This is a genomic window from Xenorhabdus szentirmaii DSM 16338 (assembly GCF_002632585.1).
GTDB classification, from domain to species: Bacteria; Pseudomonadota; Gammaproteobacteria; order Enterobacterales; family Enterobacteriaceae; genus Xenorhabdus; species Xenorhabdus szentirmaii.
The window spans coordinates 1149627-1380312 of record NZ_NIBV01000002.1; the positions used below are offsets into that span (position 1 = coordinate 1149627).

General features: G+C 42.9%; 178 protein-coding genes, 5 tRNA genes, 5 pseudogenes and 1 other annotated feature (2 of these 189 only partly in view). Of the genes and pseudogenes, 92 read left to right on the forward strand and 96 right to left on the reverse strand.

The window, feature by feature from the left end:
• From arnA to lplA, 7 genes are all read left to right on the forward strand, one after another.
• Positions 1-1200, forward strand: the 3' portion of a protein-coding gene (arnA, locus tag Xsze_RS15125) for a bifunctional UDP-4-amino-4-deoxy-L-arabinose formyltransferase/UDP-glucuronic acid oxidase ArnA (RefSeq protein WP_038233929.1). The gene continues 813 nt to the left of window position 1, outside the view; the window shows 1200 of its 2013 coding nt (coding positions 814-2013); its start codon lies off the left edge, out of view; it ends in the stop codon at positions 1198-1200.
• 4 nt (positions 1201-1204) lie between these two features.
• On the forward strand, positions 1205-2098 hold the full coding sequence (arnD, locus tag Xsze_RS15130) for a 4-deoxy-4-formamido-L-arabinose-phosphoundecaprenol deformylase (RefSeq protein WP_038233927.1): 894 nt from the start codon (positions 1205-1207) through the stop codon (positions 2096-2098).
• Positions 2099-2105: 7 nt separating this feature from the next.
• Positions 2106-3767 carry a lipid IV(A) 4-amino-4-deoxy-L-arabinosyltransferase gene (gene arnT / locus Xsze_RS15135; protein WP_038233925.1) on the forward strand — a complete coding sequence of 554 codons (1662 nt, stop codon included), beginning with the start codon at positions 2106-2108 and terminating at the stop codon, positions 3765-3767.
• Positions 3764-4114, forward strand: coding sequence for a 4-amino-4-deoxy-L-arabinose-phosphoundecaprenol flippase subunit ArnE (gene arnE / locus Xsze_RS15140; protein WP_038233922.1), 351 nt, complete (start codon positions 3764-3766; stop codon positions 4112-4114). Before arnT ends, arnE begins: the two co-directional genes overlap by 4 nt.
• Positions 4111-4497 carry a 4-amino-4-deoxy-L-arabinose-phosphoundecaprenol flippase subunit ArnF gene (arnF, locus tag Xsze_RS15145; RefSeq protein WP_038233921.1) on the forward strand — a complete coding sequence of 129 codons (387 nt, stop codon included), beginning with the start codon at positions 4111-4113 and terminating at the stop codon, positions 4495-4497. Before arnE ends, arnF begins: the two co-directional genes overlap by 4 nt.
• Before the next feature lie 15 nt (positions 4498-4512).
• Positions 4513-4998 (forward strand): C40 family peptidase, encoded by a 486-nt coding sequence (locus Xsze_RS15150; protein ID WP_038233919.1) that lies wholly within the window; start codon positions 4513-4515, stop codon positions 4996-4998.
• Positions 4999-5073: 75 nt separating this feature from the next.
• Complete coding sequence (gene lplA / locus Xsze_RS15155; RefSeq protein WP_038233917.1) at positions 5074-6090, forward strand: lipoate--protein ligase; 1017 nt, start codon at positions 5074-5076, stop codon at positions 6088-6090.
• Positions 6091-6193: 103 nt separating this feature from the next.
• Here the strand turns inward: lplA and Xsze_RS15160 are convergent, their stop codons facing one another.
• The gene (locus Xsze_RS15160; protein ID WP_038233915.1) at positions 6194-6559 is read right to left on the reverse strand and encodes a helix-turn-helix domain-containing protein; all 366 of its coding nucleotides are present in this window, start codon (positions 6557-6559) and stop codon (positions 6194-6196) included.
• Between the two features lie 917 nt (positions 6560-7476).
• Positions 7477-8019, reverse strand: a complete 543-nt coding sequence (locus Xsze_RS15165) for a hypothetical protein (RefSeq protein ID WP_038233912.1) — start codon at positions 8017-8019, stop codon at positions 7477-7479.
• Between the two features lie 321 nt (positions 8020-8340).
• Between Xsze_RS15165 and Xsze_RS15170 the strand changes: the two genes are divergently transcribed.
• Positions 8341-8958 (forward strand): hypothetical protein, encoded by a 618-nt coding sequence (locus tag Xsze_RS15170; protein WP_099139144.1) that lies wholly within the window; start codon positions 8341-8343, stop codon positions 8956-8958.
• Positions 8959-9077: 119 nt separating this feature from the next.
• Here the strand turns inward: Xsze_RS15170 and Xsze_RS15175 are convergent, their stop codons facing one another.
• The 7 genes from Xsze_RS15175 to ppsR all read right to left on the reverse strand — a co-directional run bounded on the left by Xsze_RS15175 (position 9078) and on the right by ppsR (position 17417).
• A complete protein-coding gene (locus Xsze_RS15175; RefSeq protein WP_038233909.1) occupies positions 9078-9872 on the reverse strand; it encodes a heme ABC transporter ATP-binding protein in 795 nt (264 codons plus the stop codon).
• Positions 9872-10873 carry a FecCD family ABC transporter permease gene (locus Xsze_RS15180; protein ID WP_099138154.1) on the reverse strand — a complete coding sequence of 334 codons (1002 nt, stop codon included), beginning with the start codon at positions 10871-10873 and terminating at the stop codon, positions 9872-9874. Before Xsze_RS15180 ends, Xsze_RS15175 begins: the two co-directional genes overlap by 1 nt.
• Positions 10870-11688: a heme/hemin ABC transporter substrate-binding protein gene (locus Xsze_RS15185; protein ID WP_038233907.1), complete on the reverse strand. Its 819-nt coding sequence runs from the start codon at positions 11686-11688 to the stop codon at positions 10870-10872. The genes Xsze_RS15180 and Xsze_RS15185 overlap by 4 nt, the downstream gene beginning before the upstream one ends.
• On the reverse strand, positions 11685-12758 hold the full coding sequence (locus tag Xsze_RS15190; RefSeq protein ID WP_038233905.1) for a hemin-degrading factor: 1074 nt from the start codon (positions 12756-12758) through the stop codon (positions 11685-11687). Before Xsze_RS15190 ends, Xsze_RS15185 begins: the two co-directional genes overlap by 4 nt.
• A gap of 74 nt (positions 12759-12832) precedes the next feature.
• The gene (locus Xsze_RS15195) at positions 12833-14866 is read right to left on the reverse strand and encodes a TonB-dependent hemoglobin/transferrin/lactoferrin family receptor (RefSeq protein WP_038233902.1); all 2034 of its coding nucleotides are present in this window, start codon (positions 14864-14866) and stop codon (positions 12833-12835) included.
• Between the two features lie 483 nt (positions 14867-15349).
• The gene (locus Xsze_RS15205) at positions 15350-16396 is read right to left on the reverse strand and encodes a 3-deoxy-7-phosphoheptulonate synthase (protein WP_038233897.1); all 1047 of its coding nucleotides are present in this window, start codon (positions 16394-16396) and stop codon (positions 15350-15352) included.
• 157 nt (positions 16397-16553) lie between these two features.
• Positions 16554-17417, reverse strand: coding sequence for a posphoenolpyruvate synthetase regulatory kinase/phosphorylase PpsR (gene ppsR, locus Xsze_RS15210; RefSeq protein ID WP_038233895.1), 864 nt, complete (start codon positions 17415-17417; stop codon positions 16554-16556).
• A 254-nt stretch (positions 17418-17671) separates the two neighbouring features.
• Here ppsR and ppsA point away from each other — a divergent pair, with 254 nt between their 5' ends.
• On the forward strand, positions 17672-20047 hold the full coding sequence (gene ppsA / locus Xsze_RS15215) for a phosphoenolpyruvate synthase (RefSeq protein WP_038233893.1): 2376 nt from the start codon (positions 17672-17674) through the stop codon (positions 20045-20047).
• A 478-nt stretch (positions 20048-20525) separates the two neighbouring features.
• Here ppsA and ydiK read toward each other — a convergent pair whose 3' ends face one another.
• Entirely contained in the window at positions 20526-21635 is a 1110-nt protein-coding gene (gene ydiK, locus Xsze_RS15220; protein ID WP_038233891.1) for an AI-2E family transporter YdiK, read from the reverse strand.
• Between the two features lie 206 nt (positions 21636-21841).
• Here ydiK and ydiJ point away from each other — a divergent pair, with 206 nt between their 5' ends.
• The 3 genes from ydiJ (at position 21842) to Xsze_RS15235 (ending at position 26551) form a co-directional block, all read left to right on the forward strand.
• The gene (ydiJ, locus tag Xsze_RS15225) at positions 21842-24916 is read left to right on the forward strand and encodes a D-2-hydroxyglutarate dehydrogenase YdiJ (protein WP_038233888.1); all 3075 of its coding nucleotides are present in this window, start codon (positions 21842-21844) and stop codon (positions 24914-24916) included.
• Positions 24913-25329, forward strand: coding sequence for a hotdog fold thioesterase (locus Xsze_RS15230; RefSeq protein ID WP_038233887.1), 417 nt, complete (start codon positions 24913-24915; stop codon positions 25327-25329). Before ydiJ ends, Xsze_RS15230 begins: the two co-directional genes overlap by 4 nt.
• 157 nt (positions 25330-25486) lie before the next feature.
• Positions 25487-26551, forward strand: a complete 1065-nt coding sequence (locus tag Xsze_RS15235) for a L,D-transpeptidase family protein (RefSeq protein WP_038233885.1) — start codon at positions 25487-25489, stop codon at positions 26549-26551.
• A gap of 97 nt (positions 26552-26648) precedes the next feature.
• Here the strand turns inward: Xsze_RS15235 and Xsze_RS15240 are convergent, their stop codons facing one another.
• The 7 genes from Xsze_RS15240 to Xsze_RS15270 form a co-directional block, all read right to left on the reverse strand.
• Positions 26649-26885 (reverse strand): major outer membrane lipoprotein, encoded by a 237-nt coding sequence (locus Xsze_RS15240; RefSeq protein ID WP_038233883.1) that lies wholly within the window; start codon positions 26883-26885, stop codon positions 26649-26651.
• A gap of 653 nt (positions 26886-27538) precedes the next feature.
• Positions 27539-28948 (reverse strand): pyruvate kinase PykF, encoded by a 1410-nt coding sequence (pykF, locus tag Xsze_RS15245; protein ID WP_038233881.1) that lies wholly within the window; start codon positions 28946-28948, stop codon positions 27539-27541.
• Positions 28949-29466: 518 nt separating this feature from the next.
• Positions 29467-29543: transfer RNA gene (locus Xsze_RS15250), tRNA-Val, on the reverse strand.
• Positions 29544-29574: 31 nt separating this feature from the next.
• A tRNA-Val gene (locus tag Xsze_RS15255) sits at positions 29575-29651 on the reverse strand.
• Between the two features lie 31 nt (positions 29652-29682).
• Positions 29683-29759, reverse strand: a tRNA-Val gene (locus tag Xsze_RS15260).
• Between the two features lie 31 nt (positions 29760-29790).
• Positions 29791-29867 (reverse strand) — tRNA-Val (locus Xsze_RS15265).
• A gap of 160 nt (positions 29868-30027) precedes the next feature.
• Entirely contained in the window at positions 30028-31401 is a 1374-nt protein-coding gene (locus Xsze_RS15270) for an MATE family efflux transporter (RefSeq protein ID WP_038233880.1), read from the reverse strand.
• Positions 31402-31705: 304 nt separating this feature from the next.
• Here Xsze_RS15270 and Xsze_RS15275 point away from each other — a divergent pair, with 304 nt between their 5' ends.
• Positions 31706-32350 (forward strand): riboflavin synthase, encoded by a 645-nt coding sequence (locus Xsze_RS15275; protein WP_038233879.1) that lies wholly within the window; start codon positions 31706-31708, stop codon positions 32348-32350.
• A 91-nt stretch (positions 32351-32441) separates the two neighbouring features.
• Here Xsze_RS15275 and cfa read toward each other — a convergent pair whose 3' ends face one another.
• On the reverse strand, positions 32442-33590 hold the full coding sequence (gene cfa, locus Xsze_RS15280; RefSeq protein ID WP_038233878.1) for a cyclopropane fatty acyl phospholipid synthase: 1149 nt from the start codon (positions 33588-33590) through the stop codon (positions 32442-32444).
• Positions 33591-33921: 331 nt separating this feature from the next.
• On the reverse strand, positions 33922-35091 hold the full coding sequence (gene punC, locus Xsze_RS15285) for a purine nucleoside transporter PunC (protein WP_038233877.1): 1170 nt from the start codon (positions 35089-35091) through the stop codon (positions 33922-33924).
• Positions 35092-35213: 122 nt separating this feature from the next.
• Between punC and punR the strand changes: the two genes are divergently transcribed.
• The gene (gene punR / locus Xsze_RS15290) at positions 35214-36122 is read left to right on the forward strand and encodes a DNA-binding transcriptional activator PunR (protein ID WP_099138152.1); all 909 of its coding nucleotides are present in this window, start codon (positions 35214-35216) and stop codon (positions 36120-36122) included.
• A gap of 3 nt (positions 36123-36125) precedes the next feature.
• Here punR and purR read toward each other — a convergent pair whose 3' ends face one another.
• Entirely contained in the window at positions 36126-37151 is a 1026-nt protein-coding gene (gene purR / locus Xsze_RS15295; RefSeq protein ID WP_038233875.1) for an HTH-type transcriptional repressor PurR, read from the reverse strand.
• 686 nt (positions 37152-37837) lie between these two features.
• Positions 37838-38416: a superoxide dismutase [Fe] gene (sodB, locus tag Xsze_RS15300; protein ID WP_038233873.1), complete on the reverse strand. Its 579-nt coding sequence runs from the start codon at positions 38414-38416 to the stop codon at positions 37838-37840.
• 375 nt (positions 38417-38791) lie between these two features.
• On the opposite strand from sodB, the gene Xsze_RS15305 reads away from it, so the two are divergent.
• The gene (locus tag Xsze_RS15305) at positions 38792-39172 is read left to right on the forward strand and encodes a Grx4 family monothiol glutaredoxin (protein WP_099139032.1); all 381 of its coding nucleotides are present in this window, start codon (positions 38792-38794) and stop codon (positions 39170-39172) included.
• 68 nt (positions 39173-39240) lie between these two features.
• Here Xsze_RS15305 and rnt read toward each other — a convergent pair whose 3' ends face one another.
• Complete coding sequence (gene rnt, locus Xsze_RS15310) at positions 39241-39900, reverse strand: ribonuclease T (RefSeq protein ID WP_038233870.1); 660 nt, start codon at positions 39898-39900, stop codon at positions 39241-39243.
• 162 nt (positions 39901-40062) lie between these two features.
• Positions 40063-40470: a lactoylglutathione lyase gene (gene gloA / locus Xsze_RS15315; RefSeq protein ID WP_038233868.1), complete on the reverse strand. Its 408-nt coding sequence runs from the start codon at positions 40468-40470 to the stop codon at positions 40063-40065.
• A gap of 494 nt (positions 40471-40964) precedes the next feature.
• On the opposite strand from gloA, the gene Xsze_RS15320 reads away from it, so the two are divergent.
• The 4 genes from Xsze_RS15320 to slyA all read left to right on the forward strand — a co-directional run bounded on the left by Xsze_RS15320 (position 40965) and on the right by slyA (position 44036).
• Positions 40965-41708 carry an SDR family NAD(P)-dependent oxidoreductase gene (locus Xsze_RS15320; protein WP_244431723.1) on the forward strand — a complete coding sequence of 248 codons (744 nt, stop codon included), beginning with the start codon at positions 40965-40967 and terminating at the stop codon, positions 41706-41708.
• A 103-nt stretch (positions 41709-41811) separates the two neighbouring features.
• Positions 41812-42291: a hypothetical protein gene (locus Xsze_RS15325; RefSeq protein WP_051462253.1), complete on the forward strand. Its 480-nt coding sequence runs from the start codon at positions 41812-41814 to the stop codon at positions 42289-42291.
• A gap of 388 nt (positions 42292-42679) precedes the next feature.
• Entirely contained in the window at positions 42680-42919 is a 240-nt protein-coding gene (locus Xsze_RS15330; protein ID WP_071991726.1) for a DUF1289 domain-containing protein, read from the forward strand.
• A gap of 679 nt (positions 42920-43598) precedes the next feature.
• Entirely contained in the window at positions 43599-44036 is a 438-nt protein-coding gene (gene slyA / locus Xsze_RS15335; RefSeq protein WP_038233864.1) for a transcriptional regulator SlyA, read from the forward strand.
• A gap of 78 nt (positions 44037-44114) precedes the next feature.
• On the opposite strand, the gene Xsze_RS15340 is transcribed toward slyA, so the two are convergent.
• The gene (locus Xsze_RS15340) at positions 44115-44588 is read right to left on the reverse strand and encodes an outer membrane lipoprotein (RefSeq protein WP_038233862.1); all 474 of its coding nucleotides are present in this window, start codon (positions 44586-44588) and stop codon (positions 44115-44117) included.
• 329 nt (positions 44589-44917) lie between these two features.
• Here Xsze_RS15340 and anmK point away from each other — a divergent pair, with 329 nt between their 5' ends.
• The 4 genes from anmK (at position 44918) to pdxY (ending at position 49250) form a co-directional block, all read left to right on the forward strand.
• Complete coding sequence (anmK, locus tag Xsze_RS15345; protein WP_038233860.1) at positions 44918-46036, forward strand: anhydro-N-acetylmuramic acid kinase; 1119 nt, start codon at positions 44918-44920, stop codon at positions 46034-46036.
• A 71-nt stretch (positions 46037-46107) separates the two neighbouring features.
• Entirely contained in the window at positions 46108-46761 is a 654-nt protein-coding gene (gene pdxH, locus Xsze_RS15350; protein WP_038233858.1) for a pyridoxamine 5'-phosphate oxidase, read from the forward strand.
• Positions 46762-46999: 238 nt separating this feature from the next.
• Positions 47000-48271 (forward strand): tyrosine--tRNA ligase, encoded by a 1272-nt coding sequence (gene tyrS, locus Xsze_RS15355; protein WP_038233856.1) that lies wholly within the window; start codon positions 47000-47002, stop codon positions 48269-48271.
• A 100-nt stretch (positions 48272-48371) separates the two neighbouring features.
• On the forward strand, positions 48372-49250 hold the full coding sequence (gene pdxY, locus Xsze_RS15360) for a pyridoxal kinase PdxY (RefSeq protein ID WP_038233854.1): 879 nt from the start codon (positions 48372-48374) through the stop codon (positions 49248-49250).
• A 206-nt stretch (positions 49251-49456) separates the two neighbouring features.
• On the opposite strand, the gene gstA is transcribed toward pdxY, so the two are convergent.
• From gstA to Xsze_RS15400, 8 genes and pseudogenes are all read right to left on the reverse strand, one after another.
• Positions 49457-50065, reverse strand: coding sequence for a glutathione transferase GstA (gene gstA / locus Xsze_RS15365; RefSeq protein WP_038233852.1), 609 nt, complete (start codon positions 50063-50065; stop codon positions 49457-49459).
• Between the two features lie 231 nt (positions 50066-50296).
• Entirely contained in the window at positions 50297-51085 is a 789-nt protein-coding gene (fabI, locus tag Xsze_RS15370; RefSeq protein WP_038233850.1) for an enoyl-ACP reductase FabI, read from the reverse strand.
• Positions 51086-51292: 207 nt separating this feature from the next.
• Positions 51293-52102: a putrescine export ABC transporter ATP-binding protein SapF gene (gene sapF, locus Xsze_RS15375; RefSeq protein ID WP_038233848.1), complete on the reverse strand. Its 810-nt coding sequence runs from the start codon at positions 52100-52102 to the stop codon at positions 51293-51295.
• Positions 52103-53095 carry a putrescine export ABC transporter ATP-binding protein SapD gene (gene sapD / locus Xsze_RS15380; RefSeq protein WP_038233846.1) on the reverse strand — a complete coding sequence of 331 codons (993 nt, stop codon included), beginning with the start codon at positions 53093-53095 and terminating at the stop codon, positions 52103-52105.
• A complete protein-coding gene (gene sapC / locus Xsze_RS15385; RefSeq protein WP_038233843.1) occupies positions 53095-53982 on the reverse strand; it encodes a putrescine export ABC transporter permease SapC in 888 nt (295 codons plus the stop codon). Before sapC ends, sapD begins: the two co-directional genes overlap by 1 nt.
• Positions 53969-54934 (reverse strand): putrescine export ABC transporter permease SapB, encoded by a 966-nt coding sequence (sapB, locus tag Xsze_RS15390; protein ID WP_038233841.1) that lies wholly within the window; start codon positions 54932-54934, stop codon positions 53969-53971. Before sapB ends, sapC begins: the two co-directional genes overlap by 14 nt.
• A complete protein-coding gene (gene sapA, locus Xsze_RS15395; protein ID WP_038233838.1) occupies positions 54931-56658 on the reverse strand; it encodes an ABC transporter substrate-binding protein SapA in 1728 nt (575 codons plus the stop codon). The genes sapB and sapA overlap by 4 nt, the downstream gene beginning before the upstream one ends.
• Positions 56659-57094: 436 nt before the next feature.
• A pseudogene (locus Xsze_RS15400) lies at positions 57095-57208 on the reverse strand (SDR family oxidoreductase); the annotation flags it as partial.
• 252 nt (positions 57209-57460) lie between these two features.
• Here Xsze_RS15400 and Xsze_RS15405 point away from each other — a divergent pair.
• The 3 genes from Xsze_RS15405 to Xsze_RS15410 are packed head-to-tail and all read left to right on the forward strand — an operon-like array spanning position 57461 to position 59647.
• Complete coding sequence (locus Xsze_RS15405) at positions 57461-58126, forward strand: lysoplasmalogenase (protein WP_051462252.1); 666 nt, start codon at positions 57461-57463, stop codon at positions 58124-58126.
• Positions 58050-58247 carry a lysoplasmalogenase family protein gene (locus tag Xsze_RS23355; RefSeq protein ID WP_209435259.1) on the forward strand — a complete coding sequence of 66 codons (198 nt, stop codon included), beginning with the start codon at positions 58050-58052 and terminating at the stop codon, positions 58245-58247. The genes Xsze_RS15405 and Xsze_RS23355 overlap by 77 nt, the downstream gene beginning before the upstream one ends.
• Positions 58244-59647: a coniferyl aldehyde dehydrogenase gene (locus Xsze_RS15410; protein ID WP_099138150.1), complete on the forward strand. Its 1404-nt coding sequence runs from the start codon at positions 58244-58246 to the stop codon at positions 59645-59647. The genes Xsze_RS23355 and Xsze_RS15410 overlap by 4 nt, the downstream gene beginning before the upstream one ends.
• 33 nt (positions 59648-59680) lie before the next feature.
• Here Xsze_RS15410 and pspF read toward each other — a convergent pair whose 3' ends face one another.
• The gene (pspF, locus tag Xsze_RS15415; RefSeq protein WP_038233835.1) at positions 59681-60697 is read right to left on the reverse strand and encodes a phage shock protein operon transcriptional activator; all 1017 of its coding nucleotides are present in this window, start codon (positions 60695-60697) and stop codon (positions 59681-59683) included.
• Between the two features lie 218 nt (positions 60698-60915).
• Between pspF and pspA the strand changes: the two genes are divergently transcribed.
• From pspA to tyrR, 6 genes are all read left to right on the forward strand, one after another.
• Positions 60916-61587, forward strand: coding sequence for a phage shock protein PspA (gene pspA / locus Xsze_RS15420; RefSeq protein ID WP_038233833.1), 672 nt, complete (start codon positions 60916-60918; stop codon positions 61585-61587).
• A gap of 91 nt (positions 61588-61678) precedes the next feature.
• Positions 61679-61906, forward strand: a complete 228-nt coding sequence (gene pspB, locus Xsze_RS15425; protein WP_038233831.1) for an envelope stress response membrane protein PspB — start codon at positions 61679-61681, stop codon at positions 61904-61906.
• Entirely contained in the window at positions 61906-62268 is a 363-nt protein-coding gene (gene pspC / locus Xsze_RS15430) for an envelope stress response membrane protein PspC (RefSeq protein WP_038233829.1), read from the forward strand. The genes pspB and pspC overlap by 1 nt, the downstream gene beginning before the upstream one ends.
• A gap of 186 nt (positions 62269-62454) precedes the next feature.
• Entirely contained in the window at positions 62455-63852 is a 1398-nt protein-coding gene (locus Xsze_RS15435) for a YcjX family GTP-binding protein (RefSeq protein ID WP_038233827.1), read from the forward strand.
• The gene (locus Xsze_RS15440; RefSeq protein ID WP_038233825.1) at positions 63849-64925 is read left to right on the forward strand and encodes a YcjF family protein; all 1077 of its coding nucleotides are present in this window, start codon (positions 63849-63851) and stop codon (positions 64923-64925) included. The genes Xsze_RS15435 and Xsze_RS15440 overlap by 4 nt, the downstream gene beginning before the upstream one ends.
• 198 nt (positions 64926-65123) lie before the next feature.
• On the forward strand, positions 65124-66701 hold the full coding sequence (gene tyrR, locus Xsze_RS15445; RefSeq protein WP_038233823.1) for a transcriptional regulator TyrR: 1578 nt from the start codon (positions 65124-65126) through the stop codon (positions 66699-66701).
• Positions 66702-66722: 21 nt separating this feature from the next.
• Here tyrR and Xsze_RS15450 read toward each other — a convergent pair whose 3' ends face one another.
• Entirely contained in the window at positions 66723-67718 is a 996-nt protein-coding gene (locus Xsze_RS15450) for a serine/threonine protein kinase (protein WP_051462251.1), read from the reverse strand.
• An 802-nt stretch (positions 67719-68520) separates the two neighbouring features.
• Positions 68521-69024: a thiol peroxidase gene (gene tpx, locus Xsze_RS15455; RefSeq protein WP_038233821.1), complete on the reverse strand. Its 504-nt coding sequence runs from the start codon at positions 69022-69024 to the stop codon at positions 68521-68523.
• A 200-nt stretch (positions 69025-69224) separates the two neighbouring features.
• Between tpx and Xsze_RS15460 the strand changes: the two genes are divergently transcribed.
• Both Xsze_RS15460 and zntB read left to right on the forward strand, forming a co-directional pair.
• Positions 69225-70820, forward strand: a complete 1596-nt coding sequence (locus Xsze_RS15460) for a peptide ABC transporter substrate-binding protein (RefSeq protein ID WP_244431721.1) — start codon at positions 69225-69227, stop codon at positions 70818-70820.
• Between the two features lie 32 nt (positions 70821-70852).
• Positions 70853-71836 (forward strand): zinc transporter ZntB, encoded by a 984-nt coding sequence (zntB, locus tag Xsze_RS15465; protein WP_038233817.1) that lies wholly within the window; start codon positions 70853-70855, stop codon positions 71834-71836.
• A gap of 365 nt (positions 71837-72201) precedes the next feature.
• On the opposite strand, the gene ttcA is transcribed toward zntB, so the two are convergent.
• Positions 72202-73095, reverse strand: a complete 894-nt coding sequence (ttcA, locus tag Xsze_RS15470) for a tRNA 2-thiocytidine(32) synthetase TtcA (RefSeq protein ID WP_038233814.1) — start codon at positions 73093-73095, stop codon at positions 72202-72204.
• 289 nt (positions 73096-73384) lie between these two features.
• Between ttcA and Xsze_RS15480 the strand changes: the two genes are divergently transcribed.
• The 4 genes from Xsze_RS15480 (at position 73385) to Xsze_RS15495 (ending at position 74971) form a co-directional block, all read left to right on the forward strand.
• Positions 73385-73621 carry a TA system antitoxin ParD family protein gene (locus Xsze_RS15480; RefSeq protein WP_038233809.1) on the forward strand — a complete coding sequence of 79 codons (237 nt, stop codon included), beginning with the start codon at positions 73385-73387 and terminating at the stop codon, positions 73619-73621.
• Positions 73590-73919 carry a type II toxin-antitoxin system RelE/ParE family toxin gene (locus tag Xsze_RS15485; RefSeq protein WP_038233807.1) on the forward strand — a complete coding sequence of 110 codons (330 nt, stop codon included), beginning with the start codon at positions 73590-73592 and terminating at the stop codon, positions 73917-73919. Before Xsze_RS15480 ends, Xsze_RS15485 begins: the two co-directional genes overlap by 32 nt.
• Positions 73920-74296: 377 nt before the next feature.
• Complete coding sequence (locus Xsze_RS15490) at positions 74297-74629, forward strand: DMT family transporter (protein WP_038233805.1); 333 nt, start codon at positions 74297-74299, stop codon at positions 74627-74629.
• Positions 74630-74680: 51 nt separating this feature from the next.
• Entirely contained in the window at positions 74681-74971 is a 291-nt protein-coding gene (locus Xsze_RS15495) for a putative hemolysin (RefSeq protein ID WP_051462250.1), read from the forward strand.
• Between the two features lie 142 nt (positions 74972-75113).
• Here Xsze_RS15495 and Xsze_RS23360 read toward each other — a convergent pair whose 3' ends face one another.
• From Xsze_RS23360 to Xsze_RS15540, 10 genes and pseudogenes are all read right to left on the reverse strand, one after another.
• The gene (locus Xsze_RS23360; RefSeq protein ID WP_422645804.1) at positions 75114-76499 is read right to left on the reverse strand and encodes a salicylate synthase; all 1386 of its coding nucleotides are present in this window, start codon (positions 76497-76499) and stop codon (positions 75114-75116) included.
• A pseudogene (locus Xsze_RS23365) lies at positions 76482-78032 on the reverse strand ((2,3-dihydroxybenzoyl)adenylate synthase); the annotation flags it as partial. The pseudogene Xsze_RS23365 and the gene Xsze_RS23360, both read right to left, overlap by 18 nt.
• 35 nt (positions 78033-78067) lie before the next feature.
• Entirely contained in the window at positions 78068-78871 is an 804-nt protein-coding gene (locus Xsze_RS15505; protein ID WP_038233797.1) for a thioesterase II family protein, read from the reverse strand.
• Positions 78871-79968 carry a Gfo/Idh/MocA family oxidoreductase gene (locus tag Xsze_RS15510; RefSeq protein ID WP_038233795.1) on the reverse strand — a complete coding sequence of 366 codons (1098 nt, stop codon included), beginning with the start codon at positions 79966-79968 and terminating at the stop codon, positions 78871-78873. Before Xsze_RS15510 ends, Xsze_RS15505 begins: the two co-directional genes overlap by 1 nt.
• Entirely contained in the window at positions 79965-91925 is an 11961-nt protein-coding gene (locus Xsze_RS15515; RefSeq protein ID WP_038233794.1) for a hybrid non-ribosomal peptide synthetase/type I polyketide synthase, read from the reverse strand. The genes Xsze_RS15510 and Xsze_RS15515 overlap by 4 nt, the downstream gene beginning before the upstream one ends.
• On the reverse strand, positions 91922-98137 hold the full coding sequence (locus Xsze_RS15520; RefSeq protein ID WP_038233793.1) for a non-ribosomal peptide synthetase: 6216 nt from the start codon (positions 98135-98137) through the stop codon (positions 91922-91924). Before Xsze_RS15520 ends, Xsze_RS15515 begins: the two co-directional genes overlap by 4 nt.
• 67 nt (positions 98138-98204) lie before the next feature.
• Complete coding sequence (locus tag Xsze_RS15525) at positions 98205-99974, reverse strand: ABC transporter ATP-binding protein (RefSeq protein WP_038233791.1); 1770 nt, start codon at positions 99972-99974, stop codon at positions 98205-98207.
• Entirely contained in the window at positions 99961-101826 is a 1866-nt protein-coding gene (locus Xsze_RS15530) for an ABC transporter ATP-binding protein (protein WP_084616100.1), read from the reverse strand. Before Xsze_RS15530 ends, Xsze_RS15525 begins: the two co-directional genes overlap by 14 nt.
• The gene (locus Xsze_RS15535) at positions 101816-103081 is read right to left on the reverse strand and encodes an MFS transporter (RefSeq protein WP_038233789.1); all 1266 of its coding nucleotides are present in this window, start codon (positions 103079-103081) and stop codon (positions 101816-101818) included. Before Xsze_RS15535 ends, Xsze_RS15530 begins: the two co-directional genes overlap by 11 nt.
• Positions 103078-105084, reverse strand: coding sequence for a TonB-dependent receptor (locus Xsze_RS15540; protein ID WP_051462249.1), 2007 nt, complete (start codon positions 105082-105084; stop codon positions 103078-103080). The genes Xsze_RS15535 and Xsze_RS15540 overlap by 4 nt, the downstream gene beginning before the upstream one ends.
• Positions 105085-105366: 282 nt before the next feature.
• On the opposite strand from Xsze_RS15540, the gene Xsze_RS15545 reads away from it, so the two are divergent.
• The 15 genes and pseudogenes from Xsze_RS15545 to Xsze_RS15615 all read left to right on the forward strand — a co-directional run.
• A complete protein-coding gene (locus Xsze_RS15545) occupies positions 105367-106362 on the forward strand; it encodes a helix-turn-helix transcriptional regulator (RefSeq protein WP_038233786.1) in 996 nt (331 codons plus the stop codon).
• A gap of 665 nt (positions 106363-107027) precedes the next feature.
• Positions 107028-107417: a VOC family protein gene (locus Xsze_RS15550; protein WP_038233784.1), complete on the forward strand. Its 390-nt coding sequence runs from the start codon at positions 107028-107030 to the stop codon at positions 107415-107417.
• Positions 107418-107851: 434 nt separating this feature from the next.
• Positions 107852-108337 (forward strand): PhzA/PhzB family protein, encoded by a 486-nt coding sequence (locus Xsze_RS15555; RefSeq protein ID WP_038233781.1) that lies wholly within the window; start codon positions 107852-107854, stop codon positions 108335-108337.
• Between the two features lie 354 nt (positions 108338-108691).
• Positions 108692-109333 carry a pyridoxine 5'-phosphate oxidase C-terminal domain-containing protein gene (locus Xsze_RS15560; protein WP_051462248.1) on the forward strand — a complete coding sequence of 214 codons (642 nt, stop codon included), beginning with the start codon at positions 108692-108694 and terminating at the stop codon, positions 109331-109333.
• On the forward strand, positions 109314-110411 hold the full coding sequence (locus Xsze_RS15565) for an acyl-CoA synthetase family protein (protein WP_051462247.1): 1098 nt from the start codon (positions 109314-109316) through the stop codon (positions 110409-110411). Before Xsze_RS15560 ends, Xsze_RS15565 begins: the two co-directional genes overlap by 20 nt.
• Positions 110411-111808, forward strand: a complete 1398-nt coding sequence (locus tag Xsze_RS15570; protein ID WP_038233778.1) for an aldehyde dehydrogenase family protein — start codon at positions 110411-110413, stop codon at positions 111806-111808. The genes Xsze_RS15565 and Xsze_RS15570 overlap by 1 nt, the downstream gene beginning before the upstream one ends.
• A 65-nt stretch (positions 111809-111873) precedes the next feature.
• Entirely contained in the window at positions 111874-112563 is a 690-nt protein-coding gene (locus tag Xsze_RS15575) for a class I SAM-dependent methyltransferase (RefSeq protein WP_038233776.1), read from the forward strand.
• Between the two features lie 26 nt (positions 112564-112589).
• Positions 112590-114023, forward strand: coding sequence for an MFS transporter (locus Xsze_RS15580; RefSeq protein WP_051462246.1), 1434 nt, complete (start codon positions 112590-112592; stop codon positions 114021-114023).
• Between the two features lie 17 nt (positions 114024-114040).
• Complete coding sequence (locus Xsze_RS15585) at positions 114041-114832, forward strand: SDR family NAD(P)-dependent oxidoreductase (protein ID WP_038233774.1); 792 nt, start codon at positions 114041-114043, stop codon at positions 114830-114832.
• Between the two features lie 4 nt (positions 114833-114836).
• Positions 114837-115982 (forward strand): acyl-CoA dehydrogenase family protein, encoded by a 1146-nt coding sequence (locus tag Xsze_RS15590; protein WP_038234108.1) that lies wholly within the window; start codon positions 114837-114839, stop codon positions 115980-115982.
• Positions 115983-116064: 82 nt separating this feature from the next.
• Complete coding sequence (locus Xsze_RS15595; RefSeq protein WP_051462245.1) at positions 116065-117561, forward strand: AMP-binding protein; 1497 nt, start codon at positions 116065-116067, stop codon at positions 117559-117561.
• Positions 117551-117796 carry a phosphopantetheine-binding protein gene (locus Xsze_RS15600; RefSeq protein WP_038233772.1) on the forward strand — a complete coding sequence of 82 codons (246 nt, stop codon included), beginning with the start codon at positions 117551-117553 and terminating at the stop codon, positions 117794-117796. Before Xsze_RS15595 ends, Xsze_RS15600 begins: the two co-directional genes overlap by 11 nt.
• Positions 117793-118818 carry a 3-oxoacyl-[acyl-carrier-protein] synthase III C-terminal domain-containing protein gene (locus Xsze_RS15605; protein WP_038233770.1) on the forward strand — a complete coding sequence of 342 codons (1026 nt, stop codon included), beginning with the start codon at positions 117793-117795 and terminating at the stop codon, positions 118816-118818. Before Xsze_RS15600 ends, Xsze_RS15605 begins: the two co-directional genes overlap by 4 nt.
• A 346-nt stretch (positions 118819-119164) precedes the next feature.
• Positions 119165-119656, forward strand: coding sequence for a DUF2165 family protein (locus tag Xsze_RS15610; RefSeq protein ID WP_071991725.1), 492 nt, complete (start codon positions 119165-119167; stop codon positions 119654-119656).
• Between the two features lie 191 nt (positions 119657-119847).
• Positions 119848-120003 (forward strand): annotated as a pseudogene (locus Xsze_RS15615) (3-deoxy-7-phosphoheptulonate synthase); the annotation flags it as partial.
• Between the two features lie 108 nt (positions 120004-120111).
• On the opposite strand, the gene dsbB reads toward Xsze_RS15615, so the two are convergent.
• The gene (gene dsbB / locus Xsze_RS15620; protein WP_038233763.1) at positions 120112-120624 is read right to left on the reverse strand and encodes a disulfide bond formation protein DsbB; all 513 of its coding nucleotides are present in this window, start codon (positions 120622-120624) and stop codon (positions 120112-120114) included.
• 178 nt (positions 120625-120802) lie between these two features.
• Positions 120803-122347, reverse strand: coding sequence for a sodium/proton antiporter NhaB (gene nhaB / locus Xsze_RS15625; protein ID WP_038233761.1), 1545 nt, complete (start codon positions 122345-122347; stop codon positions 120803-120805).
• A 323-nt stretch (positions 122348-122670) separates the two neighbouring features.
• Here nhaB and fadR point away from each other — a divergent pair, with 323 nt between their 5' ends.
• Positions 122671-123393, forward strand: coding sequence for a fatty acid metabolism transcriptional regulator FadR (fadR, locus tag Xsze_RS15630; RefSeq protein ID WP_038233759.1), 723 nt, complete (start codon positions 122671-122673; stop codon positions 123391-123393).
• A gap of 115 nt (positions 123394-123508) precedes the next feature.
• Here fadR and tssH read toward each other — a convergent pair whose 3' ends face one another.
• From tssH to Xsze_RS15720, 18 genes are all read right to left on the reverse strand, one after another.
• Entirely contained in the window at positions 123509-126130 is a 2622-nt protein-coding gene (gene tssH, locus Xsze_RS15635) for a type VI secretion system ATPase TssH (RefSeq protein ID WP_099139145.1), read from the reverse strand.
• A 6-nt stretch (positions 126131-126136) separates the two neighbouring features.
• Complete coding sequence (gene tssG, locus Xsze_RS15640; RefSeq protein ID WP_038233757.1) at positions 126137-127174, reverse strand: type VI secretion system baseplate subunit TssG; 1038 nt, start codon at positions 127172-127174, stop codon at positions 126137-126139.
• A gap of 41 nt (positions 127175-127215) precedes the next feature.
• The gene (gene tssF / locus Xsze_RS15645) at positions 127216-129090 is read right to left on the reverse strand and encodes a type VI secretion system baseplate subunit TssF (RefSeq protein WP_038233755.1); all 1875 of its coding nucleotides are present in this window, start codon (positions 129088-129090) and stop codon (positions 127216-127218) included.
• Between the two features lie 29 nt (positions 129091-129119).
• Complete coding sequence (tssE, locus tag Xsze_RS15650) at positions 129120-129689, reverse strand: type VI secretion system baseplate subunit TssE (protein WP_209435256.1); 570 nt, start codon at positions 129687-129689, stop codon at positions 129120-129122.
• Positions 129690-129734: 45 nt separating this feature from the next.
• Positions 129735-131432 carry a type VI secretion system-associated FHA domain protein gene (locus Xsze_RS15655; RefSeq protein WP_038233751.1) on the reverse strand — a complete coding sequence of 566 codons (1698 nt, stop codon included), beginning with the start codon at positions 131430-131432 and terminating at the stop codon, positions 129735-129737.
• A 70-nt stretch (positions 131433-131502) separates the two neighbouring features.
• Positions 131503-131991 carry an Hcp family type VI secretion system effector gene (locus Xsze_RS15660; RefSeq protein ID WP_038233749.1) on the reverse strand — a complete coding sequence of 163 codons (489 nt, stop codon included), beginning with the start codon at positions 131989-131991 and terminating at the stop codon, positions 131503-131505.
• A 140-nt stretch (positions 131992-132131) separates the two neighbouring features.
• On the reverse strand, positions 132132-133640 hold the full coding sequence (gene tssC / locus Xsze_RS15665; protein WP_038233746.1) for a type VI secretion system contractile sheath large subunit: 1509 nt from the start codon (positions 133638-133640) through the stop codon (positions 132132-132134).
• A 3-nt stretch (positions 133641-133643) separates the two neighbouring features.
• On the reverse strand, positions 133644-134186 hold the full coding sequence (tssB, locus tag Xsze_RS15670) for a type VI secretion system contractile sheath small subunit (RefSeq protein WP_038233744.1): 543 nt from the start codon (positions 134184-134186) through the stop codon (positions 133644-133646).
• A 155-nt stretch (positions 134187-134341) separates the two neighbouring features.
• Positions 134342-135436, reverse strand: a complete 1095-nt coding sequence (gene tssA / locus Xsze_RS15675; protein WP_038233741.1) for a type VI secretion system protein TssA — start codon at positions 135434-135436, stop codon at positions 134342-134344.
• Positions 135437-135462: 26 nt separating this feature from the next.
• Positions 135463-139089: a type VI secretion system membrane subunit TssM gene (gene tssM / locus Xsze_RS15680; protein ID WP_099138120.1), complete on the reverse strand. Its 3627-nt coding sequence runs from the start codon at positions 139087-139089 to the stop codon at positions 135463-135465.
• Between the two features lie 12 nt (positions 139090-139101).
• Positions 139102-140325 (reverse strand): DotU family type VI secretion system protein, encoded by a 1224-nt coding sequence (locus Xsze_RS15685; protein ID WP_244431719.1) that lies wholly within the window; start codon positions 140323-140325, stop codon positions 139102-139104.
• Between the two features lie 6 nt (positions 140326-140331).
• Positions 140332-141684 (reverse strand): type VI secretion system baseplate subunit TssK, encoded by a 1353-nt coding sequence (gene tssK / locus Xsze_RS15690; protein ID WP_038233737.1) that lies wholly within the window; start codon positions 141682-141684, stop codon positions 140332-140334.
• Complete coding sequence (gene tssJ / locus Xsze_RS15695) at positions 141677-142180, reverse strand: type VI secretion system lipoprotein TssJ (RefSeq protein ID WP_244431713.1); 504 nt, start codon at positions 142178-142180, stop codon at positions 141677-141679. Before tssJ ends, tssK begins: the two co-directional genes overlap by 8 nt.
• A 127-nt stretch (positions 142181-142307) precedes the next feature.
• Entirely contained in the window at positions 142308-142703 is a 396-nt protein-coding gene (locus tag Xsze_RS15700) for a DUF4150 domain-containing protein (RefSeq protein WP_038233735.1), read from the reverse strand.
• A 9-nt stretch (positions 142704-142712) separates the two neighbouring features.
• Entirely contained in the window at positions 142713-143336 is a 624-nt protein-coding gene (locus Xsze_RS15705; protein ID WP_038233733.1) for a DUF3540 domain-containing protein, read from the reverse strand.
• 13 nt (positions 143337-143349) lie between these two features.
• Positions 143350-144417, reverse strand: coding sequence for a pentapeptide repeat-containing protein (locus tag Xsze_RS15710; protein ID WP_038233731.1), 1068 nt, complete (start codon positions 144415-144417; stop codon positions 143350-143352).
• Positions 144414-147011: a DUF2169 family type VI secretion system accessory protein gene (locus Xsze_RS15715; RefSeq protein ID WP_038233727.1), complete on the reverse strand. Its 2598-nt coding sequence runs from the start codon at positions 147009-147011 to the stop codon at positions 144414-144416. The genes Xsze_RS15710 and Xsze_RS15715 overlap by 4 nt, the downstream gene beginning before the upstream one ends.
• Positions 147012-147032: 21 nt before the next feature.
• Positions 147033-149225, reverse strand: coding sequence for a type VI secretion system Vgr family protein (locus Xsze_RS15720; protein ID WP_038233725.1), 2193 nt, complete (start codon positions 149223-149225; stop codon positions 147033-147035).
• Positions 149226-150074: 849 nt separating this feature from the next.
• Here Xsze_RS15720 and Xsze_RS15725 point away from each other — a divergent pair.
• Positions 150075-151376 (forward strand): D-amino acid dehydrogenase, encoded by a 1302-nt coding sequence (locus Xsze_RS15725; RefSeq protein ID WP_038233723.1) that lies wholly within the window; start codon positions 150075-150077, stop codon positions 151374-151376.
• Between the two features lie 25 nt (positions 151377-151401).
• Positions 151402-152469: a catabolic alanine racemase DadX gene (gene dadX / locus Xsze_RS15730; RefSeq protein WP_038233721.1), complete on the forward strand. Its 1068-nt coding sequence runs from the start codon at positions 151402-151404 to the stop codon at positions 152467-152469.
• 91 nt (positions 152470-152560) lie between these two features.
• Here the strand turns inward: dadX and Xsze_RS15735 are convergent, their stop codons facing one another.
• Together Xsze_RS15735 and gapA are read right to left on the reverse strand one after the other, a co-directional pair.
• Positions 152561-153436, reverse strand: coding sequence for a D-hexose-6-phosphate mutarotase (locus Xsze_RS15735; protein WP_038233719.1), 876 nt, complete (start codon positions 153434-153436; stop codon positions 152561-152563).
• Positions 153437-153620: 184 nt separating this feature from the next.
• Positions 153621-154616 carry a glyceraldehyde-3-phosphate dehydrogenase gene (gapA, locus tag Xsze_RS15740; RefSeq protein ID WP_038234103.1) on the reverse strand — a complete coding sequence of 332 codons (996 nt, stop codon included), beginning with the start codon at positions 154614-154616 and terminating at the stop codon, positions 153621-153623.
• Positions 154617-154956: 340 nt separating this feature from the next.
• On the opposite strand from gapA, the gene msrB reads away from it, so the two are divergent.
• On the forward strand, positions 154957-155370 hold the full coding sequence (msrB, locus tag Xsze_RS15745) for a peptide-methionine (R)-S-oxide reductase MsrB (protein ID WP_038233718.1): 414 nt from the start codon (positions 154957-154959) through the stop codon (positions 155368-155370).
• Positions 155371-155499: 129 nt separating this feature from the next.
• Entirely contained in the window at positions 155500-155775 is a 276-nt protein-coding gene (locus Xsze_RS15750; protein WP_038233717.1) for a YeaC family protein, read from the forward strand.
• Between the two features lie 72 nt (positions 155776-155847).
• On the opposite strand, the gene pncA is transcribed toward Xsze_RS15750, so the two are convergent.
• The 3 genes from pncA to sppA form a co-directional block, all read right to left on the reverse strand.
• The gene (pncA, locus tag Xsze_RS15755; RefSeq protein WP_038234101.1) at positions 155848-156498 is read right to left on the reverse strand and encodes a bifunctional nicotinamidase/pyrazinamidase; all 651 of its coding nucleotides are present in this window, start codon (positions 156496-156498) and stop codon (positions 155848-155850) included.
• A gap of 26 nt (positions 156499-156524) precedes the next feature.
• Complete coding sequence (gene ansA / locus Xsze_RS15760) at positions 156525-157547, reverse strand: asparaginase (RefSeq protein ID WP_038233715.1); 1023 nt, start codon at positions 157545-157547, stop codon at positions 156525-156527.
• A 115-nt stretch (positions 157548-157662) separates the two neighbouring features.
• Positions 157663-159552 carry a signal peptide peptidase SppA gene (gene sppA, locus Xsze_RS15765; RefSeq protein WP_038233713.1) on the reverse strand — a complete coding sequence of 630 codons (1890 nt, stop codon included), beginning with the start codon at positions 159550-159552 and terminating at the stop codon, positions 157663-157665.
• A gap of 167 nt (positions 159553-159719) precedes the next feature.
• On the opposite strand from sppA, the gene Xsze_RS15770 reads away from it, so the two are divergent.
• The 3 genes from Xsze_RS15770 (at position 159720) to Xsze_RS15780 (ending at position 163444) form a co-directional block, all read left to right on the forward strand.
• The gene (locus tag Xsze_RS15770) at positions 159720-160271 is read left to right on the forward strand and encodes an NAD(P)H nitroreductase (RefSeq protein WP_038233711.1); all 552 of its coding nucleotides are present in this window, start codon (positions 159720-159722) and stop codon (positions 160269-160271) included.
• Positions 160272-160284: 13 nt separating this feature from the next.
• Entirely contained in the window at positions 160285-161343 is a 1059-nt protein-coding gene (gene selD / locus Xsze_RS15775) for a selenide, water dikinase SelD (RefSeq protein WP_038233709.1), read from the forward strand.
• A 154-nt stretch (positions 161344-161497) separates the two neighbouring features.
• Positions 161498-163444, forward strand: coding sequence for a DNA topoisomerase III (locus tag Xsze_RS15780; protein WP_038233707.1), 1947 nt, complete (start codon positions 161498-161500; stop codon positions 163442-163444).
• Between the two features lie 199 nt (positions 163445-163643).
• Here Xsze_RS15780 and xthA read toward each other — a convergent pair whose 3' ends face one another.
• Entirely contained in the window at positions 163644-164450 is an 807-nt protein-coding gene (gene xthA / locus Xsze_RS15785; RefSeq protein ID WP_038233705.1) for an exodeoxyribonuclease III, read from the reverse strand.
• A 651-nt stretch (positions 164451-165101) separates the two neighbouring features.
• Here xthA and Xsze_RS15790 point away from each other — a divergent pair.
• Positions 165102-165965 carry a helix-turn-helix domain-containing protein gene (locus Xsze_RS15790; protein WP_038233703.1) on the forward strand — a complete coding sequence of 288 codons (864 nt, stop codon included), beginning with the start codon at positions 165102-165104 and terminating at the stop codon, positions 165963-165965.
• A 240-nt stretch (positions 165966-166205) separates the two neighbouring features.
• Here Xsze_RS15790 and Xsze_RS15795 read toward each other — a convergent pair.
• From Xsze_RS15795 to Xsze_RS15805, 3 genes are all read right to left on the reverse strand, one after another.
• Positions 166206-166269, reverse strand: a tRNA-OTHER gene (locus tag Xsze_RS15795).
• A gap of 154 nt (positions 166270-166423) precedes the next feature.
• The gene (gene purU, locus Xsze_RS15800) at positions 166424-167272 is read right to left on the reverse strand and encodes a formyltetrahydrofolate deformylase (RefSeq protein WP_038233701.1); all 849 of its coding nucleotides are present in this window, start codon (positions 167270-167272) and stop codon (positions 166424-166426) included.
• A gap of 94 nt (positions 167273-167366) precedes the next feature.
• Positions 167367-167828, reverse strand: a complete 462-nt coding sequence (locus tag Xsze_RS15805) for a YchJ family protein (protein WP_038233699.1) — start codon at positions 167826-167828, stop codon at positions 167367-167369.
• Positions 167829-167981: 153 nt separating this feature from the next.
• On the opposite strand from Xsze_RS15805, the gene rssB reads away from it, so the two are divergent.
• The 4 genes from rssB (at position 167982) to Xsze_RS15825 (ending at position 172535) form a co-directional block, all read left to right on the forward strand.
• Positions 167982-169007 carry a two-component system response regulator RssB gene (gene rssB / locus Xsze_RS15810; protein ID WP_038234099.1) on the forward strand — a complete coding sequence of 342 codons (1026 nt, stop codon included), beginning with the start codon at positions 167982-167984 and terminating at the stop codon, positions 169005-169007.
• A gap of 226 nt (positions 169008-169233) precedes the next feature.
• Positions 169234-170151: a UTP--glucose-1-phosphate uridylyltransferase GalU gene (galU, locus tag Xsze_RS15815; RefSeq protein WP_038233695.1), complete on the forward strand. Its 918-nt coding sequence runs from the start codon at positions 169234-169236 to the stop codon at positions 170149-170151.
• A 24-nt stretch (positions 170152-170175) separates the two neighbouring features.
• Positions 170176-171519, forward strand: coding sequence for a UDP-glucose dehydrogenase family protein (locus Xsze_RS15820; RefSeq protein ID WP_038233692.1), 1344 nt, complete (start codon positions 170176-170178; stop codon positions 171517-171519).
• Positions 171520-171527: 8 nt separating this feature from the next.
• On the forward strand, positions 171528-172535 hold the full coding sequence (locus Xsze_RS15825; protein ID WP_038233689.1) for an NAD-dependent epimerase: 1008 nt from the start codon (positions 171528-171530) through the stop codon (positions 172533-172535).
• 233 nt (positions 172536-172768) lie between these two features.
• Here Xsze_RS15825 and Xsze_RS15830 read toward each other — a convergent pair whose 3' ends face one another.
• Positions 172769-173170 carry an H-NS family histone-like protein gene (locus tag Xsze_RS15830; protein WP_038233686.1) on the reverse strand — a complete coding sequence of 134 codons (402 nt, stop codon included), beginning with the start codon at positions 173168-173170 and terminating at the stop codon, positions 172769-172771.
• A 645-nt stretch (positions 173171-173815) separates the two neighbouring features.
• Here Xsze_RS15830 and Xsze_RS15835 point away from each other — a divergent pair.
• Complete coding sequence (locus Xsze_RS15835) at positions 173816-174412, forward strand: thymidine kinase (RefSeq protein WP_038233684.1); 597 nt, start codon at positions 173816-173818, stop codon at positions 174410-174412.
• A 105-nt stretch (positions 174413-174517) separates the two neighbouring features.
• Here Xsze_RS15835 and adhE read toward each other — a convergent pair whose 3' ends face one another.
• Entirely contained in the window at positions 174518-177187 is a 2670-nt protein-coding gene (gene adhE / locus Xsze_RS15840) for a bifunctional acetaldehyde-CoA/alcohol dehydrogenase (RefSeq protein ID WP_038233681.1), read from the reverse strand.
• Positions 177188-177669: 482 nt separating this feature from the next.
• Here adhE and Xsze_RS15845 point away from each other — a divergent pair, with 482 nt between their 5' ends.
• The 7 genes from Xsze_RS15845 (at position 177670) to oppF (ending at position 186257) form a co-directional block, all read left to right on the forward strand.
• Positions 177670-178314: a YchE family NAAT transporter gene (locus Xsze_RS15845; protein ID WP_038233678.1), complete on the forward strand. Its 645-nt coding sequence runs from the start codon at positions 177670-177672 to the stop codon at positions 178312-178314.
• A 599-nt stretch (positions 178315-178913) separates the two neighbouring features.
• Positions 178914-180554, forward strand: a complete 1641-nt coding sequence (locus tag Xsze_RS15850) for an ABC transporter substrate-binding protein (protein WP_099139146.1) — start codon at positions 178914-178916, stop codon at positions 180552-180554.
• Between the two features lie 122 nt (positions 180555-180676).
• Entirely contained in the window at positions 180677-182323 is a 1647-nt protein-coding gene (gene oppA / locus Xsze_RS15855; RefSeq protein WP_038233675.1) for an oligopeptide ABC transporter substrate-binding protein OppA, read from the forward strand.
• A gap of 84 nt (positions 182324-182407) precedes the next feature.
• Positions 182408-183328: an oligopeptide ABC transporter permease OppB gene (gene oppB, locus Xsze_RS15860; RefSeq protein ID WP_038233673.1), complete on the forward strand. Its 921-nt coding sequence runs from the start codon at positions 182408-182410 to the stop codon at positions 183326-183328.
• Positions 183329-183342: 14 nt separating this feature from the next.
• Complete coding sequence (oppC, locus tag Xsze_RS15865) at positions 183343-184251, forward strand: oligopeptide ABC transporter permease OppC (RefSeq protein WP_038233671.1); 909 nt, start codon at positions 183343-183345, stop codon at positions 184249-184251.
• Positions 184252-184260: 9 nt separating this feature from the next.
• A complete protein-coding gene (gene oppD / locus Xsze_RS15870; protein ID WP_038233669.1) occupies positions 184261-185259 on the forward strand; it encodes an ABC transporter ATP-binding protein in 999 nt (332 codons plus the stop codon).
• The gene (gene oppF, locus Xsze_RS15875; RefSeq protein WP_038233667.1) at positions 185256-186257 is read left to right on the forward strand and encodes a murein tripeptide/oligopeptide ABC transporter ATP binding protein OppF; all 1002 of its coding nucleotides are present in this window, start codon (positions 185256-185258) and stop codon (positions 186255-186257) included. Before oppD ends, oppF begins: the two co-directional genes overlap by 4 nt.
• 149 nt (positions 186258-186406) lie before the next feature.
• Here the strand turns inward: oppF and Xsze_RS15880 are convergent, their stop codons facing one another.
• Together Xsze_RS15880 and cls are read right to left on the reverse strand one after the other, a co-directional pair.
• The gene (locus tag Xsze_RS15880) at positions 186407-186736 is read right to left on the reverse strand and encodes an HI1450 family dsDNA-mimic protein (protein WP_038233665.1); all 330 of its coding nucleotides are present in this window, start codon (positions 186734-186736) and stop codon (positions 186407-186409) included.
• 167 nt (positions 186737-186903) lie between these two features.
• Entirely contained in the window at positions 186904-188364 is a 1461-nt protein-coding gene (gene cls / locus Xsze_RS15885; RefSeq protein WP_038233663.1) for a cardiolipin synthase, read from the reverse strand.
• A 199-nt stretch (positions 188365-188563) separates the two neighbouring features.
• Here cls and Xsze_RS15890 point away from each other — a divergent pair, with 199 nt between their 5' ends.
• The gene (locus tag Xsze_RS15890; RefSeq protein WP_071991724.1) at positions 188564-188743 is read left to right on the forward strand and encodes a YciY family protein; all 180 of its coding nucleotides are present in this window, start codon (positions 188564-188566) and stop codon (positions 188741-188743) included.
• A 156-nt stretch (positions 188744-188899) separates the two neighbouring features.
• Positions 188900-189595, forward strand: a complete 696-nt coding sequence (tonB, locus tag Xsze_RS15895) for a TonB system transport protein TonB (protein ID WP_038233661.1) — start codon at positions 188900-188902, stop codon at positions 189593-189595.
• Positions 189596-189737: 142 nt separating this feature from the next.
• On the opposite strand, the gene yciA is transcribed toward tonB, so the two are convergent.
• Complete coding sequence (yciA, locus tag Xsze_RS15900) at positions 189738-190172, reverse strand: acyl-CoA thioester hydrolase YciA (RefSeq protein WP_038234097.1); 435 nt, start codon at positions 190170-190172, stop codon at positions 189738-189740.
• Positions 190173-190251: 79 nt separating this feature from the next.
• On the reverse strand, positions 190252-190788 hold the full coding sequence (locus Xsze_RS15905; RefSeq protein WP_038234095.1) for a septation protein A: 537 nt from the start codon (positions 190786-190788) through the stop codon (positions 190252-190254).
• 215 nt (positions 190789-191003) lie between these two features.
• Between Xsze_RS15905 and Xsze_RS15910 the strand changes: the two genes are divergently transcribed.
• Positions 191004-192725 carry a SulP family inorganic anion transporter gene (locus Xsze_RS15910; RefSeq protein WP_038233659.1) on the forward strand — a complete coding sequence of 574 codons (1722 nt, stop codon included), beginning with the start codon at positions 191004-191006 and terminating at the stop codon, positions 192723-192725.
• 77 nt (positions 192726-192802) lie between these two features.
• On the opposite strand, the gene Xsze_RS15915 is transcribed toward Xsze_RS15910, so the two are convergent.
• The gene (locus tag Xsze_RS15915; protein ID WP_038233657.1) at positions 192803-193555 is read right to left on the reverse strand and encodes a YciC family protein; all 753 of its coding nucleotides are present in this window, start codon (positions 193553-193555) and stop codon (positions 192803-192805) included.
• Between the two features lie 476 nt (positions 193556-194031).
• Here Xsze_RS15915 and ompW point away from each other — a divergent pair, with 476 nt between their 5' ends.
• On the forward strand, positions 194032-194673 hold the full coding sequence (gene ompW, locus Xsze_RS15920) for an outer membrane protein OmpW (protein WP_038233655.1): 642 nt from the start codon (positions 194032-194034) through the stop codon (positions 194671-194673).
• Between the two features lie 145 nt (positions 194674-194818).
• Here ompW and Xsze_RS15925 read toward each other — a convergent pair whose 3' ends face one another.
• The 6 genes and pseudogenes from Xsze_RS15925 to Xsze_RS15955 form a co-directional block, all read right to left on the reverse strand.
• Positions 194819-195133: a BON domain-containing protein gene (locus Xsze_RS15925; protein ID WP_038233653.1), complete on the reverse strand. Its 315-nt coding sequence runs from the start codon at positions 195131-195133 to the stop codon at positions 194819-194821.
• Between the two features lie 192 nt (positions 195134-195325).
• Positions 195326-196129, reverse strand: coding sequence for a tryptophan synthase subunit alpha (gene trpA, locus Xsze_RS15930; protein ID WP_038233652.1), 804 nt, complete (start codon positions 196127-196129; stop codon positions 195326-195328).
• Positions 196129-197319, reverse strand: a complete 1191-nt coding sequence (gene trpB, locus Xsze_RS15935; protein WP_038233650.1) for a tryptophan synthase subunit beta — start codon at positions 197317-197319, stop codon at positions 196129-196131. The genes trpA and trpB overlap by 1 nt, the downstream gene beginning before the upstream one ends.
• Before the next feature lie 30 nt (positions 197320-197349).
• Positions 197350-198714 (reverse strand): bifunctional indole-3-glycerol-phosphate synthase TrpC/phosphoribosylanthranilate isomerase TrpF, encoded by a 1365-nt coding sequence (gene trpCF / locus Xsze_RS15940; protein WP_038233647.1) that lies wholly within the window; start codon positions 198712-198714, stop codon positions 197350-197352.
• A gap of 2 nt (positions 198715-198716) precedes the next feature.
• Positions 198717-200362 (reverse strand): annotated as a pseudogene (gene trpD / locus Xsze_RS22825) (bifunctional anthranilate synthase glutamate amidotransferase component TrpG/anthranilate phosphoribosyltransferase TrpD).
• The gene (locus Xsze_RS15955; RefSeq protein WP_038233640.1) at positions 200362-201921 is read right to left on the reverse strand and encodes an anthranilate synthase component 1; all 1560 of its coding nucleotides are present in this window, start codon (positions 201919-201921) and stop codon (positions 200362-200364) included. The pseudogene trpD and the gene Xsze_RS15955 overlap by 1 nt, the downstream one beginning before the upstream one ends.
• 55 nt (positions 201922-201976) lie before the next feature.
• Positions 201977-202078, reverse strand: a sequence feature (Trp leader region).
• A gap of 407 nt (positions 202079-202485) precedes the next feature.
• Between Xsze_RS15955 and Xsze_RS15960 the strand changes: the two genes are divergently transcribed.
• The 5 genes from Xsze_RS15960 (at position 202486) to rluB (ending at position 212036) form a co-directional block, all read left to right on the forward strand.
• A complete protein-coding gene (locus tag Xsze_RS15960) occupies positions 202486-204237 on the forward strand; it encodes a hypothetical protein (RefSeq protein WP_038233638.1) in 1752 nt (583 codons plus the stop codon).
• A gap of 31 nt (positions 204238-204268) precedes the next feature.
• Positions 204269-209284: a trypsin-like serine protease gene (locus tag Xsze_RS15965; RefSeq protein ID WP_051462243.1), complete on the forward strand. Its 5016-nt coding sequence runs from the start codon at positions 204269-204271 to the stop codon at positions 209282-209284.
• A gap of 245 nt (positions 209285-209529) precedes the next feature.
• A complete protein-coding gene (rnm, locus tag Xsze_RS15970) occupies positions 209530-210402 on the forward strand; it encodes an RNase RNM (protein WP_038233635.1) in 873 nt (290 codons plus the stop codon).
• Positions 210403-210427: 25 nt separating this feature from the next.
• Entirely contained in the window at positions 210428-211048 is a 621-nt protein-coding gene (locus Xsze_RS15975) for an L-threonylcarbamoyladenylate synthase (RefSeq protein ID WP_038233632.1), read from the forward strand.
• A 64-nt stretch (positions 211049-211112) separates the two neighbouring features.
• Positions 211113-212036, forward strand: coding sequence for a 23S rRNA pseudouridine(2605) synthase RluB (gene rluB / locus Xsze_RS15980; RefSeq protein WP_038233631.1), 924 nt, complete (start codon positions 211113-211115; stop codon positions 212034-212036).
• Positions 212037-212105: 69 nt separating this feature from the next.
• Here the strand turns inward: rluB and cobO are convergent, their stop codons facing one another.
• Positions 212106-212702 carry a cob(I)yrinic acid a,c-diamide adenosyltransferase gene (gene cobO / locus Xsze_RS15985; RefSeq protein WP_038233630.1) on the reverse strand — a complete coding sequence of 199 codons (597 nt, stop codon included), beginning with the start codon at positions 212700-212702 and terminating at the stop codon, positions 212106-212108.
• Positions 212702-213466, reverse strand: a complete 765-nt coding sequence (locus Xsze_RS15990; RefSeq protein ID WP_038233629.1) for a YciK family oxidoreductase — start codon at positions 213464-213466, stop codon at positions 212702-212704. Before Xsze_RS15990 ends, cobO begins: the two co-directional genes overlap by 1 nt.
• Before the next feature lie 284 nt (positions 213467-213750).
• Between Xsze_RS15990 and sohB the strand changes: the two genes are divergently transcribed.
• Positions 213751-214797 (forward strand): protease SohB, encoded by a 1047-nt coding sequence (sohB, locus tag Xsze_RS15995; RefSeq protein WP_038233628.1) that lies wholly within the window; start codon positions 213751-213753, stop codon positions 214795-214797.
• A gap of 150 nt (positions 214798-214947) precedes the next feature.
• On the opposite strand, the gene Xsze_RS16000 is transcribed toward sohB, so the two are convergent.
• Positions 214948-215199 (reverse strand): YciN family protein, encoded by a 252-nt coding sequence (locus tag Xsze_RS16000; protein WP_038233627.1) that lies wholly within the window; start codon positions 215197-215199, stop codon positions 214948-214950.
• Between the two features lie 307 nt (positions 215200-215506).
• On the opposite strand from Xsze_RS16000, the gene topA reads away from it, so the two are divergent.
• Together topA and cysB are read left to right on the forward strand one after the other, a co-directional pair.
• Positions 215507-218107: a type I DNA topoisomerase gene (gene topA, locus Xsze_RS16005; RefSeq protein ID WP_038233626.1), complete on the forward strand. Its 2601-nt coding sequence runs from the start codon at positions 215507-215509 to the stop codon at positions 218105-218107.
• A 359-nt stretch (positions 218108-218466) separates the two neighbouring features.
• Entirely contained in the window at positions 218467-219441 is a 975-nt protein-coding gene (gene cysB / locus Xsze_RS16010; RefSeq protein WP_038233625.1) for an HTH-type transcriptional regulator CysB, read from the forward strand.
• Positions 219442-219762: 321 nt separating this feature from the next.
• Here cysB and Xsze_RS16015 read toward each other — a convergent pair whose 3' ends face one another.
• Positions 219763-220584: a hypothetical protein gene (locus Xsze_RS16015; RefSeq protein WP_038233624.1), complete on the reverse strand. Its 822-nt coding sequence runs from the start codon at positions 220582-220584 to the stop codon at positions 219763-219765.
• A gap of 291 nt (positions 220585-220875) precedes the next feature.
• Here Xsze_RS16015 and acnA point away from each other — a divergent pair, with 291 nt between their 5' ends.
• Positions 220876-223515 carry an aconitate hydratase AcnA gene (gene acnA, locus Xsze_RS16020; protein WP_051462261.1) on the forward strand — a complete coding sequence of 880 codons (2640 nt, stop codon included), beginning with the start codon at positions 220876-220878 and terminating at the stop codon, positions 223513-223515.
• A gap of 478 nt (positions 223516-223993) precedes the next feature.
• On the opposite strand, the gene ribA is transcribed toward acnA, so the two are convergent.
• A complete protein-coding gene (gene ribA / locus Xsze_RS16030) occupies positions 223994-224584 on the reverse strand; it encodes a GTP cyclohydrolase II (RefSeq protein WP_038233621.1) in 591 nt (196 codons plus the stop codon).
• Positions 224585-224988: 404 nt separating this feature from the next.
• Here ribA and Xsze_RS16035 point away from each other — a divergent pair, with 404 nt between their 5' ends.
• The 5 genes and pseudogenes from Xsze_RS16035 to Xsze_RS16055 form a co-directional block, all read left to right on the forward strand.
• A complete protein-coding gene (locus Xsze_RS16035) occupies positions 224989-225303 on the forward strand; it encodes a LapA family protein (protein WP_038233620.1) in 315 nt (104 codons plus the stop codon).
• 6 nt (positions 225304-225309) lie between these two features.
• Positions 225310-226479 carry a lipopolysaccharide assembly protein LapB gene (gene lapB, locus Xsze_RS16040; protein ID WP_038233617.1) on the forward strand — a complete coding sequence of 390 codons (1170 nt, stop codon included), beginning with the start codon at positions 225310-225312 and terminating at the stop codon, positions 226477-226479.
• A gap of 120 nt (positions 226480-226599) precedes the next feature.
• On the forward strand, positions 226600-227340 hold the full coding sequence (pyrF, locus tag Xsze_RS16045; RefSeq protein WP_038233615.1) for an orotidine-5'-phosphate decarboxylase: 741 nt from the start codon (positions 226600-226602) through the stop codon (positions 227338-227340).
• The gene (gene yciH, locus Xsze_RS16050; protein ID WP_038233613.1) at positions 227333-227656 is read left to right on the forward strand and encodes a stress response translation initiation inhibitor YciH; all 324 of its coding nucleotides are present in this window, start codon (positions 227333-227335) and stop codon (positions 227654-227656) included. The genes pyrF and yciH overlap by 8 nt, the downstream gene beginning before the upstream one ends.
• Positions 227657-227893: 237 nt before the next feature.
• Positions 227894-228064: pseudogene (locus tag Xsze_RS16055) on the forward strand (helix-turn-helix domain-containing protein); the annotation flags it as partial.
• Positions 228065-228265: 201 nt separating this feature from the next.
• On the opposite strand, the gene Xsze_RS16060 reads toward Xsze_RS16055, so the two are convergent.
• The 3 genes from Xsze_RS16060 to Xsze_RS16070 all read right to left on the reverse strand — a co-directional run.
• Complete coding sequence (locus Xsze_RS16060) at positions 228266-228469, reverse strand: hypothetical protein (protein ID WP_038233610.1); 204 nt, start codon at positions 228467-228469, stop codon at positions 228266-228268.
• Positions 228470-228554: 85 nt separating this feature from the next.
• Positions 228555-229472 (reverse strand): class A beta-lactamase, encoded by a 918-nt coding sequence (gene bla / locus Xsze_RS16065; RefSeq protein ID WP_038233607.1) that lies wholly within the window; start codon positions 229470-229472, stop codon positions 228555-228557.
• Positions 229473-229632: 160 nt separating this feature from the next.
• Positions 229633-230686 carry the 3' portion of an exoribonuclease II gene (locus Xsze_RS16070; RefSeq protein ID WP_038233603.1) on the reverse strand. 887 nt of this gene lie beyond the right edge of the window, so the window shows 1054 of its 1941 coding nt (coding positions 888-1941); its start codon lies off the right edge, out of view; its stop codon occupies positions 229633-229635.

Here is a 230686-nt window from a genome sequence, read left to right on the forward strand (position 1 = left end):
GGGGCACTGGAAATTATTAGCGGGCAGGGTGAATCCGGCCTTTATGTTCAAGGCAATCGATTAGCTCTTGAGATGGGTATTGTAGCGGGTGTTCATGTCAGTCAGAAAGCCGCAACACAAATTCATCGTCGTAACAGTGTCCTGATTCTGGGCGTTAATGGATTTATCGGCAATCACCTGACTGAACGCTTATTGGCGGATGGTAACTATGACATTTACGGGATGGATATAGGCTCTTCAGCCATTGAGCGCTTCATTGGCAACCCTTGCTTCCATTTTATTGAGGGGGATGTCAGCATTCACACAGAATGGATTGAATATCACATCAAGAAATGTGACGTTATTCTTCCGCTGGTGGCAATCGCTACCCCAATTGAATATACCCGTAACCCACTGCGTGTTTTTGAACTGGATTTTGAAGAGAACCTGAAAATTGTCCGCTATTGCGTTAAATATAATAAACGGATTATTTTTCCTTCAACATCCGAAGTTTATGGCATGTGTGATGACAAAGAATTTGATGAGGATACTTCTCGTCTGATTGTTGGGCCAATAAACAAACAGCGTTGGATTTACTCGGTTTCGAAACAGTTACTTGATCGCGTCATTTGGGCATACGGTGAGAAAGAAGGGTTGAAATTTACCCTGTTCCGCCCGTTCAACTGGATGGGGCCAAGATTAGATAACTTAAACTCGGCACGAATCGGTAGTTCAAGGGCGATTACCCAATTGATTTTAAACTTGGTGGAAGGTTCGCCAATTAAGCTGGTGGATGGCGGGGAACAAAAGCGTTGCTTTACTGATATTCATGATGGCATTGAAGCGCTGTTCAGAATTATCGAAAACCGGGATGGGTTATGTGACAGCCAGATTGTCAATATTGGTAATCCAACCAATGAAGCCAGCATTCGCCAACTGGCTGAAATGTTGTTGGATAGTTTTGAAAAACATGAATTACGCGGGCATTTTCCTCCATTTGCCGGATTCAAGAAAATTGAGAGCAGCAGTTATTACGGGCAAGGTTATCAAGATGTTGAGCACCGTAAACCCAGCATTAAAAATGCAGAACAGTTGTTGGGCTGGAAACCAACCATTGATATGAAGCAAACCATTGATGAAACATTGGATTTTTTCTTGCTTGGAGAAGTTGAAGAGCAGAAGCGAAAAAATTCATTGGCTCCAGGAAAAACGCAGGAATAAAACGATGAAACAAGTTGGCTTGAGAATCGATGTGGATACTTATCGGGGAACAAAAGAAGGTGTACCTAAGTTGCTTGAGATTTTAGAGAAACATCATATTCAGGCCAGTTTTTTCTTCAGTGTTGGTCCTGACAATATGGGGCGTCATTTGTGGCGCCTGCTAAAGCCGAAGTTTTTCTGGAAGATGCTAAGATCGAATGCCGCATCTCTTTATGGCTTAGATATTTTACTGGCCGGCACAGCTTGGCCGGGAAAAAAGATTGCAAAAGATCTGGGGTATTTGATGAAACAAACCTTGGAAGCGGGTCATGAAATTGGCCTGCACGCATGGGATCACCAAGGTTGGCAAGCAAAAGTCGGAAATTGGTCAGAGGCTGAGCTGTCGAAGCAAATACAATTAGGAATCGATGCATTAGAAAAAGCAACAAATCAACCGGTTTCATGTTCAGCAGTTGCCGGTTGGCGGGCTGATGAACGGGTGTTGTCAGTCAAACAGCAGTTTGCTTTTGATTACAACAGTGATTGTCGGGGCACACATCCATTCAGGCCCATGTTGCCGGATGGCAGTCTGGGGAGTGTACAAATTCCGGTGACGCTGCCTACTTATGATGAGGTTGTCGGAACGCAGGTTAGTGATGCAGATTTCAATCGTTTTATTCTTGATGCGATTAAAAACGATCAGGGTATTCCGGTGTATACTATTCATACCGAAGTTGAAGGTATGTCCAAATCCTCACAATTTGGAACATTACTGGATATGCTGAATCAACAAAATATCCGGTTTTGTAAATTGAGTCATTTATTACCTGAAAATAGAGACACGCTTCCTGTTGGGAAAATTGTTCGTTCGAATTTTCCCGGTCGTGAAGGCTGGTTAGGCTGCCAACAAGAGGTATAACACAAATATGCTGAATACTCGGGCGAGTAAAGCTGGAGCCGCTCTGATGGCTCTTTTTTTTATTCTTACTTACCTATTGCCTTTAGACGGTCGTCTATTATGGCAACCTGATGAAACACGATATGCCGAAATCAGTCGAGAAATGTTGCAACGCGGCGATTGGATCGTACCTTATTTCCTGGATATCCGTTATTTTGAAAAACCGGTTGCAGGATATTGGTTTAACAACATCAGCCAGTGGATTTTTGGCCACAATAACTTTGCGGTTCGTTTTGGTTCAGTATTCAGTATCTTAATCAGTGCAATACTTCTTTATCGATTGGCAATGATGATGTGGAAATGCCGCCAGACCGCATTTGTTGCCAGCCTGATTTATCTTTCCATGTTCCTTGTTCTTTCCATTGGCTCTTACAGTGTCCTTGATCCGATGTTTTCTTTATGGATTACTGCGGGGATCGTGAGCTGCTATTGGGCACTCAAGGCAGTCAGTACCCGGGAGCGGGTTCTGGCGTGGTCTGTGCTTGGGTTGACCTGTGGCATGGCTTTTATGACTAAGGGCTTTTTGGCATTGGCGTTGCCTGTCATTGCGATGTTACCTATTACGATATACCAGAAACGTTTTCAGGAAATGCTTCGTTTCGGGCCTCTTGCTGTTATTTTTGCTACTTTGATCAGCTTACCGTGGGTCATTGCGATTGCTTTGCGTGAGCCTGATTACTGGCATTACTTCTTCTGGGTAGAACATATACAGCGTTTTGCTTCTGAAAAAGCACAGCATATCGCACCTATTTGGTATTACGTGCCAATACTTATTTTAGGTGTGCTCCCGTGGTTGGGATTGCTGCCGGGAGCGTTAATCAAGGGCTGGAAAGAGAGAAGAAGCCATCCAGAAATGTTTTTCCTATTTTCTTGGTTTGTGATCCCATTTGTGTTCTTCAGCATCGCGAAGGGAAAATTGCCAACTTACGTTCTGCCATTCATCGGCCCTTTGGCCATCATGATGGCCAAATACAGTGTTGATAGTGTCAAAAATGGCAGCATGAAGGTATTAAAAATAAATGGGTTGGTGAATCTTTGCTTCGGGATGATGGCAACTCTGGCGCTTTTGATTATGGGGAAACTACCCAATCATTCACTTTATCAACCCGACGAACACCTGAAATGGGTTATGGGCATTATTATTTTCGGGTTCTGGGGCATAATTGGCTATTTAAGTTTTATTCGCAATGGTCAATATTGGCTGTGGTCTGCCGCCTGTACCATTGTTCTCAGCTTATTGATAGGAGGTGTATTGCCGAGCAAAACGATTAACTCCAAACTTCCTCAATCTTTTGTCAGAGAACATGTAAAAGAATTGGCTGAAAGTAAATATATTCTGTCACGATCTGTTGGTGTAGGAGCAGCGATAGCCTGGGAGTTAAAACGCAGCGATATTTACATGTTTGATCGTACCGGCGAATTAGAATATGGGCTAGATTATCCTGATAGCCAATACCGATACATCTCACACGAAGAATTTCCTGCATGGTTGGAGAAAGCACGGAAAAAAGGTCAGGTAGCACTAGTTTTCCTATTATCTTCGAAAGAAGCATTCCCTGAACTGCCAAAACCGGATTTCGTGCGTCGCGATCACCGTTTTGTCCTCATCATTTATAAGAAACAACAATGAGCAGTAAGATAATATTATTGATTTTAGTCAGTTTCTTGACTTGCGGTGGACAGTTATGCCAAAAGCAAGCGGTTATTTGGTGGCAAAAGAAAAAGACCCCCAACAAGGGGGTCTTTGTGGCGATCTGGTTATCTGCTGCTATTCTTCTGTTGGGTATAGGAATGATATTTTGGCTGCGATTATTACAATTTTTGCCGCTGAGTATTGCATACCCAATGCTCAGCATGAATTTTGTCATTATAACGGTAATCGGACAGTTTCTGTACCAAGAAAAAGTGGGGCTAAAACACTGGATCGGTGTTTTTGCCATTATGTTAGGGATTTTATTGATGAGCCTGAATCAATGAGGGGATATATTTGGGGGTTATTGAGTGTCTTATTGATCACTCAGGCACAATTATTATTGAAATTGGGAGTAGCCCATTTGCCAGAGCTTTCCCTGTCAGCGGATTGGCTAGATATCAATTGGCTTTGGTTTCATCATAGTTCTCTATTGATGATTATGGCCGGACTGTCGGGCTATGCACTTTCCATGTTATGTTGGTTTTTTACTTTGAAATATCTGCCATTAAATAAAGCGTATCCTATTATCAGTTTAAGTTATGTTTTTGTTTATTTAATGGCGGCGTTATTACCTTGGTTTAATGAAACTATTTCATTGTTGAAAACAGTAGGTATTCTTTTTATTTTATTGGGAGTATGGTTAATCAGCCGGCCAGAATCAACATAATTTGAGAGAAGGGGAATGGTAGTGGGAGTGAGGTATTTATGCTTATTATTGAGTTTTTTTCTCATTGGTTGCAGCAACCCTATATCTGAATCAACGCCACCTCCGTTGAAATCTGCGCTTTCTGACCCGATAATGGTTATCGCCCAATTAAAAGATCAGCTGACTCAATGGTATCATACGCCTTACCGTTATGGTGGGATGGATAAACAGGGGGTTGATTGTTCGGGGTTTGTTTATCGGACATTCAATGATCGTTTCAATATCAGACTTCCCCGCACAACCCGTGAACAAACCAAATTCGGGATACGGATCAATAGAAAGGATTTGATGCCCGGGGATTTGGTATTTTTCAAAACAGGCAGTGGTGAGAGTGGGTTGCATGTCGGTATTTATGACACTGACAATGAATTCATTCATGCTTCTACCAGCAAAGGTGTTATACGTTCTTCCCTTGATAATGTGTATTGGCGCCGTGTGTTCTGGCAAGCACGCAGGATGTAATATCACCTTCAGCCCATTATTCTGAACACACTTTGTGGTATCTTAAGGCCCTGTTTTTCTTGGCCGGAGCCTAAAATGTCCACATTACGCCTGTTGCTGTCAGATTCCCATGATCCTTGGTTTAATCTCGCTGTTGAAGAGTGTATTTTTCGCCAAATGCCACCAAATCAGCGTGTCTTATTTCTATGGCGTAACGCCAGTACCGTGGTTGTTGGCAGAGCACAAAATCCGTGGAAAGAATGTAATACCCGACGAATGGAAATGGATGGAATAAAGCTTGCACGCCGTAGTAGTGGAGGAGGGGCCGTTTTTCATGATCTGGGTAATACATGCTTTACTTTTATGGCAGGAAAACCGGAATACAACAAAAGTGTTTCTACTCAAATCATTCTGGATGGATTGAAAAAATCAGGCATTCAAGCAACGGCTTCGGGTCGCAATGATTTGGTCGTTTCATCTCCGGAAGGAGAACGTAAGATCTCGGGTTCTGCATATCGAGAAACGAAAGATCGCGGTTTTCATCATGGCACTTTGCTGATTAATGCAGACTTGAACCGTCTTGCTGATTATCTTAATCCTGATCCTAAAAAATTACAGGCGAAAGGCATCACATCTGTTCGTGCCAGAGTAACGAATTTATCCGAATTGCTGCCTGATGTGACGCATGAAAAAATTTGTGGGGGGATTATCGAGGCATTTTTTGACTATTTTAATGAAACCGTTCAGGCGGAAGTGATTTCACCACAGATATTGCCTGATTTACCCGGCTTTAGTGATGTTTTTGCTAAGCAAAGTAGTTGGGAATGGAATTTCGGTCAGGCGCCTGCATTCAGCCATATATTGGATACACGGTTTCGCTGGGGCGGTGTTGAATTACATGTTGATGTTGAACAGGGAGTGATTAATCGTTGCCAGATATTTACTGATAGCCTTGAACCAGCGCCATTTGAGTTATTGGCAGAAAAACTGGTTGGAGTCGTGTATCAACCAAAAGCAGTTGGTCAAATGGTCCAACAAATCAGTGAACAATATTTGTCTCTTGGCACAGAATTACAGCAGTTCCATTTTTGGCTGATTAATGAATTGAAATAAAACGAAAAGTGAACAACGAATAAAAAATGGTCAACAATGGAACGTTGACCATAAAGGGAGACGCTCATTATAAAAATGGAATGGAATATTCTTATTGCATCATTTATCCCTGACAATGTAAGAATGTTTTTAATTCTGGCAAATGCCCACATTCTCGGAACTTAGCAGGTGTTGTATTAAAGTGCTTTTTAAATATTCGGGTAAATGTAGCCTGAGAACTAAAACCATATTGCAGGGCAATATCAAGAATTGGCAGATTGTCTTCCCGTAAGGATTTAGCTGCTTCATGCAGACGACGCCGGCGTACATATTGGCCTAATGTGCAACCTTTTAATTCCTTGAAAATTCGCTGTAAATGCCACTTTGAATATCCGCTTTTATGGGCAATAGCATCTATTTTGATCCCGTCAGCCTGTTGGAGTTGGCTTTCTAACCATTTGATAATATCGTTTATAACATTTTTTAACATGTTTACCTCCCACACTGGTGGGTTTTTGCTGAAAAGATAGCGATATATGAATAGTAACGAGCATTATTGTTCGGGTTATTTTAAGAGTTTCTGTTTTATCGTATACGCTAAATGTGCTATTTAAGATTTGTAGCGATTACGCAATGCATATTTCTCATGGCATATGGGATTAGGATTTCAGAGTTCATGCCATTCCTCATTAAGTAAACATATAAAAGCACGAATTGTATAAATACCAAGTAATTGAAAAATGAGATCTGGTTTATCCGATAGGTAAATTGACAAAACAGGAATAGGCAAAAATTACACTGTCAATGTGGTTTTAACTCGGTTTTTTTAAATAAAATTTAAGGAGTTACCAATCGGATTTAATATATTGTTAACATCATAGTTTATGGTGTTTTTTATTTTACTAAGTCATTTTTTATTATTTTAATATTTTTTGTAAGATATAATCATGCAATAATTGATTATTCTGAGATGATGAGTGCTCGGGTCAGTATAAAATCATTTCTTCGTAATTTATATAAAAACAATAACTCCTTAGTTTAGTTATAAAGGTTGGAATTCAGAGAGTTAGTTTTGAGTTAATAATAATGGAAATTGAATTCTCTTTTGATTACTAAAATACTCTTTCGTGATCTCGCCATCATTAACATATTCATTCATTTTATTTAAATAGCTTACCATTAAGCTAAAGTCTAGGGTTGCTTTCCCATTAAATTTTGATGATAAAATGAACCTCTTTAGTGTTTCGAATTCTTTATTATTGATAGCATTAAAGCTTTTTGGCTCTTCAATCAGTTTTAGTTTTTTAATGGTTTTTTCGGAATATGCAGCAGGCGTTTTTGATTCATCTGATGTTAGGGTATCAATTTTAGCAGGTGCGGCGACAAGTACTTCATGATATTTTGGTTTTAATTTTTTAGTGGTATCTTACGAATATATAAAAGACTTTTTTGAGTTATAAGATGTTGGGATGCCAATTTTGGCAGACGCTGCGGCAAGTACTTTATTATATTGTGATAGCGGCTTTTTTTATTATCAATTGCTGGATTTTTAACAATTCTTTTCAACTGTAAGATAAATGCCGTAAGTGTTTTTTCTTCTATGTTATGGAAGATATGTTCTTGATGATTAATGTTAAAAATTAACTTTGGAAGTAAAAAGTCGTGATTACACTTATATGAGTTGATTGATGTTATAGGATACTGACTATGATACAATTCAAAAGATTCTATCCTCGCGAAATGAATATTTATATTAGTCAGTAATATTAATGTGCTCTTTAAGCCATATAAATCACCAACCAATGCTGCTACAGGGTATTCACCCATTCCTAAATTTCTTTTTATACGAATAAACTCTTTCCCTTTGTCTGTAATAAGAACAGAAGAACTGGCTAGCTTTTGTAGCTCTTTTATTAAATCTTCATCAGAAGCGGTTTTGCAATTAATCATGGGCATTATCCGTTAGGAAAACGTCTAATATACACAAAAAATATAACTAACCTAAGCTATTTTGAAAATCAAAGTTAGGTTGTTTTTTGTGCAATCATTTTGTTTTACTGATATATAATTATTAGCGCATATTTGTCTATTATTCCGGTGCTAAAGCGATCTGTTCAACGGCATGAAAAGTATAAAAAAGACTGGTCGGTGATATAAAATGCCGCAGTGCACTTGAATATTTAAAAGACCTATTTTTGTATGTAAAGTGTACATTATTTTTGTCTTTATTCTATTTTTCAAACTATCTTACTGTTTTAAAACGGATATTTTATGTTGATGTATTTAGTCAGGAAACTGATTTTTTTTATTTTATATGCACTGGTGATATCTGGAGTGACTGGCTTACTGTTTTTGGATGTCAATTACCTACACAATGGCGTACTGGAGAATTCGCTGACTGAGATTTCTCAAGAACTGGCTTTATTGATTATCGCTGTTTTACTGTTTTATGAAGCAACAAAAAACCTAACACTGCGCCCTGCATTGGTATTAATGGCGGGTTTTTTCAGTTGCCTTCTGATCAGGGAATTGGATGCTTATTTTGATGTGATTTTCTTTCATGGGGCTTGGTCATGGTTTGCCATTCCTTTAGCGTTGCTTTGTATCGGGTATGCCTATAAAAAAGGTCAGAAAACACTTTCAGGCCTCGTTTATTTCACTCGTCACCAAAGCTACGCGATGATGGCATGTGGATTATTGTGCGTGCTGGTGTTCTCCCGCTTGTTTGGCATGGGGTCATTATGGCACGGATTGATGGATGAGCATTTCAACCGCACAGTCAAGAATATGGTAGAAGAGGGCTGTGAAACGTTTGGTTATGTTCTGTGTTTACTTGCCACACTTTGGTATTTGCCTTCTGCCCGTAAGCAACGGTCGGCAGAAAGCTAAAACCTAAGCCCATGGTAAAGCTGTTTTCCTTGATTTGATAAAGGCAAACTTTGCGTTTTACAGCAAAACTTGCCTTTTTTGATTAAATCTTTTGATGGATAAAGAATAACCAATGTTTTTTATTGTCTGAGATAAATTTGTGGTTGGTGGGTTTCAGGGTGTTGTGTTACCCCTAAGTCTGCCTGATACCACTGCGTGAGGATCTCATCACGAAGTACATCTTGTGGAGTGCCGGATGCAACTAGTTTCCCTTTATGCAACAGGATAATTTTGTCGGCATAAAGGGCTGCCAGATTCAAATCATGCAATACACAGCAGACCGCAAGAGGACTTTGCCGCGTCAGATGGCGAACCAACCGCAATGTATGTTGTTGGTGATAAAGATCCAAAGCAGAAGTAGGTTCATCAAGGAATAGGCACGATTCTGTAGGTTCCGGATGCCAAAGTTGAGCTAAAACTCTGGCCAATTGCACCCGTTGTTGCTCCCCTCCGGATAGCTGCGAATAATTTCTGTTTCGTAGCTCTTCGCATTTTGTCAATGTAATGGCGGTATCGATGGCGATTTTATTATGGCTATTTTCATGGGGGACACGTCCCATGGCAATCACTTCTTCCACACTAAAAGGAAAAGAAAGGGAGCTATATTGTCGCATCACAGCACGAATACGTGCCAACTGTTGAGTGGGCCATTGAGAAATAGGAATGCCCTTTAACAGGCATTTTCCTGAATAGGGGGGAATATAACCTGTTAGGAGCCGCAACAACGTAGATTTCCCGGCTCCATTGGGTCCAATGATCGCAACAACTTCCCCCTGATGCATGGAAAGTGATACATCTCTGATTATCTGACGTTGCCCGATGGAATAATGTAAATTTTGGGCTTCAAGTAAAATATCTGACATGGCCGGTTCCATTATAAACGGCTTCCTGATGGCTTGAGGATAAGCCATAAAAAATAGGGAGCACCTATCAAACCGGTGATAAGCCCTACCGGCATTTCAGCGGGAGCAACTAATGTTCTGGCCAAAGTATCGGCGGTTAACAAAAGGCATGATCCTCCCACGGCTGATAGTGGCAGTAGCCAAGTATGATCACCGCCAAATCTCAGCCTGATAAGGTGTGGTATCACCAAACCAACAAAGCCAATCACTCCTGTCAGAGCAACAGCACATCCAATCAATAGGGCACTGAGCAGCAATAATTGATATTTCGTCCGTTGAACATTAATGCCTAAATAGTGTGCTTCTTCATCGCCCAATTGCAGCAAATTCAGTTTTCGTGACTGGCTGAATGTGAATAGACAAACGGGAATAATCAGTGATGCTGCGATAATCAGTGTTGGCCATTCGATCTGGCTCAGCGACCCCATCATCCAGATAGTGAACTGGCGTAATTGCTGGTCATTACTGATGTAGCTTAATACGCCAATAAATGACATACACAGCGCGTTGATGGCAACACCTGCAAGCAAGAGCTTTGAGAGATTCCCCTGATTGTATTTGTTGAGAGAGAATATTAAGAAAGAAACCAATAAACTGCCAACAAAAGCCGCAATAATGTGCCCGTATAAAGCAATACCCGCAGGCAAAGTAAAGGGCAGCACAATGACCATCGCGACGGTTAATGCTGCACCGCTGCTGATCCCCAATAATCCTGGATCAGCCAGAGGATTGCGGAACAGTCCTTGCATCACGGCACCGGATACGGCCAGCGCACATCCGACAAGGATTGCCAATAAAATACGCGGCAACCGGATATTGAGCCAAATTTGCCATTGTGGATCATCCAGCGAGGAACCCCACAGCGTTTTGAAGGAGAGTGGCAATGCTCCCATATTGGCTGAGCTAATGGCTAAAAAGAACAACAAAAAACCCAGTACCACTAAACCGGTACCGGGAGATTGGGTACGACTCATTGCACTCTCTCCGCGGCCTCACGGACTTGTTTCATTACAGCGGGAGTTTGAAGGCCAAATCCAAGCAGGCCCATTTCATCAACCACGACAACTTGCTTTTTCTGACCGGCAGGTGTGAATTTTAAACCAGGAAGTTGCCAGATTTTTTCCATGCCACCCAATGTTTTCACTCCTTCGGTGCTTATCAGCAGTAAATCGGGTTTACTGGCGATAACCCCTTCCTGGGATAACGGTCGGTACCCCTGAAAACCTTGCATTGCATTCTTTGCCCCGATGGCGTGAATAATTTTATCTGCGGCTGTGTGCTGACCGGCTGCCATGGGCGTGATACCCCCGTGGCTCATGACATAAATGATGTTGATGGGAATATTCGATGTATTGATATCCGCCAGCTGTTGTTGATATTGTGCTGCCAACGCGTCACCGCGTTTTTCCTGGTTGACCGCCTTAGCGACGGTCATGATTTTTTCAGGAACGGCTTCTAACGAAATTTCGCTGGTCACTTTAATCACTTTTACACCGGAATCTTCGACTTGCTTGAGTGCCAGAGAAGGTTGAGCCAGTTCACTTGCGAGCACCAGAGATGGGTGCATGGATAAAATTCCCTCTGAATTCAGCATCCTCATATACCCGACATCAGGCAGAGAACGTATTTCTTTGGGATTCAGGCTGGTACTGTCCCTTGCGACAACACGCTGTCCTTCGCCAAGTGCAAAAACAATTTCGGATACATCGCCACCAATGCTCACAATGCGTTCAGCAGAGAACCCATTACTGGAGATGGCAAGCATAAATGTTAGAAGCCACTTTTTCATGCTATACAAGTTTCCTGTTCTGATTGCAGTTTAGGTAAAGCGGCAATTTGTTCACGCCACTGAGTCTGTTCAGGAGTTCCTTCAGTACGCTGACCGTATAACTGGGCAATCTGATTGCCATTGGCATCAAATAACTCCAGGCTGGTGACAAAACCGTCACTTGTTGGCTTGCGGGTAACCCAACTTTCTGCGATGGCACTTTCAATCAGGTGCAAGGTAAAGTGCTGGTTAAAAATATTGATCCATTTCTGCCCGCCATTTTCTTCCTGATAGGGCATCAAACGCTCAAGCTTGCCGGTAAAGATTTGGGTACAGCCACGGTTTCCGACAAAAATCATAATTTCGTTTTGATCTTTATGTGCGGTTCCAATGAGCTGGGATAACGCTGAGTTTTCTACACGATAGGCCAAGTCATCTTTAACGGCATTAAAAATCTGCTGGCGGTTCATGTTGTTACGTTTCATCATGATGAAAAATTGGTGAACGTCAGTCATTGCCCGCCACTCTTCATCTAATTGTGTTTTCAGTTGTTCGGTAACTTCAGCATGTTCAGGGAGTTCTTCCTGCTGAATGTCCAGCGCTGGGTTTTCATGGGTTTGATATTTTTCGATCAATGCATCCCACGCTGCCATATCTGTATCTTTGGTTGTATAAACCTTATGTAAGGCATCACCCTGACGATCAAAGAACTGAATGCTGTGGCGCATACCGTTCTTGGCCGGTTCTACCAAAGAGAAAATGCTGCTCCAGTGCATAAAGAACAGGCGCAGATCCAGCTCACGTGGATTGAGGATCAAACCGACATTTTGGCTGAATTTCGTGTTTTCGTAACGACCAATATGTTCATGAACAGCGAAATCATTGCGGGTAATCGCTTTAGTTTCACCAACCACCGCCAATTCCTGAAGCAGGGCAGGAGCGTCAATGTTCAAACGTTTTGCATCAATACCAACACGGCAATGCAATAATTCTCCTTCACTGACATTGAGGTAAGCGGCCAAATCACGCGCATATTTTGCTTTGTTATCTGCTTTGGCTTGTTGGTAACGTTCATAAAGTGATTGAGTCACAGTTGCTAGCTCCTTAAAAACGGTTTTTTTCAAATAAAGATCGATTTAAAGTGAATAAAGTGTTTTGTTGCGATTTACCACTGATAGCTGACGAATAACTTAGCATTGCGCCCGCTTTGTGGTGTACCTTGCGGAGAGTAATATTCTTTGTCAAAGGCATTAGCCAGTACGGCTGAGGTAGTTAATCCTTTGAAGATGCCATTACCGTGATAGCTGATATAGAAATCATTAGTACCGTAACCCGGATATTGGTGTACTTTCAGGCCGATACTGTCTATATCAGTGCCATTGACGCCTTTAGGTTGGGTGTGTCGGGCGAATTGGCCAATCCAGCCAATGGAAAAGTTTGTATTGGGCAAGGGAATATCCAATGTGCTGGTGACTGTATCAGGACTCAGGGCCGCGATGGATTCCCCTGTTTTTTCATCTTTTCCTTTTGTGCGATTGTAGGCCAAGTCCCATGTAAACCAGTCAGAGCCATATGTCATTGTCACATCCCATCCCCAAATTTTAGATTTTGGAATGTTGATGGATTGCATCAGCCCTTTCTTAAAATCAATGTGGCTTGTGATGTAATCTTTGGCATGAGTATCAAAATAACTGGCCTTGAATTTCAGTCCGTCATTGCTGGTAAACACATCATCAAAACGCAGTCCAAAGCCATATTCTTGAGTTGCATTACTTTCCGGGCGCAGATTTGGGTTGGGAGTCCAGTTCATGAAAGCATAGTGCATGGAATCGTTATATATTTCCCCCATGCTTGGAGCACGGAATGCTTGCGCATAGGAAGCGAACAACATTGACCAATCGGTTGGCGTAATGCTGATGGCACCTTTTGATGACCATTTATCGGTATTGATTTCGGGGTATTTGCTGTTTGACGCGGTGTAATTATCGTAACGTGTACCAGCAATCAATGAAACGGGGAGATCACGCAGAGTTATTTCATCTTGAAACCAGCCCGATGCAAAACGAATGCTTGCGTCAGGAAAGCCGATAACAATGTGGCTACTTGGCTTTTGTTTTTGTTTATAGATTTCGCCGCCATAGGTAAATTGATGCGCCGCAAAAGAAGTTGTCGCCAAATGGGAACGATTCTCAAGTTTTATACCATAAGTTTCTTGCTGGCGACCCTCAAAGCCCCTTTTCTTAGACTTAGTATTGATATTAATGTCGGAGTAATAGATATCTGCCTGAGCATTCAACCAATTATACGCAGAAGGATTTAACTGATAAGTCAGTTGGGCATCCCGTTGAGAGGTTGTGCGTTTTACCCATGCGTCTGTATTTTTAGTGGCAAAAGGTTTTTGTGGGTTTTTGGGCTGATGTGTTTCATTGTGGTAATAACGCAGATTGCCGCTGATTTTTTGGCTATCATCTATTTTCCAGGTGCCTTTTGCCAGTAAATTGCCCATGGTTTCATCATTAGGGCCTTGTAAGCCGCTCCCATAGCGGATATTGCCCACGTCACGCGTACCAAATGCAAACAAGCCATCAAATTGTTCGGTTTTGCCAAATGCAGAGCCTCCAAACCCCAGACTGTGGTCACCGCTTGTTGCCCGGCTAAAGACACGAAAACCATGATTTCTGCCTGCTTCCAATAAATCAGCGGCATCGACCGTCTGAAAAGCGATAACACCTCCCAGAGCACCGCTGCCATGTAGCAATGCGGATGGGCCGCGAACGACTTCGACTTGTTTAATTAAAGCAGGATCGAGAAATACGCCTCCAATGTGCCCGGTATCTGTTCCTTGCCGGATGCCGTCTACGAGAGTTAAAACACCTTTCGGGCCGTAACCTCTCATATTGATATCTTGCCCATTGGCACGACCTGCACCCGAAATCTCAATGCCCGGAATTTTGCTGAGTAATTCATTGGCATTACCTGCAACCCGGCTGGTGGCTGAATTATTTTCAATGACCGTAACCATCATAGGAGCTTCAAAACTATCACGCTGATTACCCGTAGCATATACGGTTAAGATATCTGTAGATGGTGTGTGTTTTTCTTCAGAAGGCGGTGTTGCAGCATTGGCAGAAGATAAGCTTGCTAAAATAACGACACTTAATGTAGATAATTTCAGGTTTGATGGTTTTATTGAAGCCATTCAGGTTAATCTCCACGTTTTAATTGTTTTTTTATAAACAAAACTAACTGGGCACCATATTGATATTGAGTAGGTGAAATATCCGGAATTTCTATCGCGTTAGAATAAATGTGCTGAATTTGGTCGGAATTGACCGGGAAGTATGTTGCGATTGTCAGCGTTCATAGCATATGGCTTTTCAAATTGTTGCTGACCATCAATACAATTGCGTTTTATACGTTTTCCTGAATTACAGGTTAATTCAGGAATAATCTGCTGTTGTAGAGGATAAATATAGCAACGTTGATAATAAGTTAATTTTCCCATATAAATCTTGAACGATAATTATTCTGATATTGAGAATAATTATCGTTTCAATTAAGGCTAACTTCAAGTTATTTTTATCCATACCCAGAATTAAGAGTTAATATGTTGATATTAAATGAGTTATTTGGAGATGGTTACTGACTCCGACAGTAACAGGAGCCAGTATAAGCTAGGCGTTCAGATATGATTTTTAACGGTATCGGCAAGAATGCTGATAAATTGTTCAGTATCCTGCCAGCCAAGGCAGGGATCGGTAATGGATTGCCCGTAGGTTAATGATTCTCCTTTAATCACTTGCTGTGTTCCTTCAACCAAAAAGCTTTCAGCCATGACTCCGGCAATTGCGGTTGAACCCGATTGAATTTGTTCACAGATATTCTTTGCAACATCCAGTTGACGAATATGGATTTTCTGGCAATTAGCATGACTGCAATCCACAATGAGACGCTCGGGTAAATGGAATTCACGTAACTTATGGCAGGTTGTAGCGATATCTTCTGCATGATAATTAGGCGTTTTCCCGCCCCGCATGATGATATGCCCATAAGGGTTTCCGCTGGTTTGATAAATGGTCATTTGACCGTTTTTATCAGGGGAAAGGAACATATGTTTGGCTTGAGCTGCACGAACTGCATCAATGGCTATCCGTGTATTGCCATCTGTTCCATTTTTAAACCCAACGGGGCATGACAAGGCTGAAGCCATTTCCCGATGAATCTGACTTTCCGTTGTTCTGGCGCCAATTGCTCCCCAGCTAATTAAATCAGCGATGTATTGGCCGATAACCATATCCAAAAATTCCGTGGCAGTAGGCACGCCCAATTCATTGATATCAATCAGCAGCTTGCGGGCAAGTGAGATCCCTTTATTGACCTGACAGGAACCGTCTAGCATGGGATCGGAAATTAAACCTTTCCAGCCCACAACCGTTCTCGGCTTTTCGAAATAGGTACGCATGACAATTTCCAGTTGATGCTGGTATTTTTCACGCAATCCTTGCAAGCGGGTGGCATACTCCAGGGCTGCATCGACATCATGGATGGAGCAGGGGCCAATGATAACCAATAAACGCGGGTCATTGCCTGACAGAATCAATTCAATGCGCTTTCGTGACAATGTCACATTTTGCAGGATCTTTTCTGATATGGGATATTGTTCGGCAAGTTCTTTAGGTGTTATCAGGCTATCAATGCGGTGGGTTCTTAATTCATCTGTTTTGTGCATATATTTTCTCAAATTTTACTTCACATGAAACCGCGTCCGAAGAGACTGAAATCACAATAACTCAACCTTCAGCAAATTCAATAGAATATATGATATTTGCACAAGAAAATGTGGCAAACACAGTTTATGGGACTGTGAGGCATAGTGAATTGAGAGATCAGAACATACGGCGCTTTAACCCCATACTGTCAATAATCTTGGTTGAAATTTCTTCGACAGAATAATTAGTGGTATTTAAATAATGAATTTTATTTTTGCGAAATAAAGCTTCAACCTCAGCAAGTTCGACACGACATTGCCGTAATGAGGCATAACGACTGTTCTCGCGCCGCTCTTCCCGTATAGCGGCAAGCCTTTCAGGATTAATGGTCAGGCCAAATAATTTATGCTGGAAAGATTTCAGGGCGGCGGGCAACTGGAGATTGTCCATATCATCCGCAGTAAAAGGATAATTTGCGGCCTGAATGCCGAATTGCATCGCAAGATAGAGGCTGGTCGGTGTTTTGCCGCAGCGGGATACGCCAAGAATGATGACTTGAGCTTGGTCAAGATTGCGTAATGAAACACCATCATCATGGGCGAGTGCATAATCAATGGCCGCAATGCGGGCATCGTACTGACTCAGGTTTTTAGGCGACAGGCCATGTGTTCGGTGTAATTCCGGTTTCGGCTCTAAACCTATTTCTTGCTGCAATGGTGCAACCAGAGTTTGGACAATATCCTGACAGAAACCATCGCTGAGAGTGATAATGCTTTTTATCTCATCTGAAATAATAGAATAAAAAACTAATGGCTTTATTTGTGTTCGCTGGTATATCGCGTTTATTTGATCCCGAACTTCTTCTGCCCTCATTTTGTTTGTGACAAAAGGTAAGGTATAGGAGGTAATCGCGATAGGGAATTGGGACAATACCGCATGGCCTAATACTTCCGCGGTAATTGCGGTACCATCGGAAACAAAAAACACACTGCGATTTAATATTTCATCTTTTGGGATTACATGGGGATTTGTTTCTATCATTGTCTTGTTCTTTAGTGGTTGTTGAATAGATTATGAGGTATCGGATTTTATGGCATCATTGGCTGAATCGTTTTTATCGGGCGTTGTCAGCTAAAATCAGTTTATCGATTATACGCGTAAAAAAATAATATTGTTGGGTTGATCGATTCACCTTTCCATATCTGGTAGTACTCTGTGCTAGGCTATTTTCTGCTGTGAAAAACAGCTTTAATTTTTCCGATTTGTATCTCTGAATGTAAAAAGGATAGCTCCCAATGTCCAATAATGGCCTCATTCCCAGCAATGTACTTTGGTATAACCAATTAGGTATGAACGATGTTAATCGGGTCGGTGGTAAGAATGCTTCTCTTGGTGAGATGATTACCAATTTGGCTGAACTGGGTGTGTCTGTTCCTAATGGTTTTGCAACCACTGCACAGGCATTTAATGATTTTCTGGAACAAAGTGGTGTAAACCAACGTATTTATCAGTTGCTGGATGAAACCAATGTTGATGATGTCAATCAGCTGGCCAGAACTGGCGCGCAGATCCGCCAGTGGGTGATTGATACACCGTTTACGGCTCAACTTGAAGAAGATATTCGTGATGCCTATCTGCAATTGTCTGAAGGTGAACCTGATGCCTCTTTTGCCGTGCGCTCTTCCGCCACAGCAGAAGATATGCCGGATGCCTCTTTTGCTGGGCAGCAGGAAACCTTCCTGAATGTTCAGGGTATTGATGCGGTCATGGTGGCCATCAAACATGTCTTTGCATCCCTCTTTAATGATCGTGCGATTTCTTACCGTGTCCATCAGGGGTATGACCACCGTGGTGTTGCTCTTTCTGCGGGGGTTCAACGGATGGTTCGCTCTGATCTGGCCTCGTCAGGTGTCATGTTCACGATTGATACTGAATCCGGTTTTGATCAGGTCGTATTCATTACATCAGCCTACGGATTGGGTGAAATGGTGGTGCAGGGGGCTGTCAATCCGGATGAGTTTTATGTCCATAAACCGACATTGGTAAATAATCGCCCGGCGATCGTTCGTCGTAATCTTGGCTCTAAAAAAATACGTATGGTTTATGCCGATAGCCAGGAACATGGTAAGCAAGTACGTACAGAAGATGTTCCGGATGAATTGCGTAATCGTTTCTCGTTGACTGACAGTGAAGTCGAAGAACTGGCCAAACAAGCCCTATTGATTGAAAAGCATTATGGGCGCCCGATGGATATTGAGTGGGCAAGAGATGGGCACAATGGCAGGTTGTATATTGTGCAGGCCCGTCCGGAAACCGTGCGTTCAAACCAGCAAGTCATGGAGCGCTACCAACTGAATGAACAAGGTGATGTGCTGGTGGAAGGCCGGGCAATCGGGCATCGTATCGGTGTTGGCTGTGTCAAGGTTATCCATGATCTTGGCGAAATGGACCGTATTCAGGCTGGCGATGTATTGGTGACTGACATGACGGACCCGGATTGGGAACCTATCATGAAAAAAGCCTCGGCCATCGTGACCAATCGCGGTGGGCGTACATGTCACGCGGCGATCATAGCCCGTGAATTGGGCATACCTGCGGTTGTTGGTTGCGGAGATGCGACTGAGCGCCTGAAAGAAGGCCAGCTGGTGACTGTCTCTTGCTCGGAAGGTGATACGGGTTTTGTTTATCAGAATAAATTGGATTTCAGTATCCAGAGTTCTCAGGTTGATGAGCTGCCAAAATTAGATGTCAAGATCATGATGAATGTGGGTAACCCAGACCGTGCATTTGATTTTGCTTGCTTACCGAATGAAGGTGTCGGTTTGGCGCGTTTGGAATTTATCATTAACCGGATGATTGGGGTTCACCCACGTGCCTTACTCGAGTTTTCCCGGCAATCTCCTGAACTGCAAGCACAGATCAAATCATTAATGGTTGGATATGATGATCCGATTGAGTTTTATGTCGGAAAATTGACAGAAGGAATTGCAACGTTAGCCGCTGCATTCTGGCCTAAGCGGGTGATTGTCCGTTTGTCTGATTTTAAATCCAATGAATATGCAAATTTAGTGGGCGGGGATATGTATGAACCGCACGAAGAAAACCCGATGCTGGGTTTTCGGGGCGCGGGGCGTTATGTCTCTGATAACTTCCGCCAGTGTTTTGCTCTTGAGTGTGAAGCCATCAAGCGGGTGCGTAATACAATGGGGCTAACGAATGTAGAGGTAATGATTCCATTCGTGCGTACAGTGGCTCAGGCTGAAGCGGTAGTGGCAGAGTTAGCTTCTCAGGGGCTGAAACGCGGTGAAAATGGCCTGAAAGTCATTATGATGTGTGAGATCCCATCAAATGCATTGTTGGCTGATCAATTTCTCGAACATTTTGATGGTTTCTCTATTGGCTCAAATGATATGACCCAATTGGCGTTGGGCTTAGACAGGGATTCTGGCGTAGTTTCTGAATTATTTGATGAACGTAATGACGCCGTTAAGCAACTCTTGTCGATGGCAATTCAGGCCGCAAAACGCCAGGGGAAATATGTTGGAATTTGTGGACAAGGCCCTTCAGACCATGAAGATTTTGCGGAATGGCTAATGAAGGAAGGAATTGATAGTTTATCCTTGAATCCTGATACAGTCGTAAAAACTTGGGTTTCTTTAGCTGAAAAATAATGAGTTGAAGAGAAAGCCGAGATGAATTAAAAGCCTGCTAAAATAACTGTGGGCTTTTATATTCTGTATAACATAATATTTTTTAACACGGATGATTAATTAAAAAGAGCAAAAGTATAAAAATTATCTAAAAAAAAAGCCTATCATGGGCTGACAGGCAAAGACTACACACAGCAATATATTTTTGCTTCACACTACCCAGCCTATGGCGTTTATAAGCCGGGCTAGCAATTCGCTGGGAAACATACGTTTCGATAGAGAGAATACTAATTTAATAAATGAGTTTATTCTTTAAGAATCCTCTTAATAAATAGGAATTATAAAAATAAATTTCAGCGAAATAACGTTTTTTTAACAATTTGGTAGGGGGTTTTATTTATTTTAAAATATGAATTTATATTTATGATAAGCAAGAGGGATATGTATTCGTTATTCTGATAATTGCGCAGGAAAATAATATTCCTGCGCAGTTATTTGATCACTTGATATTCTTTTCTTTAAAGTAAGTTTCAGTATCTGTCATTTTACTTTCGGGTTTAGGAACTTCATTCATCCATGCCAGTAGCAAACGATAAGAAACAGCCAGTACGACAGGGCCTATAAATAGTCCGATGACACCTAACGAAAGTATGCCTCCGATCACTCCGGTAAGAATTAAAACCATGGGCAAATCTGCACCAAGACGGATGAGGAAAGGGCGAAGTACACCATCCATTGTGGTGAGGACCAGGCTCCAGATGATTAAAATAGTTCCCCATGTTGTTTCTCCTGTCCAATAAAGCCATGCAATAGAGGGAATAAGGACTAACAGAGGCCCGAGTTGGGCAACACAACACACAAACATCACAACAGTAAGGATCATGGGATAGGGAATTCCCGCGATTGCCAGACCAATTCCACCTGCAATAGCTTGCACCAATGCGGTGACAACGACACCAAGAGCCACAGCACGAATAGATTGCGCAGCCAATAGCACGACCGCATCACCCCGTTGGTCCGCCAGTCGGATGGCAAAATGACGAACATTCAACATCACCAGATCTCCTTTCCAGTAAAGTAATATGCTGAACATCACCATGAGAGCCAAGTGGAAAAGAAAACGACCGGCATTAGCTGCTTGGGTAAAGAACCAGGTTGCTGCTTTACCAATATAGGGTGGAATCTTATTTAAAAGCATGTTGCTGCCATCAGCGATGAGATCTGTCCATTTATGATATAAATCATCGCCAACAACAGGTATTCGGTTCAGCCACTCTAATTGCGGTAACTGAAACGAAGAGGGAGATTTTGCCCATGCAATCAATGGAGCGCTATTTTCCACCAGACTGCTGACAAGCAATGCAATAGGTATAACAAATAACAAAACTAAGAGTAATGTCATGATAGAAACGGCGATCCAGCGCTTATCCCATAGCCGCCGTTGTAATTTTTCCAATAGCGGCCAGGTAGCGATAACAACCATTCCTGCCCAAATAAAGCCCAGAATAAAGGGGCTTAAGACCCAGAAGCTGGTTGTAATAAGCAATAAAATGAAAAATAGAGCAAATAATAGTTTGGGTAAATCGTAGTGTGATTGCGAGTTTTCCATGAAATAATTTCTCAGTGCAATTTAAAATACTGTTGGCAGTAACAATGGTAATCAAATATAACGTTATTTCATTGATTGCTCAAAATAGATAAATATTGTGATATTGTTAAAAGCCTTCCTGCTCAGAAAATGTTTGAGCTACGTTATCCAAGATAGTATATAAATAGAGCAATGTGGATACTAATTAAAAAAGGGGCAACGCGCCAATGATCCCACGTATATCACAAGCCCCCCATGTCAGTGAACTGACATTGGAATATTTGACTGTACTGAAAGAAGCTGGTTTTACCGGCGATTCTACCAGCAGCTATGCCGACAGGCTGACTATGGCAACAGATAACAGCATTTATCAGTTGTTGCCGCAAGCCGTTGTCTTTCCCCGTTCTACCGCTGATGTTGTATTGCTGACCAGAATCGCCGCTGAAGAGCGTTTTAAAACCCTGACATTTACACCACGTGGTGGAGGAACGGGTACAAATGGGCAATCCCTCAATAATGGTATCGTTGTGGATATGTCCCGCTATATGAACCGTATCCTGGAAATCAATCCAGAGCAAGGTTGGGTTAAAGTTGAAGCTGGTGTTATCAAAGATCAGCTTAATCAATATCTTAAACCTTTCAGTTATTTTTTCTCTCCTGAACTTTCTACCAGTAACCGCGCTACATTGGGAGGCATGATCAATACCGATGCTTCCGGGCAGGGATCTCTGGTTTATGGAAAAACCTCTGATCATGTTTTGGGCGTGAGGGCGGTTTTATTGGGTGGGGAAATGTTCGATACCCGTCCTATGAGCACCGCATTGGCGGAATCAATTGCTCAGGAAAAAACGGTTATCGGGAGCGTGTATAAAACAGTGTTGGAACGCTGTCGTGAACACCGCCAGTTAATCATTGAAAAATTCCCTGAGCTAAACCGATTCCTGACAGGGTATGATTTGCGACATGTATTCAGTGATGATATGCAAACATTCGATCTCACCCGCATCCTGACGGGGTCTGAAGGAACTCTGGCATTTATTACTGAAGCAACTTTGGATATTACACCGCTGCCAAAAGTCAGGCGATTAGTGAACGTCAAATATGACTCCTTTGATTCCGCTTTGCGCAACGCGCCTTTCATGGTTGAAGCTAAGGCTCTTTCTGTGGAAACAGTGGATTCTAAGGTCCTTAATTTGGCCCGTGAGGATATTATCTGGCATTCCGTAAAGGCATTGATTACGGATGTGCCGGATAAGGAGATGCAAGGATTGAATATTGTCGAATTCAGCGGTAACGACAAAGAACAAATTGACCTGCAAGTCCAGAACCTCTGCCTGCGACTTGATGAGCTGATGACAACTAACCAAGCCGGGATTATTGGTTATCAGACTTGCCATGACTTGACGGATATTGAACGCATTTATGCCATGCGGAAAAAATCCGTTGGCTTGCTGGGTAACAGTAAAGGTGCCGCTAAACCTATTCCATTTGTTGAAGATACTTGTGTCCCTCCTCAGCACCTTGCCGATTATATTGCTGAATTTCGCCAACTTCTGGATAGTCACAACCTGAATTACGGTATGTTCGGGCATGTGGATGCTGGTGTTTTGCATGTACGCCCTGCATTAGACATGTGTGATCCCCAACAGGAAATTCTGATGAAACAGATTTCTGATGAAATCGTTCGTTTGACCGCGAAATATGGTGGTTTGCTGTGGGGAGAGCATGGCAAGGGATTTAGGGCAGAATATAGCCCGGCTTTTTTTGGTGAAACCTTATATCACGAACTTCGCCGGATAAAGACAGCGTTTGACCCATTTAATCGGCTTAATCCGGGGAAGATTTGCCCGCCAATCGAAATTGATGCACCCATGATGAAAGTGGATGCTGTTAAGCGTGGCACTTACGATCGCATCATTCCTGTTAATGTAAGAACCGCATTCCGTGGCGCTATGGAGTGTAACGGCAACGGTTTATGCTTCAATTTTGATGTCAAAAGCCCAATGTGTCCCTCAATGAAGGTCAGTCAACATCGAATACATTCTCCCAAAGGGAGGGCCACGTTGGTCAGGGAGTGGCTTCGGCTTCTGACTGAACAGGGAATTGACCCCAAATCATTGGAGCAGGGATTAGCAGAAACACGCCCCAGTTTACGGGGATTCATTGAGAAAACACGCTATAGCTGGCAGGCAAGGCGAGGTGAATATGACTTCTCCCATGAAGTGAAAGAATCAATGTCAGGTTGCCTTGCGTGTAAGTCTTGTTCAACACAATGCCCGATCAAAATTGATGTACCTTCATTCCGTGCCCGTTTTCTGGAGCTTTATCATAGTCGTTATTTGCGTCCATTGAGTGATCATATTGTTGCCAATGTTGAGAATAGCGCACCATTGATGGCTAAAATGCCCCGGATATTTAATTTTTTCCTTAAACAGCCATGGGTACAAAAAGTTAGCCAACAGAGTATTGGCATGGTTGATTTACCATTGTTTTCTTATCCAACCTTGCAGCAGCAGCTGGTGGGGCATTACGCTGCAAGGACGACACTGGAGCAGCTGGAAAGCTTATCATTATCTGAACGTGCTCAGCATGTACTGATTGTTCAAGACCCTTTTACAAGTTATTACGATGCAAAAGTTGTCACTGACTTTGTTCAGCTGGCGGAGAAACTGGGATACAAACCCGTATTGTTGCCATTTTCACCTAACGGCAAGGCTCAGCACGTTAAAGGATTCTTGGGTCGGTTTGCTAAAACAGCACAAAAAACAGCGGATTTTCTTAATCGGGTTGCCCGGCTGGGTATCCCAATGGTGGGAGTTGATCCCGCTTTAGTACTGTGCTACCGGGATGAGTACAATGATATTCTTGGCAATAAACGGGGAAATTTTGAAGTTCAATTAGTTCATGAATGGTTAATCAATAAAATTTTGCTGGAAAAGGCATCTCAAAATACGTGTGATGATTCAGGCACTACTCAGGAATGGCATTTATTGGCGCATTGTACAGAAGCGACGGCATTACCGAATAGCGGTAATCAATGGAGAGAAATCTTCCGTCATTTTGGTCATAGGTTGAATAATGTCAGTGTGGGGTGTTGCGGTATGGCAGGGACATATGGTCATGAAAAGAAAAACCTCAATAATTCGGTTGGCATCTACAAACTTTCATGGGCACCGGCATTGAAAAATCTTACTTCAGAGCAGTGTTTGAGTACTGGGTATTCATGCCGTAGTCAGGTGAAACGCATAGAAGGAAAACAACTGAAACATCCGTTACAAGCTTTATTGGAGATCTTACCGTGATTTGGAAGCGCAATAATATAGATATAAATATGCTTAATCAAATGAATGATAAATGTATGGTAGAGCATGTAGGAATTGAGTTTACTCAGCTTGGCGAGGATTTTATTGAAGCAGTCATGCCTGTCGATCAACGAACAAAGCAGCCATTCGGAATTTTGCATGGCGGTGCTTCGGTGGTATTGGCTGAAACTCTGGGTTCATTTGCGGGGTATCTTTGTTCGGAAGGGGAGCAAAAAGTGGTGGGAGTTGAAATCAATGCCAACCACCTTAAATCTGTTCGTGAAGGTACGGTTAAAGGAGTGTGCAGGCCTATTCATCTGGGAAGGTCGCATCAGGTTTGGCAGATAGATATTTACAATGAACAACAACAATTGTGCTGTACATCCCGCCTGACAACCGCTGTCTTATCGTAAGCACCATACCTGTTTTTTCATTATATTCTTGTTCCTGTCAGCATTGAGCTGGCAGGAGTGGATTTGGTACGCTCCGTAATGAATTGAGATAGAATAGTCCTACAAAGTAGTCTATTAGTTAATCATAAACTTTTAAGTATCATTTCAAGGAGCATGTATGAAGCAACGTTTAACTCTTATTGGCATGTTCTTGATTGGCACCTTATCGTTTAATGGGCTGGCGGGTGTTGCCCATGCTATTGAGTATCCATTACCCCCTGCTGAAAGTCGTTTGATTGGGGAAAACTCAACATATACTGTTTCTGATGATGGGCTGCCATTGGAATTCGTTGCGGCCCAGTATCAAATCGGTTTATTGGCGATGTTGGAAGCCAATCCTGGTGTTGACCCGTATTTGCCCAAGGCTGGCCTTAAGCTGATGATTCCATCACAAATGTTGCTTCCAGATACGCCCAGAGAAGGCATTATTATCAATTTGGCTGAACTTCGTCTCTATTATTTTCCGAAAGGGAAAAATCATGTTGTTGTGTATCCGATTGGTATCGGTCAGCTTGGCCGCGATACACCAACAATGACCACATCTGTAAGCCAGCTAATCAAAAATCCAACATGGACTCCCACCACGAATATTCGTAAGGATTACGCCAGTCGGGGCATTATATTACCGGCAGTAGTGCCCGCCGGGCCAGATAATCCAATGGGGGATTTTGCCTTGCGTTTGTCCGCCGGACGTGGTGAATACCTTATCCATGGTACAAACGCAAATTTTGGCATTGGTATGCGTGTCAGTTCGGGTTGCATCCGCTTGCGTCCTGATGATATTGAAGCGTTATTCCGCACCGTTCCGAAAGGGACTCGGGTTCAAATCATCAATGAACCCGTGAAATATTCAGTAGAACCAGATGGCAAACGTTATGTGGAAGTTCATCAACCTCTTTCACAGAAAGAAATGGACGATCCGCAAAGTATGCCAATGACTCGCTCTGAAGGTTTAATGAAGTTTATTGAACAACAGGGTACGGATGAAGTGCTGGTTGATCAGGCCATTATCCGCCGTTCAGGGATGCCAACCATGGTGAATAAAGGGTTGGAAAAAAATAATCAAGAAGATGAAAAAATACTCGGGCCAATTGATATTCGTGAGGAAATCGCTTCAGAAATCAAACCGGTGAAAGTGATCCCACTACGTCAGCCCGGGCCGATTTATCAGCCGGAGAACTAGTGTGGCAATGGTGGATGTTTGTGTGGGTGAGAAGAAATTGGGTTGTAGAAAATAAAAATGGCGTACTCTGGCACGCCATTTTTTATTTGTGACAAGTTTATTTTTTGTATGAACGAACTTGATTGTTGAGACGCTGATTTGCACGGGCAGCTTCATCTTTAGCTGTCTGTACATCAGAACGGACAGAACTGAGGTCATTGTTCAGTTGGTCGATTTTAGAACCCAGAGTTTGAACCTGAGAAGCCAATTGTTCGACTTTTGTTGCGCTTGAACAACCCGCTAACAGAGTAGAAGCCAGAATTACTGCACCAAATACAACTTTAGTACGATTCATTATAATACCCTCTAGATTAAGTTAATCTCCAAGTAGCCTTCTAAGTATTACACAAACTATTTTAGAAAGAGAATAAATTTTTTCTATGAAAAAAATCTACTTGTCCAAGATAAAAGTAATATTTTTTGAGATGGGCCAATAAAATGGCAAAAGGGTAAACATTTTAACCAAAACAGATCCTCACATTCACTTGAAGTATACTTAATTTTTGCTATTTTAATTTTACTAATAAAAAATGTTTATCGTCTATTTTGGGCTATAAAGATATAAGGATAACGGAATAATTATCAATAAATTTATAGTAATTATTACGATGAGAAATGCAGTGGTTTAAACATAAGTGGATAAAAATAGTGAAATGCTTCTACACTAAATATCCCTATATAAGGGAATACGGGGTACTTGCCAGTTTAGAGAGGTTAAAAGTCTGGTTAATCCGGAATTAGAAAATTAGCCTGATGTGATTGTGTATAAATTGTTATATTTTCATAAAATAGAATGTAACATAAATAAAACAAGAGCCATTTTATACATCCCCTTCATATTCCAAGTTGCCAGCTTTGCTGGTTCTGTTCGCAACTGCTTGTTTCTGTGTCCGGGAATTAATGAGAGGCTTTCGCCTCTCATTGTAAGAACACGTAAGTATCAAAGGATTAAAGTACGTGGACAGAAGAGGTGTTTGTTGTACCACTAGGTACTAATGCGCCGGATACCATAACAACAGTATCTCCTCTATGCGCCATGCCGCTAGCCAATGCTGCTTCTTTACCAATGCGATAGAAATCATCAGTAGAAGCAATTTCTTTGACAATCTGAGTGGAAACGCCTTTGACCAGCAGCAGCTGGCGGGCAGTTATTTCATTTGTTGTTAAAGCAAGAATAGGGGCATTAGGGAAATATTTACGGATAGATCTTGCAGACTTACCACCATAGGTTGCAACAACAATCAGTGGTGCTTCCAGTTTTTCTGCAATTTCTACTGCTCCGCGACAAACAGCTTCAGTGACACGCAATTTCTGTGCCTTGGTACTTTCAATGCGGCTGTTCATGACGCGATCTGTGCGTTCACAGATGGTTGCCATGATGGAAACGGCTTCAACAGGGTATTTACCTTTGGCGCTTTCGCCAGAAAGCATCACGGCGTCAGTACCATCTAAAATTGCATTGGCTACATCGCCAGCTTCAGCACGGGTAGGGCGCGGGTTTTTGATCATTGAATCCAGCATTTGAGTTGCAGTGATGACAACTTTACGAGCTGCATTACATTTCTCGATCATCATTTTCTGCGCGAAGATAACTTCTTCTACAGGGATCTCAACACCCAGATCGCCACGTGCAACCATGATGCCATCTGATGCTTCCAGAATTTCATCGAAATTATTCAGGCCTTCCTGATTTTCGATTTTGGAAATGATTTGAATATGTTCTCCACCGTGGGTTTTCAAGTGCTCACGGATCTCCAGAACATCGGAACGTTTACGGATGAAAGATGCAGCGATGAAATCGACACCTTGTTCACAACCGAATATTAAATCTTGTTTGTCTTTTTCTGCCAACGCTGGCAGGTTGATGGAAACATTTGGCAGGTTAACGCCTTTGTTCTCTCCCAAATCGCCATTGTTCAATACCTCACAGATGACTTCGGTTTCAGTGGTGCTTTTGACTTTCATCGCAATTAAACCATCATCAACCAATACTGTGTTGCCTGATGTCAGGTCCGTCGGCAACCCGGCGTAAGTGACAGCAACGCGATCTTTATTGCCAATAACAGTTTTATCTGTTGTGAAGGTGAAAGTCTGACCAGCGGTGAGGGAAACGTCATTGCCATCTTCCAGTTTCATGGTGCGAATTTCAGGGCCTTTAGTATCCAGTAGGATTGCAGCTTTCTTGCCCGTTTTCGCTGTGACCGCGCGAATATTTTTAATACGCTGGCCATGTTCTTCGTAGTCACCGTGGGAAAAATTCAGGCGCATTACATTCATGCCTGCATTGAGCAGTTCAGCCAATTTTTCTTCGGATTCTGTTTTTGGCCCGATAGTACAAACAATTTTGGTTTTTTTCATGACAATCTATCTACTGGTTTAAATGAGTTTAAAGAGTGAATCGCCAACCATTGACATTTATGCCAGCATCACTGGTGGTATAAGTTGCGCAACATAATGGAAAACGGGTAGCAGGATAGCGTTAAATGGTTTTTTTGCGCGAAGCCAGCCATGCGCAAACATGTGGATTTAGTTTGATCAATCATCTGTAGTTTTTCTGAGTTCGCTTAATCAACTGGCTGAAACCATTCAACATATGACATAAGCGTATTATAGAGACTAATTTCTGTGAAATGAATCAAAAAAACAATTCTTGAAGATATTTGTCGATGACAGGAAAAAAATCATTCGGCCTATGTTAAATAAATCAGAGGGTTGTTGCGCAAACAGGAGATAATCGATATCTTTTGTTCGCTGAATGTATTGTTGACAATTCATCATTTTTGAAAATATAGGGATGTGATGGTGAAGCAGATTAGTGATAATGGAGAAGGAAGTAAATAGTTAAGAAGGTATTAGTGATGAGAAACTTTGATTTATGGTGCGTCCGAGTGGACTCGAACCACCGACCCCCACCATGTCAAGGTGGTGCTCTAACCAACTGAGCTACGGACGCACATGATATTTTGCTGTGTCAACCTGATATTTGGTGCGTCCGAGTGGACTCGAACCACCGACCCCCACCATGTCAAGGTGGTGCTCTAACCAACTGAGCTACGGACGCACATGATATTTTGCTGTGTCAACCTGATATTTGGTGCGTCCGAGTGGACTCGAACCACCGACCCCCACCATGTCAAGGTGGTGCTCTAACCAACTGAGCTACGGACGCACATGATATTTTGCTGTGTCAACCTGATATTTGGTGCGTCCGAGTGGACTCGAACCACCGACCCCCACCATGTCAAGGTGGTGCTCTAACCAACTGAGCTACGGACGCAATCTAAATTTCTGTGGCTGACAACGGGAACGAATATTAACGATCACTGAGCCGTCTGGCAAGGGGAAAAATGCAAATTCGTGTTCAACTGCTCGCAATTGCATCTTTTAGCGTAAATTTGCAGCTTTTCCCCTTAAAAATGACAACTAAATATACTGAATTAACGAGTGGAACGTTTCAGAATAAAATGATGTGGTTGTTTTTGTGTCCATAAAATTCGGTAACCCATCATGAACGCTGCTGCGGTTAAGCCAATAATGAAACCTATCCAGAAGCCCTGAGGCCCCATGGGGGCAGTGACATAATCAGTTAATGCCAAAATATAACCGCTGGGCAGCCCTAAGCCCCAATAAGAGATGAAAGTGATAACAAAGATAGAGCGTGTATCTTTATATCCACGCAGAACGCCTGAACCGATAACCTGAATGGCATCAGAAAGTTGGTAAATGGCCGCGAACAGCATTAAGTGTGAGGCCAGCATAACAACTTCAGGATTATCGTTATACATAAATGCGATGTGTTTGCGGAGCAAGATCGTGAAAGTGGCTGTTATACAGGCAAAGATTAAACCCACAGCCAGACTGGTATAAGCCGCGACTCTAGCATCTTCGGTGGACTGTTTACCCAGGCTGTAGCCAACCCGGATTGTTGCTGCGATCCCCAATGATAATGGGAACATAAACATCATCGAGCTGAAATTGAGCGATATTTGGTGCCCGGCAACGGCAACAACGCCAAGCGGGGAAACCAATAGTGAAACAACAGCAAAAAGTGTCACCTCAAAGAACATTGCCAGAGCGATAGGTAAGCCGAGCAGGAAAATACGTTTTTGTGTGTGCCATTCTGGGCTGGAAAAGTTGTCAAATGTCAGAATATCCTTCTGGGAAGGGGAATGCTTCACATAGGCAAGCAGCAACAGGAACATGACCCAATAAACCGTGGCAGTTGCCACTCCACAGCCTACACCGCCCAAGACAGGCGCGCCAAATTTTCCGTAAATAAAGATATAATTAACAGGAATATTGACTAACAAACCGGCAATGCCGATTAACATTCCGGGCTTGGTTTTTGATAGCCCTTCACATTGACCACGCAAAACCTGAAAGAATAAATAGCCCGGAGCTCCCCACATAATGGCGTGGATAAAATTCGTTGCCTTTTCTGCCAATGCGGGATCAATATTATGCTGTGCTTCAATAATAAATCGGCTGTTATACAGTACAGCGATAATGAAGATGGAAAGAAATGTAGCAAGCCAGAACCCTTGTTGGATTTGACTTGCCACGTTTTGTCTTTGTCCTGAGCCGTTCATGTGTGCCACTATTGGTGTTAAGGCGAGCAATAAACCCTGACCAAACAAAATAGTTGGCAACCAAATTGATGTACCAACGGCAACAGCTGACATTTCAATAGCGCCAGCTTTACCAGCCATCACAGTATCGACGAATCCCATCGCAGTTTGTGAAAATTGAGCGATGATGACGGGAATCCCTAGAGCGAGCAAACTACGCGCTTCATTTAAATATTTCTGCACGTACTACACCTTTTTTGATTAATAATTGACTGTAAAACAAGAAATACTTCTTCTTCGAGCAAATAATGCTTGTGCGAGTGTATTACTTATGAGCTCAAGTATTGTATAGAACTCATTTTATTAAGCCAGTCATTGTACGGTGTTTATACTCAGTAATTGAAAATATCCTTAATAGAAACCCACTTGGCCGGTGTACTCCAGCTTGTGACAAGCGAGTTTTCCTTGTGCACTAACTGGAATAGTGTGCAAAAGTGATGTGTGGGTTAAACTAACTGATTATGTGAGAATGATGAGAGAGGTTTCCATGTTTACAGGCATTGTTCAGGGAAAAGCACCGATTATTGCGATTAGTGAAAAAGTGCATTTTCGAACCCATGTTATCAAATTTCCGGTGGAGTTATTATCCGGAATTGAAGCAGGGGCTTCTGTTTCACACAATGGTTGTTGTTTGACGGTGACGAAAATCGACGGAGATTTGATTAGTTTTGATTTAATGAAAGAAACGCTGCGATTGACGAACCTGGGCGGGCTGAAGGTGGGGGATCTCGTCAACCTGGAAAGGGCTGCCAAATTTGGAGATGAGATTGGCGGGCATTTGATGTCTGGTCATATTATTGCCACTGCTGAAATTGCGAAAATATTCACGTCAGAAAATAATCATGAGATTTGGTTTAGAGTGAGTGATAAGCAATTAATGAAATATATTTTGCATAAAGGATTTATTGGTATTGACGGGATTAGCCTGACAATTGGTGATGTTGTAAATAACCGTTTTTGCGTGCATTTAATTCCGGAAACATTGGAGCGAACAACGCTGAGTCAAAAACGTCTGGGGCAAAAAGTTAATATTGAAATTGATCCACAAACACAGGCAGTTGTAGATACCGTTGAACGGGTTATGGCACAAAAAGAACAGGAAAAATTATTGTTACGGGTGGAAAAACAATAAAAATATTCCCGAGTCATAAATATGGGTTAATTATCTTTCAATAGAGAATGAAAGCTACAGAAGTATAATTTCTGTAGCTATGGGTGAGCGATTATCTTGGGACTCTCAGACCATTCTCAACACCTTTGGGGCTGAACATAATTTGCCATAACTGAATATCCCTTGCACGAAAAGCACCTGCACAGGCATTCAGATAATAGCTGAACATGCGTTTGAAACGGGGGCTGTAATTATGTTCTATCTCGCTCCAACTGGCGGTAAAGCGTTCATACCATGCCATCAGTGTTCGGTCATAATCAGCACCAAAATTATGCCAATCTTCCATAACAAATTTTCCATTACTTGCTTTGGCAATATTGGCAATCGAAGGTAGTTTCCCGTTAGGGAAAATGTATTTGCTTATCCATGAATCAACGCCTATTTTATCCCGATTGGAACCGATAGTATGAAGTAGAAACAATCCGTCAGGTTTTAGATTTTTTTTCACTATATCAAAGTAGTGGGCATAATTTTTAGGGCCAACATGTTCAAACATGCCGACGGAAACAATGCGATCAAACTGGAGATTAAGGTTACGATAATCTTCAAGAAGAATGGTTACATCGAGTTCCTTACAGCGTTCTTGGGCATATTTTTGCTGTTCAGCAGAAATCGTTAAACCAGTAACGGATGCACCATAGTTTTTCGCGGCATAAGCGGATAATCCTCCCCATCCACAACCAATATCCAATAAAGTCATGCCCGGAGACAATTGTAACTTTTCGCAGATCAGGCGAAGTTTATGGGATTGTGCCTCTTCCAATGAGTTGGCGTCTTTCCAATAACCACAGGAATATTGCATATAAGGGTCAAGCATTCTGGTGAAAAGGTCATTACCTAAATCATAATGTTCTTCACCTACAATCCAGGCTCTTTTGGGTGATTGTAAATTAACGAGCCGGGAAGTAATTATTTTTAGGATATCTTTAATATTTTTGGGAATACGATGCTCCAGGCCTGCTTGTAATATTTTATGAAAGAAAATATCAAGGCGCTCACATTCCCACCAACCATCCATATAGCTTTCACCTAGCCCTAAAGAACCCTCTTTCAACACTCGTTTATAGAAATCAGGATTTTTGATGCGTATATCAAAAGGGCGTTTTCCATTGATTTGAATATTAGCCTCTTGAAGCATATCTTGGGCTATCCTATGCCAAGAGTTAATTGTTGTTTTACCTTCAACGAAAGATGAACTCATATACTCTCCAACATTTGTGTGATGGAATTTTGAGGTACTACTTTGTAACTGATTTTTTTATGTTAAAAATACGAAAATTTATTTATAAATAACATAGAGACTAATGGGAAAAAGCACTTATTGCCTATTCATCCTGAAATTAAATAGGGTTTCAATACCCTGAAAAACCTCAAATTCCTAATTTTTAGAATGATGAATTCGTATGAGTATATGAGTGAAATAGCATTTAAACAATAATCTAAAGGTTACATTGCGATATAACCTTTAGATAATAAGGTTCTTAAATATGTTTTTCGGAAAATAACTGAATGGATATTCAGTCGCTTTTTCCTTATTTTTTCTTTTGGATCCAATAACCTATTGCCATAGGAACAATGGTGGATGCCATCACTGTTGTGGTGGATATTAGCGGGTTTTCCATAAAAAGAGACACTATCATACTGGCCACAAAACAAAGGCCTAATTGCAGGGTATTCTGTAATGCAGCTGCTTTGCCACTGTCTTTAGGATACGCCGAAAGGGCGTTTGCTACGGCAATGGGATAAGAAGCTCCATTCATTGCTGCCATAATGCAAAAAGGAATGAGGATGGCTATAAATGAAGGGGCATCTGAAATGGAAATCAAGTAAATGGCTATCATGCTGATAGCGTAGCCAATCAGCAAGAGTGGAAATATTGTTTCACTTTTCACTTTTTCCAACAAGATACGGCAAGAATAACCACCAATCATAAATGCCAGTGTTTGGGGAAAATAGCTAAGGCCAATTTCAGTAGAGTTATAACCCATGTTTTTTAAAATGGTTGGTGAGCTAGTGAGCCAGGCAAAGAAACCAGCGCTACATGCACCATAAATTAATACATTCCCGCTAAAGAAAGGGGATTTGAGTAATGTAAAGAAAGAAACCGCTTTTTTATCTGTGTCTGTCTTAACGTTACGTTGCTGAATATTCTTCAGAAATAATGTCGGTAGCAACAAGAGAAGTGTTACTATCATTAATATCAGGAAGATAATTCTCCAATTGTAATGCGATAATACCCATGAGCCTAACGAAGGTGCGAGGGCTGGAGAAAGTGCCACCAAAGGCATAATCATGGCAAAAACACGTTTTGTGCGTGCAGTGTCATATCTGTCAATGACCAATGCTTGCCATGAAACCGCAGCAGAACAAACGCCAATGGCCTGAATAAAACGCAGGATCAATAATTGTGTAGCGTTGTTTATCCAGAGCATTCCTAAACAGCTAATGGAAAATAGTGATAAGCCGATAATAAGAATAGGTTTTCTTCCTAGTCGATCAGATAATTGCCCCCATAAGAGCTGGGCAAAAGCAAAACCAGCAAGAAAAATACTGAGACTCGCGCTAATGGCATTTTCTGATGTACCTAATTCTTCTTTCATTACATTAAAAGCAGGTAGATACATATCAATGGCCAAATAACCGAGCATGCTCAGCCCGGCAAGATAAAACATGAATGGAATTGAGTTTTTATTTGTTGTCATTGTGTCAGTAACTTGGTGTGGTAATTGATAGGAAATAATTGGCTTATTTTATATGCCATGATTTTTATTTGTGAAATGGTAATATTTGCAACATGCTGTGAAAAAATTTGAAAGGAAGAAATATGTGGTCTGAATATTCGTTGGAAGTGGTTGATGCTGTTGCCAGAACAGGAAGTTTCAGTGCAGCAGCATCAGAGCTGCATCGTGTACCTTCTGCTATCAGCTATACGGTAAAACAACTCGAGGAATGGTTAGCTGTATCGCTGTTTGAACGTCGCCATCGTGATGTTGAGCTCACGGAAGCAGGCATAATTTTTGTTAAGGAAGCGCGTTCTGTTATCAAAAAAATGAATGACACTCGGCATCAATGTCAACAAGTCGCAAATGGCTGGCGGGGACAGTTTAGTATCGCGGTGGATCAGGTTGTAAAACCAGAACGCACGCTTCGGTTAATTTTAGATTTTTATCGTCATTTTCCTGACATAGAGTTATTTGTCTACCCAGAAGTTTTTAATGGGGTATGGGATGCACTGGTGAATGGAAAGGTGGATGTGGCGATTGGTGCCACCCGGGCTTCTCCAGTGGGAGAACGGTATAGTTTCAGAGACATGGGATTCATGCCGTGGTTATGCGTAGCCAGCCCTGAACATGAATTGGCACAAATCAGCGGAAAGTTGAATGACGACCAAATGCGGGCTTATCCCAGCCTTTGCCTTGAGGATACATCACACAGCTTACCCAAACGTGATACATGGGCTTTGGATAATCAGCGGCGATTGGTTGTTCCTGACTGGAATGCGGGCCTGAATTGCATTATAGATGGTTTATGTGTGGGAATGGTGCCTAAGCACCGGGCACTACCACTCATACGCAAAGGAAAATTAGTTGTGCTTGAACTTGAACAACCATTACCTGATAGCCCATGCTGTTTAACATGGTCGGAAAAAAGCCATTCACCAGCATTAAGTTGGTTACTTAGTTATCTCGGAGATAAAGAAACACTTAATGCTGAGTGGTTGCAAGAAAATTAACGGCTAACGGCGATAGTCGATGAAGGGGCCATCTGCGACAGAACGCCGTTCGACAAGTCGAGGATGGACCTCAATGGTTTGCGCATCTTCACGTTTATTGATGATTCTGTCCAATAATGTTGCAAAAGCCATTTGCCCCAAACGTTCTTTCGGCTGATGGATAGTGGTTAAAGCTGGCGTAAAATAGCGTGCATTGCGGATATTGTCGTATCCAATGATGGAAATATCTTGCGGAACACGCAATCCCAACTCATCTGCTGCACAAATTGCCCCCATTGCCATGACATCACCACCACAGAAAACAGCGGTCGGGCGGTGTTTCTGGTTCAGGATCTTACACATAGCCTGATAACCAGATTCAGGCTCAAAATCACCCTGAACAATCCACTCATCCCGAATAGTGATATTGGCTTCTTTCATCGCCTTAAGAAATCCCTGATGCCGTCCACCGCCGGTATTTCTGGCTAATGGCCCGGGAATAGAGGCAATATCCCGATGGCCTCGTTCAATAAGATAACGGCCGGCGAGGTAACCGCCATGAAAAGCGTTATCGATAATCGCATCCGTGAAATCTCCTCTGGATTCGCCCCAATCCATAACTACCATAGGAATATTGCGGTAATCTTCGAGTAAACTGAGAAGTTGTTCTGGATATTCCGAGCACATGACCAATAAACCATCTACGCGTTTTTGCGCTAACATCGCCAGATAAGCTTTCTGTTTATCAAGATCGTTGTGAGAATTGCACAAAATCAGTGTATAGCCTTTGCTGTAACAACTGTTTTCAACGGATTCAATGATTTCAGCAAAATAAGGAGCTTCACTTGATGTTGCCAATAACCCGATAGATTTTGTATGGTTAACTTTCAAACTACGAGCAACAGCACTGGGTGAATAATTTAGTTCTTTAATTGCAGCCCAAACTGCGGTCTTTGTATCTTCGGCGACGAAACGGGTTTTATTGATAACATGGGATACAGTTGTGGTCGACACTCCAGCGCGCTTAGCCACATCTTTAATCGTTGCCATGATAAAAAGGACTCCTGACCTTATGGTCTAAATATATATACCTTTACCTTTGATTTTCAAGTTACTGCGGCCCCTGATCGAACTTACACCAATCACCCAGTAATCATTCAGTTACAGAGTGATCTATGTTTCTGCCTTTCACTGGAGGCCAAATTTTGGCCGGGCAAGCTTGTTTCCGACAAATATGTCGTTTTCTTGCCACTGCACCGTGTCCACCGTGTCTTGAAATCCATTGGATATAGATCTTTGTTAATCGTTTGCCAGTAGAGTTATATAGTAATGATGACTGGCAATTATTTAGCAATAAACTCTCAATTTTGTCTGATCTAGCGCAAAAGTGAAAGTAATAATCGATGCTATAAAGTATATGTATCAAATACCATCGTGCGATATTTCAGCATCATGAGAAATAACCAACTAAAATTTATGGATATCGCTGAATCTTAATTTTCACATTTAAGGATGTTCTATGGACACAGATCTGAAATTGGGATTATTGACTGCTTGTAGTGCGTTAGTAATGATCGTTTTACTGGCGAGCCTTTGCCTGATCTAGAAAAAGAATTGAGGTGTTTGCACCTCATTTTAAAGGGCAGTTTTTCAACATTCATCATTGAATGAAAAAATCTGCCCTTACTATTAAAACTTATTAAAACTTATTAAAACCAAAATGAGAATTCATCTCATTAAGCAAGGTTTTCTTCAACAAACTTCCAGTTAACCAGAGCCCAGAAGTGCTCCAGATATTGAGGACGTGCATTGCGGTAATCGATGTAATAGGCATGTTCCCAAACATCAACAGTCAATACCGGCTTATCTTCACCAGTGAGGGGAGTTGCTGCATTGGAGGTATTAACGATAGCCAAGCTGCCGTCAGTTTTCTTAACTAACCATGTCCAGCCAGAACCAAAGTTCTTCAGGGCTGCGTCGGTAAACTGCTGTTTGAACTCAGCAAAAGAACCGAAAGCACTGTTGATGGCATCAGCTACTTTTCCGGTTGGCTCACCACCACCATTTGGTGACAGGCTATGCCAATAAAAAGTATGGTTCCAAACTTGTGCAGCGTTGTTGAAAATGCCGCCTTCAGATGTTTTGATGATTTCTTCCAGTGATTTTCCTGCAAATTCGGTATCTTTAACCAGATTATTCAGGTTGACAACATAGGTATTGTGATGTTTACCGTAATGATATTCCAAAGTTTCTGCAGAAATGTGTGGTTCCAGGGCATCTTTGGCATAAGGTAATGCTGGTAATTCAAAAGACATTGCATGCTCCTTTTTAATATCGGGTTTTATCTCTGCAAGCCATGACCTATAAAGGTGAATTCATGAGCAGGGAAAATTTAAACTTATTATCATCTTGCTATTTTGGTAATTATCTTAACAACTTTTTTGATAAATAATAGAGGAAAAGATGCTATTTGGCTGCGATCTGGTGTAGAACTGAACATTAATACAGAATCGATAGGGTTAGTAAGGATAAAAAATATCGATGAATAGTTTGGTGCTAATCATGGCGAAAATGTTCAGCAGAAAGTTCTTAGTAGAAAAATCAGAGATAAAAGTGGTATTCTGAATCAATCTTTTCTGATGCTGATGAATAGCTTTTACAGTTTTTAAGGAAGCAAAATGACGACTAATATGCAAAATAATGCAACAGCGGGTTCCTCTAATGAGGCTGTTGTTGAGAAGATTGAACGCCAAATCAGAGAAAACCCAATTCTGCTGTACATGAAAGGTTCTCCAAAATTACCAAGCTGTGGTTTTTCTGCCCAGGCTGTTCAGGTCTTAGCAGCTTGCGGTGAACGTTTCGCATATGTGGATATTCTGCAAAATCCCGATATCAGAGCAGAACTGCCTAAATATGCCCATTGGCCGACATTCCCTCAGCTTTGGGTTGATGGTGAGTTAGTAGGAGGGTGTGACATCCTGGTTGAAATGTACCAGCGCGGTGAGTTACAAACTGTGATCAAAGAAGCCGCTGACAAATATAAAGAAAGTGAGCAGGAAAAAAGTGAGTAATAATTCACAGAAATAATTGTGTTTTTTAATAGCCCCATATTTGTTAACAAAGTATGGGGCTTGTTGTTTTAAGACTCGTTATCAGAAGAGGAGTCAGTCACCAATGGCCATCCCCCAAGCCGTTTCCAGCGATTGACAAGCTCGCAGAACAGCAGGGCAGTTCGATCAGTATCGTACAAAGCGCTGTGTGCCTGATTACTATCGAATGTAATTCCTGCGGTAATACACGCTTTGGCGAGAATGGTTTGGCCAAGAACCAACCCACTGAGCGCCGCAGTATCAAAAGTGGCGAACGGATGGAATGGGTTGCGTTTCAATGAGGCACGTTCAGCTGCCGCCATGACAAAACTATGATCAAAATTGGCATTATGGGCGACCATAATCGCCCGATTACAGCCAGTATCTTTCATTCCTTTGCGGATCATTTTGAAAATGGCATGTAATGCAGTGTACTCACTCACTGCCCCTCGCAGCGGATTTGTGGGATCAATTCCTGTGAATGCTAAAGCAGCAGGATCAAGATTGGCTCCTTCAAAAGGATCAATATGAAAATGAAGGGTATCGGCGGGTGTTAGCCAACCTTCTTTATCCATTTTCAGGGTGATTGCAGCAATTTCAAGTAAAGCATCTGTACGTGCATTAAAACCACCTGTTTCGACATCAATGACAACAGGATAGTAGCCACGAAATCGTCCGCTTAGCATATTTTGATCGTTTTTATTAGACATCTGATTTTCAGTTTTTAACTTCAGGATTTTGTTTTGAACTTTGGAATAGGGATATTATGACAAAAATTGATGTATCTTGCAGGGGTAATACTGATCCAGCCAAGAATACAACCAAGGGAGTAAAGGGCAACAGGGTATGCCCTTTAGGATAGGTGTTAATAATTAGTGGCCTAATGCACTGCTGGCACTTGCATTTTCAATGAGTTCGATTTTATAGCCGTCAGGATCTTCAACAAATGCAATAACAGTTGTACCGCCTTTAACCGGGCCCGCTTCACGGGTTACCTTGCCTCCAGCCAGCTTGATGCGTTCACAGGTTGCTTCGACATCATCGACACCTAAAGCGATATGCCCAAATGCGGTTCCCATTTCGTAATTTTCAACATCCCAATTATAGGTTAACTCGATGACCGCACCCTGGCTTTCATCTGTATAGCCAACAAAAGCCAGAGAATATTTATACTCAGGATTTTCACTGGTGCGCAGTAAACGCATGCCCATCACTTGAGTGTAGAAATCAATCGAACGCTGCATATTACCAACGCGGATCATAGTATGGAGTAAACGCATGATTGCCTCTTGAACTTTATAGTCTTTACGAAATAGAGTTTTTAAGAAATGTAGTCTTTAAGAGATAGAGTCTTAAGCATTGCTCACTAAGAGTCTATATGCGTTTAACTATAACTAGAATCTCATGCATTATAAATCAATTAATTATTTTTATAGAGAAGTAATGATTTTTTGATATCCACTATAACCTCTGATTGAGACGTTTCTTATTTACCTTCTGGCCCCTTAAATGGTGTTTCTTACTTGGTGCCTGATTACCCCATCTCCCCCTGAAAAGAAAAGGGATGTCAGGAACAATTTGTCTTCAATAAATTTTCTGAGAAAAATTAATATATCGATCAGTATAAAAATCTTTGACAAAGAGAGTTGTGCGGAATGCATTTGTATCGATCGATATAATAATGGTGTGTTTTTAAGCTGAAGGAAATAGGTAAGGCGTTACTAAGAACTATTTTCCAGGTAGCTATGCATTTTTAACCAATGATAGGAGTGTAATCATGAGTTCATTAGTCGGAAAAGTTGCTCTCGTTACTGGTGGCAGCCGCGGTATTGGTGCTGCCATTGCTCGTACTCTGGCAGCACAGGGGGCTGATGTTGCCATTACTTATGGTGCTTCAAAGGATAAGGCTGAAGCTGTCGCGGCAGAAATCCGGGCTCTTGGCAGGCGCGCGGAAGTTATTGCTGCTGATGCATCTGATGCAACCCAAGTTGTTGCTGCTGTGGATATGACAGCCGAAAAACTGGGGCGGCTGGATATTCTGGTCAACAATGCAGGTAACTGCCATGTAAAAACTATCGATCAGCTTACCCTTGATGATTTCGAACGTACCATTTCAGTCAATCTACGTGCCGTGTTTGCGGCTATCATGCAAGCGACTAAGTACTTACCTGATGGCGGGCGCATTATCTCTTTAGGAAGTTGCCTTGCCACGCGTACGGCAGAAGCGGGAATTAGCTTATACGCTACCAGCAAATCCGCTTTAGTGGGTTTGACCAAAGGGGTCGCACAAGACTTGGGCAAACGCGGCATTACTGTCAACCTGATCCAACCCGGCCCGATTGACACCGACATGAATCCGGCCGATGGCCCTCGAACGGCAACGACATTAGCTAAATTGGTGCTGCCTGCGTATGGTCAGCCTGAAGATATTGCAGCGGCAGTGCTTCACTTGGCAGGTGACAGCGGACGTTTTATTACGGGTGCAGTGATTGATGTGGACGGCGGTTTTAGCGCCTGAGTCTGGCCTGACAAGGAAACACAGTAATGGATATATCTAATACCAGCGCTCGTCGCTGGTTATTACTGTTGACCGTGTGCTTAACCGGTGTGTTGGTACCGTTATGTTTCACAGGGCCAGCCATCGTGCTGCCATCAATTCAGCAAATATTGGGGGAACACCACCAAATCAGCTCAACTGGGTGATGAACGGTTACATCCTGACCTATGGCAGTCTCATGATGGCGGGTGGCAGTCTGGCTGTCAGTGTCGTGGAAAAAGAGCGCGCGGGCATGGTCACAGGCATCTTTAATGTGGTACGTGTATTGGCCGACGGTTTAGCGTTGGCGGTATTGGGCGTGTTATTGGCGGTGTTGATACAGTCCGGTTTATCCGATTTCACGTCTGGTTCAATATTGGGACAGGCTGCCAGTCGTGCCGCCATTGGTGATTTGGCTGGTGTCAATGCCTTATTGCCGGAACTGGGAAACGCAGTGTTGATCAGCTATGGCGCCGCATTTCGTACCGTCCTGTTTATTCTGTCGGGTGCATCCGTGGCTACCGCTTTGGTCATTTTTGCCCTGCTCGGGCGGGTACGTGCATGATGGGAGAATGACTATTGCTGAGGAAACATGCTTGATGCTGTTTCCTGCATTGTTACCTAATCTTCATGAAAATACCGGAACATACTTGAGTGTTGAACAACTGTTGAGGCGTTGGTGTATTTTTCTGTGCTAAAAATACGGCTAGATGATACTGGCGGAAGTTTTTAATGAGCTTTCAAATTTCGGTCATTTTGTGTGCATATGTCAGTGCATGAAACTGGCGTTTGTTATTCTGTCGATGTAAGTTGAATGTGTGATGAATGAAACATGTAACTAGTAACAATATGTGATTATTCTATTTTTATTTACTACACGTGAAGCTTATACTGATTAGTATGACAGCATCCCCATGAGGAAAAGTTTGATAAATCTGGGGGAGGAGGATGCGATGACTGAACAATTAGAATTTTTTGCTATTCCAAACCCTTGTCGCGGGATCTGTGAATCAGATTCCCGTGGTTTTTGTCGAGGATGTTATCGGAGCAGAGAAGAACGATTTATGTGGATGAAACTATCAGATAGTGAAAAAAGGAATATATTTCGCTTATGTCATCAGAGATATCTAAGATCGTTAAAATTAAACGAAGGTGATGAAAATAATATGCCGAATCAGCCTGATTTATTTTGATTTTATTCTGAGTTGATTAAAAAATACTATTTACATAAATAATGATTCCTAATTATCTTAAAGATAAGAAATATTTTCATTAATAAATGACATGCCTTAAGTGTTAAATTCTTTTTATTTTGGTTAAGTTAATTTTTATTACTTATTTTCTGGGGTGGTTTTAGTATTCAAGTAAAAATTTCTTATTAAAGAATTATTAATTGATCGATAAAAAAGCTATTTTTTTATGTTATTGTTTTTTAAGTAATTTTGTATATGACTGATGTCATCTGTAAGAGAAAAATGATATTAATGTAAAAATATATAGATTAGTATTTGGATGGCGGTTATTCTTATAGAACTTTAACCGAGTGGAAAAGTATATATTCTTTGGGTTTGTATTTTTTTTGTTGATATTTAAAATCACAATAGTTCAAATTAGTAATTATTTTATACAGTTTATACCATTGGTGGATTAATGCGCGATTTTATTCGATGTGCCATAAAAATTCACTTTTTTAGGGCGGCGAAGATATCAACTTTGAATAACAAACCAACGCGACACTCACCGGGTAATTAGCGAAATTTATAATTCTGCTAATGCAAGTATGATATAGGGTGTGTATCCATTATTCATATGAATAAACTGATTGGATAATTCATTGATGCTATATGAGTCTCTAATTATAAGGAGGGGTAATTGGAATTGACACTTGGATCAGACCTTGCACGTTTAGTCCGTGTTTGGCGCGCTTTAATTGATCATCGTTTGAAACCTTTGAAATTAACTCAGACGCATTGGGTTACTCTATACAATATTAGCCAGCTGCCACCAGAGCAGTCACAGATACAACTTGCAAAAGCTATTGGTATTGAGCAACCCTCTCTGGTGAGAACTCTGGATCAATTAGAAGAAAAGAGACTGATAACACGTCATACATGCGCTAATGATCGTCGTGCAAAAAGAATTAAATTAACCGGTGAATCGGAAACTTTCATAAGAGAAGTGGATAGTGTTATTGATTCAACAAGGAAAGAAATATTGGAGGGAATTACTCATGATGAGTTAATTCTGCTTGCTTCTGTAATAAAAAAAATCGAAAAAAATATTAGCCAATTACATAAACAGGTAATATAAAAATTAATCAATAATAAGAAAATCGCGGCCCAGCTACTGGTAAACCGCGATTTTTTGGGTCTGTGCTATTTTGGTATTTCAGAGCGGTGATACAGTCAGAGAATTTCCACTATCGGCGATCCTGACTCTCTGGCCTCTGCTAAATGCGACTCTGTCCAGTTTTTGAACGACGATAATATTCCTTCCACTATCTGTGCGAATTTCTAATTCAACCCCTTTTGTTTGATCTATAGCCCCTTCAATACCTTGACCAGCCATACCACCAGCAATCGCTCCTGCTGCTGTCGCAAGCCGTTGGCCTGTTCCTCCGCCGACTGTGTTACCCAACAACCCCCCTAAAACGGCGCCGCCAATAAGACCTAACATATTGGGATCTCCGGCTTCATTGCCTTTTATAGTCACAGGGCGAACAGATAGGATCGTACCGTAGGTTACGGCCTGGGCTTGCTTGGCCTGGTTCATAGAATAAGTATCACTAGAGAGCGCTCCCATGTCTGCACAACCAGACAGAGTCGTCACGACAACTGCACTAACCAGGAAACGTTTGAACATAGTCACTCCTAATTTTCATGCCTGATAGATAAGCTTGATAATAAACTGACACAAACACTAGCCACTCTTGATAGCAGCAGAGTCAATAGATTTACCAGTTACTGATGGGTCATATCAACATATATGAAAAATGTTTACAATGAACCCCGATGAAGAATAATTACTGGTTAAAAGTTTAGCATGTTTTGTGAATAGCTTTCCAAAACTCAGTTTTTATCGTGGGTAATGCCTATTAAATATATATAGCCCAAGCCAATGTGCTTTATAGTTTGCTGAAGCTTAAACGTAATCCGTTCGCTAAATGTAATCCTTTAAACTGGAGAATATTTATGAAGTCAGGACGTTATATTGGCGTGATGTCAGGCACGAGTATGGATGGGGTTGATGTTATTGTCGCGGAAATCAATGATAAAACCGTTACACAACAAGCAAGTTATAATCACTCTTTTCCACCTGCACTGAAACAAAATTTACTCTCCATCTGCCAGGGGCAGCAGACCAAACTATCAATAGTCGGAAGATTTGATTACGAACTCGGCACGCTTTTTGCCGAGGCTGTGCAGGGATTACTGGATAAAACAGGCTTAATGGCAAGTGATATTATTGCAATAGGCTGTCATGGGCAGACAGTATGGCACGAGCCTGATGGTGAAACGCCTTTTTCCATGCAACTGGGTGATAATAATCGTGTTGCTGCATTAACTAATATTACAACCGTTGGTGACTTCAGGCGACGTGATATGGCTTATGGAGGGCAGGGGGCTCCCTTAGTTCCGGCATTTCACATGGCTGTATTAGGGCATCCGACAGAAAGGCGCATTATTCTTAATATTGGTGGAATTGCAAATATTTCCACTCTTTTTCCCGGGCTTGCTGTTGAGGGATACGATACCGGGCCAGGTAACATGTTGATAGATGCCTGGATATGGCGCCATAAACAGTTGCCTTATGATAAAGATGCATTGTGGGCCAGAGAAGGAACAGTCAATGAGCTCTTACTTCAAAAAATGCTTTCTGATCCTTATTTCGCACGTACTGCACCTAAAAGCACAGGGCGTGAATACTTTAATATGTTGTGGTTGGAAAAACAGTTAACTGATTTCCCAACACTTTCACCAGTCGATGTTCAGGCAACATTGATTGAATTGACCGCCATCAGCATTGCCCAGCAAATCAGGCTGAACCATGGATGCGATCGTCTTTTGGTTTGCGGTGGTGGTGCACGAAATCCACTTGTGATGAGCCGGTTATCTGATCTATTACCGAACACTGAAATTGCAACAACAGATAAATATGGATTGAGTGGTGATGATATGGAAGCATTGGCATTTGCTTGGCTGGCATATCGTACCATGTCAGGGTTGCCTGGTAATCTACCGTCTGTAACCGGAGCAGACAGAGAAACGATTTTAGGGGCTATTTACCCGGTTAAGAATATGTTTATATAACAGGTGGTTAATCGTGAGCGATTAGCTAACATGAGTGTGCTAATACCCATTAAAAAAACCGAGAGTCAGAAATGTCAGAGCATAATGAAACAGCAATTGCAGAATTACGTCGTGAATATGTTCGCGGTGGTTTAAGACGTAAAGACCTTACTCAAGAGCCGATGGAGCTTTTTGAACGCTGGCTGAAACAGGCATGTGAAGCCAAACTCAGCGATCCAACGGCAATGTGCGTTGCTACGGTAGATGAACATGGTCAACCTTATCAACGAATTGTTCTATTAAAACATTTTGATACCCGCAGTCTGGTTTTTTATACCAATCTTGGTAGCCGCAAAGCGAAACACCTAGCACAAAATAATCAAATCAGCCTCCATTTTCCGTGGTATCAATTAGAAAGACAGGTCAGTTTTCTTGGTAAGGCTGAGCGTTTGTCGTCCACTGAAGTCATAAAATACTTTCATAGTCGTCCGAGGGACAGCCAAATTGCTGCTTGGGCTTCTCAGCAATCTTCACGGATTTCCGCAAGAGGCATTTTGGAAGGGAAATTTTTGGAGCTAAAACAGAAATTCCAGAATGGTGAAGTTCCTTTGCCAAGTTTTTGGGGGGGATTCAAGGTGGAAATTAATTCAGTGGAATTTTGGCAAGGGGGTGCCAATCGTCTCCATGACCGATTTTTATACCAGCGTGAAGGCGGGGAGTGGCGTATTGATCGCTTGGCGCCGTAACAGTACTAATTACTATTTTTAATACTGGCACTTATATTACTGGCGTTTTATGCTATAGCACGTAATTTATAACGACATACTTATATCTGATAGATTTCAGGTTACTGCATGGTGTTCAGAGAATGATTTCCCGGCAATATGTTCAGCGTGCTGCTGGGCAAATGAATGTCACCAGGAAGCAGTAACTTGAAAGATAAAGGTATATATAGGCAAAGTATACAAACCGATGGAGACATTAATGTCTAGCAATAACCTGATTAAACAACTGCAAGAGCGGGGCCTTGTTGCCCAGGTAACGGATGAAGAGGCGTTAGCTGAAAGACTGGCGCAAGGTCCGGTTTCTCTCTATTGCGGCTTCGATCCTACCGCTGACAGCTTGCATTTGGGCCATCTGGTTCCCTTGCTGTGTTTAAAACGATTCCAGCTTGCCGGACATAAACCTATTGCACTGGTTGGTGGTGCGACAGGTTTAATTGGCGATCCGAGCTTTAAAGCAACTGAACGTAAACTGAACACAGAAGACACGGTCGTAGAATGGGTTGAAAAAATTCGCAAGCAAGTATCGCCATTCCTGAGTTTTGAAGGTGAAAATAGTGCAGAGTTGGCCAACAACTATGAGTGGTTTGGCGAAATGGATGTGCTGACTTTCCTTCGTGATATCGGTAAGCACTTCTCCGTTAATCAGATGATCAATAAAGAAGCGGTAAAACAACGTTTGAACCGTGATGATGTTGGTATCTCTTATACTGAGTTTTCTTATAACCTGCTACAATCATATGATTTTGCTAACCTGAACAGCAAATATGGTGTTGAATTGCAAATTGGTGGTTCAGATCAATGGGGCAACATCACTTCAGGTATCGATTTGACTCGCCGCTTGCACCAGAAGCAAGTATTTGGCTTAACAGTACCCCTGATCACCAAATCAGATGGCACCAAATTTGGTAAAACTGAAGGTGGCGCGGTTTGGTTAGATCCAAAGAAAACCAGCCCATATAAATTCTACCAATTCTGGATTAATACCGCAGATGCAGATGTGTACCGCTTCTTGAAGTTCTTTACTTTCATGGACATAGAAGACATCAATGCATTGGAAGAAGAAGATAAGAACAGCGGAAAAGCACCACGCGCCCAATATGTATTGGCAGAACAAGTAACAGGTATGGTGCATGGCGAAGCTGGCCTTGCTGCGGCGAAACGCATTACTGCAAGCTTATTCTCTGGTGTTGTTTCTGATTTGACTGAAGATGATTTTGCCCAGTTGGCCCAAGATGGTATGCCAGCGATTGAACTGGAAAAAGGCGCAGATTTGCAACAAGCCCTGGTTAGTGCTGAGTTTGTTCCTTCCCGTGGGCAGGCGCGTACTATGATCAGTTCAAATGCAGTGTCTGTTAATGGTGAAAAACAATCTGAGCCAATGTATGTGTTCGGGGATGGTGATTGTTTGTTCGGGCGCTATACGTTATTACGTCGTGGTAAAAAACATTATTGCCTGATCAGCTGGAAATAATTTATAAGGATTTTATTAAGGGCAACAGTAATGTTGCCCTTAAAGTATCTGGCTAACCTGTTCATAACAAAAAAAGTATAAATAATTACTAGGCCTTATCATGAAAAATATTCTTTCAATTCAGTCTCATGTTGTTTTTGGTCATGCAGGGAACAGTGCAGCTGTTTTTCCAATGCGTCGTATGGGAGTGAATGTGTGGCCATTAAATACGGTTCAGTTTTCTAATCATACTCAATATCCTCAGTGGCATGGTTGTGTCATGCCACCAGAACATTTGTCTGAAATTGCACAGGGTATTGGCAAGATTAATAAACTCGCCTCTTGCAACGCAGTATTGAGTGGTTATATCGGCTCTGCTGAGCAGGGAAACGCTATCCTCGATATTGTAAAACAGGTCAAACAAGATAATCCTGAAGCGTGGTATTTCTGTGATCCCGTCATGGGACACCCAGAAAAAGGGTGTATTGTTGCACCAGGCGTTGCTGAATTTCTTTGTGAGAAAGCATTGCCGGCCAGCGATATCACAGCGCCTAATTTATTGGAACTTGAAACACTGACAGCGCGGAAAATTGAAAATGTAGAACAAACAATATCTGCTGCCCGTGAATTATGTGAAAAAGGCCCCAGGATTGTGCTGGTTAAGCATCTTAGCCGCGCAGGTTACCGATCTGATTGTTTTGAAATGCTTCTGGTCACAAAAGAACATAGCTGGCATATCAGTCGTCCATTAATTGATACAGGTGAGCGTCAACCTGTGGGAGTGGGCGACTTGACCAGTGGTTTGTTCTTGGTGAATTTACTGAAAAGCCCTGCTTTGACCAATACAGCGCTGCAATCTGCATTAGAACATCTTGCGGCCGCAGTTTATGAAGTTATGTTGGAGACGCAACAGAGGGGAGAGTATGAATTACAGGTTGTTGCAGCCCAGGATAAGATAGTCACGCCAGAGCATCAATTCAGCGCATTACAAATTGACTAATAAAAAGTTCAATGCCAATAAAGCAATCATAATGTAAGAATCAGCTTCCGGTAATTTCTTACCGGAAGCATATAATCGGGGGTGTATATAGCGTTGTCTGGGCAAATTCGTTCTCGGTAAGTTTATCGTTTCCTGACCATCATGCTGCATCTTGCAATTCAACGGGTATAGATTGAAGCAATAGGGGAAATAAAAAATCTTAGGATTTAAATCAGCCCCTCGGCTTCTAAGGCATCCTGGATATGTGGGCGTTGTCTGATTTTATCCAGATACTTGTTTAAATGTACTAACCCTGAAATATCTAATTTTGTCCCCGGTATCCAGCGCATGACAACAAATAAATAAGAATCGGCAACAGTAAAATGATCCCCTGTGATATAAGCTCGTTCGGCTAATATATTATTGATATATTCAAAATGAGACATTAATTTTTTCATTACGATAGGAATATAGACTTCTGGTGTTGCCATCATTGGGAACAACGGCATAAAATTCTGATGTAACTCACTGGATATATAGTTTAACCACTCAATTTGATGATAGTGTTCTGTCGTGTCTGTTGAGGCGATTAAGTTTCTGTCTGGTTTTTGGTCAGCGATATATTTCACAATGGCAGGGACTTCCGTAAGTATTTCATTATTATCAAGCAGAAGTGTAGGAACTTTACCTTTTGGATTAATAGCTAAGAAATTATCCCCGCTTTCTGTTTTCTTACTCATGAGATCGACCCTGACCATGCTGAAATCCACACCGGCTTCACGAAGAATAATGTGTGGGGAGAGCGAACAAGTGCCAGGTGCATAATACAATTTCATGTGTTGCTCCTTAATCAAAGTTTTTAAGGCAGAGATTCAATAGAGTAAAAGGAAACCAGTTAAAATTTTATGCCATGAATTGATTTTTCAGTGGGTCATAGAAAGGGTTTCAAGGAAAAAGAGTAGCTAAATGCTTGGTAGGGTCAAGATGAAATTGAGGTCAGAAAGAGAAAATGATAACTCCGATCATAATTTTTATGCTCGGAGTTATTTCAAAATATGATTGAGCTATTATTTTAACTCTAACTCATTCATCGCTGCGATGCTGAAACCACCGTCAACGTGCAGGATCTCACCTGTAACACCACCAGCCAGATCAGAACACAGGAATGCAGCTGCATTACCAACATCTTCAGTTGTGACAGTACGACGGATAGGAGTGACAGCCTCACAATGCGCCAGCATTTTACGGAAGTCTTTAATGCCAGAAGCCGCCAAAGTGCGGATTGGACCCGCAGAAATGCCGTTAACGCGGACGCCTTCAGCACCCATTGCATTTGCCATATAGCGCACATTTGCTTCCAGAGATGCTTTAGCCAATCCCATAACGTTATAGTTAGGAATTGCACGCTCTGCACCCAGATAGCTTAAAGTGAGCAGTGCAGAATGAGGATTCAGCATGTTCCGGCAAGCTTTCGCCATTGCAACGAAGCTATATGCGCTGATGTCATGCGCAATTTTGAAGCCTTCACGGCTGACGGCGTTGACATAGTCACCATCAAGCTGATCGGCAGGTGCATAACCGATAGAGTGAACAAATCCATCGAATTTAGGCCATACTTTTTCTAATTCAACGAACAAAGCATCAATGCTTTCGTCTTCAGCAACATCACATGGCAAAACGATATTCGAATTCAATGATTCGGCGAATTCTTCGACACGAGGTTTCAATTTGTCATTTTGGTAGGTAAAAGCCAACTCTGCACCTTGTTCGTGCATTGCCTTGGCAATCCCATAAGCGATAGACAGTTTGCTGGCGACGCCAGTGATGAGAATGCGCTTGCCGGTCATGAAACCCATAGCAGTATCCTTATTGTTTTTGTGATCAAAATAGTTCTTAGTGATCAAACACTAATAATCATGGATAACGGAAATTGTATACCGACTATCATTATAGTGTTTACTGTTAATAAACGAGGACAATTCTACCACGCCAGAGAAAAATGTGGGGAGTTTCCCACGCTGTTCCGATCAGTGGATAAAATAAATCCAATTAATGGTGAAATATTAAATGATATCCTGACGCCAAGCTTCGGCAGACAGGGCCTCACCAAAATGGCTTGTGATTAATTTACGTGTAATATCATGCAGCGGGGAAGCCAGCACCTCTGCGGTATTACCTCGCTCAACAACTTCTCCTTGATGCATAACCAACATCTGGTCACTGATGTGTTTCATCATCCCGAGGTGTTGGGTGACATAGATATATGAAATATCGTGCTTGTCCTGTAATTCCAGCATCAGGTTGATGATCTGGGAGCGTATCGACATATCAAGAGAAGCCAGTGCTTCATCTGCAATAATAATTTGTGGTTGCAATATCAAAGCCCGAGCCAAAGCTACGCGTTGTTTCTGCCCAGAGGCGAGCATATGCGGGTAATAATAAGCATGATCGGGTAATAAACCAACTTGACGTAATGTTTGGTTAATCCGCTTTTCCCGTTCAGGCGGTGACAATTCCGTATTCAGGATCAGTGGTATATCCAAAATTTGACCAATGCGCTGGCGTGGGTTTAATGACGTACTCGGATCTTGAAAAATCATGCGAATACGCTGGCTGCGGTAGCTGTAATCACCATAAGTCATCTTATGGTGATTAATCATGATTTCCCCCGAGGTGGGCTCTATAACACCTGAGAGCATCCTTGCCAGCGTAGATTTGCCTGAGCCATTAGCCCCGATGATCGCCAGCGTTTTTTTGGGTTGCAAAGTAAAGCTGACAGGCTTTACCGCCTCAAGGTGAAGGTGGCGGAAAAGTCCCGTTCGGTAACGGAACGTTTTTGTCAGGTTTTTGACTTCGAGTAATGTATCAAGCACTTACGATTCCTCCATGTTCAGGGGAAAATGGCAGGCGAATGCATGGTTTTTGATCACCCTTAACCGGGGCGTTTCAATACATGTTTTTTGAGCATAAGGGCAACGAGGTCCCAGCCGACATCCCACCGGCAGGTGTTCCAGCGACGGAATGACACCAGATAGTGTATTCAATCGGCTCTTATGTGGTAACGGGCTGCCAAAGTCAGGCATGGAACGGAGCAGCGCCTGTGTGTAGGGGTGGTAAGGTTTTATCAACAATTCATCTGGTGTGGCACTTTCCACGGTTTGACCACAATAAAGCATATTAATGCGTTTGACCAGTTTACTCATCATTTGCAGGTCATGACTGATAAGCAATATTGTCATGTTGTTGTTTTGATTTAAGCTCGACAGCAAACGAAATATTTGTGCCTGCGTTGTTGGTTCCATTGCGTTGGTTGGTTCATCCGCGATCAGCAGGCGTGGCTGGTTAGCCAGCGCAATCGCAATCATCACTTTCTGACATTCACCTTCCGTTAACTCATAAGGATAACTGCTCATGATGTCATTGTGATCTTTGATGCCTACACGGTGAAGTAATTCAATTGCCCTGCGTTTGCGCCAATGAAATCTTTGCCACCAACGACCTTTAAATGTCCAGCCTGGAATAGCTTGTATTAGTTGTTTGCCAATATTTTCTGATGGATCGAGGCATGATTGCGGTTCCTGAAAAATCATTGAGATATTGTGCCCGATGACTCTGCGGCGCTGCCTTGGGGTAAGACGCAATAAATCAATGTCATTGAAGCGAAAGCGATCTGCGGTAACGTTGAGATTATCTTTCGTCACACCGCATATTGCTTTTGCAATCAGGCTCTTTCCTGATCCGGATTCACCTGCCAGCCCGAGTATTTCACCTTCTGTCAGCGAAATGCTCATTCGGTCAACGGCCTTGACCGGACCTTCTGCTGTCATAAATTCAATAGTGAGGTTTCGAATATCAAGTAATGGCATCATTCGACTCCTGCGTTAATAGCACGGTGAAGACCGTCGCCCAGTAAATTGACTAACAGTACACTGATCATGATTGCCGCTCCGGGCAACAGCACGGTCCATGGTGCAGCATAAATCAACTCCAGTGAATCTCCCAGCATAGCACCCCATTCAGGGGATGGCAGTTGTGCACCAAGATCGAGAAATCCCAATGTAGCAATATCCAGAATTGCGATAGAAAGTGCACGGGTTAATTCAATGACCATGACTGCGGTGATATTGGGAAAAACGGCATAGCGCAAGATATGGTAATTTGACGCACCATCCAGACGGGCTGCAATGACATATTCTTTATCTAGTTCGTCATGTACGGCAGTATAAATGGTACGAACTATTCTTGGCAGCAAAGCCAGACAAACGGCTATCAAGGCATGTTGCAGACTGGTTCCGACAAACGCAACAATGATAATTGCCAGCAGCAGTGACGGAATAGCAAGCAAAGTATCGAAAATATGGTTCAGTATAGCGGATTTCAATCCATGGGTTATACCGGCAAGACTTCCGATAAAAATCCCCACAATGGCCGCAGCGGCAGTGACAAGCAATGCAGAACCGAATGTGGAAGATGTTCCTATCAAAAGGCGGCTGAAAATATCACGCCCCAGATCGTCTGTACCAAGGAAAAAAGCGACATTGCCGTGATGGGACCACGACGGAGGCATCAGTTGATGCATAAATTGTTGATCAAGCTGGTATGGCGCAAGATAATAACCGAACAAACTCAGCATCACTAAAATCAACACGCCATAGAAGCCGATCATTGCCAATATGTCAGCGTAGAAAAATCGCCAGATTACTTTCAATGGCGAAGGCATTTTCTTTTCGCGATAAATATTATCTAAGGGCATACCATTCCTTATGCTTCAAGGGATTAGCCATTGCACCAATAATATCTGTCAGCACATTAACTAACATAACTAATGCACCGACAACCATGACACCCGCTGAAATGACGGAATAATCTTGCTGACGGATTGCGTTGATAAGCCAACGGCCCAAACCGGGCCAGTTAAACACCTGCTCTGTGACCATCGCTAATGTAAACATGGTTGAAAACTGTAATCCCAGTTTGGGGATAATGGGAGGCAAGGCATTGTGTAACAAATGTCGGCGAATGATAGTCATCCGTGATAAGCCTCGTGTTGCAGCTGATTTAATGTAATTTTCGGCATATACCTCCTCAGTACTGTTGCGCATTAAGCGAATAACTTCGGTCGTGGGAGCAACAGCCAAAGTGATAACAGGTAAAATCATATGCAAAATAACGCTCATGATCATTTCATTGCGATAGGGAGCGTTTGAAAGCCAGGCATCAATCAAGGCTGAGCCGGTAACCGGTTCCATCCGATACAGCAGATCAAATCGTCCGGAAACAGGCAGCCATCCCAAGTAAAGCGAAAAAAGAAGGGTCAACAGCAGGGCCAAGCCAAAAACAGGAATGGAAAAACCAAACAGAGCGAAAGTACTGATGATCGTATCAGCTTTTTTGTTACGCCAGACGCCTGCAATGATCCCGAGGGGGATACCAATTATCAACGCGATAGAAAAAGAAAGAATACAAAGCTCCATAGTAGCGGGGAAGACACTATAAAGTTGGTCAATAATTCGTTCACCGTTAATGCTGGAAACTCCAAAGTCCCCTTGGAGCAGATTGCGGAAATAAAATATATAAGCATCTGTCAATGATGCACCACTCAAGGGACCATGAGGTGTAAAATACATCAAGCTGAAACTGATTAATGAAAGAAAAAACAGCGTCACAACCAGCAGTAGCAAACGACGCAGGATATAAATAATCATTTTCTTCCCTTTTTATATTCAGTCGGAGCAGAATTTTCTTGTTCGCGGTAAACGCCGCCAAAAGAGCTATTGCCAAACGGACTCAATATTAACCCTTTAATATTATATCGGAAAATCTGCAAGCGCATTGAATAGGCCAATGGCAGTACGGGTAATTGTTGTGCCAGTATTTCTTGCGCAACATGGTAATTTTCGATGCGGGATGCAAGCTGCTGATTGAGCAAGGCTTGATGCAGAGCATCATCAAAATTTTGATCACACCATCGGCTCAGATTAGTTTGAGATGCGATGGCTGCACAACTCAGTAATGGCCGGAAAAAACTGTCAGGGTCATTGCTATCAGTCGCCCAGCCAGCCAGTGTCATATCGTGAGTTTTATCCATTAATTTATTTTGCTGAAAACGACCTTCAACAGGCCGGATAGACATTTTGATCCCGACCTGAGCCAAGTCTGCCTGAATGAGTTCGGCCATTTTCAGCGGGCTTGGGTTATAGGACTGCGATTCGGTTGGGACCCACAATGTTAATTCCAGCCCGTTCAATCCCAGCTTATTTAAAATATTGCGTGACTTTTCAGGATTGTATTCGGTGATTTCGGCACGATTATCATACGCCCATGATGCACGAGGCAGTATAGATGCCGCAGTTTCAGCCGTGCCATAGTAAATTGATTTCATCAAGCGTTGGTTATTGATGGCATAGGCGATAGCCTGACGAACTTCCAGCTGATTCAATGGCGGCTTGCTGGTATTAAATGCAAGATACGCGATATTCATGCCTGAGCGCAATGTCTGGCGGAGATTGGGATCATCATGCAAGATGTTCCACTGATTGGCATCGGGATAGGCCAATACATCACATTCCCCAGTGAGCAGTTTTGATATTCTGCCCGTACTGCCAGCCCCGGTATCTATAACGACTTGCTCCATATGTGGTTTGCCTTTCCAATATTTGTCATGACGGGCAAGGCGGATAAACTGCTTCGATTGATAATCTTCCAGCATGAATGGCCCGGTCCCAACCGGTTTCCAGTCTATTTGTGTCTGTCGATTCATTTGGAACAGTTTTTGCGCATATTCCTGAGACAATATGGGAGCGTAATGTGTTGCCAGATGCCAAATAAAAGATGCATCAGGCTCATTAAGGCGGAATTCTACGGTATATTCATCAATTTTTCGAATGTCCTGTACGGAATCGCCAAATTGTAAACTGTCAAAATAGGGATAGGAACCGCCATTGATATCGTGATAATAGTGAGTTTTGTCAAAGACACGACGGAAACTAAAAACAACATCATCTGCATTCATGGTTCGGGTCGGCGTAAACCAATCGGTTGTTTGAAAAGCGACATTATGGCGCAGATAAAATCGATAGGTTGCTCCATTGTCCAACACTTTCCAACGGGACGCCAATTCAGGAACCAACCGGTAGGTTAGGGGATCAACCCCCAGCAGGCGATTGTAAATCTGGGCAGCCAGAGTGTCTGCGGTTAACCCGCTGATTGCCATTTGTGGGTTGAATGTATTCAGGTTGCCATTGACGCAATAAATAAAGCCATGCTGACGCAAATCGGCGGAAATGTGGGGAACGCTATCAGGTGTACTGTCCGGTCTTGATTCAGGAATAGATGCTGAAACCATCGTAAGGGAGGCTGGCGCAGTATTCTTATCCGCCAGAGCGGGAGCTGACAGCAATAATATTATCCAATAAATCAAATTGCGCATATAAAACATCAGTCATAAAAAAGAGTCCGGCTATTGTAGCGTAATTAACGCTTTTTACTCAAAAACAACGACAGATCACTAAAATGAGAAAGATTCTCAATAAAGCGCTTTACAAGTGTAATTGAGATGCATTATCATCTGTGGCGTGCGTTCTAGAAGACATCCCTGTAATAGTAGATATGTAATTTTAGAAAAGGCACGACATTGCTCACATTGCTTCCAGTATATTTTTATTAGCCGGCTCGGGTGCCGGCTATTTTTTTATCGGGTGAGCCTCGATTTCTTTGGCGTTAAGGTTGGTAATTAAGGTTTGAAGTTAAGTGTAGCAGACCGCATTTATCAGCCCACGAGATTTCAAACATGAGCCGCTATGCTTAAGGTTGATTACAAATATGAATGAAGCCCCGAATACGCGACTCAATTTTATAAACCACTTTTATAAACCGCCGCATAAATCTGTAAAGCTTCCGGTGACAAATGAAGCTTCATCACTCAGCAGCCAAAGAATTGCATTGGCGACTTCTTCAGGCGTTCCACCTCTTTGCATCGGGAAATGAAATAACGAAACGCCAATAAATAAAAAATGCGATTTCTATTAGCATATAACTTTATATATGCCCATGACCTACAAAAATGTGCTTCATTGTTTAATGATTGACTGGTTTTGTGATCCGCTCCCGCTTCGATATGTGCAGGTGGAATTAAATGAAGGTGAAACACTTGGCTACAAAGGCCGTGTTTGTTGTGAGTATAGAGAATTCTGCTACTGTTAAAGTAAGGAAGAAACAATAGGACGAGGCTTATGTCATCAAATTATTGTACTTTTCAGCATAGCATTTATCATAAAATCGGATGGCTCTATATACTCCTTTCAGTGAGTGCCATAGCCGGTATCTTGCTCAGTGTTTCGGTCAATCCGACATGGATTTGGCTTCATTATCTGACGAAACCTACTGCCATTGCATTATTAGCGGTCTGGATTCTGTTGAACGTCAAACCTGCCTCAATTCATTATCGCAATGCCATTGCATTTGGCCTTGTATTCGCCGTAGGGGGTGACATCTGTTTGATGTTGCCGCAAGATTATTTTTTGGCCGGACTATGTTGTTTTCTGATCACACATTGCGCTTACATTTATGCTCTGTTTTGCAACGATAGGGCTTACAGGGACATGGGTGGCAACGATATTGATATTTCTGAGACTAAGAAAAAAGGTTTCTGTCCAAAGTGCATGATCCTTCGTACGATTTTCACAGTCGTTGCCGTTTTTGCCCTATTTGCAGCCATTACATTATTAATACTCAATGGATTGTGGAATTACCTCCCTGACAGCATGAAAGTTCCCGTGGTTGTCTATGCGGTAACGTTGGCCTTCATGGCCTCTTTACCCATTGAAAAAAACGCCGCCCTCAGCACAACGTGCCGCGAATATTGCGGCGCTTGGCGGTATCTTTTTTGTTATCAGTGACAGCCTGCTTGCTTATAGTCATTTTTACATTGAAAATCCGTTAAGCCCACTCTGGATACTCAGCACGTATTATCTCTCTCAATGGTGTTTTGCCAGCTCTGTGCGGAGGCGTGATCAGTGACAAAATCAATCAATGCCCAATTTGCAGCATTACGTCAAACTTGGGAACAGAATCGACCTGATGAACATCAACGGCGAGATGATTTATTGCGTTTGCGAGCAAATTTCAAAGCCAGCCTGAATGAAATGGCGGAAGCCATTTCCTGTGATTTTGGCCATCGTTCCCATCACGAGAGTCTGCTGGCAGAAGCGATAACTGTGTTGACGGAAATCGATCTGTGTCTGAAATACCTTAAAAAATGGATGAAACCGCAAAGGCGCAAAGCAGGATGGCAGTTGTGGCCGGCAACGGCTGAAATACGCCATGTGCCCCTTGGGGTCGTTGGCATCATGGCACCGTGGAATTATCCGGTTAATTTGATCCTTGCACCCTTAATAGCGGCGATTGCAGCGGGGAATCATGTCTTTATCAAACCTTCAGAATATACGCCACATACCAATGCGTATTTAGAAAAACTGCTAAGCGAAATTTTTCCTGAAAATCGTGTCTGTATTGCACAAGGCGGAGCCGATATTGCAGCCGCTTTCTCTGCTTTACCTTTTGATCACCTGTTTTTCACCGGCTCCAGAGAGAATGGTAAAAAAGTGATGGCTGCCGCCGCACAAAACCTCACCCCGGTTACGCTGGAGCTTGGCGGCAAGTCTCCCGTCCTCATTGCGCCTGATGCCGATCTGAAAAAAGCGGCTGCCCGCATTGTCACCGGAAAACTTTTTAATTCCGGGCAAACCTGTATAGCACCAGATTATGTATTATTGCCGGAAAGCGTAATGGAATCGTTTGTGGATGAGGTTAAGAAGCAGGTTTCGCGACGCTATCCCCAATCCGGCAATCTTTCTGACTACACGCGCATCATCAATAACAACCATTATCAACACATTGCCAGATTGCTTGAAGATGTCATCGTGAGAGGTCATCAGGTTATTTCACTGATACCTGCCGCTGATTCGGAAAAAGCGTCTGAACAACGTGTTTTTGTTCCTACACTGGTTTTAAATCCCCATGATGACAGCGCTGTCATGCAGGAAGAAATTTTCGGTCCTTTGATGCCGATTAAAACCTACCGCTCATATGATGAAGCCATCCACTATATTGCCAGCCGTGATCGTCCATTGGCCTTTTATTGTTTCAGCCACAATAACCAACACATTGAAGCCGCCTTATCACGCATCGTTGCCGGCAGCATTTGCATCAATGACACACTGTATCAATTTGCCTGTACAGATTTACCCTTTGGCGGTGTAGGGCCAAGTGGCATGGGCCATTATCACGGCCATGAGGGTTTTAAAACCTTTTCTAAGGCTATGCCTGTTTTGCGCAAATACAATCTGGCAGTGACCGATCTGCTGCGTCCTCCTTATGGTAAGTTTGTTGACATGGTTATTTGCTTTCTCACACGATAATTTTCTCACCCGATAAAAAGAACAGCCCAAATGTTAATTGATGTGGATATCGATATGATGCTTTTTGATTAATCCACGCAGCTGGTGGTAAGTCAGGCTCAGCTTGTCAGCGGCCTTTCTCTGGTTGAAATGACTTTCTGCCAGTGCCTGCATGATTAAACGTTTTTCGCTGTCACTTTGCCATTGTCTTAAATCAAGTGGGAGTTCGGGAAGGGGGCACTCTGACACACCATCTTGTGCAGAACATACCGGGAGAGAAGCGGAAAGAAGTGTCTGCGAGGGCAAAAATGGGTTGATGATGACCGTTTTTAATTCATTGGCATCATCTCCGTGTCGATAAATGGAACGTTCGATGACATTCTTTAACTCACGAACATTGCCGGGCCAATGATACGAAAGTAATTGTTGTTTAGCTTCCTTGGCAAACCCGGGAAAAAAGGGCAGGTTCAGTTCTCGGCACATCTGAATCGCAAAATTTTGAGCCAATAACATAATATCTTGTTGTCGTTGACGCAGCGGCGGGATCTGGACCACATCAAATGCAAGTCTGTCAAGCAGGTCTGCCCTGAATTTGCCACGGGCGGCCATTGCAGGCAGATCTTCGTTGGTTGCACAAATCAGGCGTACGTTGACTTGCAATGATTGAGTGCCACCGACACGTTCCAAGTGACCATATTCAATAACGCGGAGAAGTTTTTCTTGTACCTGCATGGGGGCAGTGGCAAGTTCATCAAGGAATAACGTTCCGCCATCAGCTCTTTCGAAACGCCCTTGATGTTTTGCTCGGGCACCTGTGAATGCCCCCGCTTCATGACCAAATAATTCTGAATCAAGCAGATTTTCATTGAGTGCGGCACAATTCAGGGAAATGAAAGGACCTTGCCAACGGGGGGAAAGATAATGCAGTCGGCGGGCAATAAGTTCCTTGCCTGTTCCCCGTTCACCCAAAACCAGGACGGGCTTGTTCAATTTTGCGAGGGCAGAGACTTGTTCCAATATTTCAATAAAACAGTTTGCTTCACCTAATAGATTATCAATGAATTCAGACATGGTATTTTTCGCCAATAGTTGGTCAATTTAACTACGTTAAATCATTGCAAGGAAAAATTAAAGTGAAAATTATTTATTGTATTTCAATTGGATAATAAAAATAAAAAAGTTGGCATGTATCTTGTATTAAGTTTAGTGCCTTGCCGTATATCTTGTATCCCCGACTGACAATACACAGGCATAACATACATACATTCTAATGAAAGAGGTTTATGACTATGGGTATTTTTTCTCGCTTTGCTGATATCGTTAACGCCAATATTTCTTCTTTGCTGGATAAAGCGGAAGATCCACAGAAAATGATCCGCCTGATGATTCAGGAAATGGAAGACACATTGGTAGAAATCCGTTCAACCTCAGCCCGTACTCTGGCAGAGAAAAAACAGCTTCAGCGTCGTATTGGCATGGGTGAAAACCAAATTGACGGCTGGCAAGAAAAAGCTGAACTGGCCTTGGTCAAAGGTAAAGAAGATTTGGCTCGTGCGGCGTTGATTGAAAAACAAAAAGTCAGCACTTTGGTGGAAACATTGACAAATGAGCTGTCTATTTTGGATGAAACACTTGAACGCATTAAAGGTGAAGTGGCTGAACTGGAAAATAAACTGACAGAAACGCGCGCAAGACAGCAATCATTGGCACTGCGCCATCAGGCGGCAGCTTCTTCCCGTGAAGTGCGCCGTCAACTTGACAGTGGTAAAATAGATGAGGCCATGGCGCGCTTTGAACAATTTGAACGTCGGATTGATCACATGGAAGCAGAAGCTGAATCTGTGGGGTTGGGCAGACAAAAATCGCTTGAACAGCAATTTGCCGAATTGAAAGCTGATGATGAAATAAGTGAACAACTTGCGGCCCTGAAAGCTAAAATGAGTCTCAAAAATCCACAATGATGACCCCTACCATCTATACCTAATAGGTTTCAAGATGCAGCCCAAAAAGCTGCAACTTGAAAAACGGCAGGTATATAACTAAGGAAAGATAATGGGCTATATATTTCTTATGATCCCGCTGATTATTTTTGTGCTCTTTGTTTTACCAATCTGGTTGTGGCTGCACTATAGCAACCGGAATGTTAATCAAAGTCAGTTAGGGAACAACGAAATGCAGCGTTTAGAACAACTGACAGAAAATGCTCGGCGCATGCAGGAACGAATCAAAACACTGGAAGACATTCTTGATGCGGAGTACCCAAACTGGAGGCAATCATAATGTCAAATATACACAGCCGTAAGCTATACCGCTTGCCTGAACAGGGAATGGTAAAAGGGGTGTGCGCGGGTCTGGCGGATTACCTTAATGTGCCCGTGGCGCTTATCCGTGTCATCGCAGTGTTATCGCTGTTCTTTGGGTTATTTGGCATTACGGTGTTGGCTTATATTATTCTGACTTTTGTCATGGACCCGGCACCCGCAGGATATCAGACCGAAGAACAAGATAAACGAACATCAGCCCGGAATAGGCTGGATGAAATAGACTATCAATTGAGATCGGGTGAAGCGCGTTTGCGTCAGATGGAGCGTTATATTACCTCTGACACTTTCAGTATACGCAGCCGTTTTCGTCATCTTTGATTTATGGCTTGATTATCATCGACATAACCAATGCAGATACAACCAATACATTAAAAAATAAGTCCGGCCAGTGACAGAAGCCAATGACAGAATGACAGAAGAAAGACATTCGCCATTATGCTGATGTTACAGGCTGGACTAAGCTGAATGAAGCAAAACCACGGCATTTCATTATCTGGGAGAAGCATGAAACGGTTGCAAAATGAACTGACGGCGCTTGTTAATCGTGGAATGGATCGCCATTTGCGGCTGGCAGTCACGGGCTTGAGCCGCAGTGGAAAAACCGCCTTTATCACCTCTTTAGTCAATCAATTACTTTATGTCCACGCCGGAGCCAGATTACCCCTGTTTTCTGCTGTACGTGACGGGCGGCTGCTGGGAGTAAAGCGAGTACCCCAGCGGGATTTCGGTATTCCTCGTTTTTCTTATGATGAAAATATTGCTGCATTACATGATACTCCACCCCATTGGCCGATAGCGACACGCGGCGTGAGTGAAATTCGTCTGGCACTGCGTTACCGTTCTGAACACTCCTTATTTCGTTACCTCAAAGAAACTTCCACTCTGTATCTCGAGATTGTTGATTATCCGGGAGAATGGTTGCTGGATTTACCGATGCTGGAACAAAACTATCTGGATTGGTCACAACAGATGAATGGAATACTCAAAGGTGAGAGGGAAAAACTGGCCAAACCGTGGTTGACGTTGTGTAAACAATGTGACCCATTAGCTCCTGCTGATGAAAATTTACTTGCCAGCATCGCTCAGGCGTATACGGATTATCTGCACCAATGTAAACAGCAGGGATTGCATTTTATTCAACCCGGCCGCTTTATATTGCCCGGTGATTTAGCGGGTGCACCTGCATTACAATTTTTTCCATGGCCTGATATCAACCACATCGGTGAGCAACAATTAGCCAAAGCAGGCAAGCATACCAATATCGGTATGCTCAGAGAACGCTTTGCTTATTATTGTGAGCATATCGTCAAAGGATTTTATAACGACCATTTTCTCCGTTTTGATCGGCAAATTGTGCTGGTGGACTGTTTACAGCCATTAAACAGTGGCCCGCAAGCATTCAATGATATGCGGCTGGCTCTAACACAACTCATGCAAAGTTTCCATTATGGGAAACGAACACTGTTTCGCCGCCTATTTTCCCCCTGCATAGATAAGTTGATGTTTGCAGCCAGCAAAGCTGACCATATTACGGCAGACCAGCATGCCAATTTGGTTGCTCTTTTACAGCAGTTGGTTCAGGAAGCTTGGCAGAATGCGGCATTTGAAGGGATCAGCATGGAGTGTGCAGGCCTTGCCTCTGTTCAGGCAACAGAAAGTGGCATTGTTATTCATGATGGTGAAAAGACGCCAGCCATTAAGGGTACTCGTCTGTCTGATGACAAATTACTGACATTTTTCCCCGGGGATGTGCCACAACGTTTACCGAATAGTGAATTCTGGCAGAAGCAGGGGTTCAATTTTGAGTCATTCCGGCCAAAGTCAATCAATGTCGATACACCGCTGCCCCATATTCGCATGGACAGTGTAATGGAGTTTTTATTGGGAGATAAATTAACATGAGTGCCCCCCTGAAACCGAGAATTGATTTTGATGATTCTGAACAAACCTGGTCTGAACCACGATTATCTGAGCCGTCATTGAAATCGAAAAAAGAATTCAATGGGCCAGAATTCTATCCTGTTCAACCTGAGCAAGAAGAGGATGAACGGGAAGGGGAATTTGAAGGTGCGTTGAACGCCGCGCTGAAACCCAAGCGTGGGTTTTGGCGGAAAGTGTTTTCTGTGGCAGTGCTGTTACTGGGTGTCAGCGTCATTGCACAACTTATTCAGTGGATATACCAATCATGGCAGCAGCACGATTGGATAGCACTGGGCGCCGCCGCCGCAGGCAGTATGATCATCTTGGCGGCAATCGGCTCAATCATCAGGGAGTGGCGGAATCTCTATCATTTACGTCAGCGTACAGAAGAACGCAGTCTCGCAAAAAATCTGTTGCAAAGCCATGGTATTGGTCAGGGTCGTCAATTTTGTGAAAAATTGGCAAAACAGGCAGGAATAGGGGTGCAACATCCGGCGTTGCAGCGCTGGCTGGCTGCTGTTCATGAGACTCACAACGACCGTGAGATTGTCATGTTATACAGTAAATTAGTTCAACCTGTCGTAGACGCTCAGGCCAAAAAAGAGATAAGCCGTTCTGCTGCGGAATCAGCCTTAATGATTGCTGTCAGTCCATTGGCTATAGTGGACATGGCTTTTATAGCATGGCGTAATATTCGGCTTATTAATCGGATTGCCACACTTTATGGTATTGAGTTAGGCTATTTCAGCCGTATTCGTCTGTTTCGGTTAGTGCTACTCAATATTGCCTTTGCCGGAGCATCAGAACTGGTGAGGGAAGTGGGCATGGATTGGCTGTCACAGGATATTGCAGCCCGGCTTTCAGCCCGAGCCGCTCAAGGAATAGGTGCGGGATTGCTGACAGCTCGTCTGGGCATCAAAGCGATGGAGCTGTGTCGTCCTTTGCCGTGGGTTGATGGTGATAAACCGAAATTAGGCGATTTCCGCCATCAGTTACTGGCTCAGCTTAAAAACACATTACCGAAAAAGCAAAAACGGCAACAAGAAACACCGTAACTTAAAAATACTCATTGGATTTTAAGGTGCCGCGCTGACACAGCGGCACCTTAAAGGCAGTGGATATTGTCATTTAATGTCATTCAAGCTTGACACCTTGCTCCATCGTAAACTTTTAATGACAAAGGCTTCATCTATTGTGCGGTAACAGGTAACATTTCAGTCAGTTATGAACATCGTGTAAATAAGGTCAGAATAATGCGATTGGAAGTTACTTGTCAGGATAGAATTGGGTTAACTCGTGAGTTACTTGATTTACTGGTTTTAAGAAATATTGACCTGAAAGGAATAGAGATTTCTCCTGCACGTCGTATTTACCTTAATTTTACTCAAATTGATTTCAACACCTTTCGTTTATTGATGGCGGAGATTCGCCGCATCAATGGTGTCATTGATGTCAGAACCGTGGCATTCATGCCATCAGAGAAAGAACACAGAGCGATGTGGATGCTGCTGGAATCCGTACCAGATCCCATATTTTCCATTGATATGAAGGGTTATATTGATCTCGCCAATCCGGCGGCTTTAGCCTTATTTGGTCTTAGCAAAGATAAAGCCAATCAAAAAAACATTGCCCATTTGATTAGCAGCTATAACTTTCTTCGCTGGCTTGAAAGTGAACATCATCAACAGCATTCGGCACATTTATCCATCAAGGGGCATGATTATAAGATGGATATTATTCCGATGCAGCTAACGGATGAAAATCAGGTTGTCAGGTGTGTGGGCGCTGTAATCATGCTGCATTCTTCGGTACATGCCGAAACGCCGCAGAGAAAAACAGCAGTCAATGATCATAAAGCGTTTGAAGGGATTATCGCTGTCAGCCCTAAAATGGTTCATGTTGTTGAACAGGCCCGTAAAATGGCAATGCTGGATGTTCCCTTATTGCTGATTGGTGAAACGGGAACAGGAAAAGATGAGTTTGCAAAGGCCTGTCATTTACGCAGTGCGAGGGGAGAGCAGCCCTTCCTTGGGTTAAATTGTGCATCCATGCCGGACGATGTTGTGGAAAGTGAACTTTTCGGGTACGCAGCAGGGGCTTATCCCAATGCACTGGAAAGCAAAAAAGGGTTTTTTGAACAGGCCAATGGCGGTACGGTTTTATTGGATGAAATCGGTGAAATGTCCCCACAAATGCAGATTAAACTACTTCGTTTTCTGAATGATGGAACATTCCGCCGTGTGGGTGAAGATAACGAAGTTAAAGTTGATGTCCGCATTATTTGCGCCACTCAGAAAAACCTGATTGAGTTGGTACAAAAAGGTGAGTTTCGTGAAGATCTCTATTACAGGTTGAACGTTCTGACGATGACATTGCCCCCACTGCGGGAACGCCAGGCGGATATCATGCCTCTGACGGATTACTTTCTGACGCGTTTTTCCAAAGAACAAGGGATAGAAAAGCCTAAATATTCTCCTGATTTGGAAGCATTTTTGTGTGGCTACCATTGGCCGGGTAACGTGCGACAACTGCGTAATGCGATTTACCATGCCCTGACTCAGCTTGAAAGTCACATATTGCGTCCTCAAGATATTCAGTTGCCCGAATTAGAGACAGAAATGGCATTCAATGAAGACGTTTTGGTAGGTTCTTTGGATGAAATCAGCAAACGTTTCGAGCGCTCAGTATTAACTCGTCTCTATCGTCATTATCCCAGTACACGGAAACTGGCAAAACGGCTGGGGGTTTCGCATACCGCCATTGCCAATAAATTACGTGAATATGGCTTAAGTGGTAAGAAACATGCCACTGATCACGAAGATAATGAATAAATCAAGGTACGGGTATTTCCCTCATTTTTTACCGTGCTCTACAGGGGAAGGATAGGTTGTTAGTTTATCTGCTGGAGGATCAGAATCCAATGGCAGCGGGGTTGGTGAAATCCCTTCGGAGGAAGATTCTATCAGCGCCATGAGTTGGGGAATACTTGCCGGGCGTTCCGCGGGTTGAATAGCAAGCGCACAATCAATGGCATGTAAAAATGAAAGTGAATAACCCGCGGGACGCCGCTCAACCAAAGGCTGATAATGATCTTCAATATTGCGCACAATACTTACGGGGGGAGGAGTTCCCGCAATTAAGGTATGAAGTATTGCACCTAATGCGTAAATATCTGTCCAGGGGCCTTTTTGTTGTTGCCGGTCATCATGGGTGGTGTATTGTTCAAGGGGAGTAAAGCCAGATCTTAGCGTGACGTCAGGCTCGTTGGGAAAGTGGTCGGTTAACTTTCTGGCAGAGCCTAAGCCGAGTAAAATGGGTATTTCGTTCTCCTGAATAAGGATGTTATCTAAAGCGATATTACCGTGAAGATAATCTGAGTGGTGAATCATGTTGATTGCATCAAGCAGGGGGTACAAAAAACGGCAGATCCAACGCTGATTAATGGTTTCTGCTTGTGTTGCCAGTAATTTTTTTAACGTAATGCCATTATAAAAGGACCTTGCAATATAAGCGGTATGATTTTTCTGCCAAAAACTACGGAAAAACGGCAGGCATGGATGCTGGAAACAACTCATGACATGAGCTCCCCGCGCGAAACTTGTCAGGCCGTTCTGAAACTTTTCCTGAAAATCTTTTCTACGTAGCTTTAACTCTAAATCTCGGCCGCGAGTGACTAAAGAAGAGGGAATATATTCTTTAATCGCAACCATACATTTTAAACGATGATCCCAGGCACGATATACAACACCAGATTCACCTTTACCGATGATTGTTTCAATTTCAAATTCATTAAAACAGTACCCGATGGGAAGTGAATTCAAGGGATGATGATTATAAGTGTTTGACATGATATATAAGTCTCTTAGTCCATAAATTGGAATTGAAACTCTCCCTGTTCAAGAGATAAATAAGAATTCATAGTTGTAGATCCCTTGAAGGGAACTCAGTTCTATTTTTTCGATCTATACCCAATGGGTTTCAAGTTGCATCGCGGCGGCAAGAGAGTGAATCCCCGGGAGCATAGATAACTATGTGACCGGGGTGAATGAACGTAGCCAACAAAGAGGCAACTTGAAAGACGAAGGGTATAACCCGTGGCTAAAAATCACTTAGTTAACTGAGTCATGCCGATGAGAGCATCAATACCTCAAGATGAACTTTATTGTTGGTGGTTTAAGAAAGGACACGGATTTATGAAAATCCATGGTTTGGTTGGAATAAATCCTTTATAGAAATAGCTGCAAAAAGTTCCTTTTTTAAGCCTAAAGCTACCGCATGAGCCTTCTGATGAAGGTTCGGAAATCAATTAAAATATTTTATGACGCAGGTTGTCACTACTATCTTTATTGTTTCCACAGGTATTATGAGTTATTGAATATTCCACATATAAAGCTATATTGCAATGTTATTATTAATTGAAATTATTATTATATTGATGATTAATTTAAAAGGGATTATTTAAATAGATGGGGTAAGTTAGAAATATTTATTGTTTAATGTAGGAGGAATGGAAATAGTATCTCTGCAATATTTAAGACGAGAAGATAACGATGAATTCACGGTTATTGAATTCATCGTCACCAAATATTTATTACAAAACAATTAGTTCGCTGAGTTATAACGCAATACTAATGTTATTTAATAAAATAATTATTTTAATGCCAGCAGTGCGCTGTCGTAGTCAGGTTCGTCAGTAATTTCATCAACTAATTGACTATAAATAACTTCGTTATTCTCATTCAGAATAATGACAGCGCGGGAAGTCAGGCCGCCTAATGGGCCTTTGCTGATTGCAACGCCATAATCTTCCTGAAATTGTCCACCACGAAGTGTAGAAAGGGTAACCACATTGGACAGACCTTCAGAGCCGCAAAAACGGGACTGAGCGAAAGGCAAGTCCGCTGAAATGCATAGTACGACAGTATTATCCAATTCACTGGCAAGTTGGTTGAACTTACGGACAGATGTGGCACAAACACCGGTATCAATGCTTGGGAAAATATTAAGTACTTTACGCTTACCTGCGTATTGGCTCAATGTAACATCAGTGAGATCTTTGGCGACTAAGGTGAAATCTTTTGCTGTCTGGCCTACTTGTGGAAAATCTCCGTTGATGGTGATATCGCTACCTTGAAACTTAACTGTTTGTGTCATGGTTTTATCCCTCTATAAAATAAACTGCGCCGCCAGTGTAAAGGAATAGTGCGATCTTGCCCACAAAAATAGATGAAATATTTATGAAATACTGCATCTTCCTTTAATTAACAATGTCTTATAATTAATTTTTGAACAATTCTTGAACTTACAAGGCTCAAAATATAATGAATAATTTTAAGCTGTTACCCTCTATTGTTATGATGGCCGGGCTTTCTTTTTCCTTGGCGGTCCCTGCGGCAACTATTCCGGCTGGAACACAACTGGACCCCCGTCAGGAGCTAGTTCGCCAATTGAAAGATGAACCGGCATCGCTAGATCCAATAAAATCATTTGGTTTGACTGAAGCACAAATACTGCGTGATTTGTTTGAAGGGTTAGTGAACCAGGACGCCCGGGGGCAGGCTATTCCGGGGGTTGCCATTGATTGGAAAACCACAGATAACAAAACGTGGACATTTACCCTGCGTCAGGATGCCCGTTGGTCTAATGGTGACAGTGTAACAGCTTCTGATTTTGTTTATAGCTGGCAGAGATTAGTGAAACCCAATAACGCCTCTTCTTTTTCTTGGTTTGCCGCTTTAGCGGGTATTCAGAATGCACAGGAAATCATTGACGGGAAGCTGCCGGCAGAATCATTGGGTGTGGAAGCTGTCGATCCTTATACATTGAAAGTGACCCTGAACCGGCCTGTACCTTATTTTCCCAGTTTGACAAGCAATTTCAGCCTTTATCCGGTTAATAAACAGGATATTGAAAAATATGGCAATGATTGGACGCGGGTAGGGAATTTGGTTGGCAATGGCGCATTTATGTTAACGGGGCGGGTCGTGAATGAAAAAATAGTCTTGACCCCGAACCCTTATTACTGGGATCACAAAAACACGGTGCTGACCAAAGTCACTTTTATGCCGATTAATCAGGAATCGCACGCAACCAAGCGTTATCTGGCCGGCGATCTGGATATTACGGAATCCTTCCCTAAAAATATGTACCAAAAATTATTGAAGGATCTGCCGGGGCAGGTTTTTACCCCTGATCAATTGGGGACATATTACTATGCTTTTAATACACAACGGGCGCCAATGAATGATATCCGGGTCAGGCAGGCGCTTGCTCTGACGATAGACAGAAAACTCATTGCGGAAAAAATTGTCGGGACAGGAGAAAAACCGGCATGGCGTTTTACGCCTGATGTAACGGCCGGATTCCAGCCGGAGCAAAGCCAGCAGGAAATCATGTCACAAAAGGAACGTGATGAGCAGGCAAGAACACTATTGAAAGATGCCGGATTCGGCCCGAAAAATCCGTTGAAAATATCATTGCTTTACAACAAGTTGGAGAATAATCAACGGATAGCGATAGCCATTGGCTCAGAATGGAAGAAAAAGCTGGGTGTAGAAGTTAAGCTCGTGAATCAGGAATGGAAAACCTACGTTGATAATCGGAATACCGGTAATTTTGATGTGGTCAGAGCATCCTGGACAGGGGATTATAACGAACCTTCCAGCTTTCTGTCCCTTCTGACAACAACTCACAGTGGCAACATAGCGAAGTTCCACAACAATGATTATGACAAATTACTCAAGGCAGCCAGCCATGAGATTGATGATGCAGCCAGAAACCGCGATTACAACCGGGCAGAGAAAATGATTGCAGAGCAAGTCCCGATTGTGCCGATTTATCAGTATACCAACGGCCGGTTGATAAAACCGTGGTTAAAAGGATACCCAATCACGAATCCTGAAGATGTAGCCTATAGTCATACTATGTATATCATCAAGAAAACCAACTAAGTACGAAGATAAGGTACGAAAAAGGAGCGGATGTGGAAACGATCTACGGCTCAGTATTTAAGGGGTCAGATGCTGTTTACTCTTGCCAATTGAACGGCAAGGGGGGAACTGTGGCATTTGGGGAAGATTCACTTGCTACCGCAGAGCAACCATTTTGGCAGCATTTTGATTATAAAAATCAGGCCAGTTATCAATGGCTGATGAATACAACGTTGCTGCCGCCTTCGGTTAAAGAAGGGTTATTGAGTGAAAGTATTCGTCCGAAAGTATTGCGCACAGGTGAAGGGACCTTGATTACCTTGAGGTCGGTCAATCGCAACAATAATGCACGTCCTGACCATCTGGTTTCGTTCCGCATCTATATCAATGACAAGGTCATCATATCCAGCCGGCACCGGAAAATTCACTCAATTGACCAAGTACTGGATGATTTACATAACGGCGTTGGAGCAAAAAATACAGGGCATTGGCTGATTGAGATAGCTGATGCCATGACTGATGAGGTGAATGATTTTATTGAAGAACTGCATGATAATTTGATCGAACTGGAAGACGGTATTTTGGAGCAAAAAATTCCCGGTCGTGGGGAACTGGTATTATTGCGTAAACAACTTATCGTGCTGCGTCGGTATATGGCGCCCCAGCGTGATGTTTTTACCCGCCTGACCAATGAACGTTTACCCTGGATGAGTGATGATGAACGTCATTTAATGCAAGAAGTGGCGGACAGGTTGGGGCGTGGTTTGGACGATCTTGATGGCTGCATTGCCCGGACTGCGGTCCTTGCCGATGAAATCACATCCATGATGGCTGATGCGATGAACCGCCGTACTTACATGATGTCTTTGCTGGCAATGATATTCTTGCCGAGTACTTTTTTGACCGGATTATTTGGTGTCAATTTAGGTGGAATACCGGGCAGCGCATACCAATTCGGGTTTCTGCTCTTCAGCCTCTTGCTGTCAGTATTGATAGCCATTTTCTGGTGGTGGCTAAGGCGGACCAAATGGCTATGAAATCGATTGCACACATAATCAGCGGAATTTGGTTGATTATTCTGCCAATATGCAATTTATTCGATTAGTGTCATCGGATTTGAGATATATCAATAATCTGATCGACCAATTGAGGCACTATAACTCCCGCAGGTGAATGCAACGTTGGGCGATGAACGTTGTGCTCCATAATTGTAGTTTTTCTCATCTTGAGTTTCACAGAAAATAATTGACCTTCATTATGCCGATGTTAATTTAGCATCGGCTATTTTTTTATGATGGTCAGGAAAATATTTCTATGAATGAACAAGTTGTGATTTATTTGGCGTCAGCTTCCCACTGACAAAGACAACCTTGAGCACGATCAGTTAACCGCCGGGCATTGTTCAAACATTGGTGATTTCTATAAACATAGCATCATCAATGTTTGTGGATGACACGACGGCTTCGTTAAACGCGTATTCTTCTCTTTTTCCTTCACGATCCAAAGGCAGGTCAACAAAGTCGAAAAGTGTTTTATCCGCTAACTGGCTTGGGCTCACATTTTGAAGAGACTTGAAAATACTTTCTACTCTGCCCGGCGTTTTCTTATCCCATTCCACTAACATCGCTTTGATTGCCTGCCGTTGCAGATTTTCTTGAGAGCCGCACAAATTACACGGAATGATTGGAAATTGTTTGTGTTCAGCGTAATTGATGAGATCTGTTTCCCGGCAGTAAGCAAGAGGCCTGATGACAACATTGCGACCATCATCAGAACGTAGCTTTGGTGGCATCGCCTTCATGCGTGCGCCGTGGAACATATTCAGGAACAGGGTTTCAACGATATCATCAAGGTGATGGCCAAGTGCAATTTTGGTCGCCCCGATTTTTTCTGCAAAAGAATAGAGTGTACCGCGGCGCAGGCGGGAACATAACCCACAGGTTGTTTTGCCTTCAGGAACTTTTTCTTTGACAACGGAATAAGTGTCTTTATCTACGATATAGTAAGGGATATCCAGACTTTCAAAATATTGGGGCAGAATATGCTCAGGGAAGCCCGGCTGTTTCTGATCGAGGTTGACGGCAACGACGTCGAATTTTATAGGGGCGGCCTTTTGCAGATTCAACAGGATATCTAACATCGCAAACGAATCTTTGCCACCACTGATGCATGCCATTACAACATCATTTTCTTCAATCATATTGTAATCAATAATAGCATTACCAACGTTTCTCCTCAGGCGCTTCTGGAGTTTGTTGAATTCAAGTGTCTCTTTTCTTGTATCTTTCTGATTCATTGCGACTTCTCACATTGCCGATTGTACCGGCTGTAGATTTTCCATATGGATTTTTTGCAGGGGATGGATTATACGGATTTTTATTTTTGTTTGAAACCGCCCTATGTCGGGCTGATGCGGGCTTACTTCCACAAATCACTCGGAACAAATTCAATGAGTTCTGGCATATTGCATCATCACACAATCATTCAATGCGACAAAAGATTGCATTATTCGACAAAGTGGCGCATATTATCAGGGCGTATGCGTTTAGCACCGCATGTAACACAAACACAGAGAGGCTACGCAAATGGCTATTAGCATCCGTTTAGATGATGACTTCGTGAGTGATGTAAAAATTCACGCTGAAGCTTCAAGCAGGAGTGTACCAAAGCAGATCGAACATTGGGCAAAAATAGGTCGTATCGCCGAAGAAAATCCGGATCTGCCGTACTCCTTTATCCTTGATGTTTTACTGGCGAAAAGCGAAGTCGACAATGGTAAGGTGTCGCGTTATGTCAGAAGGACAAAAAAGTCCCAAGATTGATGTTGATGAAACGAGACGTTTCTCTAAAGCATTATCTAAATTACCGGAAAATCTTCTTGTGACAGTGGAAGATGAAATAGAGAACATCATCAACAACCCAGAAATTGGCGAGCAGAAGAAAGGAGATTTAAGTTTTCTTCGTGTTCACAAATTTCAGTTAAACAACCAGCTAGCATTACTTGGATATCATTGGGTTGAAGAAAAGATAAAGCTATATTTGTTAAATTTTAGTTCTCATGAAAATTTTTATCAGGAACAAAAGCGACACAGGAAAGACGACTTAAAGTTTATTAAATAGTACATAAGGCTGCTTAATGCGGCCTTTTTCATATTTATCCCCACAATTCATTCTAATCACATTCATATCCACATATTGTGGCTAACATGTAATCCTTAACCTTTTACCTATTTCTTCGAGTCATTAAAGCAATTCCCTCTCTACCGAAGAAAACGGGTCATTGAGGAACAGGACATCAGGCTTAGTTATAAATTAGCCATAACGATGAAAATAGCTATCGTCAAAAGAAACGGCATTTAAAACACGATAATTGACCGGTTAAACTGAAAATCAGGTAACAAAATTTGCTGAGGTGTTGCCTGACAACCTATGGTAATTAAGCAGTTTTTTTGATAAATGTTCTGTCTTATGATTTTGACCTGAGTCTGGTGAGTAATATGAATGTTTGGGGTTATTTATTTATCGCTATTTTCTCTGAAGTGATAGCAACGACAATGTTAAAAACAGCAGATGGATTTACTCGCTTAGTGCCCTCTGTCATTGTTGTTATAGGGTATTGCTTATCTTTCTGGGCATTATCACAAGTTGTTAAAACCATGCCTTTGGGAATCGCTTACGCTGTCTGGTCCTGCCTTGGCATTGTGCTGGTTTCTGTTGCCGGCATATTTTTATATCAACAAAAACTTGATTTACCCGCAGTAATCGGAATTCTGTTGATTATTTCGGGAGTTTTGGTGATTAATTTACTTTCTAAAAGTGCCGGACATTAATCTATTATTGATGGTATTTAAATGAGTTCCCGAAATTGAATGGGAGAAAATATGTTTTTGAGGCGAGGTTTTTTCTTAGGCAGTTTGTTGTTGGCGGGGTGGGGATTAATAGGATGCAGTGGGTCGCAAACAAATCTCTCGTTGAACCAAAGTAAATATTATCAATATTCTGATTTGGGCATTAATTTGAGTCAGGATGCCAATGATGCCTGTTCGGGAATAGGCGGAATTCCGTCATTGACCCATCAGTTGAATGGGCATCAAATCCCTGTATGTCAGCTGGCGAATGGCCGTCGTTGTGATGAAGAGGCGCTGTTGGACGGAGGGTGCAAAGCCCGCTGATATTTTTTACGAAAAAAGGGATGGTTGCGGGGAAAACCAGAGTGATATCTGATTTTCCCCAAGTACGGTGATTAAAAAATACTGTAACCCGAAATAAAGTGACTATTCAGGCAGCAATAACGGTTTAATGCTGTCATTCGCGTTAGGAATGGACATATTTCATAATGCACTCAAGTTTTTCGCAGGTTTCCTGCCATTCCCGCTCTGGTTTTGAATCTCTGACAAGCCCTGCTCCCGCCTGAAGCCAGCTGCGTCCGTTATGCTGATAAAAAGAGCGTAATACCAGTGCGGCATCCAGTTTTCCTGTGCTGTCCAACATCATGACGCTACCGCTGTAAAGACGGCGTGGCTCACCTTCATAACGGGAAATAGCCTGTAAAGAGGGTTTTTTAGGTATTCCCGATGCGGTCACGGCCGGGAACAAGGCAATGAAAGCATCCCAGCGATTTTTATCTGTTTGCAGTAAGCCTTTTACTCTGGATGCCAGATGTTGCACCGAACCACGTTTACGGATAGCCATGAACTCAGATACCTGAAGTGTATCCGCCTGACAAATCAGTTCCAGCTCTTCCAATGCCAGCTTGACAGAAACCGCGTGCTCAGCGATTTCTTTAGGATCAGAAAGCAAATCTTCCCGCAGTTTTTGATCTTGTTCCTCATCATGTGTCAATGCTCTGGTGCCTGCCAGTGGTTGGCTGTTGATCCAACCTGATTCATCTGCTTCAAGCACCGTTTCAGGGCTGAAACCATATACAGAATATTCTTCATCTTTTAAGAAAAAGGAGCGGGCTGGTGTATTGGCCTGACGTCCCAGCCAATAGCTGCTTGTGATATTCACATGCTCACCAAGCTCAACTTTGCGTGACAGGATCACTTTTTGATAGTGCCCTGTGGCAATATCGTTAACCGCATTCGCGACATTATCCTGATAATGTTTCATTGCGCCTTCGGTGCTGATAATTTCCAGTGGTTTTGCATCTGAAAACGCGGGAATGCCTGCTTGGTCAGCCAGTTTGATCTTCTCGCCCAGAAGAGCGACGTATTTTTCTTCAAGCGTTCTTATCAGAACCTGTCCCTGAGTTACGCGCAATTCATGTTGTGGGATCGTGAGCTTGATCAGGGCTTCATTTTGTTGTTTTAGTGATGGATCTAAGGGGATGCCATAGATCAAATGGGACAATTCAAACAATGAGCGGCCATAAGCCCGCCAGTTTTCAATAGGCAATTCATTGAGTACTTGTTCCAGTTTCTGGCTTAGCGTATTGATATCATAGGGATGACGTTCTCCCTTTGCATCAGTTAATTGTCCTGATGCATCAGCACTTATTGTAGCTGCACATCCTATTCCCAATGACCATTCTCCTTTCATTTCATAGAGCGTATAGGATTGGACATCATCATTTTCAAACCCGGTGAGCAAGTGGGTAACCAGATTTAAGGGCGCGCTGTTAATCGCGATTGTGTGTTCATGGTATTGTTGCATTGAACAATTATTTTCCTTGTTGGCGGTATAGTCTTCCTGTGCCATTTGCACTAACTGGCGTTTGTCAATTTTTCCTACGGTGGTTAATGGCCAATAAGCAACAAATAACCATTGATCCGGGATTTTGTGGCGTTGAACACCTTTTTGATACAAAAAGCCTTGTATATCGACAGATTCAGGTTGATTAATGTTCTTCGGAATACAAGCACAAATTCGTTCGCCCAAAAGTTCATCAGGAACAGCAACAACAACAGCGTCATCAATATCCGGATGTTGCAGCAGCAATGTTTCTACTTCTTGTGTCGAGATTTTTTCACCGCTGCGATTAACTTGTTCCTTAATGCGGCCTTCAACAATCAGATTGCCATCAGCCCGCATGCGAACCAAATCGCCTGTACGGTAGAAACCGTCCGGCGTGAAAGCAACGGTATTATGCTGTTCCGCACGGTAATAACCTGTAATGGTGTAAGGGCCTCGCGTAATCAGTTCGCCGACTTCACCGGAAGCAACCGGCTGTAAATTGGCATCAACGATTTTGAGTTCATCTTCTTCTGATAATGGCCGTCCTTGGGTGTTAATGATGGCTTCATGAGGATCATTCAGTCGGGTATAGCAAAGTAACCCTTCGGCAGTGCCGAATACCTGTTGCAGAGGGCCAAGACGTGACATGACCTGTTTTGCCAGTTCCGGGGTAAGCCGGCCTCCGCCCACTTGTAAACAGCGCAGGGATGAAAGATCGCTTTGTTCCCAATCACGGGCCTGTTCCCAGAGACGGGCAAGTGCCGGGACTAATGCGACATGGGTCACTTTATGTTGTTCGATTAATGGCATGGCTTCGTCACAACTGGCGGTGTCACTCAAAAGTACACACCCCCCATGGGAAAGTGTCCCCAGAATGCCGGGGCTGCCTAAGGTGAAGTTATGGGCAACGGGCAATACCGCCAAGTAAACGCTTTCGGGGCTGATTGAGCATAAGCGGGCAGAGAGGACAAAATCGTAGGTATAGGCATCGTGAGTACGTGGAATTAATTTCGGTGTGCCTGTCGTTCCGCCTGAAAGCAGAAGTACCGCAATATCACCATAGCATGGGCCAGAAATATCCAGTGGTTCACCGTCAATGGAGGATAACGCAGTAAATTCTTCCGCTTCCCCGTCAACGATAATGTGTTTCATGTCAGGGCAGGATGCCATGACTTCCCGCGCCATTTCACGGTAATCAAAACCGTGGATGCAATCAGGAATAATGTAGGCCACTGGACGGGCAATCTGGCAAAGAGCATGAACATCATGCGCCCGCTGTGTCGGCATCAATAACACCGGATGGGCGCCCAGTCGGAACAGGGCAAAACAGGTAACGACAAAAGAGATGCGGTTAGACAATTGCACCATGATGTTATCACCACGACGTATTCCCTGTCGGAATAAACCGCTTGCCAGCCTTTCAGCAGATTGATGGAGTTCACGGTAGGTCATGCACTGATCCTGATAGATCAGTGCCGTGTTATCACCCCAGATTTTCGACCATCCGGCCAGCTGTTGGTCTATCGTCTGACCATTCCAAGGATAATCTGGTGTCATAGTCAGTTTTTTTTCCGGGATTGAATTAAGTGCCATTATGCGAACTCCTGTGGATAAACTTCTTGCATAAATTGGGTAATGTGACGAATAAAACTTTGTGGTTTTTGCGTGATATAAAAATGGTTGCCGACAATTTCCTGGCAGCCATGGGAAAGATCTTGGTTATCGCCGGCAAGCCAGTGATGCCATTGTTGAACCTCCAGCGCAGAGGCTTCTTTGTCTTCGTTGCCATAAAGCAACAGGGTAGGCGTTTGTAGTTTGACTGAATCAGACTGAATCACCCGGTGATAATGCTCTGTAGCGCAAAAATCAGCGCGCAGCATAGGTAAAAACAGCGACAGCAATCCGGGGTCTTCCTGTAATAAGGGGCTGCAACCACCGATATCGATCAGTTGTTCAATGAATTCACGATCAGGTAACCCGCTTAATTTGCGCCGGGATTGAAGGTGGGGGGCATGACACCCCGAAAGTACCAGTGCCTTTGGCGGACAGTGGTGTTGTTCAAGGCGCTGGCAAGCCTCAAAAGCGACCTGAGCCCCCATGCTGTGGCCGACCAGTATCAAATTTTTTCTCTGTTGTGGTGAGAGTGACACAATCAAATCCGAGAGTGATTGCGCCAATGGCGCAATTTGGGTGGCCGCATGTTCATTCATGCGGCTGTCACGTCCGGGATAAATCACCAGTGAAACAGCAATGTCCTGATTTTCCAATGTGGTCCATTGGCGAAAAGCACTGCTGCTGCCCCCGGCAAAGGGGCAGATCAACAGGGTATATTTAGGTTCATCGCGAGAAGCCAGACATGGGCGTATCATCGGATGGGCAGGGAGTGTCCATTTCATCAGCATTCTTCCTTGGCCAGCATCAATTGAACCGGCTCAATCCAGACCGGAGGCGATAAATCCTGAATCACAGGCTCTCCCATCATTCGCAGAATTTGTTGCCACAGATCCGCCAACTGCCATTGATAATTCTGGCTGAAAGCAACGGGGCAAGGTGCACCACCCAATACAGAAGAGAAAGCACTGAGCAGCTCGGCGACACCTTCAGCACCGTCACATTCAAAGGCCGTCATCCAGTCTTTTGTCGCCGGGCACAGGATCTGGGAGGTGGCATGGTGCTGGTAAGCCCCATCCGGCTGACAGGCGGTCAGATAGAGGCTCTGGCTATTGTTCAGATGGTTCGGGGCATGCAGGACCGGTGTCCAAATCACCGGTCCATAACTGGCTTCCTGGGTCAGATAACCCGCAGGCCAAATGAGCGTCATTTTGTGCATGACAAGGTTATGCATATCGGGATCTTTGAGGTCGAGATAGCTTTGCACGTCCAACGCGATGGAAGTCCCGGCAAAACTCAGCTCAAAGCAATGAAACGCATTACTCCGCTGACCGGTATGGCGTATCTTTACCTGCTCTGGGCATTGGCAGGCCTGTAGCAATAGATCAAGTGAAGAGAACAGCAACTGGCGGCTGGTGGTCAGATAGCCGGCCATCGCTTGTTGCTGTGACAATTGATTGACCTGATGGGCTGCGTGCAGCCAGCTTCTGCCTGCATGGCACTGGCTGTAAAAACTGTTTACCCAAAACTTCACACCCAGCCTGTCAGCGGTTGTTTGGTGTCTTTTGATGGCATCTGCATCAAGGGGGTGTTCCTGAATGACCGAAATTCCCCGTTGCAACAATGCCTGAGTCAGTTGATCACCTTTTCCGCCAATCACCTCTGCGCGGATGACCACACAGGCAATGTCAATGTCGTCCGGCAATTCATCCAATGAACGGAACAGAGGGACATTGAAATCACGGGCAAGCTGCTGTGAGCGAGGGCTTCCCTGCGCCAGAATTCCGGCCAGCACCAGATTTGGCCGGGATTGCATAAATGCATTGAGGTACAGCTCGCCAAATTTTGCACCGACAATCAGAACCCGTTGTGGCTTTATCATATGTTCTCCTTAACAGGCTCAATAGCCGGGATTGAATTCAGGATATTGTTCAGACAAGTCACCAAGGTGCTGACATGTCCGGGTTGGAATAAGCTGTAATGATCACCATCAAGCTGCGTCACATTGACTGGCCCGAACGCTTGCCAGCCGAGATCCGCTGAGGTGATAGTGGTCAGGTCGAGATAATCCATAAAATCAGGCAATGCTTGAGTTGCCTGAACAAGGGAGAAAGGCTGAGGAGAGCGCGGCGGATGATAATCGACCAATGCGCGCAGGTTATGGTGCCATACGGTATAAAGTTCAGTCAGCGAGCTGTCGAATTTTGCGGACAATGGCAAGGCTTCGGACAATGCTTGCAGGAATGTCTCAGTATCAGCGGTGATCGCATGATTATCCAGAGCCAGATCAGGGAATTGCCCTTGTAAATCCAACAGGAAATGGCGATGGCCGAACGTGTCATCCAATATCAGGTCAGTACGTACATTCGGGGCAAAACTATCAATCAGAATACAGTGAGAAACCTGTTCCCCCACAGCACGTAACTGATGGGCCATTTCGTAGGCGACTAATCCGCCAAAAGACCAGCCTGCCAGTGCATAAGGGCCTTCTGGCTGGAGTGCCCGGATTTGGTTGATATAATTGGTTGCCAGTGCCGCAACGGATGGGGCATCAGTATTCAGGCTTTCTGGCGTAAATGCCAGACCAATCAGGCGACGGTCACCAAAAGCAGTGGCTAAATGGTGGTATCCCAACAGATGACCACCAATCGGATGGACGATAAATAAAGTCGGCTTTTCCGTATTTCCTTCGTTTAAAACAATCCCCTGAGAGATGTTTTCCGGTTGATGCTCAATAAATTCAGCCAGGGAATGCACGGTATCGTAAGTTTGCAGCAGGCTGAGCGGATATTGGCGGTTAAACGTCTGGTTGATTTTCATCATCAGACGCACCGCGGCAAGGGAATCTCCGCCAAGAACAAAGAAACTTTCATGCACATTGATACCCTGTTGTTCCAATACAGATTCCCACAAACTCAATACAGTACGCCCTGTTGTTGTATTGAAAACAGTATTGAAAACAGTATTGAGAGCAGCATTGGATGCGGCATTGAGAACAGGACTCACGGCCCCGGACTGCATTGAATGAATATTTTGCTCTTTTTCAGCCAGATCAGCTTCAGCCAAATCCATTAACGTCCGTCTGTCGATTTTACCGTTGTCGGAAACAGGCATTGTTTCGAGCATGATAAACCGCTGCGGGCACATCCAGATTGGCAGAGTTTGCTGTAACCAATGAGGCAATACAGGTAAAAGTTCGGCAGATGCCGGTGCATCGTCAGTTAAACGTAAGCCCGCAACCAACTGCAACGCACCGGTTGAAGCAGTATGAGCAAATACGATGGCCTGTTGTACCGCAGGATGTTCACACAAGCGATGTTCGATTTCGCCGAGTTCAATCCGGTAACCGCGAATTTTCACTTGGTGATCGTTGCGTCCCAGAAATTCGATATTGCCGTCCGGAAGCCAGCGTCCTAAGTCACCAGTGCGATAAAGCCGTTCACCCGTTTGGGGATGTGTGATAAATGCCTGCGCTGTTTTTTCAGCATCGGCCCAATAACCCTGCGCCAGCCCTGAGCCGCCAATATACAGCTCACCGGTTACCCAGACCGGGCAAGGCGAAAGGGCGGCATTGAGCACATGGAAAGTCTGATTGCTCAGTGGCTTGCCATAGGGAATGCTGCGCCAATTTGGATCAACCTGTGCAATGGGGTAGGCAATGGACCAAATTGATGCTTCCGTTGCACCGCCTAAACTGAGGAGGTTGAGCGCAGGGTGCAGGGCATATAATTTTTCCGGCAAATGGGTAGGTATCCAATCTCCGCTCATCAATACCCAACGCAGGCCATTCAGGGAATGTGAATGATTTTGGGTATATTCTTCAAGCAGTTGCACAAATGCAGGAACCGAGTTCCAGACAGTCACAGACTCTTGGTGCAACCATGCCAACAATCGATCAGGCTGCCGATTATCTCCCGCAGAAGGGATAACCAATTTTGCCCCACAGCTCAGAGGGCCGAATAAGTCGTAGACGGAGAGATCGAAAGTTAATTCTGAGATTGCCAGTACACTATCGTGCTCATTGAGCGCGATGCGTTGGTTAATATCAAGGATAGTATTGACCGCGCCCTGATGATCAATCATGACACCTTTCGGTTTTCCGGTTGAGCCGGAAGTGAAGATGACATAAGCCAGATCTGCCGGATGTGCAGGTAAACATGGCTTGCTGGTGGCCGCAGGCAAGTTGCTGAGCAATGTTTCATCCAGAGAGATAACACGTGAATGTTCAGGCCAGTGAATTTGTTGAGCAAACTGGGGTTGCGTCAGTACCGTATCCACTTCTCCTGATGCCAGAAGTTGATGAATGCGCTGTTGCGGATAGCTGGCATCAATGGGCAGGTAAGCACGCCCCGTCAATAGAATGGCAATGACTGCAACAACCTGTTCCCAGCCTTTTTCCATCACCACCCCAATCAAAGATGATGCTTGATCCCCTTGTGCTTGCAGGTGAGCAGCCAGTGTCAGGCTTTGTGACCACAAAGTGCAGTAATCTATCTGGCGGGAAGCATCGACAACGGCAGTGCGTTGTGGATAACGATTTACAGCGTGTTCAATCAGCGAACAAAGTGTGTGTGATGGAAAATCACGTCTTGTTGCATTGCTGATTTGACATAAAGCCCGATCGTGTGCCGGAAGCCAGTCAGGAATCGGGTTGCTCCAGATGTAATCCGGCTCCAGCAAGGTAGCCACGCAAGCCTGATAATGAGCAAACATATTTTCTGCTACTTGTGGCTGGAACAACTGCGGCAAAATTGCCCATTGTATGGTCACGCCACCTTCTGCCCGGGAAATCAGCATACAATCGAGATAAACATGGGGTGTTTGCGCCCCAAAAAGATTCAGGGTGCCTAGTCCTGAAGGCCCTTTACCTGCCGTACCGGTTGTATCATTGAATACAATCGGCATACCTGCATTCAGATTGTGGCGATGCTGGTTTTTCTCCCTGAGCACGAGTTGTCCGTCAAACAGGGCATGTTGAAGATCAGCCAGCCATTGTTTTTGTATTCTGTTGACGGCATCGCTGAACCCGGCGGTATTGCGCAAGTCAACTTCCAGCAACGAAGTTGTGGACAGATTACCGACCAGTGTGTCGCAATGTTGTGGCATTAACAGCCGATTGCCATGCAAGACATTGATCGTGAAATGTGCGTTGCTGCTCCATACCGACAGAACATGGGCAAACAGAGTGAGCATCACTTGTGATGGTGACACACGGTGTTCTGCTGCACGTTGCTGCAAACGTTGCCATTGCTGCGGAGTGATAACACCCGTCAGGCACTGCTGATCCAATTCCAGTGATTGGCTGCTTTTCAGCGGTAACATCGGTGCATCAGGCAGTGAAGGCAAACGGTCGAGCCAGTATTGTCGGCTTTGTTGCCAGGTTTCCCCGGACTTTTCATCTTCCAACGCCTGAATGTAATCGCCAATGGTGGCGAGCTGAGGCTCTGGCTGCCAATCCACCGCCTGATACCATTGATGTAAATCACGCAGGATTAATGTCAGGCTTTTTCCGTCCGCGACCACTAAATCAACGGTCAAATGCAATAGATATGCGCGATCATCGATATGGTGCAGGGTCAGGTCAAACAGTGGCCAGCTATCGCTGGGAACGCCCTGAGTGCGCAATGTATTGCGGGCATGGGCCAGCTTCGTTTCCCGCTCATCTGGCGTCATATTGCGATAATCAATCACTGTCGGTGCATAATGGGGAACTTCCGGCAGAATATGGTATTGCCCGTCTTTCACATAACCGCGCAATTGCGCATGATGATTTATCACGCGATCCCAAGCTGCTGTGAAACGAGGAAGATCCAATGTATCCATTGCCAGTTCAGCGTAGAAATGGGCGATGCCATTACCGAACTGGAACAGTTGGCTTTCTCCCAGCCAATAAGCGTATTGGAGAGGAGTGAGTGGCAGAATTTCTTCCGATGCCAAAGCCGGTGCTGCCTGAGACAATGCAACCGGTATTTCTGGCGTGAGTTCAACCGCCCGCAAGGTGCGGCAGAATTCGCTTAACTTGGGGTATTCAAACAATTTTTGCAGATTGGCTTGCCCGTAACCCTGACGGCGTAATTGCACGACCATGCGGGTCGCAATCAAGCTATCCCCGCCACTTTGGAAAAAGTCGCTGTGCCGTTGTACCGGCTGAGTCAGCAGTGAATTCCAAAGCGCGATCACGTCCTGTTCAATATCGCTCTGTTCAGTATCATGGAAATCATGGGACAGATCACCGGCGGTATCAGATTGTCCGGTTTTTGCAGCGGATGGCTGTGGGGTTCTTTCTTGAGTGATCACAGACAACGGTAACTGCTCTTGTTGCTGAATATGCAGCGGATAGGGCAACATTGAGAATTGTGCTGCTATTTCACTGAGGTTCAGGCGAGATTGTTGTCCTGACTGTGCCAGAATCAATTGTTGATGCAATTCCGGGCCGTCTTGCCCCGGCCATTCCAGTGAAACCCGATAACCGGATTTTTCCAGACACTGGCGCCAGCCTGCCAGTTCCAGCAGTGCACTCTCATTATCATCATGATTGCCGCGATCGTCAGTCCAGGCATTGATGCCTTCAATAAACCCGACACTCGCGAGTTGCATGGCACTGTCACGCTTGGTGGATTCGATAATCAGCAGCCATCCACCGGATTTCAGTAATCGGGACAAACGCTTCAGGGTGTTATTCAGATGGGTGGCATCATGTAAAACATTAACCGCCATAATCAGGTCATAACCGGATTCAGGGTGCTGACCAAAATCGATGTGCTGGTTAATGTCGAACAGGGCAAATTTTACGGTTTCGCCATACTGATTGAGTAATTGTCGGGCATCATCCAAAAATAGCGGTGAAATATCCGTAAAGTGATAACTTTCAATGCAATGTGCATTCTGTTTAAGCACTTTTTGTGATGTAGCCCCTGTTCCTGCGCCGACTTCCAGCATCGTGAAATGCTCAGATGACTGACTCAATTGCCGGATAATTTCAGCGGCAGTCCGGTTCAGGCAGTGTAATGCCGGATTTTCACTGTAAAGGCTGGCCGTGGTTTGTTTATCGGCAAACAGCAATTCCAATGCATTGTTTTGTCCGGCAAGCAGGGTGTCATGTTGTTCGATACAGGTCGCAACATAACGGCTGATGGCCTGACACCACACCGCATCATCTAATTTTGCTGTTGGAGCCGGAATTTGGCGGAGTGATTGCAGGCAACGATAATTGTCACCGGTTTTTTCAATGAAACCCCGATTGCCCAATAGTGCCAGCCATTGCTTGAGCAGGCGTTGATACTGTGGGGCCAATTGTAAGCACCGGGCAATTTCTTCCCGGCTATGACACTGTTGTGGTGCAGCAAATAAATGATGACGCAACAGTGTCTTGGCAAGGCCGAATAGGGCTTGTTGCTCAATGTGTTGCCATGAACACTCGAACGACTGCTGTTCTTCTGGTGTCGGTAACGGCAGTGTATCGGTGTTTATTGCCTGTGCTTCGGCCTGCATCGCGGGCAGTGGCAAAGAGGCATTGTCTTCCGCAACTAACCACAGGTCATAACCTTGGGCATTATCACTGATATCACCGATGGTATTGCCATTATCCAATGCCTTATTTTGACGTGGCTGGATCTCAGCTAACCGTATTTCAGGCTTAGTGCGCAGCCATTCTTCCGCCTGACGCAATTCAGGATGTTGCGGCCAGAAGTCATAACGTGCGTGACCGGCGGGCGGGATCTTAAGGTCATAAAGCCCGGTACTGTCTGCCTGATGGCAAATTTGGGCTAACAGGGCATTGTAAGCGGCAAACAGGCCCTCAATAACACCCGATTCAAGAACATCATCCATGCAATACCAGTTGAACAGCAGCTCACCATCCACTTCCATCACCTGATGATCCAGCCAGACCTGTGGTGTTTGGCTTAAAACAAAGACCGGATCGCCCAGTAATTGGGTAATGGATTGTTTGATAGCCACGCCTTCTTGCGCCATTCCCAACATGCTGGTGAAAACGACAGGGGTGAGGGGCTGCCTGTTTTGGGCATCATTGGATTGCTGGCGACCGAGTTCGCGCAACACTTCAACACCATTGACATGGCTGTGGCTCAGGCGCTGCCAAAGCAAGGTCTGTGTTTTTTCCATGCTGGCACGCAGAGACGTTGTCTTGCGTAAATCAAAATCCATCAGCATGACAGAAGTAAAATCACCAATCAGATCCTGAACTTCCGGATGGAAAGGCTGGCGGTTAAAGAATGTCAGATTGAGGGTGAACAGCGGGTGGCGGCTGTACCATTCAAGCGTATGGGCAAACAGGGTCAGCAGCCCCGCAGATGGCGTCACTCCCCATTTTTGCCAGCTTTGTTTCAGTAATTGCCAGTCAGATTGTGCCAATCGACCTTCATAAGTTGTGAATTGAGGTTGACTGCGTTGGGTTGGTTGTGGGTTCAACGGCAATCTCGGCGCCGGAGGAAGTGAAAGCAATTGTTCCTGCCAGTATGCCCATGAGGTACGCCACTCTTTACTCTCACGTTGCGCCTGCTCTGCCATGACATAATCGCGGAAAGTAAAGTGTTGCGGTGCCAGAGGTTGTTGGCGATAGGCAAGTTGTAGATCGTCCATCATGATCCGGAAACTCTGTACGTCAAATTGCAACAGATCCAGATTCATATGTAAGCGGCAACGTTCATCGGGCAACAATGAAACAGAAACGTCAAACAGTGGCCACTGTTCTGCGGGAGGCACTAAATAAGAAAGCGCATGACGGCGTTGAGCCAAAGCCTGTTCACAGGCGGTGTCATCCAGTGAACGCAAGTCATCCTGTGATAGAGCATACCAAGGGGTCTCCGGCAGAATTCTCTGCTGCCCATCTTCGTCCACTATCATGCGCAACATGCCATGACGCTGGATCAACACATTCCATGCCTGCTCAAAGCGGAGAATGTCAAAGTGTTGCAGTGTCAGATCCCATTCAAACAGGACATGACAGGCGACCCCGCCAAATTCAAAGGCTTGAGTGCGTCCGACCCAATAAGCATGTTGGATGGGCGTCAGGGGAAATGGCTCATGGCGTCGGCCACTATCAATAATGATCTCAGCTTGAACAGAAGGAATGGACTGTTCAGGCAATGTCTTTCCAATGAGAGCATTGAGCCCTTCCAGCGTCATATTCTGATAAGCCCGTTCTGCGGTTAATCTGAAACCAAATTGCTGGTGGATAACACTGTTCAGTTCAAGGAACAACAGCGAATCTAAACCAAATTGCAGTAAATCTTGTTGGGCTTCCAAACATTCAGGTTTTTCTAAACGCAACAATGTCGCAACACACTGACGCAGCCAATTCAGCCGCTGTTGGCTATCCCGATGGCGCGTATTCTCCGTGGACGGTGCGGATACGGCTGCGGGCACAGATATGGCGGCAGCAACACTATGGTAAGGGGATAAGCCAGTCTGTAAACGTCGGGAAATATCAGGATGGCGTTCATCCAATCGCATGGCCAGATAACATGGAGCTGGCGCTCTCAGCGACTGGGTGAGATGCCAGATCCCTTCATTGATATTGAATGGCAGCATGCCATCCTGAGCGAGTTTCTCCACGAGCCTGAGGTCACTGGCCATACCAATGCCTCCCCAAACACCCCAAACCCATGTTTTCACCATCAGAGAATCTGACGCTGTCAGTGCCAAAGATTCCAAACAGGCATTGGCGATGGCGTAAGCACCTTGGCCCTTAGCCCCCAGCAATGAGGCCGCAGACGCGTGAAGCAGCAAATATCGGGCATTATGTTGTTGGAGTGCGCCTTGCAACACGTCTCCGCTTTTGGCTTTGACAGACAACATTTGTGACAGGTGCTGATGCCCCAGTTTTGCCAGCGGCGTATGGTCAGCAACGCCGGCGGCATGGATTGCGCCGGCAATGCTGTCAGTCTCTGCCAATGTCTGTATTGCGCTTAACAGGGCCGGTGTGTCAGTGACATCAACATTAACCCAGCGTATTTCACATTCATCACCCTGTGACAGTTCTTGTACAAAAGCATCCCAATCCGGATGCTGGCGACGGGCAAACACGGCAATCTTGCGGGCACCCTGCGACAGCAACCAACGGACAGAAATCTGACCGATACCGCCCATGCCACCTGTAACAATATGCCAACCCTGACGGGGAATTGTCGCGGCATGTTGTGAAAGCGGTAAGGCATGGCGCTGTAAAACCGGCGCTGCCATCTGGTTGCCCCGAACCCTCAGCCACCGGTTATGTTCACCCAGAGAGTTCAATGCTGAGGATAGGGTTTCTCCGTCATGGATATCACCGATATCTATGGCCTGAATATGGAGGTGGGGATACTCTTCAACCGCAACGCGCAATAAAGCCCAAACAGCATATTGAGCAGGGTTGATGGCCTCTTTTGATAGTGTACTTTCAGGTTGGGCATGGCAAGTGACAACCGTGAGTGAGCCTGTGTCATGATGTTCTAATTCGCGGATGACCTGCTGGCACAATTCAACCGTGTCATGGCCCTGAAGCAGTAATAATTTGTTTTTGCTTTCAGGCTGCAAATGAATGCCTGCCTGATGCCAATGCCGGGCAATCGCATCTCGGGATATTGATGGGCACAGAAGCTGGTATGCCTTAGGAGAGCTTGGTTTATTCCCTGCATTGATGGCGTGCCAATGCAGGGAATACTGTGTCTCAGGGCAGGGTTGCGGCATGGGCAGCCATGATTTTTCCACGATTTTGGCTGTTTTGGCCGCCAATAATTGACGGGGGAGATCAGCCCTGTCACTCATCAGGGCGAACAAACGCTCACCTGCGTAGATCAGTGCAGGGAAATCTGAAAGTAAATCCCTCTCTAATAATCTGCGTTTGGCATATGGCAGGGAACGGCAAGGGCGATACATTTTATGGGTTGTTGGCCCGGAAACAGGCTGGTAATAACCTTGCTGAACACACAGTCTCAGCAGTTGCTCCAGCAAAGGAAGCCAGCAAGGTTGCAGACGGCCGGCCCGGATCGTGTCGATGGCACTGAAACCTTGTTCTGCACCTCGTCCATGACATTGGTAGACCAGTGCATCGGTATACAGTGCACGAAGTATCGCCGCATCAGCATGCTGTCCAATGGTGGGTTCAAGGAGAGCATTGATATCAATTCCGGTATTGACGGGCGCTTTCACCGATTGGGGGGCAGTGAAGCGATACTCCTGTTTATCGAAAGGATAGAGCGGTGCATGGCATTTTTCCCCTGTAAACGGGAAAAGGTGTCGCCAGTCAAGTTGTGCACCGGCACAATACAGTTGCATCAGCACGGCTTGCTGAATGTCTTCTGGCGCACTTTGACGGTTTGCGGTCGCAATCCATGTCTCTTGCGGCAAACTGATGCGACGTCCAATCCCGGTTAGCTGTGCATCCGCGCCAAACTCAACAAAAAGAGCCACTCCTTGTTGGCGAGAAAACTCAATGGCTTGGTGATAATGTACTGTATGACGCATATGGTCACGCCAATAGTCAGGTGACGCCCATTGCTCCGACGTCGCGAACTCCGCTGTCAGGGTAGAAATGAGGGGGATCTCTTCTGATGCAGGTTGCAGCTGTTTCACATATTGGGCGAATGTATCCAGCACCGGCTCCAGCATGGCGGAATGTGCCGCACAGGTGATGTTAAGGCGCTGGCAGGGAATGTGTTGCTGTTCCAGACGCTGTGTCAGTGTGCCAATCTCTGCTTCAGTGCCCGCCCAGACCCAATGTTGCGGGCCATTGCACACGGCCAGATCCAGTGTCAGTGAATGGGTAAAGGGAAGGATATCGTCTTTGTTGGCAAAAACAGCCAGCATTGCCCCCTGATTGCATTGCTGCATCAGTTTTCCCCGCATTGCAACCAAGGGCATGATTTGCTCAGGTGTGAAAGCCCCGGCAACAACGGTAGCGGCGAACTCTCCGACGGAATGCCCCAATACATAATCCGGCTTGAGTCCCAGCGCCTGCCAATGGGCAGCCAGCGCAATCTGATGCGCGACAATGGCGGGTTGTGCGTATTCAGTTGTGGCCAATGCGTCATCATGCTCTCCAAACATCACGGCTTTTAATGGCAGAGCCAGTTCGGATGCACAAGCGGCGCAACAACGATCCAACATCGCGGAAAAAACGGGAGAACGGGCATACATATCTTTGCCCATGCCAGACCATTGGCACCCCTGACCACTGAATTGCCACAGCTGTTTATTTTCACTCTTGGCCTGACCATGAAAAATATCAGGTGCGGCGCTATGATCAGGCAAGGCGGTTGGCTGGTTAGCAAAGCCGGATAAATCCGCAGCACGTTTGGCGGTATTTTGTGGTGTCAATGCCACGGCCAAACGCCATGGCAATGAAAGGTCACGTCCCTGCAAGGCTGTCCAGGCTAAATTGGTATAGTTTTCCGGTGCCTTGTTGAAGGCGTTCGAATAACGTTCCGCCAATTGACGCAGTGAGGATTCAGATGCAGCAGAAAGTAACAGAGATGCTGCTTGTGAACGCGTTTGCGAAGGATTGATACGGTGACGCTGTAACTCTTCCGGTAATGACTGCACCACAATATGGCAGTTGGTGCCGCCAATGCCGAATGATGAAACCCCTGCGGTGCGAAGGGTTTGTGCCCAGTGCTCACCTTGGGTGGCCAGCCTGAATGGGCTTTGTTCCAGCCGCAATGCAGGGTTGGGTTGCTGCACATTAATCGTCGGGGGAATGTAGCCATGCCAGACGGACAAGATGGTTTTAATCAGGCTGGCAATCCCTGCGGCAGTATCAAGATGGCCGATGTTGCTTTTCACCGAACCCAGACAGCATGGAGGGAGATCCACATTTCGCCCGGAAAAGACGCTGCGCAATGCATCAACTTCGATTGGATCACCAAGGGGAGTGCCTGTGCCGTGTGCTTCAATCATACCGATATCATCAACGCTGACATCCGCCAGTTGCAGAGATTCAGCGATCACGCGCCGCTGGCCGTTGACCGAAGGGGCGGTGAACCCCACTTTTTCGTTGCCATCATTATTAATCGCACTGCCACGCAATACCGCCATAATGGGATCGCCGTCGCGTAATGCATCATTCAGGCGTTTTAGCGTAACAACGCCAACCCCGTTTCCGCCATAAGTGCCATTTGCCTGACTGTCAAATGGACGACAACGTCCATCAGGGGAGAAGATCATACCGGGTTGATACGAGTATCCGCTTTCTTGTGGGAAAGAAACGGCCACCCCACCAGCCAGCGCCATGTCACATTCACCGGAGCGCAGATTTTCGCAAGCCATGTGTACAGCAACCAGTGAACTTGAGCAGGCAGTCTGTACCGTCATGGCAGGGCCTTTCAGGTTTAATTTGTAGGCAGTACGGGTTGCAAGATAATCCTTATCATTGCTCATCAATGCCTGTAACCCTTTCACTTTACCGACATCAGTGATCGTGAACTGTGACCATGAAGGCCACGTACTGGCCCGGCTGCTGCCGAAAACACCGGTTTTCAGCTGCACATTGCGGGGTGAATAACCGGCATGTTCAAGAGCATGCCAGGCTGTTTGCAGGAACAGGCGTTGCTGTGGATCGAGCATTTCTGCTTCCTGGCGGGAATAGCCAAACAGCGAGGCGTCAAATTGTTCCGCATCCTCAAGTATGGCCGCCTGATTGATAAAGTTTTCACTATCAATGACTTCAGGCGGGATGCCAGCATCCAATAATGTTTGGCGGGAGAGTGCGGTTGTGCACTCAATGCCCTGTTTCAGGTTATGCCAAAAAGCACCGCTATCAGGTGCCTGCGGAAAACGGCAGGCAAGGCCAATCACTGCGATGGGATCACAATTATCGTAGTGAGGCGTTAAATCAATCATTGTGCAACTCCTTTGTAACGTATTTTCCGTTGTTGCAGACGCTTTTGTTGTTGTTGCTGACGAAGCGTCATTGACGGCGGTTGTCCGTCTTTCGCGCCTTTCTGGCAACACAGGCTGAGCGCTTCTGGCGTTGGATAAGCAAATAAATCAGTCACAACAAGGTGGTGGAAACCGGCTTGCTGTAGCTTGCTGTGTAGTTGAATCAGCTGTAGCGAATTGGCTCCTGCTTCAAAAAAGTTCTGTTTAGCCTGAATAGGCTGGTTAATGACAGAGAAAAACAGGCGTTGAATGGCATGGCATGTTTCATTGCCTATTTCATTGCCTATTTCATTGCCTGTTTCAGGGAACACCGGTTGGTCAAAGCCGTCCGTCCCCGCTGATGGCAAGCTCTGTTGCACGGACAGCGCTTGTTGGCGCGGCATCAGTTGCTCCAGTGCGGTGTGCCAGCTTTCGGGCTGTGAAGCGAGGGTACGCAGTAAGGCGGTATAACGGTTGAACATCGTTTGCAATTGATGCGGTTCAAATAACGCTTCAACGGCATCCCAGTTCAGGCACAGTTCGTTGTCCGATTCGTAAACCTGATGATCCAACCAGATTTGTGGCGTCTGAGAGATCCCCCAAACGGGTTTCATCCATGATGAGTGTGAAAGAAACTGTCCTTCATGCGTACCCAAAGCGCTGGTGAATACAACAGGCATGATGGCAGCGTTTGGGCCGCGGTTTTGGGCCAGTTCACGCATGACTTTGATTGCTGAAATATGGCGATGATCCAAATCCTGCCATAGCTGTTGTTGCAGTTGCCGTGCACTTGACAGCCAATTTGTCTCAGGATGCCAGGCCAACAGTGACAATGAAGTGAAATCACCCAGAATATGTTTAATGTTTTCGTGCCAGTGCGGGCGATCGAAAAGCGTCAGATTAAGGGTTAACTCCGGTCTGGTGCTGAACGCAGACAACACTGTCGCATAAGCGGCAATGAGGAGGGCAGATGGCGTTATCTGATGCAATGCCGCATGTTGTTTCAACTGATCCCACTCATGGGCAGACAGTCTGTCGCTGTAGCGCACAAAACGCGGGGACTGAACCTCTTCCGGTGCGATGCGCAATGGCAGTTGTGGCGCGGGTGGCAATGTTTTCACCCGCTCTTGCCAATATTGCAGGGAATCCTGATGTACCGGCATTTGTTGCTGGCGTAACACACAATCCCGGAATGTAATATCCAGTGGTGGCAGTTCGTGCTGTTCATCGAGATACAACTGCTCTAATTCCGCCAGCAAGATCTGCATACTCAAGCCATCCAGCAGAAGGTTATCCAGATTGACAAACAGTCGGGAAACAAAGCCCTTGTCTTGTGCCAACCGGAAATCGAACACCGGCCAATGGCCTGCATCCAGTACCTGATGTGACAACTGTTCACGGAGTGCATCCGCTTCACGAATATCTGAATATTGATGCTGTTTAACGGAAAAGGCAGGAACCTCCCGCAATACCTGTTGCTGCCCATCAACAACAACGGTCCGGAGTACGGGATGGCGTTGGATCAGGTGATTCAATACCCGATTCAGGCGTTGAACATCGAGATTTTCTATCCGGTATTCGATAAAGAAATGTGAGCCGATACCACTGAGGGCAAATCCGGGATAACGCCCAACTAAATAAGCCTGCTGAACCTCAGTCAATGGGAAAGGTTGGTATTCATCTTGTTCTTGCGGAGTCGGCCGGGCTTCTGATGTTTTTTCAGACAGAGGCGAACAGGGCGAACAGGGCGAACATAAAGGAGTCAGTGTAGCGCTGAACGCAGCTAATTGTGGGTGGCGGAAAAGCTGACTCAGTTCGCTTTTAAAGCCCTGCTGTGCCAGTTCACCAATCAAGCGTGTTGCCAAAAGACTGTCACCACCCAGTTGGAAAAAGTCGCTTTCAGGGCCTACCTGTTCCGCATTGAGCAGGTTTTGCCAGAGGCTGGCAACAGTTTGCTCCTGTGCATTGAGCAGCACCGTTTCATTCTGATGTGTTGTTTCTGTTTTTGCCGGAGACAATAACGTTTGAGTCAGTGCTTTTCGGTCAATCTTTCCGTTGGGCGTGAGAGGCAAGTGCGGAATGACATGCAAACACTGTGGGATCATGTACTTCGGCAAATACTGTGCCAGCACAGACTTTATTTTTTCCCGATCAGGCAGGGTGACGTTGTCACTTGCCTGCATTAACAATACGCTGAGATTGCCAATGGTAATGGGGCTTTCGGTCTGCACTGACAGCGCGAATAATTGTGGAGACAGAAGAGACAGCCACTGTTGCGCCGAATGCAGCCGAATTCCCTGAGGTGAAAGCAACTCAGTCGTAATCAGTGAAAGTGATGAAGCCTGTTGCAATTCCATTGCCAATATTAATGCACCGGGTTGTGCCAGAGGCATCAGTGCCTTGAGGCAATCAGCCGGTTCTTCTTCGCGGTGCAATACATTATTGAGCAGAATAATATCAGCCTGATGTTGCAGTGATTCAGGAAGCTGCTCTGTCCAGCGTTTGACTGAAGCGTGAGCATGACCCTTTAATCTTGCTTGCATCTGACTGATAAGTGCCTGAGAACGCTCAAACCCAATGTAGGACAGATGGTTATCGGTGATGTTTTCTGCCAGCCACTGGGCGCAAAGTCCGCTGCGGGCGTCAAACTCCATCAATGTCACGGGGCGTTGCAATTGCAGGGAAAGAGCAATAATCACCTGCTTTAATCCGGCCAGCCACTGCTGGGTTTCTGGCAGGGCAAAAAGTTGCTGCTCCGGCGCAAATTGTGGGTCATCCAGTAATGTAATGGCGGCTTGCTGTCCGGTGAGGATCTGGCGCAGTGTGGCATGCCAGCGCTCAGGGACATCTCCGTTACCATGATTGGATGTGGGGAAGGGCGACCCTGCTTGATATGTATGCTGTGCAGACTCGACCAACAAATTGTGCTGGCAAAGATACGTCATCATGCGTGCAAACCAGTCATGGTATTCCGGTTGGGGTTGATAGTGTTTCAAACAATCAGCAAGCGATTGGGGAGATGTCAACGTGATCCCATGGCGAGACAGATGTTCCAGCAGGAAAATGGCAACCTGATGTTCACGGAGAGGTTCAGCTTGCTCTGCCGAATTGATGACGGTTTGTGATGCAGGGAATACATCACGATAGTTTGCCGGCAACTGCGGGGCACGGTGAATGCGTTGGCACAGCGTATCGCCGTCCAGCTCAAGGAATGCCACCAGTGATTTTTCTTTTTCACCCCGGGTTAAGGCAACGCCTTTACGAATGCCAGCTACCTGATTGAGGGCGGCATCAATTTCACCCAACTCAATGCGATAACCCCCAATTTTGACCTGACTGTCGCGGCGGCCCATAAATTCAAGCCAGCCTTCAGGGTGGTAACACCCCAGATCACCGGTACGATACCAGCGCTCTCCCTGCACAACGACAAATTGGGCCGCAGTGCGTTTTTCATCATTAAAATAACCGGATGCAACACCAACTCCCCCAATCCACAGTTCACCCACAACCCAATCCGGGCAGTCCCGGCCATCTTCTCCCACGACACGGTAACGCTGGTTAGCCAGAGGATAACCGTAAGGGATCGAGCGCCAGCGGGGGTCAACATCCTTGACGAGATATTCATTTGACCAGATAGCCGCTTCCGTTGCGCCTCCCATGGCACTCAAGACACCGGCAGGATTGAACGCGCGGTAGCGTTCAGGCAGTGACAAATCAATCCAGTCTCCGGACAGCATTACAGTACGAAGTGTTTTCGGTGCATCAATTTCCATCCCTTCGCAATAGGTCAGCAACATATCGAATAGGGCGGGGACGCTATTCCATAACGTAATATTGTGCTGCCCGATCAGCATTTCCCAAGTGGAGGGATCGCGGCGTTGTGCTTCTTGAATTAATACCAGCGCCGCACCGGCACTGAGGATGCCAAAAATATCGTAAACGGAGAGGTCGAAATGCAGGGCAGAAAGCGCCAGCAATCGATCGCAGCTTTGAACCTGATGGCGGCGATTGATGTCCAGGCAGGTATTCAGGGCGCTTTGATGGCTGATCACTACCCCTTTGGGCACGCCGGTTGAACCTGAGGTATAAATGATATAGGCCGGATCAGTGACGGCACGCTCAACCATATTGGCTAAGGGTAATGCCTGTTCATCCTGATGCCAGAAAATGCAGCGTATGTTTTGTGGCCAATCCGGGTGTTGCTGCTGAGGAAGTTGAGGATCGACGATGACAACATTAATTTCTGCGCTTTCACAGATGGCACGACGTCGATTTAATGGCTGATCAGCAGGAACGGGAACATATACACCACCAATGTAAAGGATGGCTAATGCCGCGACGATTTGCCCGATGCCTTTTTCCATGCTGATGGCAACCCGATCCCCCGGCCTAACCGGGATTTTTTGCAGTGCAGTGGCTAAACGGCGGGCTGCCAGACTGAGTTCACCATAACTGACCTTCTCATTGTGCGTAATTAACGCCACCGCACCGGGCGTTTGTTCTGCCTGTTTAAATACCCCTTCATGTAATAAGGCATGGGATAGCGGCTCAACCGTGTTATTGATCTGATATCGTAGATGGTATTGTGATCCCGGCATCAGATCGGGAAGTTCTTCACGCCACTGCGCTGCATTTTCTATCAGGGTTTCAATCAATCCCTGATAAGTCGTGAAGAGGGTATCCATTAAGCCATCAGGGAACAGCTCATCGTTACTGTCCCACTGAATATTCAGCCTGTCATTATGCTCAAAGGCGACGAAATCCAGCCATACCTGAGGGGTTTGCGATATTCCCCAACCGGGTTTTCCCAATACACCATGGGTATTTTCACCATATAAGGGCTGACCTAAATTACTGGTAAACACAATCGGTGCACCCTGTGGATGGTTACCCTGTTTTTTCAGTTCACGCAGTACTTCTACGCCAGACCAATGGCGATGTTCGTAAGCTTCGGCAAACGTTGCCTGTGCTTGCTGGGCCAGTTGGCAGAACGGTAAGTGATCACCGGAAATATCCAGCAGCAGGATGTTGGTAAAATCAGCCAACATGTTATCAACCGCAGGATGTAAGGGCGCTCTGTCAAAGAGGGTCAGGTTAAACAACAAACGCGTTGCACTGCTCCAGCGGCATAATAAAGCGGCAAAGGCGGTTGCCAATGCCATGGTCGGGGTAACCCCGTTTTGTTGTGCGAGTTGTTTGAAACGCTTCCAGTGTTCAGGCGTTAAACCAAAATGCCTGCGCTGGATACGGACATTCTTGATTAACGCAGGGTCCTTGGCCAAAGGAAGCTGGGGAGCCATTGGCAAGGTATCTAACCGCTGACGCCAGAATTGTTCAGCATCTTGTTTGGCTTGCTGGAATTGGGCCTGATATTGAGTCAGATAGCTGCAAAAATCATATTCAGAAGAAATTGCAGGCAGATGGCGCTTGGAAATTAACGCTGCCAGTTCAGTAAAGAACAGGCTGAAACTGGCGGCATCCATGATCAACAGGTCGATATTGGCATGCAATCGATGTTGGTTATTGCTCAACAAGCTCAGTTGAATATCGAAAGTTTCCCCTTTCTCAACGTCTAAAACCCGATGGCTTAACTGTTCGCGTAAATCAGCCAGTGATTGTTGCTGTTCTCCTTCGGTCAGATTACGCAGATCATGAACCGTTAACTTTTGCCAGTAAGCTTGGGGCATTCCTTGCTGGCGGCCATCTGGCAGGAAACGTACCCGCAACATGGGATGCCGCTGGATAAGTGCATGAATAGCGGCTTCCAGTGACTCAGGCTGAAGCCCATGACCATCAAATTCATGATACAGGTGGCAACCGACTCCCCCCAGTGTTTGCTCCGGGGAACGTCCGACAAAATAAGCATGTTGCACCATCGTCAATGGGAATGGTTGTGCATCTGCAATGCGCAGCTGTGGCGTCGATGGCGTTGTCTCCTGAGATATTGAAGAGACAACCGGGGCATGGTGTTGCAAAAGCTGACTCCATCCTTGCAGTGTGGGCTGCTGGTAAAGTTCCCGCAACGTAACGCGATATCCTCGTCGCCTGAATTGATTCAACAATGCCATTATTTGCATGGAATCTAGCCCATTGCGGATCAAATCGTCGTTATCATCAGGCAAAGCATTTTTTTGATTGAGCAGATCAGAAATAAACTGACGCAGTGAATCAGGGGAGAAAAAATCCATGTGCATAAAAAAATCCTATATAACTGACAATTACATCAATAAACCGGTTTATTATACTTTATTTAATTAAATATTAAGTCAAATATCCTGAATCTAAGTGCCAGTGCGCTTCTGAACCTAGGTGACTTTTCCAGAGAGATTGATAAAGCGGGCAACGCCGGAGCAATTCGTCATGGGTGCCGCTATCACAAAGGGTTCCATGATCCATCACCAGTATTTGGTCAGCGCGGGTTATCGTGCTGAGCCGATGAGCGATGACAAAAACAGTTTTGTTCTGAGTGAGGGAATCAAACCCTTCTTGTATCAACCGCTCATTTTCGGGATCTAATGACGCCGTTGCTTCATCTAAAAATAAAACGGGGGCTTGTTTGAGGAGCGCTCGGGCAATGGCGAGCCGTTGGCGCTCACCGCCGGACAATGTACCGCCGTCAACCCCCAAGAATGTGTCGTATCCTTGTGGCAAGGCCATAATCGTATCGTGAATATTGGCAAGGCGAGCGGCTTGTTCCAGTTCCTGCTGAGTTGCATTGGGTGCACCCAAACGAAGATTGTTGGCAACTGTATCCTGAAATAGCGCGGTTTCCTGAAACACCATGGTCACGGTGTCATACAGAGCTTGTGTCTGGTAATGATGGATAGGATTTCCGCCCAGTCGAATTTCACCTTTATCCAGTTGATAGAAAGCCAGCAACAAGTAAGCCAGTGTGGATTTACCACTCCCGCTTGGTCCGACAATGGCAGTCATGCTGCCTTGTGGCGCATAAAATGAAATGTTCCGGATGGCAGGCTGGTGATTGCCGGCGTAGCTGAATGAAATATTATTGACTTCAACATCATATTGAGCCGGAACGGGTAATGTTCCAGAAGCTTGCGTTGCAACAGCTTCAATCTCTGCAATGTGTGTTTCACCTGCCTGAGTCAGTGCGGTGACATTGATCAAGGGAATGATCCCCCGTAAAGGGGTGATAGTGGCAAACAGCAACAAAATGGTGATGAGCATTTCGGAGAGCGTGAGCACTTCCGGAGAGTGGAAGCGCAGGGCACTGACCAGTATGCCCACAACGACGCTGGTGTCGATAATGATGTAGAACAGACTCAGCAGCGGTATGCTTTTGAACACGCCCCGGCGGAATGCCATGCGCAATTGCTCAATTTCTTGATTAAAACGCTGCTCTACAACCGTGGTTGCCGCTGCCGCACGAATGAAAGCCATACCTTGTGCATATTCGACAATCGCTTCAGATGCATCAGCCATCATCGTGGATCGCTGGCGTAATATTTCATCGAGTCTTCGGCGAATAGCCGTCAGGGTGAGTAAACCCACCAGCAATATGGCTGACGCACTGCCAGCGACAACCCAGTCGAACCAGAACAGAGCCAGATAAATAAGCGTGAGCATCATGATCTGGCAGATGATTTGCGGCGTGGTATAAGCTGACTGATTTTCCTGCCATTGCACATCTTCGGAGAGTGTCAGTGTGATTTTTCCTGCACTGAGTCCCCGAATAGTCGCGACAGACATATTCACAAGGTGTTGCAGCAAAGAGCGGCGGATGGCGATGCCTAATCCATAGGCAGCAATGGTGAGTTTACGCAGTGCCCGGGACATAAAAGCGAACCGCAACAGCAGTAAAGTCACCAGGAGTGCCAGAGTGATCAGTGCCAGTTTATCGTTGCTGCTTTCTTTTAGATGGATCTCCTCCAGATGAGCAATCGCCCAGGCAGCGATGATAAGCTGAGCGATGATCGCAATGGTATCAAGTTGTTTATACAGCAATCCGGTTAACCAAACCCGTTGCAATTTCGGCGAAAGGTGTTGCTGAAGACGATTAAACAGTCCCATGATCATTGACTCCTGTTTCCGCATTTTCTCCCTGCCACGCTCTCCATTGAGCGGCGTAGGCCCCTTGTTGTGCCAGTAATTCATCATGGTTGCCTTGCTCAATGACACGGCCTTTATCCAGAACCACTATTTGATCAAGATGGCGGATGGTCGGCAGGCGATGGGCAATAACAATCACGGTCTTATTGACATCCGTCTGGGGGTTGCATAGTGCATTGAGTGCTTGCTGCATCTCTTTTTCACATTCCGGATCGGCGTAGGCGGTTGCCTCATCCAGAATCAGGATCGGTGCGTTTTTCAGGATAGCGGCGGCAACCGCGATACGCTGTTTTTCACCTACTGACAGACTGATGCCACCGTTAAGCACGGTATCGTAGCCTTGTGGCAATTGTTGGATAAACTGGTGTGCCTGTGCTGCGACAGCAGCGGCTTCAACTTCAGCTTGGGAAGCATCAGGGCAAGCCAGCCGGATGTTATTGGCGACGGTATCGTTAAACAGAAATACACGCTGAAAAACAAAAGAGATGTGGCTGCGCAAAGTGGATTCGTCCATGTTGCGGACATCAACCCCTCCGACAGTAATACTGCCTTGCTGCGGGTCCCAAAGACGGGCAATCAGGCTGGCTACTGTGGATTTGCCAGAGCCACTGGCGCCCACTAACGCCAATGAACTGCCGGCGGATACGGAAAAGGAAACATGATTTAATGCGTTATCCTGCTTTTCTTGATAAGAAAAACTGACGTTATGCAATGCGACATGGTGATCGGCTGGCGTTTGGCTCTGGGTGCAGGGGGCCAGTTCAGGCTGATTCATTAGCCAGTGATAACGTGTGATAAGTGCTTCTTGTTGTTGCAAGCGAGTCATGACCGCAAACATGGATGAGGCAATGTTGCCGAATGCCATGGCGGCCAGAATAAAGAAGGTGAACTCAAATACTGCGATCTCTTGTCGATTCAGCAGCCAGATTGCCAAAGGAAGTACAAACAGTAAATTAGCGCTGGAAAGGACAAAAAAGCGGCTGGATTTAACCTGCACTTTCTCAACCCAAACATCGATAACCCGTGTCAGGGCAGTAAATGCCTCTTCAGCACGCTGTAGTGCAACATTGCCGCTATTTCCGTCAGCGCTATTGGTGCCACTGGAATAGGTTTTCACCACAGGTATTGCATGGATAACTTCCCCCATTGTTGACGCTATGCGATTTTGGGCCGCGTAAAATTGCTGGCTTGTGGCCTGGACTTTCATCTGAATATAGATGAACAACAGGCATGCCCCCAGTGTCGGAGCAAATGCGGCCAATGCCAGCCGCCAGTCAATGGCCAGCATGACGCTCAGGGCGATCAGCGGGCCGAACAGGGTTGCTGACATCTCGGGAATAATGTGTGCAATGCCATCTTCAAGCTGTTCAACGTCATCCAACATCATCTTTTTGATTTCGGTACTGTCGGTCAGCATGAAAAAACCCAAGGGGACGGCTTTCAGTTTACGGCTGATGCGACGACGAACATCAGCCTGAACATCTGCTGCAATCAAATGAGATACAAATGTTGACCCACTGAAAGCCAACATTGCAGCAAAAGTGGCGCTCAATAACATGACACCGTAACTCAGGAGCCTGTCATTGTGCCCATCATAAATAGATTGGGTGATCAGGCCGGCAATGGCCGCCGGTAAAATTTGCAGGCCTGCGGAAACAACGGCAAGTGCCACAGCAACGTAACTCAGTGTGCGGTATGGTTGCATCATATTCCATAATGTCTTGACCACACCGGCATCAGCAGCACGTTGTTCAGGTGAATGTTCAGGAGAATGTTCTGGCGGATTTTGCGCAGAAGCGTCTTCATTGAGCATGGGTGATTTCCTTTTGGAAACTGCGGCGCTGGTGTAATGTCCAGAACAAACCTGCGAGGGTGAAGAATAATGCGAGAGCGAACAGGGTGGCATAGCCAGATTTGGCGACAATCAGCCCACCCAGCATGGAACTGAGGATCGCAACGCTCATATCGGTAGATTGCATCAACGCAAAATCCACACCGGACTGTGCACCTGTTGCCAAAGACATCATCTGAGTGTACAAGGCAACAAATTTGGCAGCGGTAATTAAGGTGATGCAGACGTATGCGGCTGCAAGTATGGATACTGAAGCAACCGGTTGTCGGGCAAGGACAAAAACACCCACCAGCACGATGCATTCAATCAGCATCAGGCCCAGCAATGTCCGGAGGGCGCCTAGCTTGCGTACAATGATGCCGCCACACAGAACACCACATAATCCGGCCAATGCGCCGCCGCTGGCAGCAATGATGCCAAGTTGGGTTAAATCTACGCCATGATCGACCAAAAACGGGGAGAACATGCCGAGCGACAGGCGTGTACTAATCATGCACAAGGGGATCAAAAGCAATGCTTGCCTGACTGAAGCGCGGCGTAATGCCTGCTTGAGTGACGGCGCTGCCGTTGTTTCTGAAACTCCCATGGCTCCTGAAATGCCCGGTTTTCTCTTTTCCTGGGTTTTTTGGATAAACAGAATAGGCAGAGACATCAGGAGAATAACGATGGCTAATGCGCCTGCGCCAATGTGCCAGCCATACAATGAAGTCAGATATAAAAAGAGTCCGCTGCCGATGATCGTTCCCAGATAACCTCCCCCAGCCTGCATGACATTGCCCCACGGACGATATTGTGGTGGCAATTGGTCTATGGCATGACCATCGGCGGTGGTATCGATTACCGTCAGGCAAAGTGTAATCAGAAACAGTGCCGTGAGGATCAGCGGCATATGTTCAGCGGGCTTTGCTGAGGCCATTAATAAAAACAGGATAAAAATCAAACCCGTTCCGCAGAGCATAATGCGGCGGGGATGAGTATTCCCCGTTCCTGATTTACGATAACGCTCAACAATAGGGGCCCAGAGAAATTTGCATGCCCAAGGCAACATCAAAAGATAAAGCAACCCTATTTTATCCGGAGTGACACCGTCACTCCGTAACAATGCAGGCATACTTTGTAACGTTAACATGCCAATGGTACTTTGGATGGTGTAAACACCCGCCAAAGTCAAAAGTAACAATGAAGTATGGCGAATATGTGAAGCCTTGCGCATCATAGTGATACGCTCACATCCAGCCCGACATTCAAGCCCTTGCTGCCCATATTCAGCGTGCTGTTTCCTTGCTGGAAAGCAGAAATACGGTACTTTTTGTTGCCCAGATTTTCGCCATACAGTCTGATGTTGACACCATGGGACATTTCTAAACTTAATGAAGCGTCATAAAGGGTATATGCCCCTTGCTCAAGCGTGTTTGCCTCATTGAAGTAACTCTTGGAGTAATGGCGGGCACCGGCATTAACATAGAGATTTCCCGGCAAAATTGTCTGATTGACAAGATAGTCAACACTGGCATTTAGCATGACATTGGGTGCATAAGGCAGACGCTTACCGTTGTAGCTGATGCCTGTTGTCGTATCAGTTGCATCCGTGAAGTTTGACTTGCCGATGCTTCCGCCAAGGGACAGTGCAAGCCCTTGCAATGGCTTGATCTGACTGCTCAGCTCGAGGCCTTTGCTTTCGGCCTTTCCTGCATTACGAATGGCTTGCATACCAACAGGGCCAACATAGATTTGCTTGTCTTTTGAACGGATATAATAAACAGCACCGTTTAATGTCATTGCATCTTCAAAGAATGAGGTATGCCAGCCAAGTTCATAATTATCGGAGAATTCAGTACGGTAAGATTTTCTGTCTTCAACGGAGGAGACAATATGATTGAAACCGCCGGGCTTGTAGCCTTTGGTCGAGGAAACATAGAAACGGGTATCAGGAGTCAATTGCCAGCCAAGAGCCGCTTTAGGCACAAACTCATTGTTGGAAACCTGATTGGTAAAAGCAGGGACAGCCATCATCCCGGAACGGCCGGCATAAGCTATCTGTGATTTTTCATGGGACAGGCGCCCGCCGAGCGTCAGATCCCATTGAGAAAACATCGGGAATTTAACTTCACCAAACAGTGCCAGCGATTTGGTTTTAATGGTATTCAGGGAATCAGAGTAGTAACCGGGGTAAGCACCGACCAGATGTTTATTGCTTTCATCAGATAACCAGCCACCGAGGATCGTCGTTATGCCATTTGAATAGGCAGAATTTAAGCGCAGCTCTTGAGTGGTGGCGTGGTGAGTCTCTTTCCATTTACCCCCGATGAAATCACGGAAAATATTGCGGTCCTGATAGGATGTGATGCTGGTTAATGCACTGCTGCCGAAATCATATTCAGCCTTGAGGGCATAACTGTTGACTCGTCGCGTCAAATCAGGGATAGGGCCGTTATATTCTTTCCGGCGAAGTTGTTCGTCAGTTAAATAAAGCTCTTCATGTGACTTGAGCTCTTCATGAGCAAAACTGAGTTCAGCATTGAAAGGGGACTCTTCCGGCGCAAATGTCAGTTTCCCTTTACCGAGCCAGGTTTTGCTGGAATCAATATTTTTCTCCCCGCGATTCGGGCTGTCAATGTGTCCGGATTCGTTTACCCAGCGCAGGCTTGCACTGCCATAAAGCATATCTTCAATAAGAGGTATTGATCCGCTGAAAGAACCCGATTTTTCCAATCCGGAGTAATTACCCGAAAGGTGAAGCAAAGGAGCTTCTTTTGGAGAGCGGGTGATAATATTGATCACGCCTGCCTGCGCGTTTCCGCCGTACAACGTTCCTTGAGGGCCACGTAACAGCTCCACACGTTCTATATTGATTAATTCTTGTGTCAGAAATTGGTGATCCTGAGGAACGCCATCAACATAAATTTGGATGGAAGGCGAATAATAATCGGGTGAGCTGATCCCACGAATAGTGGTTGCCGAATAAACCCGGTTGCCGCGAGCACGGATCTGTAACCCCGGAAAAGCGCGTTCGAGGTCTTGTACCTGAGTAATACCCGCTTGCTCAAGTTCCTCGCCGGTTTTAACCAAAATGCTGCCGTTAACCTTATTTAATGCTTCTTCTCGCTTATTGGCTGTGACAATCAAAATATCATCGTTGCTTTCAGGAGAAGGTGCTGCCCAAGCCACAGGTGAAATCAAACAACACACAACAGATGCTTTAGCATATCTTTTTTTCATAGAATTACTCTTCGACGCTCTTTTAAATTTTATTTCACAGGGAGATAAACGAAAACGTGAAGGAGATTAGCGGGGCTCAAAAAGAATAACTAACGGGATAGGGACAAAAGTAGCGCATTACGTACTATTGATAATGATTATCATTAGTGTTAGATTGCTAAAAATTAACAGCATGTATATATATTAAATAAAATAATAACGTCTTTATCATATATAGTGTGTTGTTCTGCCATGGAAATGGCTTTTTAAATGGTATTTTGAGTTGAATTTACAGGGGATCTTATGGAGACGATCTATAGTGAGAAATTAAGAGTTTTCACTACTGACCATTTCAATCACACGAACTCACGGATGGGGGAGGATAACACAAACCCTTCAATACAAACTGAGGAGTTATCTGACGGCATTCACATCAATCGGAGCCGTTTCGAACTCAATCAGGATTTCACCGAATATTGCGAAGGGCCACCAACCGTATCAATTGCCTTTATTTTAAGCGGAAAAGGGAAGATGGCAATTGAGAAAGGTGAAATTTTGGATATTAATCCAGGAACAATGTTATTTTTTTACTCGCCTAAAATAACGCGCGGCATGAACTTATTTGGTTGTGGAGAATGGCATATCCTTGATATTCGATTCTCTCTGAACGAAATAAAAGCTCAGGAATTGCCCTGTTTTACCCAATTAACGGCAGGTTTTGAAAAAAACGCGGGTTACAGTGATGTATTAATGATGGCTCGTCCCATTTATCCGCAATTTATGCAGATAGTTAACCAAATAGAAGAGTGCCAATTAAATGGCAACATCAGGAAGATGTATTTAAAAGCAAAAGCGTTAGAGATCCTCGCTTGTATGATCGCGCAGATTTATGAGTGCCAATATAACGCCATTAATGGTTTACAGCGTCGTGCTGTTTATAACGCAATAAAAATAATTAACAGCGACTATCATTACCCTTGGACAATCAAATCGCTATCAAAAGCCGTGGGATTGAATGAGCGGAAATTAAAAGAAGGATTCCGGGCAGTTGCTTTTCACACTTTCCATCAATACTTAGAAAACGTTCGTATGACGGCGGCAGAAAAGTTGCTGAAAAAAGGAATGAGTGTTATTGAGGTGGCAGTAGCGGTAGGTTACTCCAGCCCAAGCCACTTTTCTAAACGTTTCCGGAATCATTATTTGGTCAACCCGAAAGCATGGCAGGTAAAGTATGCCGTGAATCATGTTATGCCGGTAGAATTGCGCATAACAAAAAACCAAAAGAAGTTGCTGACATAACGTGAGTTAATCAACCTGAATTTCGTTTAAGAAAGGAAAGAAAAAAACTAAATGCCTGAGGCACGATCAATCTTTTTGCTTAGAAAACAAAATAGTAAGAATCCTCAGGCTGTGACAGCCTTAGAAGAATTTCTGTGCTGCATCGATGGTTTTTGCTAGAAAAATTATTCCTTCTAGAACCACAAGTTACTGAGAATAATTTGCTTAAGCGTTATCAATCATGCCTATGTTTCTTGCAAATTGAGGTGATTAAATAAAGCTGGGGTCTGGCTGCCAGCATGACTTTCACAATATGACTGGATCTGAACGATTGTTTTAATTTGCTTTTAGGCAAGAATGGATTAGTGTTCTGTCTAACTTAGGCGGGGTTTTGGACTAGAGGCGCTTTGGACTGAAAAGTCCTTTAATTGAATTTGAAACTTGCTATTTTTTGTTTTTAACATATCATTTTTACTAACTTATCTGTAATAAAAAAACATATTGCATTTTTGTTGCTGTGAGGTTATTTTTTTCGTGGAAGTCTAGTGGCTTTTGTTATGAGCGCCTTGCTGACAAATTGCTTTATCAGTATTTATTTTTGAATTCTTTTAGTTTTGTTAATATTTTCATTGCTAATTATATCAATAATGCTGACGTCGATATTTTGTTAAAGTTGAGGAGTTTTTATGAGTAGTGCGACTTCTGGTCCAATGGCGGCCAATTTGCAACTAGTTTATGTTTCTGATGTTGAGCGCTCAACCACTTTCTACAAATCTCTATTCAAGACAGATCCTATTTTTATTACCCCGCGTTATGTGGCTTTTCGTGCCTCTTCTTCTGGTGATGCTCTTTTTGCTCTTTGGTCTGGTGGTGAAACACCTGATCTGCAAGTTCAACGTTTTAATGAAATTGGTATCATGCTGCCAACAAGTGATGATGTTGAGCAACTATTCCAAGAATGGCAAGGTAATTCAGATATTGAAATTGTAAAAGAACTATATACAGAAGTATTTGGGCGAACCTTCCTTGTAAAAGATCCTGATGGTCACATTATTCGAGTTTGCCCGTTGGATTAATAAGATGTAGAAACTATTAGATATTCATCCGGGGTTCCGTATTGATTCGGGAATTTTGTTTAATCGGGAATATCTACATGTCAGTAACAAATTTCTACTTTTGGGCTTCTTTGGAAAAGTGAATTTTTAAAAATTATTCATAGCGCCAAAGAAGCTTATATTAGTTCTATCGTGAAAATATATTGTGTTACTGATTTTAATGACAAAGAATTTAATCAATCATTAATATTATAAAGTAATTCTGATTTATATTGTTTAATTATCTATTGTTGGTATTACAACAATTAAATTGTAAAGCAAAAAATTCAATGAAATCAATAAATACTCGACGGTATTAATTTTTCACCTATAAAAGGTTAAATAATATATTATCTTCTGTTTTTAGTGGGAATAAAGAAAAACTATTTAAAAATAACTATTTCAATAGGTTTTTTATGACTAAACATAATGATAATTTTGATCAGCTTCGTGAAAAAAATCGTAAGACTGTAGAGAAATATTTAGAACTGACCAAAGGCGAAGCTCGCTTAAAAAGACATGAGCTTTTTGCGGAAGATGCGGAAGATGCAGAAGGCGGATTATGGACCACAGAAACAGGTGAGCCAATAGTTATACGTGGTATTGAGAACTTAGAGCGCCATGCTCACTGGTCACTTCAATGTTTTCCTGATTGGGAGTGGTACAATATCAAAATCTTCACAACTGATGACCCTGATCATATTTGGGTTGAATGTGATGGTCACGGTATTATTCGCTTACCTAATTACCCTGAAAGTTACTATGAAAATCATTTTATTCATTCTTTCGAGTTACGTGATGGGCTAATCATACGTAACCGGGAATTCATGAATCCTATCAATCAACTTAAAGCCCTTGATATTGTTGTTACGAAAATAAATCGACAAGGTATACCTAGTTAATTGTTACTTAAAAATCATTTGGTAATAAGTATTTTATTCATCATTCAATATTCGTTTTTATGTTGTGGATGATTGGCGTTAAATTAACTTTCTGAATAAATAATTCAATTCAATAATTTAATAAAATAATAAAATGAGCAGAAAATTAAAATATAAGTCTTATGATTTAGGCAATATTCGTATTCCTTCCCACCAACCGTTAAACCGGAAAATAAAAAAGGATCATGTGCATTATTAATTCATAATATGCAACGTTACTTTGTGCACGCTTTACTGGATAAACCGGCAAATTATTGATGCGCTTTTTTAATCAATGTGCCCGCTCCGATTAAAGGGGATGAAAGAAAGAGAAAAATGAAGAAACTCAAATCATTAACCGGACTGCTGGATGTGCCTTTTCCGCACTATGATAATCCGTCTCCCTCACCGGAGACAGTGATAAAAGCGTGGTTAGCACGGGCACGGAATGACGATGTCTGTGAGCACGATGCCTATACGCTGGCTACGCGCAATGCTGATGGTGATATTTCAATGTGCACGGTGTTTCCTGTCCGTTTTGATGGTGATGTCTTGTTATTTGCGACGCACCGCTCCAGTCGCAAAGGTCAGGATATTGACTCAACAGGCTCTGCCGGTTGCCATATCTATTGGCGTGAGCTGGGGCGCCGGTTAAGTCTTTCCGGGTCAGCGATATTGGCTTCTGATTTGGCTTCCGGTGAAGTGGCTGAGGCGGTTTGGTATGCACAGGACCCTGCATATGATCCGGTGTCAACGGTGTCTTATCAAAGTACCCCACACACGAATATTCCGGCCTTATTCCATGAAGCCGCTAAATATGACGGGAAAAGTAAATTGCCGCGCCCTGAGCGTTTTGTTGTCTATCAGCTCATCATCGCGTGCTGTGAATTCTGGGCAGTCGATGCATTCCGTATGCATAAGAGACTGGTTTATAAACGAACCGAAAAGGGATGGAAAAATGAACGATTACAGCCATGAAATTGAGCAGATAACGGCAGCGCAGGCCTGTCAGGATCCTAACCGTTTTGTTCAGGCTGTCATGAAATGGCATTTTTCTGAAGAAACGGGAACCGATTTTTGGCTGGCGATGCGTCAGGAATTGCCGTTTAACCCGTTGAGTGACATTAATACATTTGATGATTTGCGGAAATTCCCCGATATTTCGGCACGCCTTCGCACAACGCCGGTTCAGTCTCTTCAGCCACGGGGATTGCAGCATGATCGACAGGTTTCTGTGTATGAAAGTGGCGGAACAACCGGAACGCCAAAATATGTTGTCGCCTATGATGCCTGGATTGAAGCGCTGATTGACTGGCGCATGTCATCGTATAAAGATCGCCCGGGCAGGCCAACCGGCAATACACTGGCGGCCGTCCCTTCTGGGCCGCATCTCGTCGGGGCGATAAATAGAGTGCGTGCACAAAAGCTGGGTGGCCTTTGTTTTATGATTGATATTGACCCACGCTGGGTTAAGCGTTCAATCCGTGAAGGCAATATGGCTTATGCTCGCCGTTATTCTTCCCATCTGGCTGATCAAATTGAAAATACACTGCTTAATCAGGATATCCGTTTTCTTGTAACAACGCCGCCCATATTGCGTGAATTGGTGAAACGAACGGAGCTGGTTACGCATATGAAACGTTCTTTAGCGCAAATTACATTAGGCGGAACAGAACTCAATCTGGATGAAGTGAAGTTTATTGCTCGTGAAATTCTGCCTGAATGTGAATTCAGTGCGAGCTACGGCAGCACTTCTGCATTAGGTGTATCACGGTCACGGCTGATTACGGCAGACAGTGTTCGGGTGGAATATAACAGCTTTGCGCCCTTTATTACCTATGATGTGGTTGATCGCGATACGCAGGCAACGGTTGATTATGGTCAACGGGGAACTGTTGTCGTTTCTCACCTCAGCCGTTATGCCTTTTACCCCCGGATCTTGGAAAGAGACACGGCAATTCGCTTACCCGGGGGCGGGCAAATTGGGGACAATCTGGCAGATATTGCTGCTGAGGTAACGTTTAGTGGCCTTAAAGTCATTGAAGGGGTCTACTAATGTTAGAGCTGGATGAGAAGACTCCGGAATTACCACTAATAGAAGCAATTACACCGATTACGCAGAAACGTTTTATTCAGCAAAAAGTGATTAACAATATTCAGGGAACGCCTGTGGGAAAGATAACACAGGTACCTGCAATATATGCGCATTATACCGTGAATTGTCTACGCCAAGGAGAATCGCTTTCTATCGAGAAGCGGGATGAAGCATTACAAAAAGCGGCTGAACTCTTTATGAATGGCAAATTGTGTGGCTTAACGGTAGAGGATTATGTTGCAAAGGTTGTTTCAGTGACTGGCCTTCCTGAGCATATTATTAAAAATGCGGTCAGAAGTATTGCTTATGCGACAGCATCTGGGGTGCATTTAGCTAAATTGGGCATTCCACAAGGTGTACCGGAAGATAATACAGGCCGGGTTTTAGAAAACGGATGTGCGCAAAGTGTTCGGCGAGGAGATGTACTCGCAGTGATTGCACCGGGTAATGGGCCGGGTGTCCATGCGATTTGGCCACAGGCAATAGCGCTTGGCTATAGAGTTATATTACGTCCTTCTGATCGTGAGCCTTATACGGCACAGCGTCTGATTCAGGCAATGTCTGAATCAGGTTTGGGGAATTATGCAGCAATGCTGCCTTCTGATCATAGCTTGGTTGACGAATTGCTTGAATTTGCTGATCTCAGTGTAATTTATGGCGGAAAAGCACTTGTTGATCGTTTCGCCTATCGTTCGGATGTCTTGGTACAAGGCCCTGGGCTATCAAAAATTGTGATTGGTGCTGATTATCCCCGGAATGCTGCATTAGAACTGGTTTTTGAATCGGTTATGGGATTAGGGGGAGCCGCCTGTGTTTGTACGAGCAGTGTACTTGTGGAGGGTGATGCTGTTGCTTTTGCACACGAATTTTATGCTTATGCATCCGAGAGATTGAAAAATGAGTCGGAACAACATCATTATCTTCCCCAACTTTCAGCTGAACGCTATTCATGGTGGTCAGAACAAGTCACACAGTATGCCGATTTTTTAGTACAACCACCGGATGTGTTTGACACGCTATCAGGCGTAAAACGTGTAATGCCATTGATTATGTTGGCTGAATCGTTTGACAGCCCGTTAATTCAGTCAGAATTTCCGGTTGCGGCAGTGACTTTTGTCCCTTTTCGCTGTGACGATGACCTTGATGTTATTGCTCCTGCGTTAGTGGTGACTGTAGCGTCAAAAAAACCATCTTTAATTTCCCGTATTTCTGATATTCCGGCTATTCGTAATTTGTATATCGGTCAGGTTCCTACTGTTTGGATGCAGCCTCATGTTCCCCATGATGCTTTTATTGCTGAGTTCTTAATGACAACACGAGGTTATCGTGTGGCTTATCCTGCATCAATGAGTGGGTAAATGATCTCTATGTTCAGTAATGAAAAACTAACAATTGTTTATGGAAATAGGTTTAGGTGAAAGTCATGAGTAATGTAAAAAATAATGAATATGACAGAGCAGATTTTCAAGGGGTATACCAAGGAAAATCACTTATAGAAAGTGCTGAAATTAAAACAGTTCCTTGGGAAATAGGGCGTGCCCAACCTGTTGTTTGTGACCTTTTGAAAAAGGGGGCACGCGGGAAATTATTGGATGTCGGTTGTGGTTTAGGGCGCAATGCTGAGGCAGCCGCGGAAATGGGTTATGATGTTACCGCTATCGATAATGCCCCTACTGCCATTGAGAGTTGCCAAGACAGACAAATGACGAACCATATCAGATTCAAAGTTGCTAATGCTTGTGCAACAGGGCTGAATGAGACATTTGACACAATTTTGGACTCTGCTACCTATCACGCTATTCCTTCTAATGATCGTGCCGCTTACATGGGTGAAATGCGCCGCTTAGCGAATGAGGCGACTGAATATCACTTGATTACGTTTGCTCCTTCAGTTCGCGGAATGCCCAAGCCTCTGGCTATTGAGCTATCTGAAATTGTAGATACGGCAGAAAAAAGTGGTTGGCAAATTGAATCAGTTTCTCGTGTTGAATACAAAGGTAATGCGGAGGCAATTGCTGATTTTTGTAAGAAGAAAAACTTAACTATTTTGCTGGATGAAGAAGGACTTACTCGTTTACCAAGCTGGCACATCATACTGAAAACTGTTCTTTAATAAAAATTTGTCGGTCAGGGGTAGCGATGAACCAGCGGAAAATGGCATTTTTCGGACTCTGTGTTGGCTTTTTTATTGCGATGATGGATATCACAACAGTACCGTTGATTTATACCTCATTAATTGCAGAGTTTAAAGTCACACCAGTAATGGCAGCATGGGTTAATAATAGTTATCTAATTACCTATGCGGGCTTTCTTTTATTGGGGGGACGGTTAGGTGATGCTTATAATCGAAAAAACCTTATTGTCAGTGCATTGATTATTCTCTCTATTGGCGCATTGGTAAGTGGTTGTGGCCAAACACTTATGCAGGTTATCGTTGGTCGGGCATTGATGGGAGTTGGTGCTGCCCTGTTGACGCCGCAAAGTATGGCTTATATCTCTATCCTTTTTGCACAAGGGGGACGTGGTACAGCTTTGGGTATTTGGGGTGCAGTTGCTGGTATTGCTACTGCGACAGGGCCTGTAGTGACTCAGTTTTTTCTACAAGTTGCTGATTGGCGCTGGATCATGTGGATAAACATTCCTATTGCGCTGCTAGGATTAGTCATTATCACGATGTATTTACCTGCTGCGCCTGGTAAAGGGTTAAAAGGGAGAGAGTTTCTTATTAATGGGGCTTTTGGTTTCTCTCTGGCAGCTATTATTCTGGGTTTGCAGTTAATTCATGGCGCAGGAGGTATCAATCCCATAACGGTACTTCTGTTGGTGTTGGGAAGTGTAATTGTTGTTTGGTTATTGCGTTATGAACTGCGTCATCGGGCAGAGTGTATTTTACCTGTCAAGATTTGGCAGGATAGGGTCTTCTTACGGACTTGTTTAGTCTCCGGTCTTCTTGGTTTTGGTGTGACAGCATTCTATCTACCATTAGCTTTCTTGATCGAAATTCGCATGAATTTTGGGCCATTCGCAATCAGTATGATTATGATTACGATTGCACTTGCTAATGCGTTAACTGGGCCAATAGCAGGTCATTTTTCAGATAAAATAGTTCCTGAAGTTATCATTCGTTATGGTTTGTCTACTTTTGCTCTGGCAGTACTACTGTTGGGCGGTATAGGGATATTTGCCACAGGAGGTTCAATTGCATTTATCGCTATGATAATCGCGATGGCACTGGCGGGTGCAGGGGCTGGATTAGCATTTGCACCTCTGGCTAATCTTGCATTAAGTCGGGCTGTACCAACAGCAATAGGCAGAGCAGCGGCATTTTTCAACGGCTCACGGCAGTTGATGAGTGCCTTAGGCAGCGTTATCGTTGCTGTACTGTTTGATTATGTTGTCAATCAATCCCCTCTGGAAGGCGCATCAAGTATCTCAGAGAAGTTGCAACCGTATTCTCCTGTGGTTGCTTCTGCGGCACTCGTTTGTTTCTTATTAATTGCACTGTGTTTAGTTACAGGAGCATGGTTATCTCACAGTCATTCCTCAAATGATAAAAATATTTCTCAGAGTTAATCAAAGGAATTAGAAATATGAATACTTGGGTTGTTAGCGGTTGTTCAAATGGTTTAGGTCGATGCTGGACGAATTCTATTATTAGGGAACGCCATGATCGCGTTATTGGTATCACGCGTTCTGAGGATATTGCTCATGAAATGGTAGAACTTTATCAAGATAGTTTTATTCCTTGTATTGCTGATATTCGAGATGAGCAAATACTTGCAGAAAAGCTTCCTGCATTAATACGAAAAGTGGGTATTCCAAATCGGATCGTAACTGCTGCGGGTTATGCTCAGTTTGGTACGTTAGAGGATCTGTCTACACAGCAATTGCGTGAGCAGTTTGAAACAAATGTTGAAGGGACGCTTAACGTTATTAAACCGCTATTGCCGTTTATGCGGAAGTTGCCAGAAGCAAGGATCCTTGTGGTATCAAGCATGAGTGGAGTTGCTTGTTGGCCACTTTTAGGGGCTTATCAAATAAGCAAATACGCGATTGAAGCGATTGGGGAAACGTTGAGATTGGAACTTGATAATACACCGATCCAGGTTGGGATTATTGAGCCAGGTCCTTATAAAACGGGGTGGGCAACAACTTCAGCACGCCGAGAAAAAATAAGTGATGCTTATGATGAAGATATGCTGAGAAAGCGGGCTGCTTGCGGTTTTACTGTTGAAGAGCCTACAGCGAGCTTGCCATTTTTCTGGAAGATGTTTGATACACCCGTCATGCCTGTTCGTATAGCAACGTCTGCCCCATTTGTAGATTTAGTTTGTGCGCAAGCTGAAGAAAAAGTACAGGCATGGAGGAAATTCTTTGAATAGCCATATGATAAATGAGCAAGCAATCTGGCATAGCGAGATTGGGGCTATCATTGCTGCTTATTCCCTGGAGGAAAAAACAGAAACTCCATCTGCTCACACTATGTCGGTATTGCAAGACAAAACCGTACTGAAAATATTGGATGAAACTTCACCAACAGGCCCGGGTAAATTATCGGATGTTGTGGCAGTGTGCTGTGAATTAGGCAAAGTTGATGCTTCATTAGCTTGGTTAGTTGGTGTTGCTAATGCGGCGTGGTCGATGAGAGCCAATTTTTCTTTGTCTGAATCGGTTTGTGCTGCCATGAATAAAAATGCCATGTTGTCTATGGTGCTGGGGCGACCAGCCACGCTTAAACCAGCACCAAAAGGTGAAGGATGGATTTTAAACGGCGAATGGAAATATGCTTCAGGATACCCTTGGTCATCGTATTTTTTCGGCCTGGCTATGTCTGATGATGGTCATGTCCGTGTTGTTGTTGTGCCATCTGATGATTTACATATCATCGCCCCATGGCAATCAACGGGATTGATTGGAACTCAAAGTGTCACTATTCGAGCACAAGATGTGTATGTTCCTGAAATGCATACTGTAGAGTATCAATCCATTCTTTCAGGTAAATCCCGCCATCATCATGATAAGCCTTCTTATTCGAGTTATTTCACCGGGGTTTTAATGAACTGCCTGGTTGGTTCGATGTTAGGTGCAACGGAAGGTGCCATAAATTATGTGATAGGAAATATACAACGCCCTATAGCTGGCAGTACGTATGCAGCTATGGATCATTCTGATCCCATTCGGTATGAATTAGGGCGGTTAAGTAGTGCCTTTGACCTATTGATACGTGCTGCTGAGTATAACGCGAGTGTCATAGATGATGCTGTGTACAACAGAATAGTGCTTACGAATCGGCAACGTGTAGAAATCCGGGCACGGGCCACACAAATTATGCGCGGGTGTACAGAAACAGTTCAGTCCTTGTTGTGGCTTTATGGCTCATCAGGATTGGAGACAAGCTGTCCTCTAGAAAAAATTTGGCGTGATATCAATGTGGGAACACGCCATGGAGGTTTTGCGAAGCTTGTCCCAGAAGAATTGGCAGGAATTACGTTGTTAGGGGGTGATCCAACAACGCTTTCACACATGTTCTGAGTGATTCGTTTTTTCATTCGTTGCTGCATCAGTGATGTGTAGCAATGCGGTGGAAAATGGTGCTGTTGATGAAGGATAAGCTATGAAAAATCATATTAGCCCATGGAAAATAAACACGGGAATAAAAGTCCTTGATGATGTACTCACAAGTGCCCTTGAAGAGCAACCTGATGCAAAAGCATTGATTAATGCAGAAAGAGTCTATAGCTATCATCAGTTAATTTCTGCTGCCGATACGTTAGCCAAGCAATTCAACAACATGGGAATCAATGAAGGAGACAGAATTGCACTGGATGCACCGAGAAGTTGTGAGTTATTTATCGCTACGATGGCCTGCCTATTATCTAGCATCTCATTTATTTTTGTACCTAGATCAATAAAAAAAGAGCAAAAAATGAAATTTGCTGTGCAGACGGGCTGTGCGGCGATTTTTTCTCTTTCTGATGAGTTTGTTGAATTGAAGGCACAATCTCTTGATATGGGTAATGTATTGATATTACCTGATGCTCCTCTTTCGAGAGCGCCTCATCAATTATCCGGAAAAGAGATCTATTGTGTACGTACTTCTGGAACAACAGGAGAACCTAAAATTGTTCCTATTCATGCTCGGCAACTTCAGGCATTTTTAAGCAATGTCCGTAGTGTATTTGCTATCCCACAAGGAAGGCGCTGGTTGTGGATGCATGATCTTTCATTTGATTTATCTATATGGGAAACCTTAGGCTGCTTGGTTCATCGTGGTTCTTTGGTGGTATTGGAAGAAGAGGATAAACGTGATCCTGGCCTGATTTGGCAGGTGTTAGAGCGAGAAAAAATAAACCAAATTATGATGACACCCTCTGAGTTTCGTTACATTTTCAGTAAGAATTATTTATCATATTTTCCCCGTCTATCATTAAACGAAATGCTTCTTGGCGGTGAAAAGTTGTCTGTCGAAATGCTGAAACCCTTTTTCTCCGCTTTCCAATCCCAAAAAATGAAATTAGTCAATGTTTATGGTCCATCAGAAACAACCGTATTTTGCTCTTCACATATTGTGACCGAAAATGATCTTCAAGCGGGTTCTATTCCTATTGGTAAGCCATTTCCCAATATGTATTTTTCTTTGGAAAACCGGGAGAGTGATGGTAGTGGGGATTTATTATTGGAAGGGAACCAGGTTTTTGAAGGATATGAAGGACGCTTGCTTGAACGAAAGGGCTATCTGACGGGGGATATTTGTCGGTGTGACGACCAAGGTGAGTATCACTTTATTGGCCGAAAAATGGGGTTCTATAAGATCAACGGATTCCGTGTTGACCCCATGGAAATTGAGGAGTTCTTGAAATCTATTCCTGGTGTTGGTGAAGCGGTGGTCTGGGTCGATGAAACTTCAGAAAATCTGTCTTTATTATATGCCTGCGTAAATGTGATGGCTGGTGTGACTTTGTCAACTCGAGATTTGAGAATGGAATGTACACAACTTGCAACATGGTTACGACCTGCCCGTTATTTAATTGTTCCTCAGAATGAGTGGCCGATGAATACAACAGGAAAAACGGACAGAGCTGAATTGAAAAGGAGGATATATGAAAAATAACGAACAGATGCTCAGTATCTTGTTACATGAAGTACAAATTATGCTCAATGAACCAGATGTAAGAGAAGATGATAATTTCACTGAATTGGGCGGTAATTCAATTATGGCCATGCAAATTGTTGAAACCTTGAAAATACGAGACGGTATTTTGGTGAGTTCGGCCCAATTACTGGGTGCCCGCATCGCTCATATTGAATTAAAGCGAATGGATGAAGGAAACGGGGAGCAAAAATGAAAATTTTAAGTATAGATTATCAGCTAACCCGGCCTGTATGTATAAAAGAGGTTGAGCACCCTAATAAAATGCAGATAGAAACCATTCAATATGCGGGCTATAACCAATTTTGGATTGAACCGAACAGTACTCGGGAAATGGCGTCAGTGGCTGTACAAAAAGCACTTTCTAGTTCAGGGATTCAGGCTAAAGATATTCATTTTATTGTCGCGGGGCAATCAGGTATGCCAGATTACATTGGCATTGATTTCTCCTGTCAGGTTGGAGCAGAACTGCAATGTTCTGATATTCGCACTGTGAATTTGGTTGAAGGATGTGGGAGTGGCATTAGTACTTGGTTTCACGCTGAATCGCTGGCTAGAAAGCTGCCTTTGGGGAAAGTGGGCTTAGTTGTTGTTGCTCAACGTGTCAGTGAGGTGCACCAAGATAGATTTGGCACGATGAATGCGATCTTAAGCGATGGGGCAGCTGTTGCTGTTGTTGCTTCTGATGACTGGCAAACATCTACGCCGACATTACATTACCTTTCCGGTGATGATATGTCCGATTGCCGTTATGTTGACATGATGCGCGTTGAGTATGGTGGTGGTTGTCAACCTGTGCTACCAGAAGGCTATGATGTTCGTTATGATAAATTAGGCCGTGAACGAATCATGGATATTTATCAGTTCACGCCTGATGATCTAAAAGAATTTCTAGCATTACGCCAAGATAACACTATCAAGATTATTAAAAGGGTTATGGCTCAAATTGATCGTCCCCTAAATTCACCATTCTTATTACAAACATTGGAAGGTGTACAAAGTATTAAGGAGCTTTGTAGAAAAATGGATATTTTACCAGAAAGAAGTAATCTGAATTTAATTTCTGAGTTGGGGCATGTTGGATGCACCGATTTGCTCATTTCGTTGAAAATTTTGATTGATAGAGGAGATATTCAGCCCGGTGATGATATTATCATGAGTACGATTTCTAGTGGGTTAAAATGGGGAGCTGCTATTTTCCACTACGGTAAGGGATAAACCTAAATTAACTTTCATAATAATGACGTCAGCTGAGGAATTAATTTATATTATTCAGGTTAAATGTAATGTTTGGTAGGCCGAATCAATTCATGATCACCTTGTTAGCAACCTTTATATCTTAAGATAAAAAAGATTATACAAGGTGATTTGCGACTATAATTGTTATTTTATAATTTGAGTGCAGAGAATTATAAAATGATTGTTAAAACTGTCAGGTTGATTTTTTGTGATTGATATCATGTAATGATGGTGTTTTTACATATCCTATGAAATTTTGTATCTAATATTATTAATATTCAAAGGTTGTCTATTAATGTAACAGACAGTAAGAAGAGGTACTAAGATGATAACGCTAAGTGGTATTACTTTAATTAAATTAGTTGTGGTGTTGGGGTTAGCTATTTGGTGTTTGCTGGAATCGTGGGGATTAATAAGAGATTTTATTGGCTCTAAAAGAGCTATCGGTAGGATTATGAATATGGAATTGTTGGAGGAAGAACCTGTTACCCCAACAAAACTATTGAATCGCCGCATTTCCAATGAATGGTGTCATTGGGTTAGCACTGTAGTATTTATTGCATTTAATCTGGTTTCATCGTTATTGCTCTTTATTGCCGTCTATTATTTTTTCGAAGGAGGGATGATAGAAAATCGCGCCCAAAGCCAGTTCTTGCTGTGGGCAAATTATGGCATTGCTATGTTTATTGGTATGAGTTTTGCGTTAAGTTACGTTGGGCTTTGGTTTGCTTATTACGTTAAACAAAGTGATTTAATGCTTGTACATTTTGTCTTAATGACTTTAGGTGTGGTAAGTGCTGTTATTGTTAATTTATAGGTTGGTTGATTAGAAGTCTTTCAGGTTATTGTGAATTATCATAAGTAATAAAAAGAGCCTGATATAGCTAAAATAGGCGATGTTTCCCGAATTAGATAAAAAAAGAGAGTGTCGAATTTATATCGGGAAATAATTGAGCAATATAATTATATTGATATGGGATAATGATAATGCAAGAAAATGAAAGTAAGATGGAACACTTCATTATTCCTGATGAGCATCTTGTGATAATTCCAGAGCAACTTAAGGCAGAGTTTCCCTTGCCAGCACAACAGCAAGCGGAGATTGAACATTCTCGAAAAACAATTGCGGATATTATTGCGGGCCACACTCCTTGCCTCTTAGTTTCGGGGTGAAAATGAGTTCACCGGCCATGCAGGGGGATATTCCCTATGAATAACAAGTTGCAGCCTTATTGCCTGCATCTTGAAATCCATAGGGTTTTCTCTGGATATCTATTTTTTTCCGCGAACAATCTGGCTAACCAACACCAATACGGCAATCAGTAAATAAGCAGCAAAAATACCGATCAACCATTGCGGCATATCCAGCGTTAAAAACTCCCATTGCTTCATTGAACAGTCACCATACGCTTCAAATACAGTTGGCAACCAATTGTTCAACGGTAACCATGACGGGAAACTGACAAAAAATTCACAGGTATTAAATGGGGAAGGGTATAACTGCATCATGGTGTGATCCCACGCCAGACGTAACCCTTGCCAGGCGCTGTAAACCCATAGCAGGACAGCCAGCCAGCGTAACGGGGTTTTAGGTGCAATGGCCCCAAGCAATGCAGCGATGAGAATGCCAAACAGGGCCACACGTTCATAAATACACATGACACAAGGTTGCAACTGCATGATATGTTGAAAATAGAGTGCAATGGACTCCAGTATAAGTGCTGTCAGCGCCATTAATAACCAAGCGCTTCGCCCTTGGGAGCTTTGTTTAAGAAATTGAAACATTTTTCGTTATTCCCATATTCAATACATTTAATTGGTTTATTGTGCCGTTTCATCCGCAATAAACAAATAAAATTAAAATCAACAAAGCTATTTTTTCAGTAAAGACAATAATAAAAAACCGGATAGTGTTTTTTTATACACTATCCGGCAGGATACAATGAATGAATCCAGGTAATAATTACAGCGGAGTAATTATTCCCAGCTCGGTGAGGTATTCTGTCGCCGGAACAAGCCAGAATTCAACGCACAATAGACCCACTAAAGTCATGACAATAGTATAAGGCAATGCCATCATGACCATGCGGCCATATGAGAGGCGGATCAGCGGAGACAATGCCGAGGTTAGCAGGAACAGGAAGGCTGCCTGTCCGTTTGGTGTTGCCACAGAAGGGAGATTGGTTCCTGTATTGATGGCAACCGCCAAATATTCGTATTGTTGTTGCGAAATCAGGCCGTTTTTCAGCGCAATCAGGGCTTCATTGATGTAAACCGTACCAACGAAGACGTTATCAGAAACGGCGGAGAGTAAGCCGTTAAATAAATAGAATAAAGAGAGCTGTGAAGATGGTGATGATTGCAAAACATATTGAATGAACGGGGTAAACAATTGTTGATCGACAATCACAGCAACGACGGAGAAAAACACGGTTAATAATGCCGTGAATGGCAGGGCTTCTTCAAATGCTTTGCCCAATGCGTGTTCTTCCGTAATGCCACAAAAAGCGGTCGCCAGAATAATCACAGACAAACCAATCAGCCCCACTTCCGCCAAATGGAAAGCCAGCGCCACAATCAACCAAATGCCGATCAGTGCCTGAACAACCAGTTGGGCTTTTTCCTGACGGGTACGTTTTTCACTGGCTTTCTTGGCATAGTCCTGTAAAACCGTGCGAACACGCTCAGGCAATTCAGCACCATAGCCAAACAGTTTAAAGTGCTCGACCAACAAACATACCGCCAGACCGCAAATAAAGACAGGAAGGGTAACGGGTGACATACGGATAAAGAAGTCGACGAAATTCCAACCCACATGTTTGGCAATGATCAGGTTTTGTGGTTCTCCGACCATGGTCATCACACCACCCAATGCCGTGCCGATACCTGCATGCATCATCAGGCTGCGCAGGAATGAACGGAATTGTTCCAATGTCTGCCTTTTATCGTCACTGTCAATGAACTTATCGTCGCCCAGTTCAAAATCCCCATGTTGGGAAAGAAATTGGTGGTATATGGCATAAAACCCGACGGAAACACTGATGACGACGGCAATGACGGTCAGGGCATCAAGGAAAGCGGATAAGAAAGCACTTGCCAGACAGAATGCCAGTGCCAACATTTTTTTGGAACGAATGTTTAACAGTAATTTGGTGAAAACAAACAGCAACAGCTGTTTCATGAAGTAAATGCCTGCCACCATGAAAATCAACAGCAAAATAACTTCCAGGTTATTGCTTATTTCATGGCCCACTTGTTTGGGTGATGTCATCCCGATGATAACGGCCTCAATAGCGAGTAACCCGCCAGGTTGCAGGGGATAGCATTTTAAGGCCATTGCCAGCGTGAAGATGAACTCGACAACGAGCATCCAACCCGCAATAAAAGGGCTGACAAAAAAATAGACCAGTGGATTAATGATAAGAAAGACGGTAATCGCCAACTTATACCAATCCGGCGAGTTGCCGAGAAAGTTTTTCACCACCGCGCGTCGTATACTGATTTCCATTATTATTAATATTCCTCTTGTAGATACATAGAACAAAACTAAACTGCCAAATCTGGGTAATCAAACTTTAGGCAATATATACCCATTGCCTTTCAAGTTTCAGCTCTGTTAACGCATCTTGAAATCCATTGGGTATAATATGCCCCACACGATAACAACTTAAGGAGGTCAGGTCATAATGAATCCATTGATCATTACGTCTTTTTATGAACCTTTTCACTCTTTCGTGGTTTATTTATCAGGTAACTATGTCGAGCAGGCACATTCTGGTATGATCACCCGCTATTATTAGCCAGGAAAACTGCTTTGGAATAATTAAAATTATGGTAATTAAGGCTCAAAGTCCTGCGAGTTTCGCGGAAGAGTATATCATTGAAAGTATTTGGAATAATCGCTTTCCTCCCGGTACTATACTGCCAGCAGAGCGTGAATTATCTGAATTGATCGGTGTCACCCGTACGACTTTGCGTGAAGTATTGCAGCGCCTTGCCCGTGATGGTTGGTTGACTATTCAGCACGGAAAGCCAACAAAGGTTAATAACTTCTGGGAAACTTCCGGTCTTAATATTCTGGAAACATTGGCGCGTCTTGATCATGATCGCGTTCCTCAGTTAATTGATAATTTATTGGCAGTACGGACTAATATCGCCGCTATTTTTATTCGGACAGCATTTAAGAATAACCCTGAGAAATCATTGGAAGTTTTGGCGGAAAAAGAAAACGTGGAAGATACATCAGAGTCTTTCAGCTCTGTGGATTATGATATTTTCCGGGGGTTGGCTTTTGCATCAGGCAATCCCATTTATGGCCTGATTATTAATGGATTGAAGGGGTTATATACTCGGGTGGGGCGTTATTATTTCTCCAGCCCTGAGGCACGTAAGTTAGCATTGAATTTTTACCAACAATTAAGTTCACTTTGCCAGGATAAATCTTATGACAAGATTATGGATTGTGTGCGTAACTACGGGAAAGAGAGTGGAACTATTTGGCACACGATGCAAAGTGACATGATCAATGATTTCACTGAGACTCATCTTGGTTGATGATTCATTTTCTGATTTAACTTATTGATTTAAATTATTAATTTGAAACGTTGTTGATTGCGCGTTTCCCCTGGCTATACAGAAACTGTGCAGCCAGGGATTTGTTTGTTTTTGCCTATTCTGTAAATTCGAATTGGAATTCACCTTGTTCGAGAGAGACTTTCAATTGGTGATATTGTTGATCATGGGCAGAAGCGAAAAGTAACTGCTGGCTGATTTGTGGTAATAGGGTATTTGTCAGGATAGCATCAACCATGCGTCCCCCCGATTCAATTTCCGTACACCGGTTGACAATATGTTCTACCATGCGCTCATCAAATGTTGCTGTAATATCATGATTTTCCAATAAACGTTTTTGAATCCTTTCTAATTGCAAATAGACAATTTTTGTCATCACTTCATGACTCAGCGGATAATAGGGGATGACAAGCAGGCGCCCTAATAAAGCCGCAGGAAATGTATTCAATAAGGGCCTGCGTAGTGCCGCAGTGAGCTTTTCTGGTTCTGGTATATCATCTTCCTGAGTGCAAAGTGAGCTGACCAAATCAGCACCGACATTGGATGTCAGGATAATAATGGTATTCCGGAAATCAATGTGGCGTCCTTCACCGTCCTCCATCCAACCTTTATCGAAGACCTGGAAAAAAATTTCATGAACGTCAGGGTGGGCTTTTTCTATTTCGTCCAACAAAACGACGCCATAGGGGCGGCGACGGACAGCTTCAGTTAATACACCGCCTTCACCATAACCCACATAGCCGGGAGGAGCGCCTTTTAGCGTAGAGACAGTGTGTGCTTCCTGAAATTCACTCATATTGATGGTGATCAAGTTTTGCTCTCCGCCATAGAGTGTTTCCGCGAGGGCAAGGGCGGTTTCAGTTTTACCTACCCCGGATGGCCCGCACAACATAAAGACACCTACAGGTTTATTGGGATCATCCAGTTTGGCGCGAGACGTTCGTACCCGTTTTGCGATTAATTCCAGGCCATGATGCTGGCCGATAACACGTTGGCTGAGTGTGTCAGCCAATTGCAATACGGCGTCAATTTCGTCTTTTACCATGCGATTGAGTGGAATGCCCGTCCAATCTGAAACAATAGAAGAAACTACGTTGCTGTCTACGGCAGCAAAAATAAGCGGCTCTTCTCCTTGCAATACGTGTAATTGCCGCTGCAGTTCTGACAGTTCGTCATGTTTTGTTTTGGTATCCTCATGTTGCTCTTCATTTAATTGAATCCTCAGGGAAATGATTTTATCGATCAAAGAAAGTTCCTGTTCCCAACGCTGTTGCAACTTGATTTTCTGTTCTTCCAATGCAGACAGTTCGCCCAGAATGGTTTCTGAACGCTGTGTATCACTGATACCCAACTTGGATTCCCGTCTGGTGATCTCCAATTCAATTTTCAAAGCCTCTATCTGGTGACGGCAGTTTTCCAATTGTGGGGGTTCGGCATGCTGACTGACAGCGACCCTGGCACAAGCGGTATCAAGCAGTGCGATTGCTTTGTCAGGCAGCTGGCGGGCCGGGATATAGCGGTGTGAAAGGCGTACGGCCGCTTCAATCGCTTCATCCAGCAAGAGCACGTGGTGATGTTGCTCCAAGGCGTTGGTCAGGCCGCGTAACATTAACAGTGCCTTGATTTCATCGGGTTCGTGAACCTGAACAACTTGAAAACGGCGGGTGAGTGCGGGATCTTTTTCGATATACTTTTTGTATTCAGACCAAGTTGTCGCACCGAGTGTGCGCAACAGGCCACGAGCCAATGCAGGCTTTAATAAGTTGGCAGCATCACCTGTTCCTTGTTGTCCGCCGGCACCAATCAAGGTATGAATTTCGTCAATGAACAGAATGATCGGAATGGGGCTGGATTGCACTTCATCAATGACTTTGCGTAAACGCGCTTCAAATTCCCCTTTGACCCCCGCACCTGCCTGTAACATGCCGATATCCAATAGCCAGAGTTGCACATTACGCAAAGGCGGGGGAACTTCTTCGGCAACAATTTTTAATGCCAGCCCTTCAATGACCGCGGTTTTACCGACACCCGCCTCACCTGTCAGCAGGGGATTGTTTTGACGGCGACGCATCAGGATATCAACAATCTGGCGAATTTCTTCATCGCGTCCTGATACGGGATCAATTTCACCGTTGCGGGCGCGGGCAGTCAATTCTTGTCCATATTGTTGCAGTGCTGATTGTGTCATCTCCTGCTGCGTTGTTTCCTGTGCATTTTCCGGCGACGAGAGGTTTTCCTGAGATTCATCGCTGTTGCGGCAAATCTCATGGATATTATCGGGCAGAGTATCGGCATTAATGCGGTCAAACTGGGTTGAAATCGCTTTCAACGTATTGCGTAAATTAAAGGTTTTCAAAATGCCAACCAGCAAATGGGCACTGCGGATCTTTTCTGCACCAAATTTCAGTGAGCAATATGTCCAACCGCGCTCGACTGAGTTATCAATATGTTCTGAAAGATCAGAGATAGCACTGGCGCCACGTGGCAGGCGATCCAGCGCGGTAACAATGTCTTTGGCCAGTATGGATTCATCCAGTGCAAAATAGCGGATAATGTGCTGTAGGTCACTGTTTTGCTGCTGCATGAGTTGATGCAGCCAATGCACTAATTCGACATAGGGATTACCGCGTAATTTACAAAAAGTGGTGGCACTTTCCAAAGAAGTGAACATCACACGGTTGAGTTTACTGAAGAGGACAGAACGATTGATTTCAGACATAGAGGATCATCCGTATTGGGTATAGAGTAAATCGCCGCGATGGGTTGGCTGTTCAATGTAACCAAGCCAGCTGTTCAGACCTAACTTGGTGGGTTCTGACAAATGAATGCCTTTGACATCCGCTTGATGGAGTATCAATTGAACATCCCAGGCATATTCCATTCCCAGATATTGGTGAACCCAGTCACGCAACTGTTGTGATTTAGGTGCCCCGGGTAAGAAGGATTCATATTCCGCCATTCTTAATGGACCCACTTCAATGCGAAATTTATATTGCACATCGTATAGTGCGATACCTAAGAAAGCAGATTGTCCCAAGCGGGGCATATTGCGCCCGGCTTTTAACCGGGCTTGATCCCGGGCTTCTATTTTTAACCACTGCGGAATGTTTTGTTTAATTTTCAATGGAATATTGAAATAACTGAGTAATATTTTTTCCAGTCCTTCCGCGCTGTGCCCTTGGCGGGATAAATGGCCGGAGAGCGAATAGCGGGCATGATCACTAATGGTGTCCGGCGCTTTCTGGGCAGGCAATCCCATTCCTGTCAGACAGGCGAGGTAATGGGAAAAACGTTGATTGTCCTGTCGGTCAAGGGAAACCGTGGGTTGGGCATTGGCCCAGGCCCGGTAGAACAATAAGATCAATCTATGGTGGAATAAGTTGATGAAGGCGCTCAGGGTCGGATCTTGATAATTGTACTGTCGCGTATAGACATATTCGGTGATGTGCAAGGGCATCGGGCCATTGGGACCAAATAAACCAAAACTGTAAATCAGCATGTCGTACAGTGTTGAGTTCTTTTTTTGTTCGACTTTAAAAATAGTCGACGGTGCGAAAATCATGGAGGCCTTTTGCCCCAACCGCAAGAGATCATATTTGGGCAGTGGGGCAGAGCCGAGCATATAGTAAGCGCCAGATTGCGCATCTATACGGCGTAAAGTGTGGAATAAATCGAATTGCCACGGCGTTTGCATGAGTTTCTGCCAAAAATCTTCCGGCAAACGGCAGGTACGGTGAATGGCAGTCGGGTTCGTTTTATTCATCTTTATTTCTGCATTTTTAGAATTTCTGTATTTTTAGATTGCTATATCAGCTTCTTGTTACCCATGCGTGCGGGCCAAAAGCCGATATCACCACGTTGTTGGCTGTACAGGGTCATTTCTGTAAACGAATTCATTGTGACCAGACGGGAAAACAGCTTATCCAGCACACTTCCCAGCAGCCAGGGGCTGATGCCGGCAAACTCTTGTTCATTGACTTCAAGCCGGATGCTCACGCCACGGGCAAACATAATCGGGCCGGGTTCAGGCATCCGTCGATAGACGGTTTGCAGTGAACAGTGGCGAACCCCATTAATCTGGCGGACAATGGCCGGCTCTGCCAGATTGGCATAGAGGCTCAGTAATTGCCGTAATGCCTGAGTGCCATGCTCATCATTTTTATCCATGAAATTCATATAATTAAGTTGAAGCTGGCTAATCAGTTTCCAGGAATTGGCATCTTGTGCCAAGGCGGGTTGTGGTATGGTCGGCCTTTTGTGAAAAATAATTTTATTGATGGGAATAGAATCCAGCATGGCAAAACTGTCGAGATCCTGTTGACGCAGCATCGCAGATAAATCGCGATTGGTGCACATAGCGTCGGCAGTCAAAAATTTCAAGTCGTTAGGCCATGGAGAGTGGTGTTCATCGACAATAGAAATAAACGCTTCTGTACCGATATAGCTGGATCGTGTGCCGTAATGACGCGCATGTTCAGACAAAATGCGGGGTTCACGGCGTAAAGAGAAATAAGCACCGTAATTGCCTTTATCATGGCTGAAGGTAGACCAAAAGGGCCTGAATACTTGCGTTTCCTTGCGCTTAATATCGGTGCCGTGCAGGCGTTGCACCGAAAAAATTTCGTAATCCAGAGGGCGTGAATTATCAACAACTAAGTGGTATTCATTATTGCTTTCTTTCAGCGTGATACGCTCTGTGACTTTGGGGAATAAATTAATCACAGGCGTACAGTTTAAGGCCAGATAAGAATTATCCACCAACCTTTCCAGATTGGCATCGACTTTATCCAAAAGCAAAATCAGTTCAAATTCACTCTGTTCTGTTGTTTGGCTGAGTAACGATCCCATGCCGCTGATACTGAAGAATTGAAAACGCGCCGGAAATGCGAAGTATTCCTGAAGTTGTCGATACCCGCTGAAATTACGTGGATCGTTGGGGAGCAATGACTGGTTATCATCAAATCCTTCGTGGTGCGGGGTAATATCAGGCAAGACCTGATATTGACGATCATCACCAACCGTTTGGCACACTATGCCAACAGAATGTTCCATGATGAGTTCCAGCAATTGCTGAGATTGAATGTCAGGCCCTGAGAGAAAAAATATGAGTTTGTCGATATCCAGTTCATTAAGGAAAAATTTTTCTTTGCAGCTGAAATGGATGCGCAATGCACTGACCGCACCATATTGGCTAAGATTTAAGGCTACCAGTGGCAAATTAGCCGGGATCTTGCCAAGTTCAACATTTTTCAGGTGCAAAGGCTGCAAGACAACATCTTGCGTTGTGGCATATTGGAACGTAATGCCATCCTTTTTTAACGTTTGGCAATGCATAAATGTACCGCGTGGCACTAAAAATCCGTGGCTGATATCTCCCTTGCTGGTATCAGGCTGAAGTTCGACGATTGCCATTGAAGGTGTCGGGGACAGGTAATTCGGATATAACATTTCCAGCAAGTGCCCGGAAAAGCGCGGAAATTCAGCATCCATTTTCAATTGAATACGGGATGTCAGAAAAGCAAAACCTTCCATCAGTCGTTCAACATAGGGATCAGCAACATCAATACCATGCATGCCCAGACGACTGGCAACTTTAGGGTAGCATTTAGCAAATTCTTTGCCCATTTCGCGTAAATACACCAATTCGCGGTTATAGTATTCAAGCAATTTACTGTCCATTTTTCCCCCTCAATGTTTTTACCTCGGGATTAACTGGCTTCTTTGATGGTGAAATAACCATTTTCAAGATCGATGTCACTGTAAAACAGGAATTCGAGCGGCCAGGGAACACACCATAAAAACCCTTTTATTTCTATGGGCAGTGTGTTGTATAAAATCAGTGAATGGGTATTCGCAATACGGTTAACTTCAAGCCCGTCAGGAATAATGCGTGGTTCGAACAAATGAATGGCAGTGAGTATCCTATGCTGAATATCTTCCCACTCTATTTCAGAAACAGATTTGCCTGACAAGGGAATTAAACCAAAATTATAAACAGACTGGCAAACGTCAGGAAACGGAGAGAGATCCTGCTCTGATTCACCATTAATGCTATTTAGCAGCCACTGTAAATCCCTTTGGACACTTCTCCTCAACGCACTGTGTGACAAAAGATAGTGGTTGGTTGTCTCCTGTTTTTTGTCTGGTTCATTATCGGTCAGTTTATCTAGCAAAGAAGGTTGCATCCTATCTTTGGCAGTAATGCGGGTCGCGTGACTTCGGCTGCGATAACCGCCCTGCCGCAAGGTGATATTATCGTTCATGGATTGCCTATTCATTGTTGTAATGGTGGGAAGCGATAAAAAGAGAGTCAGAGAAAAATATTATTTTGACGCTTTATTTTGAATGTTTTTATACCGGCTAACTTCTGTTTCATAGGCTTGCAGGAAATTTTGGTTAAATAGCTCAGAATTTTGTTCAAACTGACTGATTGTTATTTGGTAATGTTGGGTGAAGTAATCCCATATTGCGGCTTTATAGGCGGATGAACGTGACAGGCGTGGCAGATAGCCGTCATCTTGCGCTTCTTGTTCAAGAAGAACGGGATGAAATGAGTGTAATATATTTTCTACAATGGCATGTATTCCGGCAATCATACCCAATTGGTGTGCCTTCAGTTCGGTCAAAATATCGTGGGTAGCGACTTCAAGAGGCATAAAATCAGGGATAGGATCACCGAACATCAGGGCCAGGAGTGATTGACCCGAAGTCAGTAGCTTGAAGGGATTGTACAAACTTTCCTGTCTCTGGTGCGTATCTACATCAACTTTTTGTTTGAATTGAATACGTAACTCATTGAGCACGATGATCCCTTCAAATATCTGACTGGTAAATCGTCCCAATTGATGCATAAGCTGTTCATCAAATTTCAGTCGATGAATATCCTTTAATCTCATACCATCCAGCAAGGCAGCCAATAATTTTTCTTCCGAATAAATGTTATTGGTTTGATTATCGCGAGATGAATGACCGTGAGATGCATGGCTGTGGGGAGGATCATAGTGATTGATTTTGGGTTTCTCTGTCAGTGTGTTGTTTGCTTCCTCGGTTGAGTCGGTTGAGTCGGTTGAGTCGGTTGAGTCAGTTAAGCAAGAAGAAAGTTCAGATGTCAGAACGTCAGGGTTCATAAGTTCAGGCGTAAATAGAGATTCATGGAGCGTGTTGTGATTCAGTGAGTTCAGTGGCATTGCGTTATTTAGCATTTGTTCGAAGGGGTCATTGTCTCCGGCATGCCGCGTATTTTTCTCAGAGAACAGAATTAAGGGATCATTTTCCTTTTTATCATCGTCCTGGTTTTCATATTTTTTATCAGATTGCTTGTTATTAGATTGCTTGTTATCAGATTGCAATAAGGTTGTGGGTGTATGGTCATGCAGTATATTTTCTTGCTGGAAAGTCTGATCTGAATTGAACATGGTCAGGGGATCAGTTGACCGTGCTTGCAATGTATCAAGATCGGTCGCTGGATTAATGTGGGCCAGCGGGTCAATCGGATTTCGTTCCTTATCTTGTTGCCCATTTACCAGAGGATGGTTGTCGTTCAATACAGGGGGAGGCTGATGCTGGTTTTGAGCAGAAGTAATATGGGTACTCGTATTATTAGTATTCGTATTGCTGGTATTCGTGAACATTTGTTCAAGATCATCCCAAACCCCACTGGGAATGTCTGATTGGTGGGTATTTTCCTGTTGAGCGGTTTTTTTACTGATATTAATAACCTGAATTTGATAACTGCCGATGCCCAGTGTATCGCCATCCAGAACTTCAACCTGATGTCCGGGGGCGAGGGGGATCATATTCAGTAAAACCTCAGAAGCAGAACCTTGATTGTTAATCCAGCATTCTCCTGCTGCGGAAATGGATACAATGGCCTGCAAGCGGGCAATGGCCAACTCTTCATCAGGCAGAACCCAGTTATTATCCGTACTGCGGCCTATCGTTCCACCAGGAGAGGAAAAGTCGTAACTCAATTGTGGAGGTTGGTTTGTGCTGGTGTTTTTAACAATCGAGAATCGCATCATGATGGATACCTATTGTTGATGAAATAACCTCTCGGAAGATAGAGAGGTTATTTGGGTAAATGAAAAAATATTAACCGCCTTGGTTAGTGTAAGAATCCCATTCGTAACTGACTTCACCGCCTTTAGAACCTGAACTTTCTTGAGAAAAGTAACTTTCTTTGTGTTTCTGGAAGGCGACAGAGATAGAGGAATAGAAAAGACCGCCACTGTATGTCAGCAGGGATTTTGCTATCAGGGCGTGTTCCAACACTAATGTGTACCAGACTTCTTGCTTACCTCCTTGTCGACGGACATTGAGCGTAACTTTGTCAATATGCGTTCCCTTGACAATAAATTGACGCAAAGAGATGGCTGATTTGTCGAATAAAAGTTCTGCTGACAGGCTGGAGACTTCTACGATACCAGCCCCCAAACCAGAAGACTGGTTTTCATAATTAACGCGATTGGACAGCTCAAGTGCAAATGTTCTCACTGACGTCCAGTCTTTATATGCCTGATCGGCTGATTCGCCCTTAATATTGGTAAAGTTAATGTATGCGTCAATACCTGCGGTAGACATAGTCTTTCACCTTAATAGAGTTAAAAGTAATTACCCCCCAATAATGGGATATTGGCGTTGGGTATATAGAGTATGTGAGTGGATAGGTACGGTTATTGGGTGATGAGATATGGGTTAGAAATAAGATAATGTGTATTGGGTTAGGCTCCTTTTAGTGAAGGAAGTTTTGAAACCAGCCGCAAAGAAACTGTCAAACCTTCCAGTTGATAATGAGGTCGTAGGAAAAATTTAGCTTGGTAGTATCCCGGATTACTCTCCACTTCTTCCACCTTAACTTCTGCGGCTGCCAGCGGTTTTCTTGCTTTTGTGGCCTGTGATGAGTTGACAGGATCACCATCAACATAGTTCATGATCCAGTCGTTAAGCCAGCGTTCCATATCGGCACGCTCCTGAAAAGTCCCGATTTTGTCACGAACGATGCACTTCAGGTAATGGGCAAAACGACAGCAGGCGAATAAGTAAGGCAGGCGCGCTGACAGATTGGCATTGGCAGTCGCATCCGGATCGTAATACTCCGAGGGTTTTTGCAGAGATTGGGCACCAATGAAAGCCGCCATATCCGTATTTTTGCGATGCAATAGCGGGATGAAACCATTCTTTGCCAATTCAGCTTCACGGCGGTCGCTAATTGCAATCTCGGTAGGGCATTTCATATCTACGCCACCGTCATCGGAAGGGAATGTATAACAAGGCAGGTTTTCCACAATGCCGCCGGATTCAACACCACGAATGGAAGTACACCAGCCATAGAGTTTAAATGAACGGTTAATGTTGACGGCCATGGCATACGCGGAATTCGACCAGGTATAGTTATCGTGCGTTGGGCCTTCAGTGTCTTCCTCAAAATTGAAGGCATCAACAGGGTTTGTGAGTGCACCGTAGGGTAAACGGGAAAGGAAACGCGGGAGCGTTAACCCGATGTAACGCACGTCTTCTGAGTCACGTAAGCTGCGCCAGGGAGCGTATTCCGTGTTTTGGAAAATCTTTGTCAGATCCCGGGGGTTGGCCAATTCTTGCCAGGAGCTCATTTGCATGACCATTGGCGCGGCCCCTGAAATGAAAGGACAGTGCGCAGCTGCGCTGATTTGTGCCATTTCGCGTAACAGTTCGACATCCGGTGCGGTATGGTCGAAATAGTAATCTCCCACAAGGCAACCGAAGGGTTCTCCACCAAACTGACCATATTCAGCTTCGTAGATTTTTTTGAACAACGGACTTTGATCCCAACTGACACCCTTGAAACGTTTTAGTGTGCTGCTCAATTCTTTTTTGGAAAGACACATCACACGAATTTTCAGCATTTCATCGGTTTCTGTATTATTGACCAGATGATGCAAGCCACGCCAGGCACCTTCCAGAGTCTGCAACTCCGGATGATGCAAGATAAGGTTCATTTGCTGGGATATCTTTGTGTCAATTTCAGCAATCAATGACTGGATGGTACGGTAGGTATCGCCAGAGACAGTAACCGTATTTTCCAATGCCTGCTGTGCCAGTGTTTTTACCGCATTTTCAACGGCATGGCGCGTATGATCACTTTGTGGGCGAAATTCCTTATTCAACAATGTGCTGAGTTCATCAGGGGTAGGGGTATGCTCTGCGGATACCTGCTCTTGTTGAAGCAAAGCGTCTTGTTCAGATGTACTCATCAATTACTCCTCATTTTCTTTGCTATCTTCAGCGCTATTTTTTGATGGGCTATCTTCAGGATTCGGCGCCTGAGCCAATGATTGCAGTAGCGCAGGATTTTGCAATATCTCAGAAATCAGCTGTTCTGCCCCGTTCTTACCATCCATATAAGACAGTAAACTTGCCAGCTGGGTACGGGCTTCCAATAGCTTGGCCAGAGGCTCTACCTTTTTGGCGATTGCATCTGGTTGAAAATCTTCCATGTTTTTAAACGTTAAATCGACATTCAGCTTACCTTCACCTGTCAATGTATTGTCAACTTGAAAAGCGGCACGAGGCGTAATTGAACTCATGCGGTCATCAAAGTTATCAATGTCAATTTCCAAGAATTTGCGATCACTGATGTCTGGCAAGGCTTCTGCCGGTTTTCCTGCCAAATCAGCGATAACGCCCATGATAAAGGGTAATTGAACAACTTTTTCTGAGCCGTAAAGCTCCACATCATATTCAATCTGCACACGAGGAGCGCGATTTCGGGCTATGAATTTTTGTCCGCTGGATTTCATGGCCGGAGTTCTCCAATATTGGCTATACCTTTTGTCTTTCCAGTGGCATCACTTAAAATCCATTCGGTATAGGAGGTGAGAATTAATATCTTCTTTTGTATGGAATAGAAGAAGATATGCAGGTAAGGCACTAAATGAGTATAAAGAAACGGTAATCAGTCCGTACTGGGGTTTGTGTCATCATTTGTGTTTAAATCAAGTGAATGCCCGAAAATGATTTCGAGTTGATTCAATCCTGCTGGCGCAAGATCGTGAATGATTTTCATAAAATCACAATCAATGAGCCGTTGAATACGCTCAATCATGATTGGGGCAGGGTGACTGGGTTCATGCCTGAGAAAATAGGTTCTGACCTTTTCCAACAGCAAGCGGGCTTCATCTCGATCATTGGCTTCAATCGCTTGCCAAGCGAATGAAGGTATGCTTTCTGGCGTTGTCAGCGCCTTCTCCTTTTCTTCCAACCCCTCCGATGTATCCTGCGTCATCAGTGATGTCTGATCCCGCAGGCCGGTGTTGCCTGCATTTTCTGCATTTGGGGCGGGAGAGGAAAAAAATTTAATGATGGTATCCAGTTGTTTCAAGAACTGTTGCAATTCAGGGACGTGATCGTCAGATAAATATTGGCGAATAAACTCTGTCAGGAATGTCAGGTGATCCCGAATGGCGATTGTTGCCCGCATTTCAGGGTTTTCTGGTTTTTGTTTTAGTTCCTTGATTAATCTCGGGCGGCCGCCGGTATAATTGCTGATGTCCGTTACAGTCCCGCTAAGGAGTAAATAGGCTTCCTGCAATGTCAGTTCACTTGAAACACTTCTTAACAAGACTGAATGTTGTGCTGTGATTGCGCAAGGTGAACCATCTTCGATCGTTGCCAATGTGTTTAAGCGTTGTAAGGGGTCATATTCACCATCAAATTCTAATTTTGGCCATACCTCTATCCAATGGCGCTCCAGAGTCCGGCAAAGCAGATTCAGGCCATCAGCATAACCGCATAACCCGCGCAGGTTCAGCCAAGATTGCATCAGGGCGATGATAATGCGTAGATCTTTCGTACGGGAAAGTAGATAAATGGCTTGTTTTTCCACCTCTCCCCAATTAGGCGATTCCGCTGGGATAATAATTTCGCCAAACTGTTGTTCTGGTTTTTCGACTAGCATTTGTTCCAGACGCAAAAATTCATCGTCGTACTCCAGATTTTCTCCACAGATAAATTCTGGACTGATTGGGGTAAGTAATTGATCAATATTCATGATAATTTCAGCTCAGCGTTAAGGGGCTATGCAGTTAACATCTTTGAACTCGGACATGAAAAAGCAGGAAGTTTAAATGGGCTGAGAACGCTGTTCGGAATAAAATCCAAAGAGACTGAGTGGCCTTTAATATTGAATGTTGCTCTCATGCCAGTATCATCCGCATTGACGCTGTGCAGTTTCTGTGCATGGTCAAGTAACCTATTCAGTGCCCAGAATCCGGCAGTTGACAGATTCACGGTTGTACCATTACTTAAATTTAGCTGAATGTGAACTTGATTGGTTTTATTCGGGCCGGGCCAACTGATGAGTTGTGAAAGTTGGGGGCCGTGGCTGTATTGCAATTTCTGCCCATCCACATCCAGTATCATGCTTAATATATCGTTATCCATACTGACAGGACGAACCATAATATTGAATAAGGGCGAAGGCGTTCCGCTGATGAACAGGGTATTGCGAACAATCTGGGCTTGCTGGAAAGGTTTGAGCAAGGCTTCTCCCCCCGGTAATGTTTTTCCGTTGACCCCAGGCATAAATTGCCACTTTGGCTGAGTCGTATCTATTTTCCCCACTAAATTCTTCTGGAAAAAACGGTCCATCAGGCCGGTTTCCGAAGCGAACATTCTGGCCATGTCATCGGGTTTAATCTCTTGCTGAGCTTTCGGTGTTAACGGGTAGCGATTAGCAATCGCCTGATGACAAAAAGTGCCGATTTCCGCATTGAGGTGTTTCGCAACGTTTTTCATGTCACTGATCTGGCTATCACTACTCGCTCCCAGCGTCAGGGAAGACACCATATTTTTGAAGGGCATAGGTAAACGTTCAGAAGCAGCTTGCAATTGAACAATAATATTATTGGGCGGAAACGGTATATCAGTTTTGACTGCATTTTGTACGGAAATGAGATATTGGTATAATTCACCGATTTTTTTCAATGTTTCATCAAAAGGGATCTTCGGATTATTTTTGCCATTGGGATTTGTGGCCAATGCCGTAATGGGAGCGAAATGCTTTTCCAGCTCCAGCTCAGGTGTGTTTCGTTGATTATCATTATCCGGCGATTTATCCGGTAATGGTTTTTTTGCAACTTTATTGAATTGCTTGCTCAGTGCACTATTTTTATCGGGCACAGCGTTAGTTAACGCATTATTTAACGTAACATTTTTATCAATATTAATAAGGAGGTTACGCAGCGGTGAATCAGAAGAAGACAATAAGCGTGCGGTATTTGTGCGTTGTTCCAGATTATCGTTATGGTTCAGGTGAATACCTGCCAGAAAATTATCCCATTGAGAAATATAATCATCGATATAAAGTTGCTTAACAAAAAATTGAATTTCCTCCGTGGTTAATTTTTTTGCATAAGGGCCGAGTACCCAATTGTCTTGTGAGTACAATGTCGTGAGAAAAGCCTTAAGGTCTTTATCAATGCCTTTTCGATAACCCGCGGGAGTAAACATGCCTGATATACCATTAGTGGATGAGGTTTCATTGGTGTCTGAAAAAACCAACGTAGCCTGAGGGCCGGCAAGCGTATCCAATGTCACCGAAGTCAAATTAGGATCATCCAGTAATTTATTCTTTAAATAATTGTAAGCCCGTTGAGCTGGTGGAATTTTGCTGATGAATTTCTGTTTTTTTTTTACCAGATCAGTATCACGCACAAAGGGAGAGGTGACAATTTGGTTATCCAGCAATTGTCTGAGGTGCTGATTAATTTGTTGTAGTTGCTTTTGTGTGATATCTGCTACTGAATACGTCTCCAGATATTGCATTACCCAATCATGTAAAAATTTACCGTCATAATATTGGGGTTGGTATAACATTTGATATGCTTTTAGCGTATTGTAGATTTTCTCTATATCATCATTGGCATGATCATTTTGCATTTGGTTTTTGATGAGTTTTACAACTTGTGGCAGTAATAAACTTTTCAGCGTTTTTTGGTATAGGGCACGACTTGCCTCACTGACTTGTTTGCCACGGTATAATCCCATGCGATAGGATAATGGCGGTTTATCCAAAGAAAAACTCGGGTTGTTATCCAGGTTGGCTAAGTTATTCAAAAGCGGGAGCAGGGTGTAAATATTATCGGTGTTTTTTTCTAACGCATTATCTTGGCGTACAATATTTGATATTTTCGTTCCGACCTCTGACAGATAATCATAATTGTTGTTGTAACTGGTCAAGAATAATTTACTGACAAATACCAATGTTGCTATCAGTATGACATACCCTGTGCCATTCAACAGACGTTTCCGATATACCCACCAACGGTTGTGGCTGGCGATACCGGCTTCCCGAAAAATATTTTCCAAGACATTTTTCAGAAAATAAGCTTGATTAGCAGGCGCAGTGGATACAGCGCCTTTATCGTTTTCCCATGACATTGAGTTGCTGCCGTTATTTGTGGGTAATTTAAGTTGCCGATTAAATTGCGCCATCACGTTGTCAATGGGAACACAGTCTTGTGTTCCACTGGTGAAATATAATCCTCGCAGGTGGCAGGGGATTTCAAAATTTGATTTTGCGAATACCCCTTCAAGATACTGGGCAATCAGTGGGCGCAATGAGGCTATTTCTTGTGGAAACAGATAACTCTCGGCACATTGCTTGGGATGATACTCATTTAGAAGAACCGTGGGCAATTCAGCATTTAACCGCGATTGTAATTCCTGGTATTTTTTTTCAAAGAGTTTGATTAATTGGTATTGCAGTTTATTTCCCCACGGAAAATCAAATCCCCAGATTTGTTCGCGTGATGCTTTGTCAAAATGGTTAAAGTAAGCAGAAAAGCCTTTTAACAAATCAGTTTTAGTGATCAAAATATAAATGGGAATTTGTATTTTAAATTTTTCATGTAATTCTGATAATCGCTTGCTTAATATATACGCTTGTTGATTACGTTTTTCACTTGGCTGAGTGAGTAAGTCATCCACACTTACCGTTATGATAATGCCATTAATGGGTTGGCGGGCCCGATATTTTTTCAATAGTTGAATCAGTTTATTCCATTCACCGGCATCTTGGCTGTTGGCATTAGGTTGAGAGGTATAGCGGCCGGAAGTATCAAGCAGAACAGCATGATTGGTAAACCACCAATTAATATCATTGGTGGGTTGTTGTTGATACTGTGCGAATTTTCCAAGATGATCGACCAGTGAATAATGCAAACCAGAGTTAGACAGGGCAGTTGTTTTCCCCGAATGGGATGCTCCGATAACAAGATACCAAGGTAATTGATATATATATTGGCGACTGAACAGTTTTGTCCAACCGGGTTTATTTTGGTGATATAAACCAGAAAAATAGGCCTTTTTCAATAATCGTGTTGCATTAGAAAAGCGTTCTGCCAGTGTGCTGTATTGCTCACTTTGTTTCGTTTGTGAATTTGATTCCCGATTGATGTTTAATTGTTTTTCCAGGTTTTTATTAACCCATAACCGGTACAATCGGGGAATTAATTTGGCTAGGGCCCAAACCAGAAAAAAAAGAATAATTGTCGTTATTCGTGCCGTCATTGATTTTAAGGGCATGACATTACCGATAGTGATAATCGGGCCCAAAAAACCGATAATGGCAGAAATAGCCGTTACTCCGAAAAAGCTCCATGTCAATCGGCTGGTTATGATAGAAAGGAGTACATTCAGCATATCTTCATTTCCTCACATCATTTGTTTTACAGAAGAAATTGATAGTATGATTTCTACTCGTCTATTTTTGGCACGATTGTCGCGAGTATTATTTGGGGCGATAGGATCTTGGGCGCCTTTTCCCTTTGCACTGACTCTCTCTGGTTGATTTAAGTAACGTTGCAGCTCTCTTTGTACCGATTCCGCCCGCGCCAGCGATAACGCCCGGTTGGACGGAAAAGGGGAGTAACGGGAAGAAATCGGAATGTTATCGGTATATCCTGTGACGAGAATGTCACCCTGGATATGATTTATCGCCTCTGCAATGTGTTTGATGACGTTTAAATATGAAGTTTCAATCTGGTTTGACCCACTTTTAAATAAACCGTCGCCTTTTAACGTAATGACATTTTTATCCGGCATCGTGGTGATGTTTATTAGCCCGGCATCAATGTCATTTCTTAATAAACCCTTCAGATTTATCACGGGAGCCTGCGGAAGTAACCCCGGATTGCCGAATGATGGCTCAAGTAAATCCGCCTGGTTTATTTTTGCCAACACAGGATCAATGATGTTGTTTAATTTTGCATTTAAACTGATATATAAAATACATAACAAAAAACTTAAGATCGCGGCAACAACCCATATGGGCAAGGAAAATGATCCGGTTTTATTCGGTATGGCGATAGCCTGTATGTGGGGCGAAAGCTCAAGGGGGTAATGACCCCGGACAGAGCGTATTAACTGATATAGGCGTTGTTTTATGGTTTCTAGTTGGGAACGTCCATTATCCATAACACGATAGCGCCCTTCAAACCCAAGTTGCAGGCAGAAATAAATCAGTTCCAGCAGAAAGAGGTGTTCCTTGGGATTTTGGGATAATTTAGCCAATAGCTGGAAAAATTTCTCTCCTCCCCATGTTTCATTATGGAAAGTGACCAGCAACCCGCTGCCGGACCAAACGCTGCGAAGTCCCCAGGGAGTGAGTGCGGCTGCTTCATCCAATGCGGTACATAAACAATAGCGTGCGCCAATTATTACTTCATAAGGCAGTTTGTTATGTTGGCATTCTACTTCAAAATGCCGTATTTCATTGATGAGCTGTTGCCGCAAATGTATCGGATCAGGATGGGTGATCGAGTGTCGAATTTGGGGGATCGTATTCAGCAGTGGATTTGCAGCAGAAACCAATGGGTTAGCAATAGCATCATCAGAAAGTAGACTATAAGTCGTTTTATATACTGTTTGTTCTTGCATCATCGATTACGTTCCCTTACTTTTTTCTTGGTTGCGAACAGCCCAGAATTCTATCTTGAGGCCGGGGAATTCACCGGCCAGATGCAATGCAAAGCCACCGGATTTTTCCATCTGTTTCCATAGTTCACCCTCTTTTTCCAACTCAAAATAGACGTAACCTGAATGCCATGGAATTTGTCTGGGAACTGATGGCATGGCCCGCAATGAAATTCCCGGTAATTGCAGTTGAACCAATTCTCGGATTCGATCGACGGGGGAGATTTTCATTTGAGCCGGAAAATTGTTCATCAAGGCATCATTGGCAACATCGGCATGAATGGCCAGAATAAAGCTGAACATATGGATCATGTTGGCATCGGGTAAGGTTGCGATGTTCAGGCCATGAGAGTATTCAGTCAACGGCAATTGAATGGCATGTTCTTCCAGAATGATTGATAGCCCGTGACGCAAGAGGAACATGAGTTGAGTGAAGCACAGGGTTAAATTGTCATGGCCATAAATCGGCAGCCTGTCTTCCGGCATGCGGTTTGGTGAAAATGTCGCCAGTTCCGTGGCAAATTGCAGCCAGTCGCTGAATAACCTTTCAGGATGGAGTAATGACAGATTCCGGATATGGTTTACCTGACCGCTATGGCGATTTAAAAGTGAAAGCAAGAGAAAATCCATGATTTCAGAATCATTGTAACGTCCCAACTGTAACAAGCGTTGGCTGATTTGTTGGCGTCGTTGTTCCAGTAAACCTTGTATGTCGGTGATGAAGCTGACGATTTGCGAACTTGCACGGCAGTTGAGTACGGGCGGAATAAACAGGGGATCAAGATGGAGTTTGTTGTCACTTGTTTTATTGACGATATGTGCGATGCTCAGCGCCGTCCATTCCGGCGTTAAATCTGATTCCAGCATCAGGCGTAATCGCATTTTGCCGAATTGTACCGCGGCGTTACCGACCGACATTGCATTAAAATCATTGACTTCAGCTTCAAAGCTGACAAAGCGGGCCAAGGAATCTTGCTTTTCACTGAAAATGACGTCTTCTTTCCCGCGCTGGAAAGTCGGCAGGGCCAAGACAACATTGGTATTGGACTGGCTCTCAGTCAGCTGCAAAGGGGTGGGAGTACAAGCCGCATCAAAACTAAATGGAGTGCCGTCAGGAAAAATGCCACTGGCCGAGGAAAGTTTAATTTTACCTTGATTGAGTAATTCCTGATCCAATTCGAGTGTTAAAAATCCCCAATGGTAAGGTGATTGTGCTATTCCCCAATCACGAACATAGGCTTCTAAATAGTTTTCTGCCTGTTGGAAATGATGGGGGCGTAAAAACATACCTTCTGTCCAGATGACTTTTTCTGATCTATTCATTGTTTTCTGAGACTCCTACAGGGCAACTTAAGTGACATTCTTTGACGAGACTTAAGCCGTTATTAGTGGCTTTAATGCACACATGTAGTTCATCAGGAGAAGAACGCCAGAATTCATAAAAAGCAGGTTTTTCAGGTAAGGGAACAGGAAATGAGAGACGCCATTTTTTATCATCCAATTGGTTATATTCGGCGATAACACCGATGTAATCAGCCTCTGGTGAGTACTTTTCCGATAAACAATCGATGGATTGCGATGGTCGGATAAAAAATGAGTCTTCGTTGACTAATTTGTCACCTAACGTATTTTGAGCGTTATCTTGCAGTGAAAAGAAATCCGCAGACATAAATTTTTCAGGTGATTTTAATAAAATGACATGCATTTTCAGTGGTGCTGAATGATTTGCGTCAGATGTCGCATCAAAGATTATTTTATAAGGCGGCAATTTTTTCTCTTGTGATGAACAACCTGACATCGCGAGCAGAACTGTTGACAAAAAGATCCCCTTCAGCAGCCATTCAATTGAATGGAGCTTATTCCCCGGGAGACTTTTTTTCTGGGCAAAATGCGGTGTCATCATATTATTTAAAGAACCCTGGTGGATAAGGTGTTTGAAAAAAGTGTCAGGATGCCGTAATAAGTACTTTTGTTTGGCTGGGGGAAATGCGCGCCCCTGCTGAATTCGTTGAATTTTGTGTAGTACAGCTCGACAACCGTGTTGCCGGTGTACCTTTGATTAAAACCGAGTTGGCTCCTGTGGTATGGCGGGAGGGGCCCATGACCGTGCCGGAAGCGACACCCAAATTGACACCGGAGTTATCGCCTGTTGTCTGGGGAATGGTCGTCGCTAAGTTATGCGCAGGGCAACCCATGAAGAGGATATTCATGGCATTGCTGACGCCGGCAGTGGCTTGGGCAATGTTGGGATAAGACACAGAAACGATACTGGCGGACACGGGCGTCAGGCAAACATCGGGATTGGCCATATCCGTGCCGCCGCTTTGAGTATTGGCAAACATAATGTCTCCTTATCCGATATGGATCTGTTCAGCATCAATTTTGGTCATGGCTTTTGCGGTCACGATAGTTTGTCGGGCATGTAATCGTGCATAATTTTCAGCCTGCATATCCAGTTGTCCCGCATGAACTTTCTCTGTTTGAGTTGTATGACGAAATAACCGGTTGCTGAGTTGTGTTACGGTTTGCCAGAGTGATTCAAATTGATCGCCGACCAAACGGGTGATTGAAACCCAGGCAGAGATTGACTTTCCACTGTATTGCATTTCACTGATATGGCAGTTTCCATTTGCAGCGGTGATATTCAGGCCATGGCTGTTCATGCTCAGATCACCATGGGAGGTGATAGTGAGATCGCCGGAAACACTGATTTCGGCCGGGTGCTGTTGCTCCGCCCGCTCCAATATGGCCAGAATCCAGAGTTGGTTCTCAACCTTTGCAATCAGTACGGTATCTCCCATATCAGGCGTTAACAAACAGCTTGCAGCACGTTGGCAGTGCCAGCCACGGTTGTTTTTGCTTTCCGCCATCATAAAGCTGCCGTCCTGATGAAGGTTGATGATTTGTCCGGTCATTTGCTGTAACGGCTCGGTTGAAAAAGTGTATGAGGAAAGCGCATAAGAAGGTTTTGTCATGTAGATCCCCCGATTAAATTTTGTTATGTTGCAGGCTCCATGCTTCAGCGGTGAACAGTTCTGGATCATTTTCCAAGATGCCTTGACGGTCAGAAAATAATGTTCCGACCTGTTGAGTTCGATGAAAAAGTGTTCTCATGAAACGGGCCGTACGAAAATCACTGTTGTTGAGGTTTGCATATGAAAAGTCAGCATAAGGCATGTCGCAACCGATAAATTGAGCATTTTCTGCCTGTATCTTATGCATTATTGCCATTGAAAGCTGACTGTGCCGGAAATCAGCAGATTCAAGGTGTGCCCCGATAAAAATCGCTTGTTCAAATCGGCTGTTGTTACAGCAGGCCCGGGTTAAATCAGCTGCGGTAAATAATGCCTGAGTTGCATTGACATTTGATAAGACGGCATCTTGTAAGATAGCCCCCTTGAAATTGCAATTAGTTAATGTTGCATGGCTGAAATTGATTTGCTGGAGCTGGCTATCCGTGAATTGGCACATGTTGAATTGTTGTTTTTGATAATTCTGACCACGGAGGTCACTTTCAAAAAATACGGTTCTGGCAAATTCATTGGTTGAGAAATAAGTGTTACGTAAGTCCTGCCGAAAAAAAGTAACCAAAAAAAAGTGGTTGTGACGGAATTTCATTTCATCCATAGAAGCATCAATAAATGTCACTCGATTAAGATGGTTGTGATCGAAATCAGCATGCTGTAGGGACCCGGATAAAAATTGGATATTGTTTTGCGTTGTCTCGGTAAAACGTGTTTTGTTTAAAGCGGATTGATTGAATACACAGTCGGTCAATGTACTTTTACTGAAAACAGTCCGAACCAGATTGCATTGTTCAAAAACGCTCTGGTCAAGCGTAACGGCATTGAAGACAGCATCTTCTATCTGGCATTCAGTAAAAACAGTTTCTTTTATTAAGGCCTGAGAAAAGTCCACGCCTGAAAAATCGACATTTCTGAAAATTCCGCCAGATAAATCATGTCCGACGAGGGATATGTTTTGTAGGCTGATTTTTTCAATAATCTCACCTTGTCTGATTTTATCTGCCAATTCATCAGCTGTGGATAAATTCATATCACGTCCTTATCCCGTTTTGGTAATGTTTTGGTTCGATGAATGTAAGCACCGGTAATGGAAGTTGAATCATTGATGATCGATTGGGACATATCTGTGCGAAATAAGTTTGTTTCCTGTAGATCTGTATTATTGAAGCTGCATTTCTGCATCAATGCCCCTGTCAGGTTGGCATTATTCAGCGAGGCATTCTGAAAATCAGCTCTGGTAAAGAGGCTGCTTATCGCGTTTAGGTATTGCATGTTGGCTGACTGACAGTTGGATTCGCTGAGATCACTGTTATTCAGGGTTGCTGAGTAGAAACTTGAATTAACCAGAGGCATTTGGCGCAAATTGCATTCTGTCAGCGTGGCATGGCTGAAATCTGTCTGATTCAGTTCACTGTTCATGGCAAATGCACAGGTCAATAATTTGGCTGATTGAAAACAGCTTTTGTTTGCTTTCGTTTCCACCCATGAGCAACTTTCCAATTCTGAGTGATCAAAAATGGCGTGTTCCAGTTTACATTTAATGAATGACACTTTATTCAGAGTAGCGTGATGAAATTGGGGGGCAGGGAGTTCAATTTCCATAAATGTACATGCCTCCCATTGAGAATATTGGAAATTACAGTGTGTGATAAAAATTTTTTGTAAAAAGAGATCCGTGAATATAGCGTGGTCAAAGTGGCAATGATCAAACCGGGTTTCTTGCAGTTGGGTTTTTTTGAAGCTGGCCGCAGAGAAATCACTCTGCTCACACTTAGCCAATGCCAGACTGGCATTATCCAATTTAGCCCCACGCAGCGAAGCATGACAAATTTCGGTTCTGGCTAACATCGCTTCATTGAAATTTGCGCCATCCAATTGACAGTGATTTAAGCAGGCACTTTCCAATAAAGCATGGGAGAAATTGGCTCCCCGCAAATCCAACCCTGACATATCTGCGCCGGTAAAATCCATGCCACTGAAATTTCCTCCCTGTTGCATGATATTTTCTATCCGTTTCCGAATAATTTGCGACAGGTTGCTGGTCAAACGCAGTGCGGGTGCTTGTGATTGCACGGAAGAGAGATACATTGTGTGCAATGATTGTTCTATCTGGGCCAGTGATTTATCATCCAGCCCTGTTTCTTGCTGTTTCTGACGTAACATATCCTGCATTCGGTGCAGATTTTCGGGCCCCCGGATTTTGGATTTTGCTGTTTTTTTTTCGATATCTATGCCTTGCTGTTTAGCCTTGGCAATTAACTCTGCTTTTTTCAACTCACTTTCTGCGCGTTTTTTGGCAATCTCCTGTTCTGTTTTTTCCACAAATTCCGCTAACTCATCTAATTTAAGCGGGTTGGAATGGAGGGCTTGTTCGGTTTTAACAGGGATTAAGGTATTGATGTCCTGACCATATTCCGCCAATCGTTCTTGGTGTTGTTCACGCAGGCGTTTTTCACGATCCCGGAAGTTTTTCTGTAATATGGAAGCCATTGAGGGGGATTGTGTATCCAGCCATGGGCCAATAATTTCTTCCGGGATCAGGTCCTTTTCCCGAAACGCATATAAAGTGCCTTTTTCTTTGTTCAGGCGTTGTTCGAGTACTTGGAGATAATGGCTCACCGGACGGGGATTATGGGGTAATTCTAATGCTGATATCATTTGCAAAACATCTTTGGCATCATCTTCATTGATTTGTATGCTTCCATGCCAAATCAGGATCATTTGTTCTAAATGGGGAAAGAACCATACTGTTGTATTGCGCATGGCAATTTCCTCAATCACTTCTTCATCAAGGCGCAACCGCTTAATAAAACAGCGTGCTTTCCATGATGGCAGAGTGCCTTCCTGAACGGGTTTTTCTGGATGCATGTTCCAAATACGCCATGCGGCTTGTTCTGGCAGGGCGGTGTTTTCTTTCCACCATTGATCTTCGGCGGCAGCATTGAATAATCGCCAGTCAATGTCGTGAGAAAAACCAGGAAATTCGTTTTCTAACCATGCCTTATCGTATTTTTTTCCTATACGGGCAAAACGGCTTGGCCAAGTAAAATCTAAGGGGCAAAAGCTCGCCGGAGCAGGAATCTCCTTTTTTGACACAAGATGTTGCTTTGATATCAACCGATTGTATATTCGTTCGATATTGGGTAGCCGGTGAACTTTTACGCCATCGTTTCTGTTTTCCGGCTCAAAACCAATGCCATGGGGATTATTTTCGTCATTTTTACCACCAAAGGCCCGGCTCCAATCCAACCGCATTTGTTCAAAAGGTTGGGGCGCTGAAGGTTGGTCGTCAATCCAATGACGATCACCAAAAACCATCAAATTTTTTTCCAGCTTATCTATCTGAATACGGGCGGTGCATGTTGTTTTATCTGCCTGATGATGTGTATAGGCATATCCCGTTGCCAAAAATTCAGCGCAAGGTTTAGGTATGGCGAGATCAATAATACCGTTGCACGTTTTCAATTCGCTTTCTGCAAGTTGCCAAAGCTCAGCTTCCGGGCGCAGGCGTGGAGTTGAGCTCATATCAATTAAAGCCATGGCGGAAACACCAAGATGGTTTTTTTGCAACCAGCGATAGGGCCGATAAAGTATGCTTAACCGCAAAGGTTTAATGATTTTCATTGCAATCCCGGGAAAGGTTTATTAGCTGATGATATGTAACGAGCTGTTTGAAATATTGGTGCTTGATTTATTAATTGAGACTTCTGAGTTATTTATTGCAACACCTGTGCTTTCTATTTTGGTCGCGGATTTATTTTTGCATGTAACCGAATTATTAACATCCAGTGCCGTAGATGACAAATTTGCTCCTGTTACACGGTTGCTATTTCCTGTTACACTGTTGCTATTTCCTGTCTGACTGGTTGATGTTCCAACTATACTGAGACTGGCACCCAAAAACGAAATGGAAAATAATTTAGCTGACCAAAAAGTTTGCGGGCAATCAATTATGACATTGGTATCACTTTTTATTGTAATAGAGTTAGGACTTGAGATTTGTGTGATACCGGTAATGTCCTGAACCCAATTCCCATCAATTTTTGCGCTCAAATTTCCTTTGAGTTTATAAGTATCGCCACCGTCAATATCTGTTTTTCGCCCTTTTTGGATAGTTTCTTGCTGGCCTCCTTTAACCGTTAATTTATCTTTTTTATCAATGGTGATTTCATGGTTTGACTTATAAGTAAAACCGGCATCCCCTTCGATTGTATCTTTCTGTTGTTTTTTTATTTCCGTTGTCCGATTTCCATCAATTGTGACTTTTTTATCTTTCTCCACTGAAATATTCATGTCACGTTCGGCGTGTAAATTAAATAATTCTTTATCAGGTTCGTCATCAAAGAAGAGATAATTAGCTTTATCGTGTTTAGCTCCCTTTGTATTTGACATAATACCGACGCGAGTTTCATGTTCAGGCAATTCCCAAGGGGGCATGTTTTCATTATTGTAAGTGCTGCCAACAACCAAGGGTTTATCAGGATCTCCGTTAATGAAGCTGATAACGACTTCTTCACCTACACGGGGAACACAGATATTGCCATATTGCCAGCCAGCCCAATAAGTAGCAACGCGTATCCAACAAGAGCGGGTGTCATCTTTTTTATCGTCTTTATCCCAACGAAATTTCACTTTTATCCGACCGTATTTATCTGTCCATATTTTCTTGTCTTTAGGGCCGGTAACGACGGCGGTTTCCAGGCCGGTTACTTTTGGCCACGGTGTTACTGCCGGTGGTTTCCAGGGCGTATTTGCAGGAATGGCATCAAATTTAACGGTGTTTCTGGTTTCATTTTTATCAAGTTTATCAGGAAGGTGATCAGTGGCGCAGGATAGGTATGGTGTTTCGTAAAAAAAGTAATGTGCCCCTGTGATGAAGTAATCATTGTGGTCATCGCCTTTAATATCATTGGGAAGCAGTAGGGTGAAGGTATGTCCGGGCGCTATTCCCAATACATTGCCTTTTGCGTCAATCAGTTCACTTTTTGCTTCCGAAGCTTGCTGGCGCACCCGGGCATAAAATTGTCCTTCTTCACTTTTTATGAAGCGCCCCGGCCAAATAAATATTTCTGAATTCTCAGTGACAGAGCTGATCGCCGTTTGAATTGCCGTGTATAATTTAGCCCGTGATTTGCGAAAATCATAGTCATCAATACTATAAGTTGAGGGAATAGTAGTGCTGGTCACGTTCCAATCATAAATATATTCATCAAGGCCTTTGCCTTTTAATGAATGTTGTAAATTAATATATTTTATTTCTTCATAGCCGGGCATGGGATCATGTGATTGAGGTGAATCGACCAAAATCATAGTGTGAGATCCCTTGTCATGTTTGAAATAGTAATAGATCCCTTCATGCTCCATTAATCGATGCACAAAATCAAAGTCCGTTTCATTATGTTTGACGCAATATTCCCATGTGCGATATTTTTCTATAAGTTGATTTTTAAAGGAAATACCTGCGTTTTTAAATATGTCTGAAATAATATCGGGCACGGTTTTATTCTGCCAAATGCTATAACCCATATTTTTCTTTAGATTACATAATTTAGGCCTTACTGTGGTAGTATATAAATAGAGTTCATCATCATATTTATAGAAAGGGGCGTAGGATATTTTTTCTATATTCCCACTTAAGTATCTTGTCGGCACTGATTTGTTTTTTATTTCTATTGTTAATACGGTATTTTGCAGAGATATTGGATCATCTAATTTCTTTTCGCTTAATAACTGAATTTCAAATTCATAGGCTTCAGATAATCTTTCTATTCCTTTCAGTGATTTGAAATGTAAAGATTTTTCAGATGATGAGGTATAGGCAATAAATTTTCTCTCCATAAGGTTTCCTTGCTTTTATTTAAAGCTACCGCATACTCCTTTCTGGTAGAGGAATATACAGGAATTGAAAGTTAATATATGGAATTGGGGTTTCCTATTTATACTATATTGATTTAAACATAATGTTCATCATTTTCAATGAATGAATGCTGTTCGTTTATCTCATATATAAGTTTATTTTATTCTTAATAAGGGGTTTAAAAATAATATGAACGTATGTGATTGTTAATAAAATAATTTTAATAGATTGTTGAATGATATGGTTAACCTATTTTGATAACCAATTTATCTGGTTATTAGATAATATTCTCATTTTAATTGACTGATTTTAATATTTATCACTTTTCATAAGCATTTTTCCTCATTTTTTATTTTTTAACCTCACTATGCACATTAGAGAGATATCGGAGTGTGATGAGAGAATTTCATTCTGCACTTTGGAACCCTATTACGACTGTAATTCCATGTAATCTGTATAATTCATTTTTTTAAATTATTATTCTGTTTAGCTAATGTTTATTTGGATTTATATTCTTTATTTTTAAAATAAAACGACATTTTATAATTTTGTGTTTGTGAATATTATGTTTGTTTTTTCCGTTAGATTCACTTTAACAGATAGGATTTCAGGGGAGTTGGTGGTATTTTATTCTTTTATAATTTAATGATTTTATTTGTTTAATTATTTATTTTTGCCCTTTAAGGAAGTATGGGGTATTTTTTTGTTGTAACAAAAGTGTGATTAAAATCCTAAAAATTAACTAATTGTGCAACAGGCTATTATTCTGTATTGGAATTTTATATTTAGCATATTATGCTTGCGCATATTACTCATCAAGAGGGGGCAGAATGAAAGTCCTTATTTTAGGTAGTGGCGTTATTGGCGTAACAAGTGCGTGGTACCTTGCACAGGAAGGGCACGAGGTTACTGTTATTGATCGCCAGAATAGTGCAGCTGAAGAAACCAGTGCTGCTAATGCAGGTCAAATCTCGCCGGGTTATGCAACCCCTTGGGGCGCCCCGGGTATTCCGGTGAAAGCAATAAAATGGATGTTTCAGCGCCATGCACCTCTGGCCATTCGGCCTGATGGTTCGTTGTTTCAAATCCGTTGGATGTGGCAGATGTTGCGAAATTGCGATGCAAGCCACTATGCCATGAATAAAAGCAGAATGGTCCGGTTGGCAGAATATAGCCGGGATTGCATTAAACAACTCAGGGCGGATACCGGTATTGAATATGAAGGGCGTCAGGGAGGAACGCTACAGCTATTCAGGACAGCCAGGCAATTTGATAATGCTGCCAATGATATCAAAGTGTTAGAACAAGAAGGTGTTCCTTATCGGTTATTGACTGCTGAACAATTGGCAACCGTGGAACCGGCACTTGCTCATGCTTCCCATAAATTAACCGGTGGGTTACAGCTCCCGAATGATGAAACGGGTGATTGCCAGATTTTTACCAAGGCCTTGGCGAAAATGGCAGAGGCTGCCGGTGTGAAGTTTATCTTCAACAAGAAGGTTGAACGAATTTTATCGGAAGGGAACAAGATCACGGGTATCCAGTGCCACGATGGGATCATGACGGCGGATAGCTATGTGGTGGCTATGGGAGCTTATTCGACAAGCTTATTGAAAGATAAGGTCAAAATGCCGGTTTATCCGTTGAAAGGTTATTCATTGACGATGCCAATTGCAGATGAATCCAGAGCACCTGCTTCAACGGTACTGGATGAAACTTACAAGATTGCCATTACCCGTTTTGATGATCGAATTCGTGTGGGTGGAATGGCCGAAGTGGTTGGTTTCAATTTGAATATTCCTCAAAGTCGTTGCGAAACATTGAAAATGGTTGTGCAGGATCTCTACTGCCATGGCGGCAATATTGCAGAGGCTTCGTTCTGGACAGGGCTGCGCCCGATGACACCGGACGGAACACCCATTGTCGGCCCGACCGAATACTCGAATCTTTATCTCAATACAGGGCATGGAACATTGGGCTGGACGATGGCTTGTGGCTCAGGAAAGTTACTGTCGGATTTAATTTCTGGTAAAGAAACGGATATTGCAGCAAATGATCTTTCTGTATTCCGGTATATCGATGGGTTCAAGATAAACGTACTTTCAGCAAAACCGAATTTGCATACCGTATAAACAATAATACATAAAAGGGGCCGTCATGCCACGTCCTATCTTGGCAACCATCCATCTCAATGCATTTCGCCATAACCTGGCGTTTATTCGCCAAAGAGTCAGTCAGAGTAAAATCTGGTCAGTGGTAAAAGCAAATGCGTATGGGCATGGATTGGACAGAATATGGCAATCACTCGCTCAAACGGATGGTTTTGCTCTACTTGATATGAATGAAGCGATTTATTTAAGGGAACAGGGATGGCAGGGACCTATTCTGCTATTGGAAGGTTTCTTTAAGCCATCAGATTTGCAGATTATTAATCAATATCATCTGACGACGGTGGTACATAGTCAGTGGCAACTTGAAGAAATCGAAAAAGCGGAATTCAATACGCCTGTTGATATCTACCTAAAACTCAACAGTGGTATGAATCGATTGGGATTTTCATCCAAAGAATATCCACAAATCGTTTCAATGACCAAAAAGATGAAAAACATTGGCTCTGTGACTCTGATGACTCATTTCGCCAATTCAGACAATGAGGTGGGAATTGAGGCACAGCTGGCTGTTGTTGAGGGCTTGCAATTAAAATCACTGCCTCACTGTCTGGCGAATTCCGGAGGGGTATTATGGCATCCTGAAGCACATGGTGATTGGGTTCGGCCCGGCATTATCCTTTATGGTGCATCACCGAGCGGAAAGTGGCGTGATATTGCAGACACCGGATTGAAACCAACCATGACATTGCAGAGTGAACTCATTGCAGTACATGAACTTTCAGCAGGGGACAGAATTGGTTACGGCAGCCGTTATACGGCTCAACAACCTATGCGTGTCGGCACAGTAGCGTGTGGTTATGCAGATGGGTATCCGCGCCATGCTTCAACAGGTACACCTGTTATCGTCGATGGTATCCGTACCCGGCTATTGGGAGCTATCTCAATGGATATGCTATCGGTTGATTTAACCCCATGCCCTCAAGCAAAAGTAGGGAGTAAGGTGGAGCTGTGGGGGGGAAATTTGCCTGTGGATGAAGTCGCAGAATCCGCCGGAACGATCGGTTATGAACTTTTGTGCGCTTTAGCAAAAAGAGTGCCTGTCATAGTCGATTAATCTATCTCCCCACCGTAAATTCGGGCCAACTGCGGGTGGGGAGTCACCAATTTCATCGAATGTTGTTTTGCCAGTACTTTATGGCTGTACGTTATGGCAGCACCTTACGGCAAACGATGGTCATGGAAAGCCTGTCCGGGCTGCCATTTTTAGGCTGCAATGGGCGATGAATGCGTGCAGTTTCAATACAAACCATATTTTTATAGCCTTCCGGGACCATATCTTTCATGCTACTGGAAAGTTCAGCTCCGGGGTTCCAGCACACGACATCACTGTGATGAGCATGGTGGACTTCAATGGTTCGTTTCCAATGGGGATCTCTTAACAAACTAAAATCATCAGGTTCGGTATAAATACGGTCGGTTCTCCCTTTGAAAGTCACACCTTCATGGGTGTATTGTTCTTGATCAGTCACCGTGTCAATAAAGTGAGAGCCAAGCCCACTGAGCCGGATTTGATTAATGTCACTGATATTAAAATAGGAGTGAAGGGCACAGGTTGCTTGATATTCACCATAAGATTCTAATTCTAGCTCACAAGATCCCCCCAGTTTAAGACGAGCAATCAGAGTGAATTCATGAGGCCATAATTTATGTGTATAGGCGTTATCTTGCAGGGTAAGGGTCAGAATGACACCATTTTCATTTTCACGATGGGCCTTCAGCTCCCAAGGCAAGATCCGTGCAAATCCATGAGCGGGTGAAGAGGAAGCACCAAACCAGGGCCAGCAGATAGGAATGCCGCCACGGATCGCAGTACCGGTGCTAAAGGTACTGTTATCACTTAGCCATAAGACGGGTTTTTCACCACTGGGTTGCCAACTAATCAGTTGCACTCCCTGAATACTGATTGCCGCACGTACTTTAGGATGGGAAATAATAATCAGCGGGAAATCGCCAATATTGCGCTGGCTGATATAAGGGGAAAGTTGTTCAATAACCGGTAATGAGAAAATTTTATCAAGCATTTGTCATAACCTTACGAAAACCTGCATGGACGGTTGAATAAAGGCAAGAATAGATCAATGTCTTGATTATATAAAAATAAAAGCCATCTATCTAAGATGGCTTTCGAATGAAAATATGCTTTTTGATTTTCAAACGGCCACATTATTGGTGACAATCCGAAAATGGCCGGGCATGACGGCTTAATTATTTAGAGATATGAGCGATCAGATCCAGAACTTTGTTGGAGTAACCAGTTTCATTGTCATACCAAGAAACCAGTTTCACAAAGTTATCATTCAGGGCGATGCCTGCTTTTGCATCAAATACAGAAGTCAGTTTTTCACCGTTGAAATCAGTGGAAACAACGTCATCTTCTGTGTAGCCCAGAATGCCTTTCAGCTCGCCTTCTGCCGCTTCTTTAATCGCGTCACAGATTTGTGCGTAAGTTGCAGGTTTTTCCAGACGTGCAGTCAGGTCAACAACAGAAACGTTAGGTGTAGGAACACGGAAAGACATACCAGTCAGTTTGCCGTTCAGTTCTGGGATAACTTTGCCTACAGCTTTTGCTGCGCCAGTTGAAGATGGAATGATGTTTTGAGCCGCACCGCGACCACCACGCCAGTCTTTAGCAGAAGGACCATCAACAGTTTTCTGAGTTGCAGTTGTTGCGTGAACTGTGGTCATCAGGCCTTCAACAATGCCGAATTTGTCATTGATAACTTTAGCCAGTGGAGCCAGACAGTTAGTGGTACAAGAAGCGTTGGAAACGATAGCCTGACCCGCATAAGCATTGTGGTTTACACCCATAACGAACATTGGGGTGTCGTCTTTGGACGGACCAGTCAGAACGACTTTTTTAGCGCCAGCAGCAATATGCTTGCGTGCAGTTTCGTCGGTCAGGAAGATACCCGTTGCTTCAGCAACAACATCAACACCAACTTCGTTCCATTTCAGGTTAGCTGGATCTCTTTCAGATGTAACGCGGATGGTTTTGCCGTTAACAACCAACTGACCGTCTTTAGCTTCAACAGTACCGTTGAAGCGGCCGTGGGTTGAATCGTATTTCAGCATGTAAGCCATGTATTCTGCATCCAACAGATCATTGATAGCAACGATTTCAATGTCTGAGCGTTCTTGTGCAGCACGGAAAACAATGCGGCCGATACGACCAAAACCGTTAATACCTACTTTGATAGTCATAGTATTCCACCAGCTATTTTTTAGTGAATTAAAAGTTGTGTCTAAAGTTACCAAAATCTTGCCAGCCGTCAAGCGGAATCGTGTCAACAATTGAAAAATATCAATTTTAGAAGCACTATCTGAACGCTTGCTGTACAGCATGAACAAGCCTTACGGACATCATTATCGGGGCATAAGAAGATATTTAAAGTTCCCATTGGTTAGATATGTGAGATTTATCACAATTAGTAAAGTAAATTGCCAGGTTTATTGGGGTAAAATGCATCCCATCATTTTTATGTTAATTCTTTGTTGTTTTCGATGATCTTTTATTGAATATTGACCTTTAAAGGTGGTTGTCATGATTAAGAATCAAAGCGTTTCCTTTTCCATAGAAAAGCTTAATCCAATTCAGCGCCATGTCACCCAAGAAGCAGGCACAGAACCGCCATTTTCAGGAAAACTATTGCACAACAAAAAAAGCGGCATTTATCATTGCTTATGTTGCCAGCAACCCTTGTTTGTTTCCGATACCAAATTCGATTCCGGTTGTGGTTGGCCCAGTTTTTACCAACCCATCAATGGTGAATCCATCAGTTATATTGATGATTATTCCCATAATATGCATCGAATTGAAGTGCGTTGTAGCCATTGCAATGCACATTTGGGACATGTTTTTCCTGATGGGCCTAAGCCAACAGGTGAACGTTTTTGTATTAATTCAGTTGCTCTGAATTTTATTGATGCTGAAACAGGCCAAGAAATAGAGGGTTAATATTGTTTCTGGAATGTTGTCCCCCGAATAATGAGGTTTGGCATCTTGTGGGGGAGAAACGATTCAGCTTTGGTGTATATATCCGCGTGATGCGGATATACAGAGCAACTAGTTGTTAAGGAAATATTGATGAAGTTAGATGATTTACTCTCTGCCATGACTCCTGAAATTTATCAAAGATTGGTTCAGGCCGTTGAATTAGGAAAATGGCAGGATGGTGTGCCACTGACGCCAGAACAGAAAGAATACAGTTTACAGGCTGTGATGCTTTGGCAGGCCAAAAATAATCATGAGCCTGAGCATATGACGATTGGCACGAATGGTGAAATCACCATGAAAAGCAAACAAGAGTTAAAAGCCATATTCCAGTCTGAAATGGTTGCGAAATTACAGCCTGAAGACTGAATGGTAATGGAGTTCTTTTTGGCGAGAGTAGGGTGAAATAACATCAGAGCCTAATAAATAGGCTCTTAACGTTCATAAAATTGCAGTCAGTTCACTTTGTGAGATTAGTTTAGCGCCCTTGGCACTCATTTCTGAGAATGCATGCTTACTGTCATCGGCGTGAATATTGACACCACGACAACCCTCGGTGATCACATAAGTTTCATAGCCTAACATTAAAGCATCCAGCACAGTGAATTTGACACAATAATCGGTGGCAATACCTAATACAAACAGACGCTGTATATTTTGTTCCTTTAACCAACCCTGTAACCGCGTTTCTCTTTTATGGTCATTGTCAAAGAAAGCACTATAACTGTCTATCTGAGGGTTTTCACCTTTTCGGAAAACTTCTTGGATCGCAGATTGATTTAACGCAGGGTGAAATTCTGCGCCGAATTGCCCCTGTACACAATGGACAGGCCACCATACTTGAGGGATACCATTGAGTTCACCCAATTCCCCGATGTTCTGCCCAGAGTTTGCGGCAAAACTCATGTGGTTTGCCGGATGCCAATCTTGGCTCGCGATAATAGATATTTTGTTTTCTGGGTCAGTGCTTTTCTGACATAGCGCGATGACTTCATTTGCTGCTTTGATGACGGCGTCACTTTCTTTGACTGCCAGTGCGCCTCCGGTACAAAAGTCATTTTGCAGATCGATAAGTAATAATGCTATTTTCATCATATCTCTCGATTTACCTGAATGTATTATTCATCGGAATAGCTCAATTCCCCACGCAGATTTTGTTGCATCAGGCGGCGTATTTCTTCAGATGTATAGGATTGGCTCAACAGATAGTGTAATTTAGTTAAGGCCGCTTCGAAAGTCATATCATAACCACTGATAACACCGGATGCAGCCAAAGAATAGCCTGTCGCATAACCTTCCATATTTACCCGGCCGGAAATACATTGTGTTAAATTCACGACGATAATCCCGCGTTCGGTTGCTTCTTTTAATGTTTTCAGTAAAGAAGAACATTGAGGCGCATTGCCGACACCATATGATCGTAAAATTAATGCTTTAACAGGTTGCATGAGAATATTATCGACAACCTGACTGGATAATCCGGGATAAATGGTGACGACACCAATAGGTTGGGATGTAATCGGATTGACCACAAATTCTTCGTTGTGGTTGGTTGGTATGGGGCTGGTTTTGAAGGTGCGGATGTTGATCCCGGCTTCCATCAAGGGAGAATAGTTCGGGGATGAGAATGCATCAAAACCATCCGCATGGGCTTTAATGGTTCTGTTTCCTCGAAACAATTTATTGTTGAAAAAAAGACTGACTTCGTTGATAGGATAGTTGGCGGCAAGATAGAGCGCATTCAGCAGATTGGTTTGCCCATCAGAACGCAATGCTTCCAAAGGAATTTGTGACCCTGTCACAATAACCGGTTTATTTAGATTCTTAAAGATAAAAGAGAGCGCTGAGGCAGTGAAAGCCATGGTATCCGTACCATGCAGAATAACAAAGCCATCATAGTCATGATAATTTTGATAGATATCGTTTGCGATGATGTTCCAGTCATCAGGGCTCATATCAGAAGAATCAATCAGGGGGTGATGTTCGCGGATCGTAAATGTTGGCATTTCCGGGCGGTGAAATTCGGGCATTTTGGTGAGTTGTTTTTGTAAATGACCAGATACAGGAATGTATCCATTGGAGGAATGCTGCATCCCGATTGTGCCACCAGTATAAACAACATAGATGGATTTTTTCTGCATGATAACACCTCAATAAACATAATTGGCCGGGGTGGATTATAGGGAGTGTGTAGAATAAAAAAAGCCTGATAGTGAAATCAGGCTTCAAATTCAGTACAGGATATGTCAGTGGTTTCTAACGAACATCGGTACAATTCAAGCAGTATGTATAGATATTTTGCGGGTCGTTCAAATTATTATAAAACGCGGCTTGTTTTTTCAGATCTTGTGTTGCCTGAGTCAACGGAGCCGGTAGCATGGCCTGAAACATATTTGGCAACATGGCCTGTGCTGATGACGTTAGCCCCAACATCATTCTTTCAGGGAAGGACAATGAAGGTAGCATCCAGTTTAAAGAGGCATCTTTGATACCTGCCAATTCAGCCGCTTTTTTGACGGCATCATCAAAATCACCCAATTGATCAACCAAATTGTGTTTTTTGGCATCAAGGCCACTCCACACACGCCCTTGAGCAATATTTTTGATGTCGTCTTCAGATTGGTTACGTGCTTTTGCAATCAAGCTAATAAACTTGCTGTAGCCGTTTTCAATAGACAGCTGGATGACATCGGAATAAATCTGATTAAGCCCTTTGGTTGCGGAAATATTTGCCAATGAGGTTGTTGAAACGCCGTCGGTGTTCACGCCAATGTGATCCAGCGTTTTTTCAAAGGTCTGTACGATACCAAAGACGCCAATGGAACCGGTCAATGTGTTCGGATCAGCAATAATGTAATCAGCCGGCGTGGATATCCAGTACCCACCTGATGCCGCCAGTCCTCCCATTGAAACAACAATAGGTTTTGTATTTTTACCGTTATTGGCTTTATCTTCACGGATTGCATTAAGTTCAGCACGAATGATTTCGGATGCACCGATACTGCCGCCAGGGCTATTTACGCGCAATACAATCGCTTTTATATCGGGATTACTGTGAGCGGCACGGAGCTGTTCAACAATAGTATCACTTCCGGCAACATCAGATGCCTGTTGACCTATTGAAAGAGTACCTTCTGCAATGATGACCGCTATGTTGCCCTTATTGTGGCTTGAATCTTGCAATGGTTTTCGGGCAATGTAGTCATGGATGCTGATGTAATTGAAATGTTTTTGTTCTTCATCCCAACCAAAAACATCTTTCATTCTTTTTTCAACGATACTGTTTGGTTCAATATAGTTCACCAGTTTGTTTTGATATGCATACTGCGCAAAGTCACCACCAACTTGACGGAGTTTTTCAACAAATTGGGCTGAACCCGGGAAAACTTGATTGGCAGGAATATGTCTATTGGCTGCTATCGTATTTAAGTAGCTGTCCCAAATCTCGTTGAGCCAGAGGCTATCAGCTTCACGTGCTTCTTCAGACATATTATCCCGTAACATAGGCTCTACAGCAGATTTATAAGTGCCTACACGGAAAATATGAGTGGAAACTTTCAGCGAATCTAATAGTGTTTTGTAGTATAAATGGTTGGTGGTTAAGCCATGGATATCAACAGCACCTTGTGGAGACAGGTATATTTCATTCGCAAAACTGGCTAAATAATATTGTGATTGAGTGTAATTATCACCAATTGCAAAAACGGGTTTACCCGTCGCCTTAAATTCATTAATTGCTTTGCCAATATATTTCATGGAAGGTTGATCTGATCCCACAAAATCATTCAATTTCAATACCATTCCGTTAATTTTGGGATCGTTTTTTGCGCGGCGGATACTGTCAACAATGTCGAACAGAGACGTTTCTTGATCATTGTTGCCGGAAGCGCCAAATAGACTTTTCTCTAATTGCCCGAGTGGGTTTTTAGCTGATACCTGATCAAGAACGACACCGGATAAATTCACATACAGTGCCCCTTTATAGTCATCATCGGATAGAGACTGTTGCTTGTAACCGACGAAAAAAACAGCGATTACAACAATCAGTAGGATAAAAATCAGGTTAGAAATCAGTTGGCGGACAAAATTTAGCAGTCTCCAACTCCATTTAAATATTGCTGCTATAAAATTCCATAGAATACGCATATTGTCTCCAATTATGGGATCAAATGAGGGTATCCTAATCAGCTCATTTGCAAATGTCAGCTGAAAATCACGTTGATCATCGAAAAAATGTTTTCTTTGCTTTTATTCGTTAACAAATAAACAGAGAATGGTAACCCGTGTCAGATTACTTTATTCAGGAGAACAGCATGAATGCTTTGGATCTTTTATTGAATCGTCGTTCAGTCGCACGTTTAACGACGCCAGCCCCGGAAGGCGATGTATTACAACACATTTTGGCAGCGGGAATGAGAGCACCTGACCACGGGGCACTGCGTCCTTGGCATTTTGTCGTGATGAAAGGGGAAGGAATTGATAAATTCAGCCAATTGCTGGAGAAAGCCGCAGTAGAGGGGAAGTTAGGGGAAGAAGTCGAAGAGAAAGCCAAAAATGCACCTTACCGTGCTCCGATGATTATCACTGTTATTGCGAAAGTGGTCGAACATGCGAAAGTGCCTGCATGGGAACAGGTAGTTGCGGCTGGTTGTGCGGTTCATGCCATGCAAATGGCTGCGGTGGCGCAAGGATTTGGCGGCATATGGCGTTCGGGTTCATGGACAGAAGATCCTGTTGTCAAAGCCGGCCTGGGATGTGGAGAGGATGATAAAATTGTGGGATTCCTCTACTTGGGAACCCCCGTACTTAAAGCGCCAACAAAAGTATCAATGCCAGATTTGACTAATTTTGTGAGTTACTTCTAATCAGGAGTGAGCAATGTCGACTGAAATCCGTCTGACTCAATATAGCCACGGTGCCGGGTGTGGTTGCAAAATCTCACCTAAGGTGCTGGAAACCATACTTCATGAAAGTGTTCCGTACAGTGAACAGGCAAAATTCTTCGATCCTAACCTATTGGTAGGTAATGAAAGCCGTGATGATGCTGCCGTGTATGATATTGGCAATGGTACCGGCATCATTAGTACTACAGACTTTTTTATGCCGATTGTGGATGACCCGTTTGATTTTGGCCGTATCGCTGCGACTAATGCTATCAGTGACATTTATGCAATGGGAGGAAGGCCAATCATGGCGATTGCCATTTTAGGGTGGCCCGTTGCTAAATTGCCCCCGGAAATTGCGCGAGAAGTGATAGAAGGAGGCCGGGCTGTTTGCAAAGAAGCCGGTATTTCTCTTGCTGGCGGGCATTCTATTGATGCTCCTGAGCCTATCTTCGGTCTGGCAGTGACGGGGATTATCGATATTGAACGAGTGAAACGCAACAATCAGGCAAAAGCCGGGAGTCTTTTGTTCCTGACTAAGCCTTTAGGTATTGGTATATTGACGACCGCTGAAAAAAAAGGTTTGCTCCAACCTGAACATCAGGGTGCTGCAAAAGCTATTATGTGCCAGCTGAATAAAGCAGGAACGGATTTTGCACAAATTGATGGCATTACAGCGATGACGGATGTGACTGGTTTTGGTTTGTTAGGTCATTTGAGTGAGATTTGTGAAGGATCGGGGGTTCAGGCAATGCTCACGTTCTCACAGATACCCACATTGCCAGAGGTTGATGCTTACATTGAAAAAGGTTGCGTTCCTGGCGGAACAGGGCGCAATTTTGACAGTTACGGGCACTTAATCGAAGAGATGACGGATCACCAGCGTTCTCTTCTGTGTGACCCACAAACATCAGGCGGATTGTTATTGGCTGTATTGCCGGATGCAGTGGAAAAGGTGAAGACCATCGCACGAGGCCATGACATAGATTTGATTGCGATTGGTGAACTGACTGAGCCAGACCCGAACAGGGTATTGATATCATTTAAAAATTAATCGTTATCCTGATTGAAATAGCTATCTTGACAGGTTTGTCAGGATATTTTTATTGGCTATTTGGGATTGTACCTTTTTATTTTTATTTGAATGATAATTTACATAACATGATGTGCTGACAGTATATTTTATTTTTACTTGTAATCATTGAATCATGCGCCTTTTTATTGCAGAAAAACCAAGTCTCGCACGAGCGATAGCCGATGTTTTACCGAAACCTCACCGCCGTGGAGATGGCTTCATTGAGTGTGGCAACAACCAATTTGTGACTTGGTGTGTTGGCCATCTATTGGAACAAGCTGAACCCGGCGCCTACGATGGCCGTTATTTGCGCTGGGTATTGGCAGATTTGCCGATCATTCCCGAAAAATGGCAGTTAAAACCCCGGGAGGCAGTAACTAAACAACTCAATACGATCAAATCCTTGTTAGGAAAGGCGAGTGAGATTGTCCATGCGGGTGACCCTGATCGTGAAGGGCAGCTTTTAGTGGATGAGGTGCTGGATTTTTTGGAGTTGGATGCTGAAAAAAAGCAAAATGTTCAACGCTGTTTGATTAATGACCTGAATCCGCAGGCAGTGACAAAAGCGGTGGCGCGATTGAGAAGTAACCGGGAATTTATTCCGTTGTGTGTTTCTGCGCTTGCCAGAGCCAGAGCCGATTGGCTATACGGGATCAATATGACCCGGGCCTACACGCTATTAGGCCAGAATGCGGGCTATCAGGGGGTGTTGTCGGTCGGACGTGTCCAGACTCCTGTGTTAGGTTTGGTTGTTCGTCGGGATGAAGAAATAGAGCATTTTGTGCCGAAAGATTTCTTTGAAGTCAAAGCGCATGTCATCACACCCAATGAAGAGCGGTTTACTGCTTTATGGCAGCCCAGTGAATCCTGCGTTGATTTTCAGGATGAAGAAGGAAGGATTATTCGCCGGACATTGGCTGAGCATGTTGTGGCCCGTATTGAGGGTCAGCCTGCGAATGTCACTGCGTATCAGGATAAACGGGAATCAGAAGTCGCCCCATTGCCATTCTCTCTTTCCTCTTTGCAGATTGAAGCGGCCAAACGTTTGGGGCTGAGCGCCCAAGATGTCCTTGATATCTGCCAGCGATTATATGAAACCCATAAATTGATTACTTATCCGCGTTCTGACAGTCGTTACTTGCCGGAAGAACACTTTGCCGGGCGTCATGCAGTGTTGAATGCTATTTCAGTGCATGCTGCACATTTGTTGCCACAAGATGCATTGGATATTGAGAAAAAGAACCGTTGTTGGGATGATAAGAAAGTTGATGCTCACCATGCGATAGTTCCTACTGCCCGCAGTAGTCAGGCTAATCTGACAGAAAATGAAAGTCAGATTTATAGCTTGATTGCCAGACAATATATGATGCAATTTTTTCCTGATGCCATATTCCGGAAATGTACGATTGAGCTTGAGATTGCCGGTGGCAAATTTATTGCTAAAGCTCGTTTTATGGCTGAAGCCGGTTGGAGGGCTTTACTTGGCAGCAAAGAAAGGGATGAAGAAAATGAAGGAACGCCATTACCGGTAGTTGCCAAGGGAGATGAACTGTTTTGTGAGAAAGGTGAAGTGGTGGAAAGACAAACACAACCACCAAGACCTTTTACGGATGCGACATTATTGTCTGCAATGACAGGAATAGCCCGATTCGTGCAAGACAAAGCCTTGAAGAAAGTGCTGCGAGCAACGGATGGATTGGGTACGGAAGCGACTCGGGCGGGGATTATTGAACTCTTGTTCAAGCGCGAATTCTTATACAAAAAAGGGCGCAATATTCATGCAACCCCTGCCGGGCGGGCGTTGATCCATGTTTTGCCAGACATGGCAGTATTGCCCGATATGACGGCTCACTGGGAAGCGCGATTGACGCAAATCAGCGAAAAGCAATTTCGTTATCAGGATTTTATGTTGCCCCTGCAAGAAACATTGCAACAATTAATCTGGCAGGCAAAACAATATCGTAATTTGAAAGCGTTTAAAGACTTGCCTCCGGTTCCTGTGAAAAATAAAAAAGGGAAGGGGAAGTCGGCAAAAAGCAGTACCAGTAAGGAAAAGAAAGATAAAAACAAGCAGGTGTAATAAAAAATAATATAACAGCACCATTAATTATGGTGCTGTATTTCATATTTATACCCTGCGTCTTTCAAGCTGCCTCTTTGTTGGCTGCGTTCATTCACCTGGATTACCGTTTTTATAAATAGCCGGTTATCTATACTTCCGGGGATTCACTCTTTTGCCGCCGCCACGATGCAACTTGAAATCCATTGGGTATAGACAGTTACATTTCAAATTCTGCCCAGACAGGGGCATGATCGGACGGTTTTTCCATGCTGCGAATAGCATAATCGATACCAGAAGAGACACAGCGATCTGCTAATGGCCGGCTGGCAAGTAATAAATCAATGCGTAATCCACGGTTATCGTCAAAACCTTTTGAACGATAGTCAAACCAAGAAAATTGATCATTAATTTCGGGATATTGCTGCCGGAATGTATCGATTAATCCCCAGTTTTTGAGATGTTCCATCCAGTCTCTTTCTTCAGGCAAGAAAGAGCATTTACCCGTTTTTAGCCAGCGTTTTTGATTATTTTCACCTATCCCGATATCGAGATCTGTTGGGCTGATATTCATGTCTCCCATAATCAGGATGTGTGATTCTGGTGAATGATGATTTTCCAGATAGGATTGCAAATCCCGATAGAATTTTTCTTTCGCTGGAAATTTTACCGGATGTTCGCGGCTTTCACCTTGTGGAAAATAGCCATTTATTACCGTTAATAAACCGCGAGGCGTTTCGATATCAGCCATAATAATGCGACGTTGTGCATCATCTTCATCGGAAGGGAAACCTTTGCGGACCGCAACGGGTTTTTGGCGGGTAAGCAAAGCAACACCATAGTGCGATTTCTGACCATGATAGAAAACATGATACCCCAATTTACTGACATCTTCTAAGGGAAACATTTCATCATGGACTTTTATTTCTTGCAATCCGATAACATCAGGTTGGTGTTGTTCAACGATAGCAGCGAGTTGATGGGGACGTGCCCGCAGCCCATTAATATTGAATGATATAAATTTCATAAAGTTATAATCACCTTTGTAATATGCTAATTTTTTAATGTTAACAGATATAAATAAAGATGTAACTATTTATTAAATAATAAATTTTATCTGATTGACTTGATATTTCTCTATTTTACTCCTATATGTCATATTATATTGAGTATAATACTCTCGTTAGCCAAAATTTAGAGTATTGAATCTTTTTTTAATAATAAAAACCATAAAATTAATAAGTAATGAATTAATGCATATATAATGGTCTACTAGTAAAAATATGTTATATTTAACATATGGCATTATAATTTTATGTGAGGGTTTTTATACTTGAAATTTATTTTATGACAAGTGTTACAAAAATTAATTAATGAAAAAGTAGAAGAGTTAATCAATCTCTGATAGAAAATTGAACGTGTAAGTCGGATTATATTTATTAACGGCTTGCAATCACGGTGGAATATTCATCATGAAATAGTTGGATAATATAAATCCAACTAAACCGCATTATTGCATCAGGGGCTGGCATTTCATATAAATGCCATTTGAAAAATAGCAATTTTTATTGTACAAAATTATACCTTCATAATATCAAGTTTGATTTAGCGGTTACCTGATGAGAAGGCCATTTCAAGGAAATTACTTTAGCCACAAGTTATATAGGAACGGTGAATTATGTTTTTTTCTCGTAAATTAGAAGCATTCATGGCGGTGGTGGAAATGGGTTCTTTAAGTAAAGCGGCAAGAGTGATGAACCGTACTACTCCCCCAGTCGCTAAATCAATTAAAGACTTCGAGGCGACGTTAGGAAAACGCTTATTCAAAAGGGAGAAGTTTGGGATGATTCTGACCAAAGACGGAGTGGAGTTATATAATGACCTAAAAGAGCTCTATTTGAAAGAGAAAGAAATTACAAAGAAACACATTAGTGGAAGTATTTGTAATGTTGTAAACATATACCATGATTGGGGTAAGAAAAAGCATCTGATTTCGCTTTACAAAGCAGCTGAAAGAAATAATGCTCAGGTAAATATATTACGCTTCAGTTATGATAACATTGATGAAATAGTCGACTATGAGGGCAATACGATAATTTTAAGTTCAGAGAAAGTGCTCAGTGACCGATTTAGTCTTGTACGGAAAATTGATGGACCGAATTTGGGGATCTGCTGCCGTAAAGAACTATTAGACGAAGTTCACGGAGATTTTACTCAATTGCTGAAAAAGAGAACATGGTTATGTGATCCAGTCCTCTATAAAGGTAATTTGATAAAGAATTTAGAAGAGGAAATGATCAGGAATGGCGAGAAAGTTAATATTAGACAGATGGATAATATAGAATGCTGCCTTAATTTTATTCAGTCAACGGATTATATTTTTATTACCGATTCCCATTCCGGTGCATTGGAAGAAGGTGAAAGTTTGGGCTTTATGCAAATACCGCGATCTGATGCAATCAGTCAGTGTTATGTTTACAAATCAAAGTCTCATTCAAGTGTACTAAATCGTTTCATCGACTCTGTCAGCGATATGGAGTAATCGATTGCATAAGCGGAGCCGAACTTGTTAAATTTTTAGCTCCGCTATTGATATCCCATCCACATAAAATGTCTGCAAAACACCAAGGTGATTATTAATTTTGTTTCCTCTTGAAAGTGAATAACAATCTGTCCATTTTTTCACTGATAAATATGACATTGTCATAAACGATTTTAGAGTGATGTAACTTGTTTTGATGAGATTTTTTGTGTTTCTTGGGAGAAAGGGATTACGTTTGAATGGTGGTGGGGGAAGGATTCGAACCTTCGAAGTCTGCTCCCTTTGGCCGCTCGGGAACCCCACCAAATTTTTTTGTTTCTCACTGCCGTTGGCAGCGGACGGAATAATATCAAATAAACCGCCGCTGTAAAGTAGTTAATTGAAAATAAAGTATCGTTCGCTGTTTTTTTAAACCCAATGGGCAGATTTTATTCTATTTCAAAGCATTTTGTGGCTAATCAAAGAATCACAGTACGATTGCCGTATACAAAGACTCGCTGCGAAAAAACGGAGTGCAATGCCTGGCTCAGCACATTTTTTTCTACATCCCGCCCAGCTCTCATCATCTCTTCAGCGGTGTAAGTATGATCCACATTGATGACATCTTGAGTGATGATTGGCCCTTCATCCAAATTATCATTCACATAGTGAGCTGTCGCACCGATAATCTTTACACCACGTTCATAAGCCTGATGATAGGGACGAGCACCAATGAATGCGGGTAAGAATGAGTGGTGAATGTTGATGATTTGGTTTGGATAATGCTGTACAAATGCAGGTGTCAGAACTCGCATATACTTAGCGAGCACAACATAGTCAGGTTTATATTGGTCAATTTGCGCCATCAATGCTTCATCATGCTGCTCTCGGGTTAACCCCTCATGGCTGATGTAATGGAATGGAATGCCAAATTGCTCAACCAAATGTTGCAAGGTGGTATGATTGCCAATAACGGCTGCAATTTCTACATCCAGCCCGCCGTAGGCACTTTTTACCAGAATATCGCCAATACAATGCGCTTCTTTTGTTACCATGATGACAATGCGGCGATGGCCAGCAGTATTTAATTCACGGCTTGAACCTGTCGGCAGAGCATCGTCAAGATCGGCAAGAAAGGTTTCATCATTGAAAATCCCTTCTAGCTCTGTACGCATAAAAAAACGACCGGTACGGTGATCTACAAATTCATTGTTCTGAACAATATTTAATTGATGCTTATAACAAATATTTGTGATTTTCGCGATTAATCCTTTGGCATCAGGACAAATTGTACGCAAGATTTTTTTCTGTATGTTTGCATTTTGCATGGATTGCGAGATCCTTAAATTATCTTCATTGTGTTTGAAAGATTATGTTTGAATAACTGTGTGTGAATTATTGTGGTTAATACGCAATAGAGATTTAGCTACAGCACTTCTTGTATTTTTTGCCAGAACCACATGGACAAGGGCTATTACGGCCCAGTTGGGGACGAACCCCGTCAATGTAAAACCAATGTTGATCAATACGCAAAAAACGCGAGCGCTCATAAATCAGTTGCCTATCTTGCTTTCCTTGTTCAAGAAAGCAAGCTGAAAATTCGACATAGGCTTCATTATTATGCTTGCCTTGCTTCGTTTCGAGGATATTTAATCCCAACCATTGTACACCTATGAAACTTTGTTCTATTTCTGTCCTGAAATTTTCAGCCTGACAATCAGGATGCCAGGATGAGATAAGGTAATCTGTATTTTGTGTGACATAAGCGCTATATCTGGAACGCATCAACGCTTCGGCATTGGGGGTTGGGTGATTATTATCGATATAAAGATTACAGCAATGAGCGAAATCTAATCTGCTGCCGCAGGGACAAATTTTTGTCAAAATAACTCCAATTATTCAAAGTGATTGCTGTTAATATGAGCAGTATTGAAAAGACATGTAAGAGTGTAAATGGTACTGACCTGCTATGGGTTATCATCAGGTGATGATACTTGAATATGGGCAATGGTCGCAATGTTTGAAGAGGCCTGCGTTATGGAAAAGGTATTAAGAGGCAAGAAGATATTAGTGATAGAAGATGAACCTGTGTTTTGTTCTTCACTCGCTGATTATTTGAACTCTCTGGGGGCAATAATAACATGCGCATCAAATGGAGAAATGGCATTACGGAAGGTAGAAACAGAAACTACACCGGAGCTCATCTTCTGTGATTTGAATATGCCCATCATGAATGGGCTTGAATTTATTAAGCGGATGACAATAAAAGGAGAGACTATTCCTATAATTATTGTTTCTGCAACAAATAAAATGATGCAAATAGATAATGCATTACGTCTTGGTGCCAAAGATATTTTGTTAAAACCAATATCTAATTTCAATGAAATAAAGAAGATAGCATTAAATTATTTGAATCCGGATTTATCGGCTTTCGAAGCGATGGAACGTAAGCGTTTAGATCAAGAGTTGATGATACTGCAACAAAATGCAGCCATTGCATGGCGCTTGTTAAAGCAACTACAGCCCCCTGTATCACAGATCATTGCTAACTGTAGGGTAAATTATCGTCTACTGAATACCGTGGGTAAACCAGGATTGGTTTTTGATGTTACAACCTTATCTGAAAAGGAAATAATGTTTTATTGCCTTGATATTAGTTATTCAAAGGGCAGAGGGTGGCTCTCAGCATTATTGCTGAGGGTGGCTTTTAATGATTTGTTGAAGAGAATGAGTGCTTATAAAAACAATGGTATACCGGATATGCAAAAAAGTATGAGCAACTTGAAAAGAACAATGCGTGATGGGAGAGCGTCGGAATCGCTCCCATTACTGTTGGGCTATTATAACACCGATAATAAAACCATTTTATTATCATCAGTTGGGTTAAATGCAGATGTGAAACTGGGTGGTTGTCAAAAACAATTAGAGAAAGGCTCACGTTATGATTCATTAAAGATAATTAATCCAAATCAGGATCGGGAAAGTCGCTCTTTCTGGCAATGCAAAATATGGGATAACGAAAATCAAATAAAACTGATGTTTTCTTCACCATCCCAGCCGTGATTTTATAACATTTATGCAGCATTTCATCTTGATATGAAACATAAAATGATCGGAATGTGATTAGACACTTACGTATTGTATATCTGGTTGAATTAGCTGGTATACTCTGCGCATTATTTTTTAGGGTGCGGTTTTTTTACGCACACAGTTTTTTCAGTGAGTTAGTGCTATTGTTTAATCTGTGCGGGATCTTATCAGTGACAACATGGCGGTAGGAGACAAAGTAATGTCAGTAATAAATAAAACGGTAAAAAAGGCGGTTATACCGGTTGCGGGTTTGGGTACTCGGATGTTGCCAGCCACTAAAGCCATCCCTAAAGAGATGCTTCCTTTAGTAGATAAACCTCTTATCCAATATGTTGTTAATGAATGTATCAAAGCAGGCATCAATGAAATTATTCTGGTGACACATTCATCTAAGAACTCTATTGAAAACCATTTTGACACTAGTTTTGAACTGGAAGCCATTCTGGAAAAAAGGGTAAAGCGCCAGTTATTAGATGAGATACAGTCTATTTGCCCAAGGCATGTCACAATCATGCAAACTCGCCAAGGAATTGCTAAAGGATTGGGGCATGCGGTGTTATGCGCTAAGCCACTTATTGGTGATGAGCCGTTTGCTGTTATTTTGCCTGATGTTATTTTGGATGAATACAGTACAAATTTGTCTAAATATAATTTGAGCGAAATGTTATCCCGCTTTAATACTACCGGAGTCAGCCAAATTCTGGTTGAACCTGTTCCTGCTGAAAGTGTTTCAAATTATGGCATTGTTGATTGTTTGGGTGAAGAGTTACAGCCTGGTGATAGCAAACTGATTGCCCGTGTTGTTGAAAAACCGAAACCAGAAGAAGCGCCATCCAACCTGTCTATTGTTGGTCGTTACGTATTATCTGAAAAAATCTGGCCTTTATTGGCTAAGACCGCTCCGGGAGCCGGAGATGAAATACAATTGACCGATGCCATTGCGATGTTGATGGAAAAAGAATCCGTTGAAGCTTACCACTTGCAAGGTCGCAGCCATGATTGCGGCAACAAATTGGGCTATATGCAGGCGTTTGTTGAATATGGCATGAAGCATAAGGAATTGGGTAAAGAATTCACGAATTGGATTATGGATTTGCAAGGTCAGATTGAAAAATAGTCTACTTATGATTTAAGGTGCGATATGAAAGTTACTGTATTTGGTATTGGTTATGTAGGCTTAGTACAAGCAACTGTTTTTGCGGAAGTCGGGCATGATGTACTTTGTGTTGATGTGGATGCAAAAAAAGTTGAAAACCTTAAAAATGGCCAGATCCCTATTTTTGAACCCGGTTTGGTGCCTTTAGTACAAAAAAATTATGCAGAAGGGCGTCTGAATTTTACAACAGATGCTAAAGCGGGTGTTGCCCATGGTAAATTACAATTTATAGCAGTAGGTACACCTCCTGATGAAGATGGTTCCGCAGATCTCCAGTATGTTACTGCGGTAGCCCGGACGATTGCGGAAAATATGCAGGATTACAAAGTCGTTGTGGATAAGTCTACAGTGCCAGTAGGTACAGCAGATAAAGTCAGAGCGACAATGCAAGCGGCTTTGGCAAAACGCAATGTCGAAATTCCTTTTGACGTTGTTTCCAATCCTGAATTTTTGAAAGAGGGTGCTGCTATTGCTGATTGCATGCGTCCTGAACGTATTATTATTGGCTGCGATAACAATAACGTGGTTGATATTATGCGTGAATTGTATGAACCCTTTAATCGCAATCACGATCGCATGATTGTCATGGATATTCGCAGTGCAGAGCTGACGAAATATGCTGCTAATTGTATGTTGGCAACAAAAATAAGCTTCATGAATGAAATTGCTAATCTGGCAGAGATGTTAGGGGCAGATATTGAAAATGTGCGTCAGGGGATTGGTTCTGATTCACGGATTGGGTATCACTTCATATATCCTGGATGTGGCTATGGTGGTTCATGTTTCCCGAAAGATGTGCAGGCATTGATCCGGACTGCTGAGCAAATTGGTTATACACCTAAAATCCTTCAGGCAGTTGAACAAGTGAATGAAAAACAAAAAAGCAAACTGCCTGATTTTGTAAAATGCCATTTTGGTCATGATTTGTCTGGCAAAACATTCGCTATTTGGGGATTGTCGTTTAAACCCAATACGGATGATATGCGTGAAGCTTCAAGTCGTGTGCTGATGGAAACATTATGGGAATGTGGGGCAACATTGCAGGCATATGATCCTGAAGCGATGCAGGAAGCTCAGCGTATTTATGGGCAGCGTGATGATTTGCTTCTCGCAGGAACGAAAGAGGCTGCATTAAAAGGTGCTGACGCTTTGATTATTTGTACAGAGTGGCAAAACTTCAGAGCACCTGATTTTGATGTGATTAAATCTTCACTGAAGACTCCTGTGATTTTTGACGGCCGTAATCTTTATGATCCTGAACGCCTGCAATTACGTGGATTCACTTATTATGGCATTGGTCGTGGTGCCTCTATTAATCCGGTTATTTGAGTTGTTTTATGAAATTTTTAGTAACAGGCTCCGCTGGTTTTATTGGTTTTCATGTCAGCCAGCGGCTATTGGATATGGGGCATGAAGTTGTCGGCATCGATAACCTTAATGATTATTATGACGTTAATTTGAAGCAGGCGAGATTAAATTTATTACTCCCTTATTCTAATTTTAAATTTGAAAAGCTAGATCTTGCCGATAGAGTGGCTATTCCAGAATTGTTCGCGAAACATCAATTTCAGCGAGTCGTTCATTTAGGCGCTCAACCGGGTGTTCGCTATTCAATACAAAATCCAATGGCTTATATTGATGCTAATATCGTTGGTCATATCAATATTCTTGAAGGATGCCGCCATAATCAGGTAGAACATTTATTGTATGCCTCTTCCAGTTCAGTATATGGGTTAAATAAAAGGCAGCCATTCTCCACAAATGATTCTGTTGATCATCCTGTTTCATTATATGCCGCAACAAAAAAAGCGGATGAGCTAATGTCTCACAGTTATTCTCATCTTTATAACCTTCCTACTACGGGTCTTCGCTTTTTTACTGTGTATGGCCCGTGGGGGCGCCCGGATATGGCTTTATTTAAATTTACTAAAGCCATGTTAGAAGATAAGCCTATAGATGTTTATAATTATGGCAATATGGTGAGGGATTTCACATATATTGATGACATCGTTGAATCCATCATTAGATTGCAGGCTATCATTCCCACGGCTAATAAGAATTGGTCTGTTGAAGCGGGAGAGATATCAGCCAGCTCTGCGCCATATCGTGTTTACAATATTGGTAATGGTCAACCAACAAAGCTAGGCGATTTTATTGAAGCTATTGAAGTTTCATTGGGAATTGAAGCGAAGAAAAACTTCATGGAAATACAGGATGGGGATGTGCTATCAACGTGTGCAGATTCCAGCGCACTTTACGACATGATTAGTTTTTTACCAAATACACCAGTACAAGATGGGGTAAAGCGTTTTGTTGATTGGTATTTGGATTTTTATCATAAATAAACGAGATAAAAAAAGGAGCGTGTAGCTCCTTTTTTATAACTTTATGTTAATAAAGAACTAAGTTAGTGTTAAATTTTTCTTTAATCACATTGAGAATATAAAGTAACGTGGTTACTAATATAGCTCACGGTGTTTTTTACATCAGCCAGTAATTAACCTAGTTAGTTATATTAACCATAAAACAAAAATACCCCATTAGGGTATTTTTGTTATTAAGAGAACAAAGCAACTGATTAGATTAAGAAATCTTCCAGTTTTTTGCCTTCTTCTTCAATTGCTTTCTTGATGACTGCTGGAGTGCGGCCCTGGCCAGTCCAAGTTTTAGTTTCACCTTCATCAAAGTATGAATACTTAGCTGGACGAGCAGCACGCTTAGATTTACTAGTCGCTTTACCACTTAAAGCGTCTACTAAGTCGCTTAATTCAATGCCGTCTTTTTCTAACATTTCACGGTATTCTTGCAGCTTACGTGTACGCTCTTCCATTTGAACACGTACTTGATTTTCTTCTTCACGACGTTCTTCAACGACGGTAGTAAGTTTTTCCAACATTTCTTCTAAAGTAGTCAGTTCACATTCTCTTGCTTGCGCGCGCAAGGTACGGATGTTATTTAAGGATTTTAAATTTTCGCTCATTGTCCTGGTCTCAAATTATAATGATGATAGCTGATGTAGGGATAATAATAGAATGCTATTTTATTTTCTGCAATAGTGAATTTACTTTCTGGGGCTAAAATATGTCATTTTAAAATGCAATTTTTCAGATAATCGATATATTGCGTTTTAATTCTGCTATTGGGTTTATCATTTCTCAATAAGCTTTGAAGAGGATTAGTGTAAAGTTGAGTAAGGGAAAATCTACAATGTATAAAACTAATTTATAACCGATCTACAAGGTGTGTTAACTGTTTGCCTGAAAATAAGTTGAAGGGAAAGGTTGGTATGAAAGTTTTTTATGGGTAATCCATTAGTTATGATTATAGGGAGTGAATTGAACAAAAGTAAAGCGCTATGATTATTAATATGCAAAGAAAGGTGGGTGAAATAACATTTTTTTTCTGATGTTAATCTTGTTCAATTGTCATGCAAAATGTGTTTATAGCGCTGATTTTATATGCATAAACGCGACGATTATCATGATGGCAATCTTTTTCTATCCATTTTCATTTCTTTCTACCCACAGGCATTCAGCAATAACGAGGGATAATTTCAATCAAAGTTTGTGTTAAACTTATGGTGATATATCGCCTGATTAAATTTGACAAGAGGATGGACGGGCCAATGGCTCAGCTTTATTTTTATTATTCCACCATGAATGCAGGGAAATCGACTTCCTTATTGCAGTCTTCCTATAACTATAACGAAAGAGGAATGAGAACGCTGATTTTTACAGCGGAAATTGATAACCGTTTCGGTAAAGGAAAGGTTAGCTCCCGTATTGGTTTATCTGTTGATGCTTTGTTGTTTTCACCAGAAAAAAATATTGCTGAACTTATAAGAAGTGAAAATAAGGCGGAAAAAGTCCATTGTGTTTTGATTGATGAGTGTCAATTTTTGACTAAAGAACACATTTCGCAACTTTGCGAAATTGTAGACTATGATGATATTCCGGTTCTTTGTTATGGTTTGAGAACTGATTTTCAGGGAGAGTTATTCAGTGGAAGCCAATATCTTCTTGCTTGGGCGGATAAATTGGTAGAGCTGAAAACAATTTGTCATTGTGGAAGAAAAGCAAGCCGTGTACTGCGTTTTAGCGATGATGGAAACGTTGTTTACGATGGTGCACAAGTTGATATAGGGGGTAATGAAAAATACGTTTCAGTATGCCGCCGACACTATTCTGACGTCATTCGTGAGGCGAAAATTAAAAAGGCTTAATAGCCGCTTCCGGTAATCGATAGAGCATAAAACATTAAGCAAGAGAAATGAAATAATAGAAAAGGCGCTAGGATAACTTAGCGCCTTTTAAGTTACATCAGCGTATCATTTATTATTATTTCTTATTATTTTTCTATTTGGTTTGATTGTTTCTTGAGTCAGATTCTGTTCTGTAAATTGATAACCGTAAAATGAATCTAACAATAGTTGTTTTAATTCAGAAATTAATGGATAACGTGGATTGGCTCCCGTACATTGATCATCAAAAGCATCTTCGGCCAGTTTGTCTATTTTTGCCAAAAAATCGGCTTCCTGAACACCGGTATCACGAATGGAGGCCGGAATGCCTAACTGAATTTTCATTTCTTCCAGCCAAGCCAACAGCTTTTCAATTTTGGCAGCTGTTCGATCTCCTGATGAAGTTAATCCCAAATAATCTGCAATTTCTGCATAACGACGCCGCGCTTGTGGGCGATCATATTGGCTGAATGCGGTTTGTTTTGTCGGATTATCATTCGCGTTGTAACGAATTACGTTACAGATTAATAATGCATTCGCCAAACCATGTGGGATATGGAACTCTGAACCCAGTTTATGTGCCATAGAGTGACAGACACCCAAAAATGCGTTGGCAAAGGCTATGCCTGCTATCGTTGCTGCATTATGTACCCGTTCACGGGCGACAGGATTTTTTGATCCTTCATGGTAGCTGGCAGGTAAAAAGTCTTTCAGTAATTTCAGTGCCTGAAGCGCCTGACCATCAGAGTATTCATTGGCTAATACTGAAACATAAGCTTCTAATGCGTGAGTTACTGCATCCAAACCCCCAAAAGCACACAGCGATTTTGGCATATCCATAACTAGGTTAGCATCCACAATAGCCATATCCGGGGTTAAGGCGTAGTCTGCCAGGGGATATTTCTGCCCGGTAATGTCATCAGTGACAACGGCAAAAGGGGTGACTTCCGAGCCTGTTCCTGAAGTTGTGGTAATGGCAACCATTTTGGCCTTCACACCCATTTTCGGGAACTTATAGATACGCTTGCGGATATCCATAAAGCGTAAAGCTAATTCTTCAAAATGAGTTTCTGGATGTTCATACATTACCCACATAATTTTGGCGGCATCCATAGGAGAGCCGCCACCAAGGGCAATAATGACATCGGGTTTAAACAGATGCATTTGCTCTGCACCTTTGCGAACAATGCTTAAGGTAGGATCGGCCTCAACTTCGAAAAACACTTTAGTTTCTGTGCCATAAGATTTCAATTCATGGATAACCTGATCAGCATAGCCGTTATTAAATAAGAAGCGATCTGTCACAATGAATGCGCGTTTTGCTCCCTCAGTGGCTACTTCTTCCAAGGCGATGGGCAGAGAGCCGCGCCGGAAATAGATTGATTTCGGAAGTTTATGCCACAACATATTTTCAGCTCTTTTAGCGACAGTTTTTGTATTAATCAGGTGCTTAGGGCCTACATTTTCGGAAATGGAATTGCCTCCCCAAGAACCGCAACCGAGTGTCAGGGAAGGTGAAAGCTTGAAGTTGTACAGATCACCTATTCCACCCTGAGATGTGGGGGTGTTGATTAAGATACGGGCGGTCTTCATCTTGTTGCCGAAATATCTGATGCGTTCCGCTTGGTTATCCTGATCTGTATAAAGGCATGAGGTGTGCCCGATTCCGCCCATTTCAACAAGTTTTTCGGCTTTTTCCACTGCATCTTCAAAATCTTTACCACGGTACATGGCAAGAAGAGGCGATAATTTTTCATGGGCAAAAGGCTCGCTCTCTTCGATTTGAGTGACCTCACCAATGAGAATTTTGGTATTTTCCGGTACACAAACACCCGCCATCTCCGCGATTTTTGTCGCAGGTTGTCCCACAATTGAGGCATTTAACCCGCCATTTTTCAGGATAATATCTTGAATGGCTTTTAACTCTTTTCCTTGCAAGATATATCCTCCGTGAGTTGAAAAACGTTCACGAACTTGTTCATAAACGGAATCAACAACAATGACAGATTGTTCTGAAGCGCAAATCACGCCATTATCGAACGTCTTGGACAGTAAGATCGATGCAATGGCGCGCTTGATATCTGCTGATTCATCTATCACAACAGGGGTATTGCCCGCACCCACTCCAATTGCAGGTTTTCCTGAACTATAGGCGGCCTTAACCATGCCGGGGCCGCCGGTTGCCAGAATCAAATTAATGTCAGGATGATGCATTAAGGCATTGGATAGCTCAACAGAAGGCTCATCTATCCAGCCAATAATATCTTTTGGTGCACCTGCTTCAATTGCTGCTTTTAAAACAATTTCAGCGGCTCGATTCGTTGCTTTTTTGGCTCTTGGGTGAGGGGAGAAGATAATTCCATTGCGTGTTTTCAGGCTGATCAATGCCTTGAAAATCGCGGTGGATGTTGGATTTGTGGTTGGAACAATGCCACAAATGAGGCCGATAGGTTCGGCAATAGTCATGGTTCCGAATGTGTTGTCTTCCGATAAGATACCGCAGGTTTTATCATCTTTATAGGCATTATAAATGTATTCGGACGCAAAATGATTTTTGATGACTTTGTCTTCTACTATTCCCATGCCGGACTCTGATACAGCCAATTTTGCAAGTGGAATACGGGCATCCGCAGCAGCAAGTGCCGCGGCACGAAAAATACGATCAACTTGTTCCTGAGAGAAATTAGCAAATTCGCGTTGGGCTTTTTTTACACGAGCAACTAATTCATTAAGTTCGGTAACTTGAGCTACAACCATAAAAATGACTCCTGATAACTGTTAAATTCTCTAAGGAAATTAGCTGCAAGATGGTTAATTGTAGGGATGGATTCACACTATTAATCATTGATTAATTAATTGTGAATGTTGCTAATTGCCTTAAAAAACTATCCAATTATTTTATTAACATAAGAATAATTTAACGCCCAGAAATATTAAATTAGGTTCAGATTAACAGTTACAGGTATTTTTATTGTGATTTAGATCATTAAAATATTAAGCTGACTCAATTCAGCTTTCTTCGGTGAAAATGGAGATCAGTTAATACTTAGATAAAGTTAAACATTAATTTAACTTTCTGGGTTCAATTAATTAACTTAATCAATGGGTTTTTATGATGAGATTAATTTTCTGACTAAATTTATTGAATTAATTGATTTAACGTAAAGAAAAAAAACGCGTTTACTGTATTTTTTAGCGTTGTTATCGATTTTATTTATTTCTGATTTCAGGAGGTAAATGTGGGAGAGCCATTGTTGGGACTTTCTGGATATATTAAATTTTTTATGGGATTGTTTGCGTTGGTGAATCCAATAGGTGTTTTGCCTGTATTCATTAGCATGACGAATTATCAAACAACCGCCAGACGAAATAACACAAATTTTATCGCAAACTTATCTGTTGCCATTATCTTATGTATTTCATTGTTGTTTGGTGATTCTATCCTTTATGTATTTGGTATTTCTATTGACTCTTTCCGTATTGCGGGTGGAATGTTGATCGTCACAATTGCTGTCTCGATGATTAACGGTAAGTTGGGTGAAGATAAACAAAATAAACTGGAAAAATCAGAGACTGCCATCAGAAACAGTGTTGCGGTTGTTCCGTTGGCTTTACCTCTGATGGCCGGGCCGGGAGCGATAAGTTCTTGTATGGTATGGAGTGCTCGTTATCAAGGATGGCAAAATTATTTTGGTCTGGCATTAACCAGTTTGTTATTTGCCTTTTGTTGTTGGCTGCTATTCCGTTCAGCATCTTTGTTAGTCAGATTTTTAGGCCAGACAGGTATTAATGTGATCACTCGTATCATGGGACTATTATTAATGTCATTGGGTGTTGAGTTTATTGTTATGGGAGTAAAGGTTTTGTTTCCGGGGTTATTGTGATGTATGGATAAAATAATTTATGCATTTGCTTAACCTTTTAACATAAAAATTGAATTTTATTTAAATAATAAGTTTTTGCTTGATAATTAACCACTTTGCGATTAATTAAAGTACAATAAGCTAATTGTTTCATATCTCTATATCTTCTTGAAATCTATTGTTTATATTTTATTCCAATTCAGTCTATTGCTTTCTTAAACTAACACTGTGATTTTCCACACTATTTTACTTTTTATAATCCTGCCTGACTGGAGGCTTGTATAGGTATTTTGTGATGGAGGTGGGCTTTTACTCTGTGGTAATTGCTTTTTGTTAAAATAATGTTTATTTTCTTTTGCCATAGGGTGCTATGCTTTACAGATTAAAAATATAAAATAAAAAACAATATTATCAATTGGTTGTATTTGTAATGTGAATGAATTACTTATAAATATAACGAAAATCCCACCATGCCATAATTAATTTTATAAAAATATTATAACAATTATTATATGGGGTATTTTTTTAATAAGGTAATCACACCTTGTTAATGAAACGGGTGATTATCGGAAGAAGCTGACGCAAGGCAATTCATTTTCTGTTGATAATTGGAGCAAGGAATGACGAAAAAAACATCAAAATTAAGTCAATTGATTTCGACTATCGCTTTATTGTCTTTTCCTGCCACGCAAAGTTTTGCAGCTGTGGTGCCGGCAGGGGTTACATTAGCCAAAAAACAAGAAATAACCATTAATAATGGCGTTGAAGTAACTTCACTGGATCCTCATAAGATTGAAGGAAATCCGGAAACCACCATTCTCCGCCAGTTATTGGAGGGCTTGGTCACTACAGGCCCAAATGGCGAAATTGTGCCTGGTGTGGCTGAAAAATGGGATAATGAAAATTATACAGTCTGGACATTCTATTTACGTAAAGATGCGAAATGGAGCGATGGCAAGCCCGTGACCGCACAAGATTTTGTCTACAGTTGGCGCCGTCTTGCTGATCCAAACACCGGCTCTCCTTATACCAGTTATTTGCAATACACCTATGTACAAAACGCGAATGATATTCTGACAGGGAAAAAAAAACCGGAACAATTGGGCGTCAAGGCATTGGATGAACACCGTTTCCAAATCACACTCAGCCAGCCACTTCCTTATTTAGTTGATATGTTAAGTCATACACCAATGAAACCTGTCAGGCAGGATGTCATAGAGAAATGGGGAAACAAATGGACTTCGCCGGAAAACTATATTGGCAATGGCTCTTATGTATTGAAAGAGTGGGTCATCAATGAACGAATTGTTTTAGCCCGTAACGCGCATTATTGGAATAACAAAGCATCCATTATTGAAAAAGGGACTTTTCTGCCGGTCGTTTCTGGGAACAGTACAGTTAACCGTTATCGTAGCGGAGAAATTGATATTACAGACAGTGCCATTCCTCCGGAACTGTACCAAAAAATGAAACGGGATATCCCGGACCAATTGCACGTTTCTCCTTTCTTATGCACTTTCTACTATGAAATCAATAATAAAAACCCTTTATTTAAGGATAGACGAGTCCGTGAAGCCATAAAACTGAGTCTTGACAGGGATATCATTACGGAACGAATTATGGGGCAAGGGCAAATTCCTGCGTATGGGTTTACTCCGACTTATATTGGTGATGGCCTGACGATAAACCCGGAATGGGCAAGTTGGACACAAGAACAGCGTAATCAACGGGCAAGGGAGTTATTGAAAGAAGCAGGTTTTGATGCCAGCAATCCTCTTAAATTTACCTTGCTGTACAACACGTCAGAACAAAATAAACAACAAGCTATTGCTGCGGCGTCAATGTGGCAGAAAAATATTGGCGCAAAGGTCACACTGCAAAATCAGGAATGGAAAACCTCTCTCCAGAATCGCCATGAAGGCAATTATGATGTTGCCAGATCAACATGGTGCGGTGATTACAACGAACCGTCTTCTTTTTTGAACATGTTATTGTCGAGTAGCAGTGTTAACACGGCTTTCTACCAGAGTGAGGCGTTTGATAATTATCTTCATCAGGCACTTGTCGCCAAAGATGATGCAACCCGCAAGGCACTTTATCAGCAAGCTGAACTCCAGCTTGATCTCGATTCAGGAATTATTCCTGTCTATTACCGTGTCAGCGTCCGACTTATTCGTCCCACCGTTGGGGGAATAACAGGTAAAGATCCCCTAGATCAGGTTGATTTAAAGAATCTGTATATCAAACAGGTGACTAACTGATTTCTGAAAAAATATTGTTTTGCCATGAACAAAAGAATTCTTGTTAGATGCAGATAATAACCATCCCAATGTGTGGATATGACTTTAACGGGTCAGATGATATCAATTGGAGTAAAAATAATATGTTAAACACAACAAAGAAAAAACTTGCTGCGGGTATTACTGTGGCATTGAGCATAATAGTGACAGGGAAAACTTTTGCAGCGAACGTTCCCGCTGGAGTGCAACTCGCAGACGCTTCAAAGCAGGTATTAGTGCGCAATAATGGCTCAGAACCTCAATCATTGGACCCGCATAAAATTGAAGGTGTACCTGAATCTGGTATTGCCCGAGATTTGTTTGAAACGTTGGTGATTAATGATCCTGATGGCAACATTATCCCCGGTGTGGCAGAAAGTTGGGATAGCCAACAAGATTTTAAAGTTTGGACATTTCATCTGCGCAAAGAGGCTAAATGGTCCAACGGTGACCCTGTCACAGCACAGGATTTTGTGTACAGTTTTCGTCGACTGGTTGATCCAAATACCGCATCACCTTACGCAAGCTACATGCAATATGCCCATCTTCTCAATGTTGATGAGGTTATTAAAGGCCAACAAAAACCCGAATCCCTGGGTGTGAAAGCGCTGGACAATCACACATTACAATTAACATTGAGTGAGTCAGTGCCTTATCTGGCCCGGTTATTTGTACATACATCAACATCGCCTGTCCATCGTGCAACAATTGAAAAATACGGTGATAGATGGACACAGCCGCAGAATTTTGTGGGTAATGGCGCTTATAAAGTCAAAAATTGGGTCATTAATGAGCGCCTTGTTCTCGAGCGTAGCCCAAACTATTGGGATAATAAGAATACCATTATCAATCAGGTGACTGTTTTGCCTATTTCATCTGAGGTCACTGATGTCAATCGCTACCGTGCGGGTGAAATTGACATGACGTATCACAATTTGCCTATAGAGTTGTTCCAAAAACTGAAAAAAGAAGTTCCCGATCAGTTGAAAGTGAATCCTTATCTATGTACTTATTTTTATGAAATAAATAACCAGAAACCACCATTTAATGATCCCCGTGTGCGTACTGCACTGAAGCTGGGCATGGATCGCGATATTATTACCAATAAGGTAAAAAATCAGGGAGATTTAGTGGCCTATGGCTTCACTCCACCGTTTATTGCTGATTTTAAAGATGAAAAACCAGACTGGGCGTTCAAAATGAATCAGCAGCAGCGTAATGACGAAGCGAAAAAACTATTGGCAGAAGCAGGATTTACCAAAGATAATCCACTGAAAATTAAGTTGTTGTATAACACGTCAGATCTACATAAAAAAATGGCAATTGCAGCAGCATCCATTTGGAAAAAAAATATCGGTATTGAAGTCGCTCTCGAAAATCAAGAGTGGAAAACTTATCTTGATTCCCGCCATCAGGGGAATTACGACCTTGCCCGAGCAGGGTGGTGCGCAGATTATAACGAATCCTCCAGTTTCTTAAATTCCATGTTATCCAATAGCAGCAATAACACCGCTCATTATAAGAGCAAGGAATTTGATGCCTTAATGAAACAATCCCTGAAAGTAAAAACAGATGAAGAGCGGATTGAAACTTACGCCAAAGCAAATGCTTTATTGGACAAAGACTCCGCGATAGTTCCCCTCTTTTACTATGCGAATACCCGTGTAATAAAACCTTATGTCGGTGGTTATACCGGAAAAGATCCCTTAGATAACTTCCATGCCAAAGATCTCTACATAATAAAACATTAGGAATCAGTAGGTGGCTCAATAATAGAGCCACCTGATGTCAGATTATTTAAAAGCCACGGTTTGGCTAAACAATAGGAACGGGCAATGCTTAAATTTATTTTACGCCGCTGCTTAGAGGCGATCCCGACACTTTTTATTCTTATCACGATTTCGTTTTTTATGATGCGGCTTGCACCGGGTAGCCCATTTACAGGGGAAAGGAAACTACCGCCGGAAGTGATGGCAAATATTGAAGCGAAATACCATTTGAATGACCCTATTTATAAACAATATTTCAATTATTTAATTCAGCTCTCTAAAGGGGATTTTGGTCCTTCATTTAAATATAAAGACTACAGCGTAAATGATTTGGTTGCAGAAGCATTACCTGTTTCTGCCAAATTAGGACTTGCCGCATTTGTCATGGCAGTGATATTTGGTGTCAGTGCCGGGGTTATTGCCGCATTGAACCAAAATACGAAATGGGATTACACGGTTATGGGGTTTGCCATGACGGGGGTTGTTATCCCCAGCTTCGTGGTCGCCCCTTTATTGGTTCTGATATTTGCCATTACATTAAAATGGCTGCCGGGAGGCGGTTGGAATGGCGGGGCATTTCAATATATGCTTTTGCCAATGGTCGCACTTTCCCTCTCTTATATTGCCAGCATCTCCCGTATTACCCGCGGTTCAATGATAGAGATTTTACACTCAAACTTTATTCGGACTGCCCGGGCCAAGGGGTTGCCATTACGGTTCATTATCCTGCGCCATGCATTAAGACCGGCCTTATTACCCGTCATCTCTTATATGGGGCCAGCATTCGTTGGCATTATTACCGGTTCAATGGTTATCGAGACTATTTTCGGTTTACCCGGATTAGGGCAATTGTTTGTCAATGGGGCATTAAACCGAGATTACTCATTGGTACTCAGCCTGACGATTCTGGTAGGTGGCCTGACGATTTTATTTAATGCCATTGTGGACATTCTGTATGCCGTTATTGACCCGAAAATTCGTTACTGAGACTGGAGCACGCCATGATATTGAATAAAAAGAACAGCGAAGCTCTGGAAAATATTTCTGAGCAACTGGAAATTGAAGGCCGCAGTTTGTGGCAGGATGCACGCCGCCGTTTTATCCATAATAAAGCAGCGATTACGAGTTTATGCATTCTGTTTCTGGTTACATTATTTGTGATTTTAGCGCCGATGTTATCCCAATTTGCTTATGATGATACAGATTGGAATATGATGACGATGCCTCCGGATCTTGAATCAGGCCACTATTTCGGTACAGATTCATCGGGACGTGATTTATTGGTGCGTGTTGCCATTGGCGGAAGAATTTCCTTGATGGTCGGGATTGCGGCAGCCTTGATTGCCGTGCTGTTTGGCACATTATACGGTGCAACATCAGGTTATCTTGGCGGTAAAATCGATATGGTCATGATGCGCCTGCTGGAAATCCTGAACTCCTTCCCGTTCATGTTCTTCGTTATCCTTCTGGTGACCTTCTTCGGCCAAAACATTCTTCTGATTTTCGTTGCGATAGGCATGGTGTCATGGCTGGATATGGCACGTATTGTCCGTGGTCAGACATTAAGCTTGAAACGTAAGGAATTTATTGAAGCGGCATTGGTTGGTGGGGTTTCTACCCGCTACATTGTTCTGCGCCATATCGTGCCTAACGTCCTGGGTGTTGTGGTGGTTTATGCCTCATTGCTCGTGCCCAGTATGATTTTGTTTGAGTCTTTCCTGAGCTTCCTTGGCTTGGGAACTCAAGAGCCGCTCAGCAGCTGGGGTGCTTTATTAAGCGATGGTGCCAACTCAATGGAAGTGGCGCCGTGGTTGCTGCTATTTCCGGCCAGTTTCCTGGTTATCACTTTGTTTTGTTTCAATTTTATTGGTGACGGCCTGCGAGATGCCCTCGATCCAAAAGACCGTTAAGGAGAGCCTATGAATAACATAGAAATTGTAAAAGATACTGAATATCTATTATCAGTCAAAAATCTCAATGTGGCATTCAGTACTCCTGATGGTAGCGTTACTGCCGTGAATAAGCTGAATTTTGATTTACAGGCTGGTGAGACATTGGGGATCGTAGGGGAATCAGGCTCAGGTAAGTCTCAGACAGCATTTGCACTAATGGGATTATTGGCCAGCAATGGTTCTGTTAGTGGTTCCGCGATTTTTAATGGTCAAGAAATTCTCAATCTGGAAGAAAAAGAGTTGAACCGAATGCGGGCAGAAGAGATTTCGATGATATTTCAAGATCCCATGACTTCCTTGAATCCTTACATGCGTGTTGGCGACCAGCTAACTGAAGTATTGATGCTACATAAGGGAATGAGTCACAGATATGCCTTTGAAGAATCCATTCGTATGTTAGATGCCGTTAAAATGCCAGAGGCACGTAAACGCATGAGAATGTACCCGCATGAATTTTCGGGAGGTATGCGTCAGCGTGTCATGATAGCAATGGCGCTGCTGTGTCAGCCGAAACTGCTGATTGCTGATGAACCAACAACCGCTCTGGATGTGACGGTTCAGGCGCAGATCATGACGTTGCTCAATGAGCTGAAAAAAGAGTTTAACACAGCAATTATCATGATTACTCATGACTTGGGTGTCGTAGCAGGGATTTGTGACAAAGTGCTGGTGATGTATGCAGGAAGAACGATGGAGTATGGTACGGCACGTGATATTTTTTATCATCCGACGCACCCGTATTCTATCGGGCTATTGAGTGCTGTCCCGCGTTTGGATGATGATGAAGAATTACTGACAACGATTCAAGGCAATCCTCCCAATTTATTGCGTTTGCCGAAAGGATGCCCATTCCAGCCACGTTGCCAATTTGCGACTGAGTATTGCAGTAGCGAAGAGCCACAGTTGGATGAATTTGGTGTTGGGCGCTTGCGTGCCTGCTTCCATCCTCAGGAGAAATTAGTATGAGCACAATAGCTGAAAAAAATGTCCTATTGGAAGTTGATGACCTCAAGGTTTATTTTGATATTAAAGACGGAAAACAAGGGTTCTGGCAGCCGGCGAAAACGTTAAAAGCGGTAGATGGCGTCACTCTGAGGTTGTATGAAGGCGAAACGCTGGGAGTGGTAGGGGAGTCCGGTTGTGGTAAGTCAACACTTGCCAGAGCAATTATTGGTCTGGTCAAAGCTTCTGGGGGGAATGTTACCTGGTTGGGTAAAAATCTTCAGGAGATTGATGACAAACAATGGCGGGAAGTTCGTGGTGATATCCAGATGATTTTTCAGGACCCTTTGGCATCGTTAAATCCACGAATGACAATCGGTGACATTATCGCAGAGCCATTGAAGACGTATTACCCTAAAATGAAAGCTGGGGAAGTAAAGGAAAAAGTCCAACAGATGATGATGCGGGTTGGTTTGTTGCCTAACCTGATTAACCGTTATCCGCATGAATTTTCGGGAGGTCAGTGTCAGCGTATCGGTATTGCCCGCGCTTTGATCCTCGAACCTAAATTAATTATTTGTGATGAGCCCGTTTCTGCACTGGATGTTTCTATTCAGGCGCAAGTTGTGAACTTATTGCAGGAATTGCAGCGGGAAATGGGGCTGTCGTTGATCTTTATTGCACATGACCTGTCGATAGTAAAACACATATCTGATCGTGTATTGGTGATGTATTTAGGAAATGCTGTAGAACTGGGCACTTATGACGAAGTTTACCATAACCCTTTACATCCTTATACTCGCGCACTGATGTCGGCAGTGCCTATTCCCGACCCGGACAAAGAACGCAATAAGCATATTGAGTTGCTGGAGGGGGAACTTCCTTCACCGATTAACCCTCCATCCGGATGTGTATTCCGCACTCGTTGCCCAATGGCTGATGCTGAATGTGCCAAAACACGTCCATTGCTTGAGGGAAGTTTTAAACATGCGGTATCGTGCCTGAAAGTTGATCCTCTTTAGTCGTTTTGGAATAAAGAGTTGTTTTGGAGCAAAGAGTTGTTTTGGCAAAAAGGCATTTTTGTAACCTTGTCACGTTTATGATGTTGAATGCCCTCATTGATATGAGGGCATTTACCAAAAGGTAAGATATATCGCAGAGAAGCTGTGTGTTATTTTTTCCATATAATTTGGCAGATTGGATGAGATTTTTCCCGGCAAATCAAGATGCGGGCAAAGATATCATCAATTTCTGCATCCTCTGATTCAGCCAGCCCAATGATAACCTCTGAAAAAAAGTCTGGATCTAAATCAAAATTAATATGCTTAAACCATATCTCTGAAGGTTCTGATAATTCAGCACCACCTCGTTCCTCAAATTGCAAATTAAATAATAGGCTATCGGCAGGGTCGAGATTAGAGATCGCTTGTTCCAGGAAAATATCGTAGGCTTTTTCAAGTGCCTCATCTTCAGTCATGCGGTTGTTTAAATCTAATTGCATAGAATGTATCGATTGATTTTCCATAATAGTATTGTCCGAGATGACTAACAGGAATGAATTAAAGCATGTTCTATAGTGAATGAATAGCCCCGCCGATCAAAATGGGGCTATGAATTGATGACAGATAATATTACTGATAAATGATAATAAATTTTTTCTGTGATGAATTATAAAAGAGGGCTGAAAAAATAGCAGACCCGTTCAAGGATTCGATGCCAGACGGGGCGTTTTTCCCATGCATTATTCACCAATAACGTTGAACGCATAATGTAGTTTTGTTGAACCAATGTTAAATCATTACCGAAGATTTCATCGTCAATAACAACAGTGATTTCAAAATTCAGCCACAAGCTGCGCATATCTAAATTAACAGAGCCAACCATACTTAGCTGTCCATCCACCAAAACACTCTTAGTGTGCAGCAAGCCATCTTCGAATTGATAGATTTTTACACCCGCTTCCAGCAATTCAGTAAAAAATGCACGACTGGCCCAGCGAACGAGAAATGAATTATTTTGTTTTGGCACAATAATACTGACATCAACACCACGCATGGCAGCGGTACAAATAGCGTGCATCAAATCATCACTGGGTACAAAATAGGGTGTTGTAAGAATCAGCTTATTGCGCGCAGAAAAAATAGCTGTCATCAACGATTGTTGGATTAATTCGTCAGGAAACCCGGGCCCGGATGCAATCACTTGAGCAGTATGCCCGCTGATTTGTTCAAAGGGCATGATAATGCTGTCAGGAGGCGGGGGAAGGTGGCGTTGTCCGGTTTCCATTTCCCAATCGAAAGCATAGATAATACCGAGTGTAGCGGTAACAGGTCCTTCCATTCTGACCATAATGTCAATCCACTGACCAACCCCTGCGTTTTGTTTGAAAAAGCGAGGATCAACCATATTCATACTGCCAGTGTATGAGATGTAATTATCAATCAGGATAATTTTACGATGTTGACGCAAATCCATACGGCGCAAGAACAGCCGGAAAATGTTAACTTTAAGTGACTCAACGAGTTCAATGCCGGCTTTGCGCATAATGTCTGGATAAGGGCTACGGAAAAACTGCCAGCTTCCTGCTGAATCCACCATAATCCGACATTTTACACCACGCTTGGCGGCCTTCATCAGGGCATCAGTTACCTGATCAACCAATCCTCCTGATTGCCATATATAAAATACCATCTCGACACTGTCTTGGGCATTTTCAATATCAGCAATAAGTGCTTTAAGGGAGTCATCATAGGACGTCATTAAATGCATTTTATTGCCTTTGACGCCTTTTATTTTTTGACGACGCTCGCACAACTGGAATAGAGGGGTAGCAACCTCACTATTTTTGTTGGCAAAAATAGATGGCGATTTCCGTAGCTCAGCCAGCCACTTGATAACAGATGAACGCATTTGTTTAGCCTGTTCAACTCTGCGTTTACCAAGATACAGTTCACCAAACGTCAGATAAGCAAGGACTCCCACTAAGGGTAAAATGTAAATAATAAGTACCCAAGTCATGGCTGATGTTACTGGACGGCGTTTTATTAAAACCCGAATAGTGATACCGGCAATAATCAGCCAATATAAGAAAATCATCAACCAGCTAAGTACAGAATAAAAAGTTGTCATATTTGGCAATCAATCCTGTTCATTGAGATTGTCATTATCACAAGTTTCCAGAAATTTTGATAAACTATCAACCTAATCTGCTTCTGCCTGCTAATGGTTGACATCTTTCATGGTGAAGATTAAGAATAAACCCTCCTCTCCATAAGAGAGCCATCTGGATATAATTGACGGGGCATAACAAGTATGAGGCATAGTAGGTATGAGGCATAGCAGGAATGAAGTTGGACGGTGGAGAAGGCTCCGTCAAAACATACGCCGTCGCCGCCGCTGGTTGGAAGATCAGTCACGCCGCAATCTTCGTATATATAGACTACGCAAAACAGATAATTATAAACGTCGCAGGTCAATATTGTTCATTCAGCACATAGAGTGTTTGTGACAGGGTATGCAGCATGATAATACCGCCAACAAAATGATCATCTAAGATAGGGTAATGTAGATGTTTTTGAATCATGATTGAATATGATAGTCATTTGCATTTAAACTAGTGGTAAACTGAAAACTAACTATCATGCTGCTAATCAAGAATTCTCTTATGCGTTGGATACATTGGCCTATACTACTTTCTGTTTGTTTACATATTTCTATTGCTATGGCAATTTTTAAAGCGATTGAATCTGAACAACAGCCTGCTGTCGCACCTATGTCAGTTGCGATGATCCAATTGGCTGCTGAAGAAACACCTGTTTCTCAGGCTGCTATGTCCGAATCAATCCCAGAGCCAGAGCCCGCACCAGAGCCTATTGCAAAAATTGCTCTGCCTAAGCCAGAAAAAAAGCCGGAAGTTAAAAAACGGGAAGAGAAAAAAATTGTTAAGAAAGAATCCAAACCTGCGGAGAAAAAACAAGAAAAAGTTGTAGAGCAACCGCTGGAGCCTGTTTCTGGCCAGGAAACACAACTGGCAGAAAATTTGAATACAAAAAAACCAGCTTCTCTGGACATATCCAATGACGCGCCTAAGGCATTGGCAGGGCCAAAAGCATTGAATAGGCCAAATCCTGATTATCCAAACCGGGCACGGCAATTGGGTACAGAGGGAAGCGTGAAAGTGAAATATGATATTGATGAATATGGCAGAGTGAGAAACATCACGATCCTTGCTTCAAATCCCAAGAATACTTTCGATCGTGAAGTGAAACAGGTGATGAAAAAATGGCGCTACGAGAAAGTACCTGCAACGGGATACATTACTACTATCGAGTTTAAATTGACGGGTATTTCACAAAGTTAATACATTTCAATTTTCCTTTCTGCAAGCCTGAGGGCAACGGTTTTCAGGCTTTACATTTATCCATATTCAGATTTCAAATAAAAAAAGGGGCACAATCTACAGATGGCCCCTTGAATTTATGATTTATTATCCTGATAAATTGTTATTCTGAACTACTACTTTCCAGTTTGAAGTGTCTTTTGTCTTCAGGCAAAGGGCGGGAAGAGTTGTTTTCATCAACCGCAACATAGGTGAAGACGGCTTCTGTGGCACGATAACGTTGCCCAACAGGCTCAGAGGCTACTTTTTTCACCCAAACTTCAATATGAATAGTAATGGAGGAATTTCCCGTTTTAAGACAACGGGCATAACAGCATACGACGTCACCTACCGCAACTGGTTTCAGAAAACTGATGCCATTTACGCTAACAGTTACTACGCGTCCCAGTGCAATTTCTTTTGCCAGAATTGCGCCGCCAATATCCATTTGAGACATCAGCCAGCCACCGAAAATATCCCCATTGGCATTGGTATCAGCAGGCATGGCCAGTGTACGGAGAACCAATTCTCCGTTTGGTAAGCATTGTTGTTGTGTCATTAGAAAACTTGCTTTATTTGGTGAATACAACAATACCTGCCGAGGTTTCCGGCAGGTATCCATCTGATGGGTCATTACATTATTCTTGTTCGCGAGGCAGATGACGGTAGATATATACCACACTCAATACTGTGAAGACCAGCGTCAACGCTGTTAACCCGAATACTTTAAAGTTTACCCAAATATCCTGAGGTAGCCAGAAAGCGACATAAATATTTGCTAAAGCGCAGGCGATAAAAAAGATAGCCCAAGCGATGTTCAGTTTATTCCAGACAAAATCGGGTAATTCTAATTCTTTACCTAACATTCTCTGAATAAGTGGCTTCTTCATAACCCATTGGCTGATAAGCAAAACCAGGGCAAAAATGGCATAAATAACAGTGACTTTCCATTTGATGAATAAATCGCTGTGAAAAGCGAGTGTCAGTGTACCGAAAACAGTCACCATGACAAATGTAATCAAAGATGACTTTTCGATTGTACGATAAATCCAGTAAGTGATGACAAGGGCTAATGCGGTGGCAGCAATTAAGGCGCCAGATGCATAGAAAATGTCATACATTTTGTAAACGATGAAGAAAACGACTAATGGTAAAAAGTCTAAAAGTTGTTTCATAAATTGAACCCATAATGATGGCATATTCTTGAATTTCAGCCAGAGTGTATCAGATCTCAATAAAATGGTTTATTTATTGGGTAAAAACATTTTTTATCTGTTCTGTAATTTTACCATAAGGAGCGGAAAACCGGGTTAGACAGGAGAAAGCTTGAGAGTTTCGATCTTACCCCTCATTATAGAGCCTTCCATTTTCAGAAAGGACATATAACGTCATGATGTGGGAAAGATTACACCGCTGGATGCCTGGTTTGAAAAGTCTCTGTCATTACCGCAAAGAATATTTCAGTTATGATATGCGGGCAGGCCTTTCTGTTGCTGCGGTTGCACTGCCTGTAGCCATTGCTTATGCTGAATTAATGGGGATTAGTGCCATTATTGGCTTGTATTCCTGTATCTTACCCATGTTTGTTTACGCTTTTTTTGGAACTTCCAGGCAATTGGTTGTCGGGCCGGATGCAGCAACCTGTGCAGTAATTGCCGCGGCTGTCGCACCATTGGCATTGGGAAATGAGCAAGTCCGTTGGCAACTCGCTATTATCATGACATTGATGACGGGATTCTGGTGTATTCTGGCCAGTCATTTCCGGCTGGGGGCATTTGCGGATTTTTTGTCCCGTCCTATTTTGAAAGGTTTTATAAACGGCGTTGCAATTACCATCATCGCCGATCAGCTATCTAAAGTTTTTGGCCTGTCCGGTTTACCCACTGAATTTATCGAGCGGTTGATTGCACTGGTTCACCGTATATTGGAATCTCATTTACCAACAGTAGGAATGTCGATAACGACAATGTTGGTCTTGCTCTGTGTAAATTTTATTCGCCCTAATTGGCCAGCTCCTTTAATTGCCATGATAATTTCAACTTACCTCAGCTGGCAGTTTGAACTTAAACAATATGGCATCGATATTGTCGGTAATATGGGAAATGGTTTACCCATTATTCCAATGCCTAAATTTGAACTCGGCATCATGCGGGATTTGGTCATTCCTTCCATTAACCTTGCTGTGATCAGTTTTGTCAGTTTTATGATGACAGCCCGCAGTTTTGCCAGTAAAAATGGCTATCAGGTTGATGCCGATCTCGAACTCAGGGCTTTGGGCATTGCCAATATTGCTTCATCATTCTCACAGGGATTTGCTGTCAGCGCTGCGGGTAGTCGCACGGCGGTGAATGATGCAATTGGCGGTAAAACCCAAATGGTATCCATTATTGCAGCGGTGGCTATTTTATTCGTATTGTTATTTATGAGGGAAGCTCTGGCTTATATTCCCCTGTCATCGTTGGGTGTTGTTTTAATATTTTCCGCCTGGTCGTTATTGGGGCTAAAGAATATCTGGTCCTACCGGAAACGTAACCGTTATGCCTTTGTACTTTCGATTTTTACCTTGGTGGCCGTTTTGCTGGTGGGTGTCATTGATGGCATTGGTTTTGCTGTGTTGTTAGGGCTTTTGCAATTCTTGCGCATTATTTTCCGGCCTTCAGAACAATTATTGGGCGTGAATAATCAGGGAATGGTGCACTCTATCCATCAGGATAATGGTATCAAGCCGGTTGATGGCATCATGATGTACCGTTTTAATTCTCCTTTGACGTATTTTAATGTCGGATATTTCAAAAAGCGCGTCTTGCAGCATGTCGATAATGCGTTAAATCGCCCGACATGGCTGGTTGTCGATGCGACTGTCAGTTTTACCTATGATGATGTCAGTGTGTTTGCTGCTTTAGATGAACTTATCACCGAGTTAAAAGATAAGGGGGTGACGCTAGTGCTGGCTGGTCGCCGGACAGAGCTGAACCTCTGGATTAAACAAAATAAACTCAGCCGTAGCGATGATGATTTGATTGTCGTGCCTGATCTTTATTTTGCCATTCGATTAATTCAAAGTAAGCAGCGACTTGAAGAGAAACTTGTTGAAGAAAAATCAGCAGAATAATCATCCATGAATTCGCGACAGTTCACTTCGAACGATTAAAATGAAGTGAACTGTAGCAACGAATGATTTGGTGCTTATTAAATGTTGTTCGTCACCTGATTTTTGGGGGCAACCAGCATATACAAACGGAATAAATAAACCAGGAACAAGGCGGTTACCAGATTACTTAATGTTAATGTTATGATAGGAAAAGGTAATCGAATTAATAACAGCATGAGATTTACTGCCAGAAATAGTGAAAAAGCAGGAAGTAATAAGCCCATATTATTAAATGCCAAGCTCCAGCTTTCCCGCATAGCAGAAAAAATGCCCTTGTTTTTTTCAAAGAGGGAGATAGGGGCAAGGGACAACCCAAACAAAATAATGATGCCTGGCAGAAATAAGAAAGATAACCCAATGCCAACCAGTAAAGTACACATAAATGTTAACAAAAACATCTTCGGAAGCCGGGGAACAGATAATGCATAGGCGTGGATGGCATTTGCTTGCTGAGCGTTAGAAACCGCTTTAATGAAGGATAATACACTTGTCTTCAATATAACCAGCCCGAATATGTTTATTGCAAACACCTTGGGCAACACGCTAATAATTTCCTGATACTGCTGCTCAGGGGGTAACTGTGTTACCTCGTCCATCAATCCTTGACCATTTGAACCTGAGATAGAATTTTGCATTTCTATCATCTGCTTGAATGCCTCATTGCTTAATATGAAATGCCCAAGCAGTTGTGTCATTAACGCGCCCAAAACTGAGAGTATGATCATGCTCAACAGGTGGTTCTTGAAAAAGTTGAAAGTGTCACGAAACAGGGTATTTGCCGTGATGGGCATGAAAGTCGCTCCTATCAGATAAAACAACAATAATGCCTAATTGTACCTTGTTTGACAGATTATTGGATACCTAAGATTTCCTTATTCACTATCGTTACACTGTAACTTGTGAATATAAAATGCAAACATATTTTACCTTCATACATAACCACTGGTTTTTATTGATGTGACAAAATCATTAAATTTTCGTTAATAAATTGGGTGTTAAATGTGTTTTTCTATTAGGGTTGTTTTATTATTCATTATTGCCTAATACTCAAAATTGATATTTGAATATAAATTTCAAAAATAAATAAAACTAATACCTCTATAATCTTGATTTGGATCAATTCAAAATATTCATCAGATGAAATAATAAATCCATGAATACCTAATTTTCCCAGAAATATTGAAAAGATGTGATCTGCCTTAGATCATAACAGTAAACAAATGGGTATATTTCTGGCTGTATTAAAACCACATAAATGGGATGGATAATGAAAAAGATTTCTGCGCTCGTATTGGCTGCGGCAACGTTAGCTCCCTCATTAACCTTTGCTCATGAAGCAGGGGATTTCCTGTTTCGTGCCGGTACTGCAACGGTAAGACCTAATGCAGGGTCTGATAATGTATTAGGTTTGGGATCTTTTGATGTTAATAATAATACTCAGCTGGGTTTAACATTTGGTTATATGATCACCGATAATATTGGTGTTGAACTGCTGGCAGCAACCCCTTTCCAACACAAAGTCAATTTACCGAAAGCAGGTGAAATCGCGGAGGTTAAACATTTACCGCCAACGTTAATGGCACAATATTATTTTGGTTCTGCAGAAGATAAATTGCGTCCGTATGTTGGGGTGGGTGTTAACTATACCACTTTCTTCAGTGAAAAATTCAATGATAATGCAACCGTTAAACAGGCTAATTTGAATAGTCTGGATCTGAAAGACTCTTGGGGAGTTGCAGGGCAGGTAGGTTTGGATTATAAGTTGGATAAAAATTGGATGTTGAATACTTCGCTTTGGTGGATGAACATTGAAACGGATGTCAGGTTCAAAGTGGGTGAAGAACAAAAAGAATATAAGACTCGTCTTGATCCTTGGGTCTTTATGTTTGGTGTAGGTTATAGTTTTTAATGGATACAGTTTTAACAGATACAGTTTTAATAGGTTTGAAAGTTAAAAGATAAAGTAAGCCGTGTGTTTGACATTAAGAGAACCAATGGGGCGATTCTGCCCCATTTCTGTATTCATTTGGATCTGATTATATATCATTGGGTCATCAGCGGAGTCTGATTGAATTAATGACCGAATTGACTCCCTTAACTTCTCTTGCCACTTGTATTGCACGTTTAACTTCCTCAGGTGAGCTGACAAAACCGCTGAGTTGTACACGTCCTTTAAACGTTTCTACATTAATTTCCGTAGATTTCAGCCCTTTGGTTGCAAGTAATGCTGACTTCACTTTCGTGGTGATGACCGTATCATCAATGTAATTTCCCGTACTTTCTGTTGTAGCTGTCGGTGCACAGGCGGATATCATCATCGCCATGAAAACAGCCGTAAAAAACACAGAGACAGATTTGAGTGGTGTCATGATGGATGCATCCTTATTGTTAACAAATTGATTGCTATAAAATTATTCGCAAAATAAGTATTGTTGAAAGTCGGGAAAGCAGCAAATAATGGTGGGGATTTATATTCCTTCATAACAGATATAGATTGATGAAGGAATATTATTTTCAGCAAAGAGCGGCCATCATGGATAATAATTATTTAAAAATTAGCATCATCGTGTGGCATTCTTCATATCATGAACAAAAGCCGTTAATTTCTCCAGCATGGCGCTGGGTTGATGGTGATTATTTTCAATAATTTTTACGATGGCAGAGCCAGAAATGGCACCGTCTGCGCCACTACTGATTGCGGTCGTGACCTGTGCGGGTTCTGAAATGCCAAAACCTTGCAGAGCAGGTGCCGCATGATACTCTTTGAGTTTAATGATCAGATGATTCTGGGGTTGCAACGCGCGATTTTCACTGCCAGTGACGCCTGCTCTTGATAACAGATAAGTATACCCACGTCCAAATGAAGCAATTTCACGTAGCAAATCATCATTTGCATCAGGCGGACAAATAAATATCGGCGCAATATCATACTTCATGGCAGCAGAACGGAAAGGGAGTGATTCGGATAACGGCACATCCGCAATCAGTACTGAATCAACACCCGCTTCTTTACAGTGATGATAAAATTCATCAATCCCATTGTGGAACACAAGATTGGCATAGACCAGTAAACCAATGGGGATATCAGGGTGTTTGGCCCGGATTTTTGCCAATAAATCAAAGCATAGGCTGGGTGTGACGTTGGATGATAATGCGCGTAAATTAGCATTCTGGATTGTCGGGCCATCCGCAAGAGGATCAGAAAATGGAATGCCCAGCTCAAGCGCATCAGCTCCGCCAGAAATTAAAGCATCGACAATTTCCAGCGATAAATCAGGGGAAGGGTCACCTAAAGTAACAAAAGGAACAAAAGCACCTTGATTCTGATTTTGTAGTTTCTTAAAAAGTTGTTCGTAACGTTTCATCAGATTTTCCCCCTGGATTTTAAAATATCGTGAACGGTAAAGATGTCTTTATCACCACGGCCGGATAAATTGACAACCAATAATTGTTCTTTATTCGGTTCTTGATGGATCATTTTCAACGCATGGGCCAGTGCATGGGAGGACTCCAGTGCAGGAATGATACCTTCATTGCGTGATAGTGATTGGAAAGCATCCAATGCTTCATCATCAGTGATTGAGACATAATCGGCTCTGCCAATGCTATTTAAATAAGCATGCTGAGGGCCAACAGAGGGAAAATCCAGGCCAGCAGAAATAGAGTAAGATTCTTCTATTTGTCCGTCTTCTGTCTGCATAATCGGTGACTTCATGCCAAAATAGATCCCCAGCTTTCCATGTGTTAAAGGAGCGCCATGTTCCCCGGTTTCGATGCCATGCCCGGCAGGTTCGACACCAATGAGGCGGACATTCGTTTCCGGAATAAACTCAGCAAACAGGCCAATGGCATTTGATCCTCCGCCGATGCAAGCAATGACGGCATCAGGCAGGCGGCCTTCTTTTTCCAGAATTTGCGCTTTGGCTTCTTCACCAATCATACGCTGAAATTCCCGTACCATTGTTGGATATGGGTGTGGGCCAGCTGCCGTTCCCAGTAAATAATGCGCATTTTTATAACTGCCAGACCAGTCCCGCATTGCTTCATTACATGCATCTTTTAATGTTGCTGAGCCGTTGTGAACAGGGATCACTTCAGCCCCCATCAAACGCATACGAAAAACATTCGGTGCCTGACGCTCAATATCTTTTGCTCCCATATAAATGCGGCATTTCAAATTCAACAAAGCACAAGCCAGGGCAGTTGCCACTCCGTGCTGGCCGGCACCTGTTTCAGCGATGATCTCATTTTTCCCCATTCTCTTTGCCAGTAATGCCTGTCCCAAAACCTGATTGGTTTTGTGCGCGCCACCGTGGAGCAAATCTTCACGTTTCAGATATAACCGTGTTTTTGTTCCTTTTGTCAGGTTTTGGCACAGAGTGAGGGCCGTTGGTCTTCCTGCATAGTTTTTTAATAAATCCTGAAATGCCAGCTGAAATTCAGGATCTTTTTGTGCAGCAATAAATGCTTCTTCTAATTGGTTAAGGGCAGGGATCAAGATTTGGGGAACAAATTGGCCTCCAAAATCACCAAAATAAGGATTTAGTTTACTCATTATTTTACTCATCCACTTTTGTCAGAAAAATTAGTGATAACAGCGTAGTTTCTTAAATACTTGTTTCATTTTCTGGCTGCTTTTTATGCCAGGAGAGGTTTCCACTCCTGAATTAAAATCCAGGCCATAACAGCCTAAGGCCATTGCCTGCTGACAGTTATCTGCATTGAGGCCACCTGCCAACATATTGTTATGCTGAAAATGTGGATCAATGAGCTGCCAATCAAAGGGTTTTCCTGTTCCCCCTGAACCATTATCCAGCAATAGATGATCAACATGGGGCAAGTCAGAAAGCTCGGTTACTTTCGACATATCAATGGCTTTCCAGATTTCGCAATGTTCAGGTAAGATTGAGCGGAGTGCGCCAATGTACTCTTCATCTTCATGCCCATGCAACTGGACGGCAGTGAGTGACAGAAGCCGGGCGGTATCGCTGACAAAATTCACAGGTTGATTTTGAAACACACCAACATATTGTAATGGCACGTCATTAATCATTTGTTGAGCTTGTTGCAGTGTGATCCGGCGTGGGGATTTTTCGGCAAAAATCAATCCACCGTAAACCGCTCCCACCTGTAATGCCGTTTTTGCATCTTGGGAGCGGGTTAGTCCACAGATTTTATTGTTACCTAAGATGATGCGGCGTAAAGCCAAATCCAGATCAGGCTGCTCCATTAATGCACTGCCAATGAGAAAGCCATGGGCAAACTGGCTTAATTCACGTACTTGACGATGTTTATGAATACCAGACTCACTAATGATAATGGTATCTTCAGGCAAGCCTTCAGCCAGATTACGGGTACGATTTAAGTCAATGGATAAGTCTCGTAAATCTCGATTATTGATGCCGATAACTTTTGCCCCCAACTCAATAGCCCTGGTTCTTTCCTCTTCGTTGCTGATTTCGGTCAGTACGCCCATATTAAGGCCGTGTGCCAAAGCAGATAATTCACGGTACGTATCATTATCAAGAACGGAAAGCATTAATAAAATGGCATCGGCCTGATAGTAGCGGGCGAGATAAACCTGATAGGCATCGATGATAAAATCTTTGCACAAAACGGGCTGATGAACAGTTGAACTGACCATTTTCAGAAAATCATAGCTGCCCTGAAAGTATTTTTCATCGGTTAAAACAGAAATTGCAGCAGCATAGGGTTGATACGTTTTGGCAATACGAACAGGATCGAAATCTTTGCGAATTAATCCCTTTGAAGGTGATGCCTTTTTACATTCTAAAATAAAAACAGTCTGTTCATGAGTGAGTGCCTGATAGAACCGGCGATGGCTCGGGACAATGGAATCAATAAAACTTTCCAAAGGTTGCTCGGACTTACGGGTCATTAAATATTCTGCTTTGTCATCAACAATTTTCTGCAATATGCTGGTTTTCATGATTAATTCCTTGCCGCTAAAGCGGTGACTTTTTCATAGGCCTGGCCACTGTAAATGATGTTCAGTGCTAACTGTGTATTTTCACGCAAGTTTTCCTGACCATGAATTTTCATCAAAAGCGCCACGTTTGCGGCTACGGTGTCAATATGCGCTTTTTGCCCGTGTCCTTGTAATAACATTGTCGACATATCGCGATTTTCTTCTGGCGTACCTCCTTTTAGTGAAGAAATATGATGACTAGGTAAACCAAAATCGGTTGCTGTTAGCTGATATTGGTGAATTTCCCCATGTCTGAGCTCTGCAACATAAGTCGGAGCATGTAAGGAAACTTCATCCATTCCCCCACTGTGTACCACTGCTGCTCGTTGATAACCGAGGGCTTGTAAAGTGTGGGCGATAGGCTCTATCAATGCCGGACTGTAGACACCGATCAATGATAAAGAAGGACGGGCGGGGTTAATTAATGGGCCGAGTATATTAAACAATGTGCGGGTTTTTAATTGTTGACGAACTTGTGCGGCATGGCGAAAACCACAATGATATTGAGGTGCAAACAGAAAACAAATCCCAAGTTCATCTAAAGCCCTGCGTGACTCTTCGGCGCAGGCATCTAATGCGACCCCGAATGCCGCCAATAAATCGGATGAACCGGAACGGCTGGAAATACTGCGGTTCCCATGCTTTGCAACTTTGAGGCCACAGGCGGCAGCAACAAAAGCGCTGGTGGTCGAAATATTAATGCTATTGGAGCCATCTCCACCAGTACCGACGATGTCACAGAAAGTGTAATCAGGACGGGGAAAGGGGGCCGCATTTGCTAAAAAGGCCTGAGCCGCACCTGCAATTTCTTGTGGTTGCTCGCCACGTAGCTTCAGACTAACTAATATGGCAGTAAGTTGAACATCGCTTAATTCACCGTGGATGACAGCGGTGAATAACTGTTGGCTTTCTTGCTGTGTCAGCGTTTGAGCATTCAATAACTTATCAAGAATTAATTGCATTTTACCCTTCCTTCCATTTTAACGCTTTTGAATAGATACCCTTAAATCCAGCATGGTTGGATTAGCTCTTAGCCCAATGCCCACGTCAGTGTTTGTTCTAATAATTTGGCGCCCTGAGTTGTCAGGATAGATTCGGGGTGAAATTGGAATCCACAAGCCCTGTGTTTATTATGGCGTATTGCCATCACGGTATTGCCACATGAAGCAGAAACAGTCAGAGTTTCAGGAATATTTATCCCTGCAAGAGAGTGATAACGGGCAACCGGTAAAGGGTTCGGCAAGTTGGAAAACATATATTGCCCGTCATGATAGGCGAGAGTTGATTTTCCATGCAGAATTTCCTGAGCGGTGGTGATCTCTCCACCATAAGCTTCAATAATAGCCTGATGTCCCAGACAAACGCCAATTATCGGGATCTGGCCCATAACGCGTTTAATGAGTTCAGGCATACAACCTGCTTCTGATGGTTTGCCGGGGCCGGGTGACAACATCAATAAAGGGGATTCCATTTTGTTGAGTTTGTTAATGATGATGTCTGCTGACACGGTATTACGATAAATAACAACCCGATGACCGTAAGAGCGTAATTGATCCACGAGGTTATATGTAAAGGAATCGACATTATCGAGCAGAAGAATGTTAGCCATCAGAATGTCACCTCCATATTGTGGGTTTGTGCAATAGCGCGGATAACCGCTCTGGCTTTACTGTGAGTTTCATCCACTTCTGAGTGAGGGACAGAATCCAGCACAATGCCGGCACCTACCTGAACTGAAGCCTGCCCGTTTTCCACATAAGCGGAACGGATCACAATGCAAGTATCAAAATTCCCTTCGCCCGTAAAATAGCCGACTGCTCCGCCATAGCTGCCACGTCGTTCACCTTCATGCTCGGCAATAAGTTGCATTGCCCGGACTTTTGGGGCACCAGTCAATGTCCCCATGTTCATGCAAGCCTGATAGGCATGAAAGATATCCAAGTCATGACGAAGAGTACCGACAACCCGGGAAACGAGGTGCATAACAAATGAATAGCGGTCGACTTTTGTTAAATCGGCAACATAGCGGCTACCGGCTTCACAAATCCGGGCCAAATCATTTCGGGCAAGATCAACCAGCATGACATGTTCAGATAATTCTTTGGCATCGGTGCGCATTTCCAACTCAATTCTGCTATCAAGATCAGTATCAAATTCTCCGTTGGCATCACGCCCGCGTGGGCGGGTACCGGCTATCGGATAGATTTCTATCCGGCGATTGCCTGCATCATATTTAAGGGCACTTTCAGGCGATGCCCCGAACAGACAAAAATCCTGATCCTGCATAAAAAACATATAGGGACTCGGATTTTGTTGTTTCAATGTGTGATAAGCGTTCAACGGAGAAGGGCAAGGTAAGGTAAATCGCCGTGATGGTACGACCTGAAAGATCTCGCCTTGCCGAATAAATTTCTGTAGCTGTTGCACAATGTCTGCATACTGATTATCGCTCAGATTGCAATCAACAGTGAGGTTAGACAACGCAGCAGGTGAAGGGAACGGAATGGACGCTGAAATGGCTGAGGCTAAATCCGTTATGCGTTTGTTAAGCCGCTGCTTTTCAGAATCGGACTCTCCAAACAGTGAAGCCCGGAGAAAAGAATGTTCATTCTGGTGATCGATAACTAATAGTGTTTCTGCAAGATAAAAACAAAAATCAGGGCAATGCTGATGATTTTTTACCGTGGGCAATACTTCAAATCCGGCGACTAAATCGTAAGAAAATAATCCGCCGACAAAAATCGCATCAGGTGATTTTGAGAAAGATGACAAGGTTGTCAAAGCACGTAATGCATCAAAAACAGAATTGGACTTTAGCCGGTTATCTTCATCTAGGTTATGTTCTGTTGTAGGAAATTGGGCACGGATAATCCGTGACTCCACTTCCAGCCGGGCTTTTTCTGAAAGTAAATCAGCAAGTACAGGCAGCAGGTTTTGACCATTTCCGGTAAGTGCCTCAAAAGTAACTTGTCGTCCATTAGCGGTAATGCGCATGGCACTATCAATGATTAACATGCTCTTGAGGCTTTTTTTGCTGAGAATTTCAGCAGACTCCAGTAATAACGTTGCTGGGCGATTGCTGCAAAGTTGGTGGAAAAGTCGCGTTGGATCTGTTTTGTATACAGTATCCAACTGATTTATAGAGATATTAAATTTGTTGCCATCCATACTGATACCTCGATTTTATCGTTATCCACAAAAACTGATGTGATAAGAAAATAGTGATAAAAAACCCGCTTCTTAGGGCGGGTTTTGGCACTTTCACATGGGTATTTATGTGTGTGACTTAACCGCCCTTGAATGGGAAGTTGTGCCACCAACGCTTGATTCGTATAAATACGTTCATTTTTGAGTGCCTCATTGACTTAACAGTGTTTTGGCTAAGAACTCCATTCAACCTGTGTACTAGTAGACTGGTTCATGGTTTGCTTGTCAACCATTTTTTTCAGTTTTAAGAAGGCGATGATATTCAGGAAAAAACAGATAATGAAATTTATAATTCAGGTATTGAATGTCGATGTTAATAAGTATGGATAATATTTTTCCTGTTAATTATGCGTTTTTTTATGGTTACTCATGAAAGTAAAATAGATTTGTAATAAAAATTGAACCTGTTTTTCATTTTGAATGATGTTGGTTTTTTATCGTAACAATTTGATGGAATATATTATTTAATGGGGGTGATTTGAGAGTTTAATAATGATATGGATATTTAAAATAGGAGAAGTATTTATGAAGGTAAGGCTATATATTTTCTTTATTTTGTTATGTTTGACTTATAAATTAAATGCAGCTGAGTTAATAAAGGATGGAATATCTTCGAGCAGAAAAAATTACGTGGAGAAAAATAATGTTAAGACGGAAAAATTATCTCAATATTATGACCTCTCTTTTGAAAGTTTGAATAAAAACGATGATTTAATTATTCATTTTTTAGATGATCAATGTATGTATGATGTTGGAGATAAATATATTTCTTTAAATCCACAAGAAAAACATGAAGAAACTATTGAAGATAGTAATCACGTTGGTTGGTTTGATAACTGTGCGGGTAAAGAAAAATTTGTGAGATGGGGAGTAACTAGTTATGACAATGGAAAAGAGGATCAATTTTGTGTATTTGGTATTCATACAGAGATAATGTATTTTTTAACTTGGACAACTCGGGTTAAAACGGAAGAAGGATGTTCAATTAAATTAACCGCTACTTGTAATGACGGTGACTGCTTAAACACACCACAGTATTCTAGTGCTAATGATGATCATAATAAAATCATGATCACTTTAAAAAGTGCGGATAAACCATTCATCACCTCACCTAAACCAAACTCAACAGTTGAAAATAATTATATTACCTTCGAAGGAAAAGGTTTTATGGAAGATGGAGCTTTTCCTGCTATTAAAACAAGTTTCAATAATTTTATATATGGTATTCAACCTACAGATAATGCAGGAAATTGGAAAGGCCAACTCTGGATGGCTTGTGGTATCACCGGTTCAATTAGAATTGATGGTGTAGAGAATTCTGATGTTACTTTTAATGGGCCGCCGTGTGGCGCGGAAATCACTTCGATTAAGAATGGGCAAATTATTCCTGCCGGAAAATACAGTTTATCAGGTATCGTGAATAGTGATACGGCTGATGATGACAAACGTATGCAAGTTCAAATAACAGGTTATCAACATGATGGAACAGTTTACTCTCCGACAAAGAGTTATACCCCAACTGTTGATACCGGAACGGGTAAATGGAATCTCGATGGCCTGGATGCTGTTTGTGGTATTAATTATAAAGCATCTATATCGGTGAATACACTTGATGCGTTTCCCGTTAAACGACCAATATCGTCTGATTTAATAAGTACAAATATTTTATATCAAGTACCATTTTGCAGCCTTGACATCACTCAGCCTAAAAACTATGAGGTTGTTTCGTCAACATCTGAAATTAGACAAGATGTTACAGTTGAAGGTAAAAATAGGGCGAACACTTTGGTTGATCTTAAATTATCGTCAATTAATGAAAAAATAGAATTGAGTACTCTATCCGATGCAAATGGTAACTGGAAAACTGTAGTTAAAAATGTTCCTTTAGGAATTTTAAATATTGAAGCTAAATCTGATCTTAGGACCCAAAAAATAAAAGTGCTTAGTTCTAAAGTTTTTTCTGCAACAACCTATGAAGATTCTAATGGTTTAGTTCAATTTAAAGGAATATCAATGCCAAAGATTCCATCAATGAAAATTAATCCTATTGTTGGATTATTTTCAGAAGATATTGGATTTAAAAGAGAGGATGTAATAGAAGAAGTGGAAACAAATAATTATGGGGACTGGGTGATGGAGAAGAAAATGTATGCTGCTAGAGGGGAGTATATTTTTAGTCTTCAAGAAGATTCTAATAAAATGGATTATGTGAGGCAGGGGAATAATGTATTTAAATGCACAGGAACTAATGAAGGTATGAAATGTTCAAAAGAATAGTCTCTGAATAATATTTAAAGGAAGATAAATTATGAAATTTATTGGTCTTTTCTCATTTGTGATTTTTTTATTTTTTCATGGTAATGCGTTTTCTGGTCATTATTTAAAAACTCCAAAATCAGAAGATATTGCTGGTGGTGAAGCAAGCTGTAAGGATAACAGCCATAAATGTAAACCTTGGGTTGTTTCTATTATTACATTAAATGATAAGAACGAAAAAGATGAAAGTAAAGGAGGATTATGTAGTGGTTCCTTGATTTCACCAAGATATGTTTTGACTGCGAAACATTGTAATACGAAAAAATATATCATCAAAGACTATAAAAAAATGAGAATTGGAACTGCAAAAGAGGAGGATTTTTTTATTTATGATGAAAAGCAAGATATTGCACTTTTAAAGTTGAGTAAACCAGTGGAATTAAAAGAATATGGTCATGTTCGCCGAAAATTTAGTCATGACCTTTCTGATGAAGAATTATTTGGAAATGATTATTACTATGCTGAAGTTTATGGCTATGGAGTAAGGGGGGTTGATAATAATGGTAAAAGAATACGAAATAATGGAACGCAATATAGAGCAGATGTAAAAATTGTTGATACTGGTTTTGATTTTTATGGTGGGCCAAGCTTATTTGTAATCTCAAATAAAGAAAAAGGATTTGCATCTGGAATTGGGCAGCCAGGTGATTCTGGTGGCCCAGTTATTTGGAAAGATACGATTATTGGTGTAGTTTCTACTGCAAACCCCGTAAATCCAGAAAATTATAATGCAGGGCTAGTAAGAGCCTCAGATATTACTGAAAATTTAAGTGCAAATTATCCTGATAAAAATAAATCGTCTAAAAATTTATTGCCTTATAGTGCATGGTTTTCTCAAACTATGAAAAAAGTTTGGATTGATAACCCAGATTGGAAAGGTCGTCTAGCAAAACGAAGTGAAAAGGTCATTATTAGTGGTTGGGGAAAACCTGATAGTAAAATTGAAATTTCATTTTCTTTAATTGAAAATAAGAATAAGAAAAAATTAGCAGAGTGTTTTACAAAGACAAATGGAAATTGGGAATGTTCAGTTCCTCTTCAGAATTTGAAGGATTTGATTCCTGATGGCTTTAATGAAAAATTAGAATATCCAGTATTTATTACTGCTGAACATGTAGATGTTTCACCAAGAGAAAAATGGGAGGGGGATACGATAGAATCAGTTATACCGCCTATTTCTAAAGAGTTTAGTATTATTTATCCGATAGATGATGTGATGGTAACAGGCGTTAATTTTGACTTGCGAGGTTATGCTGATCCGAATTCAGAAATAGAATTTGTATTAATGAATGATTCAAAAGATAAGGTGTATAAACAAGATCAAATATGTAAAAAAAACAATATTAATTCTAATGGATTGATACCCACATCAGAAAATGGATTTTGGTCATGTTGGTTGGATCTTGATAGAATCATTGATACAGAAATAAATTATACAATGTTGGCAAGGCAAATAGGAGAAAATAGGATTGTAAATATTTTTGATAAGATTAACTTTAATTTAAATAATAAAAAACATAAAGAATTACTTGCTATAGGAAAAGCAAAAGATAAATATAAGAAAGTAATAAATTTTGACATTGAAAGTAGTCCAGATGCCAAAAAAACTTGTATTTACAATAGGGCTTCATATTCTTGTGGAAAAGATACAATTCCTTTATTGAATGTAAGTTATGACCCGAAATTAGATATAAGTAATGACTCAATTCAGACTTTTAAGGTAGGTGGAAAACAATATATTGATGGTGTTGATCCACTCAGCCCAGTTTTACGATTTAATGGGACTTATTCAGGTATCTATTATCCACCAGAAATTAACGATAAATTTACAAAAGAAGCACCCCTAATTTTTTCATCATCTAAAGAAAAAGAATTTAAAGGAATTGGAGGGGATAGAAACAGTTATACTTTAAATGGAATTACACTCCTTCCTTCAATGTATGAAATAAATAAGTATGATTCTGAATCAGGGAAGTTTAATCAAATTATGAAGTCTGATCTTAACGTGATGACTCATGCAAATAATTCAGATATACCCTATTGGGTTATAAAATTACCTGATAATGAGACTAAAGAAGGGGTGTATTCGTTTTCGGTAAGAGATGATTATTCTTATTCAGGAAGTGAAAACCAATTAGATAGTGTTGGAAATAATGATTCTGATGATGAGAAAAGTTATTTTGAGATAACAAGCCCTGATAGAATTGAAACCAAAAGCCCTGCTGATCAAATAATTCAAATTGAAGGTTCCCCCATATTTTTATCAGGAACGTCCAATGCACCGGGAAGTGAAGCCAGAGTGAGTATTAAAAAGAGTGATCAGAATCAGTTATCAGCGTTAAAGGAGAACAGACAACATTTTGCTAAAAGAACTATTATTTGTACTAATGCGATAATTAGTGACAATGGTAATTGGCAATGTGGAAAGCCATCAATTTTGCCAGCCGGGACGTATGAATTAACGTCTGAATTAATAAAAGAAGGAAAAATAGTTGCTACTGATGTTACTCATTTTACTATTAAGGATAGAGATAATGATGAGCCTGAAAAGAAAAAGTTTGAAATAAATAACCCACCCAATAATTCAACTGTTGATCCCGATAACCCCATTAAATTTTCTGGCACATTCAGCGGTCCTGCTGGCGGTGGCGGTGGCGGCGGCGGAGGTGGTTTTGGTGGTTTTCTAAGTGGTTTGTTTGGCGCAATTTTTGGAGCGCTTGAAGGAATTGCCTCTTTGTTTACTGGAATGTTTGGTTTCTTTTGGGAATTTGTTATTCACCCCGGTGATATCTTTGGGGGTGATGTCTATACAATGGAACTGCAAGAAACTCAACATGGGGTGAACGTGGGTGTCCCGATTAAATGGACTTTTACGATCCCAATGCGTATTACAGAACCTACAATGAATGCGCAATATAGATTAAATGACGGAATATCCATTGAAGGTCAAGGAAGCCCTGGGCAGCTTGTTTTTGTTGCCGCTTCTGAGCATTTTCTGCCCCCAAAAAAGATGGAGTTGTTGATTTCACGCGACGGAATCATTTGCGAAACAACAATCAATGAAAAAGGAAAGTGGGCTTGCCCCACAAACCCTGTTTTAGTGGCAAAAAATGAGGGCACATTTTTTCTTTATGCAGCTCAGTATAAAAAAACAAAATCCGCTCAATTAGGCCAATTAGCGGATACGTATGAAAGAACTTCACAAGTGACACGTAAGTATGAGGTAACCAAAACAAAAATTAGCATCACGGAGCCTATTCATGGAGCAAAAATAACCAAGTTGCCTTTTATGATTTCAGGTCTTGGGGAACAAGGCTCTCAGGTTTATATCAAAGGGTTTGGTGGCACTGATGATTGCAATACCAGCGTTGATACATCGTCAGGTAAATGGTCTTGTGGGCCTTATCAACCCAAAGATGGGAAATATACTATTTCTGCTGAGCAAGTTATTGATAGCCAGCAGAATTCAAGCGCACAAGTTTCTTTTGAAGTTCAAACCAAAACCATCAAACCTGTGGTGATCACACTACCCCAAAATGGTGATATATACCATTACCTTGATGCTGTCGTACCAAGAGGAACGGGTGAGCCGGGAACAACGGTTTGCTTAGATAAAAAAGCACTTTCTCAGGTTTGTAAAAATGGAGAAACCGTGAGTGAACAAGGATACTGGGAAGCGGACGGTATCTTGGATACTTCAGTAATCGGAGAAAATAAGCTGGTGGTAACTGCCTTTTTGGATAACATCAGGCAATCTACAGCGAAGATTACCTATAAGGTTATTCCGGATGCGGGTGAAATCAAGCTATCAGTAATTACACCTAAAGAAGATGAAATTATCAAAACACCGTCTTATACCTTTAGCGGCACAATGCCAAGTGATGCCAAAAATGTCACCGTAAAAGCGTTTGGTGGTCATGATGATTGTTCTGCAAAGCTCAATATGGAAGAGCAAACTTGGACATGTGGGCCTTATAGTTCTGTGCCGGGGGATTATGATGTGGTTGTGGTGGATGATGCAGGCACTCAGGTTAACAGAAGTTTTAAAGTTCGTTATGGTGCCAATTTGCAAATAAGTGTACTCAGTCCGGCAGAAGGGGAACAAATTACAACGCCGACTTATACTATATCAGGTAAAGGGCAGGCAGGGGCTCGCGTCACTGTTTCTATGGAAGGCAAGCAGATCTGTGAAGTTGATGTCAATGAAAATCAAGATTGGGCTTGCCCTGATAAGGTGACCTCTATTACTGGTTCACATCAGATTTTGGTGCAGCAATGGGTGGATGACGTACCTTCTGGCAAACCAATAGCACGTAATTATGAAGTGATCTATGGCATGTCAGATATTACTATTGATTCATCGTATTTACTTTCTGCTATTTGCCCTGACTCAATAGGTAATGATCAATCGTCTGTTAAAGAAGCATATGTTGATGTATCAGGCTCGGCGACAAAAGGATTCTATATTAGCGTGTCTGAACCGATGAACAATAAAGTCCATTGTAAATCGACACAAGCTTCGGAAATAGATGGCAGTTGGAGTTGCCGAGTGTATGGCGTAACGCCCGGAGTAGTTAATTTGGCCGTGGGACAATCTCTTACATCAAATGGAGAAGCCATAGGCCCTACAGTTTCTCAGAATTTTGAAGTTGAATATAAGACTCTTGGGACCCCACAAATTATTTCTCCAACAGATGGTTATAGTCAAGATACTCTTAGCTGGAAAGTTGGCTTCCTTTCTATAGGTGGTTTGGCTGATCCAGATTCACAAGTTCTTGTCACTATACATAATAATCGAACTGGAAATGATAATCTCCACACTGTTTATGCTACTAAAAATGGGCATTGGAATACAGATATTCTCAAGTTTCGCACTGGGGGATATAGCGTACAAGCCTCCAGTTCGAATTGTGGGGTAGTATCATCATCAGATATTGTGAATTTTAAACTCACTCAGTCAATAGATAACGAACCACATTGCCCATATGGTGCTATATGTCATGATTGACAAAATAAGCCAATCCCTATGGAGGGGTTGGTTTTTAATTCATAACGACAAACCACATCATTAAATACGTGGCTGAACGAATAACCGCGTAACATTATCTATGCCTATTCCGTCGTCTTTCAAGTTGCAATTTGAAAGACGACGGAGATATACCTCCTATGTTATTATCGCGGTTTTGCATTTGATATCATGATAGCTATCGATAGGTGTCCTTATTTCTCTTCCGATAAAATAGGTACAAAATAATGACTGAAGCTGCCAGTGAAATGACAAGACGCTATGACTTACATAGCCATACGACCGCTTCAGATGGGGTTTTATCACCTGAGCAGCTTGTAGACAGAGCCGTCACTATGGGAATTCATGTATTGGCAATTACCGATCATGATACGACAGAAGGCATTCAACCTGCCTTAAATCATATTCAGCAAAATAATCTGCCATTGACTGTAGTCTCTGGTGCTGAAATTTCGACATTATGGGAGAATTTTGAAATCCATATTGTGGGGTTAAATATTGATATCAATTCTTCCTCTTTAAAAAAATTTCTGGAAAGGCAGGTTGATTTAAGAAATCAACGTGGTATTGAGATTGGCAACCGTTTAGCCAAAGCTGGCATTCCTGATGCTTGGGAAGGCGCATCGCGGCTCGCAAATGGTGGGCAGGTTACGCGTGGGCATTTTGCCCGCTTTCTGATTGAAACGGGTGTAGAGCCGACGATCCCCAAGGTATTTAAAAAATATCTGGCAAAGGGAAAAATCGGTTATGTGCCGCCACAATGGTGTACAATCGAGCAGGCTATTGAAGCAATCCATCACGCCGGCGGACAAGCTGTCATTGCGCATCCCGGTAGATATGATTTGTCGACGAAGTGGCTAAAGCGGTTAATCGTTTGGTTTAAACAACATGGTGGTGATGCAATGGAAATTGCACAGTGCCAGCAAGCACCTAATGAAAGACAGCAACTCGCTCAATTGGCAAGAGAATATGGCCTGAAAGTTTCATTAGGATCGGATTTTCACCAACCTTGTTCATGGATAGAGCTTGGGCGCAATTTGTGGTTACCTGGTGATGTTGTACCGATATGGCACGACTGGTCACGGATTGGGGCTGCATAGAAAGTAGAAGTAGAGGTTATGTGTTATGAGCCAGTTTTTTTATATCCACCCTGATAATCCACAATCCCGTCTTATTGACCAAAGTATGGAAGTGCTGAAAAAGGGAGGCGTTGTCATTTATCCCACTGATTCCGGTTATGCCATTGGTTGCTGTCTCGAAAACAAGGAGGCAATGACCCGCATATGCCGTATTCGCCAATTGGAAGGGCGCCACAATTTTACACTGATGTGCCGTGATCTTTCCGAAATCTCAACATATGCCCATGTAGATAACCAAGCATTCAGATTGATTAAAAACAATACACCGGGCAATTACACGTTTATTTTGCAGGCGACAAAAGAAGTCCCTCGCCGTTTGATGAATGAAAAGCGTAAAACTATTGGCTTGCGTGTTCCCTCCAATCCCATCGCTTTAGCGTTGTTGGAGAAAATGGGTGAACCACTCATGTCATGCAGTTTGATTTTACCCGGAAATGATTTTGCCGAGTCTGATCCTGAAGAGATTAAAGAGACATTGGGTAAACAAGTTGATTTAATTATTCATGGTGGTTATCTTGGGCAGCAACCGACAACAGTAGTGGATTTAACTGGAGATTCTCCGGTTATTCTTCGTGAAGGCGAAGGTAATGTCACACCGTTTTTATAAGGTGTACGATTTAATTTTTATTTAATGACACGACGCCTGTGAAGGCGACAACAGAGGTTGCTCAATGAGCGATAAAACAGAAAAGTTACAAAAAGTTCTCGCGCGTTCCGGTCATGGTTCCCGCCGCGAAATTGAGGGATATATTCAACAAGGGCGTGTCAGCATTGATGGCAAGACCGCAACGTTGGGTGATCGCATCGAAGTTAAACCCTCAGTAAAAATTCGTCTGGATGGTCGGATTTTAAATATCAAAGAACCACAAAAAACAGTTTGCCGTGTTTTGGCTTATTACAAACCGGAAGGGGAATTGTGCACCCGTCACGATCCTGAAGGTCGTCCAACCGTATTTGATCGTCTGCCAAGAATGCAGGATGCTCGCTGGATTGCAGTAGGGCGTCTGGATATCAATACTTGTGGATTGCTGCTGTTTACAACAGATGGTGAATTAGCAAACCGTTTAATGCATCCAAGCCAGGAAGTTGAGCGTGAATATGCTGTCCGTGTTTTTGGTGAAGTGGACAATGCTAAACTTCGTCAACTGACACAAGGTGTGCAGCTGGAAGATGGTCCGGCTTCTTTCAAAACCGTCACATTTAAAGGCGGGGAAGGTATCAATCAATGGTACAACGTCACGTTAACAGAAGGTCGTAACCGTGAAGTCAGGCGGTTGTGGGAATCTGTTGGTGTGCAGGTAAGCCGTCTTATTCGTGTACGCTATGGCGATATTGATTTGCCAAAAGGTTTGCCACGCGGCGGTTGGGCTGAATTAGGATTGGAGCAAACTAACTATTTGCGTCAATTGGTGGGATTGAGCGCCGAAGTTGTGACCAAAGTTGCAGTAGAACGTGATCAACGTCGCATTAAAGCGAACCAGATCCGCCGTGCTGTGAAACGTCATGCGAAGGTTGCATCCCGTCCATCAGGAAAACGCCCGGCGAGTAGTTCTCGTCAAAATGCAGGGAGAAAAACGACACCTAAAGGTCGTTAATCCCTTCAAGCCGCTGTTTCAGTTTATAGCTATGCTTATACTGAAACAGCGTTTGATTTGCCAATAGGTTTACCAGTCAATGCCTTTCTGAGCCTTGATTCCGGCATCAAAGGCATGTTTTACCGGCCGCATTTCTGTGACGGTATCGGCATATTCCAATAGTTCCCGATGGCATCCCCGGCCAGTAATAATCACTGTCTGGTGTGCAGGCCGGGATTTCAGTGCAGTAAGTACATCTGCAAGTTCTAGATATCCATAGCTGACCATATAGGTTAATTCGTCCAATACCACAAGATGCAATGAAGGGTCCGCTAACATTGTCAGGGCATTTTTCCATGCTGTCTGGCAAGCTACGGTATCTGACTCACGATTTTGCGTCTCCCATGTAAAACCTGTTCCCATCACATGGAATTCAACGCCATGTTGGGCCAGCAAATTCCTTTCGCCACTTTCCCATGTTCCTTTGATAAATTGGATAACGCCAGCACGCTGCCCGTGGCCGATTGCGCGAGTGACTGTACCAAAGGCTGCGGTAGTTTTTCCTTTTCCGTTTCCGGTGAATACAATAACGATCCCCCGTTCTTGTTGTGCCGCCTCGATGCGGGCATCGACTTTCTCTTTCAGGCGTTGTTGCCTTTTTTGGTGCTGGTTGTTATCTCTGGTCATTATTCGGCAGGCCCCGCTTTGCGACCGGGTTGAGCATCAAAACTGATGCCTGATTCATGTCGGCTATCATCACCCATGACATAAAGATAAACGGGCATAATATCCGCAGGTGTTTTTAATTTGGCTGAATTCTCATCAGGAAAAGCGTTTGCTCTCATACCGGTACGGGTTCCTCCCGGATTAATGCAGTTAATGCGCAGTGATGTATTCTGATATTCTTGCGCCATAACCTGCATCAGACCTTCTGTGGCAAATTTAGAAACGGCGTAAGCTCCCCAGCCACTTCTGCCCTCGCGGCCCACGCTAGAGCTGGTAAACACCAAAGAGCCACTGGTGGATTTCAACAGCAAAGGAATTAATGCCTGAGTCAATATAAACGTGGCATTGACATTCACTTGCATGACATCATGCCAAAGTTTAGCAGGTTGCTCTATGATAGGTGCGACGACACCAAGCAGCCCGGCGTTGTGCAATACGCCATCCAAGTGGGTATACCGTTGTGCCAGTGTCTCGGCAAAAATTTGGCATTCCTCTGCGGTGACGGTCAGAAGATCCATGGTGTAAATATCGGCAGGCAAGCCACCATTATTTTCAATTTGTTGTTTGACTGTTTCCAGTTTTGCGGTAGTACGCCCAAGTAAAATAACCTGTGCGCCGTGGCGAGCATAGGTAAGCGCAGCCTCACGCCCAATGCCGTCGCCAGCACCAGTGACTAAAATAATTTTTTTTTGCAATAGGTTATTATTTGGTAGGTAATCAAACATCTAACAGTTTTCCCGTATCTTTTGTCAATCTGTTAATTGCCATTTTAGGATGGCAAATATAGCCTATCATCACAACAAAACTTAAAGTCTTCGTCAAATCTGATTAATTCAGTAAGAAAATGGGAATTGCTGCTATCTATAAACCGGAAATCAACTGAAACCGAAAATCAACTAAACATGGTTTTAGTGAGCATGGAATTAGATGAGTAAACTGTTAAGCACAGCCTCCCGTTTTTAGTTAGAATGAAAGTCATTGTTTATCATAAATTAACTAAGGTGGATCTGTGGAATATTTGTCTCTATACGGATTATTCCTGGCTAAAGTGCTTACTATAGTATTATCAGTCGTCATTCTGGCAGTAGTGTGTATCGGATTAGGTGTGCGTAAGGCCATGCAAAAAGGGGAATTGAAGCTGACTAATCTTGGGGAAGCGTACAAGGAAAAACAGCGTCAGATGCAACAAGCCCGAATGAGCGAAGCTGAGCAAAAAATCTGGCAAAAAGCGTTTAAAAAACAGCAGAAAACAGATGAGAAGCAGAAAAAATCAGCGGTAAAAACAGGGCAGAAAGGTTTACAAAAACCTAACCTTTATGTTCTGGACTTCAAGGGCAGCATGGATGCTCATGAAGTTGATTCCCTCCGTGAAGAAATCAGCGCAATATTGTCTGTTGCAGAGAAAAAAGATGAAGTTTTGCTGCGTCTGGAAAGCCCCGGTGGCATGGTTCATGGTTATGGTCTGGCGGCATCCCAACTGGCACGTTTACGACAGAAAGAGATACGTCTGACGGTTGCAGTGGATAAGGTTGCGGCAAGTGGTGGCTATATGATGGCCTGTGTTGCAGACCGGATTATTTCTGCACCTTTTGCCATTATTGGCTCCATTGGTGTGGTGGCTCAATTGCCTAATATTCATCGGTTATTGAAGAAAAATGACATTGATATTGAGCTTCATACCGCCGGAGAATACAAGCGCACTCTCACCATGCTGGGTGAAAATACTGAAGAGGGGCGAAAAAAATTCCAGGCAGACCTGAACGAAACGCATAAATTATTTAAATCATTTATCCATCAGCATCGTCCCTCTTTGGATGTGGAAACGGTGGCTACCGGTGAATACTGGTATGGAACACAGGCAAAAGAAAATGGGCTGATTGATGAAGTGGGTGTCAGTGATGATTTTCTGATTGAAAAAATTAAGGACTATGAAGTTATTGGTGTCAATTATTTCCGCCGTAAACGCGTAATGGAGCGTTTCATGGGCAGTGCAATGGAAAATGTTGATAAGCTGCTCGTTCGTTGGTGGCAACGGGGTGAAAAACCTATTTTGTGAAATAACGCACGATATACTCTTGAACTAAAAGGGGGGTAGTTGTCAGTTGAGTGGTGACTAACATGATGCGGGTAAGTGAGGGATATCTTTTTATCTTTTATTATCCGCATCAATATTGATGGTTTATCAGAGAGTGTGTGCTTTGAATGATTAATCGACTAGATGATACTGTTCGGACAATATATGTGCTAACTGTTTAAACATATTAAACGCAGCTGTGCTTTTTGCCGTTGGTAAGCCATTTTCATCCAAAAAATATTCACCTTGAAATATTAATACCCCATTTTTTCGTTCTACACTTGCTGCATACATTCCTTGTATATAATCTTCGTGTGATTGAATGATTTCATTTGCTTTTTTTAGTAACTGTTCTTTTTTGATAGGCGGCGTTTTAGTTTGCATTTATTGTACTCCTTTAAAAAATAAGTTGTTGCGCATCGTTTTTTATCAGGTAGAGTGTGGACTTTTCGTCATGCAGATGGAATGTTTTGTTTACAACAAGTAAATCGGACAATCGCATAGTTCATGTTGATATATAAAATACCTTAAATTTTTCAAAGAGTTTTGCGCTGAAACAAAGGTACAAGATAAAAATTAGTTGATATCTTGCAAATCTATCGCAATATAAAAAGAGGTTTTATTTTATATATCGCAACATAACGCCGTGATTTTCGCCATCTGAAAAGAAGATAATTAGGTAAAGGTAACTATGGCTAAAGCTCTTGTTATAGTGGAGTCCCCGGCAAAAGCCAAAACAATCAATAAATATCTGGGGAGTGACTACGTTGTTAAATCCAGTGTAGGTCACATCCGTGATTTGCCGACTAGTGGGGCAGCGAGTCAAAAGAGTTCGAGCTCATCTACCGATAAGAATAATAAAAAGAAAGTGAAAAAAGATGAGAAAACTGCACTGGTAAGTCGTATGGGAGTTGATCCCTATCATGATTGGGAAGCAAACTACCAAATTTTGCCCGGCAAAGAAAAAGTTGTCACAGAATTGAAAACGTTGGCTGAAAAAGCCGAACATGTTTACCTCGCAACGGATCTTGACCGCGAAGGAGAAGCTATTGCATGGCATCTGCGGGAAGTGATTGGCGGGGATGATACACGTTTCAGCCGTGTTGTGTTCAATGAAATTACCAAGAATGCAATTACACAGGCTTTTGATAAACCGGGTGAGCTGAACATTGACCGTGTCAATGCTCAGCAGGCACGTCGCTTTATGGATCGTGTTGTGGGATATATGGTTTCTCCGCTGTTGTGGAAAAAAGTGGCCAGAGGATTATCAGCCGGACGAGTTCAGTCTGTTGCTGTTCGGCTGGTGGTTGAGCGGGAGCGAGAAATCAAGGCATTTGTGCCGGAAGAGTATTGGCAGTTGTATGCGGACCTGAAAACCAAAGGAAACATTGCCCTTCATATGGAAGTGACCCATGAAAAGGGGAAACCTTTCAAGCCGGTCAATGTTTTGCAAACGGAGTCAGCTGTATTTTTGCTGGAAAAAGCAAAATACAAGATTGTTGATCGTGAAGACCGCCCGACATCCAGTAAGCCCAGCGCGCCATTTATTACGTCTACATTACAACAGGCAGCGAGTACGCGACTTGGCTTTGGCGTCAAGAAAACCATGATGATGGCGCAACGCCTGTATGAGGCAGGCCATATTACTTATATGCGTACTGATTCGACTAATTTGAGTCAGGATGCTTTGGAGATGGTTCGTGGCTATATCGGTCACCATTTTGGTGATGAGTATTTACCAAAAAATGCCAATGTTTACAGCAGCAAGGAAAATTCACAGGAAGCTCACGAAGCAATTCGTCCTTCTAATGTCGATGTTGTGGCTGAGGAACTGAAAGACATGGAAGCTGATGCACAAAAACTGTATCAGCTTATCTGGCGTCAGTTCATTGCTTGCCAAATGACGCCTGCTAAATATGATTCCACAACATTGACTGTTGAAGCCGGTGATTTTGAATTGCGGGCTAAAGGCCGCACTTTGCGTTTTGATGGCTGGACGAAAGTCATGCCAGCTTTGCGTAAAGGAGATGAAGACCGTACTTTGCCTGTCGTCGAAATCGGAACGGAACTTGATTTGCAACAGCTGTTGCCCAGCCAGCACTTTACCAAACCACCTGCTCGTTTCAGTGAAGCATCGTTGGTTAAGGAACTGGAAAAGCGGGGGATTGGCCGTCCGTCGACCTATGCATCAATTATTTCCACCATTCAGGAACGCGGTTATGTCCGTGTTGAAAACCGCCGGTTCTATGCGGAAAAAATGGGTGAAATTGTCACAGATCGTTTGGAAGAAAATTTCAACGAATTAATGAGTTATGATTTTACGGCAAGAATGGAAGACCAGCTTGACCATGTTGCTAATAATGAAGCGAATTGGAAAGGGGTCTTAGACGAGTTTTTCTCCAATTTCAGCGATCAGCTTGACGCTGCCGGCAAAGAACCTGAAGAAGGTGGGATGCGTCCTAATCCGATGGTGATTACGTCGATAGCATGTCCAATGTGTCAGCGTCCGATGGGGATACGCACTGCAACCACGGGTGTATTTCTTGGCTGTTCAGGTTATGCGTTATCGCCGAAGGAGCGCTGTAAGCAGACAATTAACCTGATCCCAGAAAACGAGATCCTCAATATTCTGGAAGGGGATGATGCAGAAACCAATGCGCTGCGTGCTCGCCGCCGCTGTAAAAAATGTGGTACAGCGATGGATAGCTACTTAATTGATAACCAGCGTAAATTGCACGTATGTGGTAATAACCCTGCCTGTGATGGTTATGAAGTTGAAGAGGGTGAATTCCGCATTAAAGGTTATGACGGGCCCATCGTTGAATGTGACAAATGCGGTTCAGAAATGCACCTGAAAATGGGGCGTTTTGGCAAATATATGGGATGTACCAACGAAGAGTGTAAAAATACCCGTAAAATTTTACGTAATGGGGAAGTTGCACCACCGAAAGAAGATCCCGTTCCATTACCTGAACTGGTATGTGAAAAATCAGATGCTTATTTTGTCCTTCGTGATGGGGCTGCCGGGGTATTTTTAGCTGCCAATACATTCCCTAAATCTCGTGAAACACGGGCACCACTTGTTGAAGAACTCGTTCGGTTCAAGGATCGTCTGCCGGAGAAATTACGCTACTTGGCTGAAGCCCCTGTTGCAGATCCGGAAGGAAATAAAACGGTCGTGCGTTTTAGCCGGAAGACAAAACAGCAATATGTTTCGTCAGAAAAAAATGGTAAAGCTACCGGATGGAGCGCATTTTTTGTTGAAGGTGCTTGGGCAGTCAAAGAGAAGTAGGACTTGAGCGTTAATAAAAGCACTATACTTTCTGTTTCTAAGATATAGTGCATTGAAATATATTCAGATAGATATTTCTTTTTTTACTAAAAAAGTAACGTTTTTTTCTAAAAAGCCAGTCTTTAAGACTGGCTTTTTTTGTATTTTAGATAAATCAAAACACAATATATCTATAACGAACATTTCAGAATAGTTACTTATTCTAATTATTTGTTATATAAATATACAGCAGGTGTTATAGTGGTTATATGCCTACAAATAAATATTCTATATAGTTATAAGTGGGTAACCATTAGTAATATAGAAATTAATTAGATTGCAAAACATTCGTATATTCGATTATTAGGGACAGTGCTGATATGAAACTACAGCAATTGCGTTATATTGTAGAGGTGGTTAACCATAACCTGAATGTATCTTCTACAGCAGAGGGACTGTATACCTCCCAACCCGGGATCAGTAAGCAAGTCAGGATGCTTGAGGATGAATTAGGGATTCAAATTTTTGCTCGCAGCGGTAAACATTTAACGCACGTGACACCGGCAGGTGAAGAAATTGTACGTATTTCACGTGAAGTTTTGTCAAAAGTGGATTCAATTCGTTCTGTTGCCAGTGAACATACTTATCCTGATCGTGGCTCACTGTATATAGCGACGACTCACACACAAGCAAGATATGCTTTGCCTCCAGTTATTAAAGGTTTTATTGAACGTTATCCCAATGTGTCACTGCATATGCATCAAGGTTCACCCACTCAGATTGCGGAAGAGGTATGCAAAGGAAATAGTGATTTTGCGATAGCAACAGAGGCACTTCACCTTTATAGCGATTTGATTATGCTGCCTTGCTATCATTGGAATCGTTCTGTTGTGGTGACAAAAGACCATCCCCTTGCCAACAAACAGAATGTAACAATTGAAGAGTTGGCAGAATATCCGATTGTCACTTACACTTTTGGTTTTACAGGCCGCTCTGAATTGGATGTTGCTTTTGACAGGGCAGGTCTGAAACCTAAGATTGTATTTACGGCAACAGACGCTGATGTGATCAAGACTTATGTCCGCTTAGGTCTGGGAGTCGGCGTAATTGCAAGCATGGCTGTTGAGCCAGTTCAGGACGGTGATTTGGTACGTATTGATATGCGTGATAAGTTCAGTTACAGCACCACTAAGATTGGTTTTCGGCGCAGCAGTTTTTTACGTAGCTATATGTATGATTTTATTTGGCGTTTCGCCCCTCATTTGACGCGTGATGTTGTGGATAGAGCCATTGCATTACGCTCTAATGAAGAAATTGAAGAAATGTTCAAAGATATCGAATTACCGATAGTTTGAAAACGGTACAATAAAGATAAACCATCTCCCTGAAAGTAAAACAAGGAGATGGTTGGTTCTTTTATCTGAATACTTTTATTTGAATACATTGCTGAACTGTACCTTTAATCAGATTAAGCTTATGCAGGTTAATCAGTACGTTATGCATCAGTTTAGTTTCATCAGTATTTCGTGATATTGCCTTTCTCTGCCATTTTCATCTGGTGAAGCATGTACATGTTTTTGCCATCTCATATAAATTTAATTCAATATTTCTGCTTGTAATTCAATCATGATATTTTCGAATATTTAATGTTTCAATTAACTTATAGAGACTTTTGATTAAACCTTAAATTCACCACTGAAAAAATTGTCGGAATTTTCTATTGAATATTTTTCATTTTTGATAATGAAATCATGGAAGGCTGTGTTTACTTCTGGCGTTTCTAATGCCTGATAATTAAATAATGCAATACAGGAAGAATAACTGAACTTAACATTAACTTTTTGATTGGAAGCACAGTTTGATGTCACTTCCGAGTTAGTGGTGTCAAAATCTATTTTAAATAGCTTTATTTTGGGAATATATACCACCTGATCTCCCAGGCCCGTTGCCTCAATAACACTGGCCAATGTGAGTGTAGAGTAATGGTCATGATTTCGTTTTAGTCCCATTCTTATGGCATCGCCTTGTCTTTGTAGAAAGTTAGCAAAACTTTGCAGGCAGGGAGTGCATGTCTCCAACATAATGTCCATGATGAGTTGAAGTAAATTTGTTGCGATAGAAACCCCGTTCATTTCTTGGTTATAGCTTTGGCTTTCTATGCTTTTAACACTCATGAGAGGCAGCTTTGTAATGATTTCGCTCCAGAATTGAATGTCTGTTTTATATTGTGGCCCGAAATTGTTGGCGTATCTGGAGATATAGCCAGCGGCTATTGACGAAAGCGCTATTTGTGCTCTTTTAATTTCATGTAGCTTTTTCATGACGCTGACTTTATCGTCAATTTGTGAAGTAATGACAAATTGAACAAGGCCATCGGTATCGGTAAATTGATAGTCCGACAAGAAAAACTTATTATTGAAGTTATTCTGAAAAAAATTATCAGATTCTTTTATATTAATGAGATGACTTTGATAATTATTATCTTTTTTTATATTCATGTTTTATTCTCCCGTTTTTTGAGCGCAATGAACTTGTTCTTTCTTATAGTATGAATAAAGCATATTTCTCTGGGGCGCATTATCTAAATCTGTCAATAAATGATGCTTTATAAAAGGTTAGCAAAACGTGTTGACTCTAAAGCACAAATTTTCATATGTATGTTATGGTTAAATGGTAGCTATTCATAATAAGAAGGAGGAGTTATGTCGTTTAAATTGAAAACTGACTGTGCTTCAACACTGTCTATCAGTAGTAAACCGAACAATAGCGGATCGGTTGATGGTGGCTCCATGAGTAGTAAAACCTATCACTATTATAGTTTACCTTTGTTATCCGAGCGATTAGGTGAAATATCCCGGCTGCCCAAATCCCTGAAAGTCCTTCTTGAAAATCTTCTGCGCAATATTGATGGAGAATCCGTTGTGGAAGAGGATTTAAAGGCGTTGGTGGAATGGCAGAGAAATGGTCATGCTGACCGGGAAATAGCTTATCGTCCTGCGCGTGTGCTGATGCAAGATTTTACCGGTGTTCCGGCAGTGGTCGATCTTGCTGCGATGCGGGAAGCCGTCTTGAGACTCGGCGGTAATGCAGAACAAGTGAATCCACTATCTCCGGTTGATTTGGTGATTGACCATTCGGTAATGGTTGATAAATTTGGAACAGAGCAGGCATTTGCAGAAAACGTTCAAATTGAAATGGAACGTAACTATGAACGATATCTGTTTTTGCGTTGGGGGCAGAAAGCATTCAATCGCTTCCGTGTTGTGCCGCCAGGAACAGGGATCTGCCATCAGGTTAACCTTGAATATCTGGGAAAAGCGGTTTGGCATGAAAATCAGGATGGAAAAGATTTTGCTTATCCCGATACACTGGTAGGTACGGATTCCCATACCACCATGATTAATGGTTTGGGCGTACTGGGATGGGGTGTCGGGGGAATAGAGGCTGAAGCTGCGATGTTGGGCCAGCCAGTTTCTATGCTAATTCCAGATGTTGTTGGTTTTAAATTAACCGGAAAGTTACGGGAAGGGATCACGGCAACTGACCTTGTATTGACTGTAACCCAGATGCTGCGCCAGCATGGTGTTGTGGGTAAATTTGTTGAGTTTTATGGTGATGGCTTGTCTGATTTGCCACTGGCAGACAGAGCGACTATTGCCAATATGTCACCGGAATATGGTGCAACATGTGGTTTCTTCCCTGTTGATGATATTACATTAGACTATATGCGGTTGACGGGGCGTCTTGATGAAGAAATTGCTTTGGTTGAAAGCTATTGTAAGGCGCAGGGGTTATGGCGTAATGTAGGAGAAGAGCCTATTTTCACCAGTACCTTTGAGTTGGACATGTCAACCGTTGAGGCAAGTCTTGCAGGACCAAAACGGCCACAGGATCGGGTCGCCCTCGGGAATGTACCGCAGGCTTTTCAAGCTTCCATGGAACTGGATATGCATAACGCTCAGAAAAATTTATCAACGATCCCCACGACTCTGGATAATAAAACTTTGCCATTGCAGGATGGTGCAGTGGTTATCGCTGCCATTACGTCTTGTACCAATACATCTAACCCCAGTGTACTGATGACAGCAGGCTTACTTGCTAAAAAAGCAGTAGAGAAAGGCTTACAACGTCAACCATGGGTTAAAACTTCATTGGCCCCCGGCTCTAAAGTTGTCACCCGTTATCTGGAATTGGCTGGTTTTATGCCATATCTGGAAAAGCTTGGTTTTAATTTGGTGGGATATGGCTGTACGACGTGTATCGGTAACTCAGGCCCACTGCCTGAACCGATAGAAACTGCGATTAAACACTCAGATTTAACGGTTGGTGCAGTGCTTTCTGGTAACCGAAATTTTGAGGGCCGCATTCATCCATTAGTAAAAACCAACTGGCTGGCCTCACCACCGCTGGTAGTGGCTTATGCACTTTCCGGCAATATGAAAACAGATCTGACTCGGGAGCCTATCGGAAAAGAGCAACAAGGCAATGATGTTTACTTGAAAGATATTTGGCCAACCAGTCGTGAGGTCGCGGAAGCGGTCGAGAACGTTAGAACAGAGATGTTCCATAAAGAATACAATGCTGTTTTTGATGGTGATGAAGATTGGCAATCGCTAAAAGTCGAAAGTTCAGCAACGTATTCATGGCAACCGGATTCTACTTACATCCGCCATCCCCCATTTTTCAGTGACATGGCCGCTGAACCTAAACCGGTGACCGATATCCATCAGGCCCGTATATTGGCGATTTTGGGTGATTCAGTCACAACAGACCACATCTCTCCGGCAGGGAATATCAAAGCAGATAGCCCGGCAGGATGTTACTTGCAAGAACATGGGGTCGCACCAAAAGATTTTAATTCCTATGGCTCAAGGCGTGGTAACCATGAAGTCATGATGCGGGGAACATTTGCCAATATTCGTATCCGCAATGAAATGGTTTCTGGTATTGAAGGCGGATATACAAGGCATATTCCTTCACAGTCCCAATTGGCTATCTACGATGCAGCGATGCGTTATCAGGAAGAAAAAACGCCCCTCGCGATTATTGCAGGTAAAGAATATGGTTCTGGTTCAAGCCGTGATTGGGCTGCCAAAGGAACACGGTTATTGGGAGTCAGGGTCGTCATTGCGGAGTCATTTGAAAGGATACACCGTTCTAACCTGATTGGTATGGGGGTATTGCCGCTGGAGTTTCCTCAGGGCGTCAGTCGCAAGACATTAAATCTGACTGGCGATGAAAAGATTGACATTGAAGGGTTGGGGAATATAAAACCCGGCCAGGAAATTACTGTGAAAATCACTTATGCTGATGGAACTGAAATTGTGATTAATGCTCGTTGCCGTATTGATACAGCTACAGAGCTGGCTTATTTCTATAATGATGGTATTTTGCATTACGTGATTCGTAATATGTTAAAGCAATCATGATGTGAAATTTGATGTCTATCAAATAAATAATCTTATCTCAAAAGCTGCGCCCCTAAATGACGCAGTTTTTGTTTTTGTGAATTGGCAAAAGGTGGCAGGTATTATGCATAAAACGATTTATATGATTAACATGATCCCTGAATCTTTTCTCAGGTATGCCATCAATGGCGTCGTGTTATTCAGGATGAGTTATTCAGAAGTTTGGCGATGTGTGTAAATTAATTTTAATGATGCAGTGTTATGCCAGACATAATGATCAGAATAAAGTGATCTGCTTTTAATTTCGTACTCACTTTATTTTCAACCCCAGCTTATTTTCAACCTGAAACCGGCAAATCCATTGCCCGTATTTTCAGGAAAAACCGCTGGACTAAATATCATGAACTGCCATGCTACAAGCTCATGCCAAAATGATGTGTATATTTATGACAATAGAGAAAAGCCTGCACACTATTTTGACGATGCCGGACAAGGAGCATCACTTGAACAACAAGTGTCCCAACCGGCTGGCTTTTGTATCCAAATAGTACGAATTTTTAGGATTCCGGCCCACAATCAGAGGGACACGTTCAGTGATGTTAATACCCGCTTCGGCCATAATTTCAACTTTTTTAGGGTTATTGGTCAGAAGGCGGATTGCATGAATACCCAGTAACTTATACATATCTGCACAAAGGGTGAAATCCCGTTCGTCAGCCGCGAAACCCAACTGATGGTTAGCCTCAACGGTATCAATGCCCTGATCTTGCAAGGCATAAGCCCGAATTTTATTCAATAAGCCGATATTGCGACCTTCCTGACGGTGATATAACAGAACTCCGCGACCTTCCTGACTAATTTGGGATAAGGCGGTTTCCAATTGAAAGCCACAGTCACATCTCAGGCTGAATAAGGCATCTCCCGTAAGGCACTCTGAGTGGATCCGAGATAATACAGGCACATCACCAGAAATATCGCCGAAAACAAGGGCAATATGGTCATGACCTGTTTTGATTTCTTCAAAACCGATCATTAAAAATTCGCCCCATAGAGTAGGTAACTTCGCTTCAGCGACTCGTTTTAGCTGCATTTTAGTATTCATATTTTGATTTGGCTCGTTATAAATATTGTGGCGCTCAGAGTAATGTTGGTTGAAAAAACAGCTAAGACCACAAGGGATTTTTTCTGGTTACCATGCACATGGAAGCCGGCATTGTACCAGAATTTATTAATGCGGATGAACATAAAGAGTCAGATTCTGTAATATTTACATGCTAGACTATAAACAGCTTTTTCAGATGTGCTGAGTGAACATGTTTTGGAAAAATGCTGTATTGGATAGAGATAAATCGAATAACATCACAAAAAGGAGTAAATCAGCGTTTGTTGCAATAAATTGCTTCCTTTGCGTGGACGAGAAATGCTAATTTAACACGCCACTATATGTCTGTTATTTGGCATACCAATCAGCAACAATGGATAACAGGAAGAAATGTGAAATATTTTTTGATCTTATTACTGGCACTGGTTGTTTTTGTTATCTCAGTGACACTGGGAGCAAATAATAATCAGGTAGTGACATTTAATTATTTGATAGCTAAAGGCGATTACTCTGTCTCCACTTTGTTGGCCGTGCTGTTTGCCATCGGTTTTACTCTCGGTTGGGGGATCTGCGGTGCATTCTATTTGCGTACTATTGTTTCTTTAAAACGTGCAAAACGTAAAATCAAACGACTAGAAACCCAGCTGGAACAACCAACTGAATCATCCACAAAATCTGTATCGACCGTAGCATTAAACAAGGAATAATTATCCATGTTAGAGCTGTTGTTTCTGTTGCTTCCTATTGCTGCCGCTTATGGTTGGTATATGGGGCGCAGGAGTGCTCAGCGAGACAAACAGCAATCTGCCGATCGCCTCTCGCGCGAATATGTCGACGGTGTCAATTTTTTGCTTTCCAATCAGCAGGATAAGGCAGTTGATTTATTTCTTGATATGTTGAAAGAGGATAGCTCTGCGTTTGAAGCTCACTTAACTCTGGGGAACTTATTCCGTTCTCGTGGTGAAGTTGAAAGGGCTATCCGCATTCACCAATCGTTGATGGAAAGTGCTTCATTGACTTTTGAGCAACGTTTGCTTTCTATCCAACAACTTGGCCGGGATTACATGGCGGCGGGGGTTTATGATCGCGCCGAAAACATGTTTATCCAATTGGTCGATGAAACTGACTTCCGTGAAAATGCCTTCAATTCCTTATTGACTATCTACCAATCAACCAGTGACTGGAACAAAGCCATTGGGATCGCGGAAAAACTGGTAAAACTGGGTAAACACCATTTCCGAGAAGAAATTGCCCATTTTTATTGTGAGCTCGCGTTGCAATGCATGGGAAGCGAAGATTTTAATGCGGCGATTGGCTACCTGCATAAAGCCGCTCAGGCAGATAAAAATTGTGCCCGGGTTTCCATCATGCTGGGGCGCATTTATATATCCCAAGGTGAGTATGCCAAAGCAACCGCAGCATTGAAACTTGTGCTGGAACAAGATAAACAAGTTGTCAGTGAATCCCTGCCAATGCTGCAAGAGTGTTACCATCATCTTTCCCAGCCGGAAGAGTGGGAGACTTTTGTACAACGGTGCGTAGAAGAGAATTGTGGTGCGATCGCAGAACTTTATCTGGCTGACATTATAGAGAAAAGAAACGGGCGTGATATTGCCCAAAATTATATTAACCGTCAGTTAGAAAGACATCCGACTATGCGGGGGTTTTATCGCCTGATGGATTATCATCTGGTGGATGCGGAAGAAGGGAGAGCCAAAGAAAGCCTGCTCCTGTTGCGCAATATGGTAGGCGAACAAATTCGGACAAAACCTGACTATCGATGCCACAAATGTGGTTTTACTTCTCGCTCGTTATATTGGCATTGCCCGTCATGCCGTTCATGGGATTCGATTAAACCGATCAGAGGACTGGATGGTCAGTGATGTTGCAACGTTGGCATAAATAAATTTTTGTGAGAAATATGTTTGATTATTTACATATTTTTTCTTTATTCATTTAAGTTAATAAATAATTAAATTCATTGGTAAATGAAAGGGCCTAAAATGACTTCCCACACAGCTCAAACTTTAAATAAACAGATTGACTCACCTGTTATTGTTGCATTGGATTATGACAATCAAGATGAAGCGCTGTCATTTGTCGATAAAATTAATCCACAATTTTGTCGTCTAAAAGTGGGCAAAGAAATGTTTACTTTGTATGGCCCACAATTTGTGCAGGCATTGCACCAACGCGGTTTTGATGTGTTTTTGGATCTTAAATTCCACGATATTCCCAATACAACGGCAAGAGCGGTTGCTGCTGCGGCAGAGCTGGGCGTTTGGATGGTCAATGTACATGCAAGTGGTGGCGCGAGAATGATGACAGCCGCCAAAGAAGCATTGTTAGCCTATGGCAAGGATGCTCCTTTGCTGCTCGCAGTAACCGTATTGACCAGTATGGAACAGTCAGATCTGTCAGGCATCGGGATTGATATGACACCAGCGCAACATGCTGAGCGCCTAGCATTACTGACAAAACAGTGTGGGTTGGATGGTGTGGTATGTTCAGCCCATGAAGCCCAGCAACTGAAAACAGTATGTGGGCAGGAGTTTCAACTTGTTACGCCTGGTATCCGCCCTGTCGGGGCAGATGCGGGCGATCAACGTCGCATTATGACTCCACCTCAAGCCGTTCAAGCAGGGGTTGATTATATGGTGATCGGGCGTCCAATTACCCGCGCAGAAAACCCGGAACTGGCATTACAACAAATTAATCAGTCTATCGGGATCGTTCATGGATAATAACTCTCGCTTAGTTTACTCAACCGATAGTGGTCGCATCCACGAAGAAAAATCCCAACCGGTTCGCCCGAAAGGGGATGGCATTGTGCGCATACAGCGCCAAACCAGCGGGCGTAAAGGGAAAGGTGTTTGCGTAATCAAAGGGATTGATGCTGATGATCAAACGTTAGCTAAATTGGCCGCTGAATTAAAAAAGAAATGCGGTTGCGGTGGTTCAGTTAAAGAGGGTGAAATTGAGATTCAGGGTGATAAACGTGACCTGCTGAAACAGTTACTGGAAGAAAAAGGAATGAAAGTAAAACTGGCAGGGGGTTAAGCCAAGTTTTTATGTGGCAGGCGATGTATTGTACTCGCGCATTTAACCCTGATATACGCGGTATTGGCTTTGTAGTAATGCCTGCCATATTCTACCTGTCACAGAGTACAATGGAGCCAGAAATTCTGGTCCATTACCCGCTTTCGTGTGCGGAAGTACCACCGCACGTTTTGTCGTAATAATGCTGTGCAATATCAGGTTGGTCACGGCGAAGTCATCGACAGTATCATCAATCACGTGAAACGATTACAAACCTTCAAATTCCAGTTAAGACCCCATGGTCAGCAGGAGCGTGAAATGAAACGCTTTGTGGGTTCGTGTCGTTTTGTTTTTAATCATTCCCTTGCGCGTCAGAATGAGGATCATGAAGCGGGAAATAAATATCGCCCCTATGTCAAAATGGCTTCGTGACTGGTTGAGTGGAAAATGGCAGCTGAAATAAATATCCGTTAGAGTCAAAAAGACCTTTGTGAATTAGTTAATTTTACCCTTGTAATTATCTGTGATCATTCTTGGCATAAAATGGTTGTAAGGATATATTAGAGCATTGTGCCCCGATATATCCTTGTAATTTAAAAAGTAGGTAAATTCAGAATCTATTATTCTTGATTACATTATGCGGCCTATTGTTGGAGCAATTAAAAACAATAAAGCCAACATTGCGTATAAAACCTTTAAGGCTATTTTTTTTGTTTTAAATGTCGCATAGGAAAAAACCAATCCGCTAAAAACACAAAAAAATCCATATGAATAGCCAAATAAAGCGACTTTAAACAGCAGATACTCAATTATATCGTAGGTTGAAGAAGACATATTCCCTCATGTATCTTATTGTCAATGATATAAATATACCAAGATAACTCACTGTAACCCACTCGGAAATGAGTAGAAGTTAACCTTACTCTGTTTCACTGTTTTGGATCATAATACGGGCAGTTTCTGCCAATATATCAGGGCGGGCGACGGCATTCTTGTCATTGGGTTGGGTAAAATATGTTACTAAAACCAATGGTGGGCGGTTGTTTTCCGGCCAGATAACAGCGATATCATTTGTTGAACCGTAGTCACAGCGACCTGTTTTATCTCCTACAACCCAGTTTTTGGGAACACCGGCCCGGATACTGGTAGCGCCAGTTGTGTTTCCTTTTATCCATTCGACTAATTGATTACGTTGTTCGAGAGCCAAAGCATGGCCTAGTGCTAGGTGATATAAACTATCAGCCATGGATTGTGGCGTTGAAGTATCACGCTCATCATTGGGTATGGCGGTATTTAGCTCTGGCTCTTTGCGGTCGAGTCGAAAGTGCTTATCACCGATGGTTCGTGCAAATTTAGTGATCTCATTTGGTCCTCCAAGTGCATCGAGAATGAGATTCATCGCCGTATTGTCGCTATATTGAAGTGTTGCTGAACTCAATTCGCCTAACGTCATTCCATTTTTAAGGTGTTTTTCCGTGATGGGGCTGTATTCAACCAAATCTGATTGCTGATAGTGGACTTGTTGATTCAATAAATGATCGCTTGTTTCACTCTGTTTCAGAAGGGCGGATACAACCATGAATTTACTGGTACTACACAGAGGGAAACGCTCATTTCCCCGATAAGCAATGATGGAATGGTTTGCTGTATTTATCAGAACAGCGCCGAGGCGACCATTAGCATTTTTTTCTAATATTAAAAGTTTTTCTGTGATCTGATTTTGTTGGGATGCATGACTCTGATGTTCAGTTGCGTTGGCTGGCAAAGTGATCAAGGCCCCAAGCAAAGGAAAAAGCGCAGTAGTCATGTTTGTCCATTTAAATGAAAAAAATTGCATATAGAAAATCCTTATGTTCATCCGCCACTGAAATCTATCGGGGCGATTTTATTGGTGTTTATAATAAACGAAAGATACAAAACTGCCGCCATTTACAGGCGGCAGTGTACTTCATTGTATATGATTATCGCATATATAGGATATTGTCTGTGGGATTAACTTAACCTACAGGGCGAGCCACGATATTGCGGGTTTCCATTCTGACTTCTTCAATGCGGACATTGATTATGTCATTCAAACGGTAGGCAACTTCACCTTTAATTAACACAGAACCGGTTTCCTGACTGCATTGAAGTTCATCTCGGACAGCATGTAAGAATGGCCCGGGGATGAAAGCAACTGCGCCGTTATCAACCAAGCGAACACGCAGGCCTCCACGGGTAATATCGATAATTTCTGCTGGGAATGTTTTATCTGTGCCTGCATGTGGATGAAGGAAACGAGCATAGAGCCAGTCACCGACATCACGTTCTGCCATGCGGTTTGCGCGACGACGTTCGGTTAATTGCAGGCAAATTTCTTCATTGGGTTTTTCGGCTTCTGTTTGCTGGATAGCGGCTTTCAACAAACGATGGTTGATAATATCGCTGTATTTTCGGATAGGGGATGTCCAAGTGGCGTAAGCCGCAAAGCCTAATCCAAAATGAGGGCCGGGTTCCGTTTTTATTTCTGCAAATGTTTGGAAGCGGCGGATGCGGCTGTCCAGGAATTGCGTTGGTTGTTTATCTAATTCACGGCGTAATTCACAGAATCCTTGCAGCCCTAACAAAGCTTCGGCATTGGCTTCGATACCATGTTCTTTAAGTGTATCGACAACTTGTTCAATTTGAGCGCACTCGAATCCGGTGTGAACATTATAAACCCCAAAACCTAATTTATCGCGCAGGATCTTGGCAGCGCACAGGTTGGCCGCAATCATAGCCTCTTCGACAATGCGGTTGGCTGAGCGGCGTTGTTCAATCACGATATCAACGACATTGCCTTCTTTATCAAGATTAAAGCGATAATCTGGGCGCTCTTTGAAAACTAAGGCATGTTGCTGACGCCAGCCATTCCGCCGATCACACATTTCTTTCAAAAGTGAAATTTGCGTTTTAACTGCGTCTGATTCTGGTTTCCAGCCTTCCTGATCTTCCAGCCAATCTGAAACTTCGTCGTAAACCAGTTTGAATTTCGATTCTACCCATGCAGAGAAGAATTGGATGTCATCACCC

What these genes read in the sequence shown, in the direction of transcription:
- Xsze_RS15820 (WP_038233692.1), top strand. Translation starts at nt 170,176, where the DNA reads ATGAAAGTTACTGTATTTGGTATTGGTTATGTAGGCTTAGTACAAGCA.
- msrB (WP_038233718.1), top strand. Translation starts at nt 154,957, where the DNA reads ATGATTAAGAATCAAAGCGTTTCCTTTTCCATAGAAAAGCTTAATCCA.
- sapC (WP_038233843.1), bottom strand. Translation starts at nt 53,982, where the DNA reads ATGCCCTTAGATAATATTTATCGCGAAAAGAAAATGCCTTCGCCATTG.
- ansA (WP_038233715.1), bottom strand. Translation starts at nt 157,547, where the DNA reads ATGCAGAAAAAATCCATCTATGTTGTTTATACTGGTGGCACAATCGGG.
- cfa (WP_038233878.1), bottom strand. Translation starts at nt 33,590, where the DNA reads ATGAGTTCATCTTTCGTTGAAGGTAAAACAACAATTAACTCTTGGCAT.
- Xsze_RS15570 (WP_038233778.1), top strand. Translation starts at nt 110,411, where the DNA reads ATGTTAGAGCTGGATGAGAAGACTCCGGAATTACCACTAATAGAAGCA.
- sapB (WP_038233841.1), bottom strand. Translation starts at nt 54,934, where the DNA reads ATGATTATTTATATCCTGCGTCGTTTGCTACTGCTGGTTGTGACGCTG.
- yciH (WP_038233613.1), top strand. Translation starts at nt 227,333, where the DNA reads ATGGATAATAACTCTCGCTTAGTTTACTCAACCGATAGTGGTCGCATC.
- sapD (WP_038233846.1), bottom strand. Translation starts at nt 53,095, where the DNA reads ATGCCATTACTTGATATTCGAAACCTCACTATTGAATTTATGACAGCA.
- Xsze_RS15700 (WP_038233735.1), bottom strand. Translation starts at nt 142,703, where the DNA reads ATGTTTGCCAATACTCAAAGCGGCGGCACGGATATGGCCAATCCCGAT.
- Xsze_RS15585 (WP_038233774.1), top strand. Translation starts at nt 114,041, where the DNA reads ATGAATACTTGGGTTGTTAGCGGTTGTTCAAATGGTTTAGGTCGATGC.
- rluB (WP_038233631.1), top strand. Translation starts at nt 211,113, where the DNA reads ATGAGCGATAAAACAGAAAAGTTACAAAAAGTTCTCGCGCGTTCCGGT.
- Xsze_RS15550 (WP_038233784.1), top strand. Translation starts at nt 107,028, where the DNA reads ATGAGTAGTGCGACTTCTGGTCCAATGGCGGCCAATTTGCAACTAGTT.
- punC (WP_038233877.1), bottom strand. Translation starts at nt 35,091, where the DNA reads ATGACAACAAATAAAAACTCAATTCCATTCATGTTTTATCTTGCCGGG.
- Xsze_RS15240 (WP_038233883.1), bottom strand. Translation starts at nt 26,885, where the DNA reads ATGAATCGTACTAAAGTTGTATTTGGTGCAGTAATTCTGGCTTCTACT.
- yciA (WP_038234097.1), bottom strand. Translation starts at nt 190,172, where the DNA reads ATGACACAACAACAATGCTTACCAAACGGAGAATTGGTTCTCCGTACA.
- rnm (WP_038233635.1), top strand. Translation starts at nt 209,530, where the DNA reads ATGACTGAAGCTGCCAGTGAAATGACAAGACGCTATGACTTACATAGC.
- Xsze_RS15520 (WP_038233793.1), bottom strand. Translation starts at nt 98,137, where the DNA reads ATGCACATGGATTTTTTCTCCCCTGATTCACTGCGTCAGTTTATTTCT.
- pspF (WP_038233835.1), bottom strand. Translation starts at nt 60,697, where the DNA reads ATGTCTGAATTCATTGATAATCTATTAGGTGAAGCAAACTGTTTTATT.
- oppB (WP_038233673.1), top strand. Translation starts at nt 182,408, where the DNA reads ATGCTTAAATTTATTTTACGCCGCTGCTTAGAGGCGATCCCGACACTT.
- tssB (WP_038233744.1), bottom strand. Translation starts at nt 134,186, where the DNA reads ATGAAATCCAGCGGACAAAAATTCATAGCCCGAAATCGCGCTCCTCGT.
- tonB (WP_038233661.1), top strand. Translation starts at nt 188,900, where the DNA reads ATGCGTTGGATACATTGGCCTATACTACTTTCTGTTTGTTTACATATT.
- Xsze_RS15160 (WP_038233915.1), bottom strand. Translation starts at nt 6,559, where the DNA reads ATGTTAAAAAATGTTATAAACGATATTATCAAATGGTTAGAAAGCCAA.
- ribA (WP_038233621.1), bottom strand. Translation starts at nt 224,584, where the DNA reads ATGCAGCTAAAACGAGTCGCTGAAGCGAAGTTACCTACTCTATGGGGC.
- pspB (WP_038233831.1), top strand. Translation starts at nt 61,679, where the DNA reads ATGGGCTATATATTTCTTATGATCCCGCTGATTATTTTTGTGCTCTTT.
- pdxH (WP_038233858.1), top strand. Translation starts at nt 46,108, where the DNA reads ATGTCAGAGCATAATGAAACAGCAATTGCAGAATTACGTCGTGAATAT.
- rssB (WP_038234099.1), top strand. Translation starts at nt 167,982, where the DNA reads ATGGAAAAGGTATTAAGAGGCAAGAAGATATTAGTGATAGAAGATGAA.
- Xsze_RS15655 (WP_038233751.1), bottom strand. Translation starts at nt 131,432, where the DNA reads ATGATGCGATTCTCGATTGTTAAAAACACCAGCACAAACCAACCTCCA.
- Xsze_RS15525 (WP_038233791.1), bottom strand. Translation starts at nt 99,974, where the DNA reads ATGGGACTGTTTAATCGTCTTCAGCAACACCTTTCGCCGAAATTGCAA.
- Xsze_RS15605 (WP_038233770.1), top strand. Translation starts at nt 117,793, where the DNA reads ATGAAAATTTTAAGTATAGATTATCAGCTAACCCGGCCTGTATGTATA.
- Xsze_RS15305 (WP_099139032.1), top strand. Translation starts at nt 38,792, where the DNA reads ATGCAAAATAATGCAACAGCGGGTTCCTCTAATGAGGCTGTTGTTGAG.
- Xsze_RS15490 (WP_038233805.1), top strand. Translation starts at nt 74,297, where the DNA reads ATGAATGTTTGGGGTTATTTATTTATCGCTATTTTCTCTGAAGTGATA.
- Xsze_RS16000 (WP_038233627.1), bottom strand. Translation starts at nt 215,199, where the DNA reads ATGCAAACTAAAACGCCGCCTATCAAAAAAGAACAGTTACTAAAAAAA.
- Xsze_RS15610 (WP_071991725.1), top strand. Translation starts at nt 119,165, where the DNA reads ATGATAACGCTAAGTGGTATTACTTTAATTAAATTAGTTGTGGTGTTG.
- ttcA (WP_038233814.1), bottom strand. Translation starts at nt 73,095, where the DNA reads ATGAATCAGAAAGATACAAGAAAAGAGACACTTGAATTCAACAAACTC.
- pncA (WP_038234101.1), bottom strand. Translation starts at nt 156,498, where the DNA reads ATGAAAATAGCATTATTACTTATCGATCTGCAAAATGACTTTTGTACC.
- Xsze_RS15325 (WP_051462253.1), top strand. Translation starts at nt 41,812, where the DNA reads ATGTTTCACAGGGCCAGCCATCGTGCTGCCATCAATTCAGCAAATATT.
- Xsze_RS15505 (WP_038233797.1), bottom strand. Translation starts at nt 78,871, where the DNA reads ATGAAATGGACACTCCCTGCCCATCCGATGATACGCCCATGTCTGGCT.
- rnt (WP_038233870.1), bottom strand. Translation starts at nt 39,900, where the DNA reads ATGTCTAATAAAAACGATCAAAATATGCTAAGCGGACGATTTCGTGGC.
- dadX (WP_038233721.1), top strand. Translation starts at nt 151,402, where the DNA reads ATGCCACGTCCTATCTTGGCAACCATCCATCTCAATGCATTTCGCCAT.
- tssH (WP_099139145.1), bottom strand. Translation starts at nt 126,130, where the DNA reads ATGTCTGAAATCAATCGTTCTGTCCTCTTCAGTAAACTCAACCGTGTG.
- Xsze_RS15705 (WP_038233733.1), bottom strand. Translation starts at nt 143,336, where the DNA reads ATGACAAAACCTTCTTATGCGCTTTCCTCATACACTTTTTCAACCGAG.
- purU (WP_038233701.1), bottom strand. Translation starts at nt 167,272, where the DNA reads ATGCAAAATGCAAACATACAGAAAAAAATCTTGCGTACAATTTGTCCT.
- Xsze_RS15580 (WP_051462246.1), top strand. Translation starts at nt 112,590, where the DNA reads ATGAACCAGCGGAAAATGGCATTTTTCGGACTCTGTGTTGGCTTTTTT.
- ppsA (WP_038233893.1), top strand. Translation starts at nt 17,672, where the DNA reads ATGTCCAATAATGGCCTCATTCCCAGCAATGTACTTTGGTATAACCAA.
- Xsze_RS15720 (WP_038233725.1), bottom strand. Translation starts at nt 149,225, where the DNA reads ATGGAGAGAAAATTTATTGCCTATACCTCATCATCTGAAAAATCTTTA.
- Xsze_RS15925 (WP_038233653.1), bottom strand. Translation starts at nt 195,133, where the DNA reads ATGACACCACTCAAATCTGTCTCTGTGTTTTTTACGGCTGTTTTCATG.
- xthA (WP_038233705.1), bottom strand. Translation starts at nt 164,450, where the DNA reads ATGAAATTTATATCATTCAATATTAATGGGCTGCGGGCACGTCCCCAT.
- fabI (WP_038233850.1), bottom strand. Translation starts at nt 51,085, where the DNA reads ATGGGTTTCATGACCGGCAAGCGCATTCTCATCACTGGCGTCGCCAGC.
- Xsze_RS15725 (WP_038233723.1), top strand. Translation starts at nt 150,075, where the DNA reads ATGAAAGTCCTTATTTTAGGTAGTGGCGTTATTGGCGTAACAAGTGCG.
- Xsze_RS15685 (WP_244431719.1), bottom strand. Translation starts at nt 140,325, where the DNA reads ATGCAAGAACAAACAGTATATAAAACGACTTATAGTCTACTTTCTGAT.
- pykF (WP_038233881.1), bottom strand. Translation starts at nt 28,948, where the DNA reads ATGAAAAAAACCAAAATTGTTTGTACTATCGGGCCAAAAACAGAATCC.
- Xsze_RS15180 (WP_099138154.1), bottom strand. Translation starts at nt 10,873, where the DNA reads ATGAGTCGTACCCAATCTCCCGGTACCGGTTTAGTGGTACTGGGTTTT.
- tssC (WP_038233746.1), bottom strand. Translation starts at nt 133,640, where the DNA reads ATGAGTACATCTGAACAAGACGCTTTGCTTCAACAAGAGCAGGTATCC.
- Xsze_RS15510 (WP_038233795.1), bottom strand. Translation starts at nt 79,968, where the DNA reads ATGATAAAGCCACAACGGGTTCTGATTGTCGGTGCAAAATTTGGCGAG.
- dsbB (WP_038233763.1), bottom strand. Translation starts at nt 120,624, where the DNA reads ATGTTTCAATTTCTTAAACAAAGCTCCCAAGGGCGAAGCGCTTGGTTA.
- Xsze_RS15195 (WP_038233902.1), bottom strand. Translation starts at nt 14,866, where the DNA reads ATGGCTTCAATAAAACCATCAAACCTGAAATTATCTACATTAAGTGTC.
- tssE (WP_209435256.1), bottom strand. Translation starts at nt 129,689, where the DNA reads ATGAATAGGCAATCCATGAACGATAATATCACCTTGCGGCAGGGCGGT.
- Xsze_RS15905 (WP_038234095.1), bottom strand. Translation starts at nt 190,788, where the DNA reads ATGAAACAACTTTTAGACTTTTTACCATTAGTCGTTTTCTTCATCGTT.
- selD (WP_038233709.1), top strand. Translation starts at nt 160,285, where the DNA reads ATGTCGACTGAAATCCGTCTGACTCAATATAGCCACGGTGCCGGGTGT.
- Xsze_RS15480 (WP_038233809.1), top strand. Translation starts at nt 73,385, where the DNA reads ATGGCTATTAGCATCCGTTTAGATGATGACTTCGTGAGTGATGTAAAA.
- nhaB (WP_038233761.1), bottom strand. Translation starts at nt 122,347, where the DNA reads ATGGAAATCAGTATACGACGCGCGGTGGTGAAAAACTTTCTCGGCAAC.
- Xsze_RS15975 (WP_038233632.1), top strand. Translation starts at nt 210,428, where the DNA reads ATGAGCCAGTTTTTTTATATCCACCCTGATAATCCACAATCCCGTCTT.
- Xsze_RS15770 (WP_038233711.1), top strand. Translation starts at nt 159,720, where the DNA reads ATGAATGCTTTGGATCTTTTATTGAATCGTCGTTCAGTCGCACGTTTA.
- Xsze_RS15965 (WP_051462243.1), top strand. Translation starts at nt 204,269, where the DNA reads ATGAAATTTATTGGTCTTTTCTCATTTGTGATTTTTTTATTTTTTCAT.
- adhE (WP_038233681.1), bottom strand. Translation starts at nt 177,187, where the DNA reads ATGGTTGTAGCTCAAGTTACCGAACTTAATGAATTAGTTGCTCGTGTA.
- Xsze_RS15780 (WP_038233707.1), top strand. Translation starts at nt 161,498, where the DNA reads ATGCGCCTTTTTATTGCAGAAAAACCAAGTCTCGCACGAGCGATAGCC.
- Xsze_RS15435 (WP_038233827.1), top strand. Translation starts at nt 62,455, where the DNA reads ATGAAACGGTTGCAAAATGAACTGACGGCGCTTGTTAATCGTGGAATG.
- Xsze_RS16015 (WP_038233624.1), bottom strand. Translation starts at nt 220,584, where the DNA reads ATGAATATAAAAAAAGATAATAATTATCAAAGTCATCTCATTAATATA.
- oppD (WP_038233669.1), top strand. Translation starts at nt 184,261, where the DNA reads ATGAATAACATAGAAATTGTAAAAGATACTGAATATCTATTATCAGTC.
- Xsze_RS15600 (WP_038233772.1), top strand. Translation starts at nt 117,551, where the DNA reads ATGAAAAATAACGAACAGATGCTCAGTATCTTGTTACATGAAGTACAA.
- arnT (WP_038233925.1), top strand. Translation starts at nt 2,106, where the DNA reads ATGCTGAATACTCGGGCGAGTAAAGCTGGAGCCGCTCTGATGGCTCTT.
- bla (WP_038233607.1), bottom strand. Translation starts at nt 229,472, where the DNA reads ATGCAATTTTTTTCATTTAAATGGACAAACATGACTACTGCGCTTTTT.
- gstA (WP_038233852.1), bottom strand. Translation starts at nt 50,065, where the DNA reads ATGAAATTGTATTATGCACCTGGCACTTGTTCGCTCTCCCCACACATT.
- Xsze_RS15735 (WP_038233719.1), bottom strand. Translation starts at nt 153,436, where the DNA reads ATGCTTGATAAAATTTTCTCATTACCGGTTATTGAACAACTTTCCCCT.
- topA (WP_038233626.1), top strand. Translation starts at nt 215,507, where the DNA reads ATGGCTAAAGCTCTTGTTATAGTGGAGTCCCCGGCAAAAGCCAAAACA.
- Xsze_RS15545 (WP_038233786.1), top strand. Translation starts at nt 105,367, where the DNA reads ATGGAGACGATCTATAGTGAGAAATTAAGAGTTTTCACTACTGACCAT.
- arnD (WP_038233927.1), top strand. Translation starts at nt 1,205, where the DNA reads ATGAAACAAGTTGGCTTGAGAATCGATGTGGATACTTATCGGGGAACA.
- Xsze_RS15710 (WP_038233731.1), bottom strand. Translation starts at nt 144,417, where the DNA reads ATGAATTTATCCACAGCTGATGAATTGGCAGATAAAATCAGACAAGGT.
- cobO (WP_038233630.1), bottom strand. Translation starts at nt 212,702, where the DNA reads ATGACCAGAGATAACAACCAGCACCAAAAAAGGCAACAACGCCTGAAA.
- Xsze_RS15495 (WP_051462250.1), top strand. Translation starts at nt 74,681, where the DNA reads ATGTTTTTGAGGCGAGGTTTTTTCTTAGGCAGTTTGTTGTTGGCGGGG.
- Xsze_RS15535 (WP_038233789.1), bottom strand. Translation starts at nt 103,081, where the DNA reads ATGATGCGCAAGGCTTCACATATTCGCCATACTTCATTGTTACTTTTG.
- ydiK (WP_038233891.1), bottom strand. Translation starts at nt 21,635, where the DNA reads ATGGAAAACTCGCAATCACACTACGATTTACCCAAACTATTATTTGCT.
- Xsze_RS15830 (WP_038233686.1), bottom strand. Translation starts at nt 173,170, where the DNA reads ATGAGCGAAAATTTAAAATCCTTAAATAACATCCGTACCTTGCGCGCG.
- Xsze_RS15150 (WP_038233919.1), top strand. Translation starts at nt 4,513, where the DNA reads ATGGTAGTGGGAGTGAGGTATTTATGCTTATTATTGAGTTTTTTTCTC.
- pyrF (WP_038233615.1), top strand. Translation starts at nt 226,600, where the DNA reads ATGACTTCCCACACAGCTCAAACTTTAAATAAACAGATTGACTCACCT.
- Xsze_RS15595 (WP_051462245.1), top strand. Translation starts at nt 116,065, where the DNA reads ATGAAAAATCATATTAGCCCATGGAAAATAAACACGGGAATAAAAGTC.
- Xsze_RS15560 (WP_051462248.1), top strand. Translation starts at nt 108,692, where the DNA reads ATGAAGAAACTCAAATCATTAACCGGACTGCTGGATGTGCCTTTTCCG.
- cls (WP_038233663.1), bottom strand. Translation starts at nt 188,364, where the DNA reads ATGACAACTTTTTATTCTGTACTTAGCTGGTTGATGATTTTCTTATAT.
- gapA (WP_038234103.1), bottom strand. Translation starts at nt 154,616, where the DNA reads ATGACTATCAAAGTAGGTATTAACGGTTTTGGTCGTATCGGCCGCATT.
- Xsze_RS15540 (WP_051462249.1), bottom strand. Translation starts at nt 105,084, where the DNA reads ATGAAAAAAAGATATGCTAAAGCATCTGTTGTGTGTTGTTTGATTTCA.
- Xsze_RS15750 (WP_038233717.1), top strand. Translation starts at nt 155,500, where the DNA reads ATGAAGTTAGATGATTTACTCTCTGCCATGACTCCTGAAATTTATCAA.
- Xsze_RS15555 (WP_038233781.1), top strand. Translation starts at nt 107,852, where the DNA reads ATGACTAAACATAATGATAATTTTGATCAGCTTCGTGAAAAAAATCGT.
- Xsze_RS15715 (WP_038233727.1), bottom strand. Translation starts at nt 147,011, where the DNA reads ATGAAAATCATTAAACCTTTGCGGTTAAGCATACTTTATCGGCCCTAT.
- oppC (WP_038233671.1), top strand. Translation starts at nt 183,343, where the DNA reads ATGATATTGAATAAAAAGAACAGCGAAGCTCTGGAAAATATTTCTGAG.
- Xsze_RS15205 (WP_038233897.1), bottom strand. Translation starts at nt 16,396, where the DNA reads ATGCACAAAACAGATGAATTAAGAACCCACCGCATTGATAGCCTGATA.
- Xsze_RS15850 (WP_099139146.1), top strand. Translation starts at nt 178,914, where the DNA reads ATGACGAAAAAAACATCAAAATTAAGTCAATTGATTTCGACTATCGCT.
- lplA (WP_038233917.1), top strand. Translation starts at nt 5,074, where the DNA reads ATGTCCACATTACGCCTGTTGCTGTCAGATTCCCATGATCCTTGGTTT.
- Xsze_RS15170 (WP_099139144.1), top strand. Translation starts at nt 8,341, where the DNA reads ATGTTGATGTATTTAGTCAGGAAACTGATTTTTTTTATTTTATATGCA.
- Xsze_RS15990 (WP_038233629.1), bottom strand. Translation starts at nt 213,466, where the DNA reads ATGTTTGATTACCTACCAAATAATAACCTATTGCAAAAAAAAATTATT.
- tssK (WP_038233737.1), bottom strand. Translation starts at nt 141,684, where the DNA reads ATGAATAGATCAGAAAAAGTCATCTGGACAGAAGGTATGTTTTTACGC.
- arnE (WP_038233922.1), top strand. Translation starts at nt 3,764, where the DNA reads ATGAGCAGTAAGATAATATTATTGATTTTAGTCAGTTTCTTGACTTGC.
- Xsze_RS15175 (WP_038233909.1), bottom strand. Translation starts at nt 9,872, where the DNA reads ATGGAACCGGCCATGTCAGATATTTTACTTGAAGCCCAAAATTTACAT.
- Xsze_RS15590 (WP_038234108.1), top strand. Translation starts at nt 114,837, where the DNA reads ATGATAAATGAGCAAGCAATCTGGCATAGCGAGATTGGGGCTATCATT.
- Xsze_RS15955 (WP_038233640.1), bottom strand. Translation starts at nt 201,921, where the DNA reads ATGGATGGCAACAAATTTAATATCTCTATAAATCAGTTGGATACTGTA.
- Xsze_RS15485 (WP_038233807.1), top strand. Translation starts at nt 73,590, where the DNA reads ATGTCAGAAGGACAAAAAAGTCCCAAGATTGATGTTGATGAAACGAGA.
- Xsze_RS15275 (WP_038233879.1), top strand. Translation starts at nt 31,706, where the DNA reads ATGTTTACAGGCATTGTTCAGGGAAAAGCACCGATTATTGCGATTAGT.
- Xsze_RS15825 (WP_038233689.1), top strand. Translation starts at nt 171,528, where the DNA reads ATGAAATTTTTAGTAACAGGCTCCGCTGGTTTTATTGGTTTTCATGTC.
- ydiJ (WP_038233888.1), top strand. Translation starts at nt 21,842, where the DNA reads ATGATCCCACGTATATCACAAGCCCCCCATGTCAGTGAACTGACATTG.
- arnF (WP_038233921.1), top strand. Translation starts at nt 4,111, where the DNA reads ATGAGGGGATATATTTGGGGGTTATTGAGTGTCTTATTGATCACTCAG.
- tssA (WP_038233741.1), bottom strand. Translation starts at nt 135,436, where the DNA reads ATGAATATTGATCAATTACTTACCCCAATCAGTCCAGAATTTATCTGT.
- tssF (WP_038233755.1), bottom strand. Translation starts at nt 129,090, where the DNA reads ATGGACAGTAAATTGCTTGAATACTATAACCGCGAATTGGTGTATTTA.
- Xsze_RS15575 (WP_038233776.1), top strand. Translation starts at nt 111,874, where the DNA reads ATGAGTAATGTAAAAAATAATGAATATGACAGAGCAGATTTTCAAGGG.
- Xsze_RS23360 (WP_422645804.1), bottom strand. Translation starts at nt 76,499, where the DNA reads ATGGCACAGGAAGACTATACCGCCAACAAGGAAAATAATTGTTCAATG.
- tssM (WP_099138120.1), bottom strand. Translation starts at nt 139,089, where the DNA reads ATGCTGAATGTACTCCTTTCTATCATAACCAGCCGATTGACATGGAGC.
- Xsze_RS16060 (WP_038233610.1), bottom strand. Translation starts at nt 228,469, where the DNA reads ATGTCTTCTTCAACCTACGATATAATTGAGTATCTGCTGTTTAAAGTC.
- fadR (WP_038233759.1), top strand. Translation starts at nt 122,671, where the DNA reads ATGGTAATTAAGGCTCAAAGTCCTGCGAGTTTCGCGGAAGAGTATATC.
- acnA (WP_051462261.1), top strand. Translation starts at nt 220,876, where the DNA reads ATGAGTAGTAAAACCTATCACTATTATAGTTTACCTTTGTTATCCGAG.
- sapA (WP_038233838.1), bottom strand. Translation starts at nt 56,658, where the DNA reads ATGCGCAATTTGATTTATTGGATAATATTATTGCTGTCAGCTCCCGCT.
- lapB (WP_038233617.1), top strand. Translation starts at nt 225,310, where the DNA reads ATGTTAGAGCTGTTGTTTCTGTTGCTTCCTATTGCTGCCGCTTATGGT.
- Xsze_RS15450 (WP_051462251.1), bottom strand. Translation starts at nt 67,718, where the DNA reads ATGTCAAACACTTATAATCATCATCCCTTGAATTCACTTCCCATCGGG.
- Xsze_RS15340 (WP_038233862.1), bottom strand. Translation starts at nt 44,588, where the DNA reads ATGTTCAAACGTTTCCTGGTTAGTGCAGTTGTCGTGACGACTCTGTCT.
- tyrS (WP_038233856.1), top strand. Translation starts at nt 47,000, where the DNA reads ATGTCTAGCAATAACCTGATTAAACAACTGCAAGAGCGGGGCCTTGTT.
- Xsze_RS15910 (WP_038233659.1), top strand. Translation starts at nt 191,004, where the DNA reads ATGATGTGGGAAAGATTACACCGCTGGATGCCTGGTTTGAAAAGTCTC.
- trpA (WP_038233652.1), bottom strand. Translation starts at nt 196,129, where the DNA reads ATGAAACGTTACGAACAACTTTTTAAGAAACTACAAAATCAGAATCAA.
- pspC (WP_038233829.1), top strand. Translation starts at nt 61,906, where the DNA reads ATGTCAAATATACACAGCCGTAAGCTATACCGCTTGCCTGAACAGGGA.
- oppA (WP_038233675.1), top strand. Translation starts at nt 180,677, where the DNA reads ATGTTAAACACAACAAAGAAAAAACTTGCTGCGGGTATTACTGTGGCA.
- Xsze_RS15790 (WP_038233703.1), top strand. Translation starts at nt 165,102, where the DNA reads ATGTTTTTTTCTCGTAAATTAGAAGCATTCATGGCGGTGGTGGAAATG.
- Xsze_RS15915 (WP_038233657.1), bottom strand. Translation starts at nt 193,555, where the DNA reads ATGCCCATCACGGCAAATACCCTGTTTCGTGACACTTTCAACTTTTTC.
- Xsze_RS15890 (WP_071991724.1), top strand. Translation starts at nt 188,564, where the DNA reads ATGAGGCATAGCAGGAATGAAGTTGGACGGTGGAGAAGGCTCCGTCAA.
- oppF (WP_038233667.1), top strand. Translation starts at nt 185,256, where the DNA reads ATGAGCACAATAGCTGAAAAAAATGTCCTATTGGAAGTTGATGACCTC.
- punR (WP_099138152.1), top strand. Translation starts at nt 35,214, where the DNA reads ATGTGGTCTGAATATTCGTTGGAAGTGGTTGATGCTGTTGCCAGAACA.
- Xsze_RS15880 (WP_038233665.1), bottom strand. Translation starts at nt 186,736, where the DNA reads ATGCAATTAGATTTAAACAACCGCATGACTGAAGATGAGGCACTTGAA.
- Xsze_RS15405 (WP_051462252.1), top strand. Translation starts at nt 57,461, where the DNA reads ATGTCATCAAATTATTGTACTTTTCAGCATAGCATTTATCATAAAATC.
- tssG (WP_038233757.1), bottom strand. Translation starts at nt 127,174, where the DNA reads ATGAATAAAACGAACCCGACTGCCATTCACCGTACCTGCCGTTTGCCG.
- Xsze_RS15460 (WP_244431721.1), top strand. Translation starts at nt 69,225, where the DNA reads ATGATGGCCGGGCTTTCTTTTTCCTTGGCGGTCCCTGCGGCAACTATT.
- Xsze_RS15835 (WP_038233684.1), top strand. Translation starts at nt 173,816, where the DNA reads ATGGCTCAGCTTTATTTTTATTATTCCACCATGAATGCAGGGAAATCG.
- Xsze_RS15515 (WP_038233794.1), bottom strand. Translation starts at nt 91,925, where the DNA reads ATGATTGATTTAACGCCTCACTACGATAATTGTGATCCCATCGCAGTG.
- ppsR (WP_038233895.1), bottom strand. Translation starts at nt 17,417, where the DNA reads ATGATAGAAACAAATCCCCATGTAATCCCAAAAGATGAAATATTAAAT.
- ompW (WP_038233655.1), top strand. Translation starts at nt 194,032, where the DNA reads ATGAAAAAGATTTCTGCGCTCGTATTGGCTGCGGCAACGTTAGCTCCC.
- pspA (WP_038233833.1), top strand. Translation starts at nt 60,916, where the DNA reads ATGGGTATTTTTTCTCGCTTTGCTGATATCGTTAACGCCAATATTTCT.
- sppA (WP_038233713.1), bottom strand. Translation starts at nt 159,552, where the DNA reads ATGCGTATTCTATGGAATTTTATAGCAGCAATATTTAAATGGAGTTGG.
- sodB (WP_038233873.1), bottom strand. Translation starts at nt 38,416, where the DNA reads ATGTCTTTTGAATTACCAGCATTACCTTATGCCAAAGATGCCCTGGAA.
- Xsze_RS15185 (WP_038233907.1), bottom strand. Translation starts at nt 11,688, where the DNA reads ATGAAAAAGTGGCTTCTAACATTTATGCTTGCCATCTCCAGTAATGGG.
- Xsze_RS15165 (WP_038233912.1), bottom strand. Translation starts at nt 8,019, where the DNA reads ATGATTAATTGCAAAACCGCTTCTGATGAAGATTTAATAAAAGAGCTA.
- galU (WP_038233695.1), top strand. Translation starts at nt 169,234, where the DNA reads ATGTCAGTAATAAATAAAACGGTAAAAAAGGCGGTTATACCGGTTGCG.
- tyrR (WP_038233823.1), top strand. Translation starts at nt 65,124, where the DNA reads ATGCGATTGGAAGTTACTTGTCAGGATAGAATTGGGTTAACTCGTGAG.
- Xsze_RS15440 (WP_038233825.1), top strand. Translation starts at nt 63,849, where the DNA reads ATGAGTGCCCCCCTGAAACCGAGAATTGATTTTGATGATTCTGAACAA.
- gloA (WP_038233868.1), bottom strand. Translation starts at nt 40,470, where the DNA reads ATGCGTTTACTCCATACTATGATCCGCGTTGGTAATATGCAGCGTTCG.
- trpCF (WP_038233647.1), bottom strand. Translation starts at nt 198,714, where the DNA reads ATGAAAACCAGCATATTGCAGAAAATTGTTGATGACAAAGCAGAATAT.
- purR (WP_038233875.1), bottom strand. Translation starts at nt 37,151, where the DNA reads ATGGCAACGATTAAAGATGTGGCTAAGCGCGCTGGAGTGTCGACCACA.
- Xsze_RS15660 (WP_038233749.1), bottom strand. Translation starts at nt 131,991, where the DNA reads ATGTCTACCGCAGGTATTGACGCATACATTAACTTTACCAATATTAAG.
- cysB (WP_038233625.1), top strand. Translation starts at nt 218,467, where the DNA reads ATGAAACTACAGCAATTGCGTTATATTGTAGAGGTGGTTAACCATAAC.
- Xsze_RS15530 (WP_084616100.1), bottom strand. Translation starts at nt 101,826, where the DNA reads ATGCTCAATGAAGACGCTTCTGCGCAAAATCCGCCAGAACATTCTCCT.
- trpB (WP_038233650.1), bottom strand. Translation starts at nt 197,319, where the DNA reads ATGAGTAAACTAAATCCTTATTTTGGTGATTTTGGAGGCCAATTTGTT.
- Xsze_RS15235 (WP_038233885.1), top strand. Translation starts at nt 25,487, where the DNA reads ATGAAGCAACGTTTAACTCTTATTGGCATGTTCTTGATTGGCACCTTA.
- Xsze_RS15330 (WP_071991726.1), top strand. Translation starts at nt 42,680, where the DNA reads ATGACTGAACAATTAGAATTTTTTGCTATTCCAAACCCTTGTCGCGGG.
- anmK (WP_038233860.1), top strand. Translation starts at nt 44,918, where the DNA reads ATGAAGTCAGGACGTTATATTGGCGTGATGTCAGGCACGAGTATGGAT.
- pdxY (WP_038233854.1), top strand. Translation starts at nt 48,372, where the DNA reads ATGAAAAATATTCTTTCAATTCAGTCTCATGTTGTTTTTGGTCATGCA.
- Xsze_RS15565 (WP_051462247.1), top strand. Translation starts at nt 109,314, where the DNA reads ATGAACGATTACAGCCATGAAATTGAGCAGATAACGGCAGCGCAGGCC.
- Xsze_RS15960 (WP_038233638.1), top strand. Translation starts at nt 202,486, where the DNA reads ATGAAGGTAAGGCTATATATTTTCTTTATTTTGTTATGTTTGACTTAT.
- tpx (WP_038233821.1), bottom strand. Translation starts at nt 69,024, where the DNA reads ATGACACAAACAGTTAAGTTTCAAGGTAGCGATATCACCATCAACGGA.